The organism is Alkalihalobacillus phoenicis (assembly GCF_047302405.1).
Taxonomy (GTDB): Bacteria; Bacillota; Bacilli; order Bacillales; family Bacillaceae_D; genus Alkalihalobacillus.
The window spans coordinates 461,373-692,058 of the sequence record NZ_CP154853.1 but is presented as its reverse complement, the minus strand read 5'-3'; the positions used below and the strand labels follow the sequence as shown (position 1 = coordinate 692,058).

Annotated in this window: 197 protein-coding genes, 2 tRNA genes, 3 pseudogenes, 2 riboswitches and 5 other annotated features (2 of these 209 only partly in view); of the genes and pseudogenes, 34 read left to right on the top strand and 168 right to left on the bottom strand. The window is 37.8% G+C overall.

Going from position 1 to position 230,686, the window contains the following annotated elements; genetic code table 11:
* The 4 genes in view from AA0017_RS03095 to AA0017_RS03080 are tightly spaced (at most 5 nt apart) and all read left to right on the top strand, a layout consistent with a single transcriptional unit that may run on beyond the window.
* Nucleotides 1-310, top strand: partial view of a response regulator transcription factor gene (locus tag AA0017_RS03095; RefSeq protein ID WP_413379430.1) — the 3' end only. It extends 398 nt beyond the left edge of the window; the window shows 310 of its 708 coding nt (coding positions 399-708); the start codon falls outside the window, past its left edge; it ends in the stop codon at nucleotides 308-310.
* Nucleotides 307-1,764 carry an ATP-binding protein gene (locus AA0017_RS03090; RefSeq protein ID WP_413379428.1) on the top strand — a complete coding sequence of 486 codons (1,458 nt, stop codon included), beginning with the start codon at nucleotides 307-309 and terminating at the stop codon, nucleotides 1,762-1,764. The genes AA0017_RS03095 and AA0017_RS03090 overlap by 4 nt, the downstream gene beginning before the upstream one ends.
* Before the next feature lie 5 nt (nucleotides 1,765-1,769).
* Nucleotides 1,770-2,846 (top strand): LolA family protein, encoded by a 1,077-nt coding sequence (locus tag AA0017_RS03085; protein ID WP_413379426.1) that lies wholly within the window; start codon nucleotides 1,770-1,772, stop codon nucleotides 2,844-2,846.
* A gap of 4 nt (nucleotides 2,847-2,850) precedes the next feature.
* Nucleotides 2,851-4,581, top strand: a complete 1,731-nt coding sequence (locus AA0017_RS03080; RefSeq protein ID WP_413379424.1) for a M56 family metallopeptidase — start codon at nucleotides 2,851-2,853, stop codon at nucleotides 4,579-4,581.
* Nucleotides 4,582-4,772: 191 nt separating this feature from the next.
* Here AA0017_RS03080 and AA0017_RS03075 read toward each other — a convergent pair whose 3' ends face one another.
* From AA0017_RS03075 to AA0017_RS03045, 7 genes are all read right to left on the bottom strand, one after another.
* Nucleotides 4,773-5,291 carry a hypothetical protein gene (locus AA0017_RS03075; protein ID WP_413379422.1) on the bottom strand — a complete coding sequence of 173 codons (519 nt, stop codon included), beginning with the start codon at nucleotides 5,289-5,291 and terminating at the stop codon, nucleotides 4,773-4,775.
* A gap of 26 nt (nucleotides 5,292-5,317) precedes the next feature.
* On the bottom strand, nucleotides 5,318-5,950 hold the full coding sequence (locus AA0017_RS03070; protein WP_413379420.1) for a DUF6944 family repetitive protein: 633 nt from the start codon (nucleotides 5,948-5,950) through the stop codon (nucleotides 5,318-5,320).
* Between the two features lie 65 nt (nucleotides 5,951-6,015).
* Complete coding sequence (moaD, locus tag AA0017_RS03065) at nucleotides 6,016-6,252, bottom strand: molybdopterin converting factor subunit 1 (RefSeq protein WP_413379418.1); 237 nt, start codon at nucleotides 6,250-6,252, stop codon at nucleotides 6,016-6,018.
* Nucleotides 6,245-6,718: a molybdenum cofactor biosynthesis protein MoaE gene (locus AA0017_RS03060; protein ID WP_413379416.1), complete on the bottom strand. Its 474-nt coding sequence runs from the start codon at nucleotides 6,716-6,718 to the stop codon at nucleotides 6,245-6,247. Before AA0017_RS03060 ends, moaD begins: the two co-directional genes overlap by 8 nt.
* 1 nt (nucleotide 6,719) lies before the next feature.
* A complete protein-coding gene (gene mobB, locus AA0017_RS03055; protein ID WP_413382356.1) occupies nucleotides 6,720-7,238 on the bottom strand; it encodes a molybdopterin-guanine dinucleotide biosynthesis protein B in 519 nt (172 codons plus the stop codon).
* A complete protein-coding gene (gene glp, locus AA0017_RS03050) occupies nucleotides 7,223-8,494 on the bottom strand; it encodes a gephyrin-like molybdotransferase Glp (RefSeq protein ID WP_413379413.1) in 1,272 nt (423 codons plus the stop codon). The genes mobB and glp overlap by 16 nt, the downstream gene beginning before the upstream one ends.
* A 54-nt stretch (nucleotides 8,495-8,548) precedes the next feature.
* A complete protein-coding gene (locus AA0017_RS03045; protein ID WP_413379411.1) occupies nucleotides 8,549-9,061 on the bottom strand; it encodes a MogA/MoaB family molybdenum cofactor biosynthesis protein in 513 nt (170 codons plus the stop codon).
* 126 nt (nucleotides 9,062-9,187) lie between these two features.
* On the opposite strand from AA0017_RS03045, the gene moaC reads away from it, so the two are divergent.
* Both moaC and AA0017_RS03035 read left to right on the top strand, forming a co-directional pair.
* A complete protein-coding gene (moaC, locus tag AA0017_RS03040; RefSeq protein WP_413379409.1) occupies nucleotides 9,188-9,673 on the top strand; it encodes a cyclic pyranopterin monophosphate synthase MoaC in 486 nt (161 codons plus the stop codon).
* A gap of 92 nt (nucleotides 9,674-9,765) precedes the next feature.
* On the top strand, nucleotides 9,766-10,134 hold the full coding sequence (locus AA0017_RS03035) for a hypothetical protein (protein ID WP_413379407.1): 369 nt from the start codon (nucleotides 9,766-9,768) through the stop codon (nucleotides 10,132-10,134).
* Nucleotides 10,135-11,241: 1,107 nt separating this feature from the next.
* On the opposite strand, the gene AA0017_RS03030 is transcribed toward AA0017_RS03035, so the two are convergent.
* The 17 genes from AA0017_RS03030 to AA0017_RS02950 all read right to left on the bottom strand — a co-directional run bounded on the left by AA0017_RS03030 (nucleotide 11,242) and on the right by AA0017_RS02950 (nucleotide 27,555).
* Nucleotides 11,242-11,757, bottom strand: coding sequence for a type 1 glutamine amidotransferase domain-containing protein (locus AA0017_RS03030; protein WP_413379405.1), 516 nt, complete (start codon nucleotides 11,755-11,757; stop codon nucleotides 11,242-11,244).
* A gap of 175 nt (nucleotides 11,758-11,932) precedes the next feature.
* Nucleotides 11,933-12,730, bottom strand: coding sequence for a septum site-determining protein MinD (minD, locus tag AA0017_RS03025; protein ID WP_413379403.1), 798 nt, complete (start codon nucleotides 12,728-12,730; stop codon nucleotides 11,933-11,935).
* Nucleotides 12,731-12,762: 32 nt separating this feature from the next.
* A complete protein-coding gene (gene minC, locus AA0017_RS03020) occupies nucleotides 12,763-13,449 on the bottom strand; it encodes a septum site-determining protein MinC (protein WP_413379401.1) in 687 nt (228 codons plus the stop codon).
* Between the two features lie 280 nt (nucleotides 13,450-13,729).
* Nucleotides 13,730-14,251: a rod shape-determining protein MreD gene (gene mreD, locus AA0017_RS03015; RefSeq protein WP_413379399.1), complete on the bottom strand. Its 522-nt coding sequence runs from the start codon at nucleotides 14,249-14,251 to the stop codon at nucleotides 13,730-13,732.
* Nucleotides 14,251-15,123: a rod shape-determining protein MreC gene (gene mreC, locus AA0017_RS03010; protein WP_413379397.1), complete on the bottom strand. Its 873-nt coding sequence runs from the start codon at nucleotides 15,121-15,123 to the stop codon at nucleotides 14,251-14,253. Before mreC ends, mreD begins: the two co-directional genes overlap by 1 nt.
* Before the next feature lie 15 nt (nucleotides 15,124-15,138).
* A complete protein-coding gene (locus tag AA0017_RS03005) occupies nucleotides 15,139-16,179 on the bottom strand; it encodes a rod shape-determining protein (RefSeq protein WP_413379395.1) in 1,041 nt (346 codons plus the stop codon).
* A gap of 159 nt (nucleotides 16,180-16,338) precedes the next feature.
* Nucleotides 16,339-17,031, bottom strand: a complete 693-nt coding sequence (radC, locus tag AA0017_RS03000; protein WP_413379393.1) for a RadC family protein — start codon at nucleotides 17,029-17,031, stop codon at nucleotides 16,339-16,341.
* Nucleotides 17,032-17,035: 4 nt separating this feature from the next.
* Nucleotides 17,036-17,632 carry a Maf family protein gene (locus AA0017_RS02995; RefSeq protein WP_413379391.1) on the bottom strand — a complete coding sequence of 199 codons (597 nt, stop codon included), beginning with the start codon at nucleotides 17,630-17,632 and terminating at the stop codon, nucleotides 17,036-17,038.
* A 105-nt stretch (nucleotides 17,633-17,737) separates the two neighbouring features.
* Entirely contained in the window at nucleotides 17,738-19,234 is a 1,497-nt protein-coding gene (locus AA0017_RS02990) for a hypothetical protein (RefSeq protein WP_413379389.1), read from the bottom strand.
* 429 nt (nucleotides 19,235-19,663) lie between these two features.
* Entirely contained in the window at nucleotides 19,664-20,413 is a 750-nt protein-coding gene (pilO, locus tag AA0017_RS02985; protein ID WP_413379387.1) for a type 4a pilus biogenesis protein PilO, read from the bottom strand.
* Entirely contained in the window at nucleotides 20,410-20,964 is a 555-nt protein-coding gene (locus AA0017_RS02980) for a hypothetical protein (RefSeq protein WP_413379385.1), read from the bottom strand. Before AA0017_RS02980 ends, pilO begins: the two co-directional genes overlap by 4 nt.
* Complete coding sequence (pilM, locus tag AA0017_RS02975; RefSeq protein ID WP_413379383.1) at nucleotides 20,964-21,899, bottom strand: type IV pilus biogenesis protein PilM; 936 nt, start codon at nucleotides 21,897-21,899, stop codon at nucleotides 20,964-20,966. The genes AA0017_RS02980 and pilM overlap by 1 nt, the downstream gene beginning before the upstream one ends.
* A 36-nt stretch (nucleotides 21,900-21,935) precedes the next feature.
* Entirely contained in the window at nucleotides 21,936-22,697 is a 762-nt protein-coding gene (locus AA0017_RS02970) for a prepilin peptidase (protein ID WP_413379381.1), read from the bottom strand.
* 120 nt (nucleotides 22,698-22,817) lie between these two features.
* Nucleotides 22,818-23,258 (bottom strand): type II secretion system protein, encoded by a 441-nt coding sequence (locus AA0017_RS02965; protein ID WP_413379379.1) that lies wholly within the window; start codon nucleotides 23,256-23,258, stop codon nucleotides 22,818-22,820.
* Nucleotides 23,259-23,347: 89 nt separating this feature from the next.
* A riboswitch (cyclic di-GMP riboswitch) is annotated at nucleotides 23,348-23,431 on the bottom strand.
* A 192-nt stretch (nucleotides 23,432-23,623) separates the two neighbouring features.
* Nucleotides 23,624-24,832: a type II secretion system F family protein gene (locus AA0017_RS02960; RefSeq protein ID WP_413379377.1), complete on the bottom strand. Its 1,209-nt coding sequence runs from the start codon at nucleotides 24,830-24,832 to the stop codon at nucleotides 23,624-23,626.
* Nucleotides 24,832-25,872 carry a type IV pilus twitching motility protein PilT gene (locus AA0017_RS02955; RefSeq protein ID WP_413379375.1) on the bottom strand — a complete coding sequence of 347 codons (1,041 nt, stop codon included), beginning with the start codon at nucleotides 25,870-25,872 and terminating at the stop codon, nucleotides 24,832-24,834. Before AA0017_RS02955 ends, AA0017_RS02960 begins: the two co-directional genes overlap by 1 nt.
* A 15-nt stretch (nucleotides 25,873-25,887) precedes the next feature.
* Complete coding sequence (locus AA0017_RS02950; RefSeq protein ID WP_413382353.1) at nucleotides 25,888-27,555, bottom strand: GspE/PulE family protein; 1,668 nt, start codon at nucleotides 27,553-27,555, stop codon at nucleotides 25,888-25,890.
* Between the two features lie 198 nt (nucleotides 27,556-27,753).
* Between AA0017_RS02950 and AA0017_RS02945 the strand changes: the two genes are divergently transcribed.
* The 5 genes from AA0017_RS02945 to AA0017_RS02925 all read left to right on the top strand — a co-directional run bounded on the left by AA0017_RS02945 (nucleotide 27,754) and on the right by AA0017_RS02925 (nucleotide 32,546).
* A complete protein-coding gene (locus AA0017_RS02945) occupies nucleotides 27,754-28,194 on the top strand; it encodes a type IV pilus modification PilV family protein (RefSeq protein ID WP_413379372.1) in 441 nt (146 codons plus the stop codon).
* A complete protein-coding gene (locus tag AA0017_RS02940) occupies nucleotides 28,191-28,658 on the top strand; it encodes a hypothetical protein (RefSeq protein ID WP_413379370.1) in 468 nt (155 codons plus the stop codon). The genes AA0017_RS02945 and AA0017_RS02940 overlap by 4 nt, the downstream gene beginning before the upstream one ends.
* Complete coding sequence (locus AA0017_RS02935) at nucleotides 28,655-30,202, top strand: hypothetical protein (RefSeq protein WP_413379368.1); 1,548 nt, start codon at nucleotides 28,655-28,657, stop codon at nucleotides 30,200-30,202. Before AA0017_RS02940 ends, AA0017_RS02935 begins: the two co-directional genes overlap by 4 nt.
* Nucleotides 30,203-30,265: 63 nt before the next feature.
* Nucleotides 30,266-31,135, top strand: a complete 870-nt coding sequence (locus tag AA0017_RS02930) for a hypothetical protein (protein ID WP_413379366.1) — start codon at nucleotides 30,266-30,268, stop codon at nucleotides 31,133-31,135.
* Nucleotides 31,136-32,093: 958 nt separating this feature from the next.
* Nucleotides 32,094-32,546 carry a hypothetical protein gene (locus AA0017_RS02925; RefSeq protein WP_413379364.1) on the top strand — a complete coding sequence of 151 codons (453 nt, stop codon included), beginning with the start codon at nucleotides 32,094-32,096 and terminating at the stop codon, nucleotides 32,544-32,546.
* 237 nt (nucleotides 32,547-32,783) lie between these two features.
* On the opposite strand, the gene AA0017_RS02920 is transcribed toward AA0017_RS02925, so the two are convergent.
* The gene (locus AA0017_RS02920; RefSeq protein WP_413379362.1) at nucleotides 32,784-33,137 is read right to left on the bottom strand and encodes a hypothetical protein; all 354 of its coding nucleotides are present in this window, start codon (nucleotides 33,135-33,137) and stop codon (nucleotides 32,784-32,786) included.
* Between the two features lie 6 nt (nucleotides 33,138-33,143).
* Nucleotides 33,144-34,426, bottom strand: a pseudogene (locus tag AA0017_RS02915) (IS3 family transposase).
* A gap of 248 nt (nucleotides 34,427-34,674) precedes the next feature.
* Between AA0017_RS02915 and AA0017_RS02910 the strand changes: the two are divergent.
* Together AA0017_RS02910 and AA0017_RS02905 are read left to right on the top strand one after the other, a co-directional pair.
* Nucleotides 34,675-35,025 carry a tyrosine-type recombinase/integrase gene (locus tag AA0017_RS02910; protein ID WP_413382350.1) on the top strand — a complete coding sequence of 117 codons (351 nt, stop codon included), beginning with the start codon at nucleotides 34,675-34,677 and terminating at the stop codon, nucleotides 35,023-35,025.
* 37 nt (nucleotides 35,026-35,062) lie between these two features.
* Nucleotides 35,063-35,284: pseudogene (locus AA0017_RS02905) on the top strand (NADPH-dependent 7-cyano-7-deazaguanine reductase QueF); the annotation flags it as partial.
* 557 nt (nucleotides 35,285-35,841) lie between these two features.
* Here the strand turns inward: AA0017_RS02905 and AA0017_RS02900 are convergent.
* The gene (locus AA0017_RS02900; RefSeq protein WP_413379360.1) at nucleotides 35,842-37,158 is read right to left on the bottom strand and encodes a bifunctional folylpolyglutamate synthase/dihydrofolate synthase; all 1,317 of its coding nucleotides are present in this window, start codon (nucleotides 37,156-37,158) and stop codon (nucleotides 35,842-35,844) included.
* Between the two features lie 262 nt (nucleotides 37,159-37,420).
* Between AA0017_RS02900 and AA0017_RS02895 the strand changes: the two genes are divergently transcribed.
* The gene (locus AA0017_RS02895; RefSeq protein ID WP_413379358.1) at nucleotides 37,421-38,308 is read left to right on the top strand and encodes a DUF6612 family protein; all 888 of its coding nucleotides are present in this window, start codon (nucleotides 37,421-37,423) and stop codon (nucleotides 38,306-38,308) included.
* A gap of 517 nt (nucleotides 38,309-38,825) precedes the next feature.
* Here the strand turns inward: AA0017_RS02895 and AA0017_RS02890 are convergent.
* Nucleotides 38,826-41,474: a valine--tRNA ligase gene (locus AA0017_RS02890; protein ID WP_413382346.1), complete on the bottom strand. Its 2,649-nt coding sequence runs from the start codon at nucleotides 41,472-41,474 to the stop codon at nucleotides 38,826-38,828.
* A 215-nt stretch (nucleotides 41,475-41,689) separates the two neighbouring features.
* Nucleotides 41,690-41,913: a binding site (T-box leader), on the bottom strand.
* 180 nt (nucleotides 41,914-42,093) lie between these two features.
* Here AA0017_RS02890 and AA0017_RS02885 point away from each other — a divergent pair.
* On the top strand, nucleotides 42,094-42,294 hold the full coding sequence (locus tag AA0017_RS02885) for a hypothetical protein (protein ID WP_413379356.1): 201 nt from the start codon (nucleotides 42,094-42,096) through the stop codon (nucleotides 42,292-42,294).
* Nucleotides 42,295-42,342: 48 nt separating this feature from the next.
* Here the strand turns inward: AA0017_RS02885 and ysxE are convergent, their stop codons facing one another.
* The 9 genes from ysxE to AA0017_RS02840 form a co-directional block, all read right to left on the bottom strand.
* On the bottom strand, nucleotides 42,343-43,359 hold the full coding sequence (gene ysxE, locus AA0017_RS02880) for a spore coat protein YsxE (protein WP_413379354.1): 1,017 nt from the start codon (nucleotides 43,357-43,359) through the stop codon (nucleotides 42,343-42,345).
* Nucleotides 43,356-44,270, bottom strand: a complete 915-nt coding sequence (locus tag AA0017_RS02875; protein ID WP_413379352.1) for a hypothetical protein — start codon at nucleotides 44,268-44,270, stop codon at nucleotides 43,356-43,358. The genes ysxE and AA0017_RS02875 overlap by 4 nt, the downstream gene beginning before the upstream one ends.
* A 196-nt stretch (nucleotides 44,271-44,466) precedes the next feature.
* Nucleotides 44,467-45,684, bottom strand: a complete 1,218-nt coding sequence (spoVID, locus tag AA0017_RS02870; protein ID WP_413379350.1) for a stage VI sporulation protein D — start codon at nucleotides 45,682-45,684, stop codon at nucleotides 44,467-44,469.
* Between the two features lie 251 nt (nucleotides 45,685-45,935).
* Nucleotides 45,936-46,781, bottom strand: coding sequence for a carbohydrate ABC transporter permease (locus AA0017_RS02865; RefSeq protein ID WP_413379348.1), 846 nt, complete (start codon nucleotides 46,779-46,781; stop codon nucleotides 45,936-45,938).
* Nucleotides 46,781-47,731: a carbohydrate ABC transporter permease gene (locus tag AA0017_RS02860; RefSeq protein ID WP_413379347.1), complete on the bottom strand. Its 951-nt coding sequence runs from the start codon at nucleotides 47,729-47,731 to the stop codon at nucleotides 46,781-46,783. Before AA0017_RS02860 ends, AA0017_RS02865 begins: the two co-directional genes overlap by 1 nt.
* 251 nt (nucleotides 47,732-47,982) lie before the next feature.
* Nucleotides 47,983-49,338 carry an ABC transporter substrate-binding protein gene (locus AA0017_RS02855; protein WP_413379346.1) on the bottom strand — a complete coding sequence of 452 codons (1,356 nt, stop codon included), beginning with the start codon at nucleotides 49,336-49,338 and terminating at the stop codon, nucleotides 47,983-47,985.
* 454 nt (nucleotides 49,339-49,792) lie between these two features.
* The gene (locus tag AA0017_RS02850) at nucleotides 49,793-56,974 is read right to left on the bottom strand and encodes a bacterial Ig-like domain-containing protein (RefSeq protein ID WP_413379344.1); all 7,182 of its coding nucleotides are present in this window, start codon (nucleotides 56,972-56,974) and stop codon (nucleotides 49,793-49,795) included.
* Between the two features lie 361 nt (nucleotides 56,975-57,335).
* A complete protein-coding gene (locus AA0017_RS02845) occupies nucleotides 57,336-57,974 on the bottom strand; it encodes a YesL family protein (RefSeq protein WP_413379343.1) in 639 nt (212 codons plus the stop codon).
* Nucleotides 57,975-58,000: 26 nt separating this feature from the next.
* Nucleotides 58,001-58,966, bottom strand: a complete 966-nt coding sequence (locus AA0017_RS02840) for a bile acid:sodium symporter family protein (RefSeq protein WP_413379341.1) — start codon at nucleotides 58,964-58,966, stop codon at nucleotides 58,001-58,003.
* 305 nt (nucleotides 58,967-59,271) lie between these two features.
* On the opposite strand from AA0017_RS02840, the gene AA0017_RS02835 reads away from it, so the two are divergent.
* Nucleotides 59,272-61,608 (top strand): helix-turn-helix domain-containing protein, encoded by a 2,337-nt coding sequence (locus tag AA0017_RS02835; protein WP_413379339.1) that lies wholly within the window; start codon nucleotides 59,272-59,274, stop codon nucleotides 61,606-61,608.
* Nucleotides 61,609-61,746: 138 nt separating this feature from the next.
* Here the strand turns inward: AA0017_RS02835 and tnpB are convergent, their stop codons facing one another.
* The 22 genes from tnpB to ilvD all read right to left on the bottom strand — a co-directional run bounded on the left by tnpB (nucleotide 61,747) and on the right by ilvD (nucleotide 91,785).
* Nucleotides 61,747-62,880 (bottom strand): IS200/IS605 family element RNA-guided endonuclease TnpB, encoded by a 1,134-nt coding sequence (gene tnpB / locus AA0017_RS02830; RefSeq protein WP_413379337.1) that lies wholly within the window; start codon nucleotides 62,878-62,880, stop codon nucleotides 61,747-61,749.
* 440 nt (nucleotides 62,881-63,320) lie between these two features.
* Nucleotides 63,321-64,874, bottom strand: a complete 1,554-nt coding sequence (locus tag AA0017_RS02825) for an extracellular solute-binding protein (RefSeq protein ID WP_413379335.1) — start codon at nucleotides 64,872-64,874, stop codon at nucleotides 63,321-63,323.
* 111 nt (nucleotides 64,875-64,985) lie between these two features.
* Nucleotides 64,986-65,807, bottom strand: coding sequence for a sugar phosphate isomerase/epimerase family protein (locus AA0017_RS02820; protein ID WP_413379333.1), 822 nt, complete (start codon nucleotides 65,805-65,807; stop codon nucleotides 64,986-64,988).
* A gap of 344 nt (nucleotides 65,808-66,151) precedes the next feature.
* On the bottom strand, nucleotides 66,152-67,441 hold the full coding sequence (gene hemL / locus AA0017_RS02815; RefSeq protein WP_413379331.1) for a glutamate-1-semialdehyde 2,1-aminomutase: 1,290 nt from the start codon (nucleotides 67,439-67,441) through the stop codon (nucleotides 66,152-66,154).
* A 527-nt stretch (nucleotides 67,442-67,968) separates the two neighbouring features.
* Nucleotides 67,969-68,946 carry a porphobilinogen synthase gene (hemB, locus tag AA0017_RS02810; RefSeq protein ID WP_413379329.1) on the bottom strand — a complete coding sequence of 326 codons (978 nt, stop codon included), beginning with the start codon at nucleotides 68,944-68,946 and terminating at the stop codon, nucleotides 67,969-67,971.
* Entirely contained in the window at nucleotides 68,943-69,728 is a 786-nt protein-coding gene (locus AA0017_RS02805) for a uroporphyrinogen-III synthase (protein WP_413379327.1), read from the bottom strand. The genes hemB and AA0017_RS02805 overlap by 4 nt, the downstream gene beginning before the upstream one ends.
* A 2-nt stretch (nucleotides 69,729-69,730) precedes the next feature.
* On the bottom strand, nucleotides 69,731-70,663 hold the full coding sequence (gene hemC / locus AA0017_RS02800) for a hydroxymethylbilane synthase (RefSeq protein ID WP_413379326.1): 933 nt from the start codon (nucleotides 70,661-70,663) through the stop codon (nucleotides 69,731-69,733).
* A gap of 39 nt (nucleotides 70,664-70,702) precedes the next feature.
* The gene (locus AA0017_RS02795; RefSeq protein ID WP_413379324.1) at nucleotides 70,703-71,515 is read right to left on the bottom strand and encodes an inner membrane protein YpjD; all 813 of its coding nucleotides are present in this window, start codon (nucleotides 71,513-71,515) and stop codon (nucleotides 70,703-70,705) included.
* Between the two features lie 19 nt (nucleotides 71,516-71,534).
* Nucleotides 71,535-72,917: a glutamyl-tRNA reductase gene (hemA, locus tag AA0017_RS02790; protein WP_413379322.1), complete on the bottom strand. Its 1,383-nt coding sequence runs from the start codon at nucleotides 72,915-72,917 to the stop codon at nucleotides 71,535-71,537.
* A gap of 515 nt (nucleotides 72,918-73,432) precedes the next feature.
* A complete protein-coding gene (yihA, locus tag AA0017_RS02785; protein WP_413379320.1) occupies nucleotides 73,433-74,020 on the bottom strand; it encodes a ribosome biogenesis GTP-binding protein YihA/YsxC in 588 nt (195 codons plus the stop codon).
* Complete coding sequence (gene lon, locus AA0017_RS02780) at nucleotides 74,017-76,344, bottom strand: endopeptidase La (RefSeq protein ID WP_413379318.1); 2,328 nt, start codon at nucleotides 76,342-76,344, stop codon at nucleotides 74,017-74,019. Before lon ends, yihA begins: the two co-directional genes overlap by 4 nt.
* A gap of 105 nt (nucleotides 76,345-76,449) precedes the next feature.
* Nucleotides 76,450-78,120, bottom strand: a complete 1,671-nt coding sequence (gene lonB, locus AA0017_RS02775; protein ID WP_413379316.1) for an ATP-dependent protease LonB — start codon at nucleotides 78,118-78,120, stop codon at nucleotides 76,450-76,452.
* Nucleotides 78,121-78,343: 223 nt separating this feature from the next.
* Complete coding sequence (gene clpX / locus AA0017_RS02770) at nucleotides 78,344-79,618, bottom strand: ATP-dependent protease ATP-binding subunit ClpX (RefSeq protein ID WP_413379314.1); 1,275 nt, start codon at nucleotides 79,616-79,618, stop codon at nucleotides 78,344-78,346.
* Between the two features lie 519 nt (nucleotides 79,619-80,137).
* On the bottom strand, nucleotides 80,138-81,442 hold the full coding sequence (tig, locus tag AA0017_RS02765) for a trigger factor (protein ID WP_413379312.1): 1,305 nt from the start codon (nucleotides 81,440-81,442) through the stop codon (nucleotides 80,138-80,140).
* Between the two features lie 155 nt (nucleotides 81,443-81,597).
* Nucleotides 81,598-82,644, bottom strand: coding sequence for a tetratricopeptide repeat protein (locus tag AA0017_RS02760; protein WP_413379310.1), 1,047 nt, complete (start codon nucleotides 82,642-82,644; stop codon nucleotides 81,598-81,600).
* 322 nt (nucleotides 82,645-82,966) lie between these two features.
* Complete coding sequence (leuD, locus tag AA0017_RS02755; RefSeq protein ID WP_413379308.1) at nucleotides 82,967-83,551, bottom strand: 3-isopropylmalate dehydratase small subunit; 585 nt, start codon at nucleotides 83,549-83,551, stop codon at nucleotides 82,967-82,969.
* Nucleotides 83,552-83,564: 13 nt separating this feature from the next.
* A complete protein-coding gene (leuC, locus tag AA0017_RS02750) occupies nucleotides 83,565-84,986 on the bottom strand; it encodes a 3-isopropylmalate dehydratase large subunit (protein WP_413379306.1) in 1,422 nt (473 codons plus the stop codon).
* 46 nt (nucleotides 84,987-85,032) lie between these two features.
* Nucleotides 85,033-86,118 (bottom strand): 3-isopropylmalate dehydrogenase, encoded by a 1,086-nt coding sequence (gene leuB / locus AA0017_RS02745; protein WP_413379304.1) that lies wholly within the window; start codon nucleotides 86,116-86,118, stop codon nucleotides 85,033-85,035.
* Between the two features lie 138 nt (nucleotides 86,119-86,256).
* Nucleotides 86,257-87,270 (bottom strand): ketol-acid reductoisomerase, encoded by a 1,014-nt coding sequence (ilvC, locus tag AA0017_RS02740; protein WP_413379302.1) that lies wholly within the window; start codon nucleotides 87,268-87,270, stop codon nucleotides 86,257-86,259.
* A 141-nt stretch (nucleotides 87,271-87,411) separates the two neighbouring features.
* Nucleotides 87,412-87,933, bottom strand: a complete 522-nt coding sequence (gene ilvN / locus AA0017_RS02735; RefSeq protein ID WP_413379300.1) for an acetolactate synthase small subunit — start codon at nucleotides 87,931-87,933, stop codon at nucleotides 87,412-87,414.
* Nucleotides 87,930-89,654 (bottom strand): acetolactate synthase large subunit, encoded by a 1,725-nt coding sequence (ilvB, locus tag AA0017_RS02730; protein ID WP_413379298.1) that lies wholly within the window; start codon nucleotides 89,652-89,654, stop codon nucleotides 87,930-87,932. Before ilvB ends, ilvN begins: the two co-directional genes overlap by 4 nt.
* Before the next feature lie 200 nt (nucleotides 89,655-89,854).
* Nucleotides 89,855-90,113: a binding site (T-box leader), on the bottom strand.
* 4 nt (nucleotides 90,114-90,117) lie between these two features.
* The gene (gene ilvD / locus AA0017_RS02725) at nucleotides 90,118-91,785 is read right to left on the bottom strand and encodes a dihydroxy-acid dehydratase (RefSeq protein WP_413379296.1); all 1,668 of its coding nucleotides are present in this window, start codon (nucleotides 91,783-91,785) and stop codon (nucleotides 90,118-90,120) included.
* A 514-nt stretch (nucleotides 91,786-92,299) separates the two neighbouring features.
* On the opposite strand from ilvD, the gene AA0017_RS02720 reads away from it, so the two are divergent.
* Both AA0017_RS02720 and AA0017_RS02715 read left to right on the top strand, forming a co-directional pair.
* Complete coding sequence (locus AA0017_RS02720; RefSeq protein WP_413379294.1) at nucleotides 92,300-92,713, top strand: hypothetical protein; 414 nt, start codon at nucleotides 92,300-92,302, stop codon at nucleotides 92,711-92,713.
* Between the two features lie 273 nt (nucleotides 92,714-92,986).
* Entirely contained in the window at nucleotides 92,987-93,118 is a 132-nt protein-coding gene (locus AA0017_RS02715) for a hypothetical protein (protein WP_268746794.1), read from the top strand.
* 44 nt (nucleotides 93,119-93,162) lie between these two features.
* Here the strand turns inward: AA0017_RS02715 and AA0017_RS02710 are convergent, their stop codons facing one another.
* The 9 genes from AA0017_RS02710 to AA0017_RS02670 form a co-directional block, all read right to left on the bottom strand.
* Complete coding sequence (locus tag AA0017_RS02710) at nucleotides 93,163-93,702, bottom strand: MOSC domain-containing protein (RefSeq protein WP_413382343.1); 540 nt, start codon at nucleotides 93,700-93,702, stop codon at nucleotides 93,163-93,165.
* Nucleotides 93,703-93,895: 193 nt separating this feature from the next.
* Complete coding sequence (locus AA0017_RS02705; protein WP_413379292.1) at nucleotides 93,896-94,750, bottom strand: patatin-like phospholipase family protein; 855 nt, start codon at nucleotides 94,748-94,750, stop codon at nucleotides 93,896-93,898.
* Nucleotides 94,751-94,911: 161 nt separating this feature from the next.
* The gene (locus AA0017_RS02700; protein WP_413379290.1) at nucleotides 94,912-95,151 is read right to left on the bottom strand and encodes a glutaredoxin family protein; all 240 of its coding nucleotides are present in this window, start codon (nucleotides 95,149-95,151) and stop codon (nucleotides 94,912-94,914) included.
* On the bottom strand, nucleotides 95,151-95,474 hold the full coding sequence (gene ytxJ, locus AA0017_RS02695; protein WP_413379288.1) for a bacillithiol system redox-active protein YtxJ: 324 nt from the start codon (nucleotides 95,472-95,474) through the stop codon (nucleotides 95,151-95,153). Before ytxJ ends, AA0017_RS02700 begins: the two co-directional genes overlap by 1 nt.
* Nucleotides 95,475-95,581: 107 nt before the next feature.
* Nucleotides 95,582-96,247: a DUF1801 domain-containing protein gene (locus AA0017_RS02690; protein ID WP_413379286.1), complete on the bottom strand. Its 666-nt coding sequence runs from the start codon at nucleotides 96,245-96,247 to the stop codon at nucleotides 95,582-95,584.
* A gap of 643 nt (nucleotides 96,248-96,890) precedes the next feature.
* Complete coding sequence (locus AA0017_RS02685) at nucleotides 96,891-97,325, bottom strand: hypothetical protein (protein ID WP_413379284.1); 435 nt, start codon at nucleotides 97,323-97,325, stop codon at nucleotides 96,891-96,893.
* A gap of 98 nt (nucleotides 97,326-97,423) precedes the next feature.
* Nucleotides 97,424-97,774 (bottom strand): hypothetical protein, encoded by a 351-nt coding sequence (locus AA0017_RS02680; RefSeq protein ID WP_413379282.1) that lies wholly within the window; start codon nucleotides 97,772-97,774, stop codon nucleotides 97,424-97,426.
* 83 nt (nucleotides 97,775-97,857) lie between these two features.
* Nucleotides 97,858-97,995, bottom strand: coding sequence for a hypothetical protein (locus AA0017_RS02675; protein ID WP_413379280.1), 138 nt, complete (start codon nucleotides 97,993-97,995; stop codon nucleotides 97,858-97,860).
* A 2-nt stretch (nucleotides 97,996-97,997) separates the two neighbouring features.
* Nucleotides 97,998-98,741, bottom strand: a complete 744-nt coding sequence (locus AA0017_RS02670; RefSeq protein ID WP_413379278.1) for a hypothetical protein — start codon at nucleotides 98,739-98,741, stop codon at nucleotides 97,998-98,000.
* Between the two features lie 1,387 nt (nucleotides 98,742-100,128).
* Between AA0017_RS02670 and AA0017_RS02665 the strand changes: the two are divergent.
* The 4 genes and pseudogenes from AA0017_RS02665 to AA0017_RS02650 all read left to right on the top strand — a co-directional run.
* Nucleotides 100,129-100,266: pseudogene (locus AA0017_RS02665) on the top strand (IS4 family transposase); the annotation flags it as partial.
* A gap of 650 nt (nucleotides 100,267-100,916) precedes the next feature.
* On the top strand, nucleotides 100,917-101,207 hold the full coding sequence (locus tag AA0017_RS02660) for a hypothetical protein (protein WP_413379276.1): 291 nt from the start codon (nucleotides 100,917-100,919) through the stop codon (nucleotides 101,205-101,207).
* 174 nt (nucleotides 101,208-101,381) lie between these two features.
* Entirely contained in the window at nucleotides 101,382-101,573 is a 192-nt protein-coding gene (locus AA0017_RS02655) for a hypothetical protein (protein ID WP_413379274.1), read from the top strand.
* A gap of 293 nt (nucleotides 101,574-101,866) precedes the next feature.
* Nucleotides 101,867-102,214 carry a DUF1878 domain-containing protein gene (locus tag AA0017_RS02650; RefSeq protein ID WP_413379272.1) on the top strand — a complete coding sequence of 116 codons (348 nt, stop codon included), beginning with the start codon at nucleotides 101,867-101,869 and terminating at the stop codon, nucleotides 102,212-102,214.
* A gap of 163 nt (nucleotides 102,215-102,377) precedes the next feature.
* On the opposite strand, the gene AA0017_RS02645 is transcribed toward AA0017_RS02650, so the two are convergent.
* From AA0017_RS02645 to AA0017_RS02595, 11 genes are all read right to left on the bottom strand, one after another.
* Entirely contained in the window at nucleotides 102,378-102,623 is a 246-nt protein-coding gene (locus AA0017_RS02645) for a hypothetical protein (RefSeq protein WP_413379270.1), read from the bottom strand.
* A 190-nt stretch (nucleotides 102,624-102,813) separates the two neighbouring features.
* Nucleotides 102,814-102,890 (bottom strand) — tRNA-Arg (locus tag AA0017_RS02640).
* Between the two features lie 9 nt (nucleotides 102,891-102,899).
* A tRNA-Gly gene (locus AA0017_RS02635) sits at nucleotides 102,900-102,970 on the bottom strand.
* A 564-nt stretch (nucleotides 102,971-103,534) separates the two neighbouring features.
* Nucleotides 103,535-104,059 (bottom strand): metallophosphoesterase family protein, encoded by a 525-nt coding sequence (locus AA0017_RS02630; protein WP_413379268.1) that lies wholly within the window; start codon nucleotides 104,057-104,059, stop codon nucleotides 103,535-103,537.
* Nucleotides 104,060-104,092: 33 nt separating this feature from the next.
* Nucleotides 104,093-104,692, bottom strand: a complete 600-nt coding sequence (locus AA0017_RS02625) for an XTP/dITP diphosphatase (protein ID WP_413379266.1) — start codon at nucleotides 104,690-104,692, stop codon at nucleotides 104,093-104,095.
* Nucleotides 104,693-105,454, bottom strand: coding sequence for a ribonuclease PH (gene rph, locus AA0017_RS02620; RefSeq protein ID WP_413379264.1), 762 nt, complete (start codon nucleotides 105,452-105,454; stop codon nucleotides 104,693-104,695).
* Between the two features lie 173 nt (nucleotides 105,455-105,627).
* A complete protein-coding gene (locus tag AA0017_RS02615) occupies nucleotides 105,628-106,740 on the bottom strand; it encodes a GerMN domain-containing protein (RefSeq protein ID WP_413379262.1) in 1,113 nt (370 codons plus the stop codon).
* Nucleotides 106,741-107,892: 1,152 nt separating this feature from the next.
* Nucleotides 107,893-108,693, bottom strand: coding sequence for a glutamate racemase (racE, locus tag AA0017_RS02610; RefSeq protein WP_413379260.1), 801 nt, complete (start codon nucleotides 108,691-108,693; stop codon nucleotides 107,893-107,895).
* Between the two features lie 35 nt (nucleotides 108,694-108,728).
* The gene (locus tag AA0017_RS02605) at nucleotides 108,729-109,172 is read right to left on the bottom strand and encodes a MarR family winged helix-turn-helix transcriptional regulator (protein WP_413379258.1); all 444 of its coding nucleotides are present in this window, start codon (nucleotides 109,170-109,172) and stop codon (nucleotides 108,729-108,731) included.
* Between the two features lie 311 nt (nucleotides 109,173-109,483).
* Nucleotides 109,484-111,208, bottom strand: a complete 1,725-nt coding sequence (ptsP, locus tag AA0017_RS02600; protein ID WP_413379256.1) for a phosphoenolpyruvate--protein phosphotransferase — start codon at nucleotides 111,206-111,208, stop codon at nucleotides 109,484-109,486.
* Nucleotides 111,208-111,471, bottom strand: a complete 264-nt coding sequence (locus AA0017_RS02595; RefSeq protein WP_413379254.1) for a phosphocarrier protein HPr — start codon at nucleotides 111,469-111,471, stop codon at nucleotides 111,208-111,210. Before AA0017_RS02595 ends, ptsP begins: the two co-directional genes overlap by 1 nt.
* A gap of 672 nt (nucleotides 111,472-112,143) precedes the next feature.
* On the opposite strand from AA0017_RS02595, the gene AA0017_RS02590 reads away from it, so the two are divergent.
* Nucleotides 112,144-112,368 carry a helix-turn-helix domain-containing protein gene (locus AA0017_RS02590; protein ID WP_003320958.1) on the top strand — a complete coding sequence of 75 codons (225 nt, stop codon included), beginning with the start codon at nucleotides 112,144-112,146 and terminating at the stop codon, nucleotides 112,366-112,368.
* A gap of 105 nt (nucleotides 112,369-112,473) precedes the next feature.
* On the opposite strand, the gene sdhB is transcribed toward AA0017_RS02590, so the two are convergent.
* From sdhB to AA0017_RS02575, 3 genes are read right to left on the bottom strand one after another with little or no spacing between them, the layout of a single operon-like run.
* Nucleotides 112,474-113,220 (bottom strand): succinate dehydrogenase iron-sulfur subunit, encoded by a 747-nt coding sequence (gene sdhB, locus AA0017_RS02585; protein WP_413379252.1) that lies wholly within the window; start codon nucleotides 113,218-113,220, stop codon nucleotides 112,474-112,476.
* Nucleotides 113,217-114,986: a succinate dehydrogenase flavoprotein subunit gene (gene sdhA, locus AA0017_RS02580; protein ID WP_413379250.1), complete on the bottom strand. Its 1,770-nt coding sequence runs from the start codon at nucleotides 114,984-114,986 to the stop codon at nucleotides 113,217-113,219. The genes sdhB and sdhA overlap by 4 nt, the downstream gene beginning before the upstream one ends.
* Nucleotides 114,987-114,999: 13 nt before the next feature.
* On the bottom strand, nucleotides 115,000-115,629 hold the full coding sequence (locus AA0017_RS02575) for a succinate dehydrogenase cytochrome b558 subunit (protein WP_413379248.1): 630 nt from the start codon (nucleotides 115,627-115,629) through the stop codon (nucleotides 115,000-115,002).
* Between the two features lie 615 nt (nucleotides 115,630-116,244).
* On the opposite strand from AA0017_RS02575, the gene AA0017_RS02570 reads away from it, so the two are divergent.
* On the top strand, nucleotides 116,245-116,658 hold the full coding sequence (locus tag AA0017_RS02570) for a DUF2507 domain-containing protein (protein WP_413379246.1): 414 nt from the start codon (nucleotides 116,245-116,247) through the stop codon (nucleotides 116,656-116,658).
* A gap of 59 nt (nucleotides 116,659-116,717) precedes the next feature.
* Here AA0017_RS02570 and AA0017_RS02565 read toward each other — a convergent pair whose 3' ends face one another.
* The 17 genes from AA0017_RS02565 to AA0017_RS02485 all read right to left on the bottom strand — a co-directional run bounded on the left by AA0017_RS02565 (nucleotide 116,718) and on the right by AA0017_RS02485 (nucleotide 140,803).
* On the bottom strand, nucleotides 116,718-117,953 hold the full coding sequence (locus AA0017_RS02565) for an aspartate kinase (protein ID WP_413379244.1): 1,236 nt from the start codon (nucleotides 117,951-117,953) through the stop codon (nucleotides 116,718-116,720).
* Nucleotides 117,954-118,081: 128 nt separating this feature from the next.
* A riboswitch (Lysine riboswitch) is annotated at nucleotides 118,082-118,269 on the bottom strand.
* A 75-nt stretch (nucleotides 118,270-118,344) separates the two neighbouring features.
* Complete coding sequence (uvrC, locus tag AA0017_RS02560) at nucleotides 118,345-120,135, bottom strand: excinuclease ABC subunit UvrC (RefSeq protein WP_413379242.1); 1,791 nt, start codon at nucleotides 120,133-120,135, stop codon at nucleotides 118,345-118,347.
* 144 nt (nucleotides 120,136-120,279) lie between these two features.
* Nucleotides 120,280-120,594, bottom strand: a complete 315-nt coding sequence (gene trxA / locus AA0017_RS02555; protein WP_413379240.1) for a thioredoxin — start codon at nucleotides 120,592-120,594, stop codon at nucleotides 120,280-120,282.
* 138 nt (nucleotides 120,595-120,732) lie between these two features.
* Nucleotides 120,733-121,716 carry an electron transfer flavoprotein subunit alpha/FixB family protein gene (locus tag AA0017_RS02550; RefSeq protein WP_413379238.1) on the bottom strand — a complete coding sequence of 328 codons (984 nt, stop codon included), beginning with the start codon at nucleotides 121,714-121,716 and terminating at the stop codon, nucleotides 120,733-120,735.
* 11 nt (nucleotides 121,717-121,727) lie between these two features.
* Nucleotides 121,728-122,498: an electron transfer flavoprotein subunit beta/FixA family protein gene (locus AA0017_RS02545; protein WP_413379236.1), complete on the bottom strand. Its 771-nt coding sequence runs from the start codon at nucleotides 122,496-122,498 to the stop codon at nucleotides 121,728-121,730.
* Nucleotides 122,499-122,711: 213 nt separating this feature from the next.
* Nucleotides 122,712-124,421, bottom strand: coding sequence for a long-chain-fatty-acid--CoA ligase (locus tag AA0017_RS02540; RefSeq protein WP_413379234.1), 1,710 nt, complete (start codon nucleotides 124,419-124,421; stop codon nucleotides 122,712-122,714).
* A 1,293-nt stretch (nucleotides 124,422-125,714) separates the two neighbouring features.
* On the bottom strand, nucleotides 125,715-126,128 hold the full coding sequence (locus AA0017_RS02535) for a DUF350 domain-containing protein (RefSeq protein WP_003324088.1): 414 nt from the start codon (nucleotides 126,126-126,128) through the stop codon (nucleotides 125,715-125,717).
* 15 nt (nucleotides 126,129-126,143) lie between these two features.
* On the bottom strand, nucleotides 126,144-128,501 hold the full coding sequence (locus tag AA0017_RS02530; protein WP_413379232.1) for an endonuclease MutS2: 2,358 nt from the start codon (nucleotides 128,499-128,501) through the stop codon (nucleotides 126,144-126,146).
* A 57-nt stretch (nucleotides 128,502-128,558) separates the two neighbouring features.
* Nucleotides 128,559-130,277 carry a DNA polymerase/3'-5' exonuclease PolX gene (polX, locus tag AA0017_RS02525; RefSeq protein WP_413382340.1) on the bottom strand — a complete coding sequence of 573 codons (1,719 nt, stop codon included), beginning with the start codon at nucleotides 130,275-130,277 and terminating at the stop codon, nucleotides 128,559-128,561.
* Nucleotides 130,278-130,414: 137 nt separating this feature from the next.
* The gene (locus tag AA0017_RS02520) at nucleotides 130,415-131,566 is read right to left on the bottom strand and encodes a Ger(x)C family spore germination protein (RefSeq protein WP_413379230.1); all 1,152 of its coding nucleotides are present in this window, start codon (nucleotides 131,564-131,566) and stop codon (nucleotides 130,415-130,417) included.
* Between the two features lie 2 nt (nucleotides 131,567-131,568).
* A complete protein-coding gene (locus tag AA0017_RS02515; protein ID WP_413379228.1) occupies nucleotides 131,569-133,011 on the bottom strand; it encodes a spore germination protein in 1,443 nt (480 codons plus the stop codon).
* Nucleotides 133,008-134,087, bottom strand: coding sequence for an endospore germination permease (locus AA0017_RS02510; RefSeq protein ID WP_413379226.1), 1,080 nt, complete (start codon nucleotides 134,085-134,087; stop codon nucleotides 133,008-133,010). The genes AA0017_RS02515 and AA0017_RS02510 overlap by 4 nt, the downstream gene beginning before the upstream one ends.
* Before the next feature lie 589 nt (nucleotides 134,088-134,676).
* Nucleotides 134,677-135,216, bottom strand: a complete 540-nt coding sequence (locus AA0017_RS02505; protein WP_413379223.1) for a CvpA family protein — start codon at nucleotides 135,214-135,216, stop codon at nucleotides 134,677-134,679.
* Nucleotides 135,209-135,496 carry a cell division protein ZapA gene (zapA, locus tag AA0017_RS02500; RefSeq protein ID WP_413379221.1) on the bottom strand — a complete coding sequence of 96 codons (288 nt, stop codon included), beginning with the start codon at nucleotides 135,494-135,496 and terminating at the stop codon, nucleotides 135,209-135,211. Before zapA ends, AA0017_RS02505 begins: the two co-directional genes overlap by 8 nt.
* Nucleotides 135,497-135,795: 299 nt before the next feature.
* A complete protein-coding gene (gene pheT, locus AA0017_RS02495; protein WP_413379219.1) occupies nucleotides 135,796-138,219 on the bottom strand; it encodes a phenylalanine--tRNA ligase subunit beta in 2,424 nt (807 codons plus the stop codon).
* Nucleotides 138,220-138,230: 11 nt separating this feature from the next.
* Complete coding sequence (pheS, locus tag AA0017_RS02490; RefSeq protein WP_413379217.1) at nucleotides 138,231-139,265, bottom strand: phenylalanine--tRNA ligase subunit alpha; 1,035 nt, start codon at nucleotides 139,263-139,265, stop codon at nucleotides 138,231-138,233.
* Nucleotides 139,266-139,720: 455 nt separating this feature from the next.
* Nucleotides 139,721-139,959 (bottom strand) — a binding site (T-box leader).
* Between the two features lie 79 nt (nucleotides 139,960-140,038).
* Nucleotides 140,039-140,803 (bottom strand): TrmH family RNA methyltransferase, encoded by a 765-nt coding sequence (locus tag AA0017_RS02485; RefSeq protein WP_413379215.1) that lies wholly within the window; start codon nucleotides 140,801-140,803, stop codon nucleotides 140,039-140,041.
* Nucleotides 140,804-140,925: 122 nt separating this feature from the next.
* Between AA0017_RS02485 and sspI the strand changes: the two genes are divergently transcribed.
* The gene (gene sspI, locus AA0017_RS02480) at nucleotides 140,926-141,132 is read left to right on the top strand and encodes a small acid-soluble spore protein SspI (RefSeq protein ID WP_413379213.1); all 207 of its coding nucleotides are present in this window, start codon (nucleotides 140,926-140,928) and stop codon (nucleotides 141,130-141,132) included.
* Nucleotides 141,133-141,225: 93 nt separating this feature from the next.
* Here the strand turns inward: sspI and AA0017_RS02475 are convergent, their stop codons facing one another.
* The 4 genes from AA0017_RS02475 to AA0017_RS02460 form a co-directional block, all read right to left on the bottom strand.
* Nucleotides 141,226-141,549, bottom strand: coding sequence for a hypothetical protein (locus AA0017_RS02475; protein WP_413379211.1), 324 nt, complete (start codon nucleotides 141,547-141,549; stop codon nucleotides 141,226-141,228).
* Between the two features lie 170 nt (nucleotides 141,550-141,719).
* Entirely contained in the window at nucleotides 141,720-142,193 is a 474-nt protein-coding gene (locus AA0017_RS02470; RefSeq protein ID WP_413379209.1) for a hypothetical protein, read from the bottom strand.
* A 26-nt stretch (nucleotides 142,194-142,219) separates the two neighbouring features.
* Complete coding sequence (locus tag AA0017_RS02465; RefSeq protein WP_413379207.1) at nucleotides 142,220-142,684, bottom strand: hypothetical protein; 465 nt, start codon at nucleotides 142,682-142,684, stop codon at nucleotides 142,220-142,222.
* 143 nt (nucleotides 142,685-142,827) lie between these two features.
* A complete protein-coding gene (locus tag AA0017_RS02460; protein WP_413379205.1) occupies nucleotides 142,828-143,913 on the bottom strand; it encodes a M42 family metallopeptidase in 1,086 nt (361 codons plus the stop codon).
* Nucleotides 143,914-144,129: 216 nt separating this feature from the next.
* On the opposite strand from AA0017_RS02460, the gene AA0017_RS02455 reads away from it, so the two are divergent.
* Nucleotides 144,130-144,540 carry a sigma-w pathway protein ysdB gene (locus AA0017_RS02455; protein ID WP_413379203.1) on the top strand — a complete coding sequence of 137 codons (411 nt, stop codon included), beginning with the start codon at nucleotides 144,130-144,132 and terminating at the stop codon, nucleotides 144,538-144,540.
* Nucleotides 144,541-144,744: 204 nt separating this feature from the next.
* Here the strand turns inward: AA0017_RS02455 and AA0017_RS02450 are convergent, their stop codons facing one another.
* The 6 genes from AA0017_RS02450 to AA0017_RS02425 form a co-directional block, all read right to left on the bottom strand.
* On the bottom strand, nucleotides 144,745-146,652 hold the full coding sequence (locus AA0017_RS02450; protein ID WP_413379201.1) for a right-handed parallel beta-helix repeat-containing protein: 1,908 nt from the start codon (nucleotides 146,650-146,652) through the stop codon (nucleotides 144,745-144,747).
* An 88-nt stretch (nucleotides 146,653-146,740) separates the two neighbouring features.
* Nucleotides 146,741-149,050, bottom strand: a complete 2,310-nt coding sequence (locus tag AA0017_RS02445; RefSeq protein WP_413379199.1) for a DUF4962 domain-containing protein — start codon at nucleotides 149,048-149,050, stop codon at nucleotides 146,741-146,743.
* Nucleotides 149,051-149,063: 13 nt separating this feature from the next.
* Entirely contained in the window at nucleotides 149,064-149,825 is a 762-nt protein-coding gene (locus tag AA0017_RS02440; RefSeq protein WP_413379197.1) for an SDR family NAD(P)-dependent oxidoreductase, read from the bottom strand.
* 195 nt (nucleotides 149,826-150,020) lie between these two features.
* A complete protein-coding gene (locus tag AA0017_RS02435; RefSeq protein ID WP_413379195.1) occupies nucleotides 150,021-150,329 on the bottom strand; it encodes a cupin domain-containing protein in 309 nt (102 codons plus the stop codon).
* 97 nt (nucleotides 150,330-150,426) lie between these two features.
* Nucleotides 150,427-152,232 (bottom strand): sensor histidine kinase, encoded by a 1,806-nt coding sequence (locus AA0017_RS02430; RefSeq protein WP_413379193.1) that lies wholly within the window; start codon nucleotides 152,230-152,232, stop codon nucleotides 150,427-150,429.
* On the bottom strand, nucleotides 152,232-153,272 hold the full coding sequence (locus AA0017_RS02425) for a helix-turn-helix domain-containing protein (RefSeq protein ID WP_413379191.1): 1,041 nt from the start codon (nucleotides 153,270-153,272) through the stop codon (nucleotides 152,232-152,234). The genes AA0017_RS02430 and AA0017_RS02425 overlap by 1 nt, the downstream gene beginning before the upstream one ends.
* A 595-nt stretch (nucleotides 153,273-153,867) precedes the next feature.
* Between AA0017_RS02425 and AA0017_RS02420 the strand changes: the two genes are divergently transcribed.
* From AA0017_RS02420 to AA0017_RS02410, 3 genes are all read left to right on the top strand, one after another.
* Complete coding sequence (locus AA0017_RS02420; RefSeq protein WP_413379189.1) at nucleotides 153,868-154,836, top strand: ABC transporter permease; 969 nt, start codon at nucleotides 153,868-153,870, stop codon at nucleotides 154,834-154,836.
* A gap of 15 nt (nucleotides 154,837-154,851) precedes the next feature.
* Nucleotides 154,852-155,733: a carbohydrate ABC transporter permease gene (locus tag AA0017_RS02415; protein WP_413379187.1), complete on the top strand. Its 882-nt coding sequence runs from the start codon at nucleotides 154,852-154,854 to the stop codon at nucleotides 155,731-155,733.
* 114 nt (nucleotides 155,734-155,847) lie between these two features.
* Complete coding sequence (locus tag AA0017_RS02410) at nucleotides 155,848-157,434, top strand: extracellular solute-binding protein (RefSeq protein ID WP_413379185.1); 1,587 nt, start codon at nucleotides 155,848-155,850, stop codon at nucleotides 157,432-157,434.
* A 482-nt stretch (nucleotides 157,435-157,916) separates the two neighbouring features.
* Here AA0017_RS02410 and AA0017_RS02405 read toward each other — a convergent pair whose 3' ends face one another.
* The 38 genes from AA0017_RS02405 to dnaE all read right to left on the bottom strand — a co-directional run bounded on the left by AA0017_RS02405 (nucleotide 157,917) and on the right by dnaE (nucleotide 204,008).
* Nucleotides 157,917-158,483 carry a TVP38/TMEM64 family protein gene (locus tag AA0017_RS02405; protein WP_413379183.1) on the bottom strand — a complete coding sequence of 189 codons (567 nt, stop codon included), beginning with the start codon at nucleotides 158,481-158,483 and terminating at the stop codon, nucleotides 157,917-157,919.
* A gap of 25 nt (nucleotides 158,484-158,508) precedes the next feature.
* Complete coding sequence (locus AA0017_RS02400; protein WP_413379181.1) at nucleotides 158,509-158,784, bottom strand: DUF1294 domain-containing protein; 276 nt, start codon at nucleotides 158,782-158,784, stop codon at nucleotides 158,509-158,511.
* Between the two features lie 83 nt (nucleotides 158,785-158,867).
* Nucleotides 158,868-159,227, bottom strand: coding sequence for a 50S ribosomal protein L20 (gene rplT, locus AA0017_RS02395; RefSeq protein WP_004427296.1), 360 nt, complete (start codon nucleotides 159,225-159,227; stop codon nucleotides 158,868-158,870).
* A 35-nt stretch (nucleotides 159,228-159,262) separates the two neighbouring features.
* Nucleotides 159,263-159,463 carry a 50S ribosomal protein L35 gene (rpmI, locus tag AA0017_RS02390; RefSeq protein WP_004427294.1) on the bottom strand — a complete coding sequence of 67 codons (201 nt, stop codon included), beginning with the start codon at nucleotides 159,461-159,463 and terminating at the stop codon, nucleotides 159,263-159,265.
* 34 nt (nucleotides 159,464-159,497) lie between these two features.
* The gene (infC, locus tag AA0017_RS02385; RefSeq protein WP_413379178.1) at nucleotides 159,498-160,001 is read right to left on the bottom strand and encodes a translation initiation factor IF-3; all 504 of its coding nucleotides are present in this window, start codon (nucleotides 159,999-160,001) and stop codon (nucleotides 159,498-159,500) included.
* A gap of 98 nt (nucleotides 160,002-160,099) precedes the next feature.
* Nucleotides 160,100-160,225 (bottom strand) — a sequence feature (ribosomal protein L20 leader region).
* A 304-nt stretch (nucleotides 160,226-160,529) separates the two neighbouring features.
* Nucleotides 160,530-162,452, bottom strand: a complete 1,923-nt coding sequence (gene thrS, locus AA0017_RS02380; protein WP_413379176.1) for a threonine--tRNA ligase — start codon at nucleotides 162,450-162,452, stop codon at nucleotides 160,530-160,532.
* 129 nt (nucleotides 162,453-162,581) lie between these two features.
* Nucleotides 162,582-162,806 (bottom strand) — a binding site (T-box leader).
* Nucleotides 162,800-164,731: a threonine--tRNA ligase gene (gene thrS, locus AA0017_RS02375; RefSeq protein ID WP_413379174.1), complete on the bottom strand. Its 1,932-nt coding sequence runs from the start codon at nucleotides 164,729-164,731 to the stop codon at nucleotides 162,800-162,802. Its footprint overlaps the feature before it by 7 nt.
* A 394-nt stretch (nucleotides 164,732-165,125) precedes the next feature.
* Nucleotides 165,126-165,995, bottom strand: coding sequence for a putative sporulation protein YtxC (gene ytxC / locus AA0017_RS02370; RefSeq protein ID WP_413379172.1), 870 nt, complete (start codon nucleotides 165,993-165,995; stop codon nucleotides 165,126-165,128).
* 326 nt (nucleotides 165,996-166,321) lie between these two features.
* Nucleotides 166,322-167,434, bottom strand: a complete 1,113-nt coding sequence (mqnC, locus tag AA0017_RS02365; RefSeq protein ID WP_413379170.1) for a cyclic dehypoxanthinyl futalosine synthase — start codon at nucleotides 167,432-167,434, stop codon at nucleotides 166,322-166,324.
* A 119-nt stretch (nucleotides 167,435-167,553) separates the two neighbouring features.
* Entirely contained in the window at nucleotides 167,554-168,486 is a 933-nt protein-coding gene (gene dnaI, locus AA0017_RS02360) for a primosomal protein DnaI (RefSeq protein ID WP_413379168.1), read from the bottom strand.
* A gap of 16 nt (nucleotides 168,487-168,502) precedes the next feature.
* Complete coding sequence (locus tag AA0017_RS02355; protein WP_413379166.1) at nucleotides 168,503-169,954, bottom strand: replication initiation and membrane attachment family protein; 1,452 nt, start codon at nucleotides 169,952-169,954, stop codon at nucleotides 168,503-168,505.
* A gap of 85 nt (nucleotides 169,955-170,039) precedes the next feature.
* On the bottom strand, nucleotides 170,040-170,498 hold the full coding sequence (gene nrdR, locus AA0017_RS02350; RefSeq protein WP_413379164.1) for a transcriptional regulator NrdR: 459 nt from the start codon (nucleotides 170,496-170,498) through the stop codon (nucleotides 170,040-170,042).
* 207 nt (nucleotides 170,499-170,705) lie between these two features.
* Nucleotides 170,706-171,107, bottom strand: coding sequence for a DUF1499 domain-containing protein (locus AA0017_RS02345; protein ID WP_413379162.1), 402 nt, complete (start codon nucleotides 171,105-171,107; stop codon nucleotides 170,706-170,708).
* A 196-nt stretch (nucleotides 171,108-171,303) separates the two neighbouring features.
* On the bottom strand, nucleotides 171,304-171,687 hold the full coding sequence (gene speD, locus AA0017_RS02340; RefSeq protein WP_413379160.1) for an adenosylmethionine decarboxylase: 384 nt from the start codon (nucleotides 171,685-171,687) through the stop codon (nucleotides 171,304-171,306).
* A 375-nt stretch (nucleotides 171,688-172,062) separates the two neighbouring features.
* A complete protein-coding gene (gene coaE / locus AA0017_RS02335; RefSeq protein WP_413379158.1) occupies nucleotides 172,063-172,674 on the bottom strand; it encodes a dephospho-CoA kinase in 612 nt (203 codons plus the stop codon).
* Between the two features lie 15 nt (nucleotides 172,675-172,689).
* Nucleotides 172,690-173,325: a sporulation membrane protein YtaF gene (ytaF, locus tag AA0017_RS02330; RefSeq protein ID WP_413379156.1), complete on the bottom strand. Its 636-nt coding sequence runs from the start codon at nucleotides 173,323-173,325 to the stop codon at nucleotides 172,690-172,692.
* A gap of 65 nt (nucleotides 173,326-173,390) precedes the next feature.
* Nucleotides 173,391-174,215, bottom strand: a complete 825-nt coding sequence (mutM, locus tag AA0017_RS02325) for a DNA-formamidopyrimidine glycosylase (protein ID WP_413379154.1) — start codon at nucleotides 174,213-174,215, stop codon at nucleotides 173,391-173,393.
* Nucleotides 174,216-174,227: 12 nt separating this feature from the next.
* On the bottom strand, nucleotides 174,228-176,867 hold the full coding sequence (gene polA / locus AA0017_RS02320) for a DNA polymerase I (protein WP_413379152.1): 2,640 nt from the start codon (nucleotides 176,865-176,867) through the stop codon (nucleotides 174,228-174,230).
* A gap of 487 nt (nucleotides 176,868-177,354) precedes the next feature.
* Nucleotides 177,355-178,296, bottom strand: coding sequence for a protease modulator HflC (hflC, locus tag AA0017_RS02315; RefSeq protein WP_413379150.1), 942 nt, complete (start codon nucleotides 178,294-178,296; stop codon nucleotides 177,355-177,357).
* Entirely contained in the window at nucleotides 178,289-179,284 is a 996-nt protein-coding gene (hflK, locus tag AA0017_RS02310) for an FtsH protease activity modulator HflK (protein WP_413379148.1), read from the bottom strand. Before hflK ends, hflC begins: the two co-directional genes overlap by 8 nt.
* A 401-nt stretch (nucleotides 179,285-179,685) precedes the next feature.
* Nucleotides 179,686-181,482 (bottom strand): two-component system histidine kinase PnpS, encoded by a 1,797-nt coding sequence (pnpS, locus tag AA0017_RS02305; RefSeq protein WP_413379146.1) that lies wholly within the window; start codon nucleotides 181,480-181,482, stop codon nucleotides 179,686-179,688.
* Nucleotides 181,475-182,197 carry a response regulator transcription factor gene (locus AA0017_RS02300; protein ID WP_413379144.1) on the bottom strand — a complete coding sequence of 241 codons (723 nt, stop codon included), beginning with the start codon at nucleotides 182,195-182,197 and terminating at the stop codon, nucleotides 181,475-181,477. Before AA0017_RS02300 ends, pnpS begins: the two co-directional genes overlap by 8 nt.
* A gap of 191 nt (nucleotides 182,198-182,388) precedes the next feature.
* Nucleotides 182,389-183,909: a spore germination protein gene (locus tag AA0017_RS02295; protein WP_413379142.1), complete on the bottom strand. Its 1,521-nt coding sequence runs from the start codon at nucleotides 183,907-183,909 to the stop codon at nucleotides 182,389-182,391.
* A 30-nt stretch (nucleotides 183,910-183,939) separates the two neighbouring features.
* A complete protein-coding gene (locus AA0017_RS02290; RefSeq protein ID WP_413379140.1) occupies nucleotides 183,940-185,127 on the bottom strand; it encodes a Ger(x)C family spore germination protein in 1,188 nt (395 codons plus the stop codon).
* Between the two features lie 23 nt (nucleotides 185,128-185,150).
* The gene (locus tag AA0017_RS02285; RefSeq protein ID WP_413379138.1) at nucleotides 185,151-186,278 is read right to left on the bottom strand and encodes a GerAB/ArcD/ProY family transporter; all 1,128 of its coding nucleotides are present in this window, start codon (nucleotides 186,276-186,278) and stop codon (nucleotides 185,151-185,153) included.
* A 69-nt stretch (nucleotides 186,279-186,347) separates the two neighbouring features.
* Nucleotides 186,348-186,533 carry a hypothetical protein gene (locus AA0017_RS02280; RefSeq protein WP_413379135.1) on the bottom strand — a complete coding sequence of 62 codons (186 nt, stop codon included), beginning with the start codon at nucleotides 186,531-186,533 and terminating at the stop codon, nucleotides 186,348-186,350.
* Between the two features lie 1,413 nt (nucleotides 186,534-187,946).
* The gene (gene mdh, locus AA0017_RS02275) at nucleotides 187,947-188,891 is read right to left on the bottom strand and encodes a malate dehydrogenase (protein WP_413379133.1); all 945 of its coding nucleotides are present in this window, start codon (nucleotides 188,889-188,891) and stop codon (nucleotides 187,947-187,949) included.
* A 116-nt stretch (nucleotides 188,892-189,007) separates the two neighbouring features.
* Complete coding sequence (icd, locus tag AA0017_RS02270; protein ID WP_413379131.1) at nucleotides 189,008-190,276, bottom strand: NADP-dependent isocitrate dehydrogenase; 1,269 nt, start codon at nucleotides 190,274-190,276, stop codon at nucleotides 189,008-189,010.
* Nucleotides 190,277-190,493: 217 nt separating this feature from the next.
* Nucleotides 190,494-191,609, bottom strand: coding sequence for a citrate synthase (gene citZ, locus AA0017_RS02265; RefSeq protein ID WP_413379129.1), 1,116 nt, complete (start codon nucleotides 191,607-191,609; stop codon nucleotides 190,494-190,496).
* Between the two features lie 831 nt (nucleotides 191,610-192,440).
* Nucleotides 192,441-192,911, bottom strand: a complete 471-nt coding sequence (locus AA0017_RS02260) for a DUF441 domain-containing protein (protein ID WP_413379127.1) — start codon at nucleotides 192,909-192,911, stop codon at nucleotides 192,441-192,443.
* Nucleotides 192,912-192,981: 70 nt separating this feature from the next.
* Nucleotides 192,982-193,383 (bottom strand): FxsA family protein, encoded by a 402-nt coding sequence (locus AA0017_RS02255; RefSeq protein ID WP_413379125.1) that lies wholly within the window; start codon nucleotides 193,381-193,383, stop codon nucleotides 192,982-192,984.
* A gap of 120 nt (nucleotides 193,384-193,503) precedes the next feature.
* A complete protein-coding gene (gene pyk, locus AA0017_RS02250) occupies nucleotides 193,504-195,261 on the bottom strand; it encodes a pyruvate kinase (protein WP_413379123.1) in 1,758 nt (585 codons plus the stop codon).
* A gap of 53 nt (nucleotides 195,262-195,314) precedes the next feature.
* On the bottom strand, nucleotides 195,315-196,274 hold the full coding sequence (gene pfkA / locus AA0017_RS02245) for a 6-phosphofructokinase (RefSeq protein WP_413379121.1): 960 nt from the start codon (nucleotides 196,272-196,274) through the stop codon (nucleotides 195,315-195,317).
* A 315-nt stretch (nucleotides 196,275-196,589) separates the two neighbouring features.
* Nucleotides 196,590-197,567: an acetyl-CoA carboxylase carboxyl transferase subunit alpha gene (accA, locus tag AA0017_RS02240; protein ID WP_413379119.1), complete on the bottom strand. Its 978-nt coding sequence runs from the start codon at nucleotides 197,565-197,567 to the stop codon at nucleotides 196,590-196,592.
* A 16-nt stretch (nucleotides 197,568-197,583) separates the two neighbouring features.
* Entirely contained in the window at nucleotides 197,584-198,435 is an 852-nt protein-coding gene (gene accD, locus AA0017_RS02235; RefSeq protein WP_413379117.1) for an acetyl-CoA carboxylase, carboxyltransferase subunit beta, read from the bottom strand.
* Between the two features lie 234 nt (nucleotides 198,436-198,669).
* Complete coding sequence (locus tag AA0017_RS02230; RefSeq protein WP_413379115.1) at nucleotides 198,670-199,248, bottom strand: FadR/GntR family transcriptional regulator; 579 nt, start codon at nucleotides 199,246-199,248, stop codon at nucleotides 198,670-198,672.
* Nucleotides 199,249-199,283: 35 nt separating this feature from the next.
* The gene (locus AA0017_RS02225) at nucleotides 199,284-200,522 is read right to left on the bottom strand and encodes an NAD(P)-dependent malic enzyme (protein WP_413379113.1); all 1,239 of its coding nucleotides are present in this window, start codon (nucleotides 200,520-200,522) and stop codon (nucleotides 199,284-199,286) included.
* 138 nt (nucleotides 200,523-200,660) lie between these two features.
* Complete coding sequence (gene dnaE / locus AA0017_RS02220) at nucleotides 200,661-204,008, bottom strand: DNA polymerase III subunit alpha (protein WP_413379111.1); 3,348 nt, start codon at nucleotides 204,006-204,008, stop codon at nucleotides 200,661-200,663.
* 165 nt (nucleotides 204,009-204,173) lie between these two features.
* On the opposite strand from dnaE, the gene AA0017_RS02215 reads away from it, so the two are divergent.
* Together AA0017_RS02215 and ytrI are read left to right on the top strand one after the other, a co-directional pair.
* A complete protein-coding gene (locus tag AA0017_RS02215; RefSeq protein WP_413379109.1) occupies nucleotides 204,174-204,503 on the top strand; it encodes a YtrH family sporulation protein in 330 nt (109 codons plus the stop codon).
* Nucleotides 204,503-205,015: a sporulation membrane protein YtrI gene (ytrI, locus tag AA0017_RS02210; RefSeq protein ID WP_413379107.1), complete on the top strand. Its 513-nt coding sequence runs from the start codon at nucleotides 204,503-204,505 to the stop codon at nucleotides 205,013-205,015. The genes AA0017_RS02215 and ytrI overlap by 1 nt, the downstream gene beginning before the upstream one ends.
* Nucleotides 205,016-205,373: 358 nt before the next feature.
* Here the strand turns inward: ytrI and AA0017_RS02205 are convergent, their stop codons facing one another.
* Nucleotides 205,374-206,327, bottom strand: a complete 954-nt coding sequence (locus tag AA0017_RS02205) for a DHH family phosphoesterase (protein WP_413379105.1) — start codon at nucleotides 206,325-206,327, stop codon at nucleotides 205,374-205,376.
* Nucleotides 206,328-206,489: 162 nt separating this feature from the next.
* On the opposite strand from AA0017_RS02205, the gene AA0017_RS02200 reads away from it, so the two are divergent.
* The gene (locus tag AA0017_RS02200) at nucleotides 206,490-206,789 is read left to right on the top strand and encodes a YtpI family protein (protein WP_413379103.1); all 300 of its coding nucleotides are present in this window, start codon (nucleotides 206,490-206,492) and stop codon (nucleotides 206,787-206,789) included.
* A gap of 86 nt (nucleotides 206,790-206,875) precedes the next feature.
* On the opposite strand, the gene AA0017_RS02195 is transcribed toward AA0017_RS02200, so the two are convergent.
* The 3 genes from AA0017_RS02195 to AA0017_RS02185 form a co-directional block, all read right to left on the bottom strand.
* The gene (locus AA0017_RS02195; RefSeq protein WP_413379101.1) at nucleotides 206,876-208,180 is read right to left on the bottom strand and encodes a DRTGG domain-containing protein; all 1,305 of its coding nucleotides are present in this window, start codon (nucleotides 208,178-208,180) and stop codon (nucleotides 206,876-206,878) included.
* Between the two features lie 86 nt (nucleotides 208,181-208,266).
* On the bottom strand, nucleotides 208,267-208,512 hold the full coding sequence (locus tag AA0017_RS02190; RefSeq protein WP_413379099.1) for a hypothetical protein: 246 nt from the start codon (nucleotides 208,510-208,512) through the stop codon (nucleotides 208,267-208,269).
* A gap of 97 nt (nucleotides 208,513-208,609) precedes the next feature.
* Nucleotides 208,610-209,293, bottom strand: a complete 684-nt coding sequence (locus AA0017_RS02185) for a metal-dependent hydrolase (protein ID WP_413379097.1) — start codon at nucleotides 209,291-209,293, stop codon at nucleotides 208,610-208,612.
* Nucleotides 209,294-209,433: 140 nt separating this feature from the next.
* Here AA0017_RS02185 and AA0017_RS02180 point away from each other — a divergent pair, with 140 nt between their 5' ends.
* Entirely contained in the window at nucleotides 209,434-210,534 is a 1,101-nt protein-coding gene (locus tag AA0017_RS02180; protein ID WP_413379095.1) for a M24 family metallopeptidase, read from the top strand.
* A gap of 68 nt (nucleotides 210,535-210,602) precedes the next feature.
* Here the strand turns inward: AA0017_RS02180 and ald are convergent, their stop codons facing one another.
* The 14 genes from ald to sppA form a co-directional block, all read right to left on the bottom strand.
* Nucleotides 210,603-211,721: an alanine dehydrogenase gene (ald, locus tag AA0017_RS02175; protein WP_413379093.1), complete on the bottom strand. Its 1,119-nt coding sequence runs from the start codon at nucleotides 211,719-211,721 to the stop codon at nucleotides 210,603-210,605.
* A complete protein-coding gene (locus AA0017_RS02170; protein WP_413379091.1) occupies nucleotides 211,722-212,123 on the bottom strand; it encodes a hypothetical protein in 402 nt (133 codons plus the stop codon).
* 54 nt (nucleotides 212,124-212,177) lie between these two features.
* Complete coding sequence (locus AA0017_RS02165; protein ID WP_413379089.1) at nucleotides 212,178-212,942, bottom strand: SDR family oxidoreductase; 765 nt, start codon at nucleotides 212,940-212,942, stop codon at nucleotides 212,178-212,180.
* Between the two features lie 1,350 nt (nucleotides 212,943-214,292).
* On the bottom strand, nucleotides 214,293-214,436 hold the full coding sequence (locus AA0017_RS02160) for a hypothetical protein (protein ID WP_413379087.1): 144 nt from the start codon (nucleotides 214,434-214,436) through the stop codon (nucleotides 214,293-214,295).
* 260 nt (nucleotides 214,437-214,696) lie between these two features.
* The gene (argH, locus tag AA0017_RS02155; protein WP_413379085.1) at nucleotides 214,697-216,076 is read right to left on the bottom strand and encodes an argininosuccinate lyase; all 1,380 of its coding nucleotides are present in this window, start codon (nucleotides 216,074-216,076) and stop codon (nucleotides 214,697-214,699) included.
* Nucleotides 216,073-217,284, bottom strand: a complete 1,212-nt coding sequence (locus AA0017_RS02150) for an argininosuccinate synthase (protein ID WP_413379083.1) — start codon at nucleotides 217,282-217,284, stop codon at nucleotides 216,073-216,075. The genes argH and AA0017_RS02150 overlap by 4 nt, the downstream gene beginning before the upstream one ends.
* A 367-nt stretch (nucleotides 217,285-217,651) precedes the next feature.
* Entirely contained in the window at nucleotides 217,652-218,491 is an 840-nt protein-coding gene (locus AA0017_RS02145) for an EcsC family protein (RefSeq protein WP_413379081.1), read from the bottom strand.
* Between the two features lie 40 nt (nucleotides 218,492-218,531).
* Complete coding sequence (locus tag AA0017_RS02140) at nucleotides 218,532-219,401, bottom strand: CMP-binding protein (protein ID WP_413379080.1); 870 nt, start codon at nucleotides 219,399-219,401, stop codon at nucleotides 218,532-218,534.
* A 145-nt stretch (nucleotides 219,402-219,546) separates the two neighbouring features.
* On the bottom strand, nucleotides 219,547-220,734 hold the full coding sequence (locus AA0017_RS02135) for an acetate kinase (RefSeq protein WP_413379078.1): 1,188 nt from the start codon (nucleotides 220,732-220,734) through the stop codon (nucleotides 219,547-219,549).
* Nucleotides 220,735-221,721: 987 nt separating this feature from the next.
* Nucleotides 221,722-222,717: a class I SAM-dependent methyltransferase gene (locus tag AA0017_RS02130; RefSeq protein ID WP_413379076.1), complete on the bottom strand. Its 996-nt coding sequence runs from the start codon at nucleotides 222,715-222,717 to the stop codon at nucleotides 221,722-221,724.
* A gap of 1,222 nt (nucleotides 222,718-223,939) precedes the next feature.
* The gene (gene ytfJ, locus AA0017_RS02125) at nucleotides 223,940-224,389 is read right to left on the bottom strand and encodes a GerW family sporulation protein (RefSeq protein WP_413379074.1); all 450 of its coding nucleotides are present in this window, start codon (nucleotides 224,387-224,389) and stop codon (nucleotides 223,940-223,942) included.
* 23 nt (nucleotides 224,390-224,412) lie between these two features.
* Nucleotides 224,413-225,075 carry a DUF2953 domain-containing protein gene (locus AA0017_RS02120; RefSeq protein WP_413379072.1) on the bottom strand — a complete coding sequence of 221 codons (663 nt, stop codon included), beginning with the start codon at nucleotides 225,073-225,075 and terminating at the stop codon, nucleotides 224,413-224,415.
* Nucleotides 225,076-225,173: 98 nt separating this feature from the next.
* Nucleotides 225,174-225,788, bottom strand: coding sequence for an RDD family protein (locus AA0017_RS02115; RefSeq protein ID WP_413379070.1), 615 nt, complete (start codon nucleotides 225,786-225,788; stop codon nucleotides 225,174-225,176).
* 12 nt (nucleotides 225,789-225,800) lie between these two features.
* Complete coding sequence (gene sppA / locus AA0017_RS02110; protein WP_413379068.1) at nucleotides 225,801-226,799, bottom strand: signal peptide peptidase SppA; 999 nt, start codon at nucleotides 226,797-226,799, stop codon at nucleotides 225,801-225,803.
* A 156-nt stretch (nucleotides 226,800-226,955) separates the two neighbouring features.
* Between sppA and AA0017_RS02105 the strand changes: the two genes are divergently transcribed.
* Nucleotides 226,956-227,753, top strand: coding sequence for an NAD kinase (locus AA0017_RS02105; RefSeq protein ID WP_413379066.1), 798 nt, complete (start codon nucleotides 226,956-226,958; stop codon nucleotides 227,751-227,753).
* Between the two features lie 56 nt (nucleotides 227,754-227,809).
* Here the strand turns inward: AA0017_RS02105 and AA0017_RS02100 are convergent, their stop codons facing one another.
* The 3 genes from AA0017_RS02100 to thiI all read right to left on the bottom strand — a co-directional run.
* Nucleotides 227,810-229,390: an amidohydrolase gene (locus AA0017_RS02100; RefSeq protein ID WP_413379064.1), complete on the bottom strand. Its 1,581-nt coding sequence runs from the start codon at nucleotides 229,388-229,390 to the stop codon at nucleotides 227,810-227,812.
* Nucleotides 229,391-229,502: 112 nt separating this feature from the next.
* Nucleotides 229,503-229,703: an alpha/beta-type small acid-soluble spore protein gene (locus tag AA0017_RS02095; protein WP_003324417.1), complete on the bottom strand. Its 201-nt coding sequence runs from the start codon at nucleotides 229,701-229,703 to the stop codon at nucleotides 229,503-229,505.
* A 93-nt stretch (nucleotides 229,704-229,796) separates the two neighbouring features.
* Nucleotides 229,797-230,686: the 3' portion of a tRNA uracil 4-sulfurtransferase ThiI gene (thiI, locus tag AA0017_RS02090; RefSeq protein WP_413379062.1), read on the bottom strand. It continues 322 nt past the right edge of the window; the window shows 890 of its 1,212 coding nt (coding positions 323-1,212); its start codon lies beyond the right edge, outside the window — the gene reads right to left on this strand; it ends in the stop codon at nucleotides 229,797-229,799.

The window sequence follows — 230,686 nt, the reverse complement described above, 5'->3', positions numbered from 1 at the left end:
TTATCATTATAAAGGTGGACTAACCGTTGATTTTGAAAAGGAAAAAATCTACATAGCTAATCAACCCGTTCTTTTGACGGCTAAAGAAAAAGGAATATTCTTCTTACTTGCTAAAAATCCGTTTCAAACGTTCTCAAAAAGAGATATTTACCTACATGTTTGGTATGAACCTGAACTTGACAACGGAAAAACCGTGACCGTGCACTTAAAGAGCCTTCGAACAAAATTAGAAGAATCGTCACGTAATCCACTTTTTATCCAAACCGTTTGGGGCATTGGCTATCAATTTATCGGAGAAGAAGTGGAATGAAACTCAAATCATTCCTAATGTTTAGTTATTTAATTGTAATGATTTTACCGGTTGCTGTCCTTTATTTATTATATCTTGGATTGAACCAGTATTGGCAACAAGAGAGCTTCAAACAGCAAACTGAAGCAACAAATCAATTTGCACATATTGAAGAATTTTTAAATGATCCTAGATTATATGATTTTAATCCACTAGAAACATATGACATGGTGGCTGATTTAACAAGTGACAACATTGCCATAACTCTTTATCGTTCTGATGGTTTAGTCTTGTATCAATCTCATCAGAGAGACTTTAACCCTTATTTTTCTTTTACAAATGTCCACAACCTTTATAGAAATATCGGAGAAATCGAAACGACTCATCAAAACTATCGCTTAAAACAGTCCGTTTTATCTCAAGCTGAATTACAAGGTTTTTATGAAATAACGATTGCAAGAGATGCATGGTTACAAACCTATCAAAGTTATAACTATTATTACTTGGCTATCTTTATAATCGTTTTTACTCTAATTTATTTCATCGTTTTTTATTTATTAAACCAAAAGTTAAACAAACCAATCAAAAATCTAGAACATCAAATGGATGCTTTTGCAAAAGGTAAACAAACCGAAAAGATCATCCCACGCTCAAATGATGAAATCAGTCGACTAATCTTACATTTTGAAAATATGAAAAATGAATTAATCAAACAAAATGAGGCTGTCAAAACCCAACAAAATGAAAAAGAATGGATTGTTTCAACTTTATCGCATGATCTCAAAACACCTTTAACCGTAATTCGTACTTATTCGGAGGCTTTACTAAAGGGTTCAAACCTTACAGAGCAAGAAAAACGAGATTATGAACAAATATTATTTGAGAAGATGCATTATATGGAGCATTTAATTAATGATTTAGCCATATATACATCGATTCAATCTCCCTCCTTTCAACCAAAACTAGTAAAAGTAGATGGAGAAGAGTTTTTTGAGATGTTACTAAGTGGTTATGAAGAGCTTGCTGCAGACAAAGACATTCCATTAAATCTTATCGTTGATGCACCAGGTGAATATCTTCTTGATCCAAAGCAAATGATTCGAGTCGTAGATAACCTCGTTGCAAATGGCTTACGTTATACAAATATAGAGAATGCCCTTAGCTTAGCTGTTATCTCCTCAAAAAAGAATTTACCTAAATGGGTTTTCTCTCCTTTTAAACATGAACTAGAACAATTTCGTCAAACCGATACGCTTCTTCTTGTCCAAAATGAGGGGACCTTTATACCTGAGGACCAACTTCTCTATGTGTTACAACCTTTTTACCAGGTAGAGCAAGCAAGAACAAAAGGTGGTTCCTCTGGCCTCGGACTTAGTATCGCGAAACTATTAATGCAAAAACAAAAGGGCGATCTAACGATATGTTCCAAAGAAGGATTTGGAACATTAGTTGCTTGCCGACTTCCAGAAAGGTGATATTTATGAAAAACCATATAAAAATATACATGATTCTTTCTTTAATCTTAATAACCGGCTGTTCAACTGCAATAGCAACAAGTCCTGAAGAAATCATTCACGAAGTACTCACTAGCCATACTCAATACGATTCTTATTATGGAAAAATCCATTTAACTGAAACAATCGATGGTGTTACAAATGAATCGATAATAGAAGAAAAAGTCATAATGGATAGCAAAAGGATAGTCGTCGTCACCGACAAGCAAACGAACGAGACATCTTATGGGTTATATGATGGCAGTGTGATGACCATTTATGATGAATCTTCTGCTCTCGCTTTTCAAATGACCGGCGAATTACCGATGTTGGACGGGCAATCACAATTAGAAATAATGAAAGACTTTCTGAGAAGTATAGAAAAGGATGCTTCCTTACAAATGGTTGGCGAAGAGACGCTTCATGGTTCTCAAACATACCACTTAAAATTAAAAGAAGAGAATGATATGAACTTTATAAAAGAATTTGACCTTTGGGTCAATCAAAAAAACCATTTCATTTTAAAAGCAAAAATGATTACAGATGACATAGAAACGACAATGGAGTATCAAGAAATTAAATTTGACGTCACTTTTGATGAGGATGAGTTTCATCTAGACATTCCAGACGATATTTTTATTGAAAATCTAGACGAACAATTTATAGAACAAATCTCTATAAATGAAGTAAACAATATTTTTCAACAAGGGGTACTTGTTCTAGCTAGTGAAGATGTTACTTTAGCTACTATTGAAAAATATAATAGCGATTTATTCGAACGAACAGAATTAACGTTTGAATACTCAAAAGATCATATTTCCTATGTATCTATAGCAGTCTTTCCATCTCCTGAAGATGAAATTGAGCTAACCCTAGCTGATGAAGAGCTAATCGAATTCCGAAATAGCCTTGCCTCTTTGGTCGTATTTGATTCCTTTAAAAGTATAGCTTGGGATGAGGATGGGCTACGTTATTCCTTAATAAGTGAACACCCTCAAGTGACAGTAGATGATTTATTAAAACTAGAAGAGCAATTTATCTTAAGCTCTGAATTAAAAGAGTGATTCAATGCTACCAAATTCCACCACGATTATCTTATATGTTGTCATGACCTTTCTCATTGCCCTTATTGGGTATAGTTTTGAAAAAAAGAGTGAAAAACTTGGAAATACCTTTATTATTGTCGCAGCAATAACAATGATTGGCCACCTTTTTTACTCTTTCAGATTTCCAGATTTCTTCATTGGATTTTCTATCGTTTCGATTGCTTATTTTAATTTTTCAATGATTTTTGATGGACGCAAAAAGGCCTTAAAACGTCAAATGGAAATAGAGTTAACGGAGAATGTTGAAGTTCCCCTTTCACGGAGCATCAAAAAATTGCTCTATGAAACCTTTTTAACAATACTAGTCTTAAGTGGGGCAATTGCTTACTACTTATTTGGACCTGAACCTAGTCCTTTAAAACTTCTTGTCATTCTGGTTATGATTCACAGTGTCACTGAAACAGTTAAACAATTTTTAAATCATATTTCGACAAAAATTTATCAATCAAAAGAGAACGAACTATTTATCCTTTCAAGTATCGACGCAAGAAAATATCCTTTAGAAAAATTGGAAGGGCTCCAGGTGGAAAGTAGGGTTGATTTATTAAAGCTTCACCCCCTGCTTACTGTATTTTCGAAAAGTCTTGATTTTGTAACCGGTAATGGAAAAGTTTTAAAGCTTGATTTTCCTGGTGAATCTGTTTATCTAAGCCCAAAAGACTGTTCTTTGTTTAATCACTTTGTGCCAAAAGCTTCAAAAATTGCTCTAAAAAAAGAAAAACAAGTTCTCCCATTTTACCATCATTCCAACTTCAAAAGATTATTAGGGAAGCTTTATTTTGCGGGGGCCATAAAAGGTATTTCCGTTTATTCTGCTTTTTTTCTAGGACTCTACTTATTAGAGGTTCATACAGCGATAATCGTTGGAGCGATCATCCCTTTTTGGTTCGTCAATTTATATTTTTCCGATCTTATTTTAAAGATTGCGACTGATGCAAAAAAAATTGATGACCGAGAACTATTAATACGTGCAAACAAATTATTTAAAAAGCTAAACTTACCAAAAACTCGTTTATACGAAACGGAATCAAATGAATTTAATGGGTTCGCATCGGGAATGGGTATCGGTCGCTCAATGATCACTTTAACAAGTGCGACACTAAGGTTACCAATTGAAGCAATTGAAGGTATTATTGCTCACGAAGCCATTCATGTAAAAAAAAGAGACGTTCTCATTAGTCAACTTCTACGCCTCCCTTATATAGCCATTATTATCGGCTTTGTTCTTTGGTTAGTCAAGTCACCAGAGTTGATTGAAAACAATCCGGTTTTAATGTTTATGTTGATATGGGGATTGATTCTCCTATTCCCCCTCTATCAAGCTTTTTGCTCACAAGTGATGGAGGTTCGTGCCGATCGTTTAGCTAGTTTCATTTTGCATCATGGCAGCCAACAAATGGCCAAAAGTTTAGAAATCCTTGGACAATCTCAGGACGAAGCGATTGAAAAGTCAATTCAATATGTAGAAGACAAGGAAACAGAAGAAAAAAACCGTCCTTCATCAATAGAGCGTCCATCATGGATTTGGCGATTGATTGAGTTCCAAATGATGCCACACCCACCACTTTATTGGCGTGTTGCAGCCTTAAAACAAGATCAGGAGCTCACATTAAAGCAAAGTCTGAGACAGTGGTTCTACGAGAGATGGACAGAATCATTTAATATAAGGCCCTTACGTAAAAAGCAAGAATGATTTATTTACCAATTAAAAAATCGATATATGAGAAGCCTCTTACATGTGGCCAAACTATAAGAAATTTCTTAAATGCTCCTTCTCTATTAATAAAATTCCTACTAGATTGCAAGAACTATGCCCCACTCATTTTTGACAAGGCTCCTCGTTTGTAAGAGCCATCCGCAGGTGTCACCAGCTTTTGAGAGGCACTAACTTTTGTCGCTTCCATTCAAAGCTGATGACCCCTTTTCTACCTTATGCGTTCGTTCATCACGTAATTTACGAATATATCTTTTGATTGGTGGATGATGATGGAACCAATATTGATACGCTATGTAAATAAGGAGTAGCAAGGACTGGACAGCCGCTAAATAAAAACCATCAAGAATTTGACGAATGAGGGCAACCATCATTAAACAGCCAAAAATCAAACCTACTCCTAATAAAAAAGAGACGAAAACCGTTTTCCCTCGTATTTTCGTGTTTTTAAGAAAAAGACACCCTTGACTAATAGCATGAATAATAAAACAGGCTATGACTACCATAATGAGCATGACAACAGGTGAAAAAACGATTTGATTGCCATTCATCCGATCAATGACCGCTAAATGAATACCCTCAATAGGTAAAGAATTCCACCTTGATAAAGAAGACATAAAGCCAAAAAGAACCCAGAGTACTAATATAACTAAACCAGATTCAATAAAATGTAGCACATATTTTTTCATAGTAATCCCTACTTTAAATAACTATTTTACTTATTTTCAAGTTCTTCGGTAATCGAAATCGCCACAAAAAGAGCTCCTAAAAATTGAATCCATGAGCCGATAATATCAAGGAGATCGGCTTTCTGTAAAAGACCTGATACACCTTGTAATCCCGCCCCGTAGTATTGCCACATTCCACCTATATACGCCAATGATTGAAACTCATCTCCAGAAGCAACCGTTGCGATATAAGCGCCTGCCGCCTGAAGGAAATTCCCCCCTATCCCTAGCGGCTTATTAACAATCTCTGAGTCAGAAAAAACCTCTGCCAAATGAAAGGTACTAAAAATGTTACCAACAATTCCGATTAAAACACCAGTACTGACTAAACTATTCTCTTTCTGCCCAATATTAGCTATAGGACTTCGCTCCAAACAGCTTGATGTTTGCCTAGGCAACATAGGTTGAGAAGAAGAAACGTCATTATTTTCATCTTCTCCTTCCCATATTGTGCCAACATATTGAACGCCTCCACCAAGAGCTTGAAGTTCATTTCCATAGATTCCTAAATTAGTAGCTAAAGAAGCTTCCGAATCCGGCAAAGAAGAGCCAAGTGCAGCAAGGAAATTGCCTATTGCTTGCACCCAAGCCCCGATAAAATCAGCATTTTCTCCTTGCATTTTTCGCTCACCACCGCACACTTGTATGCGATAGCTTATTCAAAAGTCTGCGAACATGTTCAGCGTTACCCCCCACTTACTGGTGGAATTAACGCAATAACATCCTCTTTTTGAATCACATAATCATCCTCGGCATACTCTTCATTCACGGCAATCATCGTTGCTTCACTTATTGTTAGTTCAGGATACAACGAATGCAACATGTCTTTAAATGCAACAATTGATTTCCCTTCTGCTTCAATAAAAAGCTCCCCACTTTGTGCTTGCTCACTTAATTCAGCAAATAATAAAATTTTAATCATTAAACTCCTCCATCTTTGGGGCCCCTTTTGGATAAGCCGTCTTTTCTAGCTGATCACCGATCCACTTTTGCCCATCTTCCCAGTGCTCTTTTTTCCAAATCGGGACAATTTCTTTAATCCGCTCAATCGCATATCGACTTGCCTCATAAGAATCATTTCGATGTGGCGTTGATACAGCTATGACAACGGCAAGATCACTAATTGCCAATTCGCCAATTCGATGTGTAATCGCGACTCGTGTATCGGGCCAGCGCTCTGTAATTTCGTCCCCAATTTGAGCTAACTTTTTCTCAGCCATTGGCACATAAGCCTCATAAGCTAAATAAAGCGTCTTTTTTCCTTTTGTCATTTCACGAACAGTCCCAATAAAACAATTGATCGCTCCCGCATTACGATCACCTACTTTATCGACAACTTCTTGGATGACAATCTCTTGCTCTGTAATTAAAAACAATTTATTTTCCATGTTACACTCCCCATTGTTTAAATAACCATTCACTAATTTCATCGACATCATCAATAAAAAAAACAGGTGTATCTTCTATTTGTCTGATTAAACTTTTCTCCCAAACAACGACAGCTTGAATATTCGTTAAATCAGAAAGCAACACTAAATCAGCTTCTTCTTTTAATAAAACCAACTTAGGATAAGCTTTATTTTTATACCCCTCAAGTAGGATAACATCTAGCTCAGCCTGCTTATAGAGCGGCAAAAGATCTTCTAGTTGCCATTCTGTTGGTTTGCTAATTTGGATTTGAATCGTTTCCGCTGCTAATACTGCACTTCCTACCGCACCTGCTTGCCGGTGCTTCCAAGAATCCTTTCCTGTATCAAGAGCGGCGAGCTTTTTGCCGTGACCGTGATGTTTAATCGTTGCGATCGACAAACCCCTTTTTTTACTTTTAGTTAAAATACCTTCTATTAAAGTCGTTTTTCCACGATTACTAAAACCACTAATTTGCCAAATCTTTAAACCGTTGTCCATGGCCACTCGCTTCCCTCTCCTGTAAGTAACAAGACATCGACCATATCCCCTTTTTGAAAGCCACTCGCCCCACCTGGAAGCATCATCAGGCAGTTGGCATCAGCTAATGAGCTTACTACACCTGATTTATCTAGTCCTGTTGGTTCTACATAAAGCTTGCCATTTTCAAAATACGTATAACTCCGAATAAATCTAGAAAAGTTATTTGATTTATCGTTGTCGACCAAGAGCGTCGCTTGAACTTTTTGCAAATGAGGCTTCATAACAGAAAAACTCGTTAAAATGGCTGGACGAACGAGTAATTCAAAGCCAACAAAACAAGCAGAAGGGTTTCCTGATAACCCAAATAAAAGCTTCCCATTTACTTCTGCGACCGTTGTCACACTTCCTGGTCGCATCGTAATTTTATTAAATAATACGTTCGCTCCTAAACGTTTATATATTTCCGGCAAAAAATCGTAATCACCAACAGATACCCCACCTGTCGTAATTAAATAATCGACTTTTTCTAATTCTAGTGAAATCTTTTGAAAGCTCTCTTCTAAATCATCAACAAGTTGTCCGAAATAGACGGGTTCAGCTCCAACTTTTTTAATTTGAGCCGCGACCATATAAGCATTACTGTTACGGATTTTACCTGGTTGCAATTCCTCATCAACATTGAGAAGCTCTGTCCCCGTTGCGATAATCCCGACCTTAGTTTTTTTAAACACCTCGACCTCAGCATAACCAAAGGTTGCGAGCAACGCTTTAATACCAGGCGTAATCCGTGCCCCTTTTTGCACTAAGCTTGCTCCTTTTTGAACATCCTCCCCTTGAAAAGAAATGTTATCACCTGATTCAAAGGATTGAGTTAATTCAAAGTACGCCTCCCCCTCTTTTTCAAACTCACGTACTAATTCAAACATTACAATTACATCCGTGCCAGCTGGAATTTGAGCTCCCGTCATGATTCGAATCGCTTCATTATCATTTGGAATTTTTGCTGCCACCGCTCCTGCACCAATTTCTTCAATCACTTTAAAAGACTTTGGTGATCCTTCTGTCACCCCTTGACTGTCCACTGCTCTGATCGCAAATCCATCAAGTGGAGAGCGATCAAATGGGGGTACATCATGATCCGCGATTAAATCGCTCGCTAAATACCTTTCATCACAATCATCGATGGAAATATATTCTGTTTCCCCTGTCTTAGAATGATTAAGCACAGCTGAAACTGCTTCAGACACTAAGATCGGTTTTCTAATATCAACCACTTCATTCACCTCATCAAATTAATCTTTTCTATTATAAACATGGAGCATTCCTACTTAAAGGTCTTTTTGAATTTCACGGATTACGTGGTTAAGTTCAGGTATAATCAACTTATCCATCGCAAGTTTGACAGCTCCTCTTGAACCCGGCATCGAAAAGACGGCCGTATTCTCATAAACTCCAGCAACAGCCCGGCTTAAAATCGCTGCTGAACCAATATCCTCTGCATAACTTAAGTAACGAAAAATTTCACCAAAACCTGGCATTTCTTTATGTAACAAAGCTTGAACCGCTTCATATGTCGTATCCCTTTTGGCAATGCCTGTCCCACCGGTTAATAATACCGCATCGATTTCTCGACTGGACACCGCCTTTTTAATCTTCTCTTGGATTAATAATGATTCATCTTTTATAATAGAATAAGCAGAAACTTGATGACCAGCTTCGATTAGCTTCTTTTTAACTAGAGCACCACCGTGATCATTTTCCTTCGTGCGTGTATCAGAAATCGTAAGCACCATACAACGAATCGATCTAGGGGCATCTGATTTATGTTCCTGTACAGACATATGTAAATAACTCCTTTCGTTAACAAACATGTGTATGTCTTATGATAGCATAGATTTTTAAATCAATAAAAAAAGCAAATCAATTTGAATTTAATAACTTTCGGACTAATGAATAGGAGTGAAAAAATGGATAAATTAACTCATTTTAATGAACAAGGACGAGCAAAAATGGTCGACATCTCTAACAAAGAAATTACAATCCGCACAGCGATTGCTAAATCAAGCATAAACGTCTCATCCGAAATCCATGAGAAAATTGAGCAAGGAAAAATCGGGAAAGGGGATGTGCTAGCTGTAGCCCAAGTTGCCGGTGTAATGGCAGCTAAAAACACTTCGCAATGGATACCTATGTGCCATCCACTCTCTTTAAATGGTGTAAACATTGAATTTAATTGGGAAAAAAATGATAACGACGCAACATTACACATTGCAGTTGAAGTGAAAACAGAAGGTAAAACGGGGGTCGAAATGGAGGCCTTAACCGCGGCCAGTGCCACCGCTTTAACCATTTATGATATGTGCAAAGCTCTCGATAAAGGAATGATTATCGGTCCTACTTTTTTAGCAAGGAAATCAGGTGGAAAAAACGGAGACTTCGAAAGGAAGGTTTAACCAATTAACGCATTACAAAAAGACACTTGAAAAGTTGAATCCAACAATTTAAGATTAGAGTATTGAATCGATGAAAAGAGTGGAGGAATTCCATGGGCCCAAGTCTTGTAGCCATGGTTGAAACTGAACCAGCTCATGCAACATTAATAGAGTACCACTTAAAAAAAATGGGGATAAGCGTTCAATCTTTTGAAACAGGTCAATCCTTTCTTCATACATACGCTGCTTTTCCTGTGGATGTTTATATGATCAGTGACCAACTCGATGATCTCCCTATTGAACTCGTCTTACAAGAGATAGAAGCACTAAACAAAAAAAAGACGATCATCATTATGACGACAAGTCACCTAACACCTTACCAATCGAGTTTGCACGATATTCTTTATATTCGCAAACCATTTTCCTTAAAAGAGTTTCGTGATTGTGTTGAACCATTATTGCTACAATCAAATTTTGTTTAAAATTAAAAACTATCACTTCTAGTTATATTTCTCGCTAAAATCCTAACTTATCAGCTGAATTTGATATTTAAGCACTAACCATTCCTCAAATTAACGGAATGGTTTTTTTATGGTTTTGTTTTGTTTGGGGGAGGTTGTGATTCGCTTTGACGGCTTTTGGTTTCATTTGAGGGCTATGGTTCCCTTTGGTGGCTCTTTTGTTGGACTTCTGGTTTCATTCGGCGGCTATGATTCCCTTTGGTGACTCTTTTGTTGCGCTTCTGGTTTCATTCAGCGGCTATGATTCCCTTTGATGGTTGGTTTGTTGGGCTTCTGGCTTCATTCCTAGGCTATGATTCCCTTTGGCGGCTCTTTTGTTGCGCTTCTGGCTTCATTCCTAGGCTATGATTCCCTTTGGTCGCTCTTTTGTTGCGCTTCCGGCTTCATTCAGCGGCTATGATTCCCTTTGGTCGCTCTTTTGTTCGGCTTCCGGCTTCATTCAGCGGCTATGATTCCCTTTGGCCGCTGATTTGTTCGGCTTCTGGCTTCATTCAGCGGCTATGATTCCCTTTGGTCGCTCTTTTGTCGCGCTTCCGGCTTCATTCAGCGGCTATGATTCCCTTTGATGGTTGGTTTGTTCGGCTTCTGGCTTCATTCCTAGGCTATGATTCCCTTTGGTCGCTTTTTTGTTGCGCTTCCGGCTTCATTCAGCAGCTATGATTCCCTTTGGCGGCTCTTTTGTTGGGCTTCTGGCTTCATTCCTAGGCTATGATTCCCTTTGGCGGCTCTTTTGTTGCGCTTCTGGCTTCATTCAGCGGCTATGATTCCCTTTGGTCGCTCTTTTGTTGCGCTTCTGGCTTCATTCCTAGTCTATGATTCCCTTTGGTCGCTTTTTTGTTGCGCTTCCGGCTTCATTCAGCAGCTATGATTCCCTTTGGTCGCTGATTTGTTCGGCTTCTGGCTTCATTCCTAGGCTATGATTACCTTTGGTGGCTCTTTTGTTGGGTTTCCAGCATCATTCGCCAGCATTGATATCTTTACCTGTTTCATTCAACTCTAGTTTCCTCACAATAAAAAGCTATTCCATAAGGTAATCTCCCTTACAGAATAGCTGTTATTACCGATATTTTATTTTAGTACATTTAACGATTCACGGATAAATGCTGGAATATCATCGGGTGTTCGACTTGTGACAAGTTGTCCACCGCAAACGACTACTTCTTTATCATGAAGCTTAGCACCCGCATTTTTTAGATCGACGTGAATCGATTTATAGCCTGTGACATCGCGACCGTCTAATGATTCCGCTGTAATTAATAGTTGAGGTCCATGGCAGATCGCCATCACCGGCTTTTTTTCATCCATAAACTCTTTTGAAAAGCGAACAAAACGGTCATCAGCTCTTAAAATATCAGGTGAAAAACCTCCAGGGATTAATAAGGCATCAAACTCTTTTGCTGAAACATCATCGATTCCTTTATCAATTTGGACTTTTTCTCCTTCACTTTTACCCGTTACTTCATTTCCAGCTTCTTTTTCGATATTAACCACTTCATGGCCCGCTTCCTTTAAAGCCTTCACAGGTTCTGTGTATTCAGAGTCCTCAAATTCATTTGTGATAACAACGGCAACTTTTTTACCCATTTCAACATCACTACTCCTTTATTGGAATCTACTTGTAATGTTCCCCACTAAATGAAAGACTAAACACCCTCTTCTACATACTATTCATTAACTTACTTTCATGAAATTGTCATAGTTTGCTAATTTTCCAAGACGAAAAAACCACAGTCCTTTTCAAAAGGGCTGTGGCTTCTATTTATCTTACTCCAAAAAATTGCTTGAGCTTCGTAAACATTCCTTTGTCTTCTGATAACGACATGAGTGGAACACTTTCGCCTAAAATTCGTCTTGAAATATTCCGATAAGCAATCGAAGCTTTACTTGTATTATGTAGAGCAATTGGTTCACCATTATTTGCACATCTAATCACTTCTTCATCGTCCAAGACAATTCCTAATAAATCTATTCCTAAGACAGAGACAATTTCGTCAACATCTAACATATCACCATTTTTCATCATATGTCCTCTAATTCGGTTTATGACTAAACGAGGAGATGCGATGTTTTCTTGCTTTTCTAATAAGCCAATAATTCGATCCGCATCGCGGACTGCAGACAGCTCTGGTGTTGTGACCACAATTGCTTGATCAGCTCCAGCAATGGCATTTTGAAAACCTTGTTCAATTCCTGCAGGACAATCAATGACAATATAATCAAAATCTTGTTTTAATTGCTCAATAATCTTTTTCATCTGTTCTGGTTCAACAGCTGTTTTGTCTTTCGTTTGGGCAGCTGGCAGTAAAAATAAATGATCAAAACGTTTATCTTTAATTAAGGCTTGGTTCACTTTACAAATGCCTTCAACTACATCAACTAAATCGTAAATAATTCGATTTTCAAGTCCCATTACGACATCAAGATTTCGTAACCCGATATCAGTGTCTATTAAACAAACTTTCTTTCCAGCAAGCGAAAGAGCAGTTCCGATGTTAGCAGATGTAGTTGTTTTACCTACCCCACCTTTACCGCTAGTTACAACAATTGCCTCTCCCACGCTCATTACCCCTTTCTATCTTAACATATCATTCATTCGATGATTTGATGTTCATTCCTTTGTAAATTAGGGCGATATCGGATTAGTCGCTGAACCTTTTCTAATACAATTTCAGCTAACTCACGATCAATAAAAGCCGCTTCCATCTCTGAATCTTTTTCATCTTCTTTCTCAAAATGATAGATTTGATCGGCAATTCTTAATTGAGACGGAGACATTTGCGAAGCACTAATAACCGCTTCATCATTACCTTCAAACCCAGCGTGAGCAATTCCTTTTAAAGCACCCATAATATAAATATTTCCTGTTGCCATAACCATTCCGCCTGGATTAACATCACCGACTAGTAATAAATCACCTGTGACTTTTAATACTTGTCCAGAGCGAATGACTTTCGTTAATGTAATCATTTCTGATTGTTTACGAATTTGCTCTGCTTCCTCTACAGAGAGAACATTGGATTCGATTTTTTCGATCGAAAAATGACAATCTTTTGTGATAATTTCTTTTAATTCTTCTTTATCTGCATCTGTTAAATAACGGTTCCCAACATGAACATTGACATTCACTACGGGACCGTCCTTATTTTGATAATGTTTGGAAGATAGCTTTTCCGTTAATTCCGTTATTAGTTGGCTGTATCCACAATGGTCATCAAGGAGGAACATGAGTCCGTCTTTTGTTCCTTTGATCGTAACATGTTGTTTTTTCTGTGTCATAACGTTCACCTCAGACCACACGTCCCTTCTAAATGCCTTTCTTTCCATCTTACAGAGTCATAAATCTTCATTACTACCTTAATTCAACACGCACTTACAAAAACCCTGCTAATTAGCAAAGAATACAATTAATTTTACACGTTTTATAAGTGTACATGTAAAGACTTGTAGCCGATTCGACAAAGTGACGCTTCTTAAAATGTAGTAAGAGGATACTTGCCCTCCTACCCCCATTTAATACTCGTCCACCAGCTTTTTTAGCTTTAATCAAAAAGAAAGATTAGCGCTCCCTTAATTTTGATTGTTGCACAATATGGGCAATAAGTTTTTTAATTGGATAATACATAATAATCGCAAAGCACAGATTTCCAATTAAAGTTGGCCATAATCGAGTTTCAAGAAATGTTGCAACAGGCATCTCGGTTATATCAATTAATAAAAATAAGCCATATTGATAAAACTCAATAAAACAAACCGCTACAACAGATAGTAATAAAGGTAAGACTAGACTATCCTGTACCCTTTTAAAAGATAAGGAAAACAAATAACAAGTTAAACCAAATCCAAATAAATAGACCCCTAACAAATCGGTATAAACGACATCATATAACAAACCGAAGATGAGCCCGTAGAAAATACTCGAAGAACGTCCTAAGTATATTCCAATAAAAACGAGTAGAACGACAACAAACCTAGCGACGACTATAAACTGACCTTCAATCGCTTGAGTGATGAATTGAAAAATCGTCCCCTCTACGATAAAAATAAAAAAGAGCAGCAAAGAGAGGTAGTACCGACTCATTATTCATCCTCCTCAAGTAATGCTGGATCAAGAGTGACAGAAGTTCGTTCCACGATATAAACATAATCAAGACCAGAAAAATCTGCTGTTGGTTCAATATAGACATTTTGTGTTAAGCCATATTCATCAGGCTCCACAAACGCTACTGTTCCAATCTCTAGACCAGCCGGATAGACATCACCCAAACCAGATGTTGCAACCATCGTATCCAACTCAATTTCCGCATCGATATCCAGCTTCCTCATAATCAGAAGCCCTCGCTCCTCATCATAGTCCTCTACAAAACCTGTTTCTGGCTCATCTAACTGGATTTGGGCTGATACACGGTTTGTCCGATCATTATCCGTTAATAGTTGAATATATGAGCTGAATTCACTCACACTTTGTACTTTTCCAATCAATCCACCTTTTGAATCGATAACGGCCATATTGTTTTCTACTCCGTGTTGAGTTCCACGATTTAAACCAATATGTTCCTGCCATCTATCCGGATAACGGTGAATCACAACAGCTGGGCGCAATAAATAGTCGTGTAAGGATTCTTCTAGTTCAAGCATATCTCGCAACGTATCGTTTTCATTTTGCAGCAGATTTCGTTCTACTGTTATCTTGGCATACTCTTCCAACCTAGCTTTTAACACTTTATTCTCTTCATAGATATACTTCATATCACTAACATTCTCAAAGAAACCCGCTACTGCATGAGCGGGTTTTGAGAAAATGGATTGTACCCAACCAACGGTATCACGCATAATCTGCTCAGGACCCGTTACTCGTTCTCTGTCGCTTAAGGAAAAACCAATCAACGCCACCAAGATAATAATACTGACTAAGAGAACAATTAACTTTTTGTTTGAAAAAAAAGATGGCATGTTTGAAACACCTACTTATGATTTTCTATCAGATCGTGATGTAATTCCAGCTTTTGAACGGAAAAGATGTAGATTTTCTAATGCTCTCCCTGTACCAATTGCGACACAATCTAATGGATTCTCCGCTACGATAACTGGCATATTCGTCTCGTCACTTAATACCTGATCTAAGTTACGTAAATATGCTCCCCCACCAGTTAAAACAATTCCACGATCCATAATATCGGCAGCAAGCTCAGGCGGCGATTGCTCCAATGTATTTTTCACAGCCTCAATAATAGTCGTCACCGTATCAGCTAATGCCCCAGCAATTTCATCTGCTGTTACAGAAAGTGTTTTTGGCAAACCCGTTAAGAGATCACGTCCACGAATATCCATATCATCCACGCCTTCAGGTGCTCCTGCTGAACCAATCTCAAGCTTCAATGTTTCGGCTGTACGTTCTCCAATCATTAAATTATAATTTCTTTTAACGTATTGGATAATCGCTTCATCCATTTCATCACCAGCGACACGAATCGACTGACTTGTCACGATCCCACCTAATGAAATAATCGCGACTTCCGTTGTACCACCACCGATATCAACGACCATACTACCAGTCGGTTCCCAGACGGGTAAATCGGCTCCAATTGCTGCCGCAAAAGGCTCCTCTAATGTATAAGCTTCCTTTGCTCCCGCTTGTTTAGTCGCATCTTCAACCGCTCGTTTTTCAACTGCTGTAATTCCTGTTGGTACACAGACCATAACATTCGGTCGACGTGAAAACATAGAACGATTTTTAGCAGCTTGTCGAATAAAATGTTTCAACATAGTAGCTGTTGTATCAAAATCTGCAATAACCCCATCTTTCATCGGACGAACCGCGACAATATTCCCTGGCGTACGCCCGATCATATTTTTTGCATCATTTCCTACTGCTTCAATAGAACCTGTATCTGTACGAAGTGCAACAACCGAAGGCTCACGCACGACAATTCCTTTACCTTTAACATAGACAAGCGTATTTGCCGTCCCTAAATCAATCCCAATATCTTTTGAAAAACCACCAAACATCTATATGTATCTCCCTTCAATGATCCAAAATCATACCCTTTATTATATCTAATAATTGAGTAAAAAAATAGCCTTAAGTTCCCCGTAAGTAATTTTACATCTTTCCCATGACTTCTAACATTATTTTCTATTTATTGAAACAATTCTTTTTAACTTCCTTCATTTAACATACCCTTGTTCCTTTAAGCTAATGTATTTCCTGTCACCAATAATGACATGATCCAATAATTCAATTCCTAGAACTTGTCCAGCTTCTGATAAGCGGGTTGTAACATCAATATCTTCTTTACTAGGTGTCGGGTCTCCTGAAGGGTGGTTATGAAGACAAATAAGCGAAGCGGCTGAACGTTTTAAGGCTTCTTTAAAAACCTCTCGCGGGTGTACAATTGAGGCATTTAAGCTACCAATAAACAGTGTTTGCCGATGAATGACTTGATTTTTTGTATTTAAATAAAGAGCCATAAAATGTTCCTGTTTTAAAAAGCGCATATCTTCCATCACATAGTTGGAGACATCTTCTGGGGAGCGAATGACATACCGATCCGCTGGAACAAAATTGTGAATCCGCCTGCCTAATTCAATCGCTGCACTTAATTCAACAGCTTTAGCAATTCCGATCCCTTTTAACGAACACATTTCTTCAATCGTCGCTTCCTTTAGTAAGGTTATGCCATCAAAAACCTTCAAAACTTGTTGAGCAATTTGTAAGACCGATTCATTCTTTGTACCTGACCTTAATAAAATCGCTAATAACTCTTGATTCGACAAAGCTCGAATCCCGTCTTTTAACATACGTTCACGTGGGCGTTCACTTACGGGGACATCACGAATGGGGAGAGGCTGTTCGTTCAATCGATTACTCCTTCCAACTATTCAATTTTTTATTTTCGGGAAAAATAGAATACGCTGCTAAGGCTCTCATCACTTTAGCTAATGGTAAACCAACAACATTATTATAATCGCCTTTTATTTCCTTAACTAAATAAGCTCCTAACCCTTGAATCGCATAAGAACCCGCCTTACCAATCGGCTCACCACTATTCAAATAACGCATTATCTCATCATCTGTAAGCTCATACATCTCAACATCGGTTTGTTGATAAAAATGTTGAGTTTGATCGCGTGATAAAATCGTCACTCCTGTATAAACAGAATGTTTACTACCAGAAAGGAGCTTTAACATTTGGAAGGCTTCCTCTTTACTCTCGGGTTTACCGAGTATGCTACCTGCCTTTGCCACTATCGTATCGGCTCCTAAAACAATTTTATCAGGATGATCAACAAATACAGCTTCTGCTTTTCGGTTTGCTAATTGTAAGACGAGCTTCTCTGGGAGTAGGTTTTCTTCCACTTGTTCAGATGTGTCTTTTGTTATAATCTCAAAAGAATAATTTACTTGCTTCAACAATTCTTGACGCCTCGGGGAACTTGAGGCCAAAATGAAAGGTATCATGAAGGGCACCTCACCAATAAGTTTTTCTCTTATTGTACAAGGTTATCTTCATAATACCAAATTTAGCTAATCACAACAACATCATATGTCTGAATATTTAACTAATTATTCTTTCGTATTCATCATAAGCGAATAATTATTTAAAACCGATAATAAAGCTTGCTGGACTTTAATGGCATCAGATGTACTTTGACTTTCATTATAAGAGACTAACGCGGTATTCGCTTCTTTTAACCGGTCTGCCATCTCTAATGCGTATGGTTTTATCTCATCTGGCAAATCAGAAAAGGCGGCATCTCGTTGTTCTGACAAAGTATTGACTTTATTTGTCGAAGCATCAAGCTGTGAGGCTGAAATCATCGCTTCCTTTGTTAAAGCAGCCGCAGATAAAGTAGAAAGTTGCTGAAATAACTGAGTCGCCTCCTCAAACCAAGCTTGGCTTTCGACTGAAGGGGGCACTGAATCGCCATTAATTTGGTACGTTTTTACATACGTTTCTTGTCCTTCACCGACAAAATAGGCACTGACATTTTGTGCTTCGGCTCGATCAGCAGCAAGTCCAATAAATAAATAAAAACTCTCTGTATCCGCTAATAATACAGCCGGAAACCCGTTTGATAACATTTGTTCGTTCATTTCATTTCCTTTTTCAAGAGTCGAAAACGCACCTGCTTGTACAACTTCAGCTGTGAGTCGTGGCCATTGAAGCTGATGATTGGTCGCACCTGCATCAACACCATTATTGCTCATAACAGGTACGGCTCCATTTTGTGTTATTGACACATCACTTTCCCCAGTAAAAATCGTCTTAATCACAAACCCAAAACTTAACCCAACAATAATAGCTGAAAAAATCGCCATGACCGTCATTACTGGAAAATCCTGAAATGAAAAATTCCCTTTTTTCTTCTTTTTCCGTTTATATGGCAAGCTCGGTCCTTGCTCACGGTTTCCATCATCCCAAAACGGATCCGCGTTTCGTTTCCGTTCCTCCTGAAGCTGCCCAAAATCAATTACCTTTTGATTTGGTAACGGAACTTCTAACTCCATTTCAGATGAGGCTCCCATCTCAGTCGCATTTTGGTAACTCTGACTATGATCGGTTTGCGAATCGACTTTTTGGCTTTGTTGAGATGCGGTCTCTTTCCATTTTTTATCGTAAGCAACTTTCTCTGTCTTTTCCTGATTCTGAAGTTGAGCATTATTCGGTTCAGGGAAAATATGCGGTAACGGTCTCACATTCTCTTTTGGCTTGTCCGAGTTCACCATTTCTTTTTTCTGTTTATTTGGAAATGGTCGAATGACGTCATTTTTATATTGAGCCGGAAACGACTTGACGGTTTCAGTTTTATATTGCTCTGTGAATGGCTCTTTATCGTTTCTTTTCTCAAGGGGGCGAATTTCATCAGATAACTGCGTTTTCTTTTGGGCTTTTTCTTTTCCTTCTTTCTTTTTTTCCACTTTTATCGGCTGCACTTCTTGTCGTTCTTCGATTTGTTGTTGCAGCTGTCGGTTTGTTACTTGTTTACTAGACAAATCCACCTTCTTCACTGGCTGATTGAGTTTTATTGAAATCGTCCGCTTCTCCTGTTCGCTTCCCATGAAAAAGATCCCCTTTCACGTTATCTTCTTAAATCTATTCTATTAAACTTAAGGGGATGATAGAACTAGAATTCAAAAATATTTTCAAAAATAGGATTCTTTTGTGCAGAGGATATGATAGCAGATTAAATGAATGGCTGTGAGAGTTTTATGACCCATTGCTTGGTATTCGTACCCTAGTCTTTGCTTTGCTGTTTTTTCATTACCTATTAATCATTATTCGCACCGTAATCTTCGCTATCACAATTTTTCATTACCTATCAACCACTATTCGTACCTTAACCTCAGCTTTGCCCATTTTATGTTACGAATAATCTCCACTTCAAAAGCAAACAACAAAAAAGCCAACGAGATGTCAGCTTTCGACTCTCATCAGCTTTAAAATGTGACGTTTATTTCCTCTAGACTCTTCCATTAATCAAGATTCGCTTAACGAAAAGGATCCTCTTTCTCCGAGCGATTCGAATAATTGATGTTTGGTTCGTATTCTGAAGCGATTTCTACCATTTCAGGATAATAGAATGTTGAAACGACTAGTGAGGCAGTGAGTTGGCTCTCCTCACCATCATTCGTTTCTCTAAAATTAAAACTGTCTACTTTAACAATTCGATCGAGCTGCTGCAAGTCTTCCACAAACGAAATGAGACTATTATAATTCGGTGCTTCTAACTGAAGAGATAACCGAAATGATGCAAGTCCTTCAACTACAGCCAGTTCTTCGTCAAATTGCTGATTAACACTGTCACTCTCGTTATTCACATCTACTTCTTCATTTATCTCATTTAATTCCGTTTCATTTTCTTCCATCTCAGCGATAATCGCTCCAGACAAATCGGCACTAGCTTGTGTCTCCACTGTCATAGAACGAATCTCAGTCGACGTATTCTCACTAATTCCGTTTAACAAAACGAAAAAATAGTCTTGCCATGGCTCACTTGGAAGCTTTTCCTGTAATTGCTCTACATTGTATTCAAGTTCAACGTCAACATCTTGTTGTGCCTCTCTTCCAACCAAAAGTTGCAACGTCTCTTGCTCCACCTTCAACTGCTCATCTATCCTTGCCGCCTGTTCACTATGTGGTCGAACGAGCGAAAAATACAAATACAAATGAACTAAAAGGACGAGCGAAAAAAAGAGCACCAAAAATAAAATTCTTTTTTTAGGCCAAAATAATCTCATTTGCTCTCACCTAATTTTTCTAAGTTAGCTTGATTTAACTGGACTTGAAAAGTTGCTGTATAAGAACGGTCATCTGCCCCTTCTTCTGTCCTCACTTCTAAAACCCAAACCTCGTCGACGACCTCTGACTGTTTCAACTCATTTTGATAAGCAGCCATTTCCTCTGTTTGTTCAAACTCGACATTCATTTCAATAAATAAAGGTCCATTCAGTTGAAAGTCGAAAAAAACAACATTAGCCGGCAATAAGCGAACCATCTCTTGCATCACACTCGGCACATAAGAAATGTCTTTTTCTAACCTTAATACAGCCATATTCCATTTTTTCTCTTCCGACATATTCAGGGCTGTCGAACTCTGGTTGAGCGTTGCGATCTCGAGTTGAACTTCATTTAATAGTTGCTGATTGTCAACTACCTTTGTTTTAGCATGCTGTGCCTGATTCATTGTAAAGACGACCATAAAGATGAGATACAATAAAATAATTAGGAAGATAAACAGTGGCGTTATATCACGTTTTCGTTTTTCAGGGAGTAAATTTACCTCAAGCATCAATGCACCTCTTTTTTCAAAACAAGCCCATAACTGTCATAGTAGCGAGCATTAGACTCATCTTCAGCCAGCTTTTTATACTGGATGACAGGAAAATCTAACTGTTCGGCTAAATAATTTTTTAAGTCTGATAGGTTCTGATGATCGCCACATAAGAAGAGATGAGAGTATTTTCCTTTCCCGACTCTAACATTGAAACGATAAAAGTTAATCACCCGTTCAATCTCTTGATAGGCCTGTTCGACATAAGAAAAAACAGGATCCTCTTCAGCCATAAATTCGACCGACTCTTGAAAAATATGTCTAAAAAACAACGGCCGTCCCTTTTGAAAAACAGTAAACGTCAAAGAATGTTGATCCATTTGTACTAAAAGCTGTTCCTCTTGTTCCTCACACGTAAATTGCTCCGAAAACAAACGGTAACTACAAAGAGAACGAACATCGAGGGCATTCAGTTCAATGGACAACTTTCCGAAAAAAAGAATCAATTGCTGAACAACTTTCTCCTGGACAGCAAATAATAAAACCTCATCCTCTTTTTTTCCTTTTTCAATCGTATGAACATCAAAAATCGGATCCTCCCATGGTAAAAGCAACGTTTCACCAAGTTCATGATAAAGTTGTCCTTTAATCTCTTCCTTACTTAGACCTTTTTTAACTTGGTGACGACGAATAATGAGCTGACTGTCAGGAATACAAATTTGGATTTTTTCGTTTTTCAACCCCCACTTTTCGATATATGGGCTAAGTAACTCTATTAACTCTTCCTCTTGCACAATTAATCCGTCATGGATAAGCCCTGCTGGTAAAATAATCTCATCGATTGTTGTAATTGATTCATGCTCAGGCTTTGTACTTCCTATGTATCGAATCACATGATCTTTTAAAATCAGGGCATGACGACGCTTTTGTTTAAATAATGATAAAAACCCCATACTGTTCACTCCGAACTTTAATGATCTCTCTTTTTGTTAAAAACCACTTATATGCAAATACCACTGAATCAAGTCATGTCCGTAAAAATAACTGAGTAATGTGCCGAGTACGATAAAGGGACCAAACGGAATCGGTTGTTTTCGCTTTATTTTTCCAGTTAGCATCAAAACTCCACCAATCGCCGCACCAAAAAAACAGGAGAAAATAAACGCTAACAAAACCAATTCAAAACCAAGGGTTGCACCAAGAAGGGCGAATAATTTCACATCGCCACCGCCCATGCCGCCTTTACTAATGACAGCGATTAAGAGTAATAAACCAAACCCAACAGCCGCTCCTAAAGGTAGCTCCCACCAATGTTCAAAAGGGACAACAAACAACCGAAGCCCGATAAAAAAAGGACTAAAAAAGAGCAATAGCTTATTGGGAATCAGCATATATCGGATGTCCGTCACGATAATAATCATCAATAACGAGATTAATAGGAGAGCGACAAGAAGCTCCAAATCAAACCCGAATTGCCAAAAAGCAAAAACAAATAAAGTCGCTGTACTCAGTTCAATCAGTGGATAAAGCGGAGAAATCGGTGCCTGACAGCTCCGACATTTCCCCCGCAAAAATAGATAAGAGAAAAGCGGGTATAAATCCTGTGCTTGTAAAGTTCGATCACAGCTCGGACAATAAGAACGAGCTCGAGTGAATAAATTTCCGTTAGGCAACCGCAAACCGACTACATTATAAAACGAGCCTAAACAAAGCCCGAGTACCGCTAAATAGATAATGATAAACAGCTCCACACCCGCTCCTCCTTTTTAATGACTAGTTGAAAGATTTTATGGAAAAAGCCTATCTGTAAGGATAGGCTTTTTGTCTTTTATTTTAAGACTATTACTATTATATAGATTAAATTTAGTTTACTATTCGGTAGTGCACGCCTCTCTACCTAATGAAGTAAGCTCTTGAGAAGTTTTCTCGTTTATTTCACATTCTCCTGAAAAATTAATAGATACAGCATCGGCACCATTTGTGCCAGCCCCAACAGTCACTGTATAATCATCAATGTTACCATCTTCACTAGTATCCCAGGGATCTGTAACAACTCCTCCATCTAAGTAATCACCTAAAACATTATGAGCTAAATCTCCTGACGCCCCACTAGTCCCAGCCTTATACAACGTCGCAGCACTCAAAATCTGCTGAGCATTCGCTACCGCTGCATCCTTCTTACTATTCTCAATAATATTTCCAATACTCGGAATAGCAATAGCTGCAATGATCCCTAAAATAACAACGACTGCTAGTAATTCAACTAATGTCAATCCTCGTTCGTTTTTTACTCTTTGTAATAACTTTTTCATCCTTTTTTCCTCCTCATAATAATTGGTATTGTTTTTGATGCTAAGATTGTGTTTGTAATTGTCCATACAAAAAGGCCAATTACTTTATTTACAAACTTGGCCGGTTGCACTACTTGCTCCTGACTATCCAAGTGCCCACATACAGATAATCGATCAACACATCCAATTTTATAAGTTGTTAAAAAAGCTATTAAACCATTAAGAGTTAGCTATTTTAATTTGTTTATTCAATATATCGAACAAAATGAATCTAAGAGAATCTTATCTAAATTAGGTCTATTTGTCTAGTCTTTTTTATTCAAAAATAAAAAAGATTGACTGCCTAAGATAAAGCTTTTTCCGCTTATCTTCATCACAGAAGTTTTTTACCCAATATGTTGAAAAAGAGTAAACATCGGAATGATTATCGCCATGACGATTGTACCGACAATGACGGCTAGTCCTACAATCATGACGGGTTCGATAAACGCTTTTAATTGGTCGGTTCCGGTATCGACTTCAGCTTCGTAATAATCTGCCACTTTTTCCAACATCGTATCCAAAGTACCAGTTCTTTCGCCTACTGTTATCAGTTGAGTAACGAGTGGCGGGAACACCCAATGAGCTTTCATAGGAACAGCAATCGATTCTCCTTTTTCGAGATGAAGGCGAGCATCTTTTAAGACTCGATTCACGACCTCATTATCAACAATTCTTTCCACAACCTCAACGGCATTTATAATCGGCACCGAGCTAGCAAAAAGAGAACTTAAAAGCCTTGTAATTCGGGCTAATACTGCTTTTTGAACAAGTTTCCCAAGTACAGGAATTTTCAAAATAAATAGATCAAAATAATAGCGATATTTCCGATCATTTTTAACCAAGACGAGCATCGTTCCGATTATGATCCCCATTCCTAACAGAAGCCACCAGAATTCACTAATCATTTCACCAGCTCTCATGACAATAATTGTAATTAACGGGAGTTGCTGATTCATGTTGGCAAACATACTAGCAAACATCGGAACGATAACGGTTAAGAGAAAAACAACTACTACTAACGCAAATAAACTAACTACGAGTGGATAGGTCATCGCGGCAGTGATTTTTTGTTTCGTTCGATACTGCTTTTCATAATCATCGGCAAGCCGTTCTAAAATATCATCGAGATTTCCACCCATTTCTCCGGCATAAACCATATTCACAAATAATTCTGGAAAAATCGCGGGATGCTTTTTCGTTGCTTCTGATAAAGAGATTCCACTGTTTACATCCTCTGTTACCCCTGCTAATGCTCCCTTTAATGCCTTACTCGTCGTTTGCTCAGCGGATATATTTGTCGCCGCAACGATCGGAATTCCAGCTTTTAACAAAGTGGAGAATTGCCGTAAAAACAAGACAAAATCTTGAGTTTTAACTTTTTTTAACCCGAGATCGAGCTCTTTAAATAATAATTCATTTATCGGATCAAGCTGCAGGACGATAACCCCTTGCTCCTTTAGCTGAAGTCTTGCCTCTTTTATCGTTTTCGCTTGTAGTTTCCCAAGCACTTTTTCTCCATTCACTTTTTTTCCTTGGTATGAATAAAGCCCCATTAAACCGCTCCTTCAGTCAAATAAGGTAAGACCGTTTCTTTGCTAACATGATTTTCTTTAATCAGTTGATTAATTGACATCTCTAATGTATGCATCCCTTGAGCTCGGCTCGTTTGCATTACACTGCGTATTTGGTAAATTTTCTCATTACGAATTAAATTACGTACTGCCCCATTGTTTATTAAAATTTCCGTTGCTGCGACTCGGCCTGAAAAGTTTTTTTGCTTAAATAAACGTTGGGTAATGACCCCTCTTAACACCGAGGCAAGTTGAATTCGGACTTGAGCTTGCTGGGTATGAGGGAACACATCAATGATCCGATCAATCGTTGAAGCCGCATCGGTTGTGTGAAGAGTCCCTAACACAAGATGCCCGGTTTCTGCAGCCGTTATCGCCGTGGCAATTGTCTCATTATCTCGCATCTCACCGACGAGAATGATATCCGGATCCTGTCGTAAACAACTTTTTAACCCGTTCGCAAAATTATTCGTATCTGACCCAACCTCACGTTGATTAATCACACATTTTTGGTGTTTATGTAAATATTCAATCGGATCTTCTAATGTAATAATATGACGGTTAAAGTTCCGGTTCACATAATCAATCATCGATGCCAATGTCGTCGACTTCCCACTACCAGTTGGACCTGTTACTAAGACAAGGCCGTGCGGTTTTTGGGAGAGCTCCTTTAACACATCAGGCATATTCAACTCTTCTAAACTAGGTATGGACGTTGGGACAACTCGAATCGCTAGGCAGACACAACCACGCTGATAATAAGCATTCACACGATAGCGGGATACGTTTGCAATCCCATAGGAAAAGTCTAAATCCTTCTTCTCTTTAAATTGCTCCCAGAGATTCGTTGGGATTAACGCTTTCGCCATATCTTTTGTATCATCAGGCTTTATCATAAGATCATTCGCTTTTTGTAACTCTCCATTTATACGAAACATGGCTGGAATCCCAACTGTAAGATGAATATCAGAAGCCCCTTTATCAAAAGCTTCCGTCAACAACCTCTCCACTTTTTTCTTCAATTTCCCCCACCCCCATTAATGGTCAAAAGCTACCTTTAATACTTCTTCAATCGTTGTATATCCAGCTTCGACTTTTCTTAAGCCATCTTCTACTAATAAAACCATGCCTTTGTTTTTCGCTTCTTCCCTAACTGCATGTAATGATTGCTGATTCATCAAAAGTTCTCTTAATCCTTGGTCCAATTGGAAGAGCTCATGAATCGCCATTCTTCCTTGATAACCACTATCATCACAAGCAGGACAACCTTTTCCGCGATAAATCTTATTAGTCACGATTTGATATTTTTCTAATAGTTCTTTTTCCATGACAGTCGGTTCATAACTCTCTTTACAGTGACTACATACTTTCCTAACTAAACGTTGCGTAACGACACCCGATAAAGCCGAGACAACTAAATAAGGCTCCATTCCCATATCGATCAACCGCGGAATTGAAGCAATCGCATCATTCGTATGTAAAGTACTAAAAACGAGATGTCCCGTTAATGAGGCACGAATCGCAATCTCTGCTGTTTCTTTATCACGAATTTCACCAATCATCACAATGTTTGGATCTTGCCTTAAGATTGAACGTAATCCGGTCGCAAAATTAAGTCCAAATTGGTTATTCACTTGTACTTGATTAATACCTTCAAGCTGATATTCAACTGGATCTTCAATCGTCACAATATTGCTTTCTTCTTTATTAAGATGCTGAAGGGCTGTATATAATGTTGACGTTTTCCCTGAACCTGTCGGACCTGTTAAGAGAATTAATCCCGATGGTTGCTCGATTAACTTACGAAAAGTCGCTAAATTATATCCATTAAAATCTAATTCCGATAAATTCAAGACGAGCTGACTTGCGTTTAATAAACGAATCACAATCTTTTCACCAAAAATCGTCGGCAAGGTGGAAATACGTAAATCCATCACTTCTCCTTCAATCGAAAACTTCGTCCGACCATCTTGTGGCAAACGATTATCGGTAATGTTTAAGTTCGCCATAATTTTAACCCTTGCGTTCAAAGCGGAATGAATCCCTTTTGGAAACGTACGAACAGTCTTTAACCGGCCGTCAATACGGTAGCGAATAAACACACGATTTTCAAATGGTTCAATATGAATGTCACTTGCCCGTTGTTTATGTGCTGAAAACAATACTTGATTGACGAGCTGAATCATCGGTGCCGCTTCGTCCGATATTTGCTCATCCACGTCATTTAAATCCTTTTCTGCTTCTTGTGACAGTTCTTTAACGACTGAGCTATCAAGCTGGTAATACCGCTCAATCGCTCGCACGATCTCTTCCCGTAAAGCTAACACAGGCTCAATTTGAAACGACGTCATCATTCGTAAATCTTCAATCGCAAAAAAATCCATTGGATCGGCCATCGCGACCACAATTTTATTGCCATTTTGACTTAATGGGATCAACTCATTTTTGGAGGCAAAATCTTTAGGTACGAATCGAAACAAGTGCGGTTCAAACGGAAAACGATTTAAACTTACTCGACTAATGCCAAGTTGAACTTCAAGCACATCGACAAGTTGCTCCTCTGTAATTAATTGTTCATGGACTAAATAATTTCCTAACTTTTGTCCTGGCTTCTTGACCGCTAACGCTCGCTGTAGCTGCTGGACCGAAATTAAATTGGCATCAACTAACAAATCCCCTAACCGTTTTCTTTGTTTAACCGCCATTGTTCCAAATCCCTTCATTTCAGTCTTTACTTCCCAGTTAAAAAGAATGATTATTCGCATAAAATTCTATTTATATAAAACTACCTACAAAAATTAAGTTACTTTATATCTAGTTCTTTCTCATTATTGTATAATAAAGAGATTAAATTAGAAAGTAACAGATTTTATTATTTCCATGTCAAAATAAGGGGAAATCTTATGAATTCATTTAGCTTCTCACCTAAAAAAATAATCAACCATTCAAAGGGTTTCACTTTAATAGAAGTCATCGTTTCGTTAACACTCCTCTTAATTTTTGGACTTTCCTTTGCTTTTGTACTCGGTAATGGAATAAAAGCGAGCGAAGTGAATTCTGAAAAAGTAGAAGCGACCTTTCTTGCTCAAAGTGAACTTGAAAAAATCCGTGCTGCACGTGATTTAGCTTTAGGTTCAATAGACAGTGAATTTGACTATGAAAACTATGAATCTAGTACACGTAATGAAGATTTTGTCGTCACATTACAAATAAACCCTCAAAATGAGCATCTTATTGAGGTAAGCGTAACGGTCGCAGCCAAAAACTCCTCAAGTCCACTCTATACAACACCAATTACGTTGATGACGAACTTATTTATCGGTGGTGAGGTGACATCAGAATGAAGAAGATACATAACCAAAAAGGCATGGCCCTCCCAATGGTGCTCATTTTTACAACGGTAGCTTTATTAGGTTTATTGCTTGTTCTTCAAACGTTAACGAGCGAATTTAAAGGAAACTCAATTCGTACGGAGCAAATGACCGCTACTTTTGCCGCCGAAGCTGGGGTGGAGCAAATGATTAGTTTCATTTATGAGGAGCAAGCAAAAGTACTCCAGCTTGAGTCTAACAACTGTATTTTGCCACCTGAATTAACAACTGAAATGAACGGATATTCCCTTTCAATAAATTGTGAAATAAACGCTGAACAACTGTTCATTACAAGTACTGCTACAAAAGGGGAAGAAGAAAGTATTCAAAACATGGTCACCGAAGCTACTTTTCACTTAATCAAACAAGGTAACCAAGTGCAACAACTAGACATTATCAATTGGGAAACAAAACCGAAAAACGGAGGTGCCTCATGAGGAAATGGTGGAGAAATGAACAAGGACTTTCCATAATCGAATTACTCGCTGCCCTCACACTCATTACCCTTATATTCGGAGGTGCAACCTATGTTATTTTCCAACAAAACATCGCCCAAGACACCTTCCAACAAGGAGTAAGCGAACGGATTGAATTACAAGCAGGAATTGCAGAGATGAAGAGAAATATCGAGAATGCGAGTGAGTTGACTAAGGACGGCGAAGTGCTCATTGTAATAAATGGCGAAAGAGCCATTGCGTATAAAATTGAAGAGGGAACACTCATTCAAAACGAAGAATCTACAAGTAAAGTATTATTAAATCAGGCTTACAGCATCGATTTAATAAACAACAATCTAGTCGAAGTAACAGTAAATGAAAGTGAAGAACCAATTCAAATGACCAAGCGGAAGATGACGGTTGTTTTACCAGTGGAGGAAGAAGACGATGATGGAGGAGAAATCGTTTTACCTCCAATCAATGGAACAATTATTTGTAAAGACGGAATAGTAGATTTTTCCGGTAATGCTGAAATGTCAGCGGCTTATGTCAGGGGTGACCTTTCATGTAATCCAACTTCAGGAGTAATTACTCTGAATTGGAGTAAAAATTTAACCATTCACAATGCAACATTAGAAATCATAACAAATGATATAAAAATAAACGGAGCAAATACATTTGAAGTGAAGAATGGGTCTATCATCACAGAAGCGAATATAGATATTACACACCATTCAAATATGTATGTCTCTGACTGGTTACATACATCAGGAGAAATAACACTTCATTCAGAAAACAGTAACCTTTCAGCGGAGAATCTATACGCTACTGATCTAACATTAGACAGTGCCCTCCATGTCAACATTAATAATAGTCTTACTATCTCTAACAAATTAAAATTATTAGCTACTAATTCAAGTATAACTGCAAATGAAATAACTGTTGGAAGTGCTGAAATTCGTGATAAGGGGACTTTAACAAGTAACAATGATTTAACCATTAAGGAAGTATTAACTTTGAAAGAAGATGCCTCTTTAAATTCTGGTGCTTCCATTTATATCGGAGGGCAGACCACTATAAAATTCCGAGGAAAAATTAATAGTACAAAGGATTTAATTATCAAAGATTCTATTAAACTAGCTAATGAAGCCTCACTGAATTCTCGAGCTTCCATTTATATCGGAGGACAGGCCACTATAGAATTCCAAGGAGAAATTAATAGTACAACGGATATATTCTTAACTGAAAAACTGACATTGTATCAAAGTTCTCGTTTACTTTCTAAAGGAAATTTATATGCCAAACAAGGCTTAGAAATACATCCTATGACTACAATAGAAGTAAAAAGCGATGCTTATATAAATAGAGAAATTAAATTGGTGCCAGAAAATAATTGGATGGGAAACACCACTTTTATGGTTGATGGTCAATTAACGTATATTACAATAGTAAACGATGTATTTACACCAAGAATTATTAATGCTGGTCAATTCAACCAAGTAGAGCATTTAAATCTCGATCCATATTTTCCATCTTTTCCTTAATATAATAAAGGGCATGGTATGATAATGATCAGTGATTCCTAATCTCATTTTGGAGGTCTTTCCATGAACATTGTCAATACCATTCCTTTTTTTATGAATAACTATCAGCCTTCTCTTGAATTTTTACGGTCGTATTATGCAAAATATCCTGACGTTTTTACCGAGTATTTTCCGGTTCATTGCAAAAACACAGATGAAAGACTAGAACAAGCCCTTACCAAATATGAGGACTCCCTTCCGACTATTGAGAAAGTGCATGAACATATCATTCCTATAATCAACGAAGTGGCTGCTAAATATAATGCCCAGTTTGGAATTAATTTCCCTATCGATGTAAATCTTATTGTTGGGGCTTTTGGCTCTAATGCCTTTACTCACCGTCAAATTATCCCAAATATTACTTTTTGCCTTGAGCGTTTATCTACTAGTCCTGATGATTTAAGCCTGCTCGTTGCTCATGAGTTTGGGCATCATACACATAATAAATTAACAGATATAGCCGGAATTAATTGGAAAACAAAAGATTGGTTTCATCCTTTTACTACATTAACGCAAGAAGGGACCGCTACTTTTTTATCTAAACAAATCCTCCCTAACAAATTAGATTATCAATATTTAGCTATTGATCACGAAGGTGAAGATTGGTATAACTTTGCCGTAGACAATAGAATTGAATTAATTCAAGCCTTTTACGAAGATTATCAAAAACGCTCTTCTGCTGAGGTCTTTTATGAATGGTTCTCGATTAATGGGGGCAAGCGATATGGACTCACTCGTCTAGGTTATTTTATTGGATTAACCTTTTTTGAAGAGCTAGTGGAGGATTTTGGTAAACAAAAGGCGATCATTGCTTGGCACGAAGAAGACTATTTTACTACAGTTGAAGATTGGTTCCAAAGTTTTAAAGGGGTAGGTTTATTCACCAAACAATAAATAAACCTTAACAACTAACGAGGCCGGGATATAACTAGCTATAGAAATTAGAAAACGAAGATTATTCTGTTCCCTAGTGGACGAAAACATGCGGAGACTCCCGTGGGAAGTAGTCGCAGAGCCGAAATCCGCTGGCCAAGCTAGCTAGTTCGGTGCCTCCCCGTTATCACTGGTGGTTTTGATTACCCTGAACGTGGGGCTGCTAATAATGGCATCGATGGAGTGTATGGCCCAGCCACTAGAGCTAAGTTGTTAGCAGTAATGTAATCATAAAAAAGAGTCCTCCTAGCGGGGGCTTAAAATATTCTTTCTGAAACCACAGCGTTTTTAATTATTCTATTATTATCAAGTGCATCATTTTGTAATTTTTTGAGTATTTAGATAATCAATTAAATAATTTATGAGAGTCAGAGAAAGTATTTAAAAGTCTGGAGAAAGGACAAAAATGTTTACAACACTAAGAATATAATAAGAAAGAAATCTAATGTCTCAGCATTAAAATTGAGACATTAGATTTCTTTACTTATCTTATAAAAGGTTGGTAAAAATAAGAACGTATAAAAGACCTATACAACCAGTGCAGAATAATACTATGGTACCTAGATTAGTAATTTTCTTTTCTACTTTTGCGAATAATTGTAATTTCTTTATATAATGATTTAAAGTGACACCACCAATAAAGAATATAATAAATTCAAGATATTCATAATTTAGCAATGAAACTAAACCATAAAGAAGAATCAAACCGAGAGCAAAATTCGCTAAAGATGAATATACAATAAGTTGCTTTTGAGAAATATTAAACCCCTCCCTTATTAAAGGTACAACAATAATACCATAGTATTCATTTATATTAAATTAATTAAAGTATACTAATTTTTAATATTAATAATAAGCTTATATTCGGTTCACAAAAAAAAGTTAATATTGGTATAATTGCGAAAAAGGAGGATATTTTTTGCGAATCCATAAGTTTTTTACAGTTTTTGTTGCGGTATTTGCTATTAGTTTTGCTGTTACTGGTGACAGAACATCAGCTGCTACGGAAGGAAGTTTACTAGAAATTGGTCCAAGTTGCGTAGATCCAGGTTTTACTGTTGTTAATCAAGGTGTTATAACAAATGCTCAGCTTGGTGAACTTATTCCTGAATTACAAAATACGTCTACTGGAACAGGTGCAGCAACTGTTGTACTTGGATATATAGGTTCACTTGGGGTTCCAGTTGGCGGATCTCTTGGTGCTGTTTCATTTCTGGCAACTAGTATGATGTATTCTCAAGCCAATATGTATCAATCTGCATATTTACAAGGTCAAAATCTTTACTACTATGTTACAAATAATCCTGATTTCAATGGATATAATGCACGTCATATAGTGGATTGGGTACCAACTCAGTTAAATCTTTGTTAGCAAGTAAAAAGACATGTAAAGGAACCCGTATTAAGGTTTCCTTTACATGTTTTTTGTTTAAATAGTACTAGAGGAGCTAAAGAAATATTGTCAGATAAGCTACTTCAGGTTATTTTATTGTTCCTAGTCCTTTTTTGTGTATGATAATAAAAAAGGAGGCATGACCATGGATAAGTTGAATGAACTTATAATAGAATATGAATTGGATTTAAAACTGCTATTAAAAACCAATTGAAATTAAAGTGTTTGAATTCCTGATAAATACTGAGCCAGATACTCAGCAACCTTGTTCTTCATTAGGTGTGGAAATAACGTCACATTTTGCCGATACTCTCGACACACAAATAAGTATTTGCAACAGCCTTTCTCATCGCGTCCTTGATCGTAAATAGTAAGACCCTTCTTGTACATGTTTCTTTTAACTTTTCCGATGTCAATCCCAACTTTATTTGTTACTTTTTCAAGGTAATTTAAATACGTTCGTTCAAATTTCAACCCAACCTTTTTAAACTTTCCCATGTCTTTTTCTAATACTTTTCTGACGAGAGGCAAGTAAATAAAAAGATGATCTCTGTATTGAACAGGGATCATCTTTTTTTAATTCCATTGGTATCTGTAGTGATTATAATAAATCATGTATTGTTTAATTTCTTTTTTTAATTCCTCTAAAGTTGTACATATCTTAATAGAGGCTTCATCTTTAAGATGGCCAAAGAAAGATTCTTAAGGGGCATTGTCCCAATAGTTTCCTCCTCTTGACATGGATTGTTGTAATCCAAGTTTTTTTACCGCTTTTTGAAATACTGGATGTGTATAATGGACTCCTTGCTCTGAGTGAATCAATACATCTTTAGCCTTTTTAAAATGCCTATTCTTCTTTAGCTTCGTAAGGGTGTCTGTAGCTAATCAATGGTTATTCGTTCCGATACATGGTAGGCTAAAATCTCACCTGTGAAGCCATCTTTTATGGTTGATAAATAAGCTTTTTGCTCCTTACTGTAAAAAAATAAGTGATATCTGTTAAAAGAACTTCTCCAGGGATATCTTGCTTAAAATGACGGTCTAACAAGTTTGGTACGCCCCTGTGCTCTTGTGTCGTCTTCATCATTCGTCGATAGGGGTTAGCCTTTCTAATCGGACAAATAATCCTGTATTTCTTCATGATTCGTCTAGTCCGTTTCAAATTGTAGACCAGGTTAAATTGACCCGCCAACTTCATTTTGATTTGGCGTGCTCCTTTCTTACGTCTTTTAAAATGAAAAGCTTTTAGAATCACCTTTTGTAGCTCCTGATCTCTAGCCTCTTTTTCTGCTCTCCGCATTTGTGACCTTTCAGAGAAATAGTTATAGTAACCAGAGCGAGATACACCAGCCGCATCACATAAATACCCCACCATATTCTTTAAATGATTTTTCTCTATAACGGTTCGGATGAGGATAAATTTTTGAGCTGGGGGTAATGTGATTATTTTCTCCTCATCCCCCTTTCTGCAAATCGTATCTTTTTTAGAGTTCATTTTCCACCTTTAATAAACTGTGTTTAGCCTCTAATCTTGCGTATTTTTCCACTAATGTAAGCTCTCCTTCACGATGTCTTCCTGAGTTCTCTCCTCTTGTGTCACGAAGTCCGACTACTCCATTTTTTTCGATAGGCAGCACGCCACCTTTTACCTGCGCTCTCACACGAGCCATTCCCAAAACGTCCGTATCAAATCCACTTTGCTCAAATATCTCTCTAGGTAGCTTTCCTTTCTCATTTTCCTCAATGAAGAGATGCTTAAACTCGTCGGTATAGGTTATTCCCTTTGAACTTATTGATTTAACATAAGGATTACTAGAAAGAGTTTTGATATCTTTCTCCGTAAAAATCTTTTTACTCATAATTTCTCCATCTCCATGTGCATTTCTCTAGTTGTTTTGTTTATTATACAAAAAAGTACCCTAAGGTAGACTTTTTTTAGTGTCTACGCTATAGGGTACATTTTAAAAAGACTAATTAAAGAAGACTTTTTATCGGATATCTCATTACCGAGAGAGATAAAAAAAGATCGTGCTTGGAGCGAAGAAAATATCATAACATTCTTAGATGCTCCAAAGCGGATTTTAAATCTAACTAAGAATTATATAGGATTTGTTGGTTCCTTGACAACGAAATAGATATTATAGGCGACGATTATCACAAGTATAATCTAATTGTTTGTACTCAAACAGGAAATTGGGTGCATCCTAACAACTTTAGGAGAGCATTTAGAGTAACTATTAAACAATTAGACTTGCCAAGGATTAGGATGCATGATTTACGTCATACTCATGCCACTTATCTACTCTCTAAACGAATTAATCCAAAGATTATTCAAGAGAGACTTGGTCATAAAAATGCAAACATTTTATTAAACACATATGCTCATGTATTACCGTCAATGCAACTTGAAGCAGTAAGTAAGCTTGATGATTTATTTAGTAAAAGTGACTTGAGGTAAATTATCATAAAAAACATTGCTGCATCAATGTTTTTTACACGGAGACTTCCATGAGGATTGTATGAATATTATTATGAATGATTTAATTGAGCTCATGGACCCACGCTATATCGAAGTATGGGGCAAATTTACTCCTCGTGGTGGTATTTCCATTGATCCGTATACAAACTACGGAAAACCAGGAACAAAGTATGAGGGAATTGCGAATTATCGTTTGATGAATCATGACTTGTATCCGGAGAATATTGATAATAGATGATTCCTGTTAGCACCTGATTTTACTAGCTATTAACGGTTTTTTTATGACTTTTTATGTGATAGTTTTTAAAAATCGAATATAAATGTAAGGTATTGTTTGTATGACGATGGATTATACGGGCATTTGGTTAGGTATTATTTTCTGTTCTGCTAAATGAGATCAGGAAAATTTAAAGGACCTCAATTCTCTAGAGGCCACTGAAAAACAGACTACTCGTAAAAATAAGGTGCGAGGTCTCCCATCCTTCACTATTCCCGCAGGAGTCTCCGGGCATTGCACTCGCTCCGTTTTGGTGTTCAAAAAAGATTGGGGCCAACTATTAGCAAATTACTTTGGATGAAGTTCCTTTTCCTTTAGTCATAGAATCCTACTTTTTCAGTGGCTTCCAGGACGCGGAGCATGATTTTCGGGAGCAGTGAGTAGAACGCCATTCTTCGCCATCCACTAAATATCCAATAAATAGAACGAGAACTGGTGACATTTTAAAAGAGTAAAATGTCACCAGCTTTTCATATCAGAGGAGGGTTTTGTCCCATCCTTTTCTTAAGTCTATTCCATTAAACCTTCACCAAATCCCATTCCCCTTGCTGGTATGCTTTTCTAATATCCGAAATAAAGTATAACGACCCTGTAATAATAAGCATCTCATTCTCTTCTAGTGATTTGAGCGCTTCCTTAACGGCTTCTCGCCAATCTGCCTGCAACGATTTTTGCTCCATTGGTGCATTCTCGTAAAGCTGCTTCGCTGTCGCCGCTTTAAAAAATTCAAATTCCGTAAATGTAAAGTGGACGTCCATGTTTTTAAATGGGGCGAGTAAGACTCCCGTGTCCTTTTCCTTTGTTGCTGAAAAGACAAAACGATAATTTCTTGTTGGATACTGAGACTTTAACGTTTCTGCTAATGCTTGTAGCCCTTCCTCGTTATGGGCTCCGTCAATAACAACTAATGGATCGTCATTTAAAATTTCAAATCGTCCGATCCAGCTTGTTTGCTTAAGCCCTTTAAGGATATGCTCTTCCGTTATGTGAAGCTTATGCTTTTCCTGTAATAACGTAATCGTTTTTAGTGCAACACTAGCATTTTGTAACTGATGCTCCCCTTTCATCTCAATGACGGCTTTTTCAATGCTCGATTCATCAGATAAATAGGAAAAATGTTGCTCTTTTTCATTCATTTTTTTCTTTTGATATGAAAAATCTTGGTTTAATTCATATAGCTTGGCGTTCATCTTCCTGGCCACTTGTTGGATCACGTTCGCTGCTTTGGAATCAAGGACGCCTGAAATAACGGGAACTCCCTGTTTAATAATCCCTGCTTTTTCGTTCGCGATTTCCTCAATTGAATTTCCTAATATATGCATATGATCATGCCCAATCGAAGTGATAACAGATGCAATCGGTGTAAGAACGTTTGTTGAGTCAAAGCGTCCTCCTAACCCAACTTCCATTAAAACAAAGTCCGGATTTGATTGATGAGCAAAATGCTCAAAAGCCATCGTTGTAATCACTTCAAATTCAGTCGGGGAACCGAGTTCTGTTTTGGCAAGCTCTTCAACAAGGGGACGTATTTTATTAGCCGCACTCAAAAGATCTTCTTCAGAAATCGGAACACCATTTAAAGAAATCCTCTCTTCAAAACATTCAATAAAAGGTGAGGTGAAAGTACCTACCGAGTAACCAGCGGATTCAAGGATATTTCGTAAATAACTCACTGTTGACCCTTTTCCATTCGTCCCTGCTATATGTATAAACGTCGATTTTTCCTCTGGATGGCTAAGACATTCGAGCATCCATTCCATCCGTTTTAATCCTGGCTTAATGCCAAACGGTAATAAACTATGAATCCAACTAATCGCTTCTGATGCCTTTTTCACCTTTTCCAACCCCTAGCTTATGTGCTCATAATTTCCTATTATACAGATCGTTAGTCGGTTGTTTCAATGATTTTATATTAAGGAAAAACGCCCCTAACTTATTTCATAAAAATAACAGTGTCAACGGATAGCTTCATTTCATTTCATTTCCAATCTATTCCAACCCTATTTCCCTATGAACTCTTCCTTATTTTTAACAATTTAAGAATCTCTACTAATATTCCATCTTTTTAAAGCTATATATAAGTTTGGAGGTGTTTTTGTGAGCAAAAAATTAATGATCGTTTTGTCCGTCACCCTTTTCTTTTTTTTAGTTGCGTGCACTAGTAATAACGAAACAGATGACCCACCTGAAGAAGACATCATTCATGAAGAACAATCCAGTGAAAATGAAGATGTTTCAAGTAATGATGCAGAAAATGAAACCACTGAAGGTAATAAGGTGGAAACAGCAGAAGTAGAAGAAGCGACTGAAACAGATGCTCTCACAAATGAGGCGTTTTTTGCAGAATTTAAGCAGGCTATGAACGCTTTAGAAAGTTATGAAATTGATGTTTTGATGGAATTAGGAGCACAGTCGATGGGCGAAATTTCTTACGCGACGTTAACAATGGCTGGTGAACTATACGAAGACTTTACCTACGCTTATATCGAATTAACAGTTGAAGAAAATGGAGAATTTTCAAGGTCTGAATATTATCAAGACTATGATGTCATGTATTTAAATGAGGGCGAGAGCGGCTGGCTCAGTGGTCCAAGTGAGCCACTTGTTACTGACTCTGATACGAGTTATACAAACATCGCTAACGGCTTGCTTGAGATCCAAGATATCGTTACCGTTGAGGAGACGACTTATCATTACGAAATTCAATATTTTGGAAATGATATCGATGTCTTTTATGCCTTTCAAAAACCTTTTGATTTATCCTTTCAAGGCTTTAACTTAGAGAAGCATTTAGAAATGGAGCTTTTTATTTATGTAGATAAAGAATCGTACCATATGTATTCCTTCACATTTAATATTTTAGCCGATAATAATGAAAGTATTGCCTACATTGAAACGAATGCAACGTTTGATCGTTTTAATGAAATCGGAGAAATAATCGTTCCTGAAGAAGTCGTAGAAAAAGCAAATAACAATACTAATTGATAAGAAGATTTATGTGAATATGCTTATAGCCGCATCCTGCTTTAAGTTTAATATGTCGACAAGGATTTGGCCTTCTTTGCGGCTCTTTGATTCCTTTTGCGGCTTTGATTCAATCGTTTTTGGAATCATAGCAGGTCTTTGATTCCCTTTGCTGCTCTGATTCATATGCTTTTGACATCATTGCAGCCCTTTGATTCCCTTTGCACCTCTTATTAAATCGCTTTTGGAATCATAGCAGGTCTTTGATTCCCTTTGCGGCTTTTATTCAATCGCTTTGGGCTTCTTTGCGGCTCTTTGATTCCCTTTGCACCACTTATTCGATCGCTTTTGGATTCATTGCGGCTCTTTGATTCCCTTTGCGGCTTTTATTCAATCGCTTTGGGCTTCATTTATGCCCGATGATTCCCTTCGCGTCCCTGATTCAATCGATTCGGGATTCATCGGGGACCTTTTAGACTCAAATAAGCAAAACTCCCCATCTCATAAGATAGGGAGTTTCACTTTCATTTAATCAACTTTAGCCTTGTAATTCAGCAATTCGTGCTTGAACTGATTCGCGCTTTGCCGTGTAATCGGCTTGTTTTGCTTTTTCTTCTTCAATCACTTTTTCGGGTGCTTTTGCTAGGAAGCCTTGGTTGTTCAATTTTTTCTCAACCCGCTCTACTTCCTTATTGAGCTTTTCTACTTCTTTTCCAAGACGGGCAATCTCGGCATCGATATCAAGAAGTCCAGCTAATGGTAAATAAATTTCCACTCCGGTTAGCACGTTTGACATTGATTTATCTGGAGCCGTTAAGTCTGTTCCCATTTCGAGCTTACTAGGATTACAGAATTTCACAAGATATTCTTCGCCACGCTGTAATTGGTCGAGAACATCTGCACCCTTCGCTTGAACGACCATTTCAATTTGTTTGCTCATTGGCACATTTAACTCTGAACGAGTGTTACGGATCGAGCGAATAATTTCTTTTAAAAGCTCCATATCCTTGTTCGCTTCAGGGAAAATATACTCTTCAACCTTTGTTGGCCAAGCAGCAACAGTGATCGATTCGCCTTTATGTGGCAAGTGCTGCCATATTTCCTCGGTAATAAACGGCATGAATGGGTGTAATAAACGCATCGTTTGATCCAAAACATAGGCTAAAATCGAACGAGTCGTTTTCTTTGCCGCCTCATCTTCACCATAAAGTGGTAATTTCGCCATTTCAATATACCAGTCACAGAAATCATCCCAAATGAAGTTGTAAAGAAGACGACCAACCTCACCAAACTCATAAACTTCAATTAAACGAGTCACATCTTCAATCGTTTCTTGAAGACGAGTTAAAATCCATTTATCAGCGATTGATTTTTCCCCACTGAAATCAATTTCATCATATGTTAAGCCTTCCATATTCATTAAGGCAAAACGGGAAGCATTCCAAATTTTATTGCCAAAGTTCCACGTTGATTCAACTTTTTCCCAATAGAAACGAAGGTCATTTCCAGGTGAGCTTCCTGTTGCTAAGAAAAATCGCAACGCATCGGCTCCATATTTGTCAATGACTTCAATTGGGTCAACTCCATTACCGAGTGACTTACTCATTTTGCGGCCTTCAGAATCACGAATTAACCCGTGGATTAAAACATCTTTAAATGGACGCTCTTCAGTAAATTCAATACCTTGGAAGATCATTCTTGATACCCAGAAGAAAATGATGTCATAACCTGTTACAAGGGCACTTGTTGGATAGTAACGTTTGAAATCAATTGCCTGCTCATCTGGCCACCCCATTGTTGAAAATGGCCATAAAGCGGAGCTAAACCATGTATCTAATACATCCTCATCTTGATGCCAATTTTCAATATCTGCTGGCTCTTCACGCCCTACGTATAATTCGCCTGTTTCTTTATGATACCAAGCTGGAATCCGATGCCCCCACCATAATTGTCTCGAAATGCACCAATCACGAATATTTTCCATCCAACGAAGGTACGTTCCTTCAAAACGGTCTGGAACAAAGTTAACTTTGCCATCTGTTTGTTGAAGTTTTATCGCTTCATCCGCTAATGGCTGCATTTTAACAAACCATTGTGTCGATAAATATGGTTCAACAACGGCTCCACTACGCTCTGAGTGACCAACTGAATGCATATGGTCTTCAATTTCGAATAAAACGCCCGCTTCTTGAAGATCGCTAACAATTTTTTTACGACAAGCAAAACGGTCTAACCCTTGGTACTCATCCGCATTTTCGTTCATCGTCCCGTCTTCATTCATAACTAAAACACGTTCAAGATTGTGACGGTTTCCAATTTCAAAATCATTCGGATCATGGGCAGGGGTAATTTTTACCGCACCTGAACCAAATTCCATATCCACATAATCATCAGCAACGATTGGAATTTCACGGTTGGTAATTGGTAAAGTCACGGTTTTTCCGATTAAATGTTTATAGCGCTCATCTTCAGGGTGAACCGCAACTGCCGTATCCCCAAGCATCGTCTCTGGACGAGTTGTCGCAACATTAATTGAACCACTGCCATCCGTTAATGGATATTTCATATGATAAAATGCCCCTTGGACATCCTTATAAATAACTTCAATGTCCGATAAAGCGGTTTTCGTTTGCGGATCCCAGTTAATAATATACTCGCCACGGTATATTAACCCTTTTTCATATAAGGAAACAAATACTTCACGAACCGCTTTAGATAAGCCTTCATCAAGCGTAAAACGCTCACGTGAGTAGTCAACTGAAATCCCTACCTTCGACCATTGGTCACGGATAAAGCCAGCATACTCTTCTTTCCATTCCCATGACTTTTCTAAAAACTTCTCACGTCCTAATTCATAACGATGCGTACCTTCTTCTTTTAACTTTGCTTCTACTTTTGCTTGGGTTGCAATTCCGGCATGGTCCATTCCTGGTAGCCATAACATGTCATAACCTTGCATCCGTTTTGTTCTCGCAATAATATCTTGTAGCGTTAAGTCCCAAGCATGACCTAAATGTAGTTTTCCGGTTACATTTGGTGGTGGAATCACGATCGAATATGGTTTTTTCGATTCATCTCCTGTCGCTTCAAAAAACTTACCATCAAGCCATTGTGAATACCATTTCTTTTCCGTTTCTTGTGGATTATATTTGGTTGGCATTTCATGGTTTTGATTTTCCACTGTCATCACTCCAATTATTTGATTTACTTTCATTTAGTTTACTCTGTCAGTTACATAACCTACGCGTTCCGCGGGTGAATCCACTATGAAGGAATACTTTTAGATGAAGTTTTTCTCTTTTAGTCAAATGAATCTCACTATTTCAGTACCTTCATCATTTAAAAATACGAACCTAAACTTTACATTTTATTCCTTTTAGAACATACAAAAACTCCCTTCATCCAAAGGACGAAGAGAGTTGATTCGCGGTACCACCTTTGTTTACACGAATAAAAAACATTCGTGTACACTCAACATGTTAACGGGTTTTCCCGACTTAACCTACTGACTTTCAGTTAAGTTGCTCATAGGCGACCTTCCATTCATACATCTTAAAGAATCTTACAGCCAAGGATTCTTCTCTCTAAAAGGTTCTGAATGTACTCTTCCTAATCAAAGCTTTTTGCCATTATAAAAGAATATGTATACGTTATTTTACTCAACCTGAATGTTAATTGTCAATATAAGCATCGCCCATTTTTCGCTTTTTATACAACTTCACTTCTGAAAATGTTCCAGTTAGTCCCCATTTCCACTTTGTCGCATAGGCTATAATATCCAAACTGTACAAAAGGAGTTAGCCGTCATGCGAAAACGAATGCGTTATTATCAGAAACCATGTCGCCCCCCTTGGTGGTTAAAAATACGGACGATCTGTGCTCAAATTCTTGTTCCACTCATTTGCTTTCAATTTATTCGAACCATTTTACTCCCGACAGCCTTCGATCTTTTTTTACTAACGATTATGGTTGTGTTATATTGTTCGATTTGGTTTAAATTGTGGTAAAAATTTATCATAGAAAAAAACGTTCCCTTCACTTGAAAGAGAACGTTCTTATTGTTGTTCCTGTTCTTGTTCAACAATGAGCTTTTGCGTCAGCCTTTGCACCTTTCTCATTGAAAGGAGCCTTTTTTCTAAACGTTGGACATGCTCAATTTCACTTTTAGCCCGTTTTTTTTGAACATATGCTTCCACCGCAAACACAATTGGTTCAGGAAAGTTCAAATAAGCACAAAGAAGATGTTTTTCTTCATCAAGTAATGGTAAATGTTTTTCATAACGAAAAAACCATTTTAACACTTCCTCTTCAGACCACATCGCCTTCGGAAAACTATAGCGGCAAAAGCCTGCAATGTCTCGAGCTGGTGTATCAAGGCTCGCTCGTTCAAAATTGATAAGTAGAGGTTCATTTTCCATGTTAATAATCGAATGGGAGCGCGACAGACGTCCATGGCATAAAACGGTTCGATACTTTTCTTTCTCTAAACAAATCTCATACCATTTCTCTAAATGATACTCCGCACGCTCCGCCATCTGATCGAGCATATAAGAATGGGTAATAAAAGAAAGCTCAAAAGGAGACATATACGTCTTAGCCTCGGCTAGGTCAGCAAAACGAGAAAGTTCGAGTCGCCTCAATTCCCAATGAGATAATAAGCGATTATACGACTTTTCGATTGTCTCCTTTGAAAATTTCTGTGTTTGTACGGTGACACGATGCACAATCGCCATTTGAGCAATCAGCTTTTCTTCCTGCGATTCTCTTCCTAAATATTCAACAGGCTCGACCCAAGGCATCAAATAATACGTATGGGAATCAGTCGAAATCGTATACTCCCCGTATTTTGTTGGAATAATGGGAATCACTTGATGATAATTATGTTTGGAAAGCATCCTCATCGCTTGCACAAACTCATCCGCTTGAAGCGGTGTCATCGTTGTTTCCTTTAGGGCAAAATCTCCACGAGGAGTGGAAATTCTTTTGATTTTTCCATGATCTTCAATCGCCTGAGGGTAAACATCGTAATAAAATAAAATCGATGAATACGGATTCTCTTGTTCTTGCCTCATCTTGAACTCACCTTCTTTTTCTGATCTAACCATCGACTCATAAATGTAACGAGCTTTTTTGAGCGCTCCCATTCAACGAGTGAAAAGCGGATAGCTTGTTCAATCTCATGATCCGTCACATCGGTCCTTTGAATTTCTTCCGCGACTCGATTTAATTCATAAGGAATCAGGCATTCAGCGATAAATAACATCACTTGCTCATCAGGAAAACCTTCAACCGTTCGCATCGTTTCTACTACTTTTTCTAACGATTCCTCTCCATGCTCTTGGATCCAATAAAGAAAAAGCTGGCGTAACCCTTGATAAGAGCGGACTGGAGCTTCAACGGTTCCATTCCAAAAAAGAACTTCATACACTTTTTTCGCTTGCCTAACCGAATAAATGCTGTCCATTAACGGTACTTGCTCACCACCAGCTAACTTGACTAATTGCTCGGCCTTTTTAACCCGAAAATGCACTTCTTTTAAACAATCTGATAAAATGGCTCTCTGTTCACTTTTGATAACGGGTAACAAGTTAGAAATCTCTTCGTACTTACGTGAGAAACGTTTTTGTACCTTGACTTCAGTTTTGGTTGATTGTCCAAAACGAATCATCGCTCCGAAAAGCGTTCCCCATTCTACCTCCTTTCCTTTTTCCAAAAAATAATCCTCAATTTCATCATGAACAGTAACCCAGCCATCTTTCCACTCAACATACGGTTCTTCCGCTTTGGTACGAATCATTCTATCCACTAACACACGAGGCGTGACACTACAACAGTCACGCCATTCGATATGCCAATCTAAGATTTCTTTATTAAGCCAGTATTGAATTTTTTTTCGACCTTGATCCGTTTCAAGAATGGCTTGATTAATAAATTGAGCTTCCTTCCATTGATAGTTTTCTTTAAGCCCATCCAATAATTCCATCCGTTTACTCCTTTTATAAAAAGCGGAGTCCGTTTGCCCAGAAGCGAGAAAATCAAGGATCAACGCTAAGTTCGTGCCATCCTGACGCAACGCCTTGTACCCACGTCCTGTGGGCAGGGCGGCTTTTGAAGACGTTCTTTGTCTTCATAAAGACGACCGATTTTTCTCGAGCTTCTAACGGACGTAGCTAGGTTAATTAGGGTTGGTTCGAAACTGGAATGTACAAAATTTGTCCTTCTTCTACTTGTTCTTCCTTTAAGCGGTTGAAACGAATTAAAGTACTTGTTGGTATATCATAGCGCTCGGCAATTGAATCAAGTGACTCATTTTCTTGGATAATGCACATTTTCCATTTCGAAAATCTCTCTTCCCCTTTTGTGAGCATTTTCGTTAAATAAAGAGCATTTTCTTCTTTACGAGTTTTTTCTTCCACTTCCACTTCACATTCTTCCTCAACATGCACGTCTTCCACTAGCTCTTCTTCCTCTATGATCGCCGCTGGGCTCGAACGTGCATACTCAAGTTCAGGCTCGACCTCGACAACTAGTGCTTCCTCTTCTATTGGCTTTATTTGCACAACAGGCTCTTCCGGCGTTGATTGTTCCTTTTGAAACGATGGATTGTTTTGTGCATCTGGTTCCTGACTCACCTCTTGCACAGGTTGCTCTTCCTTGTTAGCTACAGGTGTGTTTTTCTCTTTATATAAATATTCCAATGGTTTTCTTTCTTCAACGGGCTTTAACTCCGGCTCTATTTTCTTTGCAACTGGCGCTTCCTCTTCCTCTTCCTCTTCCTCTTCTACTTGTGCTTCTTCTTTTTCAAAAACAGGTGGACTAATTGGATCTGGCATTTCTTTTTCCTCTACTTTTCTCGCTTCAAAACTAAAGCTTGTATCTTCTAAAGAATTCTCTGAAATGGCTTCTGGCTCTATTTCTAGCTCCTCATCTTCCTCACGCACCTCTTCTTCTTGATGCGTTGCCATACCACTAATGCCAACATCGGCGGTCAATTGAATACAACTTTTCTCAGGCAAGTCATAATCAAACGACTCGACCTCAACAAAGACATCATCAAGATTTTGAATACGGCTTATTGGAATCGTCACATCAATCGGAAAAAAGTGCTTAATTTCTCCTTGACCTTCCTCCGTTAATTGAAACTCTTCAACGGACCGATATGAAATTTGCTCCTCTAGTGGCTGTTCCGGATCTAACTCAGAATCCGCTCGACTAACCGCTACATATTCCCCTACTAACCTTAAACCACCTTTAATATAAACATGCTGATTGTGCTCTTCAATCGTAATCTCCGGTTCTAAAGACATCGACAATACTTCCTTCACTTCTTGACCTTTATTCAACCAAACAGATTCTTCAATTGAAAAAGACAATTTAGATGGATGTTCCTGTGTCATCGTACATAACCTCCCTTAATTCATCGTACAAATAAATAGGTTCGAAACATGATAAGTTCACAATAACACTCTATGACAAGTATTCAGAGATTATGATTGCTAAGCGAAACATTTCTTCTTTATAAAGGGTAATTAATTGCCCTCTTAATACCATTCGTTATCCAAACAGTCTAAATGCTAACTCAAAAAAGCCCCCAAATAGGAAGGCTTTCAACTCATTAATCCTTATGTTTCCATCATTTATCTCATGACTATTTCAATCCCGTTGTCGCAATCCCTTTCACGATGTACTTTTGACAGAAGATGAATAAAATAAACTGTGGTAATAACGAAAGTGATGACATCGCAATTAATGGTCCCCAAGCTGTCATCGCATCAGGATCCATAAAACCTCTTAACCCTAAAGCGACCGTATACAACCTGGTATCTTGTAGGAAAATTAACGGAGAAAAGAAATCATCCCATGTCCACATAAAAGCAAAAATCGTTACCGTTATGAGGGCTGGTTTACATAAAGGTAAAATGATACGCCAAAAGATCCCAAAATGACTACAACCATCAATCGTTGCTGCTTCATCTAGTTCTCGTGGGATACCACGAATAAATTGAACCATCAAAAAGATAAAGAAAGCGGATCCCCCTAAAAAAGCCGGGACAATTAATGGTAAGAACGTATTCACCCAGCCAATATTATGAAAAAGAATATATTGTGGAATAATGACGACTTGAACAGGCAACATGACCGTACCTAACAGGCAAGCAAACCACACTTTTTGAAACTTAAACTTTAAACGAGCAAACCCATAAGCAACTAAACTCGAAGAAATTAAAGTTCCGATAACGACAAAGGAAGTGACAATCATCGAATTTTTAAAAAATAAATCAAAACCAAAGTTACCGTAACCTTCCCAACCAATTGAGTAATTTTCCCATTGAAACACAGAAGGTATTAGGGAAGCTGCATTATGAAAGATTTCCGCTTCTGGTTTTACAGAGCTAGCAAACATCCATAAAATAGGGTAAATCATCAAAAACCCAAGACCAATCATGAATGTATGATAAAGAACGGATGATAATCTTGATTTTTTATCTAGCATTATGATTTGCCTCCTTCTGACTCATAATAAACCCATTTCTTACTCGTAAGGAAAATAATCGCAGTAAATGCTCCTATAATTAATAAGAGAACCCAAGCTAATGCTGAAGCATAACCCATACGGAAGTATTCAAACGCATTTTGATAAAGATATAGGGCGTAAAGTAATGTTCTATCAATCGGGCCTCCTGCAGTTATTAAGAAAGCCTGTGTAAAAGTTAAAAACCCATTAATAATCGCAAAAATGAGGTTAAAGAAAATAACCGGTGTCAACATCGGCAACGTAATGTTGAAAAAGGATTGAATTTTATTAGAACCATCAACCGCTGCTGCTTCATATAACTCTTGTGGGATTTGTTTTAATCCAGCTAAAAAAATAACCATCGGTGAACCAAACTGCCAAACAATTAACAATATTAAAACCGATAACGCATAATCAGGATGAGCAAACCAGTTATACCCTTCCACTCCAAACCACGAAAGAACATGATTTAACGCCCCTTCACGGCCAAAAATTTGCCTCCAAATGACAGCTACTGCAACACTACCACCGATAATCGATGGAACATAATAAATTAAACTATAAAACCCTGAGCCTCGATGGCCCGTGTTCATTAACATGGCAACAGCTAAGGCAAAAATTAACCGAAGTGGCACAGCAACAGCCACGAAGATAAGAGTCACTTTTAAAGTCGTCCAAAACCTTGGATCATTCGTAAACATCCGTATGTAATTGTCAAAACCTATCCATCTAGGAGCACTCAATAAATCATAGCTCGTAAAGGATAAATAAAGGGAATAAATCATGGGACCTACGATGATTGCGATAAATCCAAAAAGCCAAGGTGAAATAAAAGCATAGGCGACAAGATTTTGCCTAAGGTTTCTTTTTTCTTTTGTCATCGTCTTAATAGCTTTTTCCTTTTGCTCCAGATTAGGAAGACTACTCATAACCAAACCTCCTTAAATATAAAGCGGAGCCTGTTCGCTCAGAGTGATAAGGATCAACGCTAAGTTCGCGCCATCCTGCCGCAACGCCTTGTACCCACGTCCAGTGGGCACAGGGCGGACTAAAAAGTCGCTTTTTGACTTTATAGGACGACCGATTTTTCTCGAGCTTCTAACAGGCGCAGCTAGATTAGAAGTAGAAGCCACCTAAATAACTCATCATCTAAATGACTTCTACTTATTATTGTTTTGTTCTATTGTCGACTAATAATATCAAGCATCTCTGCTTTGTAACGACTCACCGCATCTTCTGGTGTAATCACTCTATAGAGTAATTCCATAAAGATTCGATTGAAGGCATCATCTAATTCACTTCCAGATGGTGGCGGTGGTGGCGGTGCATCTCCAGCGTATTCACCAATTAAATCAATATAGTCAAATTGTTGCTGGACGGTTTTCTCGACACTGCTGAACATATGTTCACGAATTTCAGAGGAAATCGGTACACCTCTATCCCCTTGCAAAATATCGTTTGCCTCTGTACTATTTGTCATCCAATCCATAAACTTAACGACTTCTTCAGGGTGATCCGTATTTGGACTCATCGAATATAATAAGGAAGCTCGGATATAAGCTCCTGTTTCTCCCGTCGGTCCTGAAGGCAGAATCGTCATTTCTAAATCACGGTTCGCTGCTTCTACAACCGCAACGATTTGGTTACTATGAATAATTTGCATCGGTGCTTGTTTATTTACAATTAAATAATTCTCAATCGTATCTGAAGCTTCATTCACATCTGCAGGAGGAACGACACCATCATCTTGTAACTCAATCCAGAAATTCATAAAGTCAATGAATAATTGATCATCTTCCCAACCTAAATCCGTTCCTTCTTCGTTATACAACCATTCACCTTGCTGTAATAACCAAGTACCTAATGCCCGAGAGTGGTTAACATCAATATAAGTCCCATATATATCTAATGCTTCTGATAATTCACGGGCCGTATTGGCAAAATCGTCCCACGTATATCCAGGCTCCAATATTGGGACACCAGCTTCCTCAAACATAACCGGATCATAAACTAACGCGAACGCATTACTACCAGTACTTAACCCAACTAACTCCCCTTGAAAATAACCAGGATCTAAATTACTTTGGTCAATATGGTCTACATTAATTTCTCCAGAGTCAACATATGGCTGCAAATCAGCTAATTGATCTCGGCTTCCATACATCGGCAACCAACGGTCAACCATTTGGAAAATATCTGGTGCATTTCCCCCCGCCACTTGAGTAGCTAAACGATCAGCGTAATCGTCAAACCCTAAAAACTCTGGTGCAATCGAGACGTGTGGATTTAAGTCTTCATATACTTCAATAAGCTCTAATGTACGATCATGTCTATCTTGATTCCCCCACCATAAAAAACGGAGTTCTACATCACCCTCATCATCACCAGCAGGCTGATTTTCAGACTCACCTGATGAGTCTGAATCACTACTATCATTTGTACCGCTGACGTCATCCGATCCATTCGAACAAGCTACTAATATAGAGACAAATAACAACATAACCAACAATAATACCGTTTTAATTGACTTTGACATTTTTCTCCCCCTTATTTAATAAATAAAAGAAAACGCCTTCATTTTGTTATACAAACTTGTTTCTCGATTTTCTTTGATACCTACCCCCTATTTATCTAAAATATTTTTTTCACCTTATTGGAAATCTGTTTGCAGTGACATCCTATTCCGTAAAGGTTAAACCTAATTTATACGATCGATGAAGATAACGTCTACAATCCTTATAACAGATGAGTGTAAACGCTACCAAAAATATCGCTACATTCAGTAAAAACTAATAAAATGAATACATATATAAGGTAATGATTGTTTCTTTCCGGCTATAAGAAGCTACTGAACTATTGCGACTTCTCTCTTCCATATAAAAAAGCTTGTCGACAGTCCCCGGAAACGAGACTTCATCGACAAGCTAAGCGACTAAGAATTTAAACCTTTTGCTCTTTTAGAAATGGCCTAATCTTTTATTTATGATTGACTAAATGTCTAGACGGCCATTCTTTTTTCTTTTCATAAATAAATGAATCAGTATCCCCATACTCATTAAGAGGAAACCATATAGAAGAAATTGATAATGTTGAGTAGCTGTGTTTGGTAAGCCTTGCTCCTCTTCTACCTTCTTTCCTGTTCCACCTTTTTTATCGTCGTTATTCTCTTTTGAGCCACCTTCATTTTTTCCACCAGCATTGACATCATCATCAGACTGTTCATCTTGTCCCTTTCCAGGTAATTTGTCTACTGGCTTTTTATCCTCTCCCTTTTTATCTTCTTTTTTCTCATCCTCTTTTTTCTCTTCCTCTAGCTCATCTTCTTTTTTCTCATCCCCTGGTTTTTCTTCCTCTTTCTCGTCTTCTTCTTTCTCATCCCCTGGTTTTTCTTCCTCTTTCTCGTCTTCTTCTTTCTTTTCCTCTTCTCCTATTGCTGGAAGTGCTCCAACATGGGCTGGGTCTTTCCCTGCTGTATTTAAAAAGCTATCTACTGTTAAGCGTAGGAAGTCTCCCCAGTCGATGGAACCATCCTCATTTCGACTATAAAATTCTGGTTCAACAAGACTAGCAAAATCCGCTTCTTTTACCACTTCACCTTTACTATTCACTGATTGAGTGCCATCAAAGAAGAAGTTGGTTTCATCGACATTACCTGAAATAAAATCAGGGACGGCCTCTGCCGTATTTGTTCTAAAGGATAAATTGTTCTTAAATGTCCCTTGCTCCTCAGGTGAAAAATATGGATTTAACCTAAAGATGAAATTAAATCGCTCATTATCAAACGAGGTATTATTTTCGATGACTAAGGCACCTGGGTTAAAGTTATCTGTAAATCCGTCCATGCTATTATGAAAAGCAAGATTATTTTTCACAATATGGGCGACTAGTAACCCTTCCCCACCGACTTTAAAGCCATTCCGATTCCCATAAGCAATATTGCCATCAAGGAGGACTGGCATATTCGGCCCTTCATTAATTCGGTTATATAAATCCCAACCATCATCAACGTTATCATGAGCAATATTCCCTCTAAACACATTCCCTTCACCAACACCTAATTTTGCCGCAAACCCATCTGCATCAATTTGAGATACATCTTCATTATGATGGGAAGTACTGTTTAACACGAGGTTATGCTTTGGCCAATCATTTGGATCGGATCCATCTCCTGTAATATGAAGGCCCGTATTGCCATTATAACTAAAGGTCATCATTTCAATTATATTATGATCCCCTTTTAGCCTCATACTCGTTGCTGCTGCTCTTGTTAGTTCAATCCCATAAAGATGCCAATAATTCGCTTCGAGGCGAAGAATTTCATTCAAACTTCCTTGACCATCGATTACAACTTTCTCTCCATTATAAGGAACGATCTGTTTTCTTTTTCCTTCTTCACCGCTATACTCTTCACTAATTCTAATTATGGAAGAAGGGGTGTATGTGCCTCCACGCATAAATATCGTTTCACCAGGAAGTACATATTGAATCGCTGTTATTAAATCTAATGGCTCCTCAATCGAACCTGTTCCTGAGCTCGTTCCTTCAGGTGAGACAAATAGCCCTTCTCCACTAGTAAATAGTTGCTTTGTAACAGCAATTTCTCTCGTGATCGGCTGATCCGTTGGAGCACCCTCCGGAATATAAGTCACTTTAAAATTCGTTATTTCATTTTCTAGCTCGGCTTTATATTCAAAAACATCATTCGCTTTAATCTCTGCCTGACTAATCACTTCCTGCTCATCTTTTGTAATCGAAATCGTGCCCTTGTAATTAGCTAGAATCTTTAAATCATAATCAGTCGCTCCCGATTGTGGGGCTGAGACGATATTCATCGCTGCATTAGCTAAAGGCTCCTCCACGACTGGCGACTGAACCGTATTTGCTTCACTTAAAGTAATATTTGCATTTTCTACACGAATTTTTGCATTTCTAGCCGCATAAAAACCTACGTTCATCTGATTTGAATCAATAACTTGAACGAGATCCGCCCCTTCTACCTCTTCTTCAAAGCTGACCACCTCACCTGTATGAGTTGTATAGGTCGTTGAAAGAATAAAAGAAGTATCGGTTCTTTCAAGCTTCATTCGGATCGGTGTGTTTAAATTCGCGTTGTGATTATTATTTGTACTAAATGGTGACATTGAGAACGTTGAACCGAAATTACCCCAAGGATTTAAAACTCCTGTTCGACTAATTGGAGCAACTCGTACTTGCTCTTTATTCGAGCCATTTACTCGGACAGCACCAACTCCGAATATGTTCGAGGCCGCTGGTACCTCTTCAAAACCAAGTAACATCGGATCTTGGCGTGCTCCACCATTCACATCCCTCACCATAATTCCCGCACTATCTTGCGTGCTTGGACCAGCATCCGTCTCAGGTCCAAACTGTTCGACATAAATATCCGCTTCTAGGACAAAATTATGGGCGTCCGGATCTAAAGTCGTATAGAAAAAAGTTAGTCCGTCGTGACCAGCAGCAATTTTACCACCACGGCTTTCTAATATGATAGACTCTTCAATCGTTCCTGGAACAGCTGGTTCTGCATAGTTTGTTCCTACTTTTTCAGGTAGCACATTTGAATTAAAGTTTAAATCAGTCGACTGACCGAACGTAATAGCCTCCCATACTAAATCAGGATTCTCTGAACCTTCATTAGAAAGAAGATATTTAAAGAAATCTCCCCAGACGATATTTCCGTTATCATCTTTTTGATTGACGATTGATGGTAAATCATAAGGGTTTAATGGCAAGGCTGGCTCTGAAATGATAAACTGGTCATCCGTTAACGTTTGCGAACTTGAATTGGTTGATTTCGTTCCATCGAAATAGAAATTATTTTCACCTGTTTGTTCCGCTGGATATCGATCCCGATACGCAGAACCAGTCCGCTCACTTTGATAAGATACGATTCCATCTATCGTAAAATCAGGTGTAATATGATCGTAAGTGGAAATGTGTAAATTACCTTCCTGATTGTTATATACGATGGAATCTTCAATAATTAAACCTGGATTACTATTACTCGTTATGCCGTATTTCCCATTATTAAAGGCAAGACTATTTCGTAAAATATGAGGAACATGAACACCCTCTCCTCCTAATTTAAAGCCGTTTTTATCACCGCCTCCACCCGTTCCATTCGTCAAAATCCCATTGTTGAAGGCAATGCTATCTTCAATTAATACGACACCTATTGGACCAGAGCCAACTTTTGTATATAAATCATACCCATCATCGACATTGTTATGGGCTACTAAACCTCGTAATATATTCCCTTCACCGACCGTCAACTTAATTGCAAAACCATCGGCATTATTTTGAGCAGGATCCATATTATCAAAAGCAATACTATATTGAATCAAGTTATTCGAAGGCCATTCATGCATTTCAGTGAGTGAATAATCAATTCGGCTCATTTGGAAGCCTGAATCACCATTATTATAAAAGCGACTATACTCAATGACATTGTCACTACCAGCAAGATGGTACCCTTTTGTATTACCAGCCGAGTTAGTGAAATCAAGCCCCGATACATGCCAGTAATTCCCTTCATGAAGCATCCCATCTGAAGTGCGGTCAAAATCAAACACAGGTCTTGCCCCTTCATCCGCCACTAAATATTTCATTTCTTCAGCCGTACCGTCATTGTATCGTTTAATATGGAGGGCTGATTGGCGAACATAATGCCCATCTAGAACGATGATCGATTGTCCAGGTTGAACAAAGTCAATCGCCGTATCAATGTCTAGTGGATGACTTCTTGTACCATCCCCTTGACGATTCCCTTCTGGTGAAACATAAATAGGCTCACCTTCTGCAAACGTATTATGAACGACTGTGAAATTCTGAATAACTGGATTATACGACGTTAAATATTGTCTATCATCTGGGATTAAAGTGATGCTAAACGTCGTATCACTCTTCTCATTTAATATCGTAGGAAGATCGATTACCTGTCCTGCTTGTACTGAAATTTGTTTAGAATCTCCACTTCCCCCTTGCCTAACATTTAAAATACCATCCACATTCGACCTTACTTTTAAATCATAATCGATCAATGGTGTTTTATTTAATGATAGTACCTCGATCGCTGGTTTTATTGGCTCCAAAGGAGGTTCTACTTTTGGTGCATCTGTAGCCGCGGCGGTGACTGAAAAATCAATATTATAAACTTCAATCGTTGCTTCACGTGCTGTATAAAACCCAACATAAATTTTCTCATCTTGAACATTCAAAATTTCAGGTTCAAAAATAATCTCTTCATACGCATTGTTTAATTTTCCGACAAAACCACTATTCGTTTTCGCTAATGTTAAACGATAGTCTTGTTCTGGATACGTATTTTCCAATGAAGGGCGTTCCTCTTTTAACATCACCCTCTGAATGTCTTCACTGCCTTCACCATCAGGGGCAATGACACCTGTTCTTGCAAATAATTGAGTTCCATTTGGCCAAATCGTTCGACCAGCAAAACCACCAACAGCGGCTATGTTGGAAGAAAATACAGCCGAATCATCTGGTTGACCGATCGCATCTCTGGCCATGATACCAAACGACTCTTGTCCATCATGAGGGGTTTTCGCATAGTGAATGACCTTTATATCGGCTGACAATTCAAAGTTATCTTCGTTTGCATCAATCACGGTGTAATAATACGTAATCCCGTCATGATCCCCAGTAATTTTTCCCGCATTTTGACCTGTCGAAGCTTCAAGCTTGATTACTTGTTCTTCAAGCTTTCCATCTTGTAACACTTCCCAAATATTTCGGTTCGTCCCGATGGATTGCCCAAATCTAATAAACTCCCAATCATATTCAACTACCTCTCTAATCGTCACTTTTAATGTTGTAGAAGGCATACTTGTGTCGTACGGCTTGATATTAATTGAATAAGTTCCAGGCTCAGAATTATCAAACATTGACAAATCAAGTTCATATAAATCTTCAGCTAAAATCTCTTGGTCGAAATTGTCATAGACTTTAGATACCTCTAATCCTGCTCGTTCAAAGCTTTCACCAATAGAATAAGTGGTTTTCGGATAATTGGTCACTTCGATTTTAGCTAACTCTCTTTCCTTCACTGTCACACTAAACGTCACTTCCACATCTTTGTGAGAAATCGTTAATTCTTGCTCACTAGGTGCCGATGTATCTAATGCTGAAACAGTAAATTCATCTCTTAAGAGTCGAACACTAGAACCGTCATCATATTTTGCATAGACGACCAATCCACTTAAATCTAATTCATCCCCAATAAAATAGACCGTTTTCTCTGGTAAACTTTCAATCTCTAATGCTTGTAATTTTGTATCCTTCACTTCAACATTGAAACTAACTGATTTTTCTGGTGTTTCCGTTGAAATGACTTCTACTTCAATCATTCCAGCATGTTCAAAAACAAAAATATCATCGACTATAGTCGCTTCAGGAATCGAAAAAGTGTAGTCATCCGGAGTAAGCTCCTCTTTTAGCCCTGTATTATAATGGGCTTGTACTGTAAAACCACTTGCATCAAATTGATCTCCTAAATAATAAGTCGTTTTCGCTGGATAATAAAGAATCTCTAGCTCTTCAACAGATAAGGAAGCAATCGTCAAATCAATCGTCGTTTCCAAACCATTAAAATGAATCGTTACCGTATTTGGACCTGCATTGCTACTATCAAATCCTGTTACAATATATTCATTTTGGGAAAGCGTTTCTGTGCGTTCAGCCCCATTTGAATCGCTCCAAGTGGTCGTCACGACTAACCCGTTTAGGTCTAAGTTTTCACCAATTAAATAATCGGTTTTCATTGACGATGCATTCGCATTTAACTGTGTTGGTATTCGTGCATCGGTTTTGATTTCAAAATGACTGAAGGTCACTTCTGCATCCCTTGCGACGTATAATCCGGCAAAGAGCGTTTCACTAAATAATTCTTCTTGAACAAACACGTCCCTTTGTCCATTAGTCGTAACAACATAAACGTTACCTGATTTGCGAATACTCAAGTCATAAACCTCACCAGCTGAAGGCACACGAACATCAAAAGGCGCCAGCTTGATTTGTGTCCCCGTACTCGGTGCTGTTCCCGTTACACTATGTTTATAAAATCCTTTCATCTCATTTGTATCAAGAGCTCCGACGGCGACATAATTCGAACTTTGCGTTGCCGAACCTACTTCAAACTGGTCGCGGATCATGACTCCGAACGATTTTTGATTAGGTGTCGAAATGCTACTATCTGTATTAAAGCTGTTTACAGTTGCCTTAGTTGTTATTTCAAAATTTGAATCTGCTGGCAATTGTTTATACAAATAAGAGACACCTTCATCATTGCTTGCCACCTTTCCACCTGCTGCAAATAAAGTGACCGAGCCACTTTCATGAAAAGTGGGTTCAGGATTTCTTTCCTCACTTGTATTAGAACCAAATTTTTCAAATTCCCAATCACCTGTTCCAATTGTCGGTTGAATCGAGAGCTCTACGTTACTAAAAGTAACCGTTGCATTTCTAGCGACGTATAACCCAAGATAATTCAACTCCTCATCATATTCGATGATTTGTGTATCATTCCCGACCGAAAGAGTATAGACATTACCTACTTTTCTAATCGTTAGGTCATATGTTTCATTGACTTGTGGCTGACGTGCTGAAGTAAATTCATAACCATCCTTCGTCTGTACACCAGGCTCATTTCCTTCTTTAAAGCCATTCTTATAATAGGCTTTCATCTCTTGGTCCAAGGCACCAAGAGCCAAGTAATTTCCGGTAAAAGAAGCTAGTCTCTCATTATGTAAGACATTACTTCTTAACATTAAACCAAAAGAAACTTGATTATTGGCTGTCCATGATTCTACATGAGCGGTTGCCTTGAACTCAAAGTTAACATCAGGCTCTATTTCTTTAAAATAATAAACGAACCCTTCTGTCGCCGCAGAGATTTTGCCACGGTCATTGGAAGCGCGTAACGTCACATCACCTGTTTCATGTTCCATAATCGAAAAATTCTCGACATTTAAATCATTTGTGCCCGTATCGCCCATGACACTACCATTCCAGTCACTATTAATTTGTATCATTTCATCTTGAGGCTCGGCGGCTGAAGCAACCATTGTGAAATTAAAATTAGAAAATATTAGAACAACAATCATCCAAATTGACAACCAACGTTTTCCTTTTTTCATTTACTTTTTCCTCCATTATTTTTTTCCCTCAAAATGTTCAGCCTACGTTCAAACTCTTTTTCACTACTCACCTCACTTTAAATTGAATTAGAAACATTTGACCTAAACGGATAGTCGTTACATCAACCCAAACGTCCTAATTCATTGATAAATAAACCGTAACGTACAAAACAAAATTACGTCTATAATCCTTAGTGCAGATTCATGTAAGCGGTATCAATTTTTAATAAAAAGAGATAGAATCTAATAAATTGAATACAGACATAAGCTGATGATTATTCGAATTATTCGAAAAATTAAACACCTAAATCGATAATTTCCTCTTAAATCCAGCATAAAAACTGGCTGGTTTCTCTTTCCATTAGCCAGCCAGTTTATTTCGACGCTCTACTTCTTCTATCTTATTAAAAATTCGGTGTGCAATAATCATAAACATCATACTTAATGGGGCAGCACTAAAGAATAATAAAGAAGCTGGTGCGACCTCAAGAGCGATATAACATAAAATCAAACAAAGAATCATCGAAAAGGTATGAAAAGGATTAGACATTCCAAGGATAAACGCATACTTTATATTTTGAAAGAGCTTCAAATCATAGTGAACATACACTTGAAAAATATAAAGAGTCATAACCAAATAATTAAAAGCAATCACAACAAAAAGGTAGAAGAAAATTTGTGACATTCCGCTTTCTAAATGATAAAAGAAATACAAATCAATGAATAAAATCACAGCTAAACTCGTTAAAATGAAACCGAGTCCATTTGATTTCACAAACTCCCTCTTGTATGTTTGCCAAAATTCTTTTGAAATCTGTAATTCCTGCTCCCCATTAATCCATTTTCGTGCTAATGTAAACATCGCGACGGTTGCTGGGAATACGCCCAAAATAATCCCTCCGAGTAAAACAAACCCAACCCATAATATATTGACGATCGCTAACTTAGCAATCCATTCAAAAGCCCGATAAAAGACGCCATATACACCATTTGCCTCCATTTACAATCCACCTTCCTCATTCCTATTTATAAGCCGGCTATCTTTTTTAGTTTTTCCTCACGATCTTTTGATTTGACGATGATTTTCCCAATCGCAGCAGCAAGCACCTGCTGAAACAAAATAACCACGATGATTGGAATACTCACTTGCGGCGGAAAATAAGTAACCGCTAAGGCTGAACCTACTCCGTTATTCCTTAGTCCACTACTATAAGTTAAACTTATTCCAATTGAATGGTCCCACTTAAATAATTTTGCTGCCGTAAATCCTAACACATAACCAACAACCGTTAATAACAAGAGGGTAACGAATAATTTGAGCAATGAAACATTTGTGTCCTTTAGAAAAGGGGCTGCGACCGAACAATTAATGGCAATCACTAAGAGCAAACCAGCCTTAGCAAAAGGAGCTAATGTTTTTTTGATTTCCCCCGAAGACTTCGTGAAAAAATGTGTGCTGGCTAATCCTATAATGGAAGGAATGACGACCATCCATATAAGCCCTTTCATTACTCCCCAAATAGGCAATGACACCTCGGTTCCTATTAGTAGTTGTAAAGAAAGAGGGACAAGAAAAGGGGCAAGCATCGTATTTGCTAAAATAATCGTCAAAGTCGTTGAACTGCTCCCTTTATAAATAGACACCCACATTAAGCTCACAATTCCTGTAGGGATGATAAAGGCTAAAACGAGTCCGGTCACGATATAAATGTCATCAGCAAAAAAAAGATGTCCTACCCCAAAAGCTATCAGAGGCATAATCACTTGTAAGATCATTAAACAAATAAAAATAGGCAAAGGATTTTTAATGGCATGTCCAATCTCCTTTACCTTAAGTCCAAGGCTGCTCGAAAAAGTAATACAAGCAAAAATCCATGGAACTAAAAAAGCATACGAATGGAGAAAGGAAAATATCGTCATTCCACCTAATACAAATAAAGGCGTAATAAAAGGAAAGTAATTCTCTAATGCTGTGTTTACTTTTTCAAACAATGGCTTCCTCCCCTTTTTACACATACAATAGAGTGTAATCTATTAACCTATTAACGATTGAATGGCTTGCTTTTAAATATACATCTTTCTCCTTAAAACGACTATAATCTTCTTGACAGTTTATAAGAATGAGAACATAAATCGCTACAAACTTATCTAATGAACGCTATATAAGATAATGATTATTCTCTTTTTCCCTAACTAATCATCCTTCTCAAAAATATTCCTTAAATTGAAGCTTAAAAAGAGGTATAATCAGGACAGAATCAATTGAAAACGCTTTATCTCTGATTAGGGGGGGTTGAATGAAAAAGAGAAAAACAAAATTCTACTTTAAACTGTTAGCCTTTATATTAATTGTCAGTACGTTCCCAGTTGCTTTCGTCGGGACATTTTCTTATATAAAAGTCTCAGATTCGATGCTGGCGAAAGCTTCAGAAGAACAAAAACAAAATATCCACCAAAGAAATATAAACGTTGAGCAAGTATTAAATACGATTGATCATTCTTTAACTTATTTTGTTAATTCTTCTTTCTTAACAGATACTTTACAGCAACCAATGGGAGCTGTGCAATTTCAAAGATATCGACAGCTAAAACATGAATTAAATTATTTACAATCCTTTGATACAGGAATTGAAGACATTCTGATTCTCAGTTTCAATCACAACTGGAAAATTAATAATGAAGGACTAAATCACTTAGATGAGCAAGAAATCGATGAACATTATTCTAAGTACCTCCAGTCTTACAGTGGGACAGAATGGCTCTTGGAAAAGAAAATAAACACCCCTGCTCATCCTCCAGATGAAGAGGTTGAACATTGGGAAAGTCAAGCCCATTGTGATTATAGTATTCAGTTAGTGAAACAACTCCCACTTGTTTCAAGCTCAAAGACTGGTCTAGCCGTTGTCAGTATCCCATCATGTTCTCTATCTAATATTTTGACGACTAGTGGTGAAACAGAACAAGTTATGATTTTAGATGAAAATTTCCGAATATTAGCACATAATAATCCTTCTTTGATCGGCGAATATTTCGAGGACGTTTCGATTATTGAAAATATAGATCATACCGACACAAATAGCCTAGGACAAATCGCCACTAGCCTAGACATGACGGAATCAACGATTACTTATAAAAGATCAGACTATAATGGCTGGCTCTACTTATCTATTATCTCTAACCAAGAATTAAAACAAGAAGCAAACGCCATTGGATTATTTACACTACTCGTTTGTATAAGTATTATTATGGCCTGTTTCATCTTTTCATGGTTCGGTTCAAAAAGGTTGTACAAGCCCATTAAAGAGCTATACAAAACACTTATGACCAACATGAATCATTCATCCACCCCCAAACAACACCGTGATGAATTTGAAGCTATTGGTGATCAGATTCACCATATGTTAGAGGAAAATAAAGTGCTAGAAACAAAGCTTCATGGACAAGTTGATCAATTAAAGCATTTATTCAGCGTTCGTTTACTAGACGGACAACTAAAAGAAGAAGAACTATTAAACATCTATTCATCTTATAATTTCACAAAAAATTGGAATCATTTATGTGTTTTAAGTTTACAAATTGACTCCCTTGAAAATACTAGCTATACAAATGGACAGAAAGACTTATTGTTATTTTCAATTAACAGCATTGTAGAAGATAATGTACCGACTCATAGACGGTTAACCCCGATCATTCGTAAAGATGTACAAGTCACGATTCTTTTAAGTACATTTGAATCAAAAGAAGCTTTTGAAGAATATATTCATGAGATAGCTACAAGTATTCAAACAAAAGTCCAGGAAGAGTTAGGGTTATCAGTAAGCATCGGAGTTAGTCACCTATATTCTAAGCTATCTTATACGAGAGATGCTTACCTTGAAGGGGTAGAGGTTTTAAAATACCGACTTAAATTTGGTCAAAATTCAATTTTATACTATAAAGATATTGAAGCTGGAAACTCTTTTCAAACATACTTCCCTGAAAATGTTAAAAATGAGTTATTTGACTTCATCAAGTTGGGGGAAAAAGACAAAGCTGAAGAAACATTAAAAAGATTGATTGCTACAATCTTTTCAAAAGATTTAACCCCAAATCAATACCAAATTTCTTTAATGCGTTTATTAAATGATTTAATCTTATTAATGCAAACACTTGGTATAGAACTAGAAAATGTTGATGATAAAAAATCATTATTTGATCAATTTTTTGAGTTAAAGTCGATTGAGGAAATTACAAATTGGTTTAGAGACCATATTATTTATCCATTAATTCAATCCATTCAAGAACGAATTCAATCAAAGTATAAAAACATCTCAGAAAACATTATTCATATTATCCAAAAAGAGTATGATACAGAGCTTTCACTTGAAGCTATAGCGGAACGCTTGCACTATAACCCTAATTATTTAAGTAGTATTTTCCGCAAAGAAACGAATATCTCTTTTAGTGAATACTTATCCATGTATCGTCTAAATATGGCGAAACAATGGCTGATTGAATCGGATTTATCTATTAAAGAAATTGCTGAAAAGTTTCACTACAACAATTCACAAAACTTCATCCGTTCTTTTAAAAAGAAAAAAGGAATCACACCAGGGAAATATCGTGAACTACATGCAAAAAAGAAGTTTGATTGAACTACTCGCCACTTAGCTAACGCTTGAAGTGGGAGATTCTTGGGAACAGAGCGTACTTGCCAGCGGATTTCTTTGCCAACAGAGGTTTCTCTTATGGACCAAGCTATCCCCGTCGATTCCTACGGTTCTGTATGTTGTTTAAGCCAAGTCGAAGGTTCTTACCCCTTCGGCTAGAATATTTTGGCTGGCATTGATATCTCGCTCATGATGTTTATGGCAAATAGGACACGTCCAATCCCTTATTTCAAGAGATTTCTTGCCCTCTTGATGTCCACATTCGGAACAGATTTGACTAGATGGAAACCACCTGCTTATTTTCACGATGGTTTTCCCGTACCATTTCGCTTTGTATTCTAATTTCGATACAAAGGCAGACCAGGATACATCCGAGATCGATTTGGCTAATTTATGATTACGCAACATTCCTTTGGTGTTCAAATCTTCGATACAGATCACATCGTGGTTTTTGATGATGTCTGTACTTAACTTGTGAAGGAAATCGTCTCGTTGGTTCCTGACTCTTTCGTGCAATCTAGCCACTTTGCGCTTTTGCTTCTGATAGTTTTTGGCATCAAGAAGGTTGATACCCTTGTTTTTAGCATGTAGAGCACGTCTTGAAAGTTTTCGCTGTTCACGTCTTAATTTCTTTTCCATTTTGGCTGTGAACTTATGATTGTCCATCTTACGACCATCCGAAAGAACCGCAAAGTCCGTGATGCCTAAATCTATACCGATAGATGAATCCGTTTTCTTCAAGGGCTGTACGTCTGTTTCGACTAGAATGGATACAAAGAACTTTCCGCTTGGATTTCGTCTGACTGTAGCGTTCAGAATACGCCCTTCAACCTCACGACTTTTGGCCAAGCGAACAAGACCCAATTTCGGCAATTTAATTTTGCTGTTTACTATGGCAATGTTATGGTTTGTTTCTTTCGTCGTGTAGGATTGTACCTGATTCTTTTTAGACTTGAAGCGAGGTGCTTTATTTTGTTTCTTGAAAAATCGAGTATAAGAATCAGCAAGGTTTTTCAGGGAGGATTGAAGGGCAATGCTATCCACTTCTTTTAGCCATACGAATTCCTTTTTTAGTTGGGTTAATTCAGCCGAACAAGAAGAATACGTTAACCCTTTGCCTGTTTCTTGGTAGGTATCGTTCCATTGCCCTAAAAAGCGATTAAATACAAAACGAGAACAGCCGATGGTTTTGGCAATCAGGGTTTCTTGTTCTTTGCTTGGATAGATACGGAACTTATAGGCTTTCTTGACTAGCACGGCTCTCCCCCCTTCAAAAAACGAACGTTTGTTCTTATTTTATCATAGAAAGGAGCGTTTTGGCTACCACCAACCGACATTCATCTCCCACCTATCGTTGGGCTTTGCCCTTCTCACGATGGAGGAAGGAGTCTTCTGTCGGAAAACGATAAACGATGTGAAAAGGGCTCTGTGTTGAGCTCTTTTCACCGTTCCCGAAAAATACTTGTGCATATACTGGGCTCTTTAGTTCGTTGTATTTGGCTCTCGATGCTTTCTTTCAACCATGTGGTGCTCCGGCGATCGCTCCCAAAAGACGCGGAGCATGATTTTCGGGAACGGTGAGCAGGACACCATCCACTTCTCATGAAAGTCGGAGTTTCGCTGTGGTTAACTATTATATACGCTAGAAAAAGGATGTCTCAAAAGGTGCATTTACATGACCTTTTGAGACATCCTCTTTAACAATCACATTGATAGGATTGAGTAAATTCCTCAATGATTTGATTTCCGCCACTTTTATACCAGTTTTCCACTGCTTTTTGGAATCCTTCCTCATCTATTTGTCCAAGAATAAATTGAATTGTTGCATCCTCGATCATTTGCTTTAACTGACTTCCCTTAATGACAAATGTATTCGAATCAAGAGAAATAGTCGGATTGTGTATTAAATGTTTTTCATTTTGTTGAATCAAATCAATCGCCTTCACTTGAACATCATAACTAAAATAACGTTCATAGCCTTTATGTGTCTCACTCTCACCAATTTCAAGTGCTAAATATGGCCTTACTTCTTGATCATGTAAGGTTGAATTTATAATATTAGCCATACCATCAATAACTTCATAGTGTTCACCTTCTATTCCCCACAATAATAGATTGCTTATTTCTGGTGTCAGTAATTGATCGTAGAATGAAAGAATTTTTTTCAAATCAGCTTCGGTCCTCACTGATGATTTGGGAAATAATAATAAATTCGAATATCCCGGTATTGCCCAAACTCCAAATTCACCATCTGCTCGTCTCACCTTACTATGAACATCAAACTCAGCGTGAGGATTGATCAAGATCGCTTGATTATATAGGTTAATGACATCAGCCATAGAGCCTACATAAATCCCTGCCTCTCCATTCACTAATAAAGCCTGCTGCTCCATTTTACTCGCGACCGGGAAGTCTTGATTCATATAGCCGTTTTGATAAAGCTCTCTCATATATTCCAACGTCTCCATATATTCTGGGAACATAAATTCAGGCAAAATTTCATCATCTTTGATTCCAAATTCATTCGGAACACCAAACCAGGAAGAAATCGTTTTAAAAGCGCCAAATACTAAGTCACTCCGCTCAGTTAACCCGATTGTATCTTGTACACCAGTATGATTAGGGTCATCTTCGGTAAAGGCTCTTGCTAATTCAAAAAATTCTTCGATGGTTTCCGGTGCTGATAATCCAAGATTCCGAGCCCAATCTTTACGATAAATGAGCCCTTGCCGTGATAGTGGCCTACCTTGATAGAGGGAATAAATCTTTCCATCTACCTTTGTATTAGACAAGATTTCTGGTTTTAATTTACTTAAGTTCTCAAACTCCTCTAAATACGGGCCAATTTCCCAAAATTGTTCATCTCGAATAGCATCCTTATATTGATTAAACATTTGAAAACTCATTGGGACAACCATCGGCAAGTTCCCTGTTGCAAAAGCTGTATGAACACGATCATTATAATTAGTCTCACGAACAAACTGAATGTTTAACTTCGTATTAGTGGCCCCTTCTATCAACCTTTTTATTTTTGCATTTGGCACTTCGAAGTTATGTAAGTTTAACAGGATCGAAATCTCATAAGGATCTTCAGATGATTTTCCAGATGTAGTTTCATCATTTATTTGGCTACCGTCACCCCCTCCAGAGATGACAACGTTTTCATTTTTACTACAAGCAACGAGTAATAAAAGAAGAAAAGAACATATCCAAAACGAAACAAATATTGTCTTTCTTTGAAATAAGAGCATTACTATTCTCCTTTCAAATTGCTTGTAAAGTGATAAACTCCAACAAAATAATAGCATAATATCATTATTATAACATTCTAACTTGAAAGAAAATATAAAATAATAAACCTTTTATTTTTGTAAACTGTTCTTGATGAACCTTTGAGCTTCAAGTATATTCTCTGAGTTAATAGAATCCAAAATAATCTCAATATGTGGTTTATATTGAAACAACCTTGCAAATATTAATTCATAATTTAAATGACCTTGTCCTACTGGAACCCAAGATAACTCATCGTTCTCTCCAAAAAAACAATCTTTCGCTTGAAAAGCAACGATGCGATCACCTAGTAATTGAAACATCTCTTCTATAACGGCATCTTGCTCTTTATAATTCTTTTCCGTAATTAAATTGCCGGGATCGAGAACAACCCCTAGATGCGATGAAGGAACTTCATCAATTAATTTTCTTAATTTTTTAGCGTTATCAATAAGGTGATATTGGGCTGGCTCTATCCCGATAAATACTCCCCACTTTTCCGCTTCTTCTAATAATTCCTGAAGCGTCTCTTTTAACTTTTCCCAATCACCCTTCGTAAAATGTCCAGAATCGATTTTTCCAGTTTCTGTTGCGACAATCGAAGTTCCAAAAATTCTCGCATAACGAATCATTTCTTTATATCTTTCCTTATTTACCTGATGCTTTTTTTCATCCCTCTCAAACAAATGTAAGTAGCAACCTAAAACCGAAATAGAACTGCCATGCCTTTCAAACTCTTTCTTAATATATTTCGCCATTCCCGGACTTAATCTTCCTGGCTTCATAAAATCATATTCATTAAAAGCCTTCCATAAAGCTAATTGCACATGTTGAAATTGATAGGAACCTACTTTTTGGGCCACATCTTGAACCGTTCCTTTATGGCATAGATGAGCTAATACTCCGATTGACATTATGTGAACTCCTCTCAATTAAAAAGATGACTAACTTATACATTTCTCTATTTCATCCATTCATTACAAAAGGTTGACCTAGCATCATTTTCTTGATTTGATTAAACGAACAACTCTAATGCCCCTATAAACTAAATTGTATTACAAACTTTCTATAATCGTAATAATCTTCATATCAGAAATACAAAAATCTAAGATATTGATTATCCATGTTATGGTGGATTATCCCCCTTGTGACCCACTTAAGACTCTTCATCTAGGAGCAAATGAAAAACCGCCCCATAAGGTCGTTACCTTAAGAAACGGTTTTTCTATATAATCATCACTTTTTCACCTAAATCGACTTATGCTTTTAACTTTGAAAAAGCCTTTTCCGCTGCAGCTATCGTTTTGTCAATATCCTCTTCAGTATGCTTCGTTGATAAAAACATTCCTTCAAATTGAGACGGCGGAAGAGAGATACCTTCATTCAACATCTCACGGAAATAGTTGGCAAAATAATCGAGGTTTGATGTTTTCGCTACCTCAAAGTTCACCACTTTTTCATCTGTGAAGAAAAATCCAACCATAGAACCGATACGATTAATATAATGTGGAATTTCATATTTTTTCGCTGCTGCTGTTAAACCTGTTTCTAAGTGCTCAGCTAATTCGTCAAAACGTTCATAATCCGCTGGTGTTAGCTGGGATAAGGTCTCATATCCAGCTGTCATCGCAAGTGGATTCCCTGATAATGTACCTGCTTGATAAATCGGACCACTTGGGGCAATTTGCTCCATAATTTCACGCTTCCCACCAAAAGCACCAACAGGTAATCCACCACCGATTACTTTTCCTAAACATGTTAAATCAGGTGTGACCCCGAGTGTTCCTTGTGCACAATTATAACCGACGCGGAAGCCTGTCATTACCTCGTCAAAAATTAACAAACTGCCATTTTGCTCAGTAATTTCACGTAGGCCTTCTAAAAAGCCTGCTATAGGCGGAACAACACCCATATTTCCTGCTACAGGTTCAACGATAATAGCGGCAATATCGTCACCAAACTTATCAAAGGCGTATTGAACACTCTCCAAGTCATTGTAATTTACCGTCAATGTATTTTGAGCTACTGATTCTGGTACCCCAGGACTATCCGGTAAACCGAGTGTAGCGACACCTGAACCTGCTTTAATTAATAAAGAATCACCGTGACCGTGATAACAACCGACGAATTTAAGAATTTTGTTACGACCTGTGTAACCACGTGCCAAACGAAGAGCACTCATCGTTGCCTCTGTTCCAGAGTTGACCATCCGAACGACTTCAACCGAAGGCACTCGTTCAATAACAAGCTCAGCAAGCTTTGTTTCCATTTCATTAGGAGCACCAAAGCTTGTCCCTTTTTCTGTTGCTTCTTTTAGTTTTTCGACAACCTGCTCATCGGCATGTCCTAAAATAAGTGGTCCCCATGATAACACATAGTCAATATACTCATTTCCATCGATATCATAAATTTTTGACCCTTTACCGCTCTCCATATAAACGGGATTCATGTTCACCGATTTAAAAGCACGTACAGGACTGTTAACTCCACCTGGCATAAGTGGCTTCGCTTTTGCAAAAGCCTCTTCTGATTTTTGATACTGACGCATCCAAATTCCCTCCTTAAATATAAAGCGTAGTCCGTTTGCTTAGAAGCGAGAAAAAATAAGAACAGCTGATGAAGACGCTCTTTGTCTTCATTCAGATGGGCGATTTTTCTCGAGCTTCTAACGGACGTAGCTAGATTAAATATAAAGCGAAGCCTGTTCGGTCAGAAGCGAGAAAAAATTAGGTGCTGCTGATGAAGACGCCCTTTGTCTTCACTCAGACGAACCGATTTTTCTCGAGCTTCTAACAGGCATAGCTAGATTAAATATAAAGCGTAGTCCGTTTGCTTAGAAGCGAGAACAGTGGAGTTGGTTTACTCCACCAGCTGTATGCCCTTCGCGTTCCGCGGGTGAGACGGGAGCCTCCTCGCTCAACGCTGCGGGGTCTCCCGTCCCTCACTATTCCCGCAGGAGTCTCCGGGCATTCCGCTGGCTCCGTTTTGGTAATCCAAAAGCCATTCCGTTCAACTTAGTAGTGATCACTCAATTAGTTTTTCTCTAGCTCCAAACAGACTTAACTCGACTAATACTTACCCCTTCAACCATTTAGCTGCATCTTTGGCGTGGTACGTTAAAATAATATCTGCTCCAGCACGTTTCATACTCATCAGCTTTTCTAATACGATCGCTTTTTCGTCAACCCAACCGTTTTGACTAGCAGCTTTTATCATTGCGTATTCACCACTCACATTATAAGCAACCACTGGATAACCAGAAAGATCCTTTACTTCACGGATGATGTCTAAATACGAGAGGGCTGGTTTCACGATGAGGAAATCGGCTCCTTCTTCAATATCAGACTGTGCTTCTCTAATCGCTTCAAGACGGTTTGCTGGGTCCATTTGGTACGTTTTACGGTCCCCAAATTGTGGTGTACTATGAGCCGCATCACGGAATGGACCATAAAAAGCAGAGGCATATTTGACCGCATAAGACATGATCGGAACGTCCTCAAAACCTGCTTGATCAAGTCCATAACGAATCGCTGCGACAAATCCGTCCATCATATTCGATGGTGCGATAATATCGGCTCCCGCTTTCGCTTGCGATATCGCTGTTTGAGCTAATAAATCAAGCGTTGGATCATTTAATACTTTGCCTTCTTTTACGATTCCACAATGACCATGATCGGTAAACTGGCATAAACAAGTATCCGCAATAACGGTTAGCTCTGGATGACGTTCTTTAATTTGACGAATCGCTTTTTGGACAATCCCTTCATCGTCATAGGCCGAAGAGCCAACTTCATCCTTTGCCTCTGGAACGCCAAAGATGATCACGGATTGAATACCAAGTTCGACAACTTCATCAATCTCATCATTTAATAAATCCAATGACCACTGAAAAACATTTGGCATGGATTTGATTTCACTTTTTATGTTCTCTCCCTCGATAACAAAAAGAGGGTGAATAAAATCATGAGCACTTATTTGTGTCTCTCTTACCATATTACGAATGCTTCCACTTTGCCTTAAACGACGATGACGTTGAAACATTAAGTCTTTCATTTACTTTTCTCCTCCTCATAGTAAGCGATAATCGAGTTTAGTAAATCATCTACTGTAAATTGACTCGGCGTAATCGTAACAGGAAAATGATATTGTTCACATGTTTTCGCTGCGATCGGCCCAATACAAGCCACTTTCCAGTAAAAATCTTCAAAATGAAGCTCATTGTCCTCAAGCAGTCGGGCAAAATGATGAACGGTAGACGAACTTGTAAAAGTAATCAAATCGACGTCATGAAGTGGCAAATGCTTAAATCGACTTGAAGCTGTTTCAGGCAATACCGTATGATAAATCGTCACCGCGACCACTTTCCCAACAACTTTTGACAACTGTTCGATTAACAGTTTACGTCCAAGCCTACCACGAATAATTAACACAGACTGTTTGTTTGTCACTTGCTCTTTTAACTCGTCTAAAAGCTGTTCGGCAACAAATAAGGTTGGTTTTAACTCTATATCAAGCCCATAACTACTTAAAGCCTCAGCTGTTTTTTCCCCCACGACTGCGATTTTCGGCCATTTTTTCGGCTTAATTTTAAAAGTCAATAAGGCTTCCATAAAGAACTTCACACCATTTGTACTCGTAAAGACGATCCAATCAAACTGCTCAAAATAACAAATCGCTTCTCTTTCTAATGGTGACAAATCCGTTCGTTCAAAAGTAATTAATGGTAGGTGATAAATGTCAGCTCCAGCAGACTCAAGCTTTTGCACAAAATCAGTTGCTTGTTGTTCCGCTCTAGTGACAACGATTTTTTTACCTGCCAACACTGTTTTTGTCACGACTATTCGCCGCTTTCATTTTTAACTTTATCTAAAATTTCACGAGCTCCTTGCTCAAGCAATGTGTTGGCAATTGAAACACCTAACTCAACAGGCTCATTTCCAACTCTTGTTTCTTTTAAAATCGTCTTGCCATCCGGTGATCCCACTAAGGCGGTCAACGAAATATCGCCATCCTCTTGCAGAGTACCGTAAGCCGCAATTGGCACTTGACAACCACCTTCAATCTTATGTAAAAAGGCACGCTCTGCCGCAACGATACGTTCTGTAATCACATCATTAATTTCGGCTAAAAGCTGCTTCACTTCCTCATCATCTGAGCGACACTCGATCCCGAGAGCTCCTTGACCAACAGCCGGAATGCACGTTTCTGTATCAAGGTACTCTGTAATAAGCTCTTCTGAATAACCCAGCCTTTTTAAACCCGCTGCAGCTAAAATAATCGCATCAAAGTTTTCGTCCTCTAATTTGCTAAGTCTTGTTTCCACATTTCCACGAATCCATTGAACTTCTAAATCAGGACGCTCTGCCAGTAATTGGGCCGAACGACGTAAACTACTCGTCCCTACTATAGAACCACTTGGAAGATCGGCAAGCTTCACATGATTATTTGAAATTAACGCATCACGAGGATCTTCCCGCTCTGGCACCGCCCCAATTGTAAAGCCTGGATGCAGCTCAGAAGGAACATCCTTCATACTATGAACCGCCATATCAATCTCACCATCTGCTAAAGCGCGTTCAATCTCTTTAACAAATAGACCTTTACCACCAACTTTTGATAACGTCACGTCTAAAATGCGGTCACCTTTTGTAACAATCTTCTTCACTTCAAATTCAAAAGGAGCTCCCACCTTCTTTAACTGGTCAATGACCCAGTTCGTTTGCGTTAAGGCCAGATTACTTTTTCTTGAACCAATCACTATTTTTCTCATCAAAATCCTCCGTTCTACATTCCGTTACTAATCAGCTTTTTACCATAAATGAAAACTTGTATACTGACTTGATAAAAAATAATTAATACATAACACTAAAAAGCCTGCGATATTTAAAAGAGCAAACCCATACCCTTGTTTATGCTTCACTACCCTATTATACAGATAAATGAGATAAATCAATAATGTTAGGAATGAAGACAATACTTTCGGGTCAAACCACTGGAACTCATCCAGTTGAATACTTGCCCATATATACCCTTGTATAATACCAATTAATAAGAGCGGAGCCCCTATCATCGTAAAAATGAAAGCCATTTTATCGAGACTTGTTAACGAACCAAATCTTTGCAGACGCTTGCCCCATTTTTTTCTTTTCAGCATTTGATGCTGAATAACATACATAATGGAATAAGCAAAAGCCAATGTAAAGGCCGCATAAGATAAAAAGATAAAGCTAATATGAATAAGCATTAATTCAAAGCTTAATAAACTATGGAGAGCCTCTGGTCGCTCCGTATTGGTCGCAAATAAACTAAACGCCAGCATCGCAAATCCAACAAGGTTTGTAAAAAACACTAAAAAATCAACTCGAAAATACCAATTAATCACAAGCGAAACCGTCACCACAGTCCACGCATAAAAAAATAAGCCATCTAATGAGCTAATAATCAGAGTTTGATCTAATGAGACTGCACGGATAATAAAATAACCTGTTTGCAATAGCCATACAACGGAAAGCAACCAGAAAGCCACTCGATTGACCTTCCGGTTGTTTTGTAAAAAATCGATAAAATAACAAAAGACACTTAAGCTATACAATACAATCGTAATAGGATAAATCCAATTCACGAGCCGTCATCCCTCTTCATTAAGAGCGTACAGCAGCCTTTTGTCTAGACTGGACTGCTGCTATTTCTTGTTTTTTGGCATTCTCCCATTGCTCTTCGGCCTTCATTATCCGTTCTTGTTGTTGTTGAGCTTCTAATTCAGCCTCTAACGCAAAGATTTTCGTAAACATTTCAAGAGCCTCTTCTGCTTTTTCTTCCCCTGCAAGCTCTTTCACCCGAGTAACAGGATCACGAAGCAGCTGATTTACAATGCTCTTCGTATGTTTACTTAATACTTTACGCTCACGTTCCGTTAAATTAGGCATTTTACGCTCAATACTTTCCATCGTCTCCGCTTGAACGGCTAGTGCCTTTGTACGTAAAGCCGTAATAATGGGAACAACACCAAGCATACTTAACCATGATTTAAATTCAACGAGCTCTGCTTCCATCATCAATTCAATTTTTTCCGCTTCTCTTTTCCGTTCAGCTAAATTCGCCTCGACGATGTTTTGCAAATCATCTATATCATATAAATAAACATCATCAAATGACGCAATCTCAGGATCTAAATCACGAGGTACAGCAATATCAACCATAAATAATGGTTTGCCTTTTCTTTGTTTCATCACATTTTCAACCATCGATTTTGTAATCACAAACCCACGTGCCCCTGTAGATGTTATGAGAATATCAACTTCTGACAAGGCTTTTTCTAACTGTTCATAGGCTCTTGCGTGACCAGCAAAACGTAGGGCAAGCTCTTCCGCTTTTTCGATCGTCCGGTTAATAACGGTAATATCTTTAGCACCATTGCCGTGAAGGTGCTTAGCTGTCAGTTCACTCATTTTCCCTGCACCTAAAATAAGCACATGCTTGTTCGAAAAATCACCAAAGATTTTTTTTCCTAGCTCAACGGCTGCATAACTAACAGAAACGGCATGCTTCCCAATATCTGTCTGCGAATGAGCACGCTTGGCAAATGTGATCGCTTGCTTAAATAAATGATTAAAAATCGTGCCTGTCACTTGTTGACCTTGAGCAAATAAAAAGCTATTACGAACTTGTCCAAGAATTTGCGTTTCCCCCAAAATCATCGAATCAAGTCCAGAAGCTACTTTTAATAAATGTTCAACGGCATGCTCCTCTTCTCGAATATCTAAATACATCGAGAAATCATCCTTAGGCATGTTAAACCATTCCGCCAAAAATGTCTTCGTATAATGGCGGCCTGTATGTAGTTGATCGGCAACCACATAAATTTCCGTACGATTACAGGTAGATATAATGACACATTCTAAAATGCTTTTAGAATTTCTTAACTTCTTTAAAGCATTAGGTAGTTCCTCATCACTAAATGTGAACCTTTCTCTCATCTCGACAGGAGCCGTTTTGTAATTCAACCCCACTAGCAGCATAAACATCCTGTCGCTCACCCCCCTAATCAATTTTAGCTCATTGGTTGCGCTTATCGTATTAAACGGAGTGAACCATTTAAAACAAAAACACCGACATTGTTATCTGTTTATTCATCTATAAAATTCCATAAGGACTTCAATCTACCTCTTATTTATAATAATTATTATATCATGGATTATCTCGCACATAAAAATAAATTGTGAACAATAAATGACGCATTCACTTAGTAAAATAAGGATTTCTTTGTAAAATAATGAATGGAAACCTTACTACAAACGTCCATTTTCTCATTCCTAGCATATCCAATTCGACAATTTTTATCCGACCTAACCATACCCCCATCTGATTTTATCACACTCTTTATAATAATTCTAATTAAATCACTATCTTTTTTCATGAGTTAAATGAGGTACGATGAATAGACAATTTGAATATGTCGTCATTATTTAATTCGTGCTTCTTCTCCAACCAAAATAGACTGTTGCGATCCTAATCGATCGCAACAGCCTTTTCTCATAACTTATTTCCCAATGTAGTGGAGGATTTTTCGCCATGCTTCTTCTTTACCGTTTCCTGTTTCTGAAGAAAATAAGACGACAGGATCTTCAGGATGTTTATTCAATTCCTTTTCGATCACTTTTTGATGCTTCTGCCATTTTCCTTTAGGAATTTTATCACTTTTAGTAGCGACGATAATGACAGGAATCTCAAAATGTTTGAGCCACTCATACATGAGCTTATCATCCTGTGATGGTTTGTGGCGAATATCAATCAGTTGAATAACTGCCTTCAAAGGCTCGCGCGATTGTAAATACGTTTCAATCATACGCCCCCATGCTTCACGTTCTTTTTTTGATACTTTGGCAAAACCATAGCCAGGAACATCGACGAAGTACAACATTTCATTCACCATATAAAAGTTTAATGTTTGGGTTTTCCCTGGACGTCCTGACGTTCTCGCTAAAGCTTTACGGTTAATCATCTTATTAATAAAAGATGACTTTCCAACATTTGATCGACCGGCTAAGGCGACTTCTGGTAGCTGTGTATTCGGATATTGTTCTGGTTTCACAGCAACCGTGGCTAATTCTACATTTGTAACCTTCATTTTTTCTCTCCCAATGCATGTTTTAGTACTTCATCTAAATGAGCTACTAAAATAAAGTCTAAGTCTTTACGAACACTTTCTGGTACATCTTCTAAGTCTTTTTCATTATCTTTCGGAATAATAATCGTTTTCAAACCAGCCCGGTGAGCACTCATCGATTTTTCCTTCAATCCACCGATCGGTAACACACGCCCACGTAAAGTAATTTCTCCTGTCATTCCAACTTCTCGCTTAACAGGTCGGTCTGTCAGAGCAGAGATAAGAGCCGTCGCCATCGTGATTCCAGCAGAGGGGCCATCCTTAGGAGTCGCTCCTTCTGGAACATGGATGTGAATGTCATTTTCTTCATGAAAATTCGGATTGATTTCTAATTCAGAAGAACGAGAACGAATATAACTAAAGGCTGCTTGAGCTGACTCTTTCATGACATCGCCTAGCTTCCCTGTTAATGAAAGTTTCCCTTTACCCGGTGCAAGCGATACTTCTATTGATAACGTATCTCCACCAGCTGTTGTATAAGCAAGACCTGTCGCTGCCCCGATTTGGTCTTCTATTTCTGCTAAACCATAGCGGAAACGAGGTTTACCGAGCATTTCTTCGACCATTTTTTCATTAACGGTTACCCGCTTTTTATTACCTGATACAATCATTTTTGCTGCTTTACGCGAAATCGCCGCTAATTGGCGTTCAAGTGTCCGTACACCAGCTTCTCGTGTATAGTGGCGGATTACTTTTAACAGTGCTTCATCATTAATTCGTAACATATTACCTGTTAGCCCGTGATCTTTTCTTTGTTTTTTTTGCAAATAGTTTTTCGCAATTTGCATTTTCTCAAGCTCTGTATAACCAGCAATCGTAATAATTTCCATACGGTCTAATAACGGCCCAGGAATAGTACCAATATTATTTGCTGTCGTCACAAACATCACTTTCGACAGATCATAAGGCTCCTCAATATAGTGATCACTAAACGTATTATTTTGTTCTGGATCAAGAACTTCTAATAAAGCGGAAGATGGATCCCCTCTAAAATCATTTGCCATCTTATCGATTTCATCTAATAAGAAAACGGGATTTACGGTTTCCGCCTTTTTCATTCCTTGAATAATACGTCCAGGCATAGCTCCAACATATGTACGACGATGTCCACGAATTTCCGCTTCATCTCTTACCCCACCAAGAGAGATGCGTACAAATTTACGACCTAATGATCGAGCAATGGATCTGGCAAGCGACGTTTTCCCAACACCAGGAGGTCCAGCTAAACATAAAATCGGCCCTTTTAATTCTCTTGTTAGCTGTTGAACTGCTAAATATTCTAAGACACGCTCTTTGACCTTTTCTAAACCATAATGATCCTTATCCAAAATTTCTTCGGCGCGAATCACGTCTAATTGATCGGTCGTTTCTTTCGTCCATGGCAATTGAATAAGCCAATCTAAATAGTTTCGAAGGACAGAGCTTTCCGCTGCATTTGCTGGCATCTTTTCATATCGGTCCAGTTCCTTTAACGCTTTTGTTAAAATAGACTCTGGCATATCCGAGTTTTCAATCTGACTTCTTAAAGTGGCAACTTCACCAGTACGCCCTTCTTTATCACCCAGCTCTTTTTGAATGGCCTTCATTTGCTCACGTAAATAATATTCTTTTTGCGTTTTCTCCATTGATTTTTTGACACGTTGACCGATTTTCTTTTCTAATCCAAGGACTTCTTGTTCATTATTTAAAATTTGAATCAAATGAATGAGTCGATCTTTAACAGAAGTAATTTCTAAAAGCTGTTGTTTTTCCGATAATTTTAACGGTAAATTAGCAGAAACGACATCCGCTAGACGACTCGGCTCACTAATTTCTTTAATCGTTTGGACCGTTTCAACAGAGATTTTTTTTGAGACCTTTGTATATTGCTCAAACATTGTTAGCATATTACGCATAATTGCTTGAACTTCTGGAGATTTATAAGGATCTTCATCTTCCAGAAGGTCCATTTCAACTTCTAAATAATCCTCATTGTCTAAAAATTGACTTATTTTGGCTCTCGATAATCCTTCAACATGAACTCGAACTGTGCCATTAGGTAATCGTAAAAGCTGACTTATCTTTGCTAGTGTTCCGATTGAATAAATTTCTTCATCTTTTGGATTATCTATTGAGATATCCTTTTGTGTTGCTAATAAAATTTCATGGTCACTATCCATAGCGCTCTCTAATGCCTGAACTGACTTTGCTCTTCCTACATCAAGGTGTAACACCATTGATGGAAATACCAGAAGTCCGCGTAAAGGCAGAAGCGGAATTTGCCGTTTCCTATTTTGTTCGACCATCCGCATACACCTCCATCTTCCTGTTTCCAAATTTCTCCTAACTCATTGGCTCATTTTTGCTCTAATCTTTCTCAATTTTATCTTATCCCCATACCTTTGTCTAATCTAAATAAGCGTTGATACACTCTCCATTGGGTTAATCGCTGGAATGATCTCTTCCTCTTCTTCCACACGCTCAAGAGCTAATTCTAATACTTCATCTAAATTCTTCACAGAAACCACATCAATGCCGTCAATTTGCTTTAATAACGCTTGCATATTCTCTTCAGGCACAATAACGGTTTTCACACCCGCAAGTTTAGCGGCTTCGACTTTGGCAACCACACCACCGATTGGTTTAACCGCACCGTGGATCCCTAATTCTCCTGTCATTGCAATAGTATGCTTCACTTTAATCCCTTCAATGGCCGAGTAAATGCCTGTCGCAATGGCAATTCCAGCAGATGGTCCATCAACAGGAGCTCCCCCTGGAAAATTGACATGGATATCATAGTCAGAAGTCGGGATTCCCATTCTTCTTAAAACCGTCACAACATTTTCAACCGAGCCTTTTGCCATACTTTTTCTTTTAATGGAACGCGACTGATTTCCGGTATGCTCTTCTTCGGCAATCCCCGTAATATTAATTTGACCATTGCCTTTGTTTTCAATCACATTCACTTCCAATTCAAGTAAGGCACCCATATTTGGACCAAAAACGGCTAAACCATTCACAATTCCGACTGCGGATTCATGATGAATTTGTTTTTCTGGACGCGGGCTCAATTGACTGGCATGTAAAACCCATTCAACATCATCCAGCAATATTTCTTTTCGTCCGCTCGCTAATGCCACCCCAGCCGAGATTTGCACGATATTGACAACCTCACGACCATTTGTCGCATATTTCGCGATTTTTTCGAGGGCTCCTTCTTCTGCGGTATATTGAATTTTTTGAATCGCTTTTTCTGCAATCTGTACGATTTCATTAGGTTTTAATGCATGAAAATAAACTTCTAAACACCGGGAACGAATCGCAGGTGGAATTTCATCCGGTCGTCGCGTCGTCGCTCCAATTAACCGAAAATCGGCAGGCAAACCATTTTGAAAAATATCATGAATATGCCTTGGAATGGCTTGATTTTCTTCACTATAATAAGCACTTTCTAAAAAAACTTTTCGATCTTCAAGTACCTTTAACAATTTATTCAGCTGGATAGAATGCAATTCCCCAATTTCATCGATAAAAAGCATGCCTCCATGTGCTTTCGTAACAGCCCCGTGTTTGGGCTGAGGAATACCAGCTTGCCCCATCGCACCAGCCCCTTGATAAATCGGATCGTGCACTGAGCCAATTAAAGGATCGGCAATTCCACGCTCATCAAAACGGGCTGTAGCTCCGTCTAACTCAACAAAAACGGCATTTTGTCGAAATGGTGATTCACAATTTCGTTTCGCTTCTTCCAAAACTAATCGGGCTGCTGCTGTTTTTCCCACTCCCGGAGGTCCATAAATTAAAACATGCTGAGGGTTTGGCCCACACAATGCAGCTCTTAATGTACGTATGCCTTCTGACTGACCCACGATATCATCAAAACTAATCGGCCTTACTCTTTCTGCTAAGGGCTCACTTAATGAAATAGAGCGCATTCTTCTGAGCTGCTCCATTTCCTTTTTGGATTCTTTATCTATCGAAACACGACCATTCCGTTGACTCTTAAGCAAATTAAAAAAATACAACCCAATGACAATTCCAAAAAACAATTGAATTAACAACGCAATCCCTGTCCAATTCATGACTTTTCCTCCTACATCGTTACTCGTTTTTTATAGTATGACCGCTAACATTTCAGCTAACCACACTATCAGGACTGAAAACGTTGTAACTAAAGGAAAAAAATGCAAGAAAGACATGAATCAAAACTCCATTAAAGACGAAAGTATCAAAAAAGACAAGAAAACCACGGGGAGTCTGTCTTCACTCACCGTGGTTTTTCTATTAAGCACTTGCCTATTTGAATTAAGCACTCTCTTTAGGTTCTGTTTTGGTTAATGTGATCTCAGAGCCGTCTTCCGTTTTCAAGATTGGGGCGGCATTTTCGGTAACACATTTATCATGAATGATACATTTTACGACATCATCACGTGATGGAAGGTCAAACATTACATCTAACATCAATCCTTCAATGATGGAACGAAGTCCACGTGCCCCAGTCTTTCTTTCAATCGCTTTATTTGAAATCTCTTTTAATGCTGCATCCGTAAATTCTAACTCAACATCATCAAGCTCAAGCAATTTTTGGTATTGCTTTACGAGAGCATTTTTTGGTTTTGTTAAAATTTCCACTAAGGCATGAACATCTAAAGGTTCTAAGCTTGAGATAATCGGTAAACGGCCGATAAACTCAGGAATTAACCCAAAACGAAGTAAATCTTCAGGTAATACTTTCCCTAAATATTCACCTGGCTTTAAGTCTTCCTGCCTAGTTTCAGAACCAAAGCCAATGACCTTTTTACCTAATCGACGCTTAATAATTTGCTCGATTCCATCAAACGCTCCTCCACAAATAAAGAGAACATTTGTTGTATCAATTTGAATAAATTCTTGATGAGGGTGCTTTCTTCCACCTTGTGGCGGTACACTAGCTGTTGTACCTTCAAGGATTTTTAATAAAGCTTGTTGAACCCCTTCACCTGAAACATCTCTTGTAATGGAAGGATTCTCAGATTTACGAGCGACTTTATCAATCTCATCAATGTAAATAATGCCTTTTTCTGCTTTTTCCACATCGTAGTCAGCCGCTTGGATTAATTTAAGGAGAATATTCTCAACATCTTCCCCTACATAACCTGCTTCTGTTAATGAAGTTGCATCAGCAATCGCAAATGGTACATTTAAAATACGTGCTAATGTTTGAGCTAACAATGTTTTCCCACTACCAGTCGGCCCAATCATACAAATGTTACTTTTAGAAAGTTCTACTTCTTCAGAGCGGTTAAGAGCATTGATACGCTTATAATGATTATAAACAGCTACCGATAATGATTTTTTGGCTCTTTCCTGACCGATAACATAATCATCTAGGATGGAACGAATCTCAGAAGGTTTTGGAACTTCTTGAAACTCAACTTCTTCTTCTGTTCCGAGTTCTTCTTCTACAATTTCTGTACAGAGTTCAATACATTCATCACATATATACACACCTGGTCCAGCAACTAGCTTACGGACTTGGTCTTGAGTTTTCCCACAAAAAGAACATTTAAGTTGCCCTTTTTCATCATTAAATTTAAACATTTAATCACCCCTCAGAAATATTGTACCATTTCAAACCATTATTTTCTTCATTTTGGTCTTGTATAACACGGCTCGAAAATTGCACAGCATTTCTAGATTATCTAGATTTGTCGAGATTTTCAGCTATTGTAACACAGAACCTGGAAAAGAAAAACTAATCTCTCTTCTTATGTATAGATGTTGCTTGGAGAGCAAAAATAAAGTCATCTAAAATACAGATACTCAAATTTAAAGATATTACTTATGTGTATGTGTGGATTTATAATAAATTCAAGATCCAACCTTGAAAATCCTTTTTTTCTAACTAAAGATCTTCAATTACAATCTCCAATCATTTTTGGCGAAACGGCTTCTTCTCAGCTTGTTCAATTCAAGCCTTACTCATACATTCCAAAACGAGAAAAGATGATAAATTTTATCTTTTTATATGATGGAAAAACAAGGTACGATTTCAGCTCGCACCTTGTTTTTACTTTATAGTGAGCTACCTTATTCAAGCATCTCTATATGGAAATGGAATTACTGAGCAGCTGCTACTGTTTTGCTTTCTTCTACTAGAAGCTCAACAGCTTTTTGGACTCTTAGGTCACCTTTGATTGCTTCGTCTCCACCTTGTGCAGTTAAAATAGCTTTAATTTCTTCAACAGAACGTTGGTACATCTCAGCCATCTTCTCATATTCTTTTTCAACATCTTCTTCGCTTACTTCAATCGCTTCTGCATTTGCAATCGCTTCTAGCGTCAAGTTCACACGTACACGTTTACCAGCATCCACTTGGAATTGTTCACGTAATGTCGCTTCGTCTTGACCAGAGAATTGAGCATATAACTCTAAGTTAAGACCTTGAGTTTGTAGACGTTGTTCAAATTCTTGAACCATACGATCTACTTCTGTCGCAACCATTTCTTCTGGTACATCGATCGTTGCATTGTCAGCCGCTTTTTCGACTACTGTATCACGTACTGCATGCTCTGCTTGATGCTTCTTATCATGCTCTAATTTTTCTCTTAATTCTTTCTTTAATTCATCTAAAGTTTCAACATTTTCATTTGCATCTTTTGCAAATTCATCATCTAGTTCTGGAAGCTCTTTACGTTTAATATCGTGTAACTTCACTTTAAACGTCGCTGCTTTACCAGCTAAATCTTCAGAATGATACTCTTCTGGGAATGTTACTTCCACTTCTTTTTCTTCACCAGATTTAAGACCAACTAATTGCTCTTCAAACCCAGGGATGAATTGACCAGAACCGATTTCTAATGAATGGTTCTCTGCTTGACCACCATCAAACGCTTCGCCATCAACAAAGCCTTCGAAATCGATAACAGCCGTATCACCTTCTTCAACTGCTCCATCTTCCACTACAACTAAATCAGCTTTACGCTCTTGTAAGCTCTTTAGCTCAGCTTCTACTTCTTCATCTGTTACAGCTGTATCTACCTCTTCTACTTCTAGACCTTTATAATCGCCTAAAGTAACTTCAGGTTTTACGATAACTGTTGCTTTAAAAACAACACCTGTCTCTTTACTAATTGTTTCAACATCAATTTGAGGCTGAGCAACTGGCTCAATACCTGCTTCTACAATTGCTTTTGGATATGCTTCTGGAAGCAATACATCTAAAGCATCTTGATATAGTGATTCTACACCATATTTCTTTTCGAATAATGGACGAGGCATTTTTCCTTTACGGAATCCTGGTTCATTAACTTTCTTGACAACTTTTTTAAAAGCAACGTCAAGTGCTTCCTTAAATTTTAGAGCGTCCACTTCAAAAGTTAAAACTCCTTGATTTCCTTCTTGCTTTTCCCATTTTGCAGTCATTACTTTCCCTCCAACTATATACATCTTCGTTTCCGAACATTTACTCATAATTTCAACGTTGACAACCACATCATTATAACATAAAGCCTATTCTTTTCAAATAAATTTACTAGAACTAACATGGTTTACTAGGAATTACCCTTTTTGTTATGTTTTTATAAGTGAAATCCATTTAAATCAAAACCTTGATACGATTTCATTTCAATCACTTCTACTAATTGCACATATTCATCTAATTGGTGAGCGGCCTTATTTGAAATCGATTCAACCCACTCTTCATTTATTTCCATTCCCATTCGATTCGAAACCACAATATAAAAAACAGCGGCCCATAGCTTAGCCTGTTTGGGCTCTGGAGAATATGGATAGATGGCATACATATGAGCCCAGCATAGTTGATTCGCCATTTCTAAAAGATTCGGATTCTCATGTTCAAGAAAATCACTTAACAAATGAATAATTTCCTTCGCAAAAGGCTGCTCATAAACAAGCGGTAATTGATTCGGGATAACGGTTTGATTCATCCCTAACTTTTTTATATGTATACTTTCACTGACACCAAAATTATGTAAGGCTTCTAACGCGATTGAACGTAATAAAAGATCGTGTTGTTCTTCTTGAACATAGGAGATAAAGGCTTCTATAACATACGGTTTATTCATTGTTTTTAAGATTTGTATAGCTTGTCCTTGTAAGCTCACATTATCTGATTGCAACATTGATAAAACATGTTCATTTACCTCATCCTCACGTTCGGTAAACGTCGTGAAGGTATCGTCATTTGTCATTTGTCTACTAAAATGAAGCAACTGATAAAGCGATTCTGCATGTTGAGAAGGCAATCGATTTTCTGCTAAAACCGCATCTAATAAATGAACAACCTCGTGGTACCGAGCTAATTGAACGAGTAAAGAAATATGTACTTGCAAATTATCATAATAATCACCAATATCTTCATGTAACAAGCTCGTTGTCTGTTCAACCGCTTCCTCAAGCCGCCCTAACTCAACTAAACATAAGACTCTCCCAAAACGAACCTGTGGATGGTCTGGTTCATAATTTGCCGCTTCATTAAAGAGTTCATAGGCTTCTTTTGGTTCTTTTTCCTTTAATGATCCCATCCCTTTCTCTATTAATCTTCGCACGAGACCTGGGTATGGAATTATTTTTGATTTATTTATCTTTTCTCGTTTTTCATCCATATACTTTCTCCAGTTTTGTGACCTATAATGATTCGTTTTTTAATATGTAAGATGATTTTAATTAGTTTATCAAGAGAAGTGAGCAAACACAATCAAATTCCCTCTTTTATTAGTATACCATATTATGACAACGCTTTCTTTTTCTAGGTGAACTTATATCCCACCTTCTTTATTAGTTTATATTTAAATCGATTAAATGAAGGTTGGGTTGTTTGGATTTTTTCACATCAACCCCGACAAGATGCCAAAAGCACCGTTCGATCTCACTAACACTAAAAGCTGTCCCTCAACATTTTGTTTATTTCAGGACAGCTTTGATTCTTTAGAGCATGTGAGTTTGTTCAAATTTTGCAATCTCGGTCTCATATCTTAACGTCAAACCGATTTCATCCCAGCCGTTAAGTAGCATTTCTTTCCAATAAGGGTCAATTTCAAACGATGCCTCAAAATCAGCACCCGTTATTTTTTGCTCCTTCAAATCCACTTTCAGCTCAAACTCATGCTCCGCTCCAAGCTCCAATAGTTCATTTGTTTGTTCTTCATTTAATCGAATCGGTAACATACCATTTTTTACACAGTTATTATAAAAAATGTCGGCAAAACTCGGAGCAATGACAACCTTGAATCCATAATCATGTAAGGCCCAAGGTGCATGCTCACGTGAAGAGCCACAACCAAAATTATGGGCCGCCACTAAAATGGATGCTCCTAATGCATGTGGTTTATTTAATTCGAAATCAGGATTAGCTTGCCCATCCTTTAGAAAGCGCCAATCATAAAATAAAAATTGACCAAAACCAGTTCTTTCAACACGTTTCAAAAATTGTTTTGGGATAATTTGATCGGTATCCACATTCACACGATTTAGTGTCGCTATTTTCCCTTCATGAATCACTAACGGTTCCATCGCCTACTCCCCCTTACCCATTTGCTTGTGATTGTGTTTTTAACTTCCTTACGTCAATAAAATGACCAGCAATTGCAGCTGCTGCAGCCATCTCTGGACTCACTAAGTGTGTTCTAGCCCCTTTTCCTTGCCGCCCTTCAAAGTTCCGATTCGAAGTGGAAGCACACCGTTCTCCTTCAGGCACAACATCCGGATTCATACTTAAGCACATACTGCAGCCCGAATCACGCCATTCAAAACCCGCATCAATAAAAATTTGGTTCAAGCCTTCTTCTTCGGCTTTTTTCTTTACTTTCTGAGAACCTGGCACAACCAGTGCTCTTACTCCATCAGCCACCTTATGTCCTTTTACAACATTGGCCGCAGCCCGAATATCACTGATTCGTGAATTTGTACAGGAACCGATAAACACATGTTGGATTTTAATATCACTAACAGGCGTATGTGGCGTTAACTCCATGTATTCAAGTGCTTGTTCAATCGAGCGTCTATCCGTATCATTTTTGCCATCTGTCGGAGCGGGAACTAGTTGGCTAATCCCCACGCCTTGGGAAGGGTTCGTTCCCCATGTAACCATTGGTTCAATCTCAGCCGCTTCAATGACAACAGAGCGGTCATAGCTCGCCCCTTTATCTGAGGCAAGTTTTTCCCATTCCTCTACTGCCTTTTTAAACGCTTCTCCTTTTGGAACTTTTTTACGTCCTTCTAAATAATCAAATGTCACTTGATCCGGACTAATTAATCCTGCTTTTGCTCCAGCTTCAATTGACATATTGCAAATTGTCATCCGTTCTTCCATCGTCATCCCACGAATGGCTTCTCCCGTAAATTCAATAACGGAACCAGTACCGACATCGACGCCGAATTTTGAGATAATCGCTAAAATCACATCTTTTGCTGACAACTCAGAACTTAGCTTACCATTGATCCGAACTTCCAATGTTTTCGGTTTCGATTGCCATAATGTTTGAGAGGCTAACACATGTTCAACCTCACTTGTTCCAATTCCAAAAGCTAAAGCCCCAAAAGCACCATGGGTAGACGTATGACTATCCCCACAAACAATCGTTTTGCCAGGCTGAGTTAAACCAAGTTCCGGACCGATAACGTGAACAATTCCATTATCAGGGCTCTCCAAATCGGCTATATCAACCCCAAAATCACGACAGTTTTCTTTTAAGGTCTCCATTTGTTTTCTTGCAATCATGTCTGTTATGTCATAACGGTTAACAGTCGGTACATTATGATCCATCGTCGCGAATGTTAAATCTGGTCTCCTTACCTTACGCCCAGCAAGTCTAAGACCTTCAAACGCTTGTGGGGATGTTACTTCATGCACCATATGCAAATCAATATAAAGAAGACTTGGTTTCCCCTCTTCTGCCATCACTTCATGCTTTTCCCAAATCTTCTCGATGATTGTTTTCGCCGCCATTTGCTCTCCTCCTTATTCCCTTTTTTCTGTATTGCTTCTTATTTAATTATACGTACGCTTTTTCTTTTAATTGTGCGATAACTTTTTCCGTCATTTCATCAGTTGATAAGGCTTTTCCTCCACCCAACAAGTCGCTCGTACGCTCGCCTTGCAAAAGGACAGAGTCAATCGCTTCTTGGATCGCATCTGCTTCTTTCTCTAAACCAAACTCATATTTAAGCATCATCGAAAGCGATGCAATTGTGGCTAATGGATTAGCTAAACCTTTTCCCGCGATATCTGGAGCCGAGCCATGAATCGGTTCATACAATCCAGGTCCATCTGCTGATAGGCTAGCTGATGGCAACATTCCTAACGAGCCTGTTAACATCGACGCCTCGTCACTTAAAATATCCCCAAACATATTTTCTGTGACTATAACATCAAATGATTTTGGTGAGCGAATTAGTTGCATAGCGGCATTATCTACAAGCATATGCTCCAATTCAATGTTTGGAAAATCTTTAGCGACCTCATTCGCGACCTCTCTCCATAAACGACTCGATTCTAAAACATTCGCTTTATCTACAGAAGTCACTTTTTTACTTCTTAACTCTGCTAACTCAAAACCCTTTCGAATGATTCTTTCAATTTCACTTTTACTATAGACTAATGTATCAATCGCTGTTTCTTCACCGTTTATTTCTTTTCGTTCTCTCGGCTCGCCAAAATAAATACCGCCGGTTAGCTCACGGACAATCATGAGGTCCACACCTTCAATGATTTCCTTTTTTAAAGTTGATGCTTCTGCTAAGCTTGAAAAAGCAGTAACAGGGCGTAAGTTGGCAAATAATTGCAACGATTTCCGTAACCCGAGTAAGCCTTTTTCTGGACGTTTATCCCCAGGAAGGGTGTCCCACTTCGATCCTCCAACAGCTCCTAATAAAATCGCATCACTCTTTTTACATAATTCAACCGTTTCAGCAGGTAAAGGTTCCCCTGTTTCATCTATTGCACAACCACCGATTAAGCCTGTTTCATAAGTAAATCGATGCCCGAAAATTTCTGCTACTTGGTCAAGCACTTTTAACGAAGATTGAACAACTTCTGGCCCGATACCATCCCCTGGGAGAACGGCTATTTTCTTTTCCATTTCTTTTCCCCCTCATAATTTGTTAACTTTCAGTCATTTTGAAAAAGAACGCCCTGGAGCAAGCTGGAAACACAGCTTCCAAACTACTCCAAGACGCATCGTCATTCATTCGCTTCTTTTTGAAGATTTACTTTTTACTTAGCTTTTTACAGGGCTTTTTGTTTTATTTTTAACAAATGGCATCATTTCACGTAGTTCACGTCCAACTACTTCAATTGGATGTTGGCTTTCCGCTCTAGTGATTGCTGTAAATTCTGGACGATTGGCTTGGTTTTCTAAAATCCAACCTTTAGCAAATTTTCCTGTTTGAATATCAGTTAGAACCTTCTTCATCGCTTTTTTCGTTTCATCTGTCACAATTTGAGGACCTGCTACATAGTCACCCCATTGTGCCGTGTCTGAGATTGAATAACGCATTGTTTCAAGTCCACCTTCATACATAAGGTCAACAATTAATTTTAGTTCATGTAAACACTCAAAGTAAGCTACTTCTGGTTGATATCCTGCTTCTACTAATGTTTCGAAACCAGCTTTTACAAGCGCTGACGTTCCTCCACAAAGTACTGCTTGCTCACCAAAAAGATCTGTTTCTGTTTCTTCTTGGAAAGTTGTCTCAAGAACACCAGCACGGGCGGAACCGATCACTTTCGAATAAGCTAGAGCCACTTCTTTTGCTTGACCTGTCGCATCTTGGAAAACCGCAATTAAGCCTGGAACCCCTGCTCCTTCTTCAAATACACGACGCACTAAGTGACCTGGTCCTTTTGGTGCCGCTAAAAAGACGTCTACATTAGTTGGTGGAACGATTTGATTAAAATGAATATTAAAACCGTGTGCAAATGCTAATGTTTTTCCTTCTGTTAATACTGGTTCAATTTCATTTTTATAAACCGTTGGCTGTAATTCATCTGGCAATAAGACCATGATTAAATCCGCTTGCTCAGCCGCTTCATTTACTGGATACACTTTAAAGCCATCTTCTACTGCTTTATCCCATGATTTCCCTTGGCGAAGACCGATAATAACGTCGACTCCACTTTCACGCATATTTTGTGCATGGGCATGACCTTGTGAGCCATATCCGATAACTGCTACTTTTTTCCCTTGTAAAACCGCTTCATTAATATCCCCATTGTAATAAACCTTTGCCATGATAATCTCTCCTTTTAATTTCAGTTCATTTTTTATAGTAGAATCGTACACAATTTATGTTTGCTGGTTTTAAGGTAGATTGATTAAATCAGCAAGCGCTAGAATGTGAACGGTAGTTCTTAAGATAATATTTTGTTCCTTTTAATGAATCAATGTTAATCGACTTGATTCCGTTGTCGATTTTTTACTGCCCCGATTAAAGGCGGTAATACCTGTTCGAGCTAAATCTCGGATTCCATACGGTCTTAACAAATCAATAAAAGTTTCGACTTTTTGATAGTCTCCCGTAATTTGAATCGTCATCGACTCACGACCAACATCTAAAATGGAAGCTCGAAATGGATTGACAAGTGCCGCTACTTCAGCACGCTGCTGTGGAGTAACAAGAATCTTAATAAGAGCCAGTTCACGAGCAATAATCGGTTCATCCGTAATGTCTTTCACTTTTAAAACATCGACCTGCTTATTCAACTGCTTTGTCACTTGCTCAATATTGTCCATGTTGTCAACCTGAACAACGAAGGTCATGCGAGAAACAGCTGGATTTTCCGTCACGCCAACGGTAATACTTTCAATATTGTAATGACGCCTCGCAAACAATCCTGTAATTCGATTTAAAACACCAGAACTGTTATTCACTAGAGCGGTTATCGTTCTTTTCATGGCTTTACTCCTTCCATTTGATGAATTCCTTTTCCTGGTGAAATCATTGGATACACATTCTCTTTTTGAGCGACACGGAAATCCATTAAAACTGGGCCTGGATAATCCATCATTTCTTTTAAAGCTGTTTTTACTTCTGATAGCTTTTCTACCTTCATCCCTTTAATGTCATAAGCCGATGCTAATTTGACAAAATCCGGTTGAATCGGGAAAAGAGAGTTTGAATAGCGCTCCCCATGGAATAATTGTTGCCATTGACGAACCATTCCTAAAGCGGCATTATTGACGATCACAATTTTGACTGGTAAATTTAGCTCTTGTAAAATCGAGAGCTCCTGGGCCGTCATTTGGAAGCCAGCATCACCAATAATGGCTACGACCGGTAAATTTGGTTCGGCAAACTGAGCCCCAATCGCCGCTGGAAAACCAAAGCCCATCGTCCCTAAACCACCAGAAGTTACCCAACGATTTGGTTTATTAAATTTGTAATACTGGGCCGACCACATTTGATGCTGACCAACATCAGTTGTGACCACAGCCTCACCTTCTGTTATTTCATGAATATATTCGATCAGTTGCTGAGGTTTGATCGTTTCTCCATCTTCTTTATACCAAAGTGGATATTCCTCTTTTAACTGCTTTAAATCAGAACGCCAAATCGCACTCTTACTACATTCACCATCCGCGGCAATAAGAAGCTTCAAGGCTTCTTTTGCATCACCGACGACTGGAATATCAGCATGAACATTTTTACCGATTTCAGCTGGGTCAATATCAATATGCACAACCTTTGCCGTTGGGGCAAAATGAGCTAAATTCCCTGTTAAACGGTCATCAAAACGAGCTCCAATATTAATTAATAAGTCCGTCTCATAAATGGACATATTCGCCGTATACGTCCCGTGCATACCTGCCATTCCTAAAAATAATTCATGCTCACCTGGGAATGAACCTAACCCCAAAAGAGTGTTTGTTACAGGAATCTTTTGCTGCTCAACATATTGCAAAAGTTCTTCCGCTGCGTGGGCATGTAAGACACCAGCACCCGCTAGGATAAGTGGTTTTTTCGCTTCACTAACCGCTTCTACCACTTTTTTAATCTGTAATTTATTCGGAATAAAAGTAGGTTGATAACCTGGTAATTCCACTTCCTTCTCGTAATTGAATTCCCCTTGCGCTAGAGAAATATCTTTAGGGAGGTCAATTAACACCGGCCCTGGACGTCCTGTTGTCGCAATATGGAAAGCTTTTTTTATAATATCTGGAAACTCATCTACACTTCGAACTTGAAAGTTGTGCTTCGTAATCGGCATTGTAATCCCAATAACATCGGCTTCTTGGAAAGCGTCTGTTCCAATAACAGATGTTCCCACTTGACCCGTAATAACAACTAGCGGCAACGAATCCATCATCGCATCGGCAATCCCAGTTACAACGTTTGTTGCCCCTGGTCCAGAAGTAACGACACAGACACCTGGTTTCCCAGATACTCTTGCATATCCTTCCGCAGCGTGAATCGCCCCTTGTTCATGGCGAGCTAAAATGTGACGAATCCCCGTTTTATAAATTTCATCGTAAGTTGGTAGGATCGCCCCGCCTGGGTAACCGAAAATCACTTCCACTCCTTCAAGTGCTAGAGCTTTAATGAGCATACTAGACCCTGACATTTTTTCATTTTCTACTTTTACTTGTTGCTCCTCTTTTTTCACTTGCGTTTTCATCTCTTTTCCTCCTCTTTTCAATCTAAGGCGAAGTACGTATTGACTTTCTCAAGACGACCTCTTGTTCTCATGCTTCTAACTGGGATAGCAAGATTAAACGTTCTTCTAAACTACTTTTAAAAAATGAATGTCAGAAAACCAGACAAAAAATGAATAAAAAAAACCTTCCCACCCCATAGCAGTCGTATCTAACGACTAACTGAAGGGGCGAAAAGATTTATCTTTCCACGGTACCACCCTTGTTCATCAAGTTTCCTTGATCTTACGGATGAACAAATCGTTCATCTCATTTTAATAACGAGTGCTGTGTACACCCGGTCAATCCTAGTAGACTAAGCTTACGTTCAGATCGACACTCCGAGGGGACTTTCATCATATGTGACAACACCGCTTTCCAGCAATCACGGCTCTCTGTAGAAGTCCAGACATATAACTACTTTACCTCTTCAACGTTTGTTTTTTATTAGATTTTCATGACTCCACCAGTATTGGCAGAAGTCACTAATTTCGAATAACGAGCTAAATAACCTTTTTTCACTTTCGGTTCTGGTTCTACAAAACCTTCTTTACGATTGGCATGTTCTTCCGCACTAACTAACCATTCAATCGTCCGATTTGTTAAGTTGATACGGATCTTTTCGCCATTTTCAATAAAAGCAATCGGTCCACCTTCAGCGGCTTCTGGGGAAATATGACCAATTGAAATCCCTCTTGAAGCTCCTGAGAAACGACCATCTGTAATTAAAGCTACCTTCGTGCTTAACCCTTTACCTGCAATCTTAGAGGTTGGTGCAAGCATTTCTGGCATTCCCGGTCCACCTTTTGGTCCTTCATAACGAATGACTACCACATGGCCTTCTTTAACTTCTCCATTATCAATTCCCTCTTGTGCTTCTTCTTGAGAGTTATAAACGATGGCCTCCCCTTCAAATACTTTAATAGAAGGATCAACAGCTCCGACTTTTATAACCGCTCCATCTGGTGCGAGATTACCATATAGTATCGATAATCCGCCAACTGGACTATACGGGTTATCTTTACGACGAATGACATCATCATTTGTAATCTCTGCGTCTTTCACATTTTCATATAAACTCTTACCAGTAATCGTCAAACGCTCAGGATGTACGGCCCCTTCTATGCTACAAAGTTCCTTAATAATGGCACTAACTCCACCAGCATGATGGACATCATCCATTGAATAATCAGAAGCTGGACTAATCTTAGATAAATATGGAACTCGTTCAGCTACTTCATTGATTCGATTTAAGTCATATTCAATCTCTGCTTCATGAGCAATCGCTAATGTGTGAAGAACTGTATTGGTCGAACCACCCATTGCCATGTCTAAAGCAAATGCATCATCTATTGTTTCCTTCGTCACAATATCACGAGGACGAATGTCTTTATCTATTAAGTTCATTAAATGCTTTGCCGCATCTTTAATTAATTTGTGACGCTCATTAGAGGTCGCAACAATTGTTCCGTTTCCTGGTAAAGCTAAGCCGAGCATTTCCATAAGGGAGTTCATCGAATTCGCTGTAAACATCCCAGAACAGGAACCACATGTTGGACAGGCGCTTTGTTCAATTTCGAGCAATTCTTCCCTTGTCATTTTTCCTGACGAGAATGCTCCAACTCCTTCAAAAACAGAAACTAAAGACAAGCTTTCACCATCTTTTGTTCGACCTGCTTCCATTGGACCACCTGATACAAATACAGCTGGCACATTCGTTCTAACTGCCGCCATTAGCATACCTGGGGTAATCTTGTCACAGTTAGGTATATAAAACACACCATCAAACCAGTGAGCATTAATAACTGTCTCCGCTGCATCACAAATGATTTCACGACTTGGTAATGAATACCTCATTCCGATATGTCCCATCGCAATTCCATCGTCAACACCTATCGTATTGAACTCAAATGGAATCCCACCAGCTTCACGAATCGCTTCCTTTGCCACCTCAGCAAATTTATTCAAATGCATATGACCAGGGATAATATCTATATAAGAATTACAGACACCGATAAACGGTTTATCCATATCCTCTTCTTTTACACCAGCAGCACGAAGTAGACTTCTATGTGGCGCCCTGTCAATCCCTTTCTTAATCATGTTACTTCTCATTACTATCTCTCCCAATCTGTTGCATATTCTCATATTATCTTTATTCTAAATATTCCTTCTTTTTCTAGTGTCATTATTCTATTAGGAATTAGATAGAATGTGTGAATCAACTTATACTTACTATTCGGAAAATTAAGACCGTAAATTAAGTTGAATATCCTTCTTGAGAGGACAAATGTTCTTATACATTGAATTATTTATTATTGAAATTAATGATACGCTGATTCTTCCTTATGGTCAACCACTTTTATTAAAATAATTAGACAATTTTGATTATCTCTAATACTTGAATGCGTTTACATGTTGAAGTAGCAAAGATCGGTGGACATTTCACTATTTTAATAAAAAAAATACCATTCATTTTTTAACCTTAGATAATCGAAGAAAAAGAAAAGAATTAGCGTTTGTCCAGTGAACAATTTGCCAATTTGTCAGATCAAAAAAGAGAGATTTTTACAAAATTAAAGCCGTGTAAAATAAAAGTTTTTGGACAAACTATAATTGGGTGATAAACATGAGCGTACGCAAACGATTTTTTCAACGAATATACTTTACAAAGAAACTACCGTTCATAAGATTAAGATCAAACAAAAGAGCTTCTCTTATTCTTGTGAAGGACCGCTTCAACGACTGTAAGACAGAAGCCGAAAAACTACTCTACCAAAAACTTTTTTCTGAGCTATATTATCCAACACCAAGAATGTATGTAGGTGGAATTCAAATTAATATTGCTCTCGTCCCATATCGTCTGGCTTTTGTAGAAGCTTGCAGTAAAGAAAAAGAAAAACGCATTATCAAACAGCTTCGAAAAAAGAGGTGGCATGTGCTTTTTTATGATCCGACACAGATAACGAATGCTGAGTTATGTGATGAGTATTTGGCCAAACAATCGAATCTACCAGCGATATATGGTTTGGTACGGTTTTAAATTTGGATAGCTAAACAGATTTCTACCCCAAAACGATGTGAAAAGTAGATGGTAACCTCTTATTCAAGAGTTCATCTGCTTTTTTCATATTGTCTAAAAGTGTCAGGGCTTTAGGTGTTGACGGACAGAGTGCTTTTTTATGGAGGCGTATGAGTTTTTTGTCGAATAAAATGGTTCATTTTTCTTCACAAAATACTCATAGGACAACCTCTATTGTGGAAAGACTAGAACTATGACAGTGATTCAAACTTTTGATTGAAGGGAGGTTACTTCATGAAATTTTACTTTAATAAGGAGGATGGTAAAGGTCGAAAACGAGAAACGCATATCGAACTGCCCGCACAATTTATCATAGCAATCGCAACGGCAACAGGAACACTCATCACGATTTTGCTTAACTTATAGTCTAAGAGCCGTACAAGGTAAGAGTCTTGTACGGCTAACCATTCTTAAACTCGCTCTAATGGCTTAAATGGTTTTTCAGGCAGCTGAATATGAATAGAATCACCTGGACAAATAGATCCACCTTCTAATACAATGGCCATCACTCCTGCTTTTCGAATCAAATTCCCATCCTGATCCTTATCCAAAACAGCTTTCATTAAACCAGATTGAAACTGATCAATTTGTGCACACGGATTACGTAAGCCCGTTAGTTGAATTTTTACGGTAGAGCCAATTCCTAAAACCGTATCAACCGGTAATTTTAAGAGATCCACTCCGGTAGTCGTAATATTTTCTCCCATTTCACCAGGTTTGATCAAAAATCGCTCCTTTAATTGCTCAAACAATTCAGCTTGAAGCAAATGTACTTGTCTTAAATTAGGTTGATTTGGATTTTGAGCGACTCTCGAGCGATGTTTGACTGTAGCTCCAAAATGGGCATCTCCTTCTACTCCTAACCCTTTCACTAAATGAATCCTCTCTCGATTTTGTTTACTAAAAGTATGATGTTCGCTTAAGCTTACAGCAAGTACACTTCCAATCATATCTCCCATATCCTCAGCCCCTTAGATTTTATCTTCAATCAAGATGTTTCTCCGCCCGTCTCTAGATGTACTCATACAAAATATAGCATACTATGGTAGGAAAAATACCACATTTCAATGAAAATAGAGCCCCCTAGCTAGAAACTTTAAAAACCCCTATACAAATAATAGAGGTTCCATCCAAATGACTTTTTCATTTTAAAAATTCCTTTAAAGCTGGGACAAGTTGTTTCGCTTCATACTGACCTTGTTCATATAAGTGCATGAGCTTTTCACGACTTCTTTCAACACGACCCACTTCTAATTTTTCTATTGGGCTAATCACAAAAATATTTCCTTTTTTCTCTTCCTCCCGAATGTATTGAAGGGTCTCATTATACACATGATGTCTTTTTGCGACAGCGTTTATGAGCCCGGGATAAATCCGGTATTTTTTGCGGAAATACCATCCGAAAGATTGAGGTTTTTTGATATAATCACGATTTTGAGTTAATACAACCACATTTTTTGTGTTCCCTTCTCTAACCGATTGTTTAATTGGAATTGGGTCTGAGATGCCACCATCCATTAAGATTCGCTCATCAAAAGGAACAACGGGAGCAACAAAAGGTAACGAACTCGATGCTCTTAAAATCGTTAATAAGTCTTTAGGAGCATGTTTTTCTGATTTTTTATAATAAACCGATTCCCCCGTCATACAATCGGTTGTTCCAACGACAAATTCTTCTTCCGCCTGACTATAAGCATCAAAATCATAAGGAGCCAATTCATTCGGTAAACGCTCAAACAGAAAGTCCATACCAAAAAGCTCTCTTTTTTTCACATAGTTTCGAAATGATAAATATTCGGCATGGTCGAGGAAATCCATATTGACCGCTCGATTTCGATCCTTTTGCCTCGAAATATAAGAAGAGCCACTACAAGCCCCTGCCGAAACTCCAATCACATAAGGAAGATAGATTTCCTCATCCATTAAAAGTTTAAGAACACCCGCCGTAAAAACACCACGGCTCCCGCCACCTTCTAGCACTAAACCAGCTTGAACCATATATCAAAACTCCTTTTCTTTCTGTTCATACAAAGTTTATTATAACAAATATTGTCAGAAGCAAGGAGAAATATGCTTGAGTTTAGTAATTAGGAAAAAGTCACTCGTCAACTAAAAAGGACACCATAGGCCAATGAGGCTCTTTTGGTGTCCTTCAACTTTTATTTCTTTGCTTGTTCAATAATTTCTTTTAGCTCTGGTGTAAAACCTTTAACTGCTTGGTCTCCATATACAGTCACAGGCACACCCATAAAACCAAACTTCTCTACTTCTTGTTGGTATTCTTCACTTGCCATCACATCTCTAACTTCGAATGAAACTCCTTCTTCTTCTAACATATTCTTCACATAATTGCACTCGACACAACCATCTGTTGAATAAACAATCACTTGCTGACTCATTAAGCCGTCGCCTCCTGTAAAGCTTTTTTGGTAATTTTCCAATGCGACGTATTCCAAGTTACCTCACCATCATTAAGTAAAAAAACTTGCGGAGATTCATGCTTAATCCCAAAGTCTTCAGCAATTTGGTTGGATACTGGACGATCTTCAATGACATGTACAACTGCAGCAGAAGCATCAGTCTCTTTTACAAACGCTAAAAATTCCTCGTGGGCTTTAGCACTGATCGGACATGTCGTACTATGTTTGAAAAGCAGCTGTTTCCCAGATTGTTTAACAAATTGATTCATTTCTTCGATGGTCGTTAGTTGTTTAATTCCCATTTTAACACCTATCCTTTTTGATCACTTTTTCTTTGTAAGCGGTAAAGCTATAATAATTTAACTGTATCATATTCGAAAAAAAGATGCTTATAATGACTCTGTTACGTTTAATTTTCTTTTTCATTCTCTAATTTATGAGAGCCATCACAATTGGGTAATCTTTTAGATAGTCCACAAATACAATCATTTAACCCTTTTCTTTTGAGTATTCTCTGTATGTTTTTTTCAATTCTTGACTCACGTGTCTTAGACTGTTTTGGGGTAGAAAAATGAAGAATATAGGCCCTTTGTCTCCCAGGAGTCAATTCTTCAAAAGCGATTTTCAAATCTGGATTTTCATTAAATTTATTTTGAAGTTCTTCAGGAATAATAAACTCTTCATGTGTTTTAGTTTTTACTTTCAAACCTGCTTTTTCAACTTTAATCGCTTCATTGATATATTCTTTTAATACGGTTTCCATTTCCGTTATTTCTTGAACATTGTTGAAGCGAATTTGGCGTGCTGACTGTACATTTTTTGTTTGTTGGATTAGAATGCGCTGTGGGTCCTTTAACAAAGCACCTTTTTGAAAAAGAAGGGCACAATATTCTTTAAATCCATGCATTAACACGATGTTTTTACCCTCAATTGTATAACAGGGATGCTTCCACTTAAATTCTTCAGTCAGCTCACAATCAAGCAGAATCTCTCTCAACTTCTCATATTCTTCTTTCCATTTTTCAGCCTTACTTAAAAAGTCATCAACTGTGGGATTTAATCTACTATTTATCATCTATTCATACCTCTCTCCACTTTTTATTCTGCTGAGAGTTATAAGCATTAAAAACGTACATATTACTGTCAACTTTTTATGTTGATACCCTCTTATTTTACAAAATTTAAGCTTTTATGGCAAAACGACACTGAGTCAATCGTTCGCTTATTAATAGAGTTGAGAAAATGATTATGAAAGTAGAGGCAATACAATAAAAAAATTAGTTATACTCCGCAAGCTGCATCCCCTTCGCTTCCTCGGCTTGGTTATTGGCTTCCTGCGAGGGATTCCGCTTGCTCCGTTTTGGTTATAAAAAGGAAAAGATGAGAAGACTGAGGATAATATGATCGACCATATCAGCAATAGTTATCTTCTTACGTTTCAAACAATGTTGGCACAAACATTATCACGTCTTAGTGCATCTGCTCTCGTTAAATCCCAAGACTTACTGTTATAAAAAGCTGCTACTTGTTTATCACGTTTTACCCTGTCATATGCCTTATGCCTATCCTTTTGCTTTTGCTTTTGCTCATAAATGGTCTAGCACGCTGCACACCGTTTCAAATTAATCGATATTCTCTGTCCACAATTGCAGAGCTTTAATAAGGCCACATTAATCACCTCAAAATAAAAAGACATCCAACCGGATGCCTTAATTCATTTAATTTAAATTCTGTTCAATTATATCTACTGGGAAATAATCCATATCCAATTCATTCGTTTCTGATTCTGAACGGTCAATGCTGATTACTCCAACCTCAGTATATTCAATCGTCAATACTTCCCAACCTTCATATATTAATAAAGCATCAGAAGCTTGACTGTATCTTGTAACTGCCATATCTTCTGAAGAAAAAAGCTCATCCTCAGCTAGTTCAATAATCACTTTGATTTCTCCACCTTCAAAAATTAAAGATTGAAGTAAATCATCTTCACCCATACCCGAGAAAAGAATCTCTTCTTCAATTTCATCGACACTTAATTCTTCGACTAACTCTGCCTCATCTACAGCTTCTGGTTCTTCGTCCACAAGAATGTCACCACAAGCAGTTAAAAATAATAAAAAGATTAATAGCAAACACAGTTTCAATTTCATCATAACAGCCCCTTTTTTCTAATCCATGTAAATATTACGGGACTTTCACCAAGTAATAGCAATAAAAAAGCCACCTCATAAATGAGATACCTCAATCTTTAATTATTCCAGTTATAAAATTTAATATTTAATTTTCCCATTACATCTATGAATTTATCATGCATTTCAGTAATGTTACTTTTATAAAGTAAAGCTGATTTTACCCCATCATACACTGACCAAAATTGTCTGATTTCTTCAACTTCGAGACTTTTTTCACTAACATGCCGCCTAGCGTGTAAATAACTATTATGAGACATAGTAATTAGTGCAAGCATTTGTTGATGTGCATATTCATTATTTTGATATTTAGTTGCAAATTCATACGCCATATGAATGTTATGACTAATTTCCAAAAACAAATCTTCTAAATAATCTAGAGCTAAGTCTTTCTTGATATCACCGTACATGAGCCCCCTCCTCTTCGCCATTCTATTCGACAAAAGGGATTATTTTCCTGCATCTAATAAAAAAGACACCCGTTATGGATGTCCTAACTGGTTACTAGCTCTTTTTCTATATTGTTGATTATAATATCTTTTTTACTGATATCATTAGTTTCTTCTCGAATATTCTTTCTCAGAAGTGCCACAAGTTCTTCCTTTGTCATCCTTTTTAGTTCTTCTGACATAATCATCCCTCCGAAACACCAATTGGTGATCTTTTGTGAATACCATCCCTTTGTTTTATCATATCCTCTGTTTCTTTAACTTGCAAGGTCAATCTTTCGACTTCTAGTCTATTCGACCATACATTATATAGTTCGACTAGATTTTTATATGGTGTACCTTCATATCTTAAAATAGATAAGTATTGGTAATTCCACTCTATAAAATTACAATAACTTTTAGAAATTGGAATAAAAACTATTTCCTCATCTGCTAAACCGCAAAGTATGGCAATGCTAAAATACTCTAACCTATTAAAAATATGAATTAAGCCAAGATTTTGCTTCTCAATTACGATTCTTAGCATATCCTCTTCTAAGGAATTGGGGTCAATTTTAAAATCCCTTGTAAATAAGCTTTTGTCATCTTCTTTATCTATTTCCATATTTCTTAAATTTAAAACAAATTGTTCTTCTTCAACTAATATATTATTCGCATAAAGTGATAAATACTCAAGGCTTTTTTCAACAGATGCTCTTTTATGCCTATCGTTTGAATCCTTTTTCATTAAGTCAAGTTGTTCTGAAGCTGATTTAACCTGTTCATTGGTTGAGGCAATTTGTTCTCGAACTAAATCAATATTTTTAGTAGCTAGCTCGATACTTTTATTAGCTACTATTATTTGCCTATACGCAAAATATAACCCAATTACCAGTAGAATTCCACTTAAATAATATAGTATTTCTATCCATTCTTTTACGGTTTCCAATAAAATAAACCCCCAAAAAATCTTTATGAATATTATAAATAATACAACACATCATGACTTTTTTCCTGCATTTTAAAAAAAAAAGAAGAATTTAATAGAAATTTATCAAATAGCATTAAAAAAGTGGTGTTTTTTGACTACTGGTGTAAGCAAAAAGCACCTCGATTCTCTTGAAAAAAAATGACGGGCGCTTTCCCTAATTAAACCTTTTTGAATCTCATTTATGGTAGACTATCATATTAACACGGAAGAGTTCGCATTTGTTCCGCGTTTGATCAATCTGTTCATCTTTTGCAAGGTATTAAATCTTTGTATAATTAACCAATGTAATTTCTCGGTCATCTCCAAACCACTTTTCTTCAATCATCGCTTCTACGTTTTTTATGTCCTTAATGTCACTTATTTAAATTTCATATTCCACTACATCATTTCTAAGGGAGTTCCCATCGCATCCCGCAACAAAAACTACAAAATATATATTCAAATCAAAATTACCTCCGATTCGCTATTTAAGATCCTTTTCACTTAAACTGAATCGCCTCTACCCCAAAAACAAAACTTGGATATCTTCGGTTGCTTGTTTTAAGTATAAAAAACCAATTTTTCAATGCTTTCCCTCTCTGCAATTTGTTTATTTGTCAGCTTAACTGAATTGATATATTTCTTCTCAAGAATGAGAAATTTGATCAATTCATCTTACGTGCACATTGCTTTATAAGCCTTTACCTTCGAATAAATGAACATGACCATAGCGATTGTCTTCGTCCGACTTTTCTTTATAGGCTCAATAGATTTCAAATTGATTTCACCTAAATCTAAGTCCTGAATCGATTTTTTATCAACCTCTAGCAATTCACCTTTAATGTTTTCACAAGGGGCCGACCACTCCCCTATAACTCTCCAAAAGTAAAATCGTATTCTGGTACCGACGATCTCTTTTTGCTTCTTTTTCTGCTAGTTCAGCCATTGCTTTTGCAACAGCTCTTTCTCATTCTTGCATAAGTGACACGTTCTAATTAATTTCCCCGGTACCGCTTTTAGTTAAAACCTTCAGAACCACACTTGCACCGACCAGTTGGCTTTAAGGTTGTTTTACTTACCTTCTTTTCTTGCTTTTGCTTCAGCTCCGCAATTTGCCTGTCCCATTCACTTATTGTCACATGATAGATATCGTCAAGCCATTCAAACAACATGGTCATTTATCTTTTGACTAAAGGACTGTTGTCGTACTTGTTACAAATCTGGCCAATTAATTGCACCACCCACGCCCAGAACCGTTCATCACGCATACCATATTTAATCGCTTGTTGATTGCTTAAATTGATCTACTCAGCAACTTCGGCATAAAAGGCATTGTAATCCATCACAGTTCCTCGATTCGAATGATGTAGTCGTTTCCAAATGTAATCGAATGACTCGTCGAGCAATGAACCTTTCTAAGGTGAAGGATCTCTTAATTATCGACTCAACAACTATTACGGTTGGAAAAACACGTCTTCCTTGGGCGGTCTACCACGGTGAGCGTATTTCATATGTAAGGTATCAGAAAAAAATAAAAGCCGCTCCGTTAAGGAACGACTTTATCAAGGTCTCTTTGCTTTGGGTCAAAGGCAAATGCTTGCCATTATCATAGGAATAAGTTCATCATAACCCAAAGTATTCCTATGGTAGCAATGGGAACTTTCACTTGAATGCGAATGTTCAATTCCATTGGGACGTTCACCTCTTTGAAGAGGCAGGATTCAGAGCTACTGTTGCCTCTTGACAAGACATGTTGGGTCTGTCCTCTTCGCCACTTCATTGCAAGCACTTATATTATAGCATATATTCATATGAAACTACTGATTTTCACTTACTTTGAAAATATATCCATAGTAGTGCGATTTACCATTGTTAATGAATGTTTGAATATCGTTTTTTGGGATATTTAATATTTCTGTGGCATCTGCATTGATTGAAACACAATATCTATTCCTTCATATGTTGCAACTATTTTTTTCATGCTTTCCCACCTCTGTACTTATGTATTGAAATGAAAGTGTAAAGCAGTTTTCAAACTTTATTTTTTTGAATATTAACATTAAAATTTTTACTTATATAGCAAAATATATAAATTAGATATATGGAAGTAATTTGCTATTATCCGTCGAATATTGGTACATTAGAGGTGATATTATGAGCAGTAAAGGTTTGAAATTTCCAACTTTATTAATTAATCATTTAATCGACAAAGGAGCGAAAGAAGATGTAAGATTGGTTGAAGAAAAATGTTTAAATAGGAAATTGTTTAAGTATCTAGGTGAAAAATACGCTCTTCCAAATTTAACAGACTTTGCTGTTAAACCACAAACAGAAAAATATCTTGAAGAATGGTTTAACACATACAATGGCAATGATTACAGACGTAAGTTCAATGTTAAAAATAACGGTCTGAACTTATTGATAGCTGCGTTAATATTTTCTTAATTATTACTAACCGTCAGTGACCAACACTTACGGTTTATTTTTGTCCTGTGAAATTTCTTATCACACATATAACAAAACCGTAACCAGTGATGGTATTTTTCGTCTTATTTTGCAGGATTTTTGAAATATATTGGTGAATATTGTTATTGAAGTAAATTAAGGAGGCGATTCACGTTGGGGAAAATTTATAAAGCTGTAAAAGTAAGAGACTTACACGACAATGGTCCAATTGGCCAATTTGAAGCGTTGCTTAATGAAGAAGCAAATGATGGTTGGGAGTTTCATAGTTTAGTACCTCAACCATATGAAGGTTCTACTGATAACAACGTTGCTATCTTCTTTCAAGAAGTAGAAAATGAAGAATAGAAGCCAATTATATGCAAATGCTTGAAGCACTGAAATTGAGAAAAGAATAGGGCGACAAGCCGTGTGATCATCCACATTTGGTTAAAGAATATCATCTTGGCACACAAACTGGCGACAAAATTTGCGTTCAATGTGGTTTGTCCACTAGTCCAGATTATTTCAAAAGTAAAAAGTAACACTTCACCAATCGCCACTGCTTGGTCAATGGCGGTTGTTTTTTATTTCGTAACTTTTGTATCATCTTGCAGAAAAATAGCACCACATGTCGAATATTAGTAACTGGAGGTGATATTATGACTCTTGAGGAAAGATTGGATTTTATAGAATTTCGCCAAGAATTACTATTTGAAAACAGCGAATATTCTAGATTACTATTTGAATACAAAGTAACGAGGGAACAAACTCGTGCTATTGCAGACCTTTTTCAAGAATATCGAGATATGATCGACGCTGGCGAAAAGGTTTTTCATGGATCTTTTGAGCAAAGAGTGTATGACACTGTACCTCAATGCAATCATGATTACCATTTTGCTGAATTTTTAGCGCAAACGAACCATAAACAAGGTAGCTGGGAAGAAGTTTTTGAAACGCTTTACGGTGATATGCAAAAGTACAAATTTTATATGGAAAACAAAGACTGAAGTACAGAAACATCCTTTCGGGGGTGTTTTTTTAGTAATTGGTTTTCGTGCTTACATTAACACTTCATATAAACCGTCCTCGGTGAGGAACCATGCTTCTTGAACCCCGCCGAGGGTGTCAACATTGTTTATGACCTTTCTTCCATATCAATTTTCGCTAACATCATACGTGCATTGCTATGTTCAATCCATAAACGTTCATACTCTCTAGGCAAACGTAAAGAGTATGAACGGTAATATCTTCAAGATACACAATACCAGTTGCTTTAAGAAAGTGATTGAAAATATCGTTATAACCTTTCAATGTCCGTTCACGATAGCCATTCAGTTTCATTTGATGCTGAATCATTACTAATGCCTTTTCAGAAGACATTCCTTTTGAAATTTGCTGTTCCTGCTTCGGTTTCAATAATTCCGTTTTTATTGAAACATCGAATACCTTTTTTTCTTAGCCAAAACAAAAAACCTCCCAAAATGATATTTGGAAGTTGATTTTCTATGTAACGATTTTTTGAGGATTTTTAACTAAGGTTAAAATACTGTTAGTTATCCCTAAAACTATCAAACCGTTGTGGTTATTGAATTTTTCAAAGCATCAATGGCGTCCCAGGAGAGATTCGAACTCCCGACCGACGGCTTAGAAGGCCGTTGCTCTATCCTGCTGAGCTACTGGGACAAAATAAAAAGCGGGTGATGAGAATCGAACTCACGACATCAGCTTGGAAGGCTGAGGTTTTACCACTAAACTACACCCGCATATTAAAGAATGAAATTTTGCTTGGAGCATTTTGTTTCAATCACTTGCGACGCTTATAAATATACAGCATAATCAACTTCAAGTCAACAGTTTCCAATAAAAAAATTATATTTTTTCTTTCAATCGAACAAAACCAAGCCAACCTATCTTATCGGTTGGAAGTTGGCTTTTAACTCATTGAAGTATATTGACATTATACAGTTTGGCATTAGGTTAAGCAATCATGTATTTAATGTCATGAACCATTATATTTACATCTAGATTAATCGCTTCGACATTTTTGACGCTTTCTTGCAAACTGCCTTAAGACCTAAATATATCTTCATTTAATTTTATGAACCCATTTCGCCTGGCCACTAATCCCTCTTTTTCTTGTCATCCTCTCTTTGGATACAACTTTTCACTTCACTCTTCCTCTTTTCTTGTCACCATCTCTCTTTGGGTACCACTTTTACCGATTCCCTTCTCACTTTCTTGCTTCCAAATCTCTCCTTTTCAAAAAAAGCGCCCCGCGATAAACTCGCTGAACGCCTCTTCTGTCGGTTTTCCGTTTAAATCTAATCTTACCCCTTTACCACTCGTTCAAATTGCTCTGATAGCTCTGGATACTCAGCTCCGTCGATTGTATGGAAGGTCACACGAATGTTTGCTTCATCCACCTCACAAATAACATAGGTTTGCGTCCGAGCTGGACGAAACGGAAGTCGAATACTGCCTGGGTTAATATAGACGATCCCATTTTCAGCAAATGCTGTGGCAATATGAGAATGGCCAAAGCAGACGAGTTCAGCTCCGACCTCTTCTGCCCGATAAGTTAAATTAGTGGCCGTCATTTTGACATTATAGAGGTGGCCATGTGTAACGTATAGTTTTACTGGTCCTAGCTGTTCCAATACCTCTTCTGGGAAGTCTTCACCGTAATCACAATTTCCTCGTACGACAATCATATCCTTTAAGACAGCGTCAGTTCCTTGTAATTCAGAATCACCGCAGTGGATCATATAATCGACCTCTTCTTTATGTCTGTCGATGATCGGCTTTAATTCACCTTGCCAGCTATGGCTATCGCTTAAAATTAAAAATTTCATCCACTTACGCTCCTCTCCTAATGCCCTTTTCAACTATCCTTTTAGCAAATGCTGATTTTCCTTTAATGCTTCAATCGCTTTCGCCCGATGACTAATTTTATTTTTTTCACTAGGCTCGAGCTCAGCCATCGTTACCCCTTTTTCAGGTACAAAGAAAATGGGATCATACCCAAATCCACCGTGACCTTTTGGCTCCTCTGTGATAATCCCTTCACAATCACCTTCAAAAAAATATGACTTTCCTGTTGGAAAAGCGAGAGCTAATGTGCAATGGAAACGAGCTGTCCTTTTATCAATTGGAACACCCTTTAGTTCCAGCAAAACTTTTTCAAGGTTGGCACGATCATCTTTTCCCTCTCCAGCGTAACGAGCGGAATAGACACCAGGTTCTCCCCCTAAAGCATCAACGATTAAACCAGAGTCATCTGCTAAAACGGGTAGTTGAAATTCTTTGGCGATTACACTTGCTTTTTTTAAAGCATTTTCTTGAAAAGTTTCTCCATCTTCTACAATATCAGGGATTTCTGGATAATCAAGTAAGGTTTTAACCTCGATACCGTCTTCAGAAAAAATGGAAGCAAGCTCTTTCGCTTTCCCCTGATTTTTGGTTGCGATAATTAATGTTTGTGCCATTTATTTCCCCTCTTTTTTCGCTGCTAAAATAAGCTGACTAATTTCTTCTCCTAATGCTTCTTTTTGAATGAGGAAAAGCTGTTCAATCCCTTCCTCTGCATAATCTAATAATTGATTAAACTGTTGTCTTGAGAACGTTGCTTCTTCTCCTGTTCCTTGTACTTCCACAAATTGATGGGCTCCTGTCATCACGACATTCATATCCACTTCAGCCGTCGCATCCTCTTCATAACATAAATCTAATAACACCTCTGATTCAGAATTAACCCCAACTGAAACCGCTGCAAGAAAATCTTTTACCGGCCATGCTTTTAATTTACCTTCTTCTTTTAATTTATGAATCGCTAGTGATAAAGCGATAAACGCACCTGTAATGGAGGCTGTTCTCGTTCCTCCATCTGCCTGAATGACGTCACAATCAATCCATAATGTTCGTTCCCCTAACTTCCCAAGGTCAATGACTGAGCGTAATGCTCGTCCAATAAGACGCTGAATCTCCATCGTCCGTCCTGTTACTTTTCCTTTTGTTGACTCCCTCATATTCCGTTGTTCTGTCGCTCTTGGGAGCATCGAGTATTCTGCGGTAATCCACCCTTTACCCTGTCCTCTCATAAATGGTGGAACCCGGTCTTCAATACTGGCTGTGCAAATGACCTTTGTTTGTCCCATTGATATAAGTACAGACCCTTCTGCATGCATCGTATAGTTCAATTCCAACTTTACAGGTCTAATTTGATTTGATTTTCTTTCATCCGTTCTCATAATATCCTCCTTGAGCGGGTTTACTTATCGAACCCTAAACAACCTACTTTTACTTTCATTAAAAAGGGAAAAAGAGGTAGCATCTGCTCCTCTTTATCTTTTTCCTATATCATTATAAAGAATTTTAGCTTTAACAGCAATTTGTTCATCATTTTATTTCCAATAGATAAGACTTAGTATTTACCTGTATTGATATCTTTTGGTCTTGTTATAGTTTCAACAACTTCACCAGATTCCATCATGACTTCCTCATTACCTTCCACTAATAGAGCTACTTCCTCAACCCCCTCTTGTTCAGTTAATGTTAAAGCGAGCATGTTCAGGACCGTTTCAGAAACAGCCGTTGTTTCGATCCCAGTTAACAGCTCCTCACTAAAATTTAAGGTCACGATCCCATCCTGAAAAATAGGTTCATCCAATAATGTCGCCCCACGGATATCGGATAATAAGTGATAACTCGTATTAGGCAGTGGTCCTGATAATAGTTCCTCTACAGCTACTTGATAGGGATTATCCAAACCAATCGCAACACTTCTCGTCACAGGAACATAGTAAGTATATTCGCCATTATCACCTAAAAAATAAAGGGTAACACTTTCTGAATTCACGAGATTAACAAGACCCGCGGTTTCCAAATTGATACCATCTTTACGACTTACCCCTTCACCAATTGGTGTGCTTTGGTGTGGCATCACCTTTTGCTCATAGCCATTAATTTGGATTTTGACACTTTCAACCGTTTCAAACTGAGTCAAAGTCCACGTAATCGCCTCAACGATTTCCCGTTCCATATTCGGATCATATTCCCTAAATTCTTCTGAGAAATTAGCTGTCGCCACTCCGTCTTTTAAGTTGACATTCATTTCCGTTCCAGGAGGTAATACCGCTTTAAAACCACTTGGCAACAATTCTGTTACCGGTCCACCTTCCACTAAATATTCAAGTGATTGCTGGAGAACTTCAATGTTTTTTGGCACCATAATCGTTTGTGGAACAACTAGTCCGTTTTGATCAAATAAATAAACTTCTCGCTCAACCAAATCCGCTACTGCTTCATCGACACCATCTTCTGGTGAATCGCCATCCTTCTCTTCATTTTGCTCTTCTTCATCATCCGCTTCACCTGGATCGTCTTCATCTAAATCGAGTTCATCCTCATCTTCTACATATTGGACCGGCGGAGCATCCATATCATTCATCGCATCATCTGATCCCGAAGAACAAGCTGTAGCCGTTAACGCCACAAATAAAAGCACAGGGACCCCTCTACGTAACATTTTGCGCATTGTTTTCCCTCCTTAGATAGTTTGTACTTTTATGTATACGAGCTTATTTCCAGAATAGACCTACCTATGCAAATCTTTTTTAATTCTTAAAGACAAAATGAATGAGCGTTGTTCCCTAAAGGAGAGAAGTTCTAAAGAAATCAACTGATGTAATGAAGTCGCTTTAGTGAATTCAGTTGTATTTCCATATTGATTTGCTTTCCCTCTCTTATTCATATGCTTTTGACTTTATTGACGCTCTATGATTCCCTTTACGGCTCTTGTTCATATGCTTCCGACTTCATTGTCGCTCTATGATTCCCTTTACGGCTCTTGTTCATATGCTTCCGACTTCATTGTCGCTCTATGATTCCCTTTACGGCTCTGATTCATATGCTTTTGGCATCATTGATGACCTATGATTCCCTTTACGGCTCTTGTTCATATGCTTTTGACTTCATTGACACTCTATGATTCCCTTTACGACTCTGATTCACTTGCTTCCGACTTCATTGTCGCTCTATGATTCCCTTTACGGCTCTGATTCATATGCTTTTGGCATCATTGATGACCTATGATTCCCTTTACAGCTCTTGTTCATATGCTTTTGGCATCATTGATGACCTCTGATTCCCTTTACGGCTCTGATTCATATGCTTTTGACTTCATTGACACTCTATGATTCCCTTTACTCCTCTGATCCACTTGCTTCCGACTTCATTGACGCTCTATGATTCCCTTTACGGCTCTTATTCATATGCTTCCGACTTCATTGTCGCTCTATGATTCCCTTTACGGCTCTGATTCATATGCTTTTGGCATCATTGATGACCTATGATTCCCTTTACGGCTCTTGTTCATATGCTTTTGACTTCATTGACACTCTATGATTCCCTTTACGACTCTGATTCATATGCTTTTGGCATCATTGACACTCTATGATTCCCTTTACGACTCTGATTCATATGCTTTTGGCATCATTGACACTCTATGATTCCCTTTACGGCTCTGATTCACTTGCTTCCGACATCATTGATGACCTATGATTCCCTTCCCCACTCTTCCTTACGTTCTTTTGACTTCATTCGTCTCTTTTGAATCGGCTCTTGCTCGTCAAAACCGCACAAAAAAACTGCTAAAAAATTCAGCAGTTCCATTCCTTTTCCGCTCTATTTAATCTACGAGTTGCATATGCCGAACACATTCCACATTCATTTCAAGCCATTGATCGGCAAGGCGTTTAAATTGTGCAGCCCCTCCTGTTGTGTAAAAACGATGTTTAGGAACTCGTTTCCCTGTATAGAGCAAACCTTGATAATATAATAAACTACTTACTTCACGGGCCGTTTCTTCGCCTGATGAAATTAATCGCACCTCTTGACCAACCGCTTCTTGAATCGGCTCTTTTAATAACGGGTAATGGGTACAGCCTAAAATCAGCGTATCAAATTTTTTCCCTTTTAAGGAACTTAACGTACGGTTCACAACCTCAGTTGCTGTCTCTCCTCTAAAAATCCCGCTTTCAACTAAAGGAACAAACGCTGGACAGGCTAAACTTTCAATTTCAATCTGACTATTAATCGCCATTAATTCTTTTTCATACGCTTGGCTTTTAATCGTTCCCTCTGTTCCGATAATCGCAACATGATCATTTTGAGTTACTTTTAAGGCACTGACCGCACCTGGATGCACGACCCCAATTGTCGGGATCGTTAACGTTTCACTCACTTCATTTAATACAACCGCCGCTGCCGTATTACAAGCAATCACGAGCATTTTGATTCCTTCATCGACAAGGCGATTAATCATTTGCCATGTAAACTCACGTACTTCTTCAGGGGTTCTAGGTCCATATGGACATCTTGCCGAATCGCCTATATAAATAATTTCTTCCTTTGGTAGCTGTCTTAATAATTCCTTCGCTACCGTTAAACCACCTAAGCCGGAGTCAATGACACCAATCGGTTTATTCAATCTACTTCCCTCAATTTCTAAGAATCTCTTTGTTGCTATTGTTTTACTCTAGAGCGTTTCATTTCTTCGTAAAGGCCTCGTAAATTTTTCTCAAATGAATCAACATCCTCTGACGAAAAATTATGAAGAATTTCTTTTAAATAATCCTGTCTTTGTACAATCACTTCATCAATAATTTCTTTGCCTTTATTTAATAAATGAATTCGTACGACTCGACGGTCATTTTGATCACGCACTCTTTCAACCAACTCATTCTTTTCCATTCGATCAATTAAGTCGGTCGTAGTGCTGAAGGCTAAATACATTCTTCCGGATAAATCACCAATCGTCATATCTCCCTTTTCACTTAACCATTGTAAGGCGATAAATTGTGGTGGCGTAATTGGAAATTGAGTAAGAATCTCCCGTCCTTTTTGTTTAATCATTTGTGCTACCATTCGTAAAGAACGTTCGATTTCTATAACCTGCTGCTCCTCCAAATACCGCACCTCCCTATTATTGTGTATGCTCCTTATGTATAAACGAAATTCGACCTTATTCTACTTTTATTTTAAAAAATAAAATGATTTATATTTATTTTCGCTTTTTTCGACTAAAAGATCAAGATCAAAAGAAAACTCGTCAACTAACCGCCTAGAATAGAGCATCACTACGGGAAGGAGGTTTTTCCTATTACACTCTGCCATCCACTTTCGTTCCAATACATATAATGAAAGCCGGTGACATTTTACGAGTAAAATGTCACCGGCTCTTCATATCAGAGGAGGGTTTTGTCCCAGCCATCTAGTGATTATGGTAAAAATCGAGTTCTTACCTCTTGCTCTATTTCTTCCGATGTATCAAAAGCTAATAAACTTGTGACCCATTCGGCTGCTTCTTGTTTAGACAACCCAAGCAATTGGTTTCGAGCTGGCAAAATAGATGTCGCACTCATACTAAATTCATCAAGACCAAGTCCTAATAAAATTGGAATCGCGACTTCATCCCCTGCCATTTCTCCACACATACCAACCCATTTACCATCTTGATGAGCAACTTCGATCACATTTTTAATTAGACGAATAATTGCTGGATGATATGGTTGATATAAATAAGAAACACGTTCATTCATTCGATCAGCCGCAAGCGTATATTGAATAAGGTCATTTGTTCCAATACTAAAGAAATCAACCTCTTTTACAAAACGATCCGCTGCCGCAGCTGTTGATGGAATTTCGACCATGATTCCAATTTCAATAGAATCCGAAACTTCAATTCCTTCTGCAATAAGCTTGTCCTTTTCTTCTTGAAGAATGACTTTAGCTTGCCTTAATTCTTCCATAGCTGCGATCATCGGAAACATAATTTTTAAATTTCCAAATGAACTAGCACGTAATAGGGCTCTTAATTGAACTCTAAACATATCAGGCATCTCTAAACAAAGACGGACAGCACGCAAGCCTAAAAATGGGTTCATTTCTTCCGGTAAATCTAGGTATGGAAGCTCTTTATCTCCACCAATATCTAACGTACGGATAACAACCGGCTTTCCTTCCATCTTCTCAAGAACCGTTTTGTATGCCTCATACTGTTCTTCTTCAGATGGTAATTCATCACGGCCCATATAAAGAAATTCGGTACGGAAAAGTCCAACACCTTCTGCTCCGTTTTTCAATACGCCTTCTAAATCATTAGTTGTCCCAATATTCGCCGCTAATTCAACGTGGGCACCATCAGAAGTTAACGTCTTTTCATTGACGAGCTTTTTCCATTCTTCTTTTTCTTTCAGGAAAGAAGCTCTTTTTTCTTCATATTGTTTGATTTCATTAGCTGTCGGGTTCAAAATAACCGTTCCATCCATTCCATCAACAATAATCGTCATCCCATTTACGATTTGTTCGGTAATTTTTTTTGTACCTACAACCGCTGGAATTTCTAAAGAACGAGACATAATCGCAGAGTGAGATGTACGTCCTCCAATATTCGTTGCAAATCCTTTGACATACTCAGGATTAATTTGGGCTGTATCGGATGGAGTCAAATCATGAGCAATAACAATGGTTTCTTCGGTAATTGTCGCAAGCGAAGCCGCTTCAAAACCATATAAATGGCTTAATACGCGCGTTTTCACATCATAAATGTCAGCAGCACGTTCTTTCATATATTCATTATCCATATTTTCAAACATTGTAATGAACATCGTTGCTACTTCATTTAATGCATAACCGGCATTGGTTTGCTCTGTTCGAATTTTATCCTTAACCGCATCAACTAATTCTGGATCTGCCAAAACTAAAAGGTGAGCAGCAAAAATCTCTGCTTTATCCGCTCCCAGTTTCGCTTCTGTCTCATCCTTAATTTTTGAAAGCTCTTGCTTTGAGATGGCAAGAGCTTCATCAAATCGTGTTACCTCGTCTTCCACATTTTCTACCTTTGATGCCACAATATCAAATGTTGGTTCTTCATGTAAAAAAGCTTTTGCTATCGCAACACCTTGTGCGGCAGCCACTCCTTGTAAGACGGTGGAACTACTCATTACTCTCCAAGACCCTCCTTGATGATTCCCTCTAGACCATTAAGTGCATCTTGGGCATCTGAGCCTTCTGCTTTAATTGTCACTTCTGCACCTTTGGCTACACCTAGAGACATTACACCCATAATTGATTTTAAGTTTACTGATTTCCCTTTATATTCTAGGGTAATATCTGATGAATACTGACCTGCTTTGTTTACTAATTGTGTTGCGGGACGAGCGTGAATTCCTGTTTCTGCTGTGATTTTGAATGTTTTTTCTGCCATTTGACATCAACCTCTCTTTTTTAAGTTCATATAATACCGATAAAAGTTTCATCGATACTTATTGACATAATCATTACAAGGACTACAGATTTTATTGTGGATAAAAAGATCAGAGCTTGTTTGTAAGTTGAGCTAATATCCTTAGAAGCCTCTCTTATACAGTACCCTGTACGTACTACATATACACCTCTAAAACTACGTCTAAAGTCACACACTAAAATAAAGAGATGTTATTATTTATCATATTTATCCATAAAAACAAAAATCATGCTTTTAAATGTTGTTAAAAAACCTGTCAATCCAAGTAAAGTATATCATGGTTATTTATGAACTCCAATATGTATATACAAGATTTTTTTTTCATCTCTGCATTATATTATCTAAAGGATCTCTGACCGTCAAGAATAAAGGTTCACGTATTTGAAGGTGTTTTTTTCCAAATTCAACTCATTCTCCATCATTCCGGTGGCGTTTCTTGGCTTATTCTTCACAGCAAGCCCACCCAACCCAAAAAAGGAAAGTTTAATAGGTTATCTCCCTTTTTGAAAATTTTTCTAAAACAGTAGCACACGTCTTTTCACTTTCACATATACTATGATGACTAAAACCCTTCAACTATGGGAGTTGAGTAACCCACATTCGCTCTTAGCCCGAGCAAGAAGGAGTGAACTCATGAAAGGAGCAGAATTTGGACCTAAACCTTTACTTACAAAAAGGGAGCGAGAAGTATTTGAACTGCTCGTTCAGGACAAAACAACTAAGGAAATTGCACAGCAACTTTTCATAAGTGAAAAGACGGTACGAAACCATATTTCGAATACAATGCAAAAGTTGGGGGTTAAGGGGCGCTCTCAAGCAGTTATTGAACTAATAAGACTAGGTGAACTTCAAATTTAGACACTCAGCTTTTTAAGTGAGGATAAATTGTTGTGTGCCTAAGATAAAAGAGCCGACCTGTGTTATTACACAAGTCGGCCCTTCTATTTATCTCGTATTATGCGTTTATCCAAAGAAGTTTTTGAATGATTGTAAAGTAGTGGAACGGTTCAATGCCGCAATCGAAGTTGTTAACGGAATTCCTTTTGGACAAGCTTGAACACAGTTTTGCGAGTTCCCACAATTTGCAAGCCCACCTTCACCCATTAGTTCTTCTAAACGCTCAGCTGCGTTCATTTCACCAGTTGGATGTGCGTTAAACAAACGTACTTGAGAGAGTGGAGCTGGCCCGATAAAATCAGATTTACTGTTCACATTTGGACATGCTTCTAAACAAACGCCACAAGTCATACATTTTGATAATTCATAAGCCCATTGACGTTTTGATTCAGCCATACGAGGTCCTGGCCCTAAATCGTATGTTCCATCAATTGGAATCCAAGCTTTTACCTTTTTGAGTGAATCAAACATACGTGAACGGTCAACCATCAAGTCCCGAACAACAGGGAAAGTTTTCATAGGTTCTAGAGTAATCGGTTGTGTTAATTGATCAACTAAAGCTGTACATGATTGACGTGGCTTACCGTTAATCACCATTGAACATGCTCCACATACCTCTTCTAAACAGTTCATATCCCATGCGACCGGAGTTGTTTTTTCCCCTTTGGAATTAATCGGGTTACGACGAATTTCCATTAAAGCCGAGATAACATTCATATTGGGACGATAGTCTAAGACAAACTCCTCTTCATATGGAGCACTATTTTGATCATCTTGACGGACAATTTTAAACGTTACTTGTTTTTCACTCATGATTTAGCAGCTCCTTGTTTCTTTTGCGAATAATCACGTTTACGAGGCTTGATTAAAGAAGTATCGACTTCTTCATACTCAAAATCTGGTGCCTTCGTTGTTGGATTAAATGTCGCTTTAGTTGTTTTTAAGAACTCTTCATCATTACGCTCTGGGAAGTCTGGTTTGTAATGAGCTCCACGACTTTCATTACGGTTATAGGCACCTAATGTAATAACACGTGCTAAGTTAAGCATTCCTTCTAATTGACGAGTAAATGATGCCCCTTGATTGCTCCATCTTGCCGTATCGTTAATGTTAATATTTTGGTAACGTTCCATTAACTCTTGGATTTTCTCGTCTGTTTTTAATAATTTATCATTGTAACGTACAACGGTAACATTATCTGTCATCCACTCACCAAGTTCCTTGTGAAGACTGTACGCATTTTCTGTTCCATCCATTTTCAAGATGCTATCAAATTTGTCTTGTTCTTTTTTCAATTCACGTTCAAAGACACTTGAGGCAACTGAATCTGTTGTTTTCTCTAACCCATTAATGTATTCAATCGCATTTGGTCCAGCAACCATTCCACCATAAATCGCGGATAGAAGGGAATTGGCACCTAAACGGTTCCCACCGTGTTGTGAGTAATCACACTCACCAGCCGCAAATAAACCAGGGATATTGGTCATTTGGTTATAATCAATCCACATACCACCCATTGAGTAGTGAACAGCTGGGAAGATTTTCATTGGAACTTTACGAGGATCATCACCCATGAATTTTTCATAGATTTCGATGATTCCACCTAATTTAATATCCAGTTCTTTTGGATCCTTGTGAGATAAATCAAGGTATACCATGTTCTCACCATTAATTCCAAGCTTATCATCCACACATACGGAGAAAATCTCACGTGTTGCGATATCACGAGGTACAAGGTTTCCGTAAGCCGGATATTTTTCCTCTAAGAAATACCATGGTTTACCATCTTTATACGTCCATACTCGTCCACCTTCACCACGAGCCGATTCACTCATAAGTCGTAATTTATCATCACCAGGAATTGCTGTTGGGTGAATTTGAATAAACTCACCATTTGCATAGGAAACACCTTGTTCATATAATTTAGCAGCCGCATAACCTGTATTAATAACAGAGTTTGTCGATTTACCAAAAATAATTCCAGGACCACCTGTTGCCATAATAACAGCGTCTCCAGCAAAATGACGGATTTCAGATGTGTGAAGATTTTGGGCCGTAATCCCACGACAGGTACCCTCATCATCCACAATCGCAGAAGTGAATTCCCAACCTTCATATTTCGTTACAATCCCACTTGCCTCATAACGACGCACTTGTTCATCCAAAGCGTAAAGGAGCTGTTGACCAGTCGTAGCCCCAGCAAATGCTGTACGGTGATGTTGCGTACCACCGAAACGACGGAAATCAAGTAACCCTTCAGGCGTTCGATTAAACATTACACCCATCCGGTCCATTAAGTGAATGATTCCAGGAGCTGCCTCTGTCATCGCTTTAACAGGTGGTTGGTTCGCTAAGAAATCTCCACCATAAACTGTATCATCAAAGTGTTCCCAAGGTGAATCTCCTTCACCCTTTGTATTGACCGCACCATTGATTCCTCCCTGCGCACAGACAGAGTGAGAACGTTTCACAGGTACAAGGGAAAATAGATCTACAGGTACACCTTTTTCTGCTGCTTTAATTGCTGCCATAAGACCGGCTAGTCCACCGCCGACAACAATAATTCTGCCTTTACTCATCTATACCCTCTCCTTAAATGTTTGCTAATTCTGGATTAATAAATGCTAAGATGGCACGAATACCAACGAATGTTAATGCAAAGAAAATCGCCATCGTCGCATATGTAGCAATTCGTTGTGAACGTGGTGTAACGGTAATTCCCCAGGAAACTAAGAATGACCAAATTCCGTTAGCTAAGTGGAATGTTGCTGAAACGACACCAAGAATATAAAATGCGAGCATAAATGGTGAACTTAAAATGTCAGCCATCATATCGTAGTTTACTTCTACCCCAAGTGCTGCTTGGAAGCGCGTTTCGTATACATGCCAAGCAATAAAGATTAATAAAAATACACCCGTAAAACGTTGTAGCATGAACATCCAGTTTCTAAATGTACTATAACGTTGAACATTGTTTTTTGCTGTAAATGCAATATAGATACCATAAATTCCATGATACAAAATTGGAATAAAGATAATAAAAAGTTCTAACGCGTATCTAAACGGTAAGCTCTCCATAAAATGTGATGCTTGGTTAAATGCACTTGCACCACGCGTAGCGAAATGATTGACAACTAAATGCTGCACTAGGAAAATCCCAATTGGAATTACTCCTAACAAGGAATGCAGCCGACGATTAAAATATTCTTGATTTCCAGCCATACCTTTTCCCCCCACATAAATTAATGTTTCCTATCCTGCTTGTCTTTTGGTTCCATCTACACTTTTCTCTCGTATAAATATGTACCTCCCTAAAACATACAGCATGCCATCACGTTTTTTGCTTTCATGAATCTTTTAGTAAGATTCTGTGAATAAAATCCGACAAATTAATTGTACTCCCATCAGATCATGTCGTCAAGAAAACGTATACATACTTTTTGTAATATTTATAGGAAATCTCCATACCTAATTTATCAGATAATTCGGCAGTTTGAAAGCGTTAAATAGCATTTTTATAAATAATTTCCGCTTTTTACTGGATTTATTTTAACAATGGAATTTATCTCATTTCTTTGAATTTAATCCTCCCCTTACTTCTCCTAACCCGTAATTATTTTCGCGGTATATTATCATACTTTTCTTAATTTTATTTCAATATTAAAACCTTACTTAAATAAGTTAGGAAATACCTAATTTTATTAGTCCAAAAACGCTTAGCTGAAAGTTAATTTACGTCCTTCACGTTGATTGAAGATTTTACATAATTTGACGTCATCCAATCTAGAGATAATTCTCCTGATTCTATGTATAATAAGAAACGGAGAGGGTGGTTTGATGGAACAAGAATCAACAAATGAATCAACTTTATTTGATTACGATTTAATCAGAAATGACTTGCTGCACGAACTCTTAGGGACGGAGCATGATCAAATTCTCTATTGGGGCGGAAAGTCATTAGCACGAAAACATGTCTTACATACTATAGATGAAATCATTCATTTTTTTGAAAACGCAGGTTGGGGCACATTGGAAATTCAAAAAAATAAGGCCCAAGCGAAAACATTGGAATTACACGGTCATTGGATGGGTAAAAAAGATGCTCGTTGCTATCAGCTTGAAGCAGGCTTTTTAGCCCAACAAATTGAACAAATGCAACAACAAATAACGGAAGCCACATATGAAAAGAAACGAAAACAAGTGACCTTCCAAATCCATTCTGATAAATACGATCGCAGCGAGCTCGATTAATGTTATTACAAAACAGACCACTGTGAGGACGAACGTTCTCATTCAGTGGTCATTCTTTTTTATATAGCCGGCTCAACTAATTCTTCTGCTAATTTAAATGCTTCATGTAATACTTCAACAGCTAGAACCATATCATCTTCTGAAACAACGGTTGATACTTTGATTTCTGACGTACTTACCATTTTTATAGCAATTCCTTCTTCTGCTAACACATCAAACATTTGAGCGGCTACTCCAGGATTAGATACCATACCTGAGCCGACAATCGAAACTTTCGCCAATCCTGTTTCATACTGAACATTCTCATACTTTAATTCATTTTGAGCCTTTTCTAACGCGACTAAAGTATCTTTTAATGTGGATTGAGTGACCGTAAAGGAAATCGTCACATGCTCGGCATCCGTTTCATTTTGAACAATAATATCAACATTAATAAAATGTTTTGATAACGTGCTAAATAGCTTAGCTAATGTATTCATTTCATTCGGTAACCCCGCTACCGTTACTTTGGTTACATCATTTTCAAACGCAATCCCTCTAACAATCAATCCTTTTTCCACCGATACTTCCTCCTCAATCAAAGTTCCTTCTTCTTCCACCATACTTGAAGCTACCATTAAAGGAACATCATAATTTTTTGCAAATTCAACCGCTCTTGGATGTAAAACTCCCGCCCCAAGTTGAGCCATTTCCAACATTTCATCATAAGAAATCGAATGAAGCTTCCGAGCCGTCTTCACATAACGTGGATCCGTTGTATAAACCCCTGTTACATCCGTATAAATTTCACATCGTTCAGCCTCTAATGCAGCAGCTAGGGCCACAGCGGTCGTATCCGAGCCACCTCTCCCAAGGGTTGTAATCTGAGCATCTTGGGTGAAGCCTTGGAAGCCAGCCACAATGACCACTTTCCCTAGCCTTAATTCGGTTTCCATTCTCGCTGTGTCAATATGAGCAATTTGAGCATTTCCATGATGGCTATCTGTTTGAATTCCAGCTTGCCATCCAGTAAACGATGTTGCCTCTATCCCTCTTTGCTGTAACGCCATCGTCAACAAGGAGATCGTTACTTGCTCCCCTGTCGATAACAACATATCCATTTCTCGTTTGCTTGGATTATCTGTTAACTCATTTGCTAATTGTAAAAGTTGATCGGTTGATTTTCCCATTGCCGATACAACGACAACAAGTTCTTCCCCTTTTCTTTGGACTTGCTCAATTCTTTTGGCAACATGTTGAATTCTCTCTACGGTTCCAACGGATGTGCCTCCATATTTTTGTACGATTCTTGCCAAATTCATTCATCCTCTCTCTTTTCACACGAAAAAGGCTTTGTTGGACGGACAATAAAAAAAGCAACCTAAAGGAAAATACCTTCACGTTGCTTGTCATACATAGCCGTACCACACTGCTCCCTTTATCCACGTGAGATAGTTCTCCACATAACCTTGGGTGTAGTTATGTGACAGCCTTATGTCTCTTAAGCATAAGTCCAGCATAAAAGAAAATGAGTTCCTTTTACACTTCGGCGAATTCCCCTTTTAAGTTCCTTCCTCAGACCTCATTATCCTCTGAAACTCTACTATTGGTTTTCGCGCCTCTACCATCACTCCTTAATAAAGAAGTATGGCTTATTTAATTAGTTAAAATTTTAGCAAATTTCTATTGCTTTAGCAAGGTAAAAATTTAGCTTTCTTTTGAATCTTCTTTTTCATGTAAAGCTTGATAAATACTTTCTGCGACAACTTGTGGAATTCCACCTAACGCTAACTCCTCCACTGTTGCTTCTTTCATTTTCTTTAGGGACCCAAAATGTTTTAAAAGTTTATTTTTTCGTTTCTCACCAACCCCAGGAATATCATCTAGCACTGATTGGAAAAATGATTTTGAACGCGTTTGCCGATGAAAACTTAAAGCAAAACGGTGAACCTCATCTTGAATACGTTGTAAAAGGTAAAATTCATGACTGTCTCTTTTTAATGGCACAATTGTCGGAGGATCGCCGATTAACAATTGGGACGTACGATGCTTTTCATCCTTCGCAAGCCCACATACAGGAATATTCAAATTAAGTTCATTTTCCAATACATCTTGAGCGGCTGCAATATGACCTCGCCCTCCATCAATAACAATCAAATCCGGAAACGGAAGCTTTTCACGTAGCAAGCGTAAATACCTTCTCCTCACCACTTCACGCATGGAGGCATAATCATCTGGCCCAACAACGGTCTTAATTTTATATTTACGATAATCTTTCCGACTCGGTTTCCCATCAATAAATGAGATCATAGCTGAAACAGGATCGGTTCCTTGAATATTTGAGTTATCAAAGGCTTCAATTCGATAGGGCGGTTTAATTTGTAACGCTTGTCCTAAACGCTCCACCGCTTTGACTGTACGTTCCTCATCACGCTCAATTAAAGCAAACTTGTCTTTTAAAGAAACTCTTGCATTTTCACTCGCTAATTCAAGCAAGTCTTTCTTTTTTCCTTTTTTCGGTACACTCACTCTCACTTCTAAAAAAGTCTCTAAAAGCTCTGCATCAATAATATCGGGGACAAGAATTTCCTTTGGTTTAATATGCTCTTTTTTGCTATAAAACTGAGCAATGAATGTCAGAATATCCTCTTGTGCGTCTTTATAAAATGGAAAAATCGAGACATCTCGCTCAATCAACTTCCCTTGACGTACGAAGAAAACTTGAACACACATCCAACCTTTATCATAGGAAAAGCCAAACACATCGCGATCAACGCGGTCATTGATCGTCATTTTTTGTTTCTCCATTACGGTTTCCATATAAGCAAGCGTATCCCGTAACTCCTTCGCCCGTTCAAAATTTAATTCCTCTGAAGCCTGCATCATTTTTTCAGTAATTTGTTGTTTCACTTCATCATGACCAGAGCGAAGAAATTTTGTAATATTTTGGACGAGCTCTTGGTTTGTTTCTTTTGGTACATCGTATACACAAGGTGCCAAACACTGACCAATATGAAAATAAAGGCAGACTTTATCAGGTAGCGTCCGACATTTTCTCAACGGGTACAAACGATCAAGCATTTTTTTTGTTTCATTAGCAGCTCCTGCATTAGGATAAGGACCAAAATATTTCCCCCCATCCTTTTTGACCTGCCTCGTCGTAATAAGACGGGGATGCTCCTCATTTGTAATTTTTAAATAGGGATAAGATTTATCATCCTTTAGCATAACGTTGTATTTAGGATCATGCTTTTTAATTAAGTTTAATTCTAAAATCAGGGCCTCAATATTTGATGAGGTCACGATATATTCAAAATCAGTAATCTCACTAACAAGCCGCTGTGTTTTCCCATCATGCGAACCAGTAAAATAAGATCGAACTCGATTTTTGAGCACTTTTGCTTTACCAACATAAATGATCGTGCCTTGCTCGTCTTTCATCAGATAACAGCCAGGCTGATCAGGTAAAATTGCTAGCTTCTCTTTTAATTGGCTCATATCCTTCTCCCACTTTCTAATGACTATTCCTTTAAGTTTACCATGTATTTCAAGGATTTGCTTTGATTTGAGAAAGGGGCAATTGAACTTAAAAATAGCAAAAAGCCCCACATCAAAAAATGCGGGGCTAACAACACCTTTTAATTATAGGTGCTTGTTGATTAATTCTGCTAGAGCTTCTTTAGGTTGGAAACCAACTGTTTGGTCAACCACTTCACCGTTTTTAAATACAAGTAAAGTTGGGATGCTCATGACGCTGTATTTACCAGCTGTTTGTTGGTTTTCATCTACATCTAATTTCACAATTTTTGCTGTATCGCCAATTTCAGCATCTAATTCTTCAAGTACTGGTGCAATCATTTTACAAGGTCCACACCAAGGTGCCCAGAAATCCACTAAAACGACACCATCACTCGTTTCATTTGCAAACGTTTGATCCGTTACATTAACAATAGCCATTTTATATAGCCTCCTTCATTCAAAACAAATTCTTTTTACATGATGATTATAACACTAACAATTAGCGTGTGGCGAATGAGATGCTTACTTTTTTATTTTAACCTTTCTATCCACAAATCATGTTACCTTTTACGTAAGCTACCGGGTTAATATCTCTTTAAATGCTTTTGTTAATAAAGGCACGACTTCAAACAAATCTCCAACGATTCCATAATCAGCTATTTCAAAAATGGGGGCATCAGGGTCTTTATTGATGGCAACGATTGTTTTAGACTGTGACATGCCAGCTAAATGTTGAATCGCTCCAGAAATTCCAACGGCAAAATATATCGTTGGTGTCACGACCTTTCCTGTTTGACCAATTTGTAACCCATAATCGCAATAACCAGCATCACAAGCGGCACGAGAAGCTCCGACTGCCCCTCCTAAAAGGGTAGCGAGTTCTTTTAAAGGGGCAAAGCCTTCTGCACTTTTTACCCCTCTTCCGCCCGCAACGACAATTTTCGCTGCACTTAAATCTACTTGTCCGCTCATCTTTTGTGCCGCCTCTTTCACAACGGTTCGGAGTTCTTTTATATCCACTTTTAAATCAACAATGTTCGTACACCTATTTTTCTTCAATGGTTGATGTCGTTTTTTAAAATTATTTGGTCGAATAGTTAAAAAGGAAGGCATCGTGGAGACACTCTTTTTTTCAAACGCTTTTCCAGAATAAATCGGTCGTATAAATAAGGTTTCTTGTTCGTGCTGTTCAAACGAGGTAATATCAGATATAAGTCCAGCACCGAGTTTCATCGCAACGCGCGGTGACAAATCCTTTCCAAGTGCAGTATGCCCCATAATGACCGTACATGGTTTTTCTTCGGCAATAATTTGTAACAAGGCTTGGCGATACGCATCAGTCGTATATTCCTTCAAATGAGGATGAGAAACATGGACAACCTTCGTGGCACCATATGCAAATAGCTCTTTTGATAAATCGCTTACATTAGAACCTAAAAGGGCAGCAATGACTTCTCCACCTTCCTTCATTAATTGATTAGCAACCGCTAAAGCCTCAAAACTCACTTCACGTATCGCCCCATTTCTTACCTCTACAAGAACTAATGGCTTATTGACCATACAAAGCCCCCCTAAACCTGCTTCACCAAATTACCTAACAGTTTCACTAACTGGCTAACCTGGTCTTTCGTTTCCCCTTTCAATACCTTTCCTTTTTCCTTTGGTGTTGGTGTATATTGGAGATGTGTTTTCGTTCTTGCTTCCACCACTTCTATATCTAATAACAAATCATCGAGTGTAATTTCCTCAATCATTTTCTTTTTTGCTTTCATAATGCCCGGTAAGGTAGGGTATCTTGGTTCATTCAACCCTTGTTGAGCCGTGACTAAAATCGGTAATTCGCTCACCAACGTAACTTCATCCCCTTCTACATCTCGAACGACTGTTACCATACCTTTATCTATCGTAAGTGCTATTATAGCTGTAGCTTGTTGGAGACCTAATTGTTCCGCTAACCTTGGTCCGACCTGCCCTGTCCCTCCGTCAACTGTCATATTGCCACCTATAATTAAATCTGCTTTTTTATCAGCTAAATAAGCAGCTAGTAAGGTCGCTGTGGAATGAGCATCCACTTCTTCGACTTCTTTTGCTTCTATGAGAACAGCATGATCGGCTCCCATCGCTAAAGCCGTTCTTAGTTGTGTTTTAGCACCTTCATGACCAACAGTGACAACAGTAACCTCGCCACCGTGTTTACTTTTTTGTATTAAAGCTTCCTCAATCGCATATTCATCATATGGGTTCATGATCATTTTCCCTTCATCATATACAACCTTTCCATCTACAACTTGAACCCTTTCTTCTGTATCAAGAGTTGATTTTAATAAAACGAAAATTCTCATGGTTCCCCCCTATTGACATATCGTCTTACTTATGACTATTCAATTATTCGTCATTTATGAATTTAGCTTTACAAGTTAAGAAAACTCGGCGATTGAGAAGCCAAAGACGATGCGTTTATTTTTATTTCTCTTATGCTAGTATCTATTTCTCCTTCACTGCCCAGTTTCTCATAGGGCCAATAATTCGGTTCTCATAAAAAGAAACAGGAAGATTTATGCCTCCCTGTTTGCCTCCACTTTCTCTTTTTCCATTTTGTTCTGTTCTTCCTCAATTAGTACACGACGAAGAACTTTACCGATCAAAGTCTTTGGTAACTCTTCTCTAAACTCATAAATACGAGGAACTTTGTAAGCGGCAAGATGTTTTCGGCAATGTTCATCTAATTCTTTTTCGGTTGGATTACATCCGTCTTTTTTAACAACAAAAGCCTTCACCGTTTCGCCACGGTACTCATCTGCCACACCGATAATCGCCACATCTCCTACAGCCTCGTGTTCAAATAATACCTCCTCAATTTCACGCGGATAAATATTAAAACCACCAGCGATAATCATATCCTTTTTCCGATCGACAATATAAAAGAACCCTTCTTCATCCATATAACCCATATCACCAGTTAAAAGCCAATCACCTAAGAATGTCTTTTCGGTTTCTACCGGATGATTCCAATACCCTTTCATCACTTGTGGTCCTCGTACAGCTACTTCCCCGACTTCCTTCACATCTGCATGCTCTCCATCAGGTTTTATAATCGCCACTTCTGTATCTGGCCAAGGCACTCCAATGCTTCCACTTTTTCTCTTACCCCAAATAAGATTAGCTAAGGCAACAGGTGCCGTTTCAGTCAATCCATAACCTTCAACTAATTTTCCACCCGTTACTTTCTCAAATTTTTCTTGTGTATCAAGTGGTAAGGCAGCAGCCCCACTTATACAAGCCTTTATCGATGATAAATCATAATTATCTTTTGTTGAGTCAAGCAGGATGGCTCGATACATGGTAGGAGCACCTGGAAAGAGAGTGACCTTTTGTTTATCGATTGTTTTTAACACGTCCTTGACATTAAACCTCGGCAAAAGAACACTTGTAAAACCATTCATAACAGCTAAGTTCATAACAACGGTCATCCCATAAACATGGAAAAATGGTAAGGCCGCAAGCATTTTTTCTTTGCCTTCCTCCACATTATAAATCCAGCTCTTACATTGGAACGTATTTACGTATAAATTACGATGGGTTAACATTACCCCTTTCGCTAGCCCTGTTGTACCTCCTGTGTACTGAATAAGAGCTAAGTCTTCTTCTGGATTAAGCGTCACGTCAACCTTGTTCTCACTTCCAGCTTTTAACCACGGGACAAATTCCAGCGTTTGCTCATCATACTCAATACTTGTTAAAGTAGGGTTCTGTTTTTTCTGGACAAATGGGTAAAGTAAATTTTTGGGGAACGGTAAATAATCTTTTATCCCTGTTACAATCACATGTTCCAAAGATGTTCTTGATCGAACTTTTTGAACCCTTGGAAACACGAGATCTAAACAAATCATTACCTTTGCACCAGAATCGGTCATTTGGTGTTCCAATTCTCTTTCCACATACAGTGGGTTCGTCTGGACGACAATGGCACCGGTCATTAACGCCCCATAATAACTAATCATCGATTGAGGACAATTCGCGAGCATGATTGCCACACGGTCACCTTTTTTTACACCTAATGAGATTAATTGATTGGCACACTTTTTTGCTTGTACATAAAGCTCTTCAAAAGTTAATTTTTTACCAAGAAAATGAATGGCTTCTACACTAGGAAACTTTGTTGCCGTTCTTTCTAAACACTCGTGTAATGAAATGTTTTCATACTCTAGTGTTTTAGGTATTTCTTCTGGATATTGAGCAAGCCAACGTTTATCAGTCGTAAGCATTTCGTCCTCCTTTCAAAGATCATAACAAAGTCTGTTCTATTTCTATTTTATTGCAAACGCTTTCAGAAATGAATAACTTAAATGAACTTTTCTGAATTTTCGTTCGACATCAATAGACAGACCATTCTGTCATATGACAAAATACGACAAAATCCATTCGTTTTTCTCATGATTCTACATGTTATGTGCCCAATTTATTATATTCTTGCAAGCTTCGACATTTACTAAAGCGAGAGCCGTCATTAAATAAAAAGGGCTGTCTCAAAAATCATGAAAATGACCTTTGAAGGTTTAGCCCCTTTATGGCTCTTTTTCGACTGCTTCGGGCTTCATTGACATCCTTTGATTCCCTCTGCGGCTCTTATTCAATCGCTTTGGCTTCATTGATGGCCTTTGATTCCCTTTGCGGCTCTTATTCAATCGCTTTGGCTTCATTGACTCCCTATGATTCCTTTTACGGCTCTTATTCAATCGCTTTGGCTTCATTGACCTCCTTTGATTCCCTTTGCGGCTCTTATTCAACTGCTTCTGGCTTCATTGACGTCCTTTGATTCCCTTTATGGCTCTTTTTCGACTGCTTCGGGCTTCATTGACGTCCTTTGATTCCCTCTGCGGCTCTTATTCAATCGCTTCGGACTTCATTGACACCCTTTGATTCCCTTCCCATCTCTTATTCAATGGCTTCCGCCTTCATTGCCCTCCTTTGATTCCCTTCCCGGCTCTTATTCAATGACTTCCGGCTTCATTGAGCCTTTTTCGACAAGTGAGGCACTTGTCGAACCTGAAATACACTAAGTTTTATTTTCTATCCAAAAAGATCAAAAAAATCGCTCTTGCTTTTAGAATGGCGTTACTACACCACAAACTAAAGATGAGCGATTTTTAGACATAATCAAAAGTCTACTTTCCAAGATTATAACAGGCACCAGCTCTATCTCCCTAGAGCGTACGGACAGATACACCTAAACATGAGACTTCAAGATTTATAAATGTAAAGGTTGGCCCTGTGCCCCAGCGTACGGGCTCTAGCGGCAGAACCAAAACCCACCAAGCTAATCTCAATCAAAAATATAGCAGTTTCTTCTCTTTAAGGGCTTTAGAACAGCACCTTTTAGCTTAGGCAATAAAAAAGATATAGACAAAACCAGCAATAAAAAATAGAACACAGCAGCCAATTAAAATTTTAATTAAATTTTCCACAATACAAACTCCTTACCTTTCCCCAACCGTCAGTATAACTTTGATAATCTCGCTACTGACTTATCAAAGTTCTGATTCATTCTCCGTTCCATACTATAACGCTATGATACTAGCCCCAACGACATAAGAGATGCCAACGGACAAAATAAAAGAAATCAAGCCGACCGCTTTGTTATTATTAGCAAGTTCTTCATCAACTTTAAAACTAGGACTTAAAAATTCAAAGATAAAATAACTGATTAGCATTAAAACAAATCCTAGGACACTCCAACCGAGCATCGTGAGAATACGGTCAGATTGTTCGATCGAATGCCGAAAAATATTAGCGACGCCAAAGATTTTTCCAGCCGTTGCTAAAGCGACAGCAACATTCCCTCTTTTTAGCTCTTCCCAATTGCTATAAGACGTCACTAATTCAAAAATAGATAAAAAGACGATAAGAGCTAGCATGGCAATGCTATAGTAGGCCACTGTCATCATAATTTCATTTTCTAAAAATAAATCCATTGCCCCACTCCTTACCTATTTTAATTCAACAACCGTATTGCCAAGTCCGCCTTCATTCATCGCGGCATCTCTAGCTGCTTTAACATGTGGATGTCGTTTCAGTAATTCCTTCACCCCTTTACGTAGGGCCCCTGTTCCTTTACCATGAATGATTGATACAGAATGATAACCAGCTAACAATGCATCATCAATATATTTCTCTACTTTCAACATCGCATTTTCATAACGTTCTCCACGCAAATCAAGCTCTGGTTTAACATGACTTTCATTACCGCGGACCGTCGTGAGCGGCTTTGTCTCTACCGGTTTAGAGCTTTCAATAAACTGTAAATCATCTAAAGCTACTTTCATTTTCATAATCCCAATTTGGACAAGATATTCTTTGACATTTATTTTCTCTATAATCGAACCTTTTTGTCCAAAGCTTAATACTTTGACTTCATCTCCTGGATGGAGTGTTTTCGCTTGTTGGGCTTGTTTCTTAATTTTCTTCTGTTTTGGTGTTAATTTAGGTGCAGCTTCTTCTAAATGTTTTTTCGCATCAATGATCTCATGCTCTTTGACTGCGAGTCCCTTTTTTTGCATTTCTCGTAGCTCACGAATAATGAACTCCGCCTCTTCTTTTGCTTTAGCAACCGCTACTTCTGCTTCGCCTTCAGCTTGTTTTAAAATCAGCTCTTTTTCTCGCTGTAATTCTTCCATCTGCTTTTGTAAGTCACGATGAAGTTTTTCTGCTTCAAAACGAATATTCTTCGCTTCTATTTGTTCGGCATCAGCTGATTTTTTACTTTCTTCTAAAGAGACGATCATGTTTTCAACTTTATTCGAATCACTGTCAATCTGATCTTTAGCACGGTCAATAATCGCCTCACCTAACCCAAGTCGTCGTGAAATCGCAAAAGCATTGCTTCGGCCAGGTACTCCAATTAAAAGACGATAGGTTGGCTTTAATGACTGGACATCAAATTCAACGCTCGCATTCATAACCCCTTCACGATTGTAGGCATATCCTTTTAATTCACTGTAATGGGTTGTTGCGACAACAGCTGCTCCTCTTTTGTACACATCGTCTAAAATCGCGATTGCTAAAGCGGCTCCTTCTGTCGGGTCTGTTCCCGCCCCTAATTCATCAAATAAAACTAAACTTTGGAAATCCACTTTATCTAAAATTTGCACGATATTTGTCATGTGTGATGAAAATGTACTCAAGCTTTGTTCAATCGATTGTTCATCCCCAATATCAGCAAACACTTGTTTATAAACGGCCATTTTTGATTCTTCCTCAACCGGTACATGTAAACCTGATTGCATCATTAACGTTAATAAACCGACTGTTTTAAGTGTCACCGTTTTCCCACCCGTATTTGGACCGGTAATGATTAACGAACGAAATTCTCCTCCAAGTTCTATATCAATTGGGACAACCTCATCGGCATCAATAAGAGGATGACGAGCCTTTTTTAATAGAACATGGCCTGCTTCGTTAATTTTTGGAGAGGTCGCTTTTATCGTATTGGCATAATGGGCTTTTGCAATAATTAAATCTAATACAGCGAGTGTTGAAATATTCGTTAGTAGCTCATCGGCTACTTCCGCGACCTGCCTTGAGAGCTCTGCTAAAATCCGATCAATTTCACGGGTTTCCTTAACCTTTGCTTCACGTAGTTGATTATTTAAAGTCACAACAACTTGTGGTTCAATAAACAACGTTTGACCTGATGCCGATTGGTCATGAACAATCCCTCCAAAAGAACCGCGATATTCTTGTTTTACGGGAATCACAAAACGATCATTTCGGATCGTAATAATCGCATCTGAAAGCATCTTTTGTGTACTAGATGATCGAGTCATTTGCTCTAATTTTGAACGCACGGATGATTCATAGCTTCTCACCTGCTGACGAATCGTGCGTAATGTTTGACTAGCTGAATCTAAAACATGACCATTATCATCAATACACTGTTTAATTTCTCTTTCCACATCGGTTAATGGATAAATTTGTTCCACATGTTGATAGAGGAGAGGAAGTTCTCTTTCTTCCTCCTCAACTAGATTCGTAATAAATTTCTTTAACTGTCTTCCTCCATAAACCGTACTCGCGATTTCCATTAGTTCACTTGCTGAAAGAAGACCTCCAATGCTAGCTCGTTTTACATGAGGAGTGACGTCATAAATTCCACCGAACGGAATTCTCCCCTTAAAGCGAAGAACATTAGCTCCCTCACTTGTCTCCTGTTGCCAGACTAAAACTTCATCTATCTCAATAGAAGGTGTCAATTCCTGAACTTTTTTTCGTCCAAGCGAAGAGGAAACATGCTCCACAAGCTGCTGTTTCATCTTTTCGTATTCAAGTACACGCAATACACGTTCCATATTTTTTCTCCTTTAATCGATATCCCAATTTCCCTTTTTTATATACGATTATCAACTTTAATCGTTTCGTTTAATAAATTGTTTAAACTTTTCTACTGACCAAGTGTTCACAATTAAATCGACGTTGGCCATCCCTTTCACCGCCACACCAACTCCATACTTCATATCATCGAGCATATCAATATGATGGGCATCTGTATTGATCGCAATCGGTACCCCTAACTCATGAGCTTTGCGAACCCAATGTGACGCCAAATCTAACCTTAATGGGTTCGCATTTAATTCAAGTGCTGTATTCGTTTCCTTCGCAAGCTCGATTAACTGTAAGACATCGACTTGATACCCATCACGTCTCCCTAACACTCGTCCGGTTGGGTGAGCGATCATATCAACATGTGGGTTATACAAAGCATTTTTTAAGCGTTCCATAATCGTTTCCTCTGACTGTTGGAAAGAAGAATGAATCGACGCAATTACAAAATCGATGTTTTTCAAAATATCATCATCATAGTCCAACGTACCATCTGGTAAAATGTCCATCTCAATTCCCGTAAAAATTTCAAAATCATCGTATTTTTCGTTAAGCTTCCTAATTTCTTCATGTTGTTTTAATAAACGCTCAACAGATAACCCATTTGCAACACGGAGAAACTTTGAATGATCCGTAATCGCCATATATTGATAGCCTTTTTGCCGAACGGCTTCTACCATTTCTTCTAACGTATGAGCTCCGTCACTCGAAGTCGTATGCATATGTAAATCGGCTTTTATGTCTTTAAGCTGTAAAAACCGGGCATTCTCTTTAAAATGTTCAATTTCTCCATGATTTTCACGCGCTTCAGGTGGAATAAAAGGCAAATCAAAATGGGCAAAAAACGCTTCTTCTGTTTCAAAAGTTTTAAGCTCACCCGTCTCCGTATTCTCAACACCGTATTCACTAATCTTTTCATTTCTTGATTTCGCCAGCTGTCTTAAAGCGACATTGTGATCTTTAGAGCCGGTAAAATGATGCAGTGTTGTTGGAAATTCTTCATTTTTCACAAGACGGAAATCAACTGAAATCGGATATTCACCATCGACTTCAATCGAAACTTTTGTGTCACCATTGGCAATAACCTTTGAGATATTCTCTAATTGCAGTAGCTGTTCACGCACTTTGTCCGGTTCACTCGTCGCAATAATAAAATCTAAATCTTTAACTGTTTCCTTTAACCTGCGTAAACTCCCTGCTTGTGAAAATCGTTCTACATATTGGAATGTTTCAAGCTGTTTCAAAATCTTCTCCGCCACTGGCAAAACATGTGGAACTGCTAAGCGTTCTGGTCGTGTTGATGCCTCTTGAATCGCTTGTAAGATTTTTTCTTCTGTTTTTTTAGCAAAACCGGCTAACTTTTGAACTTGTTTTTCTTCACACGCTTTTTTTAGAGTTTCTACATCTACCACTCCAAGCTCTTGGTAAAGCTTACCGATTTTTTTGCCACCAAGTCCTTGGATTTTAAGCAATGGAATCAACCCACTCGGAACAGCCTCCATTAATTCTTCAAGCAGCGATGAAATGCCTGTTTCCTTTAATTCTGTGATCACTTCAGCCGTCCCTTTTCCAATTCCTTTAAGCTCTTCAGGTTTATCAATCTCGTTTAGTGAACGCTCATCGGTTTCTAGCGCTTGAGCCGCCTTACGATAAGCCGATATTTTGAAAGGATTTTCCCCTTTAATTTCTAAATAGATTGCTATTTTCTCTAATATTTTTATAACATCTTTTTTATTCATCATGATCGTTCCCTTCTCTTATCCCCATGATACCGATATTCCCAACCAAAAATCAATCTTTTGAATTAGAAAAGAGAGAAAGGCAGACGATTTTCCCTAAGTCTTTGCCTTCCTCTGCTAGATTATAAAAAACGAGTTACCTCTTACTCACCTATTTGTTTATTTTTAAAAACACCTGAATGGTTAATAAAAACATTCACATTTACACTCTGGATAGTATTTTCATTAAGCCACTTTTCACTTGATAAACGTTTCCACTCTTTTTTTCGCTTCCGATATAAAATATGTTCTAAATTCAAAAAATCGACATCATTCTCAAGACCTAATTGATATAATGTCATCAGTTCCTTTTCAATACTCTGTGCGGCATCGTCTTTCATTATACTAAGAAGACTTTGTTCATCCATTCGCTGATCGGCGTATCCTTCTATATTTAGCTCAATATCAAATTGAGGCTGGTTATTTTCTATATTCACTATTATTTCTGGTTCAATTTTATTAGCTACAAGGAGCAAATTTAAATTCTCTTTATCAGGAATAAAAATCGGGGCTCGCTCTGTTTCAGAGTCAACCCACTGCAGACCCTTTAATTCATCTAGTGTAAAAAAACCTTTATACTGCTCTTTATGGATAAAATAGGCACCGTTTAATTCCAACTTTGGTTCTTCTTTTTTATTTTCCACCCATGAATCTTTATTTACTGCAAGAGAAGGAATATAAGTTGTAAAACCTGGTTCAAACACTTCTCTAAAAAATTGATGCAATTTATATGGCTTTATCATTGAGCTTTGTTCATATATTTGTTCTGGCTCATGTAAAAGCGTTTCTAATGTTGTTTTACCAAAAAAGCCGACCGTCGATAAAACTTCTTTTATTGGCTCCTTCGTTGCAAAAATCCAAGGAGTTAACCGAAACTCAGGATACCTGCTTATCCCATCATAAATATGTGAAACCCCTTCTTCTAATACGGATTCACTAATAACAATCCCTGTTATATGAGCCCATAAGAATTTCTGTTGTGATGTCTCATACACTTCAAAAAAAGCATCAATAAAATTAGACGCCCTTGATTCAAAAACATACGTTTTCGTTGGCCCTCCTCCATCACCTTCCGTTTTCGCAATCGAATTAAACCCTATTAACTGCAAATAAAGGTAATAATCACCATCAATAAAATCTACCCCTATTGCAGTCGGATAATTCATTCGAGCAATTTCTTTCATATCCGTTTGACATCCAGATAGGAATAACACAATAAAGGTAAAATAAAGGCTAATTTTTAAACTTTTTTTCATCTTTATCGCCTACTCTTCTTAGGAATTGTTGAATCGAAGTACTTACGTTTTAAAGGATCTGTTACGAGTGCAGCGAGGTATTCTTTAAATCGTAAAGAGGCGATGGGTTCCAGATAAGCAACTTTAAATGATTCTAATTGAGCTAAATAAATGATAATACTCAAACAACTAATAACGAATCCATATACCCCTAAAAAAGTAGCAAGCAGCATACAATAGATTCTCAAAATAGTAACAGAACCTGTTAATGACTGATTCACTAGTGTATAAGTAGCAACGGCAGCAACAGCCATAACAACAAGTAAGGTAGGCGATGTAAGTCCAGCACGAATCGCAGCATCTCCAATAATTAATCCACCGACAATTGATATCGTTTGACCTACGGCGGTAGGCATTCGAATCCCAGCCTCCCTAATCAGTTCAAATAAAATTAAGATTAAAAAAGCTTCAAGTGGTAATGAAAAAGGAATTCCATGTCTCGAGACAACGATTGTCGCTAACAAAGGAAATGGTAATTGATCAATATTCACATTTGCGATCGCAATATAAAGAGCTGGGATAAAGATGGCGATATGTAACCCAAGAATTCTCATCATTCTTTGTAACGTGACGAAATAAAAAGGATAATGCACATCCTCAGGTGATTTTAATAAGGCTAATAAATTAATAGGACCAATTAAAATAGATGGAGATCCATCGACTATGATTAAAAAACGCCCACGTAATAAACTCTCCACCGCAAAATCAGGACGTGTAATATAATCAAAAAGGGGAAAAAGAGAATACGTTCGATCAGAAATCCATTGTTCTAATTGGCCTGTACTCAAGATACTCTCAATATCTAATTGATTTAAACGTTTTCGAACTTCATCTATCGTCCCCTTGTCGGCTTTATGCCTAAGGTAAAGTAAAGAAACCTTTGTTTGACTTAATGAACCTAGCTCAAACGTTTCATTATTTAGTTTCTCTGACTTTAATCTTTTTCGAAGCAAGGCAATATTTATGTTAATATCCTCAATAAAACCATCCCTTGAGCCCTTTAACGCTATTTCTGTTTTAGATTCTTCCGTATTCCTTTGTGGTACTTTAGCGATATTTACACTATAAAAATGAGAATCAGGGCCTTTATGAAGTATTAAATAACCTGAGAAAACCTTTTCAATCATTTTTTCTGTATCTTTTATGACCGCAATAGGTGGTAAATCTCCGCTCCGTTCATCAGAGTCGATTAAATGCGACATCACTCGATTCATATAATCATTTAGTTGGGTAACATCGATCATTCCTTCACTATAAAAGGCAGTAAAGTGTGGATCTTGAACAGGAAAAAAAGAAATGTCAGCATTTAAATGAAAAAAGTCTTTAATCTCTTTTTCGTGCAGCTTCCCACTTTGTAAAGATTGTTCAAATTGTTTTAGCTGTATATCCTGAGAGTTTCCATTCATAATTTCTGTGACCTTTTCCTTTCTGGTAAATAGCTGATTGATAATAATAAGAAGGTCATGCACACACCAAATATAAAGGCATACGGGTAAAAGAGATTCTTTAATATCGTTTGCATTTCAACATCACTAATTGGTGCATACATGGCGATCCCTAGAAAAAGAGTCATGGTAATTAAGAAACCTTTTTTCACTTTAGCAGATTGAATTTTCCATAAATCAGAAAGCAAAAATAAGCATAAGGATATTCTCACAATCACCCCACATAATAGTTGAAAAACAGCCATTGAATCGACATGAGAAATTTGTTCTCCAATCATCACCAATCGCCACTGTTCAAAAGCTGGGAAACGAAAATCAGCTGCAATATTAGGACCAAATGCAGAAAGAGAACCCATTGTCGGGCCTAATATTAACCCAACTAATAAAGTAAGTAGTAAAAATAAGTACAGATAGGAAATAGGTTTATCAAAATATTGTTGTAATAAAAAAAGAATCAATAAATCAACGCTTCCACCTAGCACAACGATGACACCACCAACAAACGAGGATTGCTCATCAACAAATAAAGGAAAAAGATAAGAATAATCTTTGTCATCTATCGTGAAGAAGGCTACAAAATATCCTAACATTGCAACGAGTGGTAAAATGAGCGCCGATATATAAATAATCGTCCTCAAATTCATAGCTGACCAAAAACATAACAAGAGGAAAGGGAGAATAATAAACGCTAACGCTGTATTTGGTAAAAAGTAAATATTAATATAAGCAATTAAATCAAAAAATGAGATAAAGCTAATCACCATAATATAGACCATAAAACAAAACATAATAAAGTTAGCAAACCCTTTTCCTGTCCGAGTTTGTAGCCATGTGCGCAAAGGGAGTCTTTGTTTATTTTTCTTTAAAATAATTGAGTAAATACCTATCCAAATCAAGAGAATCCCATAGCCAACGAGGACACAAAACCACGCATCACGCCTAGCTTCACCTAACAATTGTGGGATAATCAATACATGATTAGAAATGCCAATAAATAAAAGAAACAAAAAAATAAATTGAGTCCTTGAAAAAGTCATGTGTGAACCACCTGTTATATAAGATAAATCTAGTGTTTGTTTTGGTTATTAATTTTATGTAGTCATTTAAATCAGATAATCAATAAGGAAGAGTTTATACAGAGGTGGTTTTGAGTATGCTTACCGGGGATAGTTGCTTATTGCTCAATCGGAGTAGAGAGAGAATACTTCATAATTTGTGGATTTTTTTATGTTATAAATGATAAAAACCAATATGTTTATAAATCTAGTTTGATTGCTTTAGTTATAAAAAAGGTTAAATTCCCCAACAAAAACTAGGTGGACAAAAGAGACCTTGCTCAATAGTCTCTAGTTTGAAAAGAGCTGATGTGAGCTCGATATCATGGATAAGCCGTGCTAGAGCTTATTCGGCTTATTTCTCTGCTATCGGATTCTTTTTGCGCCGGTCTCTTTCTTTCACGGTGCATGCGCGCTCTTCTTCCCACTGTTTATTTATTTTAATCTCACCTATTCTCTTATCAAGAGCTTATAAATCTCTATACACAAAAACAGAATGCCTTTGTCATTCAGGCATTCTGCATCTCCATTTACCGATATACTGTTCCAAAACGATAGAAAACATTCATATTTAAAGTTCAGTGCTCACCCATAACTCACGGATCCACTCCGATAAAAATGGGGTGTTATGAATCATAGATTGGGCAACGACCGATGAGTGTAAAAGTTCTTGAACAACTTCTACTTGAATTAATGCCGCCACATTTAACAAAACGAACATGATTAAATAAGCTTCCACCATACATAATAGGCTCCCTAACCAACGATTCAGCATTCTTAAAATCGGTAAGTGGGCTACAAAATCAAGCATCGAACCTACAATATGTAAGGCAATCTTTGTTCCAAAGAATAAAATCGCAAAGGCAATCCCTCCGTAATATACACTTTCTGCATCAAATGCCGAGACAATTAATCCAAACGTGTTATCACTTGAGAATTGTGGATATGGGATCCATAACCTAATATACGAAGCGAGTACATCATAATATTTATACGCAACAAATATAGATACAAAAAATCCAACTAAATGAATTAATTGTAGGATGAAGCCTCTTCTTTGGCCGATAAAGAAACTACCTAAAAGAATTATAAGGATAATAAAACTAAGCATTTTTGTCCTCTCCTGTAACACCTTTTGCGTCTGCTATTTTTTTTAAGAGAGCATCACGCTCTTCAACAATTTTCATATATTCATCGACTACATTCACTGCCGTTAGTACAGCAAGTCTCGTCGTATCTAAATAAGGATTTCTTTTTTTTATTTCTCGCATTTTTTGGTCTACGCTTTGAGCCACTTCCTTAATATGCGATGGTGGCTCTTTTCCGACAACGGTATAAGCTTGCCCATAAATTGACACGGTTGTCCGTTGCTTTTGTTTATCATCTGCCACCTAAATGCCTCCTGTCTAAAAACAACTAACGATTCATTCATTTTAAAATAGTTCAAACCTAACTTATATCATATCACGAAGCATGAATAATGAAAATATCGAGTTTACCATTACAAAAAATTACTTTTTTTGTAATGCAGTCTCTGGGCATTTCGATCCCACTATCTCGAATCATAAAAAACAGTTCCCTCCGTTTGACCTTTTATCTCCTTTAACTTTTAGACAAAACAAACCATCCTAAGGGTATAATGTTACCTCATAAGATGGCCGTTTGGAGTATATTGTCTAACCTATTTTATTTATGAACGCAATGTTGCCCCTGTTTCAGCTAGGGCATTTAATACTGTTTCATGTTTTTCTGTTACTTCTTCATCGGTTAATGTACGTTCCGGATCTAAATAAGTTAACGAAAAAGCAAGTGATTTTTTCCCGTCCTCTAGATGTTCACCTTGGTATAAGTCAAAAAGACGAAGGCCTTTCAGCAACTCTCCACCAGCTGAAACAATAGTGTTTTCTAACTCGGATGCTAATACTTTTTCATCCACTACAAGGGCGATGTCACGGACGATCGCTGGGAATCTAGGGAGCGTTTGATAAGTAACTGTTTCTGGCTCAACGTTTAGTAATGAGACTAAATCGAGTTGGCCAACGTAAATCTCTTTTAAATCTTGCTCTTTTGCTGTTTTTGGATGAACCTGACCGATGTAACCAATCTCTTTTCCTGCTAATTCAACAATAGCTGTTCGACCTGGATGTAAGTCTGGTTTTTGGCCTAATTTAAATTGGAGCTTTGAGCTTAGTCCTAACTCTGCAACTAAACCTTCGACAATTCCTTTTAAAACATAAAAATCGACCGCTTTCTTTTCGCCTTGCCAACTATGCTCATGCCATAAGCCGTTTACGGAGAGTGCCAACATTTCATTTTCAATCGGTTGTTTCGTAATCGTTGCTTCATCTGTTTTAAAAATCGAACCTATTTCAAAAATAGCGATATCGTGATTTTTACGGTTTAAATTGTAACGAGCGACATCAAATAAATGCGGAATTAAACTTGTTCTCATTGTACTACGTTCATCACTCATCGGCATCGCTAAACCAACAAGATGAGCATTCTCTTCCTCAGCAAAACCTTTTGCCTTCGTCGGGCTTGTTAATGAGTAAGTGATCACCTCATTTAAACCAGCTCCTTCTAAATAACGGCGAACACGACGGCGCTTTGATTGATATTCAGATAAATGACCTTGAGTTGTCGCCGAATCAGGCAATGTTGTCGGGATATTATCATATCCGTAAATGCGGGCCACTTCCTCATATAAATCTTCTTCAATTTGAATGTCACTACGACGTGTCGGTCCAGTTACGTTGAACGTATCTCCATTCACTTCAACATCAAAACGTAATTGCTTCAAAATATTGACGACTTCTGCTTGGTTCACCGATAAGCCAAGTCGATTATTTAATTTTGATAGCTCCAATTCAATTTTTGGTTCTTCAATCGTTAGATGATCGACCTCAACGATTTGCTCGGAAATTTGCCCCCCTGCAAGCTCAACGATTAAAGTAGCCGCTCTTTTTGCTGCTTCACGAACTCGTTTTTTATCTACCCCTTTTTCAAAACGTGCACTTGAATCACTTCGTAAGCCTAAATCTTTTGATGTTTTTCGCACGCTAGTAGGATTAAAATAAGCGGCCTCTAATAAAATCGTTGTCGTATCATCTTGTACTTCAGATTTTTTACCACCCATGACACCGGCAATAGCCATTGGTTCGATCCCATTTGTAATCACTAAATGGTCCCTTGCTAACGTACGCTCAACCCCGTCTAGAGAAAGCATTTTCTCTTCTTCTTTTGCTTTACGAACGACTACTTCTTTTGAACCAAAACGATCATAATCAAAAGCATGAAGCGGTTGGCCATATTCAAGTAAAACATAGTTCGTTACGTCCACCACATTGCTAATTGGGCGAATACCCGCTGCCATTAAACGGTTTTGTAACCAAAGTGGCGACTTTCCAACTTTGACGTCTTTAATCACAATCGCCCCATAATATGGATTAGCGTCCGTATCCTCAATAGTCACTTCAACATCATTTGATTTTGAAGAGGTTGTATTAATAGATAAGTCAACTTGTGGCAATTGTACAGGAAGATTGTATAAGGACGAGACTTCATAAGCCACCCCAAGCATATTTAAACAATCTGAGCGATTTGGTGTTAAGTCTAGCTCTAACACATGGTCATCTAAGTTCAAGTGAGAAATGGCATCCGTTCCAACCGGTACCTCATCTTGAAAAACATAAATCCCTTCCTCAAATTCTTTTTGAACGAGTTTTCCATCAATACCTAGCTCTTGCAGAGAACAAATCATTCCCATGGAAACTTCGCCACGAAGCTTTGCTTTTTTAATTTTGAAGTTACCTGGTAAAACAGCTCCCACTTTTGCAACAATGACATATTGACCAGCGGCCACATTTGGGGCTCCACAGACGATTTGAACGACTTCATCCCCACCGATATCTACTTTACAAACATTTAATTTATCAGCGTTTGGATGTTGCTGACATTCTTTTACATAGCCAACAACAATCCCACTTACTCCTTTATTCAATTCATGAATAAAATCAATTTCGATTCCACCACGAGTCATTTTTTCTGCGATTTCTGCCGCAGTTACTTCTGATAGATCAACATATTCCTGCAACCATTTATATGAAACTAACATTGTTCTCCTCCTTATGCTCCGGTAAATTGGGCTAAAAATCTCATGTCATTTGTATAGAAGTGACGGATATCATCAATGTCATATTTCAACATCGCTAAACGCTCGACTCCCATTCCAAAGGCAAAGCCACTATATTTTTTCGGATCAAATCCACTCATTTCAAGTACTCGAGGATGAACCATACCGGCACCAAGCACTTCAATCCATCCTGTCTGTTTACAAACACGACAGCCTTTTCCATGACACATTCCGCAAGAAACATCGACTTCAACCGAAGGCTCAGTGAAAGGGAAGTAACTTGGACGTAAGCGAATTTCACGATCTGTTCCAAAAAATGATTTTACAAATGAGTCCAATACTCCTTTTAAATCACTCATTCGGACCCTTTCATCAACAAACAATCCTTCAATTTGCATAAATTGGTGTGAATGGGTCGCATCATCATCATCACGACGGAATACTTTTCCTGGACAAATGACTTTAACAGGTCCTTTTCCTTTATGCTTTTCCATCGTTCTTGCTTGAACTGGTGATGTATGAGTTCTTAATAAAAGCTCTTCCGTAAAGTAGAACGAATCCTGCATATCACGTGCTGGATGATCTTTTGGTAAATTTAAAGCTTCAAAGTTATAATAATCAACTTCGACTTCCGGTCCCTCTGCAACAGTGAAACCTAAGCCGATAAAGGCATCCTCAACCTCTTCAACAACGGTTGTTAATGGATGTTTTGTTCCCTTTTGAACAGGGCGACCTGGTAAAGTAACATCTATACTTTCTGCCGCAAGTTTTGCTTCCATTTCAGCCTCGTCAAAAAGTTGTTCTTTTTTATCAATTTCCTGCTTGATCGTATCACGTACTTCATTGGCTACTTGGCCAATAACCGGACGTTCCTCAGCAGATAATTTTCCCATTCCTCTTAAAACTTCTGTAATCGGACCTTTTTTCCCTAAATAAGCGACACGTACTTCTTGTAACGCTTTTTTGTCTGACGCCGCTTCTACTTTAGCAAGAGCCTCGACACGTAATTCCTCTAAACGTTCACGCATTTCCAATTTCCTCCTTTGATATAAAGCGAAGCCTGTTTGGTCAGAAGCGAGAAAAAATTAGGGGCGGCTTCTGAAGTCGCTTTTTGACTTCATAAGACGAACCGATTTTTCTCGAGCTTCTAACAGGCGTAGCTGGATTGATATAAAGCGAAGCCTGTTTGCTCAGTAGCGAGAAAAGTGCAGTTGGTTTACTCCACCAGCTCCATACCCTACGCGTTCCGCGGGTGAACCGGGAGCCTCCTCGCTAACCGCTGCGGGGTCTCCCGTGTTTCACTTCTCCCGCAGGAGTCTCCAGGTATTGCACTGGCTCCGTTTTGGTTATCCAAAAGCCATTCGGCTCAACTTAGTAGTAAACATTTCGTTTGGTTTTTCTCGAGCTTCTTACAAACTCCGCTCATTTTACTGAAACTTAGTAAGCCTTTTTCTTCATAGAAAAAAGCCATCATCCCTCATTAGAAAGGGACGATGGCTCGCGGTACCACCCTTATTTATAAGCATCAAAAAGAAGCCTATACACTTCATTATCATAACGAATCTTCATCCGTAACACTTTAATAAGAAATTTACTTTCCTACGTTCCAGCGTCTGCTCCAGAGCGAATTCAAATACTCTCACCTAAGGAATGCTTTCAGTCTGTGACATTCCCTCCCTATTAGGCAGTGGTTATCTTACTACTCTCTTTCGTTGCATTTTGCCATTTTCAGTTGTTTCTATTATATTGAAACTTCCATCCTGTTGCAACAAGGAAATATAAATATTCCCTCGTTTTAGCATTATGAACGAACAGCTTTTAAATAATACATTAAAATTCCCGAGGCCACCGCCACATTTAAAGATTCAGCTTGTCCAAAAATAGGGATATAAATATTTTGATCACACTCCGCTAAAATGCTCTTTTCGACCCCTTGCCCTTCATTGCCCACAATTAAAGCAAATTGAGATTGAGGTTCAACCGCCGTATAAGAGCTTGCTTTTTCTAATGCTGTACCAAAAACAGGAATACCTGCTGCTTTAAACTTTGGGATGAGTTCAAGAATATTCCCTTTAATAATAGGAATATGGAAAAGAGCCCCTTGTGTTGCCCGAACAACTTTTCCATTATACAAATCAACACTGCCTTCACCAAGCACAACACCCGTTAAACCAGCCGCTTCAGCTGTCCGAATCATCGTTCCAATATTTCCAGGGTCTTGAACCCGATCAATCAATAACCATTGACCTGTTGCCGCAATTTGCTCTGGCCATGCAGGCATGTGAACAACTGCCACAATTCCTTGTGGTGTATCCATCTCACTTAATTCTTTCAACACTTGCTCTGTCACAATGATGATTTTTCTTCGATCCATCTGCCATTGATTTTCGATTTTATCTTCATCGGTCACCAAAATGGCCTCAAATTTCAATTTAGCTTTTAAAGCTTCTTCAATTAAATGAAAACCTTCTAACAAAAATTGTCCTGACTTATCCCGACCTTTTTTAGCTAATAGCTTTTTCCAATTTTTAACTTGTTCATTTTTAACTGATTCTATTCGTTTCATTCCAAATTGCTCCTTTTTCCTCTATCCATTCATCATACCTATTTTTTTACTCATAATCCAGTCTCGTTTGGACAAACTAACGATGCAGCTTTCACAACAGAATGGAAAGGAGAATCATAACGATGAGCTTTAATTTACGTGGTGCCATTATGGCCAACATTAAAGGAAGTTCCGAACAAGATGTCGAAGCAACAATAGTTGATGCGATCCAAAAAGGGGAGGAAAAAATGCTGCCGGGTCTTGGAGTGCTATTTGAAGTGTATTGGCAACAAGCTGATGAACAACAAAAAGATGCACTATGTCAACAAATTAGTCAAGGCTTACAATAAAAAACTGTTAAATATGTAAATGTACATTCCAAAAAAAGGTGGACCAGTTAAGCTGATCCACCTTTTTATTGCACAATCCTTTTCTATATGTATTTAAGCACTTTGCTCCTTACATTTTGTTTTCACTTTATTCCCCATAATAATCACGGTCCACTGTTTCACTAAAAGCACAACAAAAGCTGTCACCGTTAAAACAAACACGTATGAGATTTCATAATTATTAAAGGTTAATTGATAAACAATAATAAAAAGCAAACTAAAAACGATCGTAAAATAAGAATATTTATACGATCTTGAGAGAATAGAATTTTTCTCCTCGATATTATCCAATCTTCGTATAACTTTACTGTAGTAATAAAAGCTAAACAATAAAAGAAGAATGAACAAGATTACAATGCTCCATTCGGCTGTAATCATACGCTCCCCCTCCTCAAAACGAAATGATTTCCCATCCATCTATTTTCCACGGCACGAAGAAATCTAAATTCATTATACTCTTTTAACTTTACGTACAGTTTTAAATAATGTTTCAGTTTTTTTACATGTTTTTTCATACATGCAACAGAATCCCCCAAAAAAGACTGCTACTAATACGCTCTGCTCCAATCAACTTCTAAATTCACTAAATATTCGAAGAGAGCATTCTCCCCTTTCACTTCATAATGCCTCATGCTATCGTCCATATCCTTAACAAATTCACCTAGCACGCTTAAGCTAGCTCTTAATTTAAAAAAACCTCCATCATCAACATAAAAGGATAAAGAATAATATTCCTCCTTTAATGAAATGCCCCGATTTGTTTTTTGTAAAGAGACGGATTCCATTAACTTTAATAACTCGGTAATCATCTCCTCTTCTTCTATGATTGTTGCATCTAACGCTTTTTCTGGAATTTGGCGAAGGATTTCAATTCGAACGATAGGCTGTTCAATGCTTTCACTTTTACGTTCCTTGTTTAAAAGCTCTTCAACGGTTATCACTTTATTTTGTTGAAACGAATAGACTAAACCAATAGCAACAATCACTAATACGGTTGCTATGCCAATGGCTATTTTTTTCAAGATTTCGCCTCCTAATAACTTCAGAATTAATCGTCTATTGCCCAATCAAGATTAGCATTTCGCAAAAAATGGTATAAATGATTTTCATTTTTAACTTGATAAACATCTGCTTGATAAAGACCATATAAAGTGATGTACTCATCAAATATGGCCATTCTTATCGTGGTATTCCTCGCCTCTTCCGTTTCTATAGACAAAGCCATTTCATAGAAAACTTTATGATATGAGGAACTACTTGTCGTTTTTCGCAAATCGATCGTACTTATTACATCAACTATTTCTTCAATTAACTTCTCATCTTCAATGATAACCTCTGGCTGATATAAAACCGTCTCCCTTCTTTGAATTTCGATTTTATCGGTTTCTTTCAACTCTAACAGTTGCTCCTCGAACACATTATCTAATGTCGTATGTTTTGACCATTCATTGTATATTAAACTGGCTGTTATCATAAGTACAATCCATACACCTATTATGATTCTTTTTTTCACCGAATTCCCCCTTTGCCAACACTCTTTCATCCTCTGTCTAATACTATCCTATTAATTTACCATACAATTTTGACTCTTCATCTCAAAAAAAGCTATTCCACCTCGTCTATAATAGACCAATGGAATAGCTTTGTGATTATTCATTAATTATACGTAATCGCTTCAACCGTTTCTTTATCGAGCTTTTTAATCACTTCCGTAATTAATTTGACTGTATTTTCATAATCATCACGGTGTAAAATCGCCGCATGAGTATGAATGTAACGAGTTGGAACCGTGATCGATAAGGCAGGTACACCATTTGCAGTTAAGTGGATCGCTCCTGAATCGGTGCCTCCACCAGGCATTAAATCGTATTGATACGGAATATTATATTCATCAGCCGTATTGGTTACAAAATCACGCACGCCTTTATGAGAAATCATTGATGCATCATAAAGCACGATTTGTGGTCCATCCCCCATTTTTGCTAAGGCTTCTTTTGCTGTTACTCCAGGTGTATCTCCAGCAATTCCCACATCGACACCAAATGCAATGTCTGGCTCAATTTGATTGGCCGATGTTTTTGCCCCTCTTAAGCCAATTTCCTCTTGAATCGTCCCAACTCCATAGACAACATTTGGATGGTTTTCACCTTTAAGGTTTTTCAAAACATCAATCGCGATCGCACATCCAATCCGGTTGTCCCATGCTTTTGCCATTAAGAATTTCTCATTTTTCATAACCGTAAATTCACATACAGGAACAACAGAATCACCAGGACGAACGCCAAACTCCATTGCTTCTTCTTTACTAGTAGCACCAATATCAATAAACATATCTTTTTTATCGACAGGTTTACGACGAGCTTCTGCCGGTAAAATATGTGGAGGTTTTGAACCGATTACACCTGGAATATCACCATCTTTAGTCATAATCGTGACACGTTGAGCGAGCATCACTTGCTCCCACCAGCCACCAACAGGTTGAAAGCTTAAAAATCCTTTTTCATCGATGTTTGTTACCATAAATCCAATTTCATCTAAATGGCCAGCAACCATAATTTTAGGTCCATTTTCATCACCAACTTTTTTCGCAATTAATGAACCTAAACGATCGGTTTCAATTTCATCCGCATAAGGAGTTATGTATTTCGTCATGACCTCACGAGCTTCTTTTTCATGACCAGGAATCGCATTTGCATCTGTTAAATCTTTTAGCATCTGTAATGTTTCATCTAATTTTGTCAAATAATTAACCTCCTATAAAATTTATGATGTCCTATTTTTTAGTATAATCAAATAATAACTACAACTCAAATTTTAATCTTATTTTCGACCTTTTAACTCTTTTTTTATTTTATCAAATTTTTCTTTTAAAAAATGCAACCAAATTGAATCTAATTCGTATAAAATAGAATAAAGCATAAACTATCCAATGACCCAGGTAGGAAAGGGGCCACAGCAATGGTAATTTTATTTCGTTTGTTATTGTTAATCGCCATTCTTGTACTTGCATATAGTGCATTCAAATACTTATTTCATCCACGACGTAAGCTTGAATCCGCCCATGAAAAAAAGCAGTTTTTCTTCTTAGATGAAGAAAAGAATGTCCGCAAAAACTTTCTTGTCACGTATAAGGGGGTTATGTTTGAAGGGGAAAAATATTTAGGAACAACGGACAAATCATTCGAAATTGTCGCGATTTATTTGTGGGCGAAACAAACAGAACGTTTAAAAGGCTTATCTAATGAAGATTTCACCTTTATTGAGGAAGATATTAAATTAAGATACCCAAATGCGAAAATTAATTGGAAAAGTCCCATAAAGGAATTTTTGCAGTCACAGAGGAAGCAAAAAAATAAAACAGATAAATAAAAGTCTAAACCATTTGATAGTGACTATGCTTCACTATCCTTCCTTGAAAAGAGGCTGCTCCATCTAGTCATACAATATGACCTGATGGGACAGCCTTTTTGTGTTACCTAAATCTAGATATTAGAAATGATTTTAAGATTTGATAACATAGATGACTCCGGCCATAAAATGCCCGCAGCAATCGCAAGTGAACAGGGAACCTGCTTAATCTAACTCAATCAGTGAAACGAACTCCTCTCCTTTGATATTTCTTAATTTATTCCCTTCCACTTTAATTCTTTCACCAGCTTCAATTAGAATCCCGTTGCTACTGTTTACGATTTTATTATTCTTTATTAAAATATCTTTTGGGATCCCCGCTCCTTTGTTATCGTTATTACGATCCCCTAGATCTTCGGCAATATAAATACCCCAAAAATGTTCGGCACGATTATTGACGATTATATTTTCTTTCACAATCGTACGCGGAGCATTCAACAAATAAATACCTTTTGAATTTGCAGGTTCCTTTGTATTAATAATTTTATTTTTCTCAATTCTCGTTCCGGGTGAACCCATTATAACGGTAATTCCATCACGAGTATCGGTCAGTTGGTTTTGATGAATATAATTACCTTCACCTGATGCAGAATGGGAATGTGGTGCTGTTCCTCCAGTATTTCCGACACCTATCCCTCCACGCGGTACACCATCAATTTTATTCTTTCTTATTTCATTTAAATATTCACCTTGTCCATGTAAATCAATCGCATCATGAATATTATCCGTGTAGTTATTTTTTTCTATTAAATTGTTATGGGCAAAATTCTGGATTAATGTACCGTGTCTTAGATATGGTCCTTCAAATGTACTATTCTTAACAATATTAAAATAAGTATCATTCGCATGACCTAAACGATCAATCCCTTGTATTCCTTGGATCGTCACCCCATAACCAGCACCCCCTCCACCAACATCGGTCGCATTTCTAAAGGTTGCGTTATTTACAATAATTCGATTACTTTTTTCAATTCGTACTCCCATTCTTTGAAATTTCTCCACAGTCACGTTTTGAATTGTCATCAATTGTGAAGGGTCACCAGCAGAATCAGCAATAAACACTCCATAAGCCGGTCCACCACGCTCTGGGTTATTTTCACTTGGATTATCTGAATAGCTTCCATCAAAAGTCGAAGTAATTGTCATATTTGAAACAACGACATTTTTAACTCCAAAGGCCGTTAATACCTTGCTATTAGGCACTTGTTGTACATCAAAAGAAGAGACTAATTGAACACCCGTTTCACTTTCACCGCGCAAATTAACTCCACTTTTTAAATAGATGTGTGAAGTATGATCATGATCCATCGTTTTATTTAAGTTATAAACGCCATTTGGAAAGTAAACTTCATCACCGGGCTCTGCTGCATCAATAGCCGCTTGAATGGAGGCTGTATCATCCGATTGATTATCAGATACATCAGCACCATAATCAACAACGTTCAGCTTTTTTCCAGTTGTAGGATTTGGTTCATGTGGTCGATAGGCGGTTTTATCTGGAAAAAATAGTCCAGCTTTAGTAAACGGTTCCGCATCTGGTTTAGGTCCTGGATCAACGATCTCCAATTCCTCTACAATCGGTTCACCATCAATAGGAGCATAAATATGAACAGCAGATAAACTATTCCAATGATTCGTCGAGTTGCCATAACCAACGATTTTAACATATCTAGTTTCTACGTCAGAGAAATCAACGGCTTCAAGATTAAAGTGCTCGCCACTGCTTTCAAATTGGTCAACGACCTTTACCCAATTCTGACCATCTAAAGACACTTCGACATCAATGGTTGATTTTCGAATATCTCCATTATAAAAAGCTACACCTAGATAACCGACTTCTTTGACCTCGCCTAAATCAAACTGAATCCATTCTCCTATACCCGCTGCTGACCACCTTGTCCCTAAATCATCATCTAGTGTATTTTCTGGTATATTGCCATCATGAACACTTGCGATAACCGAATGAATTTGATATCTTATGACCGAATTCTCTTCCGCATAACTAGATTCACCTGAAAAAGTAACGCTGAGTAAAATGATTAATGCTAAAATAATCTTCAACCTTTTTTTCATCGTTCTCATTCCCCCATCACTCTTCATTAATAAAACAACCGACTGCCATTAAGTTAAGGTTCAGTCGGTCTTGTTGATTTTGATTTTCTTAATAAACTTTTGGTACTTCGATCCTGACGGTTTGACCATCCTCTGTAAAATAAAATTGTAAGCCATGATCTTGATCGTCCATAAAATAAGACACATATTTAGGCTGTTGACGTTTCATTGGGTGAAGCAATGTCACAATGCAATGCCTCTTTGAACGTTTTGTCTGAGCTTGAAGACGCCAGTGAATCGGTTCACCTTCTAATTCATCGAGATCAACCCCTGGGAAGTCTTGATGCTGATTTATTGTTAATTCTCCACTCGAACTGTAAATAAATCGACCTTCTAAGGCAGCCTTTTCTCCCTCTACTAAAAAGGTTTGATGGTTGAGTTGCATTTTATTTAATGTATGAAGTAACCAAGTCACTTCTCCTTCTTGTTCTAAATCGACCGTGTCAATGAGAACAAAATAAGATTGATTAATGAAATAGGTTTCACGTTGATAACTCTTTAAATAAGGGACATCGTACTTATAAGCATTAGTCGCATCAGCTCGTAAATAAGCATAATTTTCAAATTCATTTACTTCTTCAATCGTTCCATTTGCTTCCTTTGCCAAAAACTTATCTTTCTTTGCATACTGACCTTTGCCATCAATTAAAATCGCATTTTTAGAAATCGTCTGCCTTCTCCAATTCATATGCATCGTACTATTAAAAGCCACATAATAGCCGCTATGGATCGCTAATGGCTCACCATAGGCATGCAACACAAACGCATTTTGATCACCATGACTATGACTGATCGCTCCATATGGACTGCTTTTTGTTAAGTACATAATATGTTCATCGGCTGAATCCATCCGGTGGTTCATACTTACCCAACCGACATCTTTAAACCATTTAATCGAAGGTAAATCAGTTGGTTCTTTTGCCTCAATAGAAGGATAGTCATGCAGGTACATCATGTCATCAAAATAAAAATCCCACCATCCTTTGTTATAAAATTTATCATCTGCATCTAGGTCATTTTTTTTCGTTTGCTCATAATACCACTGATAATATGGGTTATTCGTTACACCAGCAAATTGACGAATGTTAAACCCTACTTTTAATCCAGGCTGATCGCCTAAATTAGCATGGTCACCAAAGCTTGCTCGGCTCGTATTAGGTGGATAAACATATAACGGAAAATCACCCGTTTTCGTGAAAAATGGTCGCGTATATAAGTCGAACCCATTGAATTTTTTTATTAAATTCATCGCCTCAATGACATAGGCCATCCCTGTCATCCAATAATGAGGTCCCTCTGCCCAACCACCATCAGCTCCTCCCCATGGTGTATACAAACCACTGTAGTATTCCAATGTATAATCTAACCACTCTCTTACAATTGGTTCATCATCAAACAAAGCGATACAACAAGGAACAAGCACAGATGAAAGCGAGCGAACTGCGTGACTGTCATATGGTACGTGATGAATCTTCGAACGTTCAATCACATGATGAGCTACTTGCTCCGTTCTCGTTAATAACTGCTTTTGCACAAACTTCTTTTCATCAGCTGATAAATAAGGGGATAACCAATCATAACCCCATGCTAAGGCACCAGCAACCCGAAAAGCGGCTTCATCATTATAGTCTCTTGATGTTGTTCCAGCAGGATCCCAATGGCTAACATGAATAAGCCAATCTTTCGCCTTATGAATAATGGCCTCATCCTCTAATAAAACCCCGGCCACACTTAAATGACGGATCGCATATAGCACTTCTTGACAATCCATATACATTTGTCGCCATAATTTGGCCACCCGCTGCTGATTTGGGTAAGGCAATGGCTCATTTATAAAAGGCATATTCATATAAGGTAAAACAGAACGTTCATAAAAAAGGTCAAATTGACAATAATTTAAATCCTTTTTTAACTCCTCTTGAAAACGTTGTAACTCTTCTCCGGTTAACCATAGTCTTGGACTTTTTTGACTCACCTTTAAATATCGACTTTCTCTATTTGGTAACGGAATTTTTGGTAAATCTTTTTTCAATTCAAAGGAACGTATCTGGCTCCAACTACTCATTTGACTATTATCTTCTGGAGAGATTAACGCATATCGCCAAAAATAGGTACCAGGCTCAAACGATTGATCAGGAGTGAATAAATTATTTTCGATCGGTTTATAGATTAAAGTTGAGTCTTTTTCAAAAGTTGAAGATATTGAAACCTCTAAGACATAGCGGTCATTTTCCAATTTGGCCGGCATCCACGTAAATCGAGGAGGGTTTTCAATAATTTCTGAATTTGAATCGGGTTGATAAGGAACATTTAATGCACCGCTCTCAGGCTGATAAAGTTCAATTAACATTTGTCTCATTTTTCTCCTCCTTCTAACGCATATACATTCCGCCGTTAATTTCAATTGTTTCTCCGGTTAAATAATTTGCTAAATCTGAAGCCAAATATAAGACCGCACCCGCAACATCCATAGGTATACCTTCCCGCTGTAAGGGAATCCCTTTCACTGTATTTACTCTGCCTTCATTTGTCGTAAACGTATCGTGGAAAGGCGTATTTCCAATAAAACCAGGCGAAACGGCATTAACGTTTATTTGATAGGGTGCTAATTCCTTTGCCAACGCTTTTGAAAAAGTTAGGGTAGCAGCTTTTGAAGTCGCATAAGCAGCCGCTCCTGGACCACCACCATTATGAGCGGCAACTGAAGTCATATTAATGATTTTTCCACCGTGTTCTTTCATAAATGGAATCGTTTGTTGTGACACTAAAAAGGTACTTGTTACATTTATATCAAGTATTTGATGCCACAGCTCTTCTGGCATTTCTTCCACTGGCATTCTTTTCACTAAATGACCAGCATTATTGACTAAAATATCTATTTTTTGATGAAAAAAATCAGCCGCATCCTGAATAAAAGAAACAATTTTCTCTTTTTTTAATAAATCGGCTTGTATCGCGATTCCTTTTTGCCCTTTTTCTTCCAAGTAACGGACCACTTCTTCGGCACCTTCACTATTGCTACCATAATGAACGACAACATCAGCCCCTGCATCTGCCAAGGCTAAGGCAATCCCTTTGCCTATTCCTGTGCCTCCACCTGTTACGATCGCTTTTTTTCCTTTCAAATCAATCATTTTAACTCTCCTTCCTTACTCCATTTAGTTAAACGCTTTCATTTTAATCAAATTCAATGGCTTTACACTCAAAAGTTTATCAATGCAAGCTATATGTTCACCAAGGGGATTCTTTGTATTTTCCTTGTTTTTTTTTAGATAACCTAAAAAATGAACCTTAGATGTTCAAAAAGAACTTCTAAGGTTCAACCCATTTTATGTTAATAGATCTTGCCTTAACGGAGTAAATGTATCTAAAAGGGCACCGTTTTCTAAAGCAACCGCACCATGTTGACAATGGCTTGGTATAAACAATGTTTCACCAGCTTCCAAGCGGTGCTTGACACCATCAAGAGTAAATTCAAATACTCCTTTTAAACAGTAGGTAAACTGTTCATGAGGATGACTATGCTCTGAGCCCACAGCTCCTTTTTCAAAATGAACTTCCATCATCATAATGGATTGACCAGGTTCAAAAATCTTCCTTTTTACCCCTGGCTCAGCTTGTTCCCACTCTCCAACCATCATTTTACACCTTCCTTCAAAACGTGGATTTTGTCTAATGCTATCATGTGTAACAAGGTCTTAAAATTGGCTGATTCAAGATTGCCTTGGTTTCTTTTTAGATCGTCTGTTTATGAGGAAAAGATTTTCTAGGAATCGTCATCGTTACAGTTGTCCCCTGCTCCACTTCACTAGTTACTTTTAATCCGTACTCCTGACCAAAAATAAGCTGAATTCTGCGATGGACATTATTGACACCAATGCCCATATGTTGATTTAGTTCATGAACACTTTCTGAGCTCAACTTTTGTCTAATTTCATCCAACCGTTCCTCACTAATACCTGAACCATTATCCATAACATCTATATACAAGAGCTCGTCTGTACATCTAGCTCTAATGAGAATGTTCCCTTGATAAAATCGTTTTCTTAAGCCATGATGAATGGAGTTTTCGACTAAAGGTTGTAAAGTAAGTTTCACTATATCTTCTCGTAAAAGGGATTCGGCAATATCGTAGTCAATATCAATTTTCTCTTGAAAACGGTGCTGCTGAACGATAAGAAAGTTTTTTATATGGTCAAGTTCATCTTTTATTGTCACAACCTCAAAGTTCCTAATCGAGTACCGAAACATATTAGATAGAGCTTCGGCCATTTCTGATATTTCTTCCGATTCATTTAACACGGCATAAGCATTCATCGTTTCTAAAGTATTATGCAAAAAATGTGGGTTTATTTGAGATTGTAAAGCTTGTAATTCTGTTTTTTGCTTCTCTAATTTAATCTCTTGATTCCTTAACTCGGAGGCATACAAATCCTCTACTAATTGTGATAGCCTTTCCACCATCATGTTATAGCTATTAACCATCGAACTCATTTCATCAGAGCCTTTTAATTCCTTAATCTTTCTCCACTCGCCTGTCTCCACTTTTTTCATTCCTTGTTGAACTGTTTTTAAAGGTACCACAATACTTCTGGCAAACCCTTGTGAGATACCAAGAGCCAATACCAACGCAATAACAGAAGCTAAGAGTGCACTTCTTTGAATACCTGATACAGGCTCTAAAACACTCTTAACTGGAGTCATAGCTAAAAGTGTCCATCCTGTATTCATAGATTTATTATGATAAAATAACATCTCTTCTAAATCCCATTGACCATGAAAGGAACCACTTTGTTCTACTTCCATTTTTTCAACTAATTCTTCATCAATTTTTTTTCCCAATAATTGCGGATTCTGATGATAGACAATCCGTTCATCTCCTCCTACGATCACAAAGTCAATGTCATTATTAGGTCTAGATAAATTCCATAATTGTTCTAATGCCGAGGCATCTACCTCAATCCCTAAGACCCCTTTTGGTATAAAAGAAGTAGCACCACGAATTCTTCTCGTTATACTTAGAACGTATTCATTCTTATTAAGGCTTTGATTCGCAAGTAAGCTAACTCCTCCACTATCGACAGTCGTTTCTAGTAAATGCTCATACACTTCTTCAACCGGCCGTTGGTTCGCCATTAAAGAGCTTCCATCCGATAAAATATACTGATGATTCTCTCCTATAATATATAAAAGGTTAATATCACTATTTTGCATTTCTACTTTATTCATTTCACTTAAAATATCTCGATATAGCATATAACGTTCAAATGGTTGGTCCTCTTTTAGATCTAAAAAAGATCTCACCTTTCGATCCATCAAAATAGTCAGAGTCGCTAACTCTAAATCTCTTATATAACGTTCTGTTTGAAAACTAATATTCTCTACAATCTGCTCTAGATGATTTTCGGCTTGTTGTTTGATTTGATTAGCCGCCTGTATATAAATAAAAATAGAAGCGAGCGAAATGGCTAAAATGATAACAAAGGCAAAATAAAGAACCATTCGTATTCTGAGTGATAAATGATAAAACCACTTTTTCATTAGTTAATGCCCATTTTTATTCGGTAATCAGATGGAGTTTGTCCCGTATATTTTTTAAATGTTTTCGTAAAATGTGGGTGATCATTTAATCCAATTAAACTAGGGATATCCGTTACTCTCACATCTTTTTTTAATAATAACTTTTTGGCTAATTCCATCCGTTGTCTAATGCGATAAGCGATAAATGTTTCACCTGTTTCTTTTTTAAATAAATGACTAAAATAAGATGGATTTAATCCAAGCTTTTTAGCCACTTCTTCTAAACTAACTTCTTGGTCTAAATTTTTATGAATAAACTGTTTCGCCGCTTCAATGGGATCAAGTTCATTTCCTTTTCGTTGCTGTTCAATCATATGAATTAATTGAAGACACTTTTTATATAAAGTTTGATTCGCCTCTTTTGTTGTTTCAACATCAATTTGCCAATGAAAGGATTGAAAGAGTCTACTGCCTTTATTGCTAATTCGTCGATATAAAACCTCAAGAATATGTGTCAATAAATCATTATAATATTTTATCCTTATCCTCTTATCCTCGACTTGCTGGAGCCATTCACCATAAGTAACTTCCAGCGTCTTTTTATCAATATCCCATATAACGGTTTCTAATGAGTTTATAAAATGTTCCACTTGACTCGGGCCAATAAAATCATCGTTTTTCTCCTCCAAATTTTGCAGGCATCTTTGGATCGTCTCTGATAATTTCTTTTTCGTAACTGGTTTTAATAAATATTCTTGAACACCAAATTGTATCGCCTGTTGTGCATAATCAAACCGATCATAACCTGATACAATCACCCATTGTGTATCATTCATTTTCCCTTTCCACTTGTTAATCAGATTCAGACCATTCATCTCATTCATTTCTATATCCGTAAAAATAAGGTCAAATCTCTGTTCCTTCAGAAGATAGTCCGCTTCTTCAGCATTGGCACATTCCATTAGTTTTGTAAGGATAAAATGTTCAAGCTTGATTTGTGTTAACAACTTCAATAAACCTTTACGTATTAATGGCTCATCCTCTATAATCAAGATTTTCATTAAAACACTCCTTCTCTACATATTGAAAGCGTTTACTTAAAACGAATTATAACGAATATTCAGAAACCATTGTACTGTTTTTTTCATTTCATCCAAAAAAAACACAAATGATACGTAATAGACTCTCTTGTTGTAAGCCTTTTCATCTCTTAAGATTAAGCTACATTTCGATACAATCAATCAAAATATTCATTACTAAGTTGAACCGAATGGCTTTTTGAAACCAAAACGGAGACGGCGGAATGCCCGAAGACTCCTGCGGGATTAGTGAGGGAAGGGAGACCCCGCAACGTGAAGCGAAGAGGCTCCCGACTCACCCGCGGAACGCGTAGGACATTCCGCTGGCGGAGTATTCCAACTTGCCCACAGGACGTGGGTACAAGGCGTTGCGGCAGGATGGCGCGAACTTAGCGTTGTTCCTTAGTAACTCGCTTCTGACCAAACGGACTTCGCTTTATATCATTCCAGCTACGTCCGTTAGAAGCTCGAGAAAAATCGCCCATCTGAATGAAGACAAAAAGCGTCTTCATCATCTGTTCTTATTTTTTCTCGCTTCTGACCAAACGGACTTCGCTTTATATTAAAGGAGGGTAATATGACGATGCATGTTGAAACGAACAAGTCACAACCAATAAAAAAAATAGTCAGAAAAGAAAAATTAAGACGCAATTTGAGATCGATTTGGAAATATAAAGCTCTTTATTTAATTGCTTTACCAGGAGTTGCTTATTTTATCATCTTTAAGTACATCCCTTTACTCGGCTCCATCATTGCTTTTCAAGACTACAATATTTTCAAAGGTATAAGAGATAGTGAATGGGTCGGCTTTGCACAGTTTGAAAAAATGTTCACTTATTCAGAGTTTTTAAGAATTCTCCAAAATACACTTTTAATTAATTTTTATGATTTACTTTTTGGCTTTACAGCTCCAATCATTCTCGCACTCATGCTTAATGAGGTTCGCAAACTAGTACTTAAACGCATGATCCAAACAATTGTCTATATGCCCCACTTTCTTTCTTGGGTTATTATTAGCGGAATCTTTATTGGCATTTTATCGCCTTCTACTGGTCTTGTGAATAAAGTGATAGAATTATTTGGCTTTGAGTCACAATACTTCCTTGGAGACAATAGTTTTATTCGCTCCATCATCGTAGGGTCTGGTATTTGGCGTGATACAGGGTGGGGCACGATTATTTATTTAGCAGCACTAGCTGGAATTAATCCGAATTTATATGAAGCAGCGGAAGTAGATGGAGCAAATCGCTGGCAACAAACTTGGAGTATCACCTTACCTGCCCTCCTACCTACGATTACCGTTTTATTTTTATTACAGATTGGAAACTTCTTAGACTTTGGTTTTGAACGTGTCTACGTATTTTTAAATCCCTTAAACCGAGAAAATGGAGAGATTTTTGATACGTATATTTATCATGCTGGACTCCTTCAAAATCAATTTAGTTATACGACTGCTGTTGGTATTTTTAAGTCGGTCGTCGGTCTCATTCTCTTAGTTGGGGCGAACTTTTTAAGTAAAAAGACAACAGGAAATAGTTTATATTAATATGGAGGGATAACAATGGCCATTAAAGATAGTACGCCACGTAAAATCTTTTTATTTTCAAATATCACCATACTCATTTTCATTTCACTTCTTATGCTCCTCCCTATTTTACATGTCGTCGCTCAATCGTTTAGTAGCTCTGGAGCGATCGACCGGGGAGAAGTTAGCCTTTTTCCTGTCCAGTTTACATTAGACAATTATCTTTTTGTTTTTCAAGATATGAGTATTTGGAGGTCTTTTGGTGTTACCGTATTTATTACAGTGTTTGGTACATTATTTAATTTAATCGCAACCGCCTCTCTCGCTTATCCACTTTCTAGAAAGGAGTTTATCGGCCGACGCTATTTATTATTTATGGTGCTTTTTACAATGATTTTCTCGGCACCATTAATTCCTACTTATTTATTAATCCAACAACTAGGGCTACTTAACTCATTATGGGCGTTGATCTTACCTACTTCCATTAGTGCCTTTAATTTCTTTGTTATGCGTTCATTCTTTTTACAAATTCCTCAAGAATTAATAGACGCTAGCCGGATGGATGGATGTAGTGAATTACGTATCCTCCTTCAAATTATTTTGCCTTTGTCCAAACCGGCACTAGCAACTCTCGGCATTTTTTATGCTGTGTTTCATTGGAACACTTATTTTCACGCCTTAATGTTTATTAGTGATAGAAAATTATATCCCCTACAAGTAAAATTAAGAGAAATGATTGCCGATGACTCTCTTGTGGCGGATCCTACCTCTGATATTTTTACAACAATGCTTTCTAGCTCACCAGAGGGGATTAAAATGGCTGCTATCGTCGTTGCGACTATACCTATTCTGATGATTTACCCTTTTCTCCAACGCTATTTTATTAAAGGCTTTATGCTAGGAAGTATTAAAGATTAAGAAATAGAGTCTTAAAAATACACAAAGATACCTAAAAAGAATCCATTCACTCTTTGATAATATCCTGTTAGTTTATTAAATGTAAGCACTTACAATATCTTAGGGGGGCATTATATGCAAAATCGTTTCGTTGTTCATTTGATTTGGCTCTTCATTCTCATTCTTTTAGTCGCTTGTTCGAGTAACAATAACACGTCCACTGATTCATCAAGTAATGACACAAGTAAAAATGAACCGACAAATGAACAAGAAGAACCGCTTGAATTTTCTATTTCCATGAGAACTCTAGCTACTGAATATGTCGAAAACCATCCAGATATTAATAATGACAAATGGGTACATGAACTAGAGAATATTACAAATTCGGATATCCATATTGAGCTAATTCCCCACAGAGAGTATATCGAACGAATGACGTTACTACTGGCTTCAGGTGATATTCCAGATGTCGTCCAAGTATCAGGTGGTTTATACGGCCCAGAGCTTGCGGGAGCTGTTGAAGCTGGAGTCTTTATGCCATTAAATGACTTATTAGAAGAGCACGGACAAAATTTATTAAGTGTTGTTCCACAAGAGGCTTGGGACCAGGTTACAGATGCGGATGGCATCATATATGCGATTCCCGATTATTTAGCAAATCGTTCTAGACGTGGCATGGCGATTCGAATGGATTTACTTGAACAATCGGGATTAGACATCCCTAAAACAACTGACGAATATTTAGCCGTCCTTCGTGCCTTTAAGGAGCTTGGTGTAGAAAATCCCTATCAAGGTCGGGAGCAATTTAAATATGCGGACACGTTCTTTGGAGCCTTTGATGCTTATCCCTATCAATGGGAATTCTATGAAGGAGAAGTCGTTCCGAAATTCATGGCCGGAGATAAAATATTAGATGCATTAGAATTTTATCGAATTATGTATGAAGAGGCCTTAATTCACCCTGAATTTTTAACTACACCTCAACCTGTATACCGTAGTAACATTATTGCAGGGAAAGCTGGAATGTGGTCGATGAATGCTGAAGAAGTTCTATCATGGGAACAGGAAATTCAATCAAACATTCCAGAAGCTAAAGTGGAAATTATTCCTTCTCCTGTTGGAACAGATGGAAAAGGCGGTCATTACCTTTATAACTCAACAACACGTGCATTCTTAATTAATAATAGCACTGACGTTGACATTAAACGTCTCATTCAATTCTTTGACTGGCAAGTATCTGAAGAAGCAGAAAATTTCTTTACTTTCGGTCTTGAAGGAGACACATACACGGTTTCCTCGGAAGGGAACATAGATTATACAGTCCCAACAGACATTAATAGCATCAATGAACAACGATATCGTAATTACTGGCTCTGGCTAATACGTGATGCTACTTTTACTCGAGGCGTCCTTGAGCAATCCGAAGATGGGCAAAAGTTGATCGAAATCTTTGATGGTACTCTAGCAGAAGAAGGTCGGGACAGTATTCTCTTTGACCCTCCTTTAGATACATTACAATCAAACCCAGAAATTCGCCCTGGAAGTGATGTTCCAGCCGACCTATGGTTAACAGGTGCTGCTGAAATCATCTTAGGTCGAAAACCACTCGAATATCATGATGAGATTATTAATAATTGGTTAAATAAAGGTGGAGCACAAGTGATTGAAGAAGCAACACAACGATATAATGATGGCGTTGGGATACAAATACCTGAGGAATAAAATATAATGAGCTAACAGCTGTTCGTCCCAAGAAAACGAGTCGGGAGAAAGCTCATTCCCCCTCTTTCTACATTTAGGTAATACAAAAAGGGTTGTTCCAAAAGTCATAAAATGACCTTTGAGGGTCCATCCCCTTTTTGAATATTATAAAAGTGAGGGGGAAGACTCCGCTTCCGATATGGCTACACAAGAGATTTAAAAATTTATGAGAGTGAATCCATATGAAGGTTGCCCCTGTATCCCAGCGGACGAAAACATGCGGAGACTCCTGTGGGAAGTAGTGGCAGGGCCGAACTAGCTAGCTAAGCTAGCTAGTTCGGCGCCACTCCACCGGACGCGGAGCATGATTTTCGGGAGCGGTGAGTATCGCTGTATCGCTCGCTAATCTCATTCAAAAATAGTCAAAGCCGATGTATTTTACTCCTCGTAAAATACATCGGCTTTTTCTATTTAAGGGCTTATGGAGCAGCTCCTTCCTTTTTTTACATCCGAAAAAAATCAGCCCACTTAATCGTTTCTTCTTTTTTTCTAAAGATTAATAAACAAAGAAGTAAAATAAGCGTTAAAGTAATCGTTCCTGTTAACGGTAGTTGGTGAATCATATCACCAAACGCTGTGTAAATAATCGCTGGTGGTAAGACAAAAAGAATGGAGCGCATCGCATAATCTCGAAAATGGTTAGTCGTTTCAAATACATATAGGGAGACAAAATGAAAATGAATAAAAGGGATGAGGCGAATGACCATCAATTGTAAATCCGTTAACTTGTTGCCACTTTTCATGATTTTCCCTTTAAGCTGCGAAAGCCTTTGGCCAAAGTTCGGAAAATAATGAATAAGTAAATAGAAAAAAAGGCTTGTTAAGGTTAGTCCAATAATGGAATATAAAGCCCCATATAAAGTGCCAAAAATATACCCTCCTACTAAACAAGTTAATAAGACAGGTATAAATAAAAATGGACGAATGATATGCAATACAATAAAAAAGAATGGGGCTAGCCAACCACTAGCTTCAATAAACTGCCTGGCCGCTTCTATTTTTTCATTCATTCGACGCCCCCCTTTCTCGTATAGTTTATGTTCGTTCCCCTAAGAAGATGAAGATGACCATAAAAAATTGCACAAATAAAATGAGTGGAATTCCGACTGTAAAGCTTTTATGTTTCGTTTTATGTCGATATACCTTCATCGCATTAAATACACCAAAACTCCCACCCATAATGGCAATAAAAAAGAGCGTCTTTTCCGGGATTCTCCGTTCTTTTCTTTGAGCCCTCCTTTTATCCTGAGCCATGGTCGTATAGCCAATAAAGTTAATGATCACTAAATACATAAGCAGTAATGGCATCATCTCATTTTCCCCTTTCTCTAAATGAAAAAAAGCCGACAAAGTTGAATTTTAGCTTTGTCGACTCTTTTCCTTATTTATTCTTATTAAGCATTTAAGCTAGCTTTAGCTTTAGAAGCTAATTCAGCAAATGCTTTTTCATCGTTAATCGCTAAGTCAGCTAAGATTTTGCGGTTAACATTAATTTCAGCTAATTTTAAACCGTGCATTAAACGGCTGTAAGAAAGACCGTTGATGCGAGCAGCTGCGTTGATACGCGTAATCCATAGCTTACGGAAATCGCGTTTTTTCTGACGACGATCACGATAAGCATATAGTAAGGACTTCATAACTTGTCCTTGTGCTGATTTAAATAATGTATGTTTAGAACCGTAATAACCTTTTGCTAACTTTAATACCTTTTTACGACGACGACGTGCGACATAACCGCCTTTTACTCTTGGCATCGAAGTTACCTCCTTTTTTTATCCGAACAGATTGATTATTTTTTGTACGTTAACATTTGACGAATGCGTTTGAAATCACCTGAGTGCACAATAGCAGATTTTCTTAATTTACGTTTCTGCTTTTGAGATTTGTTACCAAACATATGGCTAGTAAAAGCGTGAGCACGCTTAAGCTTTCCAGATCCAGTCTTTTTAAAACGCTTAGCCGCGCCTCTGTGAGTTTTCATTTTTGGCATAACTGAGGTCCTCCTTATTATAAAAGTTCAGCTGTTACTTTTCTGCTTGTGGTGCCAAGATAAGAAACATGCTACGACCTTCCATCTTTGGCTTAGATTCAACTACCGCAATATCCTCGCATTCTTTAGCAAGTCGCTCTAATACAACTTTACCAATTTGAGAGTGAGTAATCGCACGTCCGCGGAAACGGATAGCTGCTTTTACTTTATCTCCTTTTTCAAGGAATTTACGGGCGTTACGAAGCTTTGTATTAAAATCATGATCCTCAATTGTCGGGCTCAAACGAACCTCTTTAACATTGATAATCTTCTGTTTTTTACGCGCTTCTTTGTCTTTCTTTTGTTGCTCATAACGGAACTTTCCGTAGTCCATAATTCGACATACAGGTGGTTTCGCTGTTGGAGCGACACACACTAAATCAAGATTAACGTTTTGGGCCATTTCAAGTGCTTCTTGTTTTGTCTTCACACCGACTTGGTCACCATTAGCTCCAATGACACGTACTTCACGAGCACGAATTCCTTCATTGACTAACATGTCTTTACTAATAATCAGCCACCTCCAAAAGATTTTAGCGGATCAAAGCATTGCATTCCCATGCTTTAGGAAAAATAACCTTTTTTTATCGCTTTAAGGCAATAAAAAAAGTGTAGGCGCTAGACGCCCACACTTGTACATTCACTAATCATGAATCCCATCATACCTGGCAACTGCTCAATAAGCGTCAATCAGGTGAGAAGCGGGCGCTTCTGCTTGCTTTGTTTCCATATTCGATTCCAAATAACTATATCACGATCAATTGAAGAGTGTCAACTCAAAATGACTGACCTTGTTATTTTAACGAATCTTTTCAATAAATGCAATGGAAAATTTACATTTTTTTAAGATATCCACTATTTTCATGTTTAAAGTAAAGTATTTTTGGGTATATAAGCACGCATAGAGCTGAAAGAGATAACGTTATCTTCCTATGTCACTTTAATATACAGAGACCACCGAAAAACACCGGATATGAGCTTAATTTGTCTTACTCCGCGAGCTGCAGATCTCCCGTTTTTAGTCCACTCATCTATTCCATTGACTATCGATTTCATTTCTTAAGTGCGTGATCCAATCCTTGAGTGGAACTATCCTTGAATTTTTCTCTCCATACTTACGAATGTTCACCGCATTTGCATAAGCTTCTTTATCACCCAAAACGAGTGTATAAGGTACTTTCTGCATTTGAGCTTCACGAATTTTATAATTTAATTTTTCCTCACGAGTATCGATTTCAACACGAAGACCATACGCTTTTAATTCTTTTTCTACTTTTTTAACATAACTTAAATGCACATCCAATGATACAGGGATTAATTTACATTGAACAGGTGCAAGCCAAGTCGGAAACGCTCCAGCAAAATGTTCTGTTATAATCCCGATAAAACGATCGATAGAACCGTAAATGGCTCGATGAATCACGACTGGTCTAACCTTTTTATTATTCTCATCAATAAAATCTAAACCAAATTTCTCTGGCATTTGGAAATCAAGCTGGATTGTGCCACATTGATGACTTCTTTTTAAAGCATCCTGTATATGGAAATCAATTTTTGGTCCATAAAAAGCTCCGTCGCCCTCATTTAATTGATAAGGAAACTGACTAACTTCCAAAACATTTTTTAAGGCGGCTTCAGCTTTTCCCCAAATTTCATCAGATCCCATTGCCTTTTTTGGACGCGTCGAAAGTTCAATCGAATAATCAAAACCGAACGCTCGATAAATTTGATCAATTAATTGAATCATCCCTTTAATCTCTTCTTCCATTTGATCGGGTCTAACAAAAACATGAGCATCATCCTGACAAAAAGACCGAACCCGTAACATACCATTTAAAGAACCACTTGATTCATGCCTGTGAACTTGCCCAAATTCAGAATAACGAATCGGTAAATCACGATAGGAACGCAACGCTTGTTTATAAATCAACATATGACCAGGGCAGTTCATCGGTTTTAAGGCAAAATTTTGCTCATCGACTTTAGCGAAGTACATATTTTCATGATAATGCTCCCAATGGCCTGACTCTTCCCATAAACGCTGATTCATCATAAACGGTGTCCTTACTTCATCATAGCCATTCCGATTTTGCATCTTTCTTGAAAATTGCTCAAGCTCATGACGAATGATTTGACCCTTCGGTAAATAAAAGGGCATACCAGGAGCTTCTTCTGAGAACATAAACAACTCTAACTCCTTCCCTAATTTTCGATGGTCACGTTTTTTCGCTTCCTCTACCATCTCTAAATGACCGTTCAACTCATCTTCTTTAAAAAAAGCTGTCCCATAAATTCTTTGTAGCATCTTATTTTGACTGTCTCCCCGCCAGTAGGCACCTGCTACATTTAATAATTTAAAAAATTTAATTTTACTCGTTTCGGCAACATGAACTCCACGGCACAAATCAAAAAATTCTCCTTGTTCATATATTGAAACTTGTTCCCCTTCTGGTATCGCGTCAATAAGCTCGAGCTTGTAGCAATCATCCATTTCAGTAAATCGTCTTAGTGCCTCCTCTCGACTAACTTCAATTCTTTTTATTTCTAGGTTTTCAGCTACAATTCTTTTCATTTCCTTTTCAATCTTTGGCAAATCCTCCACGGAAATACTTTTATCGGAATCCAAATCATAATAAAAACCATCTTCAATAACCGGTCCTATCCCTAGCTTTATATTTGGATAAAGCCTTTTTAGTGCTTGAGCCATTAAATGAGCTGCACTATGACGCATAACACTTAAAGCTTCCTTCGTTCCCTCAAGAACAATCTCCAATTTTCCTTCTTTAAAAAGTGGTTGCCTTAAATCAACAAGCATGCCATTCCATTTTCCTACGACCGCCTTTTTCTTTAAGTTTGGACTAATGGAGAGGGCAATTTCCTCTGGTGTTATCCCTTTCTTCCCTTCTATTTTCAATCCATCAGGCAAAATAATCTCAATAAATTCTGACATTTAAAATCACTCCTTCGCTTAAAATAAAGGGCTCATTTTCCAATGAATAGTTGCCATCGATTCGCAACCAAATTAATCCCCTAAAAAACCCATTAAAAAAATAGCAAATAAAAAAACACCCATCCCCAAAAAAGGGACGAGTGTTCGTCGTGTTTCCACCCTTGTTTCCATACCCATACAGAATATGACTTCTCATACACGATAACGAGTGTGAATCGGCTTCCATTACTACTACTCGGTTCACAGAAGCAGTTCAAAGGCGGTAAGTAAAACGACGTATTAGAAAGCTCCCACCTTCACTTTCCTCTCTGTAAATCGTCTCGTTTTACCTTTTGTCCTCATCAAAACTATTTTGTAATCTCCAATTTCATTTGTTCAATAAACCGTTCTAACGAAACAGAATCTGACTTCTGCTCACCATATTTTCGAATGTTCACGGCATTCGCTTCTACTTCTTGATCACCTAATACGAGCATATACGGTGTTTTTTGCATTTGGGCTTCCCGGATTTTGTACCCAAGCTTTTCGTCACGCTCATCAATGGTGACACGTGCTCCAATCGCTTGTAATTGCTCTTGAACTTTTTTCGCATAATCTAAATGCACTTCTGGAGAAACAGGGATGATTTGTGCTTGTACTGGAGCAAGCCAAGTTGGGAAAGCTCCTTTGTATTCCTCAAGTAAAAAAGCGACAAAACGTTCCATAGTCGAGACAACGCCACGATGGACAACGACTGGACGATGTTGCTGACCATCTTCGCCAACATAAGTTAAATCAAAACGCTCTGGCAATAAGAAATCTAATTGCACAGTCGATAATGTTTCGTCTTTTCCTAAAGCGGTACGAACTTGTACATCAAGTTTCGGACCATAGAATGCCGCTTCACCTTCTGCTTCATAATAATCCACATCAAGCTCATCCATTGCTTCTTTTAACATCCCTTGTGCTTTATTCCACATTGCATCGTCATCAAAATATTTTTCTTTATCTTCTGGGTCACGATAAGATAAACGGAATTGATATTTATCAATGCCAAAATCTTTATAAACCTCTGTAATTAGATGAACGACACGCAAAAATTCTTCTTTAATTTGATCGGGGCGACAGAAAATATGAGCATCATTTAAAGTCATGCCACGAACCCGCTGTAAACCTGATACTGCACCAGACATCTCATAACGATGCATCATCCCAAGTTCAGCAATACGTAATGGTAATTGACGATAACTACGCATGTCTTGTTTATAAACCATCATATGATGCGGACAGTTCATCGGACGAAGCACAAACTCTTCATTGTCACGTTCCATCACCGGGAACATATCATCTTGATAATGGTCCCAATGTCCAGATGTTTTGTATAATTCTGAGCTTCCTAAAATCGGTGTATAAACATGCTGATAGCCTAAACGCTCTTCTTTATCCACGATGTAACGCTCAATAATGCGGCGAACCGTTGCCCCTTTTGGTAACCATAGTGGCAGACCTTGCCCAACTTTTTGCGATAAAGCAAAAATTCCTAATTCTTTTCCTAACTTACGATGGTCACGTTCCTTCGCCTCTTCTAAAATGCGTAAATGCTCTTTTAAATCTTCTTTTGTAAAAAAGGCCGTTCCATATACACGTTGCAACATTTTATTTTTGCTATCACCACGCCAGTATGCACCAGCTAAATTAAGAAGCTTAAACTCTTTAATTTTATTTGTAGAAGGAACATGAATTCCACGACATAAGTCAAAGAACTCTCCTTGCTCATAAATTGTTACTTGCTCACTTTCCGGAATCGCTTCAATTAACTCTAATTTATATGGGTCTTCAATAGCTTGGAAACGTTGGACTGCTTCGTTACGACTGACTTCCACTCGTTTAATCTCTACATTTTCCGCAATGATTTTTTTCATTTCTTTTTCAATCGCTTTTAAATCTTCTGGTGTTAAATTTTCCTCAGCATCAATGTCGTAGTAAAACCCACCTTCAATCACCGGACCGACACCAAATTTTGTTTGCGGAAATAAACGTTTAATCGCTTGAGCCATTAGATGAGCCGTGCTATGACGCATAATTTCGAGAGCCTCATCACTTCCAGCCGTAATGATTTCAATATTTCCACCTACTGTTAGTGGAGTACGTAAGTCGATGAGCTCTCCATTTATTTTTCCAGCATACGCTTTTTTCTTTAATCCCGGACTGATTGATTGAGCAATATCTTCAGTGGAAACACCATGTTCAAATTCTTTTTTTGAACCGTCTGGGAAAATGATTTCGATTTGTTCTGCCATTTTTCTTCACTCCATTTCAATTCGTTACGCTATAAAGGTTCTTATCAAAAGACTTTTTTATACACAAAAAAACCCATCCCTAAAATAAGGGACGAGTAATCGTCGTGTTTCCACCCTTGTTCTCATCACGTAATGTATCGTCACATACTACGTTTTGACTTCTCATACATGATAACGGCTGTGAGCCGGCTTCAGCTATTCCAAATGAACTTGTTTCACTGTCGCAGTTCAGAGGTGGTAAGCATCACGTCGTATTAGATGACTCTCACCAAATGTCACCCTCTCTTCAAACCGGTTCGCAATCCTCTTGTCCTCATCAATACTTCTTTACGCTGTAACTATGTTATGTAGTATTATATGGAGTGTTCAAAAGAAATGCAAGTGGAAGTTTAGTTTATATATTTTTTTCATTCATAAAGTCTAACAGACGATAGACTTGTAATCGTTCTTGGAAAATGGCCTGAAGCGAAAGAATCACTCCATCATCTGCCGTGTCGGAAAAAACCTTAACTTGTTTTGGAACAAGACTCACTAAAGGACTAATGACCATTTCCTCCACATTCAAACCTTGTTCAAAAATTAAATCGACTTCAAGATAAAATAAAATTTCTTCCTGTGTCACTTTACGAAAAGTTGAATCATAAAAAGTAAACTTTTGGTCATCATGAACAACGTAAATAAGTTCATATTTTGCTTGTTCAATTTGAATAAATTGTCTAAAACTTTCAATCATGTTTTGATATTCTTGCTCAAGCATATATTCATCAATTGCCATTTCCACACAGTCAATTAACATTTCCCCATAACTTTTTAAACGAAAGGTAAGAAAGGGCTCATAATAAAAAGTCGTCTCTTCATCCAAGCTATTAGCAAACGCTTGATAAATATGTTCATGTCGGTCAAAAAAGGGAAGCAATGCGGGTAAATCATCTCGATCCCCTTCTAAAATCGATTTTGCTATCGCTAAAATTTGCTGCTGTTCCTCTTCATCATGAAAGAAAAACACCGATTCAATAATGTCTAAAATCCATTCCTCTTCCTTCGAGCGAATCACATAATCCGTTAAAACTGACGTCACAAATGGATGAAATGAGTCATAAAAGCTCACATACTTATTATGATAATGTAAATGAATCGTCTCATTCCCATCTAAAGCAACCGATGCCTCTAACCCCACATTCGAAAACTTTTTAAAATACTCACGTAATTGTTGAAATAATTGCTGGCAATGCTGCTCCTCTTCAAAGTGAATAGCTATCAACACCTATTCCTCCTTCCCCTATCGGTTCAATTGAATATCACAGCTCAAACATCCACATTACTAGATATTTATACGGATTCCGCTTTTATTCGTTTAAACCAAAGGTACCTATCAATTCTTATATTATCCCGATTCAGTATGCTCGTTTTTGTTCGCCTACTTCCATCCTATGTTGTCCAAAATAAATCATGACAGGTTAAAAAAATTTTTTCCTAATTATACGAGGGGGAGTAGGGTTAATAGCCGAAATAAGCAATAAAAAAACCTAGCTGCTAATAAAAGCAGCTAGGTTTTTTTGATTGATTATCCTTTTTCATACGTCCACAAATTTAATTTTGCATAATAAAATCTTTTTCTGCGGATTCGTTTTCTTCAAATGTACGGATAATATTATATCTTGTGTCACGTTGAGCTGGAACTTTTCCTGCTTCACGAATGAGTTGCAAAATTTGATTGGTATTCACTTTATGTGTCGTATTTGCAGCTGAAACGACGTTTTCCTCCATCATCGTACTGCCGAAGTCATTACACCCATACTCTAATGACAGTTTACCGACTTCAGGTCCCATCGTTACCCATGATGATTGGAAATTTTTAATGTTATCTAAGAAAATACGAGAAATCGCGACATTTTTTAAATAATCACGCGATGTTAATTTTTTATACTTACGTAGTGCCGTATTTTCTGGCTGTAGTAACCAAGAAATATAAGCTGTAAAGCAGCCTGTCTCATCCTGAGCATCACGAACACGTTGCATGTGTAAGGCACGTTCTTCATAAGATTCCCCAAAGCCGATGACCATAGTAGCTGTTCCATGCATGCCAACTTTTTTCGAAACCTTCATCGAATCAATCCATTGCTCCCACGTTACTTTCAAACGACTGACTCTTAATCTCGTTTCTTCTGTTAGAATTTCAGCTCCACCACCAGGCATACTATCAAGGCCGGCTTTATGAAGCTCGGACAATACTTCTTCAATCGAAAGGTCAGAAACCTCAGCAATTTTCCAAATTTCTGCTGGTGAAAAAGAATGCATCCAAATGTTTGGGAAACGTTCTTTAATCGCTTTCAGTAAGTCTGTATAATAATCAAGCTTAAGGTTCGGGTTTGTTCCACCTTGCATTAAGATCTCTGTTCCGCCCACATCAAGGGTTTCTTGAATTTTACGGAAAATGATTTCGTTATCTAAGACATAGCCTTCCTTTGAGTTAGGAGGACGATAAAAGGCACAAAAGCTACAATATGTGTCACAAAAGTTTGTATAGTTTACATTACGTCCAATGACAAAGGTTGTGACTGGGTCTGGGTGCCATTTTTTCATAATTTGATTGGCTACTTCCCCAATTTTCTCAACTTCATCACTTTCATAGAGTTTCACGGCATCATCCATTGAAATACGTTCTCCATTCAATGCACGATTCAGAATAACATCGATGCTCATGATTTTTAAACCTCCATCAACATTCTAGAATATGTTCATCGTATCACAAAATCGACCTTTCGGAAAGCGAAGAAGATTGGAAAGTCATCCTAATGAGGCCAACCCAAACGTAACAAAAATTATGATTCTCGACGGTTTTTACCTTCAATTGTAATCATTTTTGTATAATGTCTGATTCTCTCCATAATCCGTAAAGCTTTTAATTCCTCAGTCCCACTTTTATCGGAATACATTAAGTGTTTTTCTAAACCCTCATAATTGTAATTCGAAGTAAATACAGTAGGAAGTTTTTCAAACATTCGATGCTGCAAAATCGAACCCAAAACTTCATCACGGACCCAAGGGGACATCGTTTCTGCCCCAATGTCATCTAATATTAACACTTTTGCCTTTTTGACAGAGTTTAGCTTTTCTTGAAGAGTTCCATTTCCGATCGAATTTTTCATTTCTGTAAAAAAGTCTGGCGTATAAACGGTGTATGTTTCAACTCCACGTTTCATTAGCTGGTTGGCAATCGCTCCGACAATATACGTTTTACCGACACCAAAACGCCCGTATAAATAAAGCCCCATCGGATCCTCTCCAGGGTTCACATTCCCTGCAAATTCGATCGCTTCGGCAATTGCATCTGCCCGTGCATCATCAAAATCAATCGTTTGGAAATCTGCTTCGAATATTTCCCTAGGAATATAAAGAGACTTAATTAAATCATTTCGTTTTCTCCGTTCAATTGCATGTACCTTTAAGTGACAGGCGTGGTAAGTTAAATCCAAATGCCCCCGACTTATGACTAATTCAGGTTGATATCCTTGCATCATATTCGGGCATTTTTCTAAACCTGGACACTGCTCACAATGGTGACGTTCCTTTTGATATTCAAATAATTTAATTAACCCTTGCTCAAGTGTTTCTTCGGTTAGCTCCGGTTTATTAATGATCGCCTTTTGAACAATCGGATCCTTAAGTAAATCACTTTTTGCCTGCTCTAACTTTTTATCCAAATTGCCACCGTCATCCCACTGATTAAAAGCTGATTGAATCGTTCTCATCATATGTCACCACCTTTTCTTATCCATTATTTAACTTCTTCAGCATCGCTTCAAACCGCTTTTTTGCATCCGAATTTGGTTCAGGTTCTGATTTGTTTTCTTCTATCTCTTTTTCACTTCCATCACGATTATGCTGTTTCTTTTCTTGTTCTCTATCCTTAACCAACCAATCAGGCAGTTGCTCTTGACGTCCTTGTTGCTTTGAGCTTTTTCTTTGCCCTTGTTTAGTCGCTCCCTGTTTCTGCTCTGCGGCTTTCTTTTTCTCTTGCTCGAACTTCGCAAGCTTCATTGCTTCAGGAACCGTTTTGACTTTTTTACGAGCCCAGTGTCCCGCGATTTTATCAATAAAGGCTTTTGATAACTTCATATCATGTTGCCAGAGCACATAATCCATTAATACATTAGTAACACCTGGATTTAATTGATGATCGATTAACAAAGACTCAATGATTTTGACATCTGCCGCTGCTGGCTTCGAGCCGTCCGAACGAATTTCTAATAATAAAAGCGGTGGCGTCGTTTCGTAAAAATGAATCGTTTTTTCCTCGTCAGTTGTCGGTTTCTTCTTTTCGTTGACGCGATGATTTAATGGCTGAGTTTTCATCCCTAAGGCAGGTGGTTCATTTCCATTCTCCATCTTGTACCACTCTTGGGCCCTTTTCCTTAATTCAACTAGATTAATTTCTTCATCATGAACCATTGCTTGTGAAATAATCCGGCTCATCTCTAAAGGAGCAATTTGATACACAAAAGCAAGACGTAAAATTAAGTCCTTCACCTCAGTGGTAATAGCCTTATCAGGAACAATAAAAGAGGAAAGATCTCTTTTCATTAACTCATAATCAAACTCCGAATCATAAACCTTAAGATAATCCTCTCGTTCGTTATCAATAAATTGTGTATCGGTTTGTCCTTTTACATCTGATAAAGTTTCCGACCTAGAAGTAGGAGAAAGCTCTGAATGCTGCAACGACGTAAACACTTCGCCAAATGAATACGTTAGTTCCTCATAGTTAGCTTCGTCCATTTTCTCCAAAGAAAAACGGTCCCGTAATTGTAAATAATGATTTTTTCCAATTCTATTATATAAAAAAACACTGTATACATCATTTTTAAAAAACTGAGCTGGCGACATCGGTGCCCTCAGATGATACAAATATGTTGAATGTTCCTCATGACTTTTTTTAAATGTTTTTAATAAACCGATTGCTTCTAATTTCTTTCGCTCTTCATAAATGGTTTGTAAATCTAAGCCCATTTGTCCCATTAGTTGCCTATGAGTATGTTCCTCACACCAGTACTGGTCTTTCTCTAATAAATAATACATCGTCATATAGAGACTGCTTGCTAACGCCCCAATCAATGGCTGATATAAGAGGGTTAAGACATTCTTATCAGTATCACTTAACGGTGTTGTCAGACGAACGGTAAACCGATCAATTGGGATAAGTTCTTTCCAATGCCAACTCATAAATCTATTCCCTCTACTTTCATTTAAAGATATGGACGATTTGAAAAAGAGCCCTCAGCGACGTGCGCCTTAAGCTCCTTAAGGATTAACGGTTTTTATTCATTAAGTCAGTTAGTTCCTTTATAAACACATTAATATCTTTGAACTGTCGGTAAACTGAAGCAAACCGTACATAAGCTACATCGTCAATATCAGCTAATTGCTCCATCACTAATTCGCCAACATCATGACTTTGTACTTCATTTGAACCTTTACCACGTAAATCACGTTCCACGCTATTGACAATGTTCTCAAGCGTTTCAAGTGAGACCGAACGCTTTTCACATGCACGAATCAATCCACGCAGGATTTTATCTCTACTAAATTCTTGTCTTGTCCCATCCTTTTTAACAACAATTAATGGAACCTCTTCAATCATTTCAAAAGTGGTAAATCGCTGGTTACAAGCTTCACACTCTCTTCGTCTTCTGATCGAACGACCTTCATGACTAGGTCTTGAGTCTAACACTCTTGTTCCATTATGATGACAAGTTGGACATCGCATATAACCATCTCCAGTTTTTAACCATGACCTATTATTAGGCATCATTCATCTTATTATTCGATAAACATTATGAATCATTCTAAACAAATTCAGTTTGATCAGACAGACATCGAATCTCATCAAATAATCATAAAAAACTCCACACTCATAAAACCGAACCTTTTTTATTACTATTATTTTATAAAAATTTTTCCGGCATGACAAGTCTTACAATAATTGATCCCCAATTCCAGTTCCAATAAAGGTAAGCTCTTTATCGAGCTGTTCATAAAAGGAAATCACTTGCTTTTTACTTTTCCCAAAATCGGTTGGTAAAAGAGAATCCGTTGAAATGGAAAAATCTACTGCCGTTTTAAAAGGGCGGACGGTAATAACAGTCACAATAATCAACTGCTTTGTTCCTTTTTGTTCTTGTCCAATGATTTCACCGCGTTCCACTTCTGATCTCTTCACACGAAATCCATTTTTTTTAATAAGGCTCTCAACAGCTTCCATTATTTTTTCCTTGGAACCTTTATAATACCTTGTTTTTAATTGATCGTTTTGGTGTGCTTCTCTAGTTTCCGTTCGATTACTTGAAATAAATACAATCACATCACGAAATCCCATAATACCACCCATCTCTTCATTTATGTATAAACAATATTATATCATACAGATTGACTTTTTTGGTCAACTATCCGTTTCATTTTTTAGGATTAGACAACGAAATAGTCCTGATTTAATAAGGGTAGAAAAGAAAAAGGGATTTGAATAAAAGGGACAAAAAAGAGAAGGTCTCCCTTCTCTTTTTCCTTAACATCTATTACAATGCTTGTACTTTTGTTTTTTCAATTCTAACTGGTCCCATGCCACGTGGCACTTCGATTACCTCAGATGTTGTTGCATTTAAAGCTTCAGCAATATAATTAGATGCGACATTCGGATCAATAATGTCTCCACATGTATAGACATCAATACTTGCATATCCATGTTCTGGGAAACTGTGAATCGTCAAATGAGACTCAGAAATGATAACCACTCCGCTCACTCCGTGTGGAGCAAACTTATGGAAGGCTACTTCTCTAACCTCCGCTCCAGCTTTTAAAGCTGCGTCAACAAACACCTGCTCGATATAGTTCATATTATTCAACTTCTCCACATTACAACCCCATAATTCTGCGATAACGTGACGACCCATTGTGTCCATAAGTTGAATCCCCCTTTACAAAAAATATTCATGCCTTCTCAAGCATGTAGATACGTTCAACTACACGGGGGAAAGTTAGTCCAGAGAGGTCCTAACCCTTTCTGTAGCTAGACATATCAATTTTGCTTTAATTGAAGTTCACGAAAATCAGTATACTTGTTTTAATTCACGAATGCAACAGGAATTTTTAATTTCCCTTTTGCTTTTTGCGAATTTCGACAATTGGAACTTTACGCTGATTTACCTTAACCCCAATCATCCTTTAGGTTAACCGTTTCTAAACAAAATATCAGATGAAGTTTGTTTTTTATTTTCCACTGTCTCGTTCATTCCCCATAGTCTCTGGCTCAAAACAGTAAAAACACCTTCATCTTCTTAGGATGAAGGTGCAAACATTTTCCAATCTGATATTAGCTGGTCAACCTGCTCATACGTTTTTTCTAGTGTGTCATTATTATAAATAATGGCATCTGCTCGCTCCATTTTGTCCTTTAATGGCATTTGTGCTTGAATTCGTTTTAATGCAGCCTCTTTAGTTGATTGATCGCGTTCCATTAAACGAGATAATTGGATATGTTCCTCTACGTATACTAATAACACCTTATCCACTAAATGGAATAAATTACTTTCAAATAAAAGCGGAATATCTAACACCACTGTTTGATAACCTTCATTTAGCCATCTGTTTTTTTCTTGGACCATTCCTTGCCTTACAGCTGGATGAACAATCTTATTTAACTGTTCCCTCGCTATTGGATCATTAAACACAATTTCACCGAGGCGCTTTCGATGAAGGGTCCGATCTGGCATTATTACCTCTTCACCGAATGTGTCGACAATTTCCTTGTAGGCGTCTTCTCCAGGTTCAACCACTTTTCGAGCGATTTTGTCCGCATCGACAATTGGAATTCCGTTTTGTTTTAAATAAGTTGACACCGTTGATTTTCCACTGGCAATTCCGCCTGTTAATCCAATAATTAATGACATAAATTGTTAAACTCCTTACCCAAACAAACTTGATGTTCCTAAAATGATGAGAAGTAAACCAGGTATAAAAGAGAAACGTTGCATCAGCCCCGAAGCGGAAAACCTCCGCCCTAACCTCATGCCGATCGTTAAAAAGAACGCACTCATAAAGGCGACTGATACAGCTAATAAAAAAGGTGATACTCCAAGCAAGGCCGCACCTAAACCAGCTCCAAATGCATCTAATGACAGAGCCATGCCTAATAAAAAAGCTTCTCTTCCACTAATTGTACCAGAATCATCTAAGTCTGCTGACATTGGATGCCGTAAGATTCGAATAACGACTCCAAGTATTTTGATTTCAAAGTTCCAAATAACGGGTTCCTGTCTTGTTGGCACTTCTTTTTCTTTTCTAAATACTTGATATAACGCGTATAATCCAATAAAAATTAAAATAACCCCACCGATCGACCCTGCGACCTCTGGTGAAACCCACTGTTGTATGACATTTCCAAGTCCCATTGAAATGAAGATTACAACCGCTGAGCAAGAAGCAATAAATAGTAATGATTTAATTGGCAACTTCATTTTTCTCAGCCCATAAGTTAACCCTACACCAAAACTGTCTAAACTCACCGCAAGTGCTAACGCCAATAATGTAAAAACTCCCACTACAGGTCCGCTCCTTCCTTACGTTCCAATAGGATAGTATATGGAAGGAGCCTTTCCGAGGTACGTTATTTTTGACAACTTGGACAGAAGTGCGTTCCACGACCTCCAACAACTGTTTTTAATATCTCTGTTCCACAAACATTACAAGGCAATGCCTTTCGACCATAAACATCAAGTCTTTGTTGAAACATCCCCATGTCCCCTTGACCATTCACATAGGATTTAACCGAGCTTCCTCCCATGTCGACAGCTTCTTGTAACGTTTCTCGAATTTTTTGATGGAGAATGATGATTTCTTCATCTGTAATCGATGAAGCTGAGCGTTCTGGGTGAATACCAGAACGAAAGAGAGCCTCATCTACATAAATATTCCCTAACCCAACAACGGCTTTTTGATCAAGCAAAACGACTTTGACTTTTCGCTGTGTTTTTTTAAAAGCCACTTTTAAAATGCTTTGTTGAAATTGTTCCGAAAACGGTTCTACTCCAAGACCAAGTAAAGGAACAGTTGTCTCCTCTTCTCCTTTAAGGAAAAGATGCATTGTCCCAAATTTCCGGACATCTTGATACCATAATTCAGTCCCATCTTCAAAGCGAAAGATCACATGGGTATGTTTCGTTCGTTCCTCCCCCTTTTGGTGGATACCGTACCTACCCTCCATTCTCAAATGAGAAACAAGAGCATAATCATCTAATTGAAAGATCAGAAATTTTCCACGACGATGGATTTCCGTAAAGCTTTGCCCTTGCAACATCTCTTGGAATATTTTTGCATCATCAGGTTTTTTTATGATTTTTGGCCAGAACACTTCCACTTCTTTTATCGTTTTACCTACAACTAACTCTGTTAATGTCCGCTTTACTGTTTCTACCTCAGGTAATTCAGGCATTTCCTTCTCTCCTTACTTGGCATCGTACCAGCTTCCGCCGATTTCGGCATCCACTTTTAATGGAACGTCTAATTCCACCGCATTTTCCATCACATCTGTAATGACCTTCAAGAAATCATTCACTTCTTCTTCTGGTACTTCAAAGATAAGTTCATCGTGTACTTGTAAGAGTAAACGAGCTTTCCAAGTTTTTTCTTCTAATTCATTCCCCATATCAACCATTGCTTTTTTGATAATATCAGCTGCTGTTCCTTGGATCGGCGTATTCATTGCCGTTCGTTCCGCAAAACTTCTTAAATTAAAGTTACGACTTGTTAATTCCGGTAAATAGCGGCGACGATGGAGAAGCGTTGCAACATAACCCGATTCACGAGCTTCCTCGACAATCTCATCCATATATTGTTTCACTTTCGGGTAACTTTGGAAATATCGCTCAATAAATTCAGCCGCTTCCTTACGAGTAATATTTAAACTTTGTGATAACCCATAATCACTAATCCCATACACGATTCCGAAATTTACAGCCTTTGCACTTCTTCTCATTAAGCTAGTCACTTCATCCTCTTTTACATGAAAGACATCCATCGCTGTTTTTGTATGAACGTCCATATCTTTTTGGAATGCCTCTTTTAGCTTTTCATCCCCTGAAATATGGGCCAACACTCTTAGCTCAATTTGTGAATAATCGGCAGCAATGATTTTCCATCCCTTTTCAGAAGCGATAAAAGCTTTACGAATTTTCCGTCCTTCTTCTAAACGAATCGGGATGTTTTGTAAATTTGGATCCGTTGAACTTAATCGGCCAGTTTGCGTTAACGCTTGGTTAAACCGCGTATGAATCTTACTAGAATCCTCTTTAATCACCTTCAATAATCCTTCAATATACGTTGAGTTCAACTTTCCTAATTGACGATAATGAAGAATATGGTCAATGATCTCATGTTTACCTGATAGCTTCTCTAACACATCAGCTGAAGTTGAATAGCCTGTCTTCGTCTTTTTAATAGGTGGAAGTTCCAACTTCTCAAACAAGATCTCTCCTAACTGCTTTGGTGAATTAATATTAAACGACTGACCTGCTAGCTCATGAATGTCCTGTTCTAGCTTACTTAGACGCTCTTCTAAATCCCCACCCATTTGAATGAGTTGTTCTTTATCCACCTTAACACCTGTAAGTTCCATTTTTCCTAAAATAAGCGATAACGGCATTTCTAAATCATAAAAAAGTTCAAACTGCTCATTTTCTTTCAATTCTTTTTCCAGAGGCTCTTTTAAATCATAAGTGGCTTGGGCTTTTCGTACTAAGTGCACTGCTAACACTTGTTCTTCTGGAGCCTTCCGTTTAACTCCTTTGCCATAAACGACTTCATCTGATTGCACATAACCGCCACTCTTCCGTTGGACGATGTCATCCATATCGTGAGAAGAATGAGATGGATCAAGTACATATGAAGCCATTAATAAATCAAATTCGACCCCAGTAAGTTCTACACCTTGCCAACCAAATAAAACCACTGCACGTTTTGCATCAAAAATCCATTTCTTTTTTGTTTCATCCTTTAACCATGATTTAAAAACTTCGGACTGAAGAGCCGTTTCAGGGGAAAGATAATAACGACCCGTCTCGTTAACGAGTGCGATTCCGATTATTTCTGATTGATGATAATGCTCATCTAAAATTTCAACAATTAAAGCAGCCGGACTGCTTAATTGCTCTTCTTTGATATCTGTTAAGATTTCAAATTGTATATCCTCCACTTTTTCCTTCACTTCGTCCATTTGTTCATCAGGAGAAAATTTCTCTAATAATGACTTAAATTCAAGCTCTTTAAAAAACTGAACGACATCCTTGTTTTCATACTCACCAAAACTTAAATCATTAACATCCATTTCAAGAGGAACTTCTAGAAAAATCGTGGCTAATTCTTTACTCATCATCGCTTGCTCTTTATTTTCTTCCAGCCGCTCCTTCATCTTTTTACCTGAAATTTGTTCAATTGAGTCCAATACCGTTTCAATCGTTCCAAACTCTTTTAAAAGTTTAAGGGCTGTTTTTTCTCCCACACCAGGTACACCTGGAATATTATCTGAGCTATCGCCCATTAAGCCTTTCATATCAATGATTTGCTTTGGTTCGAGTCCATATTTTTCATGTAAAAAAGCTGGGGTATATTCCTCAACTTGAGAAATCCCCTTTTTCGTTAATGCAACCGTTACATTTGCTGTAACGAGTTGAAGTAAATCCTTATCACCCGTATAGATTTTCACTTGCCAATCTTCACCTGCAGCTTCTTTTGCAAACGTACCAATAATATCATCCGCTTCATAATTTTCCGCTTCAAATCGTTTAATTTGAAAAGCATCGAGCAACTCACGAACGAGTGGAAACTGCTCCGAAAGCTCTGGTGGAGTTTTTTGACGTCCGCCTTTATATTCACTAAATGTTTTATGCCTAAATGTCGTTTTTCCGGCATCAAAAGCGACAAGCATATGTGTGGGCTTATCCTCTTCTATAATCTTCATTAGCATGGTGGTAAAACCATAAACCGCGTTTGTATAAACACCTTTATCATTATTTAAAAGTGGTAAAGCAAAAAACGCACGGTAGGCAATACTGTTGCCGTCAATTAATACGAGCTTCTTCAAAATCATCGCTCCTTTTCTACACTTATTCTCTTAATTTATTGTAGCACACATACGTTCGAAAACGAAAAGATGTATTCAGATAATGAATATATGTTATTTGGTTTAGTCTTTGTATCATGTCAGTGCTTTTACGACATAGATTGTGGGTTTTCCTTCTGCTCTCGCGTTGTATCGATGCTTTTGCGACATGCTTTAGGGCTTTTCCTTCTGCTCTCGCGTCGTATCGATGCTTTTGCGACATGCTTTAAGGCTTTTCCTTCTGCTCTCGCGTCGTATCGATGCTTTTACGACATGCTTTAGGACTTTCCCTTCTGCTCTCGCGTCGTATCGATGCTTTTGCGACATGCTTTAGGGCTTTTCCTTCACCTTACACGTCGCAAACAAGCTCTCACGACGCATCCAATCCCGCCTCGCCTCTTCCTATCATAAAAAAAGGAAAAAACATAGCTATATCTCTAGCCATGTTTTTTCCTCTAACTAAAACTTATCCTTTTTACTCAGTCAAACCCATTAGTAATCTTGTGTAAGGCGAATCAGCTGGTAAAACGATCACGGTTTCATCACCAATTGTCTTTTTGTATGACTCTAACGTACGATAAAGCTGATAAAATTCTAGATCTTGACCGAATGCTTCATTATAAATTTGGGCGGCTTCTGCTTCCCCTTCTGAAATAATGATATTGGCATCAGCCGTTGCTGTTGCGATCAATTCTTGTACTTCTCGGTCTGTGTTAGCACGAATACGGTTCGCTTCTGCGTCCCCTTCAGATAAATAATCCTGTGCCGTTGTTTGACGCTCTGAAATCATCCGACGATAAACGGCTTCCTCATTTTCTTCTGGTAAGTCGGCTCGTTTCATACGAATGTCCGTTAAAGTAATCCCATAATCACCGTTATCTAGTGAATTGTTTACCCGTTCGCGTACAAGCTCTCCAATATCACCTCGTGCGGCTCCCTCTGATCCAGAATTAATGATCGAATCAAAATTTAATTGTCCAAGCTCTGCACGAATGGCTGAGAAAATAATTTCACCCATAATCGCTTCTGCATTTTCAATCGTTCGAGCGTTAGCAATCATTTGTTGAGGACTTTCAATTCTCCATACCACATAATAATCTGCAAGCATACGCTTTTTATCACTCGTGTTAATCTCTGCTGTCGGAATATCGTAGACCATTTGATATTTTGGCAACGTACTTACCGTTTGAATAAATGGTATTTTATAAGTTAAACCAGGCTCATCCTCAATTTTGACCACTTCACCAAATTGACGAACAACCTTAAACTCTCCTTGCTCCACAATAAATAAATTACTTAATATAATGGCAACAAGGACGATGAGGACTACAGCGGTCGCCCCTAATTTTACGTATTTCCGATAATTTTCTGGTGTTCTACGTTCATTAATATCAACAATATTACGATCATCACTCATCGTTTTCAGAACCTCCTTCATCTTCAGTGTTGTTTAGAGGTGGCGGATTAGATGCACTACTATTATTTCCACTCTCAATTGGTCGAATTGGTAAGTAATTTATCGTATCGTTATTGCTATCCATAATATAAATATCAGTATGAGGTAAGACTTGTTCTAGTGTCTCTAATAGTAAGCGTTGTCTCGTTACACCAGGATTTACTAAATATTCGGTATAAAGAGCATCAAAATGAGCTACGTCTCCACGAGCACGCTCGATTCGCTCTGTTTTTTGACCTTCAGCTCGAGAAATAACCGCATCTTTTTCCCCTTCAGCCTCATTCATTTTCTGATTTTCATATTTTCGTGCTTCATTAATTTTGGTTAAACGTTCTTCACGGGCATCCGTTACCTCTGTAAAAGCACGACGAACCTCTTGAGTTGGTAGTTCAACATCTTGTAATTTAACATCTTGAATGCTAATTCCAATTTGATAAATATCAATTAATTCAACAAGGTTTTCGAACACTCTTGCTTCAATTTCAGGACGCTGATCGGTCAAAGCATCATCAATATTAGCACTTCCAATGACTCCTCTTAAAGAGGCCGAGGCAGCATTATATAAAACCCTTTCTGGTTCTTTTGTACTAAATAAAAATTGCTCAGGATCACTAATTCTCCATTGAACAGCTAAATCGGCAAAAACAATAAATTCATCTCCGGTAATCATTTTTGCTTCATTTGTAAATTCAACAACTTCGCCACCTTCTTCTTGGTAGCCCACTTGTAGATTATAAGTACCCCTTGATAAAATTTCGACTTTTTGAATTGGCCACGGCAATTTAAACTTTAGACCTGGCTCAGTGACAGTCTCCTCAACTTTCCCGAATGTAATAACAGCCGCTTGTTCAGATTCATCCACTATGTACCAACCTGTGATTAAAAATAAACCGAGCACCGCTACAACAATTAGGGAGGCGAAACCCATAACTAATTGTTTGATCGTCATCTTTATTCCCCTCTCTTTCTATGTTCTCTTTCTATACGAAATACTTATGCAAAAAGTTTCAATCTTTTACATAAGATTTTACTACTTTCTATCCTATCACATTAAGATGCAAAGATTTCCCCTAATTTTATGAAACTTCTATTACATCTCACCAAAAAAGGACGAAAGCCTGTACGCTTTCGCCAAATAAAGGGAATTCAATGTGATCAGATGGCTCATTTCCACTAATCAAACATTGAGGGGAACCGTTCAAAGTAAGTATAACTTCCACTCATTAACCCTTTATAAAGCCAATGTAAATGATTTGTAAAAATCGTCCATTATTTTCCTATGAGATCAAAAAGAGGCCGTTCACATAAGCTCATTTTTTGACCTTATCGCACAGCCCCATCCTTTTCAGCCTATTGTCCCTCACGTAAATCGAGTTCCCAATCCTCTTCATGTTTTCTTTTAAATTTCATTGAAAAAGTGGTTCCTTTCCCAAGTTCACTTTCCACTTCAATTTGAGCATGATGAGCTTCGACCAAATGTTTAACAATCGCTAAGCCAAGCCCTGTTCCACCTGAATTACGGCTTCTCGCACGGTCAACGCGGTAAAAACGTTCAAAAATGCGTGGTTGCTCTTGCTCGCTTATTCCAATTCCAGTGTCTTCCACTTTCCACTCAACGAAATCATCATAGCCCGTAAGATACACGTCAATTTTCCCTTCAGAAGGTGTATACGTTATCGCATTACTAATTAAATTAATCGCGATTTGTTTGATCCGCTCAAAATCACCTTCCAATTCAAAATGACCTTTAAGATGCATCTCTAGTTGAATCGACTTATCCGATGCTTTTTCTTTTAAGAGCGTCACAGCCTCTTCTACTGCCACAGCCATATTCAGCTTGGACCAATTCAATTGAAAAATATGCTGTTCGATTTTAGATAATTCAAGCAGGTCATGTATGAGCCCTTGCAACCGTTCACTTTCCTTCCAAATGATATGAAGAAATTTTTCTCGGTATGCTTCATCATGCATGGCCCCATCAAGTAATGTCTCACTAAAACCTTTAATCGAGGTGACCGGTGTTTTTAACTCATGAGAAACATTAGCCACAAAGTCTTTTCGAACTTGTTCTAGCTTCTTTAATTCTGTAATATCGTGCATGACTAGGGCTACCCCTTTAAAACTTCCTTTATGACTAATAACGGGTGCACCATGAACATCATAATGTTTAACCTCAAGATGTTTATCAAATGTGATTTGTTTACGAATTTTCTCTTCTGTCATAAAAACAGACTGAATGAGTTGAATAATTTCTTTATGTCCAATGACATCATGGTATAATTTATGATCCCATTTATCCGTATTTTCTTGAAAAATATCGCGACATGTTTTATTAATTAATGATATATCACCACGCATATTAATTAAAATAAGACCACTGCCCATGTTTTCAATCAACGTTTCCATTCGTTCTTTTTGCAGTTGATGCCTGTTCGTAATATGTTCAAGATTGCTCGCTAATACATTTACTGATTTCGTTAATTGACCAATCTCATCTTGATTCCCTTCAACCGTCCTCGCTTTAAAATTCCCTTTAGCTAATTCGTTAGCTACATCTGTCACACTTTCAATCGGACGGATCATTTGTGAAGTGATCCGATAAATCACTAAAAATATAACGATTGCCGCTAAAGAAAAACTAATAATTAAAAAGGTCCAAATATTACGGTTCATCGCATGAATGTCTGATGTTGGTAGACCTAAGCGGACAATTCCCACTTTCTCTGAACTTTCCATAATAGGAACAGCCATATACAACAGTTCATTTTCAACAGTGGTACTATAACGAATTCGCTTTCCGGATTCTCTCGTTAACAAATCAATAATTTCAGGTCGTTCAAGGTGATTTTCCATTAGTTCAGGGTCTGTACTTGATTCTCCAATCACTTCTCCATCACTTAAAATAATCGTCACCCGTACATCTAATTCATGACTAACATTATTCGTAAATTCTTGAATATTATCATCTAAAAGACGATTCTCTTCGATAAGAAAAGCGACAAGTTTAGCATCATTTTCTAGCCTCTCAGTCGTGTAATCAAGGTGGAACTCTTTAAATAATTGTCCAATCGCCACTCCAAGCCCTGCAAGAACGAGCAAAATGGTGAGCATGACCGAAACCATTAAACGAAATCTTAACTTAACCATTTAATTGAGGCTCTTCTAATTTATACCCTAGTCCTCGAATCGTTTTAATATAAATTGGTTTTTTTGTATTTGGTTCAATCTTTTCACGAAGATGACTAATATGAACATCAACAATCCTTGTATCTCCAACAAATTCATAATTCCAAACGGCATTCAGAAGCTGGTCTCTTGTTAAGACACGCCCTTTATGGTTCATTAAATATAATAGCAATTCAAATTCCTTTGGTGTAACGTCGATTGCTTTACCCTGATAATAGACCTCATAATTTTCTGGATAGACCTCTACCTCACCTACCGTCATTTTCTCATTCTGCATGATAGGTTCAACCTGTTCTGGTGAGGTTTGTTGAGCTACTCTTCGTAAAATTGCTCTAACTCTGGCGACAACTTCCCTTGGACTAAAAGGCTTGGTCATATAATCATCGGCCCCAAGTTCTAGACCAAGTACCTTATCAAACTCATCATCCTTGGCTGTGAGCATGAGAATTGGTGTCATAATTTTGTTTTGTCTTAACTGTTTACACACTTCGAGACCATCCATTACAGGAAGCATTAAATCTAAAACGATTAAATCATACTTTTCGTTTTCTGCCTTTTTAAAAGCTGCCCCGCCATCATGCACCGTATCGACCTCATACCCCGATTGCTGCAAATTAAATTGTAATAATGTTGCAATTGACTCCTCATCATCCACTACTAATAAACGCTGTGTCATATACTATCTCCTCCGCCATTCTCTTCTACGAGATCATTCACGGTTCCCCAAGCTCTTTTTCTCTATTTTCACCATTAGTATACCAAAAAAGAATACATTTTTAATAATAAATAAAGAAAAAAATGGTTTAAGCTTAATCAAAAATTAACTTTTCTTATTTTGGTAGTAACTTAATGGACAGTTCCCTTGACCTATACTTGCTTTATATCATCCACGGTTTTAGGCTCTGCTGACCTTCTCCGCAAAACAGAAGTTGGTGCACGTAAAAAGAGATCAAGCCAACTTGGAAAATGATATGGAGCAAATGGTGCTGTATAATAGCTACCAAAACTTCGTAAACCTACAAGATGAACACTAATAACAATAAAAAGCAAAATCATGCCATATAAACCTAATACAGACGCAACAATCATCATGCTAAAGCGCAGAATTCGTAAAGAAATACTGACACTATAGGAAGGAATCGCAAAAGAAGCAATCGCTGTTAGCGCTACCACAATAACCATAATCGGACTCACAATACCTGCCCGAACCGCAGCATCTCCGATAACTAAACCACCAACAATCCCAATGGTCTGTCCAACCGGGCGAGGTAAACGAACTCCTGCCTCCCGTAAAAGCTCAATTGTAAACTCCATTAGAATCGCTTCAATAAATGAGGGAAAAGGAACACCTTCTCTCGTTCCGGCAATGGACAAAGCTAATGCTGTTGGGATCAACCCTTGATGAAAGGAAACAATAGATATGTATAATCCAGGTAGTAATAAGGCGATTAGAGCTGCTATGAAACGAAGGTTTCGAATTAATGTTCCAATAAGCCAGCGTTCATAATAATCTTCAGGAGACTTAAATAATTGTTCTAATACAACTGGAGCGATTAAGACATAAGGCGTATTATCAAGGACAATTAGCACTTGACCATTCATCAAAGCATTAGAAGCTTTATCCGGTCTTTCTGTATCTAATAATTGTGGAAACGGAGATAACACATGATCTTCAATTAACTGTTCTACTGTTCCAGATTCAATTACCTCATCTATATCGATACAAGATAGCCGATAGCGCACTTCGTCAATCAAAGTCGGACTTGCTATACCTTTCATATAAAGTAAAGCAAAATCCGTTTTTGATCTCCTCCCAATTTGACCACGTTGTACAGTTAGATTCGGATCCCTTACACGCCTTCGAATCAACATAATGTTTGACTGAAGTACTTCGACAAATCCGTCTCTAGGTCCCCGTACAACAATCTCACTTTGAGGTTCCTGAATCGAGCGTTTTTCTAATTTTCTCGTTGAAAAAATAACTAGTTTTTCAAACCCATCAATAACAAGCATCGAATCTCCGCTCATGACCGAAAGAATACCATCATCAAATGTATCAAATATGGATTCACTTGAAAGTGTAATCCGTTCATTTACTAATTCTTTAACTGACAAACCGTCAACTTGATGAGCAAATGTTTGAATCAATGGCTTAATGATGTCTTCTTCGATACTATCTTGATCTGATAATCCGTCTATAAAAAACAGGGATGCTTTTATACTCTTATTTATTAGCAAATCTCGTTGAATCACATCAGAGCTTTCACCTAGAATCTTTTTTACCGATTCTACTGTTTCATGAAGGTCTTTGGAAATAGTAAGGGGGAATTCATTTCCTTTTCGAACCGTTGCCCTGTGCAGTGCTTTAAACAATTTCTTCTTAAACATGTATGCTTAAATTCCTTTCAATTTAACTTTTCATTCAGCAAGCATATAGTGTCTAATTTTCACTTTCGGATTCACTGTTATATCAGCATTTTGAAACATTCCATTTTCTCCATCCCAATCATCCTGCACCGTTTTCCAATATCGATAATTTTTTTGCCTCACTTTCTCATTAAATTCGAAAATATCTGCCGCAAACTCCTCTTGCATTTTTTTAATAATAGTAGTTACTTTTGATTGGATTTCAGCTTCAAATGCTCGTTCCAATTCTTCCATTACTCTCATGTCATTTATGTTTATATGCTCAAGCCAAACCTCACCTAATGACCCTTCTGCCTTAATTTCCACATTAAAAATATCCTTTTCTCCCTTTCTTTCATAACCAATGTTCGTTTTCATACCAGAATTATCAAAAACAATCATTTCATCTTGATAATTTGCTTCAATAATATTGTCTCCAAATTCACCCATAATCATTTTATAACCACTTACCTCTTCATCCCCTAACCATCCAATTATTTGATTATTCTTCCCAAAAAAAATGGCGGCACCTCCTATTTTTAAATCCTTTCCTTCTCTTTTTACAATACGTGGCAATAGAAAGCTATTTTTCCCCATCACAAACCGTTGAACCATACCAATCGTTCGTTCACCTAGCATCCCAGGAACACGAGCTTCATTTTCGCGAATATGCTTAATACTAATCGATGGCATATCTTCTAGAGGTAATTTATCTTGTAACACCTCTTCTGCCGCTCCCGTAGAAATGATTATATCAGTGCGCCTTCGCATATCGTGATCACGAAGGTAGAAATCCAATAGGTTTTCTAAAAAATGTTCATGACGAAGCAACTCCTCATTAATAATAATAACTTTAATATGTTCGAAACTTAAAACTCTGCTTCTCCTCGCGGCAATTTGTCTTATCATTTTAAAATTTGTCATCCCAGTTGTCGTAATATTAAAGAAGGGCTCTTCCTGACCTCCTCCATTTTCTTGAATAAGATTACTAGGGATGGCTACCTGATAGGTGCTTTTCAATAAATGATCAACCTTGCTTTTATTTTCTCTTTGTAAGGATTCCACTTCCTTCTCAAAGTCCTCTACAGGGTCAAGTCCTATACCACTCACAAATCCTATTTCTTCGATCTCTGATCGATCCCAGCAACCGCTCAGGAAATAAATGGATATTATCATAAAACAAAAGAAAAGCTTATTCAACGTCTCACCCCATCATGTTGAAGTTACATACCTGCTGATGATGACCTGTTTGTCTGTTTTTTATTTTTGTGCCAAACAGCCATAAAGCCAAATAGCAATGCAAAACCTGTCGCAATGCTCCCGATATATCCTGACCATTCTCCCATTTTAGCAAGTTCAACGATTGAGCTTGGTATAAAGGCCATCATATAAATCAGAAAAGCTATTACACCACTTACCCACAGATTCTTCTTTTTCTTAAATAAAACCCCTTTTATCAATAATTGAGCCATAATCACTTCTAACGTAAGAGTCGTAAAAATAGACATCACCCACATCGTGATAAAAACAGATTCAATGCGCTCAAAAAAACCACCAGGCACTTCAATTTCTTTGAATAATTCAATTGTTGGAAATGTTATTATCTTTAAAGCTTCCAACGAAAAAATAGCAACCGATACAAGAAAATAGAGAAGGTGTATAACAATAACAATCAACATCCCTATATTTATTTGCCACGCACGAAGCGGTAAAGGTTTCAACGACCCCATTAAAAAAAGGAGGCAAAAAACCCCTATAAATGAATACATGGTTACAGGAATCCCTTTTATGACAGGTATGATCCCTTCAGAAAACAAAGGCAAAAAAGTAGATAGATTTAGCTCTCCAACATTTAAAACAAAACCTAATAAAAGGACAAATAATATAATAGGAAGATACATTAAATTAATATGGACAATTCCTTGAACCCCTTTTGAAACGGCATAAAAAACGACTACTAACATCGAACCTATGATGACCTCTAGAGGGGTTTGGTCTAATAAATACATTTTTATAGCAACCCCAAAAATACGTACTTGGAAAGGAATTAATATAAAAAAGTAAAGAAGAAATAATAGGCTTAAAAACATTGATGGCCATTTTTTCATCTTTCCAAAATTAATAAATTCAAAATAATTTTGTCCAGGAAAATGAACTTGAACCCGAACAAACAAATAGACAATGATCATCGAAATGACTCCTGATATTAATATAGTGAGCCAACCATCCGTTGTTCCAACGTCTTGAGCCAACCCTCTTGGCAATATCAGAATACCTACGCCAAAAATAAAGGAGGTCATTGTAATAATTAGTTCAAGTGGTGACATTTGGTAATTGATAAGATTCTTCATATTCACTCTCCAAAAATCGACCTATGTTAATTAGTAGCTTCTCTATTCTTGCATTTTAGTGCTAACTTTTTACTCTTTCAAAGCTGCCTTTCGCATCTCTTGATTTTTCTTCTTCTGCCACGGTAACTCGAATACACGATATACGATTTGGTTGAGATATTGAACGGCCCAAATCAATATTGAGATCGTCACAGCACCCCAAACGGTTGATCTTGTTGGTAAAAAACCTAATATTCGCTCTAAAACCTCTTCCATAACCTTCCTCACCCCTTCTTGTTAGTATTTTCTAATGTTTACAAAGACATGCATTAAAAAGGAGCTTCTCCAACATAAAAGAAACAGCAACCGTATAAATCTCCACATATTACGAAGCATTCGGATGAGGTACTGACTTCTTTCTCAAACTGAACGAATTACGAATTACTCAACTTTCGCATCAAGAAAATCCGTTCAACTAGTTGGCAGAGCGAAAGGGAAGCTCTTAAACAAATGCCCTTGACACGTTTGAAAAGCGAGAACGTACTATCACACCAAACGGATAAACTGCGCATTAAGAAAATAATAATAGGCCCTCCGGCGGTCGCTCCCAAACAGACACTCCGCGTCCTTGCCGAGAACCTCATGAGCCTCCTCAGCGTTTCACGCTTGCGGGGTCTCATTGGACGGTTTATTCCTGCGGGAGTCTCCGTGTCTGTTTGTCCGCTAGATAATGGAATCGAATCTAGGTTCGGTTTTCTTATTGAATAAAAAAATAGTCATTACTTCAACGTACATTAGCTTGAGAATGATTTTTCTCTTTCCATGACTAAATCCGTTACAGTTGTAAACAAATCATTGTGGATGCTCTGTACATTAGCTAGATGATCGAGCTTGTTTATCCTGTCTTTTGATGACTACAGACTTAGGAAAAAAATAGGTGGCAACGACCTATTTAGTTCCATAACCAACAAAGGGAAGAAGAAGGTCCTTCTGCGTTAGAAATAGCTGATTTGGAAAAAGCAATATCATCAAGCCTCTCCCCTACACTTAGCGGACAAAACCATACGGAGACTCCCGCAGGAATAAACCGTGGAGCGAGACCCCACAGGTGTACCGAGGAGGCTCGCCAGGTTCTCGGCAAGGACGCGGAGTATGTTTTGGTAGCGACTAGCCGAAGAGCTTCATTTTAGTGAACAGTTTCCTTCAACAGCCTACGAAGAGATGTGTTCAGACTGTCAACGATTGAACCGTTCATGTAAAGTCAATTTGAGTCTTGTATCGCCCTAAAGTTAATCTCTATCAACGGTTAAGGGTCAATTATACGCTGCGAAAGTTGAGTAATTATAAAGTCGTAAGAAATAAAACGATCACCTCTTATAAATAAAAATGGGTGCTGCCGTTTGTATGTTTTTTTGGAAAATGAATGAATAAATGGATAAAATAAACCGCTCCGCATAGGAAATTTGGTTAAGCCCTTTGTATGTTATGACTCAACGATTGGAATAGGAGCTCTGAAATGGTGAGTTTATGAGGGAAGGAAGGGAAGGATTCGTTCTAGCCGTTATATGTGAACAACTTAGATGTTTAGAGGGGTCAACATCATCGAAGAAAAAATCTTCATAATCACTTATTTGAAAAATAAAAAGACGTGATAAGTTATTATCACGCCTCCAATACTCTGAATCTCCGTTACGCTTTAGGTAGAGCTTCCATCACAGCACGTACTGAATCTACTGATTTTGCAAGTGCTGCTTTTTCATCTTCTAATAAATCTAATTCAATGATTTTTTCAATTCCGTCTCCACCTAAAATCGTTGGTACGCCTAAGTATAAATCCTCATATCCATACTCGCCTTCAAGGTAAGCTATCGTTGGAATCACACGCTTTTTATCTTTAATAATCGCTTCAACCATTTGAGTTAACGAAGCGGCTGGTGCATAGTACGCACTACCGTTACCTAATAAACCAACAATCTCACCGCCACCTTTACGTGTACGTTCCACAATCTCTTCTAAACGTTCTTCGGAGATCAACTTTGATAAAGGTACGCCACCTGCGAATGAGTAACGAATTAATGGAACCATGTCATCCCCATGCCCACCAAGAACAAAACCTGTAATATCCTCTACAGATAAGTTAAGTTCTTGTGCAATAAATGTACGGAAACGAGCCGTATCAAGCACACCAGATTGTCCGATGACACGGTTTTTCGGGAAGCCAGACTCTTTATAGACTGTATAAGTCATCGCATCAGCCGGGTTTGTTAAAACGATAATGTAGCAATTAGGAGAATGTTTAACCACTTCTCTAGTAACAGCTTTCATAATCCCAGCGTTTGTGCTGACCAAATCATCACGGCTCATCCCCGGTTTACGAGCAATACCTGCTGTAATCACAACTACGTCAGAATCTTTTGTATCTTCGTAGTTTGAAGTACCGATAATATTTGAGTCAACTCCTTGTACAGGTGTTGATTCTAACATATCAAGGGCTTTCCCTTTAGTTGGTCCTTCTAATTGAGGGATGTCAACTAATACCACATCGCCTAGCTCTTTTTGTGCGACCATTAATGCGGTAGTTGCTCCTGTAAAACCTGCTCCAATAACTGAAATCTTTCTACGCTTAATTGCCATTTTATAACCACTCCTGATTGTTGTTTTCAACTAACGATCAAACAATAAAAAATGACTCAATGAGAGAGCGTATGCATGAAGATCACATACGCTCTTGATAGATTTAACGATTAAGATTATAGGTTTTTGATTAACTCATCGGCAAAGCCAGAACATTTAACTTCTGTAGCACCGTCCATGAGACGAGCGAAGTCATAAGTGACAACCTTGCTGGCGATTGTTTTATCCATTGAAGACATGATTAAGTCCGCAGCTTCATTCCAACCTAAGTGACGAAGCATTAATTCACCTGATAATAAAACAGAAGATGGATTCACTTTATCTTGACCAGCATACTTAGGAGCTGTACCGTGAGTTGCTTCAAAAATAGCATGTCCAGTTACATAGTTAATGTTTGCTCCTGGAGCGATACCGATACCACCAACTTGAGCTGCTAATGCATCAGAAATGTAGTCACCATTTAAGTTCATTGTGGCTACAACATCAAACTCTTTTGGACGTGTTAAGATTTGTTGTAAGAAAATATCAGCAATTGAATCTTTCACAAGAATTTTACCTGCAGCAAGCGCCTCGTCTTGTGCTTTATTTGCTGCTTCAACACCCTCAGCTTCAACAATCTTATCATACTGAGCCCATGTGAATACTTGATCGCCGAATTCTTTTTCAGCAAGCTCATACCCCCAGTTTTTAAATGCTCCCTCAGTAAACTTCATGATGTTTCCTTTGTGTACTAATGTTACACTCTTACGGCCTTCATCAAGTGCATATTGAATCGTCGCACGAACTAAACGCTCCGTTCCTTCTTTTGAAACTGGTTTAACACCAATACCAGAAGTTTCAGGGAAGCGAATTTTCTTTGCTCCTAGTTCTTCTTGTAAAAACTTCACTAGCTTTTGAACTTCTTCAGAACCTTCTTGATACTCAATTCCTGCATAAATATCCTCAGAGTTTTCACGGAAGATAACCATATCCGTATCTTCTGGACGTTTCACTGGAGAAGGTACTCCTTGGAAATAACGTACTGGACGTAAGCACACATATAAATCTAACTCTTGACGTAGAGCAACGTTTAAAGAACGAATTCCCCCACCTACTGGAGTTGTTAAAGGTCCTTTAATAGCAATCATATATTTATCAATAGCTTCTAACGTTTCTTCAGGTAACCAGCTACCTGTTTCGTTAAATGCTTTTTCACCAGCGAGAATTTCTTTCCATACGATTTTCTTCTCACCGTTATAAGCTTTTTCAACCGCAGCATCTAAGACTCTTGAAGCTGCTGCCCAAATATCAGGGCCTGTCCCGTCTCCCTCAATAAAAGGAATGATTGGATTGTTTGGTACATCAAGTACCCCGTTATTTACCTTAATTACTTCACCGTTTGCCATATTACATAAACCTCCTCGAAATAATTACTCTATAAAAAACTTCGCATACCTAGCTTATCAAATAAACATAAAAATTGTCACTAAATATCTATATCTACTTATACAAGATTCGACTTTTTTATGTATAAGGGGAGGGTTTCCCCTCTTAATTAATTTGGCTGCCTGCACTATGTTATGACACACAAGCTAATAATCTTTTAGAAAACAGTCAAATTTTTTAACGTTTTTCTAAAGGAATGTAAACTTGTTTATTTGGTCCATTGTATTCAGCGCGCGGACGGATTAATCGATTATTGCTGTATTGCTCTAAAATATGGGCTAACCAGCCTGACGTACGACTCACCGCAAAGATTGGTGTAAATAAATCATGGTCAATGCCTAAGCTGTGATACACACTAGCTGAATAGAAATCGACATTTGGTAAAATGCCTTTTTCCGCTGTGAAAATTTCATCAATTTTAACAGACATTTCATACCATTTTTTCTCACCCGTAATTTCAGTCAAGCGTTTAGACATCTCTTTTAAATGCTTCGCACGTGGGTCCCCATTCTTATAAACACGGTGTCCAAAGCCCATAATTTTTTCTTTATTATCAATGGCTTTACGTACAAAAGGATCCACATTTTCAACCGTGTCAATTTCCGTTAACATCTTCATAACGGCTTCATTTGCTCCACCGTGTAGTGGCCCTTTTAAAGCACCTATTGCGGCTGTAATACCTGAATAAACATCAGATAATGTCGCAACACAGACACGCGCTGTAAAAGTGGAAGCATTTAATTCGTGGTCTGCGTGAAGAACAAGCGCTTTGTTAAATGCATCTACAGAGATTTCGTCTGGATCTTCACCTTTTAACATGTAAAGGAAGTTCGCGGCAAAACTCAAATCTTTCTTTGGTGCAATTGGGTCTTTTCCTTCACGTAAACGCGAAAACGCTGTCACGATTGTCGGGATCTTTGCTTGAAGCTTTAATGCTTTAAGACGGTTCGCAGATTCTTCCATCACATCCGCATCCTCATCATAAAGTCCTAAACTTGAAATAGCGGTTCTTAAAGCTGCCATTGGGTGAATATCTTTTAACGGGTAGCTCTTCATTTGTTCAATCACTTCATTTGGAATGACAGCATGCTCAGCAAGTTGGTCTTTAAGTTCATTTAACTCCGCTTCTTTTGGTAAGCGACCGTTCCAAAGCAAGAAAATGACTTCTTCAAAACTGGCATGATCCGCTAAATCATCAATTTCATAACCTTGATAAGTTAGCGTACTGTCAATAATTGAACTTACACTTGAAGTTGTTGCTACAATACCTTCTAATCCACGAGTTGCACTCACAATAACCTCTCCTTTATCCCATAAAATCTTTCCTCAAAGCATATAGTAAATGCTTACATTTCCAAGTGAAGAATTTGGAAATGTGCTATGTAGAAAGGAACTCCATCTCCCATTATAAACATTTTTTTTACTTTTGTGAATGTTTTCGACTCAACAAATTAAAAGATGCCAAAAATTACATTTAATTTTGATATTTCAATTAAAAATAAAAGGGAGAGTGCTCATACATCCTCCCTTCTACTTATAAACTCAACTTTCGCAGAGTATGATTGACTCTTAACCGTTGATAGCGATTAACTTTAGGGCGATACAAGACTCAAATTGACTTTACATGGACGGTTCAATCGTTGACATCTGAACACAGCTCTTAGTAGGCTGTTGAAGGAATCTGTTCACTAAAATGAAGCGACCGCCGGAGGGCATATTTTTTTTACTGCACAGTTTATCCGTTTTGTATAATAGTGCGTTCTCGCTTTTCAAACGTGTCAAGGGTATTTGTTTAAGAGCTTCCCTTCTGCCAACTCGTTGAACGGATTTTCTCTATGCGAAAGTTGAGTTATAAACAAAATGATCTCGATTCTCAGATTGTAAACTTCTGCTTTGCTTTATGCTTTGTGGCCTACGGGTTCTACAGGTGAACTGGGAGACTCGTTAAAATATGGTTCTATTAGTTAAATCTACTCCGCAAGCTGCATGCCCACAGCAATCGCGGGTGAGTCGGGAGCCTCCTGGTATTCCGCTCACTCCGTTTTGGACTTTTCTATTTTTATAAGTAACGAAACATCATTTGGTTCAACTATCAGTAAACCCATTTGAAGGGAGACTTTTCACCTATCCGCCAAGCTTTGAAAAAAATTGAATCATTTGCATGGTTAAGTAGGCAATCCCGGCACCGATTAAAGGTCCAACGGCAACACCCTTAAATAAGGCCACAGCAAGAATCGTTCCGAATACAAGGGCGGTCGTAATATGTGGATCTTCTTTTAATAAATCTAAACCATTGGCCGCAATTAAAGCAACCAGAACCCCTGATGCTAATGCAACCCAAGCATAAGGAGAACGTACGGCTTCCCCTAATTGTTTGAAACCAATTTCACCTGTCACAATAGGGGTTAACACCGCAATCGTAATCACAGTAACCCCAATATTAATTCCCTTTGTTTGGAATAGAGGAAAAAGCTTATCACCTAGTCCAATCCATTTAATCACTAATAAAAAAGCCACAGCAACTAATAAGGACTGATTTTTGGCAATAACGGCAATCGCTAATAGGGCGAGCATAAATAATGTTGCTTGAGACATTTTATCGTCCCTTTCTTACGGTTTCATCGCTATCAGTGCTCTAGGTTTTTCACCACTTTTGTTCAGAACTCTAGAAGGGGCGACGGTTGATGACGACAAATTGCCCATTTCTCACTAACTTTGAGAACCATTTGATTAATAGAGCTTTAAACATGGCTCTCGTTTTTGGTATTAATAAGAGGAGACCGAGGATGTCGGTAATAAAACCAGGAATTAATAGAGCCAAACCACCAAATAAAATACATAGGCCATCTAACATAACTTGATTTGGCATTTGGCCTTGATTAATTTGCATTTGAGCTAATCGAATTGCTTGTAGTCCTTCGCGTTTGGCGAGCCAAGCCCCCAAAATACTTGAAAGGACAATTAATATAATTGTTGGCCAAATCCCAACAATTTGGCTAACTAAAATAAAGCCGATTACTTCTAGAAGTGGAAAGAGCAACAATAGGAGCAAAAAATACTTAGGCATAATATCCCTCTTTTTTCTTAGTTTATCAAATATTTATACGAAAGAAACAGACTCATACTAATAAATCACAAAGAAAAAAAACAGAGGAGAAGGGGATTCCCTTCTCCTCTTCTTCTTTAATTATAGAACACTCGCATGTCCTCTGTAAATATCTCCGCGTGTGCTATCTACAGTAACCTCTTCTCCTTCAGTAAATAGGTTAAGAGCATTCTCTACCCCTACAATAACTGGTGTATTTAGACTTAAACCAACTACAGCTGCATGAGATGTTAATCCACCCTCTTCAGTGATAACAGCCGCTGCCTTTTCAAAAGCAGGAATCATATCTTTGTCTGTACTTTGCATCACTAAAATCGAGTTTGGTTTCACTTTGGCAATCGCCTCATCCGCATCTTTGGCAATGACGATTTGGCCAGTTACAGAGCTACGCCCAATTCCTTGACCTTTAGCAATTACTTCACCAATTACGTGAACTTTAATTAAGTTCGTTGTACCTGATTCACCTACTGGTACACCAGCTGTGATGACAACACGCTCGCCTTGTTTAATAATTCCTGCCTCGACCGCAGCGTCAACCGTAATTTCTAACATATGATCGGTTGATTTCGCTTTTTCTCCCAATACAGGAATTACTCCCCAGACTAAACTCAATTGACGAAAGGCATTTTTATTACTCGTTACCGCAATGATATCTGCTTTCGGACGATATTTTGAAACAATTTGAGCCGTATAACCACTTTCCGTTGCAGATAAAATATAAGACGTATTTAAATTAAAAGCGGTATGAACAACGGACTGACCGATTGCACTAGTCGTCGTCATTGTATCTTCAGCCTTTGTAATCTTATTTAGCATCGCTTTATAATTTAAACCTTGCTCCGCTCTTGCGGCAATTTTATTCATTGTTTGAACAGCTTCAACCGGATAATCACCAGCAGCTGTCTCTCCTGAAAGCATAATCGCATCCGTTCCATCAAAAATCGCATTTGCCACATCACTTGCTTCTGCTCTTGTTGGGCGTGGATTACGTTGCATCGAATCTAACATTTGTGTAGCTGTAATAACTGGCTTCGCTTCTGTATTACACTTCTTAATTAATTGCTTTTGTACTAATGGTACTTCTTCAACCGGAATTTCTACCCCTAAATCACCACGGGCAACCATTAATCCATCTGAAACTTGAAGAATCTCATCGATGTTGTCAACACCTTCTTGATTTTCAATCTTTGGAATGATTTTTATTGTTCCGCCACCATTGTTTTCTAGTAGCTCACGAATTTCGAGAACATCTGATGCTCTGCGAACAAAAGATGCCGCAACAAAGTCAACATCTTGCTCAATACCAAAACGAATGTCTGCTGCGTCTTTTTCCGTAATACCTGGTAGATTGACACTAACATTAGGGACATTACAGCCTTTTTTATTTTTTAAAACACCACTATTTTTAACTGTTGTCACAAGTTCTGAATCGCGAATTTCTGTCACTTCTAATTCAATTAATCCGTCATCTAATAATAAAGTCGAACCAATTTGCACATCCTTAACAAGCTCAGGATATGTAATTGAAATGATTTCGTTATTCCCAACGACTTCATTCATGGATACGATTAACGATTGACCTGCTTTTAACTCAACCATGCCGTTTTCTAATGTTTGAGTGCGGATTTCTGGACCTTTTGTATCTAATAAAATAGCGACTGTTTTACCGGTTATTTTTGAAGCTTCTCGAATGTTTTTAATACGTGCTCCATGTTCTTCAAAATCACCATGGGAAAAATTCAAACGAGCAACATTCATTCCTGCTTCTATTAATTGGACAAGCTTTTCAACACTTTCACTGGCTGGACCGATTGTACATACAATTTTCGTTTTACGCATAATTGCCTCCTATATAATTCTACTACTCCAAAAGCACACAAGAAAGGAAAGAATTAAATGGATAATTCTTGTGATAGCTTGTACATATCTAAATTAACTTCATGCTTTTGTGATAAAACTTCCTCAATATCATGATAAACAAGTTCATTCTTTTGAATACCTACCGTAACGCCGGCTTTACCATCTATTAAAAGATCAACAGCCTTTGCCCCTAAACGACTAGCGAGCACTCGATCAGACGCTGTTGGTGAACCACCACGTTGAATATGACCTAACACTGTTACACGTGTTTCCATATTCGTTGCATCACTAATTTCTTTTCCGAAAGTAAATCCATTTCCTACTCCTTCAGCAACGATGATGATACTATGCTTTTTGCCACGTTCTTGCCCGCGCTTTAAACGGTTAACAATTTGGTCCATATCATAGTCAGCTTCAGGAATCAGAATGGTTTCGGCACCATCAGCGAGTCCTGCCCATAACGCAAGGTCTCCGGCATGACGCCCCATAACTTCAATCACATAAGTTCTCTCATGTGAAGTAGCTGTATCTCGAATTTTATCGATCGCTTCAATAATCGTATTTAATGCTGTATCAAATCCGATCGTAAAATCTGTACCCGGAATATCATTATCAATCGTTCCCGGTACCCCGATGGTTGGAAAACCGTGTTCCGTTAATTTTCTTGCCCCTTGGAAAGAACCGTCACCACCAATGACAACTAAACCTTCAATGCCAAATTTCTTTAATTGCTCAATTCCCTTTTGTTGACCTTCTAATGTTTTAAATTCCTCACAGCGTGCTGTATAAAGCATCGTTCCACCACGATGAATAATATCACCAACAGAGCCAAGCTCCATTTTATGAATCTCACCAGCAATTAAACCAGCATATCCATAGTTAATTCCGTAAACTTCAAGTCCGTGGAAAATCGCCTTCCTTACAACTGCACGAATCGCCGCATTCATTCCTGGCGAATCTCCACCACTTGTTAAAACTCCAATTCTTTTCATCGGTGTTAAACCTCCTAAAACAAAATTAAGACATATAAAATTTCACGCCTATCGAACTAGTCCATACATAACATCCAAAATGGGACGAAATCAGTTCAAAAGCATAGTCGTTTTAATAACGTAGTCTAATGAATCATTTTTCACCACTATCCCTTAAAAAATACCACTACCGATTCACGAATACAATACAGATCTTCATAAAAATTATGTAGATCGTCCATTTTGTTTAAATATTGATAGAACAAGCTTTTTCAGGCGAAATATAGTGTACTTCTTTATAATAAAAAGTACTCTCTAAGAAAAGAAAGTACTTAATTAGTGTGCGTTATTGTGATCGCTTTCATCACTATATTGTCCGATATTTTTAAATTTCTCATATTTTTGCGAAAGGAGTTCTTCCTCAGACAATAATGAAAGTTCTTTTAAAGATTTTTTGATCGTCTCACCGATATATTCAGCTTGCTCTTTGACATCTCGATGAGCACCACCTTTTACTTCATGGATAATTTCATCAATAATTCCTAACTCCTTTAAATCAGGAGCGGTAATTTTCATCGTTTCAGCTGCTTTTTGGGCAAGAGAAGAATCCTTCCAAAGGAGAGCCGCTGCTCCTTCTGGTGAAATAACAGAATAAGTTGAGTTTTCAAGCATATGAATATGATTTCCAACACCTAAGGCAAGAGCTCCACCACTTCCGCCTTCTCCAATCACAATACAAATAATTGGTACTTTTAAACCAGCCATTTCAAGCAAGTTCCGCGCGATCGCTTCACTTTGTCCACGTTCTTCCGCTTCTTTACCAGGGTAAGCCCCTTTTGTATCAATAAAACAAATGATGGGGCGCTGGAATTTATCCGCTTGTTTCATTAAGCGCAATGCCTTCCGATAGCCTTCCGGATGTGGACTACCAAAATTACGATAAATATTGTCCTTTGTATTTTTGCCACGCTGATGGCCAATGACCGTTACAGGTGTTCCGTTAAACTTAGCAATACCAGCTACGATCGCTGGATCATCTCCATATAAACGATCACCGTGCATTTCTAAAAAATCGGTAAACAAATGATCAATATAATCTAATGTGGTTGGACGCTCCGTATGTCGTGCAATCTGTACTCGTTCCCAAGGTTGTAAGTTGCCATATATCTCTTTCTCAAGTTCATGAAGGCGTTTTTCTAACTTAATGATTTCTTCAGAAAGATCAATTTCCTTCTCTTCCGTAAAAGTGCGAAGTTCACTAATTTTATTTTTTAACTCAATAATTGGTTTCTCAAACTTTAAATCTGTAGCCAATTATTCCACCTCCCCTTTATGACTGTTGATGCATCTCGATGATTTTAGCTAATGTTTCTTTCATTTCTGAGCGATGAATCACTCGGTCTAATTGTCCATGTTCTAACAAGAATTCCGCTGTCTGAAAATCGTCAGGAAGCTCTTGTCTAATCGTTTGTTCAATAATTCGACGTCCTGCAAACCCAATTAATGCTTTTGGTTCGGCAAAATTATAATCACCTAATGAAGCAAAACTAGCCGATACTCCACCTGTTGTTGGGTGCGTCATAATGGATATAAATAACCCTCCTACACGATTAAGCTTTTCAAGGGCCGCACTCGTTTTAGCCATTTGCATTAAACTTAGAACACCTTCCTGCATTCTTGCCCCACCAGATGCTGAAAATAATAGAATCGGTTTTTTCTGCTCAATCGCTGCCTCTATTGCTCTTGTTATTTTCTCTCCAGCCGCAGAACCCATACTTCCCATAATGAACCTGGCATCCATCACGGCAATGACCGTCGGAAACCCATTAATTAAACCCTCGCCGGAAACAACACCTTCCATTAAGCCTGTTTTCTGACGAATCGCTTCTAATTTCTTTTCATAGTCAGGGAATTGTAAGGGGTTTACACTTGTAATGCCTTTATCATATTCTATAAACGTTCCTTCATCAAACAAGCTTTCAATCCGCTCATAACCACTCATACGATGATGGTGACCACAAGATGCACAAACGAGTAAGTTCTTTTTTAACTCTTTTGTATACATAATGGTTCGGCAAGAAGGACATTTAGTCATCAGACCTTCAGGCACTTCCTGTTTCGCACGTTCAGATGGAATTGTTGCATAACGTTTCTTTTTCGAAAATAAATCTTTAATATTCATGGCTGCACCTCATTCGTTAACCATTTTTATATGATTCATGGATTGCTAATATTAATCGGTCTTAAAGTAAGAGTTTAATCGTTTTTACCTCTATACATACATATATATGGTCAAGCTCTTTTATAAATGATTCAATCCTTGTTAATAAACATGGAAAAGATTAAAAATGATTGCTTTCTAAATGTTGTTCAATTAACAAAAGGATTTCAGTTTCATTCTGTTCTTTAAGCAAATCTAATAAATTTCGATGATCCTCGAGCTTTTTTTAGGATCAGCTACTAATTTCTGAGTGTCAATTGTCGCTTTATGAAAATCAACTAAAGAGACCCACATATTTATTAATAATTTATTGTTTGAAGCTTCAACCATCGTTTTATGGAACTTATAATCAAGCTGAAACTGTTTTTCAAATGGAGCATTTAATTGAGTAAAATAGATGTCTTCTAACTTTTGGATCATATTTGATGAAATGTTTTTTAACCCTATACGAATCGCATCTAACTCGATAATTCTTCTAGTTTCTTTTAAATCTTTTTTAGCCGTATCGTCTTTAAGCATGTACATTAAAATAATATCGACGAGGCGATGACTACCCGTCGCATTAAAAAAGGTTCCCTCGCCTCGTCTCGTTTCAATAAGATCTAATAATTCCAATGCTCTTAACGCTTCACGAACAGAAGAGCGAGCAACACCTAAACGCTCGCTAAGCTCTCGCTCCGACGGAAGCTTAGCCCCGTTCGTTAATCGCTCTTCCATAATAAATTGGTTTAACTGTTTAATAACATCAATAAAACGTTTAGACTGATTGCTCACTTAATCGATTCACACCTCTACTAAAGTTCAATCCATTAATCGTTTCCGATAATCGCGAGCTTTCTCGTTTTTTCTGCTACTTCTTCTGGGTCAACCTTTTTTCTAGCTACTCCCGTTTCCATCGCCGCTTTTGCTACTGCCGCAGCTACAGCTGGAGCTACTCTAGTATCAAATGGAGCTGGAATCACATAATCAACGCTTAATTCTTCCGTACTTACTAAATCGGCAATTGCGTAAACTGCAGCTACCTTCATTTCTTCGTTAATATGTGTAGCTCTTACATCTAAAGCTCCTCTAAAAATACCTGGGAATGCTAGGACATTATTCACTTGGTTTGGAAAGTCAGAACGTCCTGTGCCGATAACACTTGCCCCTGCTTCTTTCGCCACATGAGGCATAATTTCAGGATCTGGGTTTGCCATTGCAAAAATGATTGGGTCATTATTCATCGATTCAATCATCTCTTTTGTTAAAGCACCTGCAACAGAAACACCAATAAACACATCCGTGCCTTGAATCACATCAGCAAGTGTTCCTTCTTTTTGGTCTTGATTTGTATACTTGGCTACTTCAGCCTTTACATCATTCATTCCATAAGAACGATTTTCAAAAATGGCCCCTTTTGAGTCACACATCACAATGTCACGGACACCCATACGACGTAATAATTTAATAATAGCAATTCCAGCAGCACCCGCACCATTGGCTACAACCTTAATTTCTGACATCTTTTTGCCTGTAATTTTTAAAGCATTAATTAAACCAGCTAATGTGACGATCGCTGTTCCATGTTGATCATCATGAAATACAGGGATATTCGCTTCCTTCTTTAATCGTTCCTCAATGACAAAGCAGCTCGGAGCCGCAATATCTTCTAAATTAACTCCACCAAATGTCGGCTCCAGTAACTTTACTGTCTCCACAATTTGATCAACATCTGTTGAACGTAAACAAATCGGAAAGGCATCAACACCTGCAAAAGATTTGAATAAAACGGCTTTACCTTCCATAACTGGTAAGGAAGCTTCTGGCCCAATATTTCCAAGTCCTAATACAGCTGTCCCATTACTTACTACAGCCACCATATTGCCTTTCATCGTGTACTCATAGACAGTCTCTACATCTTCAAAAATCTCTTTGCAAGGTTCTGCTACACCAGGAGAATAAGCCAAACTTAAATCGTTTGCTGTTTTCACTGGAACTTTTGATTTTGATTCAAGCTTTCCTTGATTAATACGATGAATATGTAGTGCTTCTTCCTTCAATGTGGACACAACGGTCACTCTCCTTATTTTCTCCTACTTACGGTTCTATTTACTGGGATTTGACACACACTGGTCTGACCACTAAAACATTCTCATTATAAATGATAGGAACATATTAGCCAAGCCTTTCTCATAAAAGTGGGACATTTATTCCCCGATGACTACGTTCTCATCTCCAAGCAAATCCTTTAATATCGCGATTGCTTGGCTTTCTTTATTAATAAAAAAGTTTAATTGAATTTTTTGTTCCCTTGCCTCATCAAAAATAATGACAGGTGTTTCCCCATAAAACGGTCGTAGAATCTCTGTTATTTTTTCTAATATCCCTTTTTCATTTTGTTCTTTTGGAATTCTAATAAAAAGGCGCTTTTGCTTTTGTAATAAATGAGTTAAATTCATCACTTTGTTCACAATAAATTGACTTTTGTTTCGAGATTGGTCTACTTTCCCTTCTAAAAAAAGCAATTGGCCTTGCTTAAACAATGGTGAGTTGTTTTTCCAAACGGATGGAAAAATAACTGCATCGACACGGTTTGTTTCATCACTCATTTCGACAAAAGCCATTTGGTCGCCTTTTTTTGTTTTGATTTGTTTACTTTCAAGCACTAAAGCCGCAATTCTTGTAATATGTGGTGAATGATTTAGAACATCATCAATCGTTTCACGTTTATAAGTCTCAAACACTCGTTCATATTGCAAGACAGGATGCCCTGACAAATAAAATCCTAACACTTCATGCTCATACTCTAACTTCTCTAACTCACTTAAAGGTTCCTGCTCTAAATATTGAGGTGGGTCTAAGGATAAAGTAAATAGACCATCCATTTCCTCTTTAAAATCATGAACTTTCTGGGCATATTCAAATGCCTCATCAACACTTGCTAATAACACCGCTCGGTCTTGCTTAAAATAGTCGAGAGCTCCTGATTTGATTAAACTTTCAACAACCTTTTTATTAATTAGTTTGCTATCCATTTTCACACAAAAGTCAAACAAATTATCTGGCAATTCTTGATTTCGGCTTTCGACTAAGAACGCCGCCACTTGATAACCGATATGGTCAACCGATAAAAAACCCATTCGGATTCCATCTTCCTCTAACGAAAACCGGATATCACTTTTCTCAAGGGAAGGTGGCAGTAAGGGCACCTTCGTACGTTTTGCTTCTTGAATATAATCGATCATTTTTTCTTTTTGGTGAAGCACACCTGAAAATAAAGCAGCATAAAAAGCAGCCGGATAATGCACTTTTACATAAGCCAATTGATAACTTATAAAACTATAAGCAACGGCATGGCTACGTGGAAATCCATAATTAGCAAACCGTTCAATTAAATCAAATATTCGTTCTGCCATTTCTTTTGTATATCCAAGTTCCATTGAGCGGTTAATAAATCCTGCTTTTTCCGCCTGTAAAGTCTTTTTATTTTTTTTACTAATTGCTCTTCTTAAAATATCCGCTTCAGCAAGACTATAACGAGCTAGCTTAACCGCAATTTGAATGATCTGCTCTTGATAAACAATAACTCCATAAGTCGATGAGAGAATCGGCTCTAAATCTGGGTGCAAATAAGTAACTGTATGATCTGGTTCATTTTTCCCTTGAATATAGGTTGGAATAAAATCCATTGGACCTGGCCGATATAAAGCGTTCACGGCAACAATGTCCTCAAATTTACTTGGCTTTAATTGTCTTAAAACCCCTCGCATTCCATCTGATTCTAATTGGAAGACACCCGTCGTTTCTCCTTTAGATAGCTCCTCATACACTTTCACGTCATCAAGTGGCAATTGAAGTAAATCAATTTTTTCCCCTGTATGAGCATGAACGGCGTCCTGTACCCTTTCTAACATCGTTAAATTTCTTAACCCTAAAAAGTCAAATTTAACAAAACCAACCTCTTCTAAAACTCCCATTGTCGCTTGAGTTAAATAAACCCCATCTTGTCCTGATTGCAAGGCGACGATATCCGTTAACGGCTTCTGGCTAATAATAACACCTGCTGCATGGGTCGATGAGTGTCTCGGTAATCCTTCAATTTTTAAAGCAAGGTGCTTTAATTGTTCAAGTTCTTCTGACTCCTTTAAAAAGTTCCTAAACTCTTCATTGCTACTTATTGCTTTTTCTAACGTTATTCCAGGCCTTGAAGGAACTAGCTTGGCCGCTTTCTCAATTTCGAAGGCATGTAGCCCCAATACTTTGCCTACATCACGAATCGCTGCTTTTGCGGCAAATGTTCCAAATGTTAAAATTTGGGCCACATAGTTTTTCCCATAGCTCTTTTGCACATACTGAATGACTTCTTCACGACGGTGATCAGGAAAATCAACATCAATATCTGGCAGCGATTGTCTTTCTGGGTTTAAAAAACGCTCAAATAATAAGTTATACTTTAGCGGATCGATTTCCGTAATAGCTAATGTAAAGGCCACAAGGGAACTCGCAGCAGAACCACGCCCAGGACCTACTAAAATCCCATGTTCTTTTGCATAACGAATAAAATCCCAAACAACTAAAAAATAATCGGTAAAACCCATACTATTGATGACATTTAACTCATAATCTAGACGACTATATGCCTCTTCACTTGGATTTTTATATCGCTTTTTTAAACCTTGTAAACATAACTCTCGAAGCGTATTCTCGGCTGTTTGACCGTCCTGAAGCGGAAACTTAGGCATTAGCGACTCCTCAAATGATAGAGCAACTTCGCTTTTATTTATCATCTCTTCCATGGATTGATAGGCTGACATTATAGAACTTATTTGTTTAAGCTCGTCCTTTGAAAGTAAAAATGCTTTTTTTTCATAGGGTTTTAACTCGATCCGCTCCATTAGTTGACCCGACTGGATCGCTTTTAACACTACATAGCTTGAAACATCCTCTTTTTGCAAATAACGTACCGGGTGACCAGCGAGACAATTCCAACCTCCTTGCTCTGCGATCGAAACAAGCTGACGGTGATACGATTCATCCTGATCCATCTCGCCACTCAATTCCAAATAAACATCTTTTTTATCGATAAAATCACTTGAGAACCAACTCGATAACCATTGTCCGGCATTCGTTTGTTCCCGACTCTTTAAATAAGCTTCAAGCGGTCCTTCATAATATGGAATTATGATCAGACAAGCTTCTGTATATCGCAAAAGTTCTTCTTTTAATAAATAAGCCCTTTTTGATTCCTTTAATCCAAGAATGGTTGAGAGCTTATTTAAAGAACGATAACCGTCGTTTGATTTCGCCAATAACCGTAAAAGAAATGACTCTCTCCTATTCTCATCAAAGATGGTTACCTCTAGGCCAATTAAAGGTTTAATCTGAAACTTTAAGCATGCTTTATAAAAGGGAACAGCCCCATACATCACATGATGATCAGTTAAGGCAAGAGCTTCATACCCTAACATGCTCGCTTGCTCAACTAATTTCTCCATTCGATTGGTTGAAGAGAGTAAGCTAAATTCACTATATACATTAGTATGAACAAATTTCATAATGCTCTCCCTCATTCCTCATCTGAACTTTCTAGTCCTATTATAATATGTTTTTGCCTATTGTTAAAAAGTTTCGCTTATTTCTTGCATAAACAAGCTGCTCCCAACCATATAGTGATAGAAACAAGCCTTCAAAAATTGAATTAAGCGGAAGGATGAGCAGAAATGACTCGTGAATTACTTTCAACACTTGTCGATGTCTTTTTTGTCGCATTTGGGGTCATTATAGGCGGAGCTATTATCGGATGCCTTGGAGCGTTTCTAGTCGGAAAAGCCCCTTTAGAAGAGATGAAAAATTTGTCAAGTTCTTTAAAAATTTGGGCGATTGTGGCGGCCATCGGTGGCTCCTTTGACGCGATCACAAGTATCGAACGTGGATTATTTGATGGATTACATGAAGATATATTACGAACGTTTCTTATGCTTTTCACAGCCTTTTGCGGGGCACAAGCAGGTACAGTCATCATTCTTTGGATTGTTGGTGGTGAACATTAATGAGAGTTCCTCCGTATTATCGAAGGCCTGGTTGGCAACGTTTTTTTGCAGGAATTGCGATTGGGGCAATCATCGGGTGGGCTTTTTTTGTGAATCATTACGGACAAGTGTATGATTCAATGATCGTTAAAATTAAAACACAAGCCGATGAAATCACCCATTTAGAAGAAGATATTGCCCAGCTAAAAAATGATCAAGTCATATTAAACGAAGAGAACAAAAACAAATTAACCGTACAAGATATTGAAATCAGCTTTTCGAACGACAAACAATTAAAGCTAAGTCAATTAACAATTCATGATTTAAAACACCAAGCTGTTGACCAAATTAGCAACTTAAAAGGCGATAGCATCGAAACTGTTTATCAAGCAAAAGACCTTATTTACCGAGCGATCGAAAATAAAACCTATGTAATCGATGATCGTAAATACCATTTCAAAATCATCGGTGAATCCTTTTACACGACCCTGCACTTAACGATTGAAATTAAGTTAGAGCCTTCATCCAATTGAAGGCTCTTTTAGAGAAAACTGAAAAACGTTCTGCTCGTTAATATATAGTTAACATTAGTTAGCTTACTCCGCGAACTGCATACTCTATTCCCGCAGGAATAAACCGTGGAGCGAGACCCCACAGGTGTACCGAGGAGGCTCGCCAGGTTCTCGGCAAGGACGCGGAGTATGGTTTTGGTCGCGACAGCCGAAGCGCTTCATTTTAGTGAACAGATTCCTTCAACAGCCTACGAAGAGATGTGTTCAGACTGTCAACGATGGAACCGTCCATGTAAAGTCAATTTGAGTATGGTATCGCCCTAAAGTCAATCTCTATCAACGGTTAAGGGTCAATTGTACGCTGCGAAAGTTGAGTTAATTACTTGTTTTTTTCATTAAATTCTGCACTCAATAGTTTTAATTTTTCCACTAATTGGTCCGCTTCTTCAAAGCTATAAACCGTTGCTCCTGAAGCCATTGGGTGTCCACCACCATTAAATTCCTTCGCTAACTCGTTAATGATTGGTCCTTTGGAGCGGAGGCGTACACGAATTTTATCTTCATCTTCAACAAAAAACACCCATGCTTTTAACCCTTCGACACTTGAGAAAACATTCACCAACTGGGATGATTCATTTGCCGTTAAATCAAACTTTTCTAAAATGCCCTTCGTTAAACGCATTTCACCAACACCATGATCGTGATAAATAAAATGCTGTAAAACATACCCTTCTAACCTCGTTGTTTTTAACGATTTACGATGAAGGGCTGAATAAAATTTGGGCTGATCAATACCGACTTCAATTAGTTTTCCTGTACGAATATGGGTCGCATTTGTTGTATTATTGTACATAAAACGACCAGTATCACCGACAATGCCAGCGTATAAAGGAAGTGCGACTTCACTCGTTAAGGCTTTTTCAAAAGCAGATGACGCCTCAATCAGTGCAACGATCATCTCACTCGTTGAACTCATGCTCGTATCAACCCAATTCCAATTTCCATACTGGTCTTCCGGTGGATGATGATCAATTTTGAGAAGCTTCTCTCCTAGCTGATAACGCTCATCACTGATGCGCTCTTGATTCGCTGTATCTAAAACGATCACCAGTGCACCATTATATTTCTCATCTTCTATCTGATCCATCTCCCCTAAAAAACCGAGTGACTCCTCTACTTCTCCAACCGCATAGACATTTTTAGAAGGATCAAGAACTTGAATGAGCTTTTTTAAACCAATTTGAGACCCTAATGCATCAGGATCTGGGCGTTGATGTCGATGGATAATGATCGTTTTATACTTCAAGATTTGTTCTTCTATCGTTTTTATCATGTTTGTCCCTCTATTCTTATTTCTTCATACAAGTTATTTTTTGCCGTGAATGGTTTCACGATTTAGACACTTCCTCAGAACTAGCTTTTCTTATACAAAAACGTTACAATATGTCTGTATAACTCAGAACCGCTAGCTTTAACTAGGAAGGAGCCTAATCATATGGCTGATTCAATTTCAAAGATTTTAATCATTATTGTCGTTATTTCTTTTGTCTTTTTTCTTTTTAATAAATTCAAACAATGGAGAGCCGCTGAATCATTAGTTAAGCGAATTTACCAATCAAAAGCTAGCCTTTCTCTTGGTATGTTTTTGCTTGCTTTTGGTCTGAATTTATTTGTTTCCTACAGAAGTATCCTTGAAGTTGTGATTGGAGCTGTTTTTGTGATGCTTGGTGCTTTTAATGCTTACCACGGCTACAAAGCATACAATCACTATATTCCGCAAATGGAGCAAAACTAATCATAAACATATTGAAAAAGGCATGGGATTTCCCAGCCTTTTTTTCAAATTTGACTAATTAACTCCTCTATCTTTGTCCAATTCAATTAATCAATTAACTGGGCCATTAAAAGGGCTTTAGAGACAAGTTCATCTTCAAAATACATTTCGACGTCGATTTTCCCGTGCTTACGACCAATTTCTAAAATACGTGGTTTAATTCGAATCGTACTGTCAATTTGTACAGGTTTTAGGAAATAGATTGTAATGTTTTCTAAAACGAGATTTCCTCGTTTGTATTTTCTTAATACTCTTCGACCTGCCTCAGTCACAAGTGTCGTCATAACCCCATGCGAAATTGTCCCTAACTGATTCGTCATTTGTGGTGAGACTTCACATGAGAATGTATTTTCTTCATCCTTTATCTCGTCGAATCGGCTGGTAACAATATCTTCAATCGTCTCCCCCACATGTGGTTGCCTTTGAGCCATTTGTAAAGCTTTTAAAACATCTTGACGACTCACAACCCCGATAAACCGTTTTTCCGAATCGAGAACAGGTAATAATTCAATTCCTTCCCAAACCATAACATGGGCAACGGAAGCAACAGACGTTCTTTCATTGACCGTAATCGGGTTAGCTGTCATTACTTTTTCAATAATGGTATCTTTGGTTGCTCCGACAACATCTTTTGCAGTAACCATCCCTTGAACCCTCATGTTTTCATCAATTACTGGGTATCTTGAATGACCTGTTTTTTGGTTAAATTCTTTCCACTTTTCAACCGGGTCTGATGTTGATAAATAATACGTTTCATGAAGCTGTATCAAAATATCATCCACTAAGACAATATCTTTTTTAATGAGCTGATCGTAAATCGCCCGATTAATCATAGCTGCCACAGTAAACGTATCATAACTCGTCGTAATAATCGGTAGATTTAATTCATCAGCTAAAGCCACTACTTCATCACTCGTGTCAAACCCTCCGGTAATCAAAACAGCTGCACCCGCTTCAAGCGCAAGCTTATGCCCGTTATAACGATTCCCAACGATAAGTAAATTGCCGGCTTCGACATAACGCATCATTGCATCTAATTTCATCGCACCAATGACAAATCGATTTAATGTTTTATGAAGTCCTTCACGACCACCGAGAACTTGTCCATCAACAATTTTGACAACTTCAGCGTATGTAAGTTTTTCGATGTTTTCTTTTTTCTTTTTTTCTATCCGGATCGTTCCAACCCGTTCTATCGTACTAACCAACCCTCGGTTTTCCGCTTCTTTGATCGCTCGATAAGCGGTTCCTTCACTTAATTGAAGCTCTTTTGCTATTAAACGAACGGAAATTTTTGAACCTACAGGTAATTCTGAAATAAACATTAAAATTTGTTCATGTTTTGTTGGCAAGAAGAGCCACCACTCTTTCATCGTCTTCTTATATATTTCAATCTGTATTAGTCTTATTATACTTCTGTTAGAGTGGTGTATCAAGCTTATCTTCCATATTGACGCTTACTTCTCCATTCTTCAGACCTTTGCCCACTTCGCCTTACCGAAACAGATTGATTTTTCTTATATAACAGCCCAATAATATTCCCAATGATCACAAATGAAACAAACAACAGCCAACAAGCAAAAAAGATTAATTCCAAACCTGTAGCCTGTAATGAAAAATAGTCAAAGCTATACAAAAGCAAAATAGCTGCGATTAAAATGGAAATAAAATATCGTTGTTTCATATCCATTAACCTCCCTTTCTTATAAAAACTATGAAATAAAAAACAAAAAAAGACCAAGCTATTTGATTTTAAATCGCTCGGCCATCTTTTCTTATTTTTAAAATTCAGTTGATTGTCCTACCTTTAAATATAAACCTTGTCCACCTGATAAAGAATTTGCAAAAGCTTCTCCATCTTGTTCAATAAGTGGGAAAGTATTGTAATGAATCGGGACGACTTTTTTGGCCCGAACCCAATCAGCCGCTGTTGCCGCATCTTCTGGTCCCATCGTAAAGTTATCACCGATTGGTAAAAAAGCTATATCAATCGTATTTCTTTCTCCAATCATTTTCATATCTCCAAATAAACCTGTGTCACCAGCATGATATATCGTTTTTCCTTCTGCAGTAAATAAAATTCCAGCAGGCATACCTGTATAAATAATTTCCTTCGTTTCCTCAATCACATAAGACGAGCCATGAAACGCTTCCGTAAATTTGACAGTCCCAAATTCAAACGTATGGGCACCACCTAAATGCATCGGATGTGTTTGGACACCTTGCCAGCTTAAATAAGTAGCCAATTCAAAAGGAGCGACAACTAAGGCGTCATGTTTTTTGGCTAGTTCTACTGTGTCTCCTACATGATCATCATGTCCATGTGTAAGTAAAATGACATCAACAACAAGATTGTCCACATTCAAATCGGTATTTCCATTCCCAGAAATAAAAGGGTCAATAATAATTTTTTTCCCTTTTGTTTCGATCATTACAACAGAGTGTCCATGATAACTAACTTTCATGATTATTCATCTCCTTTTTTAATGGTATCTTCGTCCTTCATTCCCATTTTATCTGATTCTAAACTTTAAGTCATTTGCCATTCATGGTAGATTTAATTTACATCATTAATTTTGATTAAAATGAGGAAGGACGATCATTTATGTATAATAAAAGAATTCAATATGTTCAAAATTATTTAAAACAGGAAAAAATCGATTTTGCCTTTATTCAAGGAAAAGCAAATTTATTTTATTTAACCGGATTTCGCTGCGAACCTCATGAACGTCTTGTTAGCCTCATTGTCACTCCAACGGCAGAACCTGTACTTGTTGCCCCACATATGGAAAGAAGCCTAATCTTATCAACAGGGTGGCAAGGTGAACTCATTGGCTATAGCGATACCGAAAACCCGTGGGAATTGCTCTCTTCTTATTTACATAATAACAAGATCGGTACTAAAAAAATGGCGATTGAACCAAGTTTACTTTCTTATGAACGTTCACAAGCACTCATTCGTTTAGGTGAAAATACGCTCCTACAAAACATTGAAGAAACATTGCTACAATCACGTTTAATTAAGTCACAAGAAGAAAAATCTATATTACAAGAAGCAGCAAAGCTAGCTGATTTCGGTGTTGAAGTTGGAGTATCAGCCATTCAGGCAGGACGAACAGAAATTGAAATCATTGCCAAGATTGAGTTTGAGTTAAAGAAAAAAGGCGTCACGGAAATGTCATTTAACACACTTGTCTTAACAGGAGCAAATTCAGCAAATCCTCACGGAAAACCTGGAATAAATGAGGTTAAGCCTGGTGATTTCGTTTTATTTGATCTCGGTGTTGTGTATGAAGGATATTGCTCAGACATTACAAGAACAGTCGCTTTTGACCATGTATCAGATAAACAACAAGAAATTTATGCGACTGTGCTTAAAGCTCAACTCCAAGCGATTGAATCGTCAGTCATTGGCAAACCACTAGGCCAAATCGATGAGGCCGCTCGTTCCATCATCACAGACGCAGGGTATGGTGATTATTTCCCACATCGAATCGGGCATGGTTTAGGTACGGAAGTCCATGAATGGCCGTCATTAAATGCGACAAATACGATGCAATTGCAAGAAGGAATGGTCTATACAATCGAACCAGGTATTTATGTCCCTCATGTAGGTGGTGTGAGAATTGAGGATGACATTTTTGTTGAAGAGTCTGGTCCAAAATGTTTAACCAACTATCCGAAAGAATTACAAATTATTAAATAAGGTCCATGTCCCTCATTTAAAAAGCTATTTCAAGTCGTGACAAGACGAATTTGAAATAGCTTTTTTTATTATGAATTTAAATGGGTACGTGCATCGACATACTCTAAGTTTTGAGCCTCAGCAACCGCTTTGTATGTGACGTGACCATCTAAAGTATTAATTCCCTTTAATAAGGCTTCATTATCTAAACACGCTTGTTTATAACCTTTATTCGCAAGCTGTAAAGCATAAGGAATCGTCACATTTGTCAAACCCATTGTTGATGTTCTTGGAACCGCTCCAGGCATGTTGGCAACCGCATAATGAACAACATCATGCTTTAAATAAGTCGGATTATCATGGGTTGTAACCCGATCAACGGTTTCAAATATTCCTCCTTGGTCAATCGCAACATCGACAATAACGGAGCCTGGCTCCATCCCACTAACTGTCTCCTCTTTCACTAATCGAGGTGCTTTAGCTCCTGGAATCAAGACGGCACCTATCACTAAATCTGAACGTCTCACTGCCTCATCAATATGGAATGGGTTTGACATTAACGTCTGAATTTGACGGCCATATAAATCATCGAGCTGGCGAAGTCGTTCAGGATTTAAATCAAGCAATGTCACCTCTGCTCCAAGCCCCATCGCAATTTTGGCGGCGTTCGTCCCAACAACACCCCCACCCACAACGGTCACTCGTGCTCGTTCAACCCCAGGAATTCCTGAAAGTAAAATCCCTTTACCACCTTTTGATTTTTCTAAAAACTGTGCTCCAATTTGGGCTGCCATTCGTCCAGCAACCTCACTCATCGGCGTTAATAAAGGAAGACTGCCATTAGGTAATTGCACCGTTTCATAGGCAATCCCAACGACTTTATTTTCGACAAGTGCTTTTGTTAATTCAAGCTCAGGCGCAAGATGCAAATACGTAAAAAGAATAAGCCCTTCTTTAAAATACTTGTACTCCTCAGCAATCGGCTCCTTCACCTTCATTACCATATCAAAAGACCATGCTTCCTTCGCGGTATTAACAACCGAAGCTCCCGCCTCTACATATTGATCGTCGGTAAAACCACTCCCGTCACCTGCACTTGTTTCGATATATATTTCATGTCCTGCTTGTTTTAAAGCATGAACCCCGGCAGGAGTCATCGCCACACGATTTTCATTATTTTTAATTTCCTTTGGTACTCCAATTTTCATTTATTTTAGCTCCTTCTCCAATTGGGAATTCCATGTCCACGTAAACAGCTTACTCTCCTCAGACATAAAACGAATATCTACTTTCTCCAACTGTTTATAACGTTTTTGTAACGCTTCTACCATTTCTTCCATCTTTGCTTTTGGGTGAAGGTGAAGCAGCTGAACAATTGAGTCTACTTCTTTTTTGGCTTTTTTGCCTTTTATGACATAATTCCCTTCCTCATATTCATAATGATTAGGACTATCGTATTCCCATTCATATTCGTCACCATCATTAAGAATTGATATCCTAATGGAATAAGCCGTCATAAGCTCTGTCCCAGACACTCTGGCATCTGCCATCTGAGCTCCTATAAAAAGCAATAAGCAACTAAAAAGAATAAACGCAATTTTTCTAGCCATTTTAATGATCACCTCTAACTTTTAAGATGATACAAATTCAGCATATCTATTCATTTATCTTTCCCTATTTATCACATCAACACCACCGGTAACATCAATAACACTTCCAGTGACCATATCAGCATTTTCATCACAGAGGAAAAGAACCGTTCGTGCAATGTCTTCTCCTGTTGCAGACCGACCAATCGGTGTATTCCCATTTTTTTGTTCTGTTCTTGCTTCTTGAATGGAAGCTTCTTTCATATCACCTAAAATGTTTCCTGGATTCACCATGTTTACCGTAATACCATTTTCTGCTTCTTCAATTGAAACAGTTTTCATTAAGGAAACGACGCCTACCTTTGCAGCCGCATATGCCGACCGGTACTTCCATCCTGGTGCATGATTCGCTTCTTGAAAACCGTAAGTGATTATACGACCAAATTTTTGCTTTCTCATAATAGGGATCACTTTACGAAATAAATGAAAGACCGCACTCAAATTACCTTCAATCATGTTATACCATTCATCTTCCCTATAATCGACTAGCTTTTTCCGCTCAAATATATACGGTCCTGCGTTATTGATGAGGATATCGATTCTGCCAAAACGCTCAAAAGTTTGTTCAATCGCTTTATCAAGGTCTTTCTTTTTAGTGACATCCACTTGAATAAATTGAATTCGTTCAGTCTCACTAGACCACGTTTCTTTAATTTTATTAATCGCTTCCTTATCCTTATGATATGTGATTGTCACAGAATAGCCTCTACTTAATAAAGCATTCGTCACTTGGTAACCAAGCCCTTTTGTTCCAGCTGTTATAAAAGCATGTCTCCTCATAATAACCTCCCGCTCAATAGTTATCGTTTTCTTATGATCATACTACTTGCCAGAAAGATTGTAAAAAAATAAGAGCGAAAACTATATAACTCACCGCTATTGTTCGTAAATTATTACTCAACTTTCGCATCGAGAAAATCCGTTCAACGAGTTGGCCGAGCGAAAGGGAAGCTCTTAAACAAATGCCCTTGACACGTTTGAAAAGCGAGAACGCACTATCACACAATAATAGCTCCTCCGACGGTCGCTCCCAAACAGACACTCCGCATCCTGCAGGAACCTCATGAGCCTCCTCAGCACGCTTGCGGGGTCTCATTGGACGGTTTATTCCTGCGGGAGTCTCCGTGTCTGTTTGTCCGCTAGATAATGGAATCGAATATACGTTCGGTTTTCTCGTTAAATAAAAAAACAGTCATGACTTCAAAGGACATTAGCTTGAGAATGATTTTTTCTCCTTCAATGATTAATTCCGTTACAGTTGTAAACCAATCAGTGTGGATGCTCTGTACGTTAGCTAGATGATCGAGCTTGTTTCGATTGGAATCCTGTCTTTTCATGACGGCAGACTTAGGAACTAAATAGTGGCAACTACCTCTTTAGTTCCATAACTAACAAAGGGAAGAAGAAGGTCCTTCTGCGTTAGAAATAGCTGATTTGGAAAGAGCCCTATCATCAATCATCTCCCCTACACTTAGCGGACAAAACCATACGGAGACTCCCGCAGGAATAAACCGAGCTTACTGAAAAAGTCTTATTCTCACCTTTACCGGGGAAGAATCTCAAATAATTAGGTGATTCATTAGATGATCTATTATGGCTCAGCTGGCTTTTCTTTGACCAAAACGGAGCCAGCGGAATACCCGGAGACTCCTGCGGGAGAAGTGAAACACGGGAGACCCCGCAGCGATGAGTGAGGAGGCTCCCGGTTCACCCGCGGAACGCGTAGGGTATGCAGCTGGCGGAGTAAGCCAAATCATCCAACCCTATTGTAACTAACAGAACTTTTTCAGTGGCTTCGAATAAACCGTGGAGCGAGACCCCACAGGTGTACCGAGGAGGCTCATGAGGTTCTCGGCAAGGACGCGGAGTATCTGTTTGGTCGCGACAGCCGAAGCACTTAATTTTAGTGAACAGTTTCCTTCAACAGCCTACGAAGAGATGTGTTCAGACTGTCAACGATTGAACGGTTCATGTAAAGACAATTTGAGTATGGTATCGCCCTAAAATCAGTCCCTATCAACGGTTAAGGGTCAATCATACGCTGCGAAAGTTGAGTTATTATTTATAGATCTTAAGAAAATAGAAAAAAGTTGCCCATCAGTCCGAGGACTTTTGAACAACCTCCATTTATCATTTGGTTTTTGGTGTTTCTTCTTCTTGTTTAATTGATTCATTATGTGGTCCATATTGTAGATAACCTTGCATCACTTGTTCATGTACAATACTTTCTCCTTGCTCCTCATAAGTTAAATTTGATAATTTATGTTCCTTCATAATCAACCTCTCCTTTTTAAGTAATCTTGTTTAATATGTCCTAACAATGAAGATTTACTTTTCTTTTCTCAAGGAGGATATTGGTAATTTTTTAATAAAAGAGCTCTTTGAATCAGGTGAACTGAACTATTATAATGATATCTTACTAAGCCCTGAATTTAGGTGAGTAAGTTTCTGGCATCCCTACATCACCTAAAAAAGGTGAACATAAAGGATTTCCCTTTACATCCACCTTTTCATTTCAAAATTTCGGTTCACTACTAAGCCTTATTCAAAAGCTCTTCCGCTTTAAGTAAGGCAATTTTCACTTGTTCAAAACCTGTACCACCTGCACTATTTCGTCTTGCTACAACGTTTTTAGGTTGAAGAACATCAAAAATATCTTCTTCAAACAATTGGCTCGCTTCCACATAGTCCGTAAATGGCAAATCAAGCAAAAATACTCCTTTTTGAATCGCGACTAATACGAGTTTTCCAACGACTTCATGTGCTTGTCGGAAAGGCATTCCTTTCGTTGCTAAATAATCCGCGAGTTCTGTTGCATTTGAGAAATCTTGATTAACGGCCTTTTCCATTGTTTCATGACGAACAGACATAGTTTCGATCATACCGGCAAAAATTAGCAAAGAACCTTTGACCGTTTCAACCGTATCAAACATTCCCTCTTTATCTTCTTGCATGTCCTTATTATAAGCAAGAGGCAAACCTTTGAGAGTCGTCAATAACGAGAATAAATTTCCGTATACTCGTCCTGTTTTTCCACGAATTAATTCAGCCATATCAGGGTTTTTCTTTTGCGGCATAATGCTACTTCCGGTTGCAAATGCATCATCCATTTCAATAAATTGAAACTCTTGTGAAGACCATAAAATCAACTCTTCACAAAGACGTGACAAGTGCATCATTAATGTGGATGACGACGCAAGAAATTCGATAATAAAATCACGGTCACTTACCGCATCAATACTATTTTCATAAATGCCTTCAAATCCAAGTAGTTCTGCTGAATAATGACGATCAATTGGAAAAGTTGTCCCAGCAAGAGCCCCTGCACCAAGTGGCGAGATGTTTAGACGCTTTTGACTATCTTCTAAACGACCATAGTCACGCTCAAGCATCCAAAAATAAGCTAAAAGGTGATGAGCAAAAGAAACAGGCTGGGCACGTTGTAAATGGGTATAACCAGGAATCATCGTTTCTACATGTTCCGATGCTTGTTTAACAAGAGCTTCTTGAAGTTTTTTAACAGCCATCATAATCTCTGTTGTTTGATTACGCAAATATAAATGCATATCAGTAGCTACTTGGTCATTTCGACTTCTGCCAGTATGCAGCTTCCCGCCAACAGGACCAATTTCATCAATTAATAATTTTTCTAAATTTAAGTGAATATCTTCATTTTGGACTGAAAATTCTAATTGTCCAGCCTTCGCTTTTTCACGTAAAGTTAATAGCCCACCTTTAATCAAATCTACTTCATCATTAGGTAGAATCTTACACTTCCCTAACATCGTAACATGAGCAAGACTGCCTTCGATATCCTCATCAACTAACTTCTGGTCGAAGCCGATTGACGCACCAAATGCGTCAACCCACTCCTCTGCTGTTTTAGTGAAGCGTCCCCCCCAAAGTTTTGTCACAGTGTTACCTCCTTTTTCTCTTTGTTCACCATACTATGGACTTTTGTTGTTAAGCCCCAAAGAGAAATGAATCCAATAGCTGCACTATGATCAAACTCATCATCCGTTGAATAAGTAGCTAGCTTCTCATCATATAAAGAATATGGTGATTTACGCCCCTCAACAATTGCATGACCTTTAAATAGTTTCACACGTACAACACCTGTAACCGACTTTTGTGTTTCTTTTAAAAACGCTTGAAGAGCTGGCTGTAATGGCGAGAACCATAAGCCATCATAAATAAGTTCAGTCAGTTTTTTAGCCACAACTGGTTTAAAATGAGCGACTTCTTTTGTTAAAGTGATATCCTCCAACTCTTTATGAGCTTTAATTAATGTCATCGCTCCAGGGCACTCGTATACCTCACGAGACTTAATGCCAACGAGGCGGTTTTCAACATGATCGATACGTCCAACGCCATGCTTCCCCGCTAAATCATTTAAATATAAAATTAATTGATCCAATTGATATTTCACACCGTTTACTGCAACTGGAACTCCTTGTTCAAACTCAATTTCAATAATGTCTGCTTGATCAGGAGTGTTTTCTAATGAATTCGTTAATTCATACGCACCTTCTGGTGGAGTTGCCCACGGGTCTTCTAGCACGCCACACTCATTCGCACGTCCCCAAAGATTTTGATCCACTGAGTATGGATTATCTAAATCAATCGGAATCGGGATGTTATTTTTCTTTGCGTAGGCGATTTCTTCATCACGCGACCATGCCCATTCACGAACAGGAGCTAATACTTCAAGGTTTGGATTTAATGCTTGAATCGAAACCTCAAAACGAACTTGATCATTCCCTTTACCCGTACAACCGTGTGCAACTGCTAAAGCACCCGTTTGTTCAGCAATTTCCACTAACTTTTTAGAAATTAATGGACGTGATAAAGCGGATACTAGTGGATATTTTTCTTCATACATCGTGTGAGCTTGTAGAGCTGGTAAAACAAAATCTTCAGCGAATTCTTTCTTTGCATCGATTGAATAAGATTCAATTGCCCCAACATCCAAAGCTTTTTGTTTAACAAAGTCTAAATCTTTTCCTTCCCCAACATCTAAACCAACTGCAATGACATCATACCCTTTATCTGATAACCACTTAATAGCAACGGATGTATCTAATCCCCCAGAATAAGCTAAAACAACCTTCTTTTTATTCATAATCGTTCCCTCCATTGAATATTAATACTCTCATTATTATTTTTATACATTCATTTTCAAAAGAAAAGAGCTAAAAAGGCTCTTTATATCTTTGCATAAAATTCAAATCAACATTTATTAATATACATACTTTAACAATGAACTCCCATTTTGGCAATAGGTATTTGAAAAGTTTTTTGAAATAAATTTTGGTATCTTTTTATTAGTTATTTTGGTCTAATCATTCCCATTTCTCCACTGAATGACAATTCTTCTCTATGCTGTACTTAACATATGAATTCATTAAAACAATCAACTTCCCGAAAAATGACAATGATTTTTTCTGCATAAAAAAAAAGGAAGAATCGTATATTCTCCCTTCTTTTCATTATTGCCCTTCCAACCGGGATAAGAGCAATCGTTTTTGATAAAAGTGCTCCGCCACATCGGTTACTTGCTTTGTTAGTTGATAGTTCATCCCTGCTCCAACGGCCACACCAAGCAAGGGGACCCCTTGAATCCATTTTTTCCTTAGTACTGAAATGAGTATGTTCTTTCCAACTTGTCTAATTAATTGACCACACCAAGCAGCTTCAAATACTTTATCTTCCCCTTCAAAGAAAATATGCTCTTCATCATAATAAGTGATTTCTTCAAATAAGGCGTCCCAAACCTCCTGCTGATAAGGTCTTGGTAAAGTCGACAAATAATAAACTTTTAAAGCAATCACTTGTTCAAGTGGTTTCTTTGTATCGTATCCATAAATCGTCGCAAGCTGCTGGATAGTTCTTAAATGAATAGCCGCTAACAAAGGAAGATCAATACTTAATAAAACAAAACCTCCTAAGCCTGTGACACTCCCTTGACCAACAGATAACAATCTTTGCTTAGCCATAAATTGTTCTGATAAATAGTGTAATTGATCAATCGATAGTGTTTGCATATCTTCCACATGTTCAATTTCCGGATTAAACAACCGTGCATACCGAAATATTTTCTGAACTAATTCTTTTTCACTTTGGTTGTTCTGAAGAAAGGACTGTAATTGAATAAAAATTGAATCTAGTTGACGTAAATATTTCGGGTCGATCTTCATTTCATTGAATTTGAAAATTGGCCTTGACGTAGCAATTCGTTCGCCTTTCCCCTTACGATTCAGTTGAAAATAATCAACTTCCCATTGTAAAATTTCTTCTAATCTTTTTTGCTCTCTTTTTATATTAACCATCTATTCACCTACTCTTCTCAACATCAAAAATTTACTCACTTTACAAAGAAGACTGTACCTTAGAATTTAATTCTTTTAAGTGATGAAAAAAGATCGCCTCGTTTGTCTGAGGTGAAGCCGCACTACCCCAGCCGTTTTCTAATGGACCATATTGACTAATGACACAGTGCTTTAATAACAATAATTCGTGATCCTGCCTATCAATTCCTGCCTCCAAAATCGCTTCATAAATAAGCTCATAACTTAAAATCACTTGACCTAAAAGTTCACCTTCTTTTGTCACACTTGGTGCAAGTGGATCATCTAACATTTTAATCACGCCAATATTATGTAGCATACATGTTGCCAAAATGACGTCACGGTTAATTTTCGGGTAAAGTGGAAAAAGCTGTGTGGCACTTTGACATAGCTCAACAAGATGCTCTAATTGCCCAGCATAATAAGCATGATGAAATTGTTTTGAGGCAGGATACGTTGTTATTTTTTCACGATAAGGACGTTTACCAAATATCGTTGTCACAATCTTTTTTAAGCTAATCGATTGAATTTCATCCATATACATCCTTAATTCTAACCAAAGAGTTTCTCTTGATAACCCTTCTTTTGTGAGCAATTCCGTCACGTTAATTTGATCTTCTTCTGTTGTTAACCGCATTTTTTGGATACTTAACTCTTTTTTATTTCGATAACTGGTCACAATAGCTTCTATTTTAACAATCGATTTTTTCTGTACGCTCTTCTTTAACTCTTCCCCAATATCCCACATTTTTGCTGGAACCTTTTCTAAATGCCTCTCCAACATAAATGAACCATATTCACTTCCATTAACCGCTTGTTTAATTTCCTTTTCCCGAACGAAAAAAAATCCAACCACTTTTTCTCCTTCGTTTTTTTGCAGCAATGAACTCATACAACCGACTCCCCTTTACCTTTACTTAATCTATTATATGCAAAGGTATGTATACTCATCATATCGAATTGTCCGCTTAATTGCATTAACTCACACTTAAAAAGAGAAAAAAGCATAACCCACTCGGGCCATGCTTTTCTTCCTATTATTGACTTAAACGAACCGTATCACGTGCAATCATTACTTCTTCATTTGTTGGAATAATGATTACTTTTACTGGGGAATGAGGATAGTTTAAGAACGCTTCTTTTCCACGTACCTTATTTAAAGATGGATCCCAATAAACGCCCATATACTCTAAGCCTTCTAATACACGTTCGCGAATGACGTCACTGTTTTCACCGATTCCAGCTGTGAAAATAATCGCATCTACGCCTTTCATACTTGCCGCATACGAACCAATGTATTTATGAATTCTTGAAGTGAATACTTCTAAAGCAAGTTCAGCGCGTTCATTTCCTGCTTCCGCTTCACTTTCAATATCACGTAGGTCACTTGAGAAACCAGTTACTCCAAGCATCCCACTTTCTTTGTTTAATACGTTGATGACTTCGTATGCATCTTTACCCGTTTTTTCCATGATATAAGGAATTAAGGCCGGGTCAACGTCACCAGAACGAGTTCCCATTGTTACACCAGCAAGTGGTGTGAAACCCATTGAAGTATCAATCGATTTACCACCGTCAATAGCTGCAATACTTGCTCCGTTTCCAAGGTGACAAGAGATTAAACGAAGCTGTTCAACTGGTCGATCTAATAACTCAGAAGCTCTTTCTGTCACATACTTATGAGACGTTCCGTGGAAACCATATTTACGAATGCCGTATTTTTCATAATACTCATAAGGTAAGCTATACAAATAAGAACTTTCAGGCATTGTTTGGTGGAACGCTGTATCAAATACAGCTACAGCTGGAACATTTGGTAACACACTATGGAAAGCTTTAATTCCGATAATGTTCGCTGGATTGTGTAAAGGTGCTAATTCCGAAACAGCTTCAATTCCTTGTAGAACTTCGTCTGTAATTAAAACAGAATCATTAAACTTCTCGCCACCGTGAACGACACGGTGTCCGATTCCTTCAATTTCGTCTAATGAATCAATAATTCCTTGACCTGTTAATTTTTCTAATAAAATCTTAACAGCTACTTCATGGTCGACAATGTCACTTATTTCTTTTACTTTTTCACCATTTACTTCAATTGCGAATATAGAATCATTCATTCCGATTCTTTCCACAATTCCTTTAGTTAAAACCGTTTCTTCGGGCATATTTAGTAGCTGAAACTTTAACGAAGAACTTCCAGCGTTAATCGCGATAATTTTTGCCATTTTATAAACAGCTCCTTTAGCTTTTATACGTGTAAGTGAGAAGTCAATTGTTCTTCTCAACTTTTAACCTAAAAAAATCTTTCCCTTATACATTTAAGCATTCTGTACCCTGTTTTTCAAGGGGATTGTCCCTTTCTCTCTGTATATCTCTTAAATTCTTTATTTTCTGACTTGATAACGCTTTCTGTAAACGTTATACAATTCCATCATTCCCTACTTCTTGTAAAATAACAGCACATCAGGTGAATCCTTATAACCGGGCATCATACCAAAAAGGTCCTAAAGGGAATGGGGGACAAATAAAAAAGGACTGTTAATTAGAATCCGTTTGGATAATTTGGATTACTCCGCCAGCTGCACCCGCTCGCTCCGTTTTGGTCCTTTCTAGATGGGAGAAGAAAAGAACGCTATAAAAGTTTATATCTTGATCAAGGCCGGGTCCCATGGACGAAAGATGAAAAACAAAGCGGAATCTCTCTCCACTAGAAATTCGCTCTCTTCTAGAAGGTTACCTCTTCAAGAGCCAAAAGAGTCAGAGCCAAGGGCATTGATTTAAGTCAATACCTCGTAAAGTTCTGACGGACACACCAAACCCCGATATCTATCAAAAGCAGAAATAATTGAATGTCTAGATGCCTTGATCCCGTAAAATTCAAACAAAAATAACCATCCATCTGAAAAATATCATGATGAATGGTTATTTATGATCGCTTACGATGAGAAGTGGAAAATGGGTCTCACGCCAGAAAAAATGCTCAAGCGGACAGGATGGGGGCCAACTCCTGCAGGAGGAAAGGGCAGGTGGAAATCCACCGGCCTAGCCGGTTAGTTCCACGCCCGCCTGCGGAAAGCGCGCCCCCATCCCGGGAGCGATCGGTTCTCCTCTTTCTCGTTGACAGAGTTTATTTTATATTCCGGGCTTACTCTTAATCTCAACAAACGCAATTTTAAATTACCTAATATTCCTAAATTAACATAACTACATTATTATTTTCCTAATTGCTGTTTGAACCAACGATCAATTTGTTTAATCATATCAGCTAACGCTTCAGCTTTAGAAAATGAAGGCAGCTCTGCTAATAAGGCTTGCTGAACTTGAGTAACCCCTTCTCCTTTTTTCTGCAACATTAATATACTCTTTGCCTGTTGTTCAGATTTGAACATTGACTTTGGCAACTGTAACAAACCTAAAATAATGCTTTTTTCTTTCAAAAATTTATGCAACTTTTCAGATTGCTCACTATTAAATAAAAAGTTTGGTACTAAAAAGAATAAGTAACCACCATCTCTCGTTTGCTTAATCGCTTGTTCTATCATAAGGTGGTGTATGAATGAATGGCCTTCTGGTGCCTTTAGCTCGTACTCATTGGCGACTTCATCATTCGGGTAATACCCAACCGGCAAATCAGTAACTACAACATCCGTTTTTAAATTAGGTAAAGGTTGAATGCTATCTTGGTGAAAAAGTTCTACTTCATTCTGTTGTAAATTTGCGCTAACAAAAGCTAAGTTCAATAAAGTTTCATCAGCTTCAAAACCGATTGCTTTAGCTGGTTTTGGCGATTGATTTAAAACAGCCGATAATAGATTCCCTGTTCCTAAAGCCAAATCTGTTATCAAAAAGTCTTTCTTTAAATCAACTGACACTTTATTTATTAAGTAACTCATAAACAAACTAACCGCATCAGGTGTTAAGGAATGATGCGGTTGAACAGCTCCCTTCATCCCTTTTAATACAGTTAATTGAAATGTTTTCCGGACAACCTCTTTATCAAGCTTGTCCAAATCGATTTGTTCAAATATCGTTTGAAGTTTTTTCTTTTCAATATCATTTTTTGTTTCAATCATTTCGCCTTTAAATAATTGGTCGGCAATAAGTGCCAACGAATCTAAATACAATAGCTCCTTTTCTTCACTTACTAGCTCTGCACTCCGATCAAAATATTGAAATAAACTCTCTAAACTTTTTTCTTGCTCTAGCATAAAAACTCCTCCGTTTTTCTTCTCTCTATAATGATGACATCTATTTAACTGCTGTCGTTTCAATATGCCCTTTATTGTTTTATCTCCTCATTCTAACCATCTTACCTAAAAGAGAAAACAAAAAAAAGAAATTTAGCTTATTTTCTTTAAGATGAATCAAACAATGAACGGACTGTCTTTATATAATTAACTCAACTTTCGCATCGAGAAAATCCGTTCAACTAGTTGGCAGAGCGAAAGGGAAGCTCTTAAACAAATGCCCTTGACACGTTTGAAAAGCGAGAACGCACTATCACACCAAACGGATAAACTGTGCAGTAAAAAAATAATAGGCTCTCCGGCGGTCGCTCCCAAAACCATACTCCGCGTCCTGCAGGAACCTGGCGAGCCTCCTCGGCAAGCCTTGCGGGGTCTCGCTCCACGGTTTATTCCTGCGGGAGTCTCCGTATGGTTTTGTCCGCTAAATGTAGTGGAGATGCTTGATGATATGCTCTTTCCAAATCAGCTATTTCTAACGCAGAAGGACCTTCTTCTTCCCTTTGTTGGTTATGGAACTAAATAGGTAGTTGCCCACCTATTTTTTCCTAAGTCTGCCGTCATGAAAAGACAGGATTCCAATCGAAACAAGCTCGATCATCTAGCTAACGTACAGAGCATCCACACGGATCTGTTTACAACTGTAACGGAATGAGTCATGGAAGGAGAAAAATCATTCTTAAGCTAATGTCCTTTGAAGTAATGACTGTTTTTTTATTCAATAAGAAAACCGAACCTAGATTCGATTCCATGATCTAGCGGACAAACAGACACGGAGACTCCCGCAGGAATAAACCGTCCAATGAGACCCCGCAAGCGTGAAACGCTGAGGAGGCTCATGAGGTTCTCGGCAAGGACGCGGAGTGTCTGTTTGGGAGCGACCGCCGGAGGGCCTAAGCGACAGCCTAAGCGCTTCATTTTAGTGAACAGTTTCCTTCAACAGCCTACTAAGAGATGTGTTCGACTGTCAACGATTGAACCGTCCATGTAAAATCAATTTGAGTATTGTATCGCCCTAAAATCAATCTCTATCAACGGTTAAGGGTCAATCATACGCTGCGAAAGTTGAGTAATTAAAGAAAAGAACCTTTATCTCATCATTCTGAAATAAAGGCCCTCGTTTCTGTCCTATTTAATTTCGATTCTACGCTTGATGAAAGTTCCACTAGCTATCCCTAGCTTCCAACTACAAAGGAGGCTGCTGACGATAATTATTGTCGTAGTGATTATGGTGGTCGTGATGTTCATCCTTTTTGTCATGATAAATCATTTGTTGGATCTTCTCGACCACTTGTGGAGCAAAATCTAATAAGCGCTCATAAAGATGAGTACTATTGTCTAAATGAACCATTTTAACACCTGAACTATTCACAATTAAAAAGGCCATAGGCGTAATAGAAACTCCGCCTCCACTACCTCCTCCAAAAGGATGTGAGTGCTCGTCATTTGAATGATGGCTATCTACGGAAAATTCACTACCTCCTGCTGCAAAACCAAAGCCCACTTTTGATACAGGTAAAATGACACTACCATCTGGTGTTTCAACCGGATCTCCGATGATTGTATTGACATCAACCATTTCTTTTAAGTTTTCCATTGCGGTTTTCATTAATCCTTGAATTGGATGATCTGACATGACTTTTCCCTCCTTTTATTTACTTACATTGACTGATCCATTGCGTTTCCTTGTTGGTCAGCCTTTTTTGTTTTGTGCCAATGTTTGACGATCAAAAGTCCTGCAATGATAGCTTGTCCGATTCGAAATGAGAACATGCATGAAAAATTCGTTTTTGTCATCATTCCTTGATAAATAGGATCAACCTGAATTCGTGGATAATGAACAAGCGTAAAGAAGTTTGAAACAAAACCAATGACTACACCTTTTAACGTCCATAATGTCCCAGCAAGTTGAGCAGTCAAAACAGCATCATCAACCCCGACTTGAGAGTGCCACTCTAATTTTTTTATTTTTACCTTCTTCATAAAACGTTGAACGATTTTATAAAATCCAGTTACCTGTTGTAAAAACCTTTGCGATTTTTTAATCTCTTTTTTAAGCCACCCAATCGTAAATCTTTGCTTTTTATCCGTTATCCCTAGTGGGGTTTCATTCTTCTCTTCCAGTGTAACACTCAATGTTTTCGGATCAATTTTTATAACAGGAGAAGAAAAAGTATAAATATGAATCGCCCATAACTTTACTTGAATTGTTAATAAATCATCATCTATTTGATGTTGATAATGACAATCTATCGTTATTTTTGCCAAAAAAATGAGCACACAAAACAAAAATAAAACTCCAGCTATAATCCACCAAATCATCATAATCTCCCTTTATCCATTACCACTTGTAATTGATCCTATGTTTTCCTCTTTTAACAAAAATAAACCTAACCAATTTTTTGGCTAGGTTGAAATCATTATTCCTTTTCATGAATGACGTATGTATCAGCGACCATATCATGAATTCCTTGTTTGTTTGGAGAAAAGGCAACGACTAAATAAATGAGTTTTGTCCAAAAGAAAATTTGATGTATCAATCTTCCTATTCCTTCTCTAAAGATAACTTGTGTCCACGTTAACCTTTCCTCATTTCCACTGACCACTCTTAATCCAAATACCATTTTTCCTAATGTTTGTCCCACATATTTGGTTAGAAAAGCAAAGTAAAGAAAAAAGCTCACTGCAACCGCAAGAGTCTCAAGTGTAAAAGTGAATACAGTTGATATTCCAATCTCATTTATTCTTAATATTGGTCGAATAATAATACTATTTATCGAGAATAACACAACCATATCAAGCAAAAAGGCCCAAAGTCGCATCCAAAATCCGGCATAACGCACAGTGGCGGTTGTTTGTTTCTCTTCTCGTTGGTCATGTAGCCCTATATTTTGGTCTTCTACTACTAAAGAATTCGTTCCTCCCACTTTCCCTAGAACGGCCTCTTTTCTATCATAATAAGCTAATTTCGCCTTTTGGTTAACATGAATGGCTCGACCTCTTTTTTTCATTCCCACTACTTGTTCACTGTTCATCACTTTCACCCCTTATTCAGCATATAAGTACTTCAAAGTTGGAGTGCGTTGTTCTTGTAAAAACTGTAACATAGCAGCCGCTTCATGTTCTGGATTTAAACTCACTTTAGGAGCAGCAATTCTCAACAAATCAGAAAGCTGTGTTGTGTGACTATATTTTACTACCGTATAATCTTGACCGAGCTCTTCTTTCAACCCGGCTATCACCGTTTCTAAATTTCCTAATTCATCAACTAAACCGAGTTCAAATGCTTGTTTTCCTGTATAAATACGCCCATCCGCGATTTCGCGCACTTCCTGTTCACTCATGTCCCTACCTTCTGCGATGATACGAACAAATTCATCAAACGATTCATCAATAATGGATTGTAAAATCTCACGTTCTTCATCTGTCATTTCACGAGTAGAGGACATGATATCTTTAAACTCGCCACTTTTAATCGTATTAACTTCAATTCCAAATTGCTCAGCTAAACCCGCAATATTAATCGATTCCATAATAACCCCGATCGATCCCGTAATTGTTTGGTTATTAGCGTAAATTTTGTTAGCAGGGGCAGCAATATAATAACCACCTGAAGCGGCCATATTCCCCATCGATATGTAAACTGGCTTTTCATACTCATCTTGAATTTTTAAAATTCGTTCATATATTTCCGCACTTTCTACCACTCCTCCACCTGGAGTATTTACATCAAGAATGATTCCCTTAACAGCAGAATCCTTAGCCGCCGTATCCATTTGCTCCAAAAACTTTTCGTGATTATAGCCATCCACAGCAAAAAAACTAGGATTTCCACCTGTATCTTGAATGACTCCATCTAATTCAATCACAACAATTTTTCCTGATGCCGTACCGACTTCTACTATTTCCTCATGGCCACCCGTTACAGAACTAGCACCTTGAAATTCTTGTAACGCACTTTGTGCAAACGATAGAAAATTCATAAAAATAGCGACTCCTACTAAAACGACGACAGCTCCTAAAGCCATCCACCTTTTCCCATTCATAAAATGCCTCTTTTCTCTTTTTAATTTTTGAACTTTTTTTGCCAAATGTAACTGGGTTCTTTTTCCTAATCAATGGTTATGATAACATAAGTAACCAAGATATTAAAAAGATCATAATCACTAATTTTGAATTCATTACTGAAGGGATGATCAAATATGTCTGACCAAAATAAGTATTACCTATTTTCTAAGAAAACGGAAACAATGCTCCAATTATCCGAACCACTTAAGAAGCGTTTAAATGAGCATGGCTTTATTCCGACCTCCACTCCCTTTGAAGCAAACTTTATTTTAAGTGTCGGTGGAGATAATACCTTTTTACAAGCTGTCAGAAAAACCGGTTTTCGTAACGATTGTATTTATATTGGTGTAAATACAGATGATTTAGGTTTTTATACTGACTTTACCCTAGACCAACTTGAACCGTTAATGATGGCAATGAAGGAAGAACAATTAAAAGTAAGGCGATACCCTGTTTTAAAAGTGAATATTGACCAAAAAGATCCTTTTTACTGTTTAAATGAATGTACGATTCGTTCAAGTGTTATTAAAACATTTGTAATGGATGTTATTATTGACGATCAATATTTTGAGACGTTTCGTGGTGATGGCATGATCGTTTCAACCCCTACTGGAAGTACAGCTTACAATAAATCAGTAGGTGGGGCGGTAATTGATCCAAAGTTACCATCCATGCAAATAAGTGAAATTTCTTCTTTAAATAATAGTGAATATCGAACATTAGGTACTTCTTTTATTTTAGGTTCTGATCGTAGTCTCACTTTAAAAATTGTACAAACTGGAAATGAACATCCCGTTATCGGCATCGATAATGAAGCATTGGCATTTCCTCAAGTAAAACAAGTCCATTTACAACTCGCAAACCGCTATATTAAAGTATTAAAACTCGATAACAACTCCTTCTGGGATCGGGTCCAACGAAAATTTTTATGAGGAAAAAGACCTTGTAGCTATACATAAGCAAGGTCTTTTGGCGAAAGAGTAGACATCTACTCTTTCGAATACATTATCTGTCCATCTACAATCGTTTTTAATACTTCTGCTTTCAAAATTTCATCTGGTTCAATTTGAAAAAGGTCCTTTGATAACACAGTCATATCTGCTACATATCCTTCTCTCAGCTTTCCAAAAAAATTTTCTCGATTAATGGCGTACGCACTTCCGGTTGTAAAGAGTTGGACCGCTTCAAATGGGGTCAAACGTTCATTTGGGTTATAGCCTTGATGTCCTTCTTCTGGTTTTCTACGCGTTATGGCGGCATGAATTCCTAATAATGGGTCAACAGGTTCAATCGGGGCATCTGAGCCACCCGCACATGCGAGACCGTCATTCAATAATGTTTTCCAAGCAAATGATTCCTTTAATCGTTCCATCCCCAAGCGCTCTTGTACCCACGGGAAGTCAGAGGCAACAAAACGAGGTTGAACATCTAGGATTACAGGTAGTTTTTTCATTCGTTCACGTAAGTCTTTACGTGCGACCTGAACATGTATTAATCGATCACGTCCACTTGTCGCTGGGAATGCCTCGATTGCATTCAAGGTCATTTCTAAGGCTCCATCACCAATGACATGTATAGCTACGTTCATATTATTTTCTCTTGCAAGTTTCACTAAGTCATTTAATTGTTCCTGTGTATGAATTGCGACACCTGATGTGCTAGGGTCGTCTGTATAAGGGTGAGATAATAACGCTGTTCGGCCACCAAGAGCTCCATCAGCAAAAATTTTTAAAGCACCAGTTTCCACATAACGTCCTTCTCTTCTTAAATTTATTGCTCCTACTTGTTCAACGGCTTTATGATTCACAAGTAAGTGTGCTCTAAATTTTTGCTCTCCCTGTTCAATAACTTGTTCAAAAACAGATAGCGTCCCAAGTGGATCTCCGTAATAAGCTAAATCCTCAGTGTGTCCTCCAACCAAACCGTGAGCTAACATATCATCAACTGCAAGTCTTAACGCTTTTTCGATATAAAGCATTTGCACATTTGGCATCACCCGCTTCACCAATTCAACTGCTTCATCCAACAATAGTCCAGTAGGTTGGCCTTGAATATCCTTGACGATCACACCACCATCTGGATTTGGCGTGTCTTTTGTTATCCCAGCTAATTCTAATGCCTTACTGTTCACTAAGGCCGCATGGCGACAAACCCTCGATAAAATCATTGGCTTTTCATTCGAAATTAAATCAAGCTCTGAACAGTGGAAGATTTTGCGTTCAACAAAATTATTTTCATTCCATCCATCACCAATAATCCACTTATCATCACGGTTTGCTTGTTTTTTTAATAATTCATACATTTCATTCGAGGAATATACCTCTGATAAATCTAGCCGTAACAACTTTTCTCCGTGACCAATCATATGTAAATGACTATCAACGAATCCCGGATAAACAAAAGCACCTTCTAAATCAATTGTTTCTGTTATTTCTTGTTTATATCTATGTAATAACTGCTCTTTCAAACCAACTGCTTTTATCAGACCATCTTTTACAAAAATGGCTTCAATAGATTCTCCTTCACTTTCCATTGTATAAAAGGTTGCATTTATCCATAAAGTCCCCACTTGATCTCATCTCCAATGTGTTTAAAGTTCATTATTTCTTCTCATTTTAACTTTTTACACAAATTAAATAAAGAGAGTAGTTTCCTACTCTCTTTAAGCCAGTTTCATTTAATTATTTTTGATATCCGCCAAATTGTTGCTCTGCCATTTGAACTAGACGTTTTGTAATCTCGCCGCCTACAGAACCATTCGCACGCGATGTAGAGTCAGGTCCTAATTGAACCCCAAATTCTGAAGCGATTTCGTATTTCATTTGGTCAAGTGCTTGTTGTACACCTGGTACGACAAGTTGGTTAGAGTTGCTGTTTGCCATGTCTCTCACCTCCTTCTGTAACTATAGAATGTGCGTTGGAGGTAAGAAACATACAAAAATAAATATGGTAATTTTTATGAGAAAAATAATTCTTTAAAACAACTCATCTATTTGATTTTGAACTTCTTCTTTTGCAGAAATGTTGATTGTTTCTGTTCGCTCAACCGCATCATTCACATAATGCTCAATATCTAAATAGCTTTCATATTTATGAGCTTGATCTCTTCTTGGTCTTGTTTTCGAATCAGACGGTAAGAAAATCGTACAACAATCTTCGTAAGGTAATATCGAAGTTTCGTACGTATCAATTTTATGAGCAATATCAATAACCTCTAATTTATCCATTGTGACAAGCGGACGAATAATCGGTAAGTTCGTCACTTCATTAATCGTATTCATACTGTGTAACGTTTGACTAGCCACTTGTCCTAAACTTTCACCCGTTGCTAATGCTAAAATTCCTCTTTCATTCGCTATTTTTTCACTAATACGAAGCATGACCCGACGCATTAACGTCATTTGAAAATGACTTGGAGCTTCTTTATATAAGTACTTTTGAACATCAGTAAAAGGAACTAAATGAAGTTTAATACTTGCACCATACTTCGTTAACGTTTTCGCTAAATCCATGACCTTTTGTTTCGCCCGTTCATTTGTATATGGTGGGCTATGAAAGTGAATGGCCTCTAGCTTTGCCCCACGCTTTAAAATGAGATACCCTGCAACTGGGCTATCGATTCCACCTGATAACATTAAAAGAACCTTACCGCCCGTTCCAACAGGTAACCCCCCTGCTCCTTCATAAACACCTGATGTAATATAGGTAGCTGTTTCGCGCACTTCAACACGAATATCTAAATCAGGGTGATGAACATCTACTTTTATATCATCTGTATTGGATAAAATATGTCCACCAAGATGATTATTTAATTCCTGTGAACCAATCGGAAATGGTTTGTAGGCTCTTCTTGCTGAAATTTTAA

Bases quoted from the DNA above. Each gene is read 5' to 3' on its own strand.
- AA0017_RS02845 (WP_413379343.1), bottom strand. From the start codon at position 57,974: ATGGAGGCAAATGGTGTATATGGCGTCTTTTATCGGGCTTTTGAATGG.
- thrS (WP_413379174.1), bottom strand. From the start codon at position 164,731: ATGGCAGAACAAATCGAAATCATTTTCCCAGACGGTTCAAAAAAAGAA.
- AA0017_RS02615 (WP_413379262.1), bottom strand. From the start codon at position 106,740: ATGCGCAAAATGTTACGTAGAGGGGTCCCTGTGCTTTTATTTGTGGCG.
- AA0017_RS02145 (WP_413379081.1), bottom strand. From the start codon at position 218,491: ATGGTTAATATAAAAAGAGAGCAAAAAAGATTAGAAGAAATTTTACAA.
- AA0017_RS02435 (WP_413379195.1), bottom strand. From the start codon at position 150,329: ATGGTTGGAGAGTGGGAACAAGCTGAGCCAGGGGTAAAAAGGAAGATT.
- AA0017_RS02440 (WP_413379197.1), bottom strand. From the start codon at position 149,825: ATGATTGATTTGAAAGGAAAAAAAGCGATCGTAACAGGTGGAGGCACA.
- AA0017_RS02140 (WP_413379080.1), bottom strand. From the start codon at position 219,401: ATGAGTTCATTGCTGCAAAAAAACGAAGGAGAAAAAGTGGTTGGATTT.
- mobB (WP_413382356.1), bottom strand. From the start codon at position 7,238: ATGGACAACGGTTTAAAGATTTGGCAAATTAGTGGTTTTAGTAATCGT.
- coaE (WP_413379158.1), bottom strand. From the start codon at position 172,674: ATGTCATTAATTATTGGATTAACAGGCGGAATTGCCAGTGGAAAATCA.
- sspI (WP_413379213.1), top strand. From the start codon at position 140,926: ATGAGCTTTAATTTACGTGGTGCCATTATGGCCAACATTAAAGGAAGT.
- AA0017_RS02445 (WP_413379199.1), bottom strand. From the start codon at position 149,050: ATGAGACAAATGTTAATTGAACTTTATCAGCCTGAGAGCGGTGCATTA.
- AA0017_RS02990 (WP_413379389.1), bottom strand. From the start codon at position 19,234: ATGGGAAGCGAACAGGAGAAGCGGACGATTTCAATAAAACTCAATCAG.
- hemC (WP_413379326.1), bottom strand. From the start codon at position 70,663: ATGAGAAAAATAGTGATTGGTTCAAGAAAAAGTAATCTGGCCTTAACG.
- ytfJ (WP_413379074.1), bottom strand. From the start codon at position 224,389: ATGTCAGATCATCCAATTCAAGGATTAATGAAAACCGCAATGGAAAAC.
- AA0017_RS02720 (WP_413379294.1), top strand. From the start codon at position 92,300: ATGAGCGTACGCAAACGATTTTTTCAACGAATATACTTTACAAAGAAA.
- AA0017_RS02425 (WP_413379191.1), bottom strand. From the start codon at position 153,272: ATGAAAATCTTGATTATAGAGGATGAGCCATTAATACGTAAAGGTTTA.
- AA0017_RS02355 (WP_413379166.1), bottom strand. From the start codon at position 169,954: ATGAGTTGGCATTGGAAAGAACTTATCCCAATTGATCGGTTTACCGTT.
- AA0017_RS02280 (WP_413379135.1), bottom strand. From the start codon at position 186,533: ATGGAAGAGGTTTTAGAGCGAATATTAGGTTTTTTACCAACAAGATCA.
- hflC (WP_413379150.1), bottom strand. From the start codon at position 178,296: ATGAGTGATGATCGTAATATTGTTGATATTAATGAACGTAGAACACCA.
- yihA (WP_413379320.1), bottom strand. From the start codon at position 74,020: ATGAAGGTTACAAATGTAGAATTAGCCACGGTTGCTGTGAAACCAGAA.
- AA0017_RS02980 (WP_413379385.1), bottom strand. From the start codon at position 20,964: ATGCTTGAGGTAAATTTACTCCCTGAAAAACGAAAACGTGATATAACG.
- hemB (WP_413379329.1), bottom strand. From the start codon at position 68,946: ATGAAAGACTTAATGTTTCAACGTCATCGTCGTTTAAGGCAAAGTGGA.
- AA0017_RS02505 (WP_413379223.1), bottom strand. From the start codon at position 135,216: ATGCTTAGTTTTATTATCCTTATAATTCTTTTAGGTAGTTTCTTTATC.
- AA0017_RS02575 (WP_413379248.1), bottom strand. From the start codon at position 115,629: ATGGCTGGAAATCAAGAATATTTTAATCGTCGGCTGCATTCCTTGTTA.
- AA0017_RS02855 (WP_413379346.1), bottom strand. From the start codon at position 49,338: ATGTCAAAGTCAATTAAAACGGTATTATTGTTGGTTATGTTGTTATTT.
- AA0017_RS03060 (WP_413379416.1), bottom strand. From the start codon at position 6,718: ATGGAAAATAAATTGTTTTTAATTACAGAGCAAGAGATTGTCATCCAA.
- pnpS (WP_413379146.1), bottom strand. From the start codon at position 181,482: ATGGTTAAGTTAAGATTTCGTTTAATGGTTTCGGTCATGCTCACCATT.
- rplT (WP_004427296.1), bottom strand. From the start codon at position 159,227: ATGCCAAGAGTAAAAGGCGGTTATGTCGCACGTCGTCGTCGTAAAAAG.
- AA0017_RS02950 (WP_413382353.1), bottom strand. From the start codon at position 27,555: ATGGCGGTTAAACAAAGAAAACGGTTAGGGGATTTGTTAGTTGATGCC.
- AA0017_RS02205 (WP_413379105.1), bottom strand. From the start codon at position 206,327: ATGATAAAAACGATAGAAGAACAAATCTTGAAGTATAAAACGATCATT.
- moaD (WP_413379418.1), bottom strand. From the start codon at position 6,252: ATGATTAAAATTTTATTATTTGCTGAATTAAGTGAGCAAGCACAAAGT.
- polA (WP_413379152.1), bottom strand. From the start codon at position 176,867: ATGATTTTGAAGAAGCTCGTATTAATTGACGGCAACAGTATTGCCTAC.
- AA0017_RS02760 (WP_413379310.1), bottom strand. From the start codon at position 82,644: ATGGATGAAAAACGAGAAAAGATAAATAAATCAAAAATAATTCCATAC.
- pheS (WP_413379217.1), bottom strand. From the start codon at position 139,265: ATGCGTGAACGTTTAGAGGAATTACGTGTCGAGGCTCTTGCTAAAGTA.
- AA0017_RS02595 (WP_413379254.1), bottom strand. From the start codon at position 111,471: ATGGCAGAAAAAACATTCAAAATCACAGCAGAAACAGGAATTCACGCT.
- AA0017_RS02520 (WP_413379230.1), bottom strand. From the start codon at position 131,566: ATGAAAAAAAGTTTAAAAATTAGCCTTTATTTTACCTTTATTGTGTTA.
- dnaI (WP_413379168.1), bottom strand. From the start codon at position 168,486: ATGATGAGAACGATTCAATCAGCTTTTAATCAGTGGGATGACGGTGGC.
- lon (WP_413379318.1), bottom strand. From the start codon at position 76,344: ATGGTCGAACAAAATAGGAAACGGCAAATTCCGCTTCTGCCTTTACGC.
- AA0017_RS03085 (WP_413379426.1), top strand. From the start codon at position 1,770: ATGAAAAACCATATAAAAATATACATGATTCTTTCTTTAATCTTAATA.
- ytxJ (WP_413379288.1), bottom strand. From the start codon at position 95,474: ATGGGAATTAAACAACTAACGACCATCGAAGAAATGAATCAATTTGTT.
- ilvD (WP_413379296.1), bottom strand. From the start codon at position 91,785: ATGAGAAGTAACATGATTAAGAAAGGGATTGACAGGGCGCCACATAGA.
- mutM (WP_413379154.1), bottom strand. From the start codon at position 174,215: ATGCCTGAATTACCTGAGGTAGAAACAGTAAAGCGGACATTAACAGAG.
- AA0017_RS02420 (WP_413379189.1), top strand. From the start codon at position 153,868: ATGACGATGCATGTTGAAACGAACAAGTCACAACCAATAAAAAAAATA.
- AA0017_RS02850 (WP_413379344.1), bottom strand. From the start codon at position 56,974: ATGAAAAAAGGAAAACGTTGGTTGTCAATTTGGATGATTGTTGTTCTA.
- AA0017_RS02820 (WP_413379333.1), bottom strand. From the start codon at position 65,807: ATGTCAATCGGAGTATTAGCTCATCTATGCCATAAAGGAACGGTTCAA.
- AA0017_RS02835 (WP_413379339.1), top strand. From the start codon at position 59,272: ATGAAAAAGAGAAAAACAAAATTCTACTTTAAACTGTTAGCCTTTATA.
- AA0017_RS03035 (WP_413379407.1), top strand. From the start codon at position 9,766: ATGGGCCCAAGTCTTGTAGCCATGGTTGAAACTGAACCAGCTCATGCA.
- pheT (WP_413379219.1), bottom strand. From the start codon at position 138,219: ATGTTAGTTTCATATAAATGGTTGCAGGAATATGTTGATCTATCAGAA.
- AA0017_RS02180 (WP_413379095.1), top strand. From the start codon at position 209,434: ATGTATAATAAAAGAATTCAATATGTTCAAAATTATTTAAAACAGGAA.
- infC (WP_413379178.1), bottom strand. From the start codon at position 160,001: ATGTTAGTCAATGAAGGAATTCGTGCTCGTGAAGTACGTGTCATTGGA.
- leuC (WP_413379306.1), bottom strand. From the start codon at position 84,986: ATGGCGGCGAAAACAATCATCGAGAAGATTTGGGAAAAGCATGAAGTG.
- AA0017_RS02415 (WP_413379187.1), top strand. From the start codon at position 154,852: ATGGCCATTAAAGATAGTACGCCACGTAAAATCTTTTTATTTTCAAAT.
- AA0017_RS02680 (WP_413379282.1), bottom strand. From the start codon at position 97,774: ATGTACGGTGATATCAAGAAAGACTTAGCTCTAGATTATTTAGAAGAT.
- AA0017_RS02995 (WP_413379391.1), bottom strand. From the start codon at position 17,632: ATGATACCTTTCATTTTGGCCTCAAGTTCCCCGAGGCGTCAAGAATTG.
- AA0017_RS02705 (WP_413379292.1), bottom strand. From the start codon at position 94,750: ATGGTTCAAGCTGGTTTAGTGCTAGAAGGTGGCGGGAGCCGTGGTGTT.
- AA0017_RS02825 (WP_413379335.1), bottom strand. From the start codon at position 64,874: ATGCTCTTATTTCAAAGAAAGACAATATTTGTTTCGTTTTGGATATGT.
- AA0017_RS02685 (WP_413379284.1), bottom strand. From the start codon at position 97,325: ATGAAATTGAAACTGTGTTTGCTATTAATCTTTTTATTATTTTTAACT.
- leuD (WP_413379308.1), bottom strand. From the start codon at position 83,551: ATGGAACCGTTAGTGATTCATGAAGGGAAAATAGCGACACTAAATCGT.
- leuB (WP_413379304.1), bottom strand. From the start codon at position 86,118: ATGGAAAAGAAAATAGCCGTTCTCCCAGGGGATGGTATCGGGCCAGAA.
- AA0017_RS02285 (WP_413379138.1), bottom strand. From the start codon at position 186,278: ATGAAGAATCTTATCAATTACCAAATGTCACCACTTGAACTAATTATT.
- AA0017_RS03030 (WP_413379405.1), bottom strand. From the start codon at position 11,757: ATGGGTAAAAAAGTTGCCGTTGTTATCACAAATGAATTTGAGGACTCT.
- AA0017_RS02130 (WP_413379076.1), bottom strand. From the start codon at position 222,717: ATGCTAGAGCAAGAAAAAAGTTTAGAGAGTTTATTTCAATATTTTGAT.
- AA0017_RS02935 (WP_413379368.1), top strand. From the start codon at position 28,655: ATGAGGAAATGGTGGAGAAATGAACAAGGACTTTCCATAATCGAATTA.
- thrS (WP_413379176.1), bottom strand. From the start codon at position 162,452: ATGTCAGAATTTATTGAGATTATTTTGCCTGATGGATTGAAAATAGAA.
- AA0017_RS02215 (WP_413379109.1), top strand. From the start codon at position 204,174: ATGACTCGTGAATTACTTTCAACACTTGTCGATGTCTTTTTTGTCGCA.
- AA0017_RS02940 (WP_413379370.1), top strand. From the start codon at position 28,191: ATGAAGAAGATACATAACCAAAAAGGCATGGCCCTCCCAATGGTGCTC.
- hemA (WP_413379322.1), bottom strand. From the start codon at position 72,917: ATGTTTATGCTGCTAGTGGGGTTGAATTACAAAACGGCTCCTGTCGAG.
- AA0017_RS02885 (WP_413379356.1), top strand. From the start codon at position 42,094: ATGCGAAAACGAATGCGTTATTATCAGAAACCATGTCGCCCCCCTTGG.
- AA0017_RS02550 (WP_413379238.1), bottom strand. From the start codon at position 121,716: ATGGTCAATAAGCCATTAGTTCTTGTAGAGGTAAGAAATGGGGCGATA.
- ytrI (WP_413379107.1), top strand. From the start codon at position 204,503: ATGAGAGTTCCTCCGTATTATCGAAGGCCTGGTTGGCAACGTTTTTTT.
- AA0017_RS02960 (WP_413379377.1), bottom strand. From the start codon at position 24,832: ATGGGGCTTTATTCATACCAAGGAAAAAAAGTGAATGGAGAAAAAGTG.
- speD (WP_413379160.1), bottom strand. From the start codon at position 171,687: ATGGACACAATGGGTCGTCACGTTATCGCAGAATTATGGGGTTGTAAT.
- AA0017_RS03075 (WP_413379422.1), bottom strand. From the start codon at position 5,291: ATGAAAAAATATGTGCTACATTTTATTGAATCTGGTTTAGTTATATTA.
- clpX (WP_413379314.1), bottom strand. From the start codon at position 79,618: ATGTTTAAATTTAATGATGAAAAAGGGCAACTTAAATGTTCTTTTTGT.
- nrdR (WP_413379164.1), bottom strand. From the start codon at position 170,498: ATGCGATGTCCAACTTGTCATCATAATGGAACAAGAGTGTTAGACTCA.
- AA0017_RS02300 (WP_413379144.1), bottom strand. From the start codon at position 182,197: ATGACACAGCGTTTATTAGTAGTGGATGATGAGGAGTCAATTGCAACA.
- AA0017_RS03045 (WP_413379411.1), bottom strand. From the start codon at position 9,061: ATGTCTGTACAGGAACATAAATCAGATGCCCCTAGATCGATTCGTTGT.
- AA0017_RS02965 (WP_413379379.1), bottom strand. From the start codon at position 23,258: ATGAAAAAGTTATTACAAAGAGTAAAAAACGAACGAGGATTGACATTA.
- AA0017_RS02590 (WP_003320958.1), top strand. From the start codon at position 112,144: ATGAAAGGAGCAGAATTTGGACCTAAACCTTTACTTACAAAAAGGGAG.
- AA0017_RS02170 (WP_413379091.1), bottom strand. From the start codon at position 212,123: ATGGCTAGAAAAATTGCGTTTATTCTTTTTAGTTGCTTATTGCTTTTT.
- AA0017_RS02165 (WP_413379089.1), bottom strand. From the start codon at position 212,942: ATGAGGAGACATGCTTTTATAACAGCTGGAACAAAAGGGCTTGGTTAC.
- AA0017_RS02200 (WP_413379103.1), top strand. From the start codon at position 206,490: ATGGCTGATTCAATTTCAAAGATTTTAATCATTATTGTCGTTATTTCT.
- AA0017_RS02515 (WP_413379228.1), bottom strand. From the start codon at position 133,011: ATGAATGGAAACTCTCAGGATATACAGCTAAAACAATTTGAACAATCT.
- pilM (WP_413379383.1), bottom strand. From the start codon at position 21,899: ATGGGGTTTTTATCATTATTTAAACAAAAGCGTCGTCATGCCCTGATT.
- trxA (WP_413379240.1), bottom strand. From the start codon at position 120,594: ATGGCTATTGTTAATGTAACGGATCAAACGTTTGCAAATGAAACGAGT.
- ilvN (WP_413379300.1), bottom strand. From the start codon at position 87,933: ATGAAAAGAACGATAACCGCTCTAGTGAATAACAGTTCTGGTGTTTTA.
- AA0017_RS02135 (WP_413379078.1), bottom strand. From the start codon at position 220,734: ATGGCAAAAATTATCGCGATTAACGCTGGAAGTTCTTCGTTAAAGTTT.
- spoVID (WP_413379350.1), bottom strand. From the start codon at position 45,684: ATGACACAGGAACATCCATCTAAATTGTCTTTTTCAATTGAAGAATCT.
- ysxE (WP_413379354.1), bottom strand. From the start codon at position 43,359: ATGAGGCAAGAACAAGAGAATCCGTATTCATCGATTTTATTTTATTAC.
- AA0017_RS02345 (WP_413379162.1), bottom strand. From the start codon at position 171,107: ATGGGATTTCGTGATGTGATTGTATTTATTTCAAGTAATCGAACGGAA.
- AA0017_RS02700 (WP_413379290.1), bottom strand. From the start codon at position 95,151: ATGAGTCAGCAAGTGATTGTTTATTCAACAGATGGTTGTGTCGAGTGC.
- AA0017_RS02875 (WP_413379352.1), bottom strand. From the start codon at position 44,270: ATGGAATTATTGGATGGGCTTAAAGAAAACTATCAATGGAAGGAAGCT.
- AA0017_RS02710 (WP_413382343.1), bottom strand. From the start codon at position 93,702: ATGATTGGAAGTGTACTTGCTGTAAGCTTAAGCGAACATCATACTTTT.
- AA0017_RS03005 (WP_413379395.1), bottom strand. From the start codon at position 16,179: ATGTTTGGTGGTTTTTCAAAAGATATTGGGATTGATTTAGGGACGGCA.
- sdhA (WP_413379250.1), bottom strand. From the start codon at position 114,986: ATGAGTAAAGGCAGAATTATTGTTGTCGGCGGTGGACTAGCCGGTCTT.
- AA0017_RS02400 (WP_413379181.1), bottom strand. From the start codon at position 158,784: ATGATGCCATTACTGCTTATGTATTTAGTGATCATTAACTTTATTGGC.
- AA0017_RS02715 (WP_268746794.1), top strand. From the start codon at position 92,987: ATGAAATTTTACTTTAATAAGGAGGATGGTAAAGGTCGAAAACGAGAA.
- AA0017_RS02660 (WP_413379276.1), top strand. From the start codon at position 100,917: ATGAGCAGTAAAGGTTTGAAATTTCCAACTTTATTAATTAATCATTTA.
- AA0017_RS02150 (WP_413379083.1), bottom strand. From the start codon at position 217,284: ATGAATAAAAAGAAGGTTGTTTTAGCTTATTCTGGGGGATTAGATACA.
- AA0017_RS02510 (WP_413379226.1), bottom strand. From the start codon at position 134,087: ATGACTTTTTCAAGGACTCAATTTATTTTTTTGTTTCTTTTATTTATT.
- AA0017_RS02920 (WP_413379362.1), bottom strand. From the start codon at position 33,137: ATGATCCCTGTTCAATACAGAGATCATCTTTTTATTTACTTGCCTCTC.
- AA0017_RS03080 (WP_413379424.1), top strand. From the start codon at position 2,851: ATGCTACCAAATTCCACCACGATTATCTTATATGTTGTCATGACCTTT.
- rpmI (WP_004427294.1), bottom strand. From the start codon at position 159,463: ATGCCAAAAATGAAAACTCACAGAGGCGCGGCTAAGCGTTTTAAAAAG.
- AA0017_RS02475 (WP_413379211.1), bottom strand. From the start codon at position 141,549: ATGATTACAGCCGAATGGAGCATTGTAATCTTGTTCATTCTTCTTTTA.
- AA0017_RS02545 (WP_413379236.1), bottom strand. From the start codon at position 122,498: ATGAGAATTTTCGTTTTATTAAAATCAACTCTTGATACAGAAGAAAGG.
- rph (WP_413379264.1), bottom strand. From the start codon at position 105,454: ATGAGAACGGATGAAAGAAAATCAAATCAAATTAGACCTGTAAAGTTG.
- AA0017_RS03070 (WP_413379420.1), bottom strand. From the start codon at position 5,950: ATGCAAGGAGAAAATGCTGATTTTATCGGGGCTTGGGTGCAAGCAATA.
- AA0017_RS02690 (WP_413379286.1), bottom strand. From the start codon at position 96,247: ATGATAAATAGTAGATTAAATCCCACAGTTGATGACTTTTTAAGTAAG.
- pyk (WP_413379123.1), bottom strand. From the start codon at position 195,261: ATGCGTAAAACGAAAATTGTATGTACAATCGGTCCAGCCAGTGAAAGT.
- AA0017_RS02410 (WP_413379185.1), top strand. From the start codon at position 155,848: ATGCAAAATCGTTTCGTTGTTCATTTGATTTGGCTCTTCATTCTCATT.
- AA0017_RS02430 (WP_413379193.1), bottom strand. From the start codon at position 152,232: ATGAAAAAGTGGTTTTATCATTTATCACTCAGAATACGAATGGTTCTT.
- AA0017_RS02890 (WP_413382346.1), bottom strand. From the start codon at position 41,474: ATGACAGTGGAAAATCAAAACCATGAAATGCCAACCAAATATAATCCA.
- mqnC (WP_413379170.1), bottom strand. From the start codon at position 167,434: ATGAGCATCGATGTTATTCTGAATCGTGCATTGAATGGAGAACGTATT.
- dnaE (WP_413379111.1), bottom strand. From the start codon at position 204,008: ATGAAATTTGTTCATACTAATGTATATAGTGAATTTAGCTTACTCTCT.
- AA0017_RS02295 (WP_413379142.1), bottom strand. From the start codon at position 183,909: ATGTTTAAGAAGAAATTGTTTAAAGCACTGCACAGGGCAACGGTTCGA.
- accD (WP_413379117.1), bottom strand. From the start codon at position 198,435: ATGAATATTAAAGATTTATTTTCGAAAAAGAAACGTTATGCAACAATT.
- mreD (WP_413379399.1), bottom strand. From the start codon at position 14,251: ATGAGTCGGTACTACCTCTCTTTGCTGCTCTTTTTTATTTTTATCGTA.
- AA0017_RS02105 (WP_413379066.1), top strand. From the start codon at position 226,956: ATGTCTGACCAAAATAAGTATTACCTATTTTCTAAGAAAACGGAAACA.
- AA0017_RS02530 (WP_413379232.1), bottom strand. From the start codon at position 128,501: ATGGAACGTGTATTGCGTGTACTTGAATACGAAAAGATGAAACAGCAG.
- pfkA (WP_413379121.1), bottom strand. From the start codon at position 196,274: ATGAAAAGAATTGGAGTTTTAACAAGTGGTGGAGATTCGCCAGGAATG.
- AA0017_RS02865 (WP_413379348.1), bottom strand. From the start codon at position 46,781: ATGCTAGATAAAAAATCAAGATTATCATCCGTTCTTTATCATACATTC.
- AA0017_RS02260 (WP_413379127.1), bottom strand. From the start codon at position 192,911: ATGTCTCAAGCAACATTATTTATGCTCGCCCTATTAGCGATTGCCGTT.
- AA0017_RS02860 (WP_413379347.1), bottom strand. From the start codon at position 47,731: ATGAGTAGTCTTCCTAATCTGGAGCAAAAGGAAAAAGCTATTAAGACG.
- mdh (WP_413379133.1), bottom strand. From the start codon at position 188,891: ATGGCAATTAAGCGTAGAAAGATTTCAGTTATTGGAGCAGGTTTTACA.
- icd (WP_413379131.1), bottom strand. From the start codon at position 190,276: ATGGCAAACGGTGAAGTAATTAAGGTAAATAACGGGGTACTTGATGTA.
- lonB (WP_413379316.1), bottom strand. From the start codon at position 78,120: ATGAATTGGACAGGGATTGCGTTGTTAATTCAATTGTTTTTTGGAATT.
- AA0017_RS02115 (WP_413379070.1), bottom strand. From the start codon at position 225,788: ATGAACAGTGAACAAGTAGTGGGAATGAAAAAAAGAGGTCGAGCCATT.
- ilvC (WP_413379302.1), bottom strand. From the start codon at position 87,270: ATGGCAAAGGTTTATTACAATGGGGATATTAATGAAGCGGTTTTACAA.
- uvrC (WP_413379242.1), bottom strand. From the start codon at position 120,135: ATGAGCCAATTAAAAGAGAAGCTAGCAATTTTACCTGATCAGCCTGGC.
- AA0017_RS02630 (WP_413379268.1), bottom strand. From the start codon at position 104,059: ATGAAATTTTTAATTTTAAGCGATAGCCATAGCTGGCAAGGTGAATTA.
- AA0017_RS02930 (WP_413379366.1), top strand. From the start codon at position 30,266: ATGAACATTGTCAATACCATTCCTTTTTTTATGAATAACTATCAGCCT.
- AA0017_RS02455 (WP_413379203.1), top strand. From the start codon at position 144,130: ATGGTAATTTTATTTCGTTTGTTATTGTTAATCGCCATTCTTGTACTT.
- sdhB (WP_413379252.1), bottom strand. From the start codon at position 113,220: ATGAGTGAAAAACAAGTAACGTTTAAAATTGTCCGTCAAGATGATCAA.
- pilO (WP_413379387.1), bottom strand. From the start codon at position 20,413: ATGAGATTATTTTGGCCTAAAAAAAGAATTTTATTTTTGGTGCTCTTT.
- moaC (WP_413379409.1), top strand. From the start codon at position 9,188: ATGGATAAATTAACTCATTTTAATGAACAAGGACGAGCAAAAATGGTC.
- hflK (WP_413379148.1), bottom strand. From the start codon at position 179,284: ATGACGATCAAACAATTAGTTATGGGTTTCGCCTCCCTAATTGTTGTA.
- AA0017_RS03090 (WP_413379428.1), top strand. From the start codon at position 307: ATGAAACTCAAATCATTCCTAATGTTTAGTTATTTAATTGTAATGATT.
- AA0017_RS02160 (WP_413379087.1), bottom strand. From the start codon at position 214,436: ATGAAGGAACATAAATTATCAAATTTAACTTATGAGGAGCAAGGAGAA.
- AA0017_RS02675 (WP_413379280.1), bottom strand. From the start codon at position 97,995: ATGTCAGAAGAACTAAAAAGGATGACAAAGGAAGAACTTGTGGCACTT.
- AA0017_RS02095 (WP_003324417.1), bottom strand. From the start codon at position 229,703: ATGGCAAACAGCAACTCTAACCAACTTGTCGTACCAGGTGTACAACAA.
- AA0017_RS02945 (WP_413379372.1), top strand. From the start codon at position 27,754: ATGAATTCATTTAGCTTCTCACCTAAAAAAATAATCAACCATTCAAAG.
- AA0017_RS02570 (WP_413379246.1), top strand. From the start codon at position 116,245: ATGGAACAAGAATCAACAAATGAATCAACTTTATTTGATTACGATTTA.
- AA0017_RS02650 (WP_413379272.1), top strand. From the start codon at position 101,867: ATGACTCTTGAGGAAAGATTGGATTTTATAGAATTTCGCCAAGAATTA.
- AA0017_RS02450 (WP_413379201.1), bottom strand. From the start codon at position 146,652: ATGAAAAAAAGGTTGAAGATTATTTTAGCATTAATCATTTTACTCAGC.
- AA0017_RS02120 (WP_413379072.1), bottom strand. From the start codon at position 225,075: ATGATTTGGTGGATTATAGCTGGAGTTTTATTTTTGTTTTGTGTGCTC.
- AA0017_RS02190 (WP_413379099.1), bottom strand. From the start codon at position 208,512: ATGAAACAACGATATTTTATTTCCATTTTAATCGCAGCTATTTTGCTT.
- AA0017_RS02185 (WP_413379097.1), bottom strand. From the start codon at position 209,293: ATGAAAGTTAGTTATCATGGACACTCTGTTGTAATGATCGAAACAAAA.
- mreC (WP_413379397.1), bottom strand. From the start codon at position 15,123: ATGCCATCTTTTTTTTCAAACAAAAAGTTAATTGTTCTCTTAGTCAGT.
- ilvB (WP_413379298.1), bottom strand. From the start codon at position 89,654: ATGAAAACGCAAGTGAAAAAAGAGGAGCAACAAGTAAAAGTAGAAAAT.
- hemL (WP_413379331.1), bottom strand. From the start codon at position 67,441: ATGCGTCAGTATCAAAAATCAGAAGAGGCTTTTGCAAAAGCGAAGCCA.
- AA0017_RS02485 (WP_413379215.1), bottom strand. From the start codon at position 140,803: ATGAAACGAATAGAATCAGTTAAAAATGAACAAGTTAAAAATTGGAAA.
- AA0017_RS02625 (WP_413379266.1), bottom strand. From the start codon at position 104,692: ATGGCACAAACATTAATTATCGCAACCAAAAATCAGGGGAAAGCGAAA.
- sppA (WP_413379068.1), bottom strand. From the start codon at position 226,799: ATGAATGGGAAAAGGTGGATGGCTTTAGGAGCTGTCGTCGTTTTAGTA.
- ald (WP_413379093.1), bottom strand. From the start codon at position 211,721: ATGAAAATTGGAGTACCAAAGGAAATTAAAAATAATGAAAATCGTGTG.
- AA0017_RS02405 (WP_413379183.1), bottom strand. From the start codon at position 158,483: ATGAATGAAAAAATAGAAGCGGCCAGGCAGTTTATTGAAGCTAGTGGT.
- minC (WP_413379401.1), bottom strand. From the start codon at position 13,449: ATGACACAGAAAAAACAACATGTTACGATCAAAGGAACAAAAGACGGA.
- AA0017_RS02540 (WP_413379234.1), bottom strand. From the start codon at position 124,421: ATGCTTACGACTGATAAACGTTGGCTTGCTCAATATCCAGAAGAAATA.
- tig (WP_413379312.1), bottom strand. From the start codon at position 81,442: ATGACTGCAAAATGGGAAAAGCAAGAAGGAAATCAAGGAGTTTTAACT.
- ptsP (WP_413379256.1), bottom strand. From the start codon at position 111,208: ATGAGTAGTTCCACCGTCTTACAAGGAGTGGCTGCCGCACAAGGTGTT.
- AA0017_RS02535 (WP_003324088.1), bottom strand. From the start codon at position 126,128: ATGGATTTATTTTTAGAAAATGAAATTATGATGACAGTGGCCTACTAT.
- AA0017_RS02255 (WP_413379125.1), bottom strand. From the start codon at position 193,383: ATGCCTAAGTATTTTTTGCTCCTATTGTTGCTCTTTCCACTTCTAGAA.